The sequence below is a fragment of the Sphingomonas naasensis genome (assembly GCF_004792695.1).
GTDB lineage: Bacteria > Pseudomonadota > Alphaproteobacteria > Sphingomonadales > Sphingomonadaceae > Sphingomonas > Sphingomonas naasensis.
Map to the genome: position 1 here is coordinate 168,336 of NZ_SRXU01000005.1, position 186,619 is coordinate 354,954.

179 protein-coding genes, 1 tRNA gene, 1 other RNA gene and 2 pseudogenes (1 of these 183 running past the window's edge) are annotated in these 186,619 nt (G+C 68.2%); 105 read left to right on the forward strand and 78 right to left on the reverse strand.

Annotated elements, in window-relative coordinates; genetic code table 11:
* Positions 1-279: the 3' portion of an alpha-2-macroglobulin family protein gene (locus tag E5A74_RS12745; RefSeq protein WP_206365854.1), read on the forward strand. 5,481 nt of this gene lie to the left of the window's left edge; only the last 279 of its 5,760 coding nucleotides appear in the window; its start codon lies beyond the left edge, outside the window; the stop codon is at positions 277-279.
* A 243-nt stretch (positions 280-522) separates the two neighbouring features.
* Positions 523-2,625: a penicillin-binding protein 1C gene (gene pbpC, locus E5A74_RS12750; RefSeq protein WP_135985880.1), complete on the forward strand. Its 2,103-nt coding sequence runs from the start codon at positions 523-525 to the stop codon at positions 2,623-2,625.
* Between the two features lie 163 nt (positions 2,626-2,788).
* On the opposite strand, the gene E5A74_RS12755 is transcribed toward pbpC, so the two are convergent.
* Both E5A74_RS12755 and E5A74_RS12760 read right to left on the reverse strand, forming a co-directional pair.
* On the reverse strand, positions 2,789-3,310 hold the full coding sequence (locus E5A74_RS12755; RefSeq protein ID WP_135985504.1) for an RcnB family protein: 522 nt from the start codon (positions 3,308-3,310) through the stop codon (positions 2,789-2,791).
* 106 nt (positions 3,311-3,416) lie between these two features.
* Entirely contained in the window at positions 3,417-3,896 is a 480-nt protein-coding gene (locus tag E5A74_RS12760) for an outer membrane protein assembly factor BamE (protein ID WP_135985506.1), read from the reverse strand.
* 120 nt (positions 3,897-4,016) lie between these two features.
* On the opposite strand from E5A74_RS12760, the gene E5A74_RS12765 reads away from it, so the two are divergent.
* Positions 4,017-4,529, forward strand: a complete 513-nt coding sequence (locus E5A74_RS12765) for a ubiquinol-cytochrome C chaperone family protein (RefSeq protein ID WP_135985508.1) — start codon at positions 4,017-4,019, stop codon at positions 4,527-4,529.
* Positions 4,526-5,059, forward strand: a complete 534-nt coding sequence (locus E5A74_RS12770) for a YceD family protein (protein WP_135985510.1) — start codon at positions 4,526-4,528, stop codon at positions 5,057-5,059. Before E5A74_RS12765 ends, E5A74_RS12770 begins: the two co-directional genes overlap by 4 nt.
* Before the next feature lie 283 nt (positions 5,060-5,342).
* Here E5A74_RS12770 and E5A74_RS12775 read toward each other — a convergent pair whose 3' ends face one another.
* The 3 genes from E5A74_RS12775 to E5A74_RS12785 form a co-directional block, all read right to left on the reverse strand.
* The gene (locus E5A74_RS12775; RefSeq protein ID WP_166745755.1) at positions 5,343-5,612 is read right to left on the reverse strand and encodes a hypothetical protein; all 270 of its coding nucleotides are present in this window, start codon (positions 5,610-5,612) and stop codon (positions 5,343-5,345) included.
* 138 nt (positions 5,613-5,750) lie between these two features.
* On the reverse strand, positions 5,751-6,146 hold the full coding sequence (locus tag E5A74_RS12780) for a hypothetical protein (RefSeq protein WP_166745754.1): 396 nt from the start codon (positions 6,144-6,146) through the stop codon (positions 5,751-5,753).
* A 199-nt stretch (positions 6,147-6,345) separates the two neighbouring features.
* Positions 6,346-6,999, reverse strand: a complete 654-nt coding sequence (locus E5A74_RS12785) for a TetR/AcrR family transcriptional regulator (protein ID WP_135985516.1) — start codon at positions 6,997-6,999, stop codon at positions 6,346-6,348.
* Between the two features lie 110 nt (positions 7,000-7,109).
* Between E5A74_RS12785 and E5A74_RS12790 the strand changes: the two genes are divergently transcribed.
* Positions 7,110-9,365 carry a TonB-dependent receptor gene (locus E5A74_RS12790; protein WP_135985518.1) on the forward strand — a complete coding sequence of 752 codons (2,256 nt, stop codon included), beginning with the start codon at positions 7,110-7,112 and terminating at the stop codon, positions 9,363-9,365.
* Positions 9,366-9,442: 77 nt separating this feature from the next.
* Positions 9,443-10,696 carry a spinster family MFS transporter gene (locus E5A74_RS12795; protein WP_135985520.1) on the forward strand — a complete coding sequence of 418 codons (1,254 nt, stop codon included), beginning with the start codon at positions 9,443-9,445 and terminating at the stop codon, positions 10,694-10,696.
* Between the two features lie 176 nt (positions 10,697-10,872).
* Here E5A74_RS12795 and E5A74_RS12800 read toward each other — a convergent pair whose 3' ends face one another.
* The 8 genes from E5A74_RS12800 to ku form a co-directional block, all read right to left on the reverse strand.
* Positions 10,873-11,301: a hypothetical protein gene (locus tag E5A74_RS12800; RefSeq protein WP_135985522.1), complete on the reverse strand. Its 429-nt coding sequence runs from the start codon at positions 11,299-11,301 to the stop codon at positions 10,873-10,875.
* A 70-nt stretch (positions 11,302-11,371) separates the two neighbouring features.
* Positions 11,372-12,943 carry a peptide chain release factor 3 gene (locus tag E5A74_RS12805; protein WP_135985524.1) on the reverse strand — a complete coding sequence of 524 codons (1,572 nt, stop codon included), beginning with the start codon at positions 12,941-12,943 and terminating at the stop codon, positions 11,372-11,374.
* Positions 12,944-13,041: 98 nt separating this feature from the next.
* Entirely contained in the window at positions 13,042-14,673 is a 1,632-nt protein-coding gene (locus tag E5A74_RS12810) for an alkaline phosphatase D family protein (protein ID WP_135985526.1), read from the reverse strand.
* 24 nt (positions 14,674-14,697) lie between these two features.
* On the reverse strand, positions 14,698-17,940 hold the full coding sequence (locus E5A74_RS12815) for a TonB-dependent receptor domain-containing protein (protein ID WP_135985528.1): 3,243 nt from the start codon (positions 17,938-17,940) through the stop codon (positions 14,698-14,700).
* Between the two features lie 90 nt (positions 17,941-18,030).
* Entirely contained in the window at positions 18,031-19,017 is a 987-nt protein-coding gene (locus tag E5A74_RS12820) for a FecR family protein (protein ID WP_135985530.1), read from the reverse strand.
* On the reverse strand, positions 18,986-19,588 hold the full coding sequence (locus tag E5A74_RS12825; RefSeq protein ID WP_135985532.1) for an RNA polymerase sigma factor: 603 nt from the start codon (positions 19,586-19,588) through the stop codon (positions 18,986-18,988). Before E5A74_RS12825 ends, E5A74_RS12820 begins: the two co-directional genes overlap by 32 nt.
* 96 nt (positions 19,589-19,684) lie before the next feature.
* Positions 19,685-22,213 (reverse strand): DNA ligase D, encoded by a 2,529-nt coding sequence (gene ligD, locus E5A74_RS12830; protein WP_135985534.1) that lies wholly within the window; start codon positions 22,211-22,213, stop codon positions 19,685-19,687.
* A 3-nt stretch (positions 22,214-22,216) separates the two neighbouring features.
* Positions 22,217-23,107 (reverse strand): non-homologous end joining protein Ku, encoded by an 891-nt coding sequence (gene ku / locus E5A74_RS12835; protein ID WP_135985536.1) that lies wholly within the window; start codon positions 23,105-23,107, stop codon positions 22,217-22,219.
* 205 nt (positions 23,108-23,312) lie between these two features.
* On the opposite strand from ku, the gene pdxH reads away from it, so the two are divergent.
* The 3 genes from pdxH to E5A74_RS12850 are packed head-to-tail and all read left to right on the forward strand — an operon-like array spanning position 23,313 to position 25,644.
* Entirely contained in the window at positions 23,313-23,894 is a 582-nt protein-coding gene (gene pdxH, locus E5A74_RS12840; RefSeq protein WP_135985538.1) for a pyridoxamine 5'-phosphate oxidase, read from the forward strand.
* A complete protein-coding gene (locus tag E5A74_RS12845; protein WP_135985541.1) occupies positions 23,891-24,802 on the forward strand; it encodes a cation diffusion facilitator family transporter in 912 nt (303 codons plus the stop codon). Before pdxH ends, E5A74_RS12845 begins: the two co-directional genes overlap by 4 nt.
* The gene (locus tag E5A74_RS12850) at positions 24,799-25,644 is read left to right on the forward strand and encodes a PhzF family phenazine biosynthesis protein (protein ID WP_135985543.1); all 846 of its coding nucleotides are present in this window, start codon (positions 24,799-24,801) and stop codon (positions 25,642-25,644) included. Before E5A74_RS12845 ends, E5A74_RS12850 begins: the two co-directional genes overlap by 4 nt.
* A gap of 4 nt (positions 25,645-25,648) precedes the next feature.
* Here E5A74_RS12850 and mnmA read toward each other — a convergent pair whose 3' ends face one another.
* Positions 25,649-26,758 carry a tRNA 2-thiouridine(34) synthase MnmA gene (mnmA, locus tag E5A74_RS12855; protein ID WP_420822500.1) on the reverse strand — a complete coding sequence of 370 codons (1,110 nt, stop codon included), beginning with the start codon at positions 26,756-26,758 and terminating at the stop codon, positions 25,649-25,651.
* A gap of 159 nt (positions 26,759-26,917) precedes the next feature.
* On the opposite strand from mnmA, the gene E5A74_RS12860 reads away from it, so the two are divergent.
* The 3 genes from E5A74_RS12860 (at position 26,918) to E5A74_RS12870 (ending at position 27,991) form a co-directional block, all read left to right on the forward strand.
* The gene (locus E5A74_RS12860; RefSeq protein ID WP_240699796.1) at positions 26,918-27,145 is read left to right on the forward strand and encodes a hypothetical protein; all 228 of its coding nucleotides are present in this window, start codon (positions 26,918-26,920) and stop codon (positions 27,143-27,145) included.
* A gap of 100 nt (positions 27,146-27,245) precedes the next feature.
* Positions 27,246-27,545 carry a CtrA inhibitor SciP gene (sciP, locus tag E5A74_RS12865; protein WP_086127932.1) on the forward strand — a complete coding sequence of 100 codons (300 nt, stop codon included), beginning with the start codon at positions 27,246-27,248 and terminating at the stop codon, positions 27,543-27,545.
* Positions 27,546-27,736: 191 nt separating this feature from the next.
* Positions 27,737-27,991 (forward strand): GlsB/YeaQ/YmgE family stress response membrane protein, encoded by a 255-nt coding sequence (locus E5A74_RS12870; protein WP_135985547.1) that lies wholly within the window; start codon positions 27,737-27,739, stop codon positions 27,989-27,991.
* A gap of 60 nt (positions 27,992-28,051) precedes the next feature.
* On the opposite strand, the gene E5A74_RS12875 is transcribed toward E5A74_RS12870, so the two are convergent.
* Together E5A74_RS12875 and E5A74_RS12880 are read right to left on the reverse strand one after the other, a co-directional pair.
* The gene (locus tag E5A74_RS12875; RefSeq protein WP_135985549.1) at positions 28,052-28,774 is read right to left on the reverse strand and encodes an SIMPL domain-containing protein; all 723 of its coding nucleotides are present in this window, start codon (positions 28,772-28,774) and stop codon (positions 28,052-28,054) included.
* Between the two features lie 83 nt (positions 28,775-28,857).
* Positions 28,858-29,118 carry a GlsB/YeaQ/YmgE family stress response membrane protein gene (locus tag E5A74_RS12880; RefSeq protein WP_135985552.1) on the reverse strand — a complete coding sequence of 87 codons (261 nt, stop codon included), beginning with the start codon at positions 29,116-29,118 and terminating at the stop codon, positions 28,858-28,860.
* Positions 29,119-29,347: 229 nt separating this feature from the next.
* Between E5A74_RS12880 and E5A74_RS12885 the strand changes: the two genes are divergently transcribed.
* The 4 genes from E5A74_RS12885 to E5A74_RS12900 all read left to right on the forward strand — a co-directional run bounded on the left by E5A74_RS12885 (position 29,348) and on the right by E5A74_RS12900 (position 35,448).
* Positions 29,348-30,550: an efflux RND transporter periplasmic adaptor subunit gene (locus E5A74_RS12885; RefSeq protein WP_135985554.1), complete on the forward strand. Its 1,203-nt coding sequence runs from the start codon at positions 29,348-29,350 to the stop codon at positions 30,548-30,550.
* Between the two features lie 12 nt (positions 30,551-30,562).
* Entirely contained in the window at positions 30,563-33,718 is a 3,156-nt protein-coding gene (locus E5A74_RS12890; RefSeq protein WP_135985556.1) for an efflux RND transporter permease subunit, read from the forward strand.
* Between the two features lie 88 nt (positions 33,719-33,806).
* Positions 33,807-35,015: a DUF445 domain-containing protein gene (locus E5A74_RS12895; RefSeq protein ID WP_135985558.1), complete on the forward strand. Its 1,209-nt coding sequence runs from the start codon at positions 33,807-33,809 to the stop codon at positions 35,013-35,015.
* 22 nt (positions 35,016-35,037) lie between these two features.
* On the forward strand, positions 35,038-35,448 hold the full coding sequence (locus E5A74_RS12900; RefSeq protein WP_166745753.1) for a nuclear transport factor 2 family protein: 411 nt from the start codon (positions 35,038-35,040) through the stop codon (positions 35,446-35,448).
* A gap of 24 nt (positions 35,449-35,472) precedes the next feature.
* Here the strand turns inward: E5A74_RS12900 and E5A74_RS12905 are convergent, their stop codons facing one another.
* Positions 35,473-35,943, reverse strand: a complete 471-nt coding sequence (locus E5A74_RS12905; protein ID WP_135985563.1) for a pyridoxamine 5'-phosphate oxidase family protein — start codon at positions 35,941-35,943, stop codon at positions 35,473-35,475.
* A 47-nt stretch (positions 35,944-35,990) separates the two neighbouring features.
* Positions 35,991-36,662, reverse strand: a complete 672-nt coding sequence (locus E5A74_RS12910) for an HAD family hydrolase (protein WP_135985565.1) — start codon at positions 36,660-36,662, stop codon at positions 35,991-35,993.
* A gap of 77 nt (positions 36,663-36,739) precedes the next feature.
* On the opposite strand from E5A74_RS12910, the gene E5A74_RS12915 reads away from it, so the two are divergent.
* The 4 genes from E5A74_RS12915 to E5A74_RS12930 are packed head-to-tail and all read left to right on the forward strand — an operon-like array spanning position 36,740 to position 40,224.
* Entirely contained in the window at positions 36,740-37,849 is a 1,110-nt protein-coding gene (locus E5A74_RS12915; RefSeq protein ID WP_135985567.1) for an ABC transporter permease, read from the forward strand.
* On the forward strand, positions 37,849-38,652 hold the full coding sequence (locus E5A74_RS12920) for an ABC transporter ATP-binding protein (protein WP_135985884.1): 804 nt from the start codon (positions 37,849-37,851) through the stop codon (positions 38,650-38,652). The genes E5A74_RS12915 and E5A74_RS12920 overlap by 1 nt, the downstream gene beginning before the upstream one ends.
* Before the next feature lie 7 nt (positions 38,653-38,659).
* Positions 38,660-39,622, forward strand: coding sequence for an MlaD family protein (locus tag E5A74_RS12925; protein ID WP_135985569.1), 963 nt, complete (start codon positions 38,660-38,662; stop codon positions 39,620-39,622).
* Positions 39,623-39,630: 8 nt separating this feature from the next.
* Entirely contained in the window at positions 39,631-40,224 is a 594-nt protein-coding gene (locus tag E5A74_RS12930; RefSeq protein ID WP_135985886.1) for an ABC-type transport auxiliary lipoprotein family protein, read from the forward strand.
* Positions 40,225-40,227: 3 nt separating this feature from the next.
* Here E5A74_RS12930 and E5A74_RS12935 read toward each other — a convergent pair whose 3' ends face one another.
* A complete protein-coding gene (locus E5A74_RS12935; RefSeq protein WP_135985571.1) occupies positions 40,228-41,103 on the reverse strand; it encodes a peptidylprolyl isomerase in 876 nt (291 codons plus the stop codon).
* Positions 41,104-41,179: 76 nt separating this feature from the next.
* Here E5A74_RS12935 and E5A74_RS12940 point away from each other — a divergent pair.
* The 3 genes and pseudogenes from E5A74_RS12940 to E5A74_RS12950 all read left to right on the forward strand — a co-directional run.
* Positions 41,180-41,270: transfer RNA gene (locus E5A74_RS12940), tRNA-Ser, on the forward strand.
* Positions 41,271-41,421: 151 nt separating this feature from the next.
* Positions 41,422-41,880 (forward strand): tyrosine-type recombinase/integrase, encoded by a 459-nt coding sequence (locus tag E5A74_RS12945; RefSeq protein WP_240699797.1) that lies wholly within the window; start codon positions 41,422-41,424, stop codon positions 41,878-41,880.
* Positions 41,844-42,116 (forward strand): annotated as a pseudogene (locus tag E5A74_RS12950) (nucleotidyltransferase domain-containing protein); the annotation flags it as partial. The gene E5A74_RS12945 and the pseudogene E5A74_RS12950, both read left to right, overlap by 37 nt.
* Before the next feature lie 474 nt (positions 42,117-42,590).
* Here E5A74_RS12950 and E5A74_RS12955 read toward each other — a convergent pair.
* From E5A74_RS12955 to E5A74_RS12965, 3 genes are read right to left on the reverse strand one after another with little or no spacing between them, the layout of a single operon-like run.
* Complete coding sequence (locus E5A74_RS12955) at positions 42,591-43,931, reverse strand: sensor histidine kinase (RefSeq protein ID WP_135985573.1); 1,341 nt, start codon at positions 43,929-43,931, stop codon at positions 42,591-42,593.
* Complete coding sequence (locus tag E5A74_RS12960; RefSeq protein WP_135985575.1) at positions 43,928-44,614, reverse strand: winged helix-turn-helix domain-containing protein; 687 nt, start codon at positions 44,612-44,614, stop codon at positions 43,928-43,930. Before E5A74_RS12960 ends, E5A74_RS12955 begins: the two co-directional genes overlap by 4 nt.
* 5 nt (positions 44,615-44,619) lie before the next feature.
* Complete coding sequence (locus tag E5A74_RS12965; RefSeq protein WP_135985577.1) at positions 44,620-44,979, reverse strand: PDZ domain-containing protein; 360 nt, start codon at positions 44,977-44,979, stop codon at positions 44,620-44,622.
* Between the two features lie 144 nt (positions 44,980-45,123).
* Between E5A74_RS12965 and E5A74_RS12970 the strand changes: the two genes are divergently transcribed.
* From E5A74_RS12970 to E5A74_RS12990, 5 genes are all read left to right on the forward strand, one after another.
* Positions 45,124-45,468, forward strand: a complete 345-nt coding sequence (locus tag E5A74_RS12970) for a hypothetical protein (protein ID WP_135985579.1) — start codon at positions 45,124-45,126, stop codon at positions 45,466-45,468.
* A gap of 110 nt (positions 45,469-45,578) precedes the next feature.
* Positions 45,579-46,001, forward strand: a complete 423-nt coding sequence (locus tag E5A74_RS12975; RefSeq protein WP_135985581.1) for a DUF2147 domain-containing protein — start codon at positions 45,579-45,581, stop codon at positions 45,999-46,001.
* Entirely contained in the window at positions 45,998-48,643 is a 2,646-nt protein-coding gene (gene mprF / locus E5A74_RS12980; protein ID WP_135985583.1) for a bifunctional lysylphosphatidylglycerol flippase/synthetase MprF, read from the forward strand. Before E5A74_RS12975 ends, mprF begins: the two co-directional genes overlap by 4 nt.
* On the forward strand, positions 48,630-49,388 hold the full coding sequence (locus E5A74_RS12985) for a virulence factor (protein WP_240699798.1): 759 nt from the start codon (positions 48,630-48,632) through the stop codon (positions 49,386-49,388). The genes mprF and E5A74_RS12985 overlap by 14 nt, the downstream gene beginning before the upstream one ends.
* A 90-nt stretch (positions 49,389-49,478) precedes the next feature.
* Positions 49,479-52,784 carry a trifunctional glycoside hydrolase family 18/polysaccharide deacetylase/glycosyltransferase family 2 protein gene (locus E5A74_RS12990; RefSeq protein WP_135985586.1) on the forward strand — a complete coding sequence of 1,102 codons (3,306 nt, stop codon included), beginning with the start codon at positions 49,479-49,481 and terminating at the stop codon, positions 52,782-52,784.
* 9 nt (positions 52,785-52,793) lie between these two features.
* On the opposite strand, the gene E5A74_RS12995 is transcribed toward E5A74_RS12990, so the two are convergent.
* Genes E5A74_RS12995 through pheS form a run of 4 tightly spaced genes read right to left on the reverse strand, consistent with a single transcriptional unit; the run spans position 52,794 to position 57,446 of the window.
* Complete coding sequence (locus E5A74_RS12995) at positions 52,794-53,537, reverse strand: SDR family NAD(P)-dependent oxidoreductase (protein ID WP_135985588.1); 744 nt, start codon at positions 53,535-53,537, stop codon at positions 52,794-52,796.
* A gap of 3 nt (positions 53,538-53,540) precedes the next feature.
* On the reverse strand, positions 53,541-53,951 hold the full coding sequence (locus tag E5A74_RS13000) for a hypothetical protein (protein WP_135985590.1): 411 nt from the start codon (positions 53,949-53,951) through the stop codon (positions 53,541-53,543).
* 4 nt (positions 53,952-53,955) lie between these two features.
* Positions 53,956-56,367 carry a phenylalanine--tRNA ligase subunit beta gene (pheT, locus tag E5A74_RS13005; protein ID WP_135985592.1) on the reverse strand — a complete coding sequence of 804 codons (2,412 nt, stop codon included), beginning with the start codon at positions 56,365-56,367 and terminating at the stop codon, positions 53,956-53,958.
* Positions 56,364-57,446: a phenylalanine--tRNA ligase subunit alpha gene (gene pheS / locus E5A74_RS13010; protein WP_135985595.1), complete on the reverse strand. Its 1,083-nt coding sequence runs from the start codon at positions 57,444-57,446 to the stop codon at positions 56,364-56,366. Before pheS ends, pheT begins: the two co-directional genes overlap by 4 nt.
* Before the next feature lie 171 nt (positions 57,447-57,617).
* On the opposite strand from pheS, the gene E5A74_RS13015 reads away from it, so the two are divergent.
* Entirely contained in the window at positions 57,618-58,445 is an 828-nt protein-coding gene (locus E5A74_RS13015; protein WP_166745752.1) for a class I SAM-dependent methyltransferase, read from the forward strand.
* Here E5A74_RS13015 and E5A74_RS13020 read toward each other — a convergent pair.
* The 3 genes from E5A74_RS13020 to rpmI all read right to left on the reverse strand — a co-directional run bounded on the left by E5A74_RS13020 (position 58,442) and on the right by rpmI (position 59,869).
* Positions 58,442-59,062 carry a LysE family translocator gene (locus E5A74_RS13020; protein WP_135985599.1) on the reverse strand — a complete coding sequence of 207 codons (621 nt, stop codon included), beginning with the start codon at positions 59,060-59,062 and terminating at the stop codon, positions 58,442-58,444. The genes E5A74_RS13015 and E5A74_RS13020 overlap by 4 nt on opposite strands.
* Before the next feature lie 225 nt (positions 59,063-59,287).
* Positions 59,288-59,653, reverse strand: coding sequence for a 50S ribosomal protein L20 (gene rplT / locus E5A74_RS13025; RefSeq protein WP_135985601.1), 366 nt, complete (start codon positions 59,651-59,653; stop codon positions 59,288-59,290).
* A gap of 12 nt (positions 59,654-59,665) precedes the next feature.
* Positions 59,666-59,869 (reverse strand): 50S ribosomal protein L35, encoded by a 204-nt coding sequence (rpmI, locus tag E5A74_RS13030; protein ID WP_029936735.1) that lies wholly within the window; start codon positions 59,867-59,869, stop codon positions 59,666-59,668.
* Positions 59,870-60,024: 155 nt separating this feature from the next.
* Here rpmI and E5A74_RS13035 point away from each other — a divergent pair, with 155 nt between their 5' ends.
* From E5A74_RS13035 to E5A74_RS13045, 3 genes are read left to right on the forward strand one after another with little or no spacing between them, the layout of a single operon-like run.
* Positions 60,025-62,142 (forward strand): AsmA family protein, encoded by a 2,118-nt coding sequence (locus E5A74_RS13035; RefSeq protein WP_135985604.1) that lies wholly within the window; start codon positions 60,025-60,027, stop codon positions 62,140-62,142.
* Positions 62,143-62,182: 40 nt separating this feature from the next.
* Positions 62,183-62,590: a VOC family protein gene (locus tag E5A74_RS13040; RefSeq protein WP_135985606.1), complete on the forward strand. Its 408-nt coding sequence runs from the start codon at positions 62,183-62,185 to the stop codon at positions 62,588-62,590.
* On the forward strand, positions 62,587-62,979 hold the full coding sequence (locus E5A74_RS13045) for a hypothetical protein (protein WP_135985608.1): 393 nt from the start codon (positions 62,587-62,589) through the stop codon (positions 62,977-62,979). The genes E5A74_RS13040 and E5A74_RS13045 overlap by 4 nt, the downstream gene beginning before the upstream one ends.
* 174 nt (positions 62,980-63,153) lie before the next feature.
* Here the strand turns inward: E5A74_RS13045 and E5A74_RS13050 are convergent, their stop codons facing one another.
* A complete protein-coding gene (locus tag E5A74_RS13050; protein WP_135985610.1) occupies positions 63,154-63,384 on the reverse strand; it encodes a zinc-finger domain-containing protein in 231 nt (76 codons plus the stop codon).
* Between the two features lie 133 nt (positions 63,385-63,517).
* On the opposite strand from E5A74_RS13050, the gene E5A74_RS13055 reads away from it, so the two are divergent.
* Together E5A74_RS13055 and E5A74_RS13060 are read left to right on the forward strand one after the other, a co-directional pair.
* Complete coding sequence (locus E5A74_RS13055) at positions 63,518-64,615, forward strand: sensor histidine kinase (protein WP_135985612.1); 1,098 nt, start codon at positions 63,518-63,520, stop codon at positions 64,613-64,615.
* 43 nt (positions 64,616-64,658) lie between these two features.
* The gene (locus E5A74_RS13060; RefSeq protein ID WP_135985614.1) at positions 64,659-65,576 is read left to right on the forward strand and encodes an ABC transporter ATP-binding protein; all 918 of its coding nucleotides are present in this window, start codon (positions 64,659-64,661) and stop codon (positions 65,574-65,576) included.
* A gap of 301 nt (positions 65,577-65,877) precedes the next feature.
* Here E5A74_RS13060 and E5A74_RS13065 read toward each other — a convergent pair whose 3' ends face one another.
* Positions 65,878-66,774, reverse strand: coding sequence for a CE1 family esterase (locus E5A74_RS13065; RefSeq protein WP_135985616.1), 897 nt, complete (start codon positions 66,772-66,774; stop codon positions 65,878-65,880).
* A 65-nt stretch (positions 66,775-66,839) separates the two neighbouring features.
* Here E5A74_RS13065 and nadB point away from each other — a divergent pair, with 65 nt between their 5' ends.
* The 7 genes from nadB (at position 66,840) to E5A74_RS13100 (ending at position 76,115) form a co-directional block, all read left to right on the forward strand.
* Positions 66,840-68,432, forward strand: a complete 1,593-nt coding sequence (gene nadB / locus E5A74_RS13070; RefSeq protein ID WP_135985618.1) for an L-aspartate oxidase — start codon at positions 66,840-66,842, stop codon at positions 68,430-68,432.
* Between the two features lie 238 nt (positions 68,433-68,670).
* Positions 68,671-69,768, forward strand: coding sequence for a serine hydrolase (locus tag E5A74_RS13075; protein ID WP_135985889.1), 1,098 nt, complete (start codon positions 68,671-68,673; stop codon positions 69,766-69,768).
* Between the two features lie 112 nt (positions 69,769-69,880).
* Positions 69,881-70,573: a 2OG-Fe(II) oxygenase gene (locus E5A74_RS13080; RefSeq protein ID WP_135985620.1), complete on the forward strand. Its 693-nt coding sequence runs from the start codon at positions 69,881-69,883 to the stop codon at positions 70,571-70,573.
* Positions 70,574-70,645: 72 nt separating this feature from the next.
* Complete coding sequence (locus E5A74_RS13085; protein WP_206365855.1) at positions 70,646-71,371, forward strand: hypothetical protein; 726 nt, start codon at positions 70,646-70,648, stop codon at positions 71,369-71,371.
* A gap of 67 nt (positions 71,372-71,438) precedes the next feature.
* Entirely contained in the window at positions 71,439-74,195 is a 2,757-nt protein-coding gene (gene polA, locus E5A74_RS13090; RefSeq protein ID WP_135985622.1) for a DNA polymerase I, read from the forward strand.
* The gene (locus tag E5A74_RS13095) at positions 74,192-74,602 is read left to right on the forward strand and encodes a hypothetical protein (protein ID WP_135985624.1); all 411 of its coding nucleotides are present in this window, start codon (positions 74,192-74,194) and stop codon (positions 74,600-74,602) included. The genes polA and E5A74_RS13095 overlap by 4 nt, the downstream gene beginning before the upstream one ends.
* Positions 74,571-76,115, forward strand: coding sequence for a lipopolysaccharide biosynthesis protein (locus E5A74_RS13100; protein WP_135985626.1), 1,545 nt, complete (start codon positions 74,571-74,573; stop codon positions 76,113-76,115). The genes E5A74_RS13095 and E5A74_RS13100 overlap by 32 nt, the downstream gene beginning before the upstream one ends.
* Before the next feature lie 159 nt (positions 76,116-76,274).
* On the opposite strand, the gene E5A74_RS13105 is transcribed toward E5A74_RS13100, so the two are convergent.
* Complete coding sequence (locus E5A74_RS13105; RefSeq protein WP_135985628.1) at positions 76,275-78,434, reverse strand: M3 family metallopeptidase; 2,160 nt, start codon at positions 78,432-78,434, stop codon at positions 76,275-76,277.
* A 153-nt stretch (positions 78,435-78,587) separates the two neighbouring features.
* Between E5A74_RS13105 and E5A74_RS13110 the strand changes: the two genes are divergently transcribed.
* Genes E5A74_RS13110 through E5A74_RS13130 form a run of 5 tightly spaced genes read left to right on the forward strand, consistent with a single transcriptional unit; the run spans position 78,588 to position 86,789 of the window.
* Positions 78,588-79,337: an ImuA family protein gene (locus E5A74_RS13110; RefSeq protein WP_135985630.1), complete on the forward strand. Its 750-nt coding sequence runs from the start codon at positions 78,588-78,590 to the stop codon at positions 79,335-79,337.
* Positions 79,252-81,207: a DUF6504 family protein gene (locus tag E5A74_RS13115; protein ID WP_135985633.1), complete on the forward strand. Its 1,956-nt coding sequence runs from the start codon at positions 79,252-79,254 to the stop codon at positions 81,205-81,207. Before E5A74_RS13110 ends, E5A74_RS13115 begins: the two co-directional genes overlap by 86 nt.
* Positions 81,204-84,548: an error-prone DNA polymerase gene (locus tag E5A74_RS13120; protein WP_135985636.1), complete on the forward strand. Its 3,345-nt coding sequence runs from the start codon at positions 81,204-81,206 to the stop codon at positions 84,546-84,548. The genes E5A74_RS13115 and E5A74_RS13120 overlap by 4 nt, the downstream gene beginning before the upstream one ends.
* A 12-nt stretch (positions 84,549-84,560) precedes the next feature.
* Positions 84,561-85,118, forward strand: a complete 558-nt coding sequence (locus E5A74_RS13125; protein ID WP_135985638.1) for a 2'-5' RNA ligase family protein — start codon at positions 84,561-84,563, stop codon at positions 85,116-85,118.
* Between the two features lie 48 nt (positions 85,119-85,166).
* Positions 85,167-86,789 carry an NAD(P)/FAD-dependent oxidoreductase gene (locus tag E5A74_RS13130; RefSeq protein ID WP_135985640.1) on the forward strand — a complete coding sequence of 541 codons (1,623 nt, stop codon included), beginning with the start codon at positions 85,167-85,169 and terminating at the stop codon, positions 86,787-86,789.
* A gap of 97 nt (positions 86,790-86,886) precedes the next feature.
* Here E5A74_RS13130 and E5A74_RS13135 read toward each other — a convergent pair whose 3' ends face one another.
* Positions 86,887-87,891, reverse strand: coding sequence for a fumarylacetoacetate hydrolase family protein (locus E5A74_RS13135; RefSeq protein WP_135985642.1), 1,005 nt, complete (start codon positions 87,889-87,891; stop codon positions 86,887-86,889).
* Between the two features lie 248 nt (positions 87,892-88,139).
* Here E5A74_RS13135 and E5A74_RS13140 point away from each other — a divergent pair, with 248 nt between their 5' ends.
* Complete coding sequence (locus E5A74_RS13140) at positions 88,140-89,429, forward strand: adenylosuccinate synthase (protein ID WP_135985645.1); 1,290 nt, start codon at positions 88,140-88,142, stop codon at positions 89,427-89,429.
* 46 nt (positions 89,430-89,475) lie between these two features.
* On the opposite strand, the gene E5A74_RS13145 is transcribed toward E5A74_RS13140, so the two are convergent.
* The 8 genes from E5A74_RS13145 to E5A74_RS13180 form a co-directional block, all read right to left on the reverse strand.
* Entirely contained in the window at positions 89,476-89,787 is a 312-nt protein-coding gene (locus tag E5A74_RS13145) for a hypothetical protein (protein WP_135985647.1), read from the reverse strand.
* 130 nt (positions 89,788-89,917) lie between these two features.
* Positions 89,918-90,985: a chorismate synthase gene (gene aroC / locus E5A74_RS13150; RefSeq protein ID WP_135985649.1), complete on the reverse strand. Its 1,068-nt coding sequence runs from the start codon at positions 90,983-90,985 to the stop codon at positions 89,918-89,920.
* A gap of 41 nt (positions 90,986-91,026) precedes the next feature.
* Complete coding sequence (locus E5A74_RS13155) at positions 91,027-91,419, reverse strand: DUF2924 domain-containing protein (protein ID WP_166745750.1); 393 nt, start codon at positions 91,417-91,419, stop codon at positions 91,027-91,029.
* A gap of 68 nt (positions 91,420-91,487) precedes the next feature.
* Positions 91,488-92,291: an enoyl-ACP reductase FabI gene (gene fabI, locus E5A74_RS13160; RefSeq protein ID WP_135985653.1), complete on the reverse strand. Its 804-nt coding sequence runs from the start codon at positions 92,289-92,291 to the stop codon at positions 91,488-91,490.
* Positions 92,288-93,235, reverse strand: coding sequence for a YihY/virulence factor BrkB family protein (locus E5A74_RS13165; RefSeq protein WP_240699800.1), 948 nt, complete (start codon positions 93,233-93,235; stop codon positions 92,288-92,290). The genes fabI and E5A74_RS13165 overlap by 4 nt, the downstream gene beginning before the upstream one ends.
* A 20-nt stretch (positions 93,236-93,255) precedes the next feature.
* Positions 93,256-94,188, reverse strand: a complete 933-nt coding sequence (locus E5A74_RS13170; RefSeq protein WP_166745749.1) for a DnaJ C-terminal domain-containing protein — start codon at positions 94,186-94,188, stop codon at positions 93,256-93,258.
* A gap of 94 nt (positions 94,189-94,282) precedes the next feature.
* Complete coding sequence (locus tag E5A74_RS13175) at positions 94,283-95,173, reverse strand: transglutaminase family protein (protein ID WP_135985657.1); 891 nt, start codon at positions 95,171-95,173, stop codon at positions 94,283-94,285.
* Between the two features lie 7 nt (positions 95,174-95,180).
* Positions 95,181-97,658 (reverse strand): circularly permuted type 2 ATP-grasp protein, encoded by a 2,478-nt coding sequence (locus E5A74_RS13180; protein ID WP_135985659.1) that lies wholly within the window; start codon positions 97,656-97,658, stop codon positions 95,181-95,183.
* 174 nt (positions 97,659-97,832) lie between these two features.
* On the opposite strand from E5A74_RS13180, the gene E5A74_RS13185 reads away from it, so the two are divergent.
* Positions 97,833-98,888, forward strand: a complete 1,056-nt coding sequence (locus E5A74_RS13185) for an alginate lyase family protein (protein ID WP_135985661.1) — start codon at positions 97,833-97,835, stop codon at positions 98,886-98,888.
* Between the two features lie 4 nt (positions 98,889-98,892).
* Here E5A74_RS13185 and E5A74_RS13190 read toward each other — a convergent pair whose 3' ends face one another.
* A complete protein-coding gene (locus E5A74_RS13190; protein ID WP_420822501.1) occupies positions 98,893-100,245 on the reverse strand; it encodes a glycoside hydrolase family 27 protein in 1,353 nt (450 codons plus the stop codon).
* 145 nt (positions 100,246-100,390) lie between these two features.
* Here E5A74_RS13190 and E5A74_RS13195 point away from each other — a divergent pair, with 145 nt between their 5' ends.
* The 3 genes from E5A74_RS13195 to E5A74_RS13205 are packed head-to-tail and all read left to right on the forward strand — an operon-like array spanning position 100,391 to position 102,798.
* Positions 100,391-100,837 carry a helix-turn-helix domain-containing protein gene (locus tag E5A74_RS13195; protein ID WP_135985665.1) on the forward strand — a complete coding sequence of 149 codons (447 nt, stop codon included), beginning with the start codon at positions 100,391-100,393 and terminating at the stop codon, positions 100,835-100,837.
* Positions 100,838-100,888: 51 nt separating this feature from the next.
* Positions 100,889-102,010: a sensor histidine kinase gene (locus E5A74_RS13200; protein ID WP_135985668.1), complete on the forward strand. Its 1,122-nt coding sequence runs from the start codon at positions 100,889-100,891 to the stop codon at positions 102,008-102,010.
* Positions 102,007-102,798: a LytR/AlgR family response regulator transcription factor gene (locus tag E5A74_RS13205; RefSeq protein WP_135985670.1), complete on the forward strand. Its 792-nt coding sequence runs from the start codon at positions 102,007-102,009 to the stop codon at positions 102,796-102,798. Before E5A74_RS13200 ends, E5A74_RS13205 begins: the two co-directional genes overlap by 4 nt.
* 42 nt (positions 102,799-102,840) lie before the next feature.
* Here the strand turns inward: E5A74_RS13205 and E5A74_RS13210 are convergent, their stop codons facing one another.
* Complete coding sequence (locus E5A74_RS13210) at positions 102,841-105,888, reverse strand: TonB-dependent receptor domain-containing protein (RefSeq protein WP_135985672.1); 3,048 nt, start codon at positions 105,886-105,888, stop codon at positions 102,841-102,843.
* Between the two features lie 234 nt (positions 105,889-106,122).
* Here E5A74_RS13210 and E5A74_RS13215 point away from each other — a divergent pair, with 234 nt between their 5' ends.
* Positions 106,123-106,596 carry a hypothetical protein gene (locus E5A74_RS13215; RefSeq protein WP_135985674.1) on the forward strand — a complete coding sequence of 158 codons (474 nt, stop codon included), beginning with the start codon at positions 106,123-106,125 and terminating at the stop codon, positions 106,594-106,596.
* A gap of 51 nt (positions 106,597-106,647) precedes the next feature.
* Here E5A74_RS13215 and E5A74_RS13220 read toward each other — a convergent pair whose 3' ends face one another.
* Both E5A74_RS13220 and E5A74_RS21130 read right to left on the reverse strand, forming a co-directional pair.
* Complete coding sequence (locus tag E5A74_RS13220) at positions 106,648-107,520, reverse strand: TolB family protein (RefSeq protein ID WP_135985676.1); 873 nt, start codon at positions 107,518-107,520, stop codon at positions 106,648-106,650.
* Entirely contained in the window at positions 107,517-108,584 is a 1,068-nt protein-coding gene (locus tag E5A74_RS21130; protein WP_206365856.1) for a hypothetical protein, read from the reverse strand. The genes E5A74_RS13220 and E5A74_RS21130 overlap by 4 nt, the downstream gene beginning before the upstream one ends.
* Positions 108,585-108,689: 105 nt before the next feature.
* Between E5A74_RS21130 and E5A74_RS13230 the strand changes: the two genes are divergently transcribed.
* The 5 genes from E5A74_RS13230 to E5A74_RS13250 all read left to right on the forward strand — a co-directional run bounded on the left by E5A74_RS13230 (position 108,690) and on the right by E5A74_RS13250 (position 112,716).
* Positions 108,690-109,610 (forward strand): LysR substrate-binding domain-containing protein, encoded by a 921-nt coding sequence (locus E5A74_RS13230; RefSeq protein ID WP_135985678.1) that lies wholly within the window; start codon positions 108,690-108,692, stop codon positions 109,608-109,610.
* A 43-nt stretch (positions 109,611-109,653) separates the two neighbouring features.
* The gene (locus E5A74_RS13235) at positions 109,654-110,592 is read left to right on the forward strand and encodes a DUF5996 family protein (protein WP_135985680.1); all 939 of its coding nucleotides are present in this window, start codon (positions 109,654-109,656) and stop codon (positions 110,590-110,592) included.
* Positions 110,592-110,795 carry a putative signal transducing protein gene (locus tag E5A74_RS13240; protein ID WP_135985682.1) on the forward strand — a complete coding sequence of 68 codons (204 nt, stop codon included), beginning with the start codon at positions 110,592-110,594 and terminating at the stop codon, positions 110,793-110,795. Before E5A74_RS13235 ends, E5A74_RS13240 begins: the two co-directional genes overlap by 1 nt.
* A 146-nt stretch (positions 110,796-110,941) precedes the next feature.
* On the forward strand, positions 110,942-111,280 hold the full coding sequence (locus E5A74_RS13245) for a P-II family nitrogen regulator (protein WP_135985684.1): 339 nt from the start codon (positions 110,942-110,944) through the stop codon (positions 111,278-111,280).
* A 14-nt stretch (positions 111,281-111,294) separates the two neighbouring features.
* Complete coding sequence (locus E5A74_RS13250) at positions 111,295-112,716, forward strand: ammonium transporter (RefSeq protein ID WP_135985686.1); 1,422 nt, start codon at positions 111,295-111,297, stop codon at positions 112,714-112,716.
* A gap of 92 nt (positions 112,717-112,808) precedes the next feature.
* Here the strand turns inward: E5A74_RS13250 and E5A74_RS13255 are convergent, their stop codons facing one another.
* From E5A74_RS13255 to E5A74_RS13285, 7 genes are read right to left on the reverse strand one after another with little or no spacing between them, the layout of a single operon-like run.
* Entirely contained in the window at positions 112,809-114,395 is a 1,587-nt protein-coding gene (locus E5A74_RS13255) for a GMC family oxidoreductase (RefSeq protein ID WP_135985688.1), read from the reverse strand.
* On the reverse strand, positions 114,329-115,291 hold the full coding sequence (locus E5A74_RS13260) for a sterol desaturase family protein (protein WP_135985690.1): 963 nt from the start codon (positions 115,289-115,291) through the stop codon (positions 114,329-114,331). Before E5A74_RS13260 ends, E5A74_RS13255 begins: the two co-directional genes overlap by 67 nt.
* A 10-nt stretch (positions 115,292-115,301) precedes the next feature.
* Entirely contained in the window at positions 115,302-115,691 is a 390-nt protein-coding gene (locus E5A74_RS13265) for a hypothetical protein (protein WP_135985693.1), read from the reverse strand.
* On the reverse strand, positions 115,688-116,119 hold the full coding sequence (locus E5A74_RS13270) for a protein tyrosine phosphatase family protein (protein WP_206365857.1): 432 nt from the start codon (positions 116,117-116,119) through the stop codon (positions 115,688-115,690). Before E5A74_RS13270 ends, E5A74_RS13265 begins: the two co-directional genes overlap by 4 nt.
* A complete protein-coding gene (locus E5A74_RS13275) occupies positions 116,119-116,589 on the reverse strand; it encodes a hypothetical protein (RefSeq protein ID WP_135985695.1) in 471 nt (156 codons plus the stop codon). Before E5A74_RS13275 ends, E5A74_RS13270 begins: the two co-directional genes overlap by 1 nt.
* Positions 116,586-118,358 (reverse strand): DNA helicase RecQ, encoded by a 1,773-nt coding sequence (gene recQ, locus E5A74_RS13280; protein WP_135985698.1) that lies wholly within the window; start codon positions 118,356-118,358, stop codon positions 116,586-116,588. The genes E5A74_RS13275 and recQ overlap by 4 nt, the downstream gene beginning before the upstream one ends.
* A gap of 58 nt (positions 118,359-118,416) precedes the next feature.
* A complete protein-coding gene (locus E5A74_RS13285) occupies positions 118,417-118,938 on the reverse strand; it encodes a hypothetical protein (protein WP_135985700.1) in 522 nt (173 codons plus the stop codon).
* 134 nt (positions 118,939-119,072) lie between these two features.
* Between E5A74_RS13285 and E5A74_RS13290 the strand changes: the two genes are divergently transcribed.
* Together E5A74_RS13290 and E5A74_RS13295 are read left to right on the forward strand one after the other, a co-directional pair.
* Positions 119,073-120,527 carry a helicase HerA domain-containing protein gene (locus E5A74_RS13290; RefSeq protein WP_135985702.1) on the forward strand — a complete coding sequence of 485 codons (1,455 nt, stop codon included), beginning with the start codon at positions 119,073-119,075 and terminating at the stop codon, positions 120,525-120,527.
* 62 nt (positions 120,528-120,589) lie between these two features.
* Positions 120,590-121,201 carry a hypothetical protein gene (locus tag E5A74_RS13295; protein WP_135985704.1) on the forward strand — a complete coding sequence of 204 codons (612 nt, stop codon included), beginning with the start codon at positions 120,590-120,592 and terminating at the stop codon, positions 121,199-121,201.
* Here the strand turns inward: E5A74_RS13295 and E5A74_RS13300 are convergent.
* Entirely contained in the window at positions 121,165-122,133 is a 969-nt protein-coding gene (locus E5A74_RS13300; RefSeq protein ID WP_135985706.1) for an alpha/beta fold hydrolase, read from the reverse strand. The genes E5A74_RS13295 and E5A74_RS13300 overlap by 37 nt on opposite strands.
* Before the next feature lie 38 nt (positions 122,134-122,171).
* Here E5A74_RS13300 and E5A74_RS13305 point away from each other — a divergent pair, with 38 nt between their 5' ends.
* Entirely contained in the window at positions 122,172-122,444 is a 273-nt protein-coding gene (locus tag E5A74_RS13305; protein ID WP_135985708.1) for a GNAT family N-acetyltransferase, read from the forward strand.
* 10 nt (positions 122,445-122,454) lie between these two features.
* Here E5A74_RS13305 and E5A74_RS13310 read toward each other — a convergent pair whose 3' ends face one another.
* Positions 122,455-123,357 carry a hypothetical protein gene (locus tag E5A74_RS13310; protein ID WP_135985710.1) on the reverse strand — a complete coding sequence of 301 codons (903 nt, stop codon included), beginning with the start codon at positions 123,355-123,357 and terminating at the stop codon, positions 122,455-122,457.
* An 83-nt stretch (positions 123,358-123,440) separates the two neighbouring features.
* The gene (locus E5A74_RS13315) at positions 123,441-125,261 is read right to left on the reverse strand and encodes an ABCB family ABC transporter ATP-binding protein/permease (protein WP_135985712.1); all 1,821 of its coding nucleotides are present in this window, start codon (positions 125,259-125,261) and stop codon (positions 123,441-123,443) included.
* Positions 125,262-125,354: 93 nt separating this feature from the next.
* On the opposite strand from E5A74_RS13315, the gene E5A74_RS13320 reads away from it, so the two are divergent.
* Positions 125,355-125,591: a hypothetical protein gene (locus E5A74_RS13320; RefSeq protein ID WP_135985714.1), complete on the forward strand. Its 237-nt coding sequence runs from the start codon at positions 125,355-125,357 to the stop codon at positions 125,589-125,591.
* 7 nt (positions 125,592-125,598) lie between these two features.
* Here E5A74_RS13320 and E5A74_RS13325 read toward each other — a convergent pair whose 3' ends face one another.
* The 7 genes from E5A74_RS13325 to E5A74_RS13355 form a co-directional block, all read right to left on the reverse strand.
* The gene (locus tag E5A74_RS13325; protein WP_135985716.1) at positions 125,599-126,141 is read right to left on the reverse strand and encodes a hypothetical protein; all 543 of its coding nucleotides are present in this window, start codon (positions 126,139-126,141) and stop codon (positions 125,599-125,601) included.
* A 93-nt stretch (positions 126,142-126,234) separates the two neighbouring features.
* A complete protein-coding gene (locus E5A74_RS13330; RefSeq protein ID WP_135985718.1) occupies positions 126,235-126,432 on the reverse strand; it encodes a hypothetical protein in 198 nt (65 codons plus the stop codon).
* A gap of 24 nt (positions 126,433-126,456) precedes the next feature.
* Complete coding sequence (locus E5A74_RS13335) at positions 126,457-127,413, reverse strand: phytoene/squalene synthase family protein (protein ID WP_135985721.1); 957 nt, start codon at positions 127,411-127,413, stop codon at positions 126,457-126,459.
* The gene (locus E5A74_RS13340) at positions 127,410-127,991 is read right to left on the reverse strand and encodes an LOG family protein (RefSeq protein ID WP_135985723.1); all 582 of its coding nucleotides are present in this window, start codon (positions 127,989-127,991) and stop codon (positions 127,410-127,412) included. The genes E5A74_RS13335 and E5A74_RS13340 overlap by 4 nt, the downstream gene beginning before the upstream one ends.
* A 135-nt stretch (positions 127,992-128,126) precedes the next feature.
* Positions 128,127-129,605, reverse strand: coding sequence for a phytoene desaturase (locus tag E5A74_RS13345; RefSeq protein ID WP_135985725.1), 1,479 nt, complete (start codon positions 129,603-129,605; stop codon positions 128,127-128,129).
* The gene (crtY, locus tag E5A74_RS13350) at positions 129,602-130,762 is read right to left on the reverse strand and encodes a lycopene beta-cyclase CrtY (protein ID WP_135985727.1); all 1,161 of its coding nucleotides are present in this window, start codon (positions 130,760-130,762) and stop codon (positions 129,602-129,604) included. Before crtY ends, E5A74_RS13345 begins: the two co-directional genes overlap by 4 nt.
* A gap of 114 nt (positions 130,763-130,876) precedes the next feature.
* On the reverse strand, positions 130,877-131,491 hold the full coding sequence (locus tag E5A74_RS13355) for a glutathione binding-like protein (RefSeq protein ID WP_135985729.1): 615 nt from the start codon (positions 131,489-131,491) through the stop codon (positions 130,877-130,879).
* Positions 131,492-131,569: 78 nt separating this feature from the next.
* Here E5A74_RS13355 and E5A74_RS13360 point away from each other — a divergent pair, with 78 nt between their 5' ends.
* The 6 genes and pseudogenes from E5A74_RS13360 to E5A74_RS13385 all read left to right on the forward strand — a co-directional run bounded on the left by E5A74_RS13360 (position 131,570) and on the right by E5A74_RS13385 (position 134,977).
* Positions 131,570-132,166, forward strand: coding sequence for a TetR/AcrR family transcriptional regulator (locus E5A74_RS13360; RefSeq protein ID WP_135985731.1), 597 nt, complete (start codon positions 131,570-131,572; stop codon positions 132,164-132,166).
* Positions 132,167-132,206: 40 nt separating this feature from the next.
* Complete coding sequence (locus E5A74_RS13365) at positions 132,207-132,929, forward strand: hypothetical protein (protein ID WP_135985733.1); 723 nt, start codon at positions 132,207-132,209, stop codon at positions 132,927-132,929.
* Entirely contained in the window at positions 132,926-133,504 is a 579-nt protein-coding gene (locus E5A74_RS13370; RefSeq protein WP_135985735.1) for a DUF2585 domain-containing protein, read from the forward strand. Before E5A74_RS13365 ends, E5A74_RS13370 begins: the two co-directional genes overlap by 4 nt.
* 19 nt (positions 133,505-133,523) lie before the next feature.
* A complete protein-coding gene (locus E5A74_RS13375) occupies positions 133,524-134,300 on the forward strand; it encodes a sterol desaturase family protein (protein ID WP_135985737.1) in 777 nt (258 codons plus the stop codon).
* Positions 134,239-134,655: a DUF2141 domain-containing protein gene (locus E5A74_RS13380; RefSeq protein WP_135985899.1), complete on the forward strand. Its 417-nt coding sequence runs from the start codon at positions 134,239-134,241 to the stop codon at positions 134,653-134,655. The genes E5A74_RS13375 and E5A74_RS13380 overlap by 62 nt, the downstream gene beginning before the upstream one ends.
* A 95-nt stretch (positions 134,656-134,750) precedes the next feature.
* A pseudogene (locus E5A74_RS13385) lies at positions 134,751-134,977 on the forward strand (DUF2061 domain-containing protein).
* Between the two features lie 16 nt (positions 134,978-134,993).
* On the opposite strand, the gene E5A74_RS13390 reads toward E5A74_RS13385, so the two are convergent.
* Both E5A74_RS13390 and E5A74_RS13395 read right to left on the reverse strand, forming a co-directional pair.
* The gene (locus E5A74_RS13390; RefSeq protein WP_135985739.1) at positions 134,994-135,143 is read right to left on the reverse strand and encodes a hypothetical protein; all 150 of its coding nucleotides are present in this window, start codon (positions 135,141-135,143) and stop codon (positions 134,994-134,996) included.
* A 37-nt stretch (positions 135,144-135,180) separates the two neighbouring features.
* Entirely contained in the window at positions 135,181-135,624 is a 444-nt protein-coding gene (locus E5A74_RS13395; RefSeq protein ID WP_135985741.1) for a hypothetical protein, read from the reverse strand.
* Between the two features lie 155 nt (positions 135,625-135,779).
* Between E5A74_RS13395 and E5A74_RS13400 the strand changes: the two genes are divergently transcribed.
* The 14 genes from E5A74_RS13400 to E5A74_RS13465 all read left to right on the forward strand — a co-directional run bounded on the left by E5A74_RS13400 (position 135,780) and on the right by E5A74_RS13465 (position 151,302).
* Complete coding sequence (locus E5A74_RS13400) at positions 135,780-137,663, forward strand: S9 family peptidase (protein ID WP_135985743.1); 1,884 nt, start codon at positions 135,780-135,782, stop codon at positions 137,661-137,663.
* Between the two features lie 127 nt (positions 137,664-137,790).
* Positions 137,791-138,342 carry a ribosome maturation protein RimP gene (gene rimP / locus E5A74_RS13405; protein ID WP_135985745.1) on the forward strand — a complete coding sequence of 184 codons (552 nt, stop codon included), beginning with the start codon at positions 137,791-137,793 and terminating at the stop codon, positions 138,340-138,342.
* Positions 138,342-139,973 (forward strand): transcription termination factor NusA, encoded by a 1,632-nt coding sequence (gene nusA / locus E5A74_RS13410; RefSeq protein ID WP_135985748.1) that lies wholly within the window; start codon positions 138,342-138,344, stop codon positions 139,971-139,973. Before rimP ends, nusA begins: the two co-directional genes overlap by 1 nt.
* 123 nt (positions 139,974-140,096) lie before the next feature.
* Positions 140,097-140,795, forward strand: a complete 699-nt coding sequence (locus E5A74_RS13415; protein ID WP_135985750.1) for a DUF448 domain-containing protein — start codon at positions 140,097-140,099, stop codon at positions 140,793-140,795.
* Between the two features lie 8 nt (positions 140,796-140,803).
* Positions 140,804-143,497, forward strand: coding sequence for a translation initiation factor IF-2 (infB, locus tag E5A74_RS13420; RefSeq protein WP_135985752.1), 2,694 nt, complete (start codon positions 140,804-140,806; stop codon positions 143,495-143,497).
* A 154-nt stretch (positions 143,498-143,651) separates the two neighbouring features.
* Positions 143,652-144,077 carry a PaaI family thioesterase gene (locus tag E5A74_RS13425; RefSeq protein WP_135985754.1) on the forward strand — a complete coding sequence of 142 codons (426 nt, stop codon included), beginning with the start codon at positions 143,652-143,654 and terminating at the stop codon, positions 144,075-144,077.
* Complete coding sequence (gene rbfA, locus E5A74_RS13430) at positions 144,074-144,466, forward strand: 30S ribosome-binding factor RbfA (RefSeq protein ID WP_135985756.1); 393 nt, start codon at positions 144,074-144,076, stop codon at positions 144,464-144,466. Before E5A74_RS13425 ends, rbfA begins: the two co-directional genes overlap by 4 nt.
* Before the next feature lie 6 nt (positions 144,467-144,472).
* Complete coding sequence (locus tag E5A74_RS13435) at positions 144,473-145,207, forward strand: hypothetical protein (protein WP_135985758.1); 735 nt, start codon at positions 144,473-144,475, stop codon at positions 145,205-145,207.
* Between the two features lie 18 nt (positions 145,208-145,225).
* A complete protein-coding gene (locus E5A74_RS13440; protein ID WP_135985760.1) occupies positions 145,226-145,828 on the forward strand; it encodes a thymidine kinase in 603 nt (200 codons plus the stop codon).
* Between the two features lie 9 nt (positions 145,829-145,837).
* On the forward strand, positions 145,838-146,242 hold the full coding sequence (locus E5A74_RS13445) for a DUF6491 family protein (protein WP_135985762.1): 405 nt from the start codon (positions 145,838-145,840) through the stop codon (positions 146,240-146,242).
* A 39-nt stretch (positions 146,243-146,281) separates the two neighbouring features.
* Positions 146,282-147,235, forward strand: a complete 954-nt coding sequence (truB, locus tag E5A74_RS13450; RefSeq protein ID WP_135985764.1) for a tRNA pseudouridine(55) synthase TruB — start codon at positions 146,282-146,284, stop codon at positions 147,233-147,235.
* A 21-nt stretch (positions 147,236-147,256) separates the two neighbouring features.
* The gene (gene rpsO / locus E5A74_RS13455; protein WP_135985766.1) at positions 147,257-147,526 is read left to right on the forward strand and encodes a 30S ribosomal protein S15; all 270 of its coding nucleotides are present in this window, start codon (positions 147,257-147,259) and stop codon (positions 147,524-147,526) included.
* A gap of 216 nt (positions 147,527-147,742) precedes the next feature.
* Positions 147,743-150,109 (forward strand): polyribonucleotide nucleotidyltransferase, encoded by a 2,367-nt coding sequence (pnp, locus tag E5A74_RS13460; RefSeq protein ID WP_135985768.1) that lies wholly within the window; start codon positions 147,743-147,745, stop codon positions 150,107-150,109.
* A gap of 137 nt (positions 150,110-150,246) precedes the next feature.
* Positions 150,247-151,302, forward strand: coding sequence for a sensor histidine kinase (locus tag E5A74_RS13465; RefSeq protein ID WP_168355595.1), 1,056 nt, complete (start codon positions 150,247-150,249; stop codon positions 151,300-151,302).
* Between the two features lie 41 nt (positions 151,303-151,343).
* Here E5A74_RS13465 and ssrA read toward each other — a convergent pair.
* Positions 151,344-151,689, reverse strand: a transfer-messenger RNA (tmRNA) gene (gene ssrA / locus E5A74_RS13470).
* A 58-nt stretch (positions 151,690-151,747) separates the two neighbouring features.
* On the opposite strand from ssrA, the gene E5A74_RS13475 reads away from it, so the two are divergent.
* Positions 151,748-152,179 (forward strand): RrF2 family transcriptional regulator, encoded by a 432-nt coding sequence (locus E5A74_RS13475; RefSeq protein ID WP_135985772.1) that lies wholly within the window; start codon positions 151,748-151,750, stop codon positions 152,177-152,179.
* On the opposite strand, the gene mscL is transcribed toward E5A74_RS13475, so the two are convergent.
* Complete coding sequence (gene mscL, locus E5A74_RS13480) at positions 152,176-152,607, reverse strand: large conductance mechanosensitive channel protein MscL (RefSeq protein ID WP_135985774.1); 432 nt, start codon at positions 152,605-152,607, stop codon at positions 152,176-152,178. The genes E5A74_RS13475 and mscL overlap by 4 nt on opposite strands.
* Positions 152,608-152,729: 122 nt before the next feature.
* Between mscL and E5A74_RS13485 the strand changes: the two genes are divergently transcribed.
* From E5A74_RS13485 to E5A74_RS13505, 5 genes are read left to right on the forward strand one after another with little or no spacing between them, the layout of a single operon-like run.
* Complete coding sequence (locus E5A74_RS13485) at positions 152,730-153,314, forward strand: LemA family protein (protein ID WP_135985901.1); 585 nt, start codon at positions 152,730-152,732, stop codon at positions 153,312-153,314.
* A 14-nt stretch (positions 153,315-153,328) separates the two neighbouring features.
* Positions 153,329-153,808, forward strand: coding sequence for a TPM domain-containing protein (locus tag E5A74_RS13490; RefSeq protein ID WP_240699802.1), 480 nt, complete (start codon positions 153,329-153,331; stop codon positions 153,806-153,808).
* Entirely contained in the window at positions 153,805-154,692 is an 888-nt protein-coding gene (locus tag E5A74_RS13495; RefSeq protein ID WP_135985778.1) for a TPM domain-containing protein, read from the forward strand. Before E5A74_RS13490 ends, E5A74_RS13495 begins: the two co-directional genes overlap by 4 nt.
* Positions 154,692-155,360, forward strand: a complete 669-nt coding sequence (locus E5A74_RS13500) for a TPM domain-containing protein (RefSeq protein ID WP_135985780.1) — start codon at positions 154,692-154,694, stop codon at positions 155,358-155,360. The genes E5A74_RS13495 and E5A74_RS13500 overlap by 1 nt, the downstream gene beginning before the upstream one ends.
* Complete coding sequence (locus tag E5A74_RS13505; RefSeq protein WP_135985782.1) at positions 155,357-155,887, forward strand: NUDIX hydrolase; 531 nt, start codon at positions 155,357-155,359, stop codon at positions 155,885-155,887. The genes E5A74_RS13500 and E5A74_RS13505 overlap by 4 nt, the downstream gene beginning before the upstream one ends.
* Positions 155,888-156,017: 130 nt before the next feature.
* On the opposite strand, the gene E5A74_RS13510 is transcribed toward E5A74_RS13505, so the two are convergent.
* Positions 156,018-156,299, reverse strand: a complete 282-nt coding sequence (locus tag E5A74_RS13510) for an ETC complex I subunit (protein WP_135985784.1) — start codon at positions 156,297-156,299, stop codon at positions 156,018-156,020.
* A 26-nt stretch (positions 156,300-156,325) separates the two neighbouring features.
* Positions 156,326-158,770, reverse strand: coding sequence for an ATP-dependent helicase HrpB (hrpB, locus tag E5A74_RS13515; RefSeq protein ID WP_135985786.1), 2,445 nt, complete (start codon positions 158,768-158,770; stop codon positions 156,326-156,328).
* Between the two features lie 60 nt (positions 158,771-158,830).
* On the opposite strand from hrpB, the gene E5A74_RS13520 reads away from it, so the two are divergent.
* The gene (locus tag E5A74_RS13520; RefSeq protein WP_135985788.1) at positions 158,831-159,046 is read left to right on the forward strand and encodes a hypothetical protein; all 216 of its coding nucleotides are present in this window, start codon (positions 158,831-158,833) and stop codon (positions 159,044-159,046) included.
* A gap of 33 nt (positions 159,047-159,079) precedes the next feature.
* Here the strand turns inward: E5A74_RS13520 and E5A74_RS13525 are convergent, their stop codons facing one another.
* On the reverse strand, positions 159,080-160,093 hold the full coding sequence (locus tag E5A74_RS13525; RefSeq protein ID WP_135985790.1) for a polyprenyl synthetase family protein: 1,014 nt from the start codon (positions 160,091-160,093) through the stop codon (positions 159,080-159,082).
* A gap of 74 nt (positions 160,094-160,167) precedes the next feature.
* Here E5A74_RS13525 and E5A74_RS13530 point away from each other — a divergent pair, with 74 nt between their 5' ends.
* The 5 genes from E5A74_RS13530 to E5A74_RS13550 all read left to right on the forward strand — a co-directional run bounded on the left by E5A74_RS13530 (position 160,168) and on the right by E5A74_RS13550 (position 165,001).
* Entirely contained in the window at positions 160,168-160,452 is a 285-nt protein-coding gene (locus E5A74_RS13530; RefSeq protein ID WP_135985792.1) for a chorismate mutase, read from the forward strand.
* A complete protein-coding gene (locus E5A74_RS13535; RefSeq protein ID WP_135985794.1) occupies positions 160,449-161,168 on the forward strand; it encodes a hypothetical protein in 720 nt (239 codons plus the stop codon). Before E5A74_RS13530 ends, E5A74_RS13535 begins: the two co-directional genes overlap by 4 nt.
* A 14-nt stretch (positions 161,169-161,182) precedes the next feature.
* Positions 161,183-162,298, forward strand: a complete 1,116-nt coding sequence (locus E5A74_RS13540) for a glycoside hydrolase family 130 protein (RefSeq protein ID WP_135985796.1) — start codon at positions 161,183-161,185, stop codon at positions 162,296-162,298.
* Positions 162,299-162,431: 133 nt separating this feature from the next.
* Positions 162,432-164,000 carry an alpha-amylase family glycosyl hydrolase gene (locus E5A74_RS13545; protein WP_135985798.1) on the forward strand — a complete coding sequence of 523 codons (1,569 nt, stop codon included), beginning with the start codon at positions 162,432-162,434 and terminating at the stop codon, positions 163,998-164,000.
* Entirely contained in the window at positions 163,997-165,001 is a 1,005-nt protein-coding gene (locus tag E5A74_RS13550; RefSeq protein ID WP_135985800.1) for a glycosyltransferase family 4 protein, read from the forward strand. The genes E5A74_RS13545 and E5A74_RS13550 overlap by 4 nt, the downstream gene beginning before the upstream one ends.
* A gap of 25 nt (positions 165,002-165,026) precedes the next feature.
* On the opposite strand, the gene E5A74_RS13555 is transcribed toward E5A74_RS13550, so the two are convergent.
* A complete protein-coding gene (locus E5A74_RS13555) occupies positions 165,027-166,025 on the reverse strand; it encodes a ligase-associated DNA damage response exonuclease (RefSeq protein WP_135985802.1) in 999 nt (332 codons plus the stop codon).
* A gap of 47 nt (positions 166,026-166,072) precedes the next feature.
* On the opposite strand from E5A74_RS13555, the gene E5A74_RS13560 reads away from it, so the two are divergent.
* Genes E5A74_RS13560 through E5A74_RS13570 form a run of 3 tightly spaced genes read left to right on the forward strand, consistent with a single transcriptional unit; the run spans position 166,073 to position 171,004 of the window.
* The gene (locus E5A74_RS13560; protein ID WP_135985804.1) at positions 166,073-168,481 is read left to right on the forward strand and encodes a ligase-associated DNA damage response DEXH box helicase; all 2,409 of its coding nucleotides are present in this window, start codon (positions 166,073-166,075) and stop codon (positions 168,479-168,481) included.
* 41 nt (positions 168,482-168,522) lie between these two features.
* A complete protein-coding gene (locus E5A74_RS13565) occupies positions 168,523-169,527 on the forward strand; it encodes an aspartyl protease family protein (protein WP_135985806.1) in 1,005 nt (334 codons plus the stop codon).
* A gap of 43 nt (positions 169,528-169,570) precedes the next feature.
* Positions 169,571-171,004 (forward strand): mannitol dehydrogenase family protein, encoded by a 1,434-nt coding sequence (locus E5A74_RS13570; protein ID WP_135985808.1) that lies wholly within the window; start codon positions 169,571-169,573, stop codon positions 171,002-171,004.
* Positions 171,005-171,023: 19 nt separating this feature from the next.
* Here the strand turns inward: E5A74_RS13570 and E5A74_RS13575 are convergent, their stop codons facing one another.
* From E5A74_RS13575 to E5A74_RS13590, 4 genes are all read right to left on the reverse strand, one after another.
* Positions 171,024-172,118, reverse strand: a complete 1,095-nt coding sequence (locus E5A74_RS13575) for an ATP phosphoribosyltransferase regulatory subunit (RefSeq protein ID WP_135985810.1) — start codon at positions 172,116-172,118, stop codon at positions 171,024-171,026.
* Between the two features lie 55 nt (positions 172,119-172,173).
* A complete protein-coding gene (gene serA / locus E5A74_RS13580; RefSeq protein ID WP_135985812.1) occupies positions 172,174-173,751 on the reverse strand; it encodes a phosphoglycerate dehydrogenase in 1,578 nt (525 codons plus the stop codon).
* A 100-nt stretch (positions 173,752-173,851) separates the two neighbouring features.
* The gene (locus E5A74_RS13585; protein ID WP_135985814.1) at positions 173,852-175,009 is read right to left on the reverse strand and encodes a phosphoserine transaminase; all 1,158 of its coding nucleotides are present in this window, start codon (positions 175,007-175,009) and stop codon (positions 173,852-173,854) included.
* 96 nt (positions 175,010-175,105) lie between these two features.
* Positions 175,106-175,993, reverse strand: a complete 888-nt coding sequence (locus E5A74_RS13590; protein WP_135985816.1) for an alpha/beta hydrolase — start codon at positions 175,991-175,993, stop codon at positions 175,106-175,108.
* A gap of 137 nt (positions 175,994-176,130) precedes the next feature.
* On the opposite strand from E5A74_RS13590, the gene E5A74_RS13595 reads away from it, so the two are divergent.
* Together E5A74_RS13595 and E5A74_RS13600 are read left to right on the forward strand one after the other, a co-directional pair.
* Positions 176,131-176,811 carry an extensin family protein gene (locus tag E5A74_RS13595; protein ID WP_135985818.1) on the forward strand — a complete coding sequence of 227 codons (681 nt, stop codon included), beginning with the start codon at positions 176,131-176,133 and terminating at the stop codon, positions 176,809-176,811.
* A 33-nt stretch (positions 176,812-176,844) separates the two neighbouring features.
* On the forward strand, positions 176,845-177,720 hold the full coding sequence (locus tag E5A74_RS13600; protein WP_135985820.1) for an LOG family protein: 876 nt from the start codon (positions 176,845-176,847) through the stop codon (positions 177,718-177,720).
* A gap of 69 nt (positions 177,721-177,789) precedes the next feature.
* On the opposite strand, the gene E5A74_RS13605 is transcribed toward E5A74_RS13600, so the two are convergent.
* Positions 177,790-178,470 (reverse strand): c-type cytochrome, encoded by a 681-nt coding sequence (locus E5A74_RS13605; protein ID WP_135985822.1) that lies wholly within the window; start codon positions 178,468-178,470, stop codon positions 177,790-177,792.
* 101 nt (positions 178,471-178,571) lie between these two features.
* On the opposite strand from E5A74_RS13605, the gene E5A74_RS13610 reads away from it, so the two are divergent.
* The 3 genes from E5A74_RS13610 (at position 178,572) to E5A74_RS13620 (ending at position 180,312) form a co-directional block, all read left to right on the forward strand.
* Complete coding sequence (locus tag E5A74_RS13610; RefSeq protein ID WP_135985824.1) at positions 178,572-179,459, forward strand: prephenate dehydratase; 888 nt, start codon at positions 178,572-178,574, stop codon at positions 179,457-179,459.
* 85 nt (positions 179,460-179,544) lie between these two features.
* Positions 179,545-179,787 carry a helix-turn-helix transcriptional regulator gene (locus E5A74_RS13615; protein ID WP_240699803.1) on the forward strand — a complete coding sequence of 81 codons (243 nt, stop codon included), beginning with the start codon at positions 179,545-179,547 and terminating at the stop codon, positions 179,785-179,787.
* Positions 179,788-179,805: 18 nt separating this feature from the next.
* Positions 179,806-180,312: a hypothetical protein gene (locus E5A74_RS13620; RefSeq protein ID WP_135985825.1), complete on the forward strand. Its 507-nt coding sequence runs from the start codon at positions 179,806-179,808 to the stop codon at positions 180,310-180,312.
* Here the strand turns inward: E5A74_RS13620 and nudC are convergent.
* Genes nudC through E5A74_RS13635 form a run of 3 tightly spaced genes read right to left on the reverse strand, consistent with a single transcriptional unit; the run spans position 180,309 to position 183,481 of the window.
* Complete coding sequence (gene nudC / locus E5A74_RS13625; RefSeq protein ID WP_135985827.1) at positions 180,309-181,178, reverse strand: NAD(+) diphosphatase; 870 nt, start codon at positions 181,176-181,178, stop codon at positions 180,309-180,311. The genes E5A74_RS13620 and nudC overlap by 4 nt on opposite strands.
* 10 nt (positions 181,179-181,188) lie before the next feature.
* On the reverse strand, positions 181,189-182,478 hold the full coding sequence (locus E5A74_RS13630; protein WP_135985829.1) for a serine hydrolase domain-containing protein: 1,290 nt from the start codon (positions 182,476-182,478) through the stop codon (positions 181,189-181,191).
* Positions 182,471-183,481, reverse strand: a complete 1,011-nt coding sequence (locus tag E5A74_RS13635; protein WP_208411828.1) for an A/G-specific adenine glycosylase — start codon at positions 183,479-183,481, stop codon at positions 182,471-182,473. The genes E5A74_RS13630 and E5A74_RS13635 overlap by 8 nt, the downstream gene beginning before the upstream one ends.
* Positions 183,482-183,544: 63 nt before the next feature.
* Here E5A74_RS13635 and E5A74_RS13640 point away from each other — a divergent pair, with 63 nt between their 5' ends.
* From E5A74_RS13640 to E5A74_RS13655, 4 genes are all read left to right on the forward strand, one after another.
* Entirely contained in the window at positions 183,545-184,087 is a 543-nt protein-coding gene (locus E5A74_RS13640; protein ID WP_135985834.1) for a DUF721 domain-containing protein, read from the forward strand.
* Positions 184,087-184,794, forward strand: coding sequence for a thioredoxin domain-containing protein (locus E5A74_RS13645; RefSeq protein WP_135985836.1), 708 nt, complete (start codon positions 184,087-184,089; stop codon positions 184,792-184,794). Before E5A74_RS13640 ends, E5A74_RS13645 begins: the two co-directional genes overlap by 1 nt.
* A 47-nt stretch (positions 184,795-184,841) precedes the next feature.
* Positions 184,842-185,555 (forward strand): DsbA family protein, encoded by a 714-nt coding sequence (locus tag E5A74_RS13650; RefSeq protein ID WP_240699804.1) that lies wholly within the window; start codon positions 184,842-184,844, stop codon positions 185,553-185,555.
* Between the two features lie 27 nt (positions 185,556-185,582).
* Positions 185,583-186,619 (forward strand): AAA family ATPase (locus tag E5A74_RS13655; protein ID WP_168355596.1); only part of this gene is annotated, 1,037 nt, incomplete at its 3' end.

The window sequence follows — 186,619 nt, forward strand, 5'->3', positions numbered from 1 at the left end:
GGCGCGACCGTGGTCGGCAATCTCGGCGGCCAATCGGCGATGCTCGCCAGCGAGGGCGGCACCGCCGAAGGCGTCGCGCCGAACTGGATCGAGCGCGGCCAGGGATCGTGGCGGGCCTATTATGGCTGGGTGCCGCGCGGCAGCTTCACCATCTCGTACGTGATGCGCCTGAACGCTGCCGGGCGGTTCAGCCTGCCGGCGACGCGGGTGGAGGCGATGTACTCGCCCGAGATTCGCGCGCAGCTGCCCAATGCCGTGATGACGGTGGCGGAGCGGTGACACTTCGCCCGCCGAAGTACCTGACGTGCTCCTGCGAAAGCACGAGCCCGGCGTTACAAACGAGTCGTGTGCCGCCCTGGGCTCCTGCTTTCGCAGGAGCCCGGAGCTAGTTTTATGGGCTTGTTGGCGAAGCTCGCCGATCTGGCAGGCAGGATCGACCGTTTCCCCGAAGCGCTCGCCGCATGGGTGCGCGGCCAGCGCGTCGCCTTTCGCGAACGCGGCTGGCGTGGGGTGTTCACGCCGATGCGCGTCGTGCTCACCGTGGCGGCGTTGCTCATCGGCACGTTCGTCACGCTCGCCTGGATCACCCGCCCGCCGCCGCTGCCGGGCTATGCGAAGGTGGTCGCCGACTGGCGCCCGTCCGAGGCGTGGCTCTACGACCGCAACGGCAAGCTGATCGACAGCAGCCGGATCGACTATCAGGCCCGCCGCCTCGCCTGGGTGCGGCTCGCCGATGTCTCGCAGGTGACCCGCGACACGCTCGTCGCCGCCGAGGACCGGCGCTTCCGCGCGCATCACGGCGTCGACTGGTGGGCGCTCGCCGGCGCGCTGCGCGCCCGCATCGAAGGCAAGCGCGCGCGCGGCGCCTCGACCCTGTCGATGCAGGTCGCCGCCTATCTCGCCCCCGAACTCGCCGCGCCGGGGCATCGCGGGACATGGGACAAGCTGCGCCAGATGCGCGCCGCGCGCGCGCTCGAGGCCGAATGGAGCAAGGACGAGATTCTCGAAGCCTATCTCAACCTCGCCGGCTTCCGCGGCGAGGCGGAGGGGATCGGCGCCGCGGCGCTCGGCCTGTTCGGCAAAACGCCGGCGACGCTGACCCGCGACGACGCGCTGCTGCTCGCGGCGTTGCTTCCCAATCCCGGCGCTGGCGCCACCGAAGTCGCGCGCCGCGCCTGCGCGCTCGGCCATGACGCGGATTGCGGACGCTTCGCCGCCGCCGCCGCGTCGATGCTCGGCCCGGCACGCAGCCTCGCGCTCGATCCCGGGCTGGCACCGCACCTCGCCGCACGGCTGCTGACCGAGCCGGGGGCGCGGATCACCTCCACGCTCGACGCACGCATCCAGGCCGCGGCGATCGCCGCGCTGCGCCGCCAGCTGCAAGGGCTGGGCGGCACCCGCGCACGCGACGGGGCGGTGGTGGTGGTCGACAATGCCAGCGGCGAGGTCCGCGCCTATGTCGGCGGGATCGGCGGCGAGAGCACCGCGCCCGCGGTCGACGGCGCCGCCGCCTATCGGCAGGCGGGATCGACGCTCAAGCCGTTCCTCTACGCGCAGGCAATCGAGAAAGGCTATCTCACCGCTGCGTCGATCCTCGACGATTCGCCGGTCCAGCTCGACACCGCCTCGGGGCTCTATGTTCCCCAGAATTACGACAAGGCATTCAAGGGACCGGTGTCGGCGCGGATCGCGCTGGCGGGCTCGCTCAACGTCCCCGCGGTGCGCACCTTGCTGCTCACCGGAGTCGACGCGTTCCGCGACCGGCTGTGGGACACCGGCTATCGCGGGCTGACCGAGGACGGCCAATATTATGGCTATTCGCTCGCGCTGGGATCGGCCGAAGTGACTTTGCTCGAGCAGGTCGCCGCCTATCGCAGCCTCGCGCTCGGCGGCCGCTGGTCGCCGCTGCGGCTGACCGCCACGGCGCCGCGCGCGCCGCTCCGCGCGGTCGTCTCGCCCGAGGCGGCGTGGATCGTCGCCGACATCCTTGCCGATCCCAATGCCCGCGCCGGCACCTTCGGCGTCGATTCGGCGCTACGCCTGCCCTTCTGGGCGGCGGCCAAGACGGGCACCTCGAAGGCGATGCGCGACAATTGGTGCATCGGGTTCAGCGACCGCTTCACCGTCGGCGTCTGGGTCGGCAATCTCGAGGGCGATCCGATGCGCGCGGTCTCGGGGACCAGCGGCGCCGCGCCGGTGTGGCGCGACGTCATGATGGCATTGCACGCCGGCGCGCCTGGCCGCGCCGCGCCGGCGCCCGCGGGGATCGAGCCGCGCGCGATCCGCTTCGCCGCGGGGATCGAGCAGCCGCGGCGCGAGTATTTCCTCAAAGGCACCGCGCTGGGCGAGGTGGCGAGCGCGCCGGCGGCGGCGCGGCGGCCGCGGATCGTCAATCCGGTGGCGGGCAGCGTCTATGCGCTCGATCCGGACATCCCGATCGATCGTCAGCGGCTGGCGGTGGCGGTGAGCGGCGAAGTGACCGGCCATCGGCTGTGGCTCGATCGGCAGGATCTGGGCAGCGCCGACGCCCGCCCGCTGCTGCTCCCGCAGCGCGGCCAGCACCGGCTGCGGCTGGTCGATCTCAGCGGCCGGGTGGTCGACCAGATCCTCTTCACGGTCCGCTGAAGATTCGAGTTCGCTACGGGAGCGAAATGCTTCCGCGCGCGTTGAACCGCGCGGTCCTACCCCTTTCGGGACCGTGCCCCAGGGCACCGGCCGCGCTGCCGCAATCGGCGCGGCCGAACCCCGGGGCGCCGGCGACGCCCCGGAGCCGGCTGATTCGCCGTGCTTACCAGTAGAAGCCGGGGATCACGCGAACGACCGTGCCGCGGCGCGTGTCGATCAGCAGCACGTCGTCATAGTGGCGGACCCAGCGCTGGTAGCGGCCCACCGGCGGCAGGCGATAGCGCCACGGATCGCTGATCACATAGCGCGTGCCCCAATAGCTCGGCGCGATCCGCACGCCGGCGCGGAAGCGGGTATAGCCGAACGGGGCGCGCCAATTGCCGCGGGCATAGACACCGCGATTGCGGCCGCGCCATTCGCGCCAGTCATTGTCGCCCCAGCGGCGATTGCGATCCTGCAGATCCTCGCGATATTCGCGATGCGCCTCGCGCAGATCGCGGCGTTCGTCGCGGACATCGCTGCGATCGCCGCGCCGCTGGGCGTCGCGCAGCTCGCGGCGTTCCTCGCGGATGTCCTGACGGTCGCGGCGCAGCTCGCGATTCGACTGGGCGCTCGCCGCGGTCGGCAATGCCACCGCGGGCATCGCGACGGCGGCCAGCAGGGCTGCGGTGATGATCTTCCTCACTGGATTCCTCCAAACTCTCCCGACCGGCAATTTCCGGCGTGGGCAGAAATTGGAGCAACGCCGCTGAACCGACTGAAAACGCAGTCGTCAGCTCTCAGAAAGGTCGTTACTGACCCGAACCGCCGGGCGCGCCCGCGCCGCCGGTGCCGGGGGCGCCGACCGTGCCGATATTGCCGAACAGATCGTCGAAGAAGCTGCGCTTGCGGCCGAGCGTCGGCGTCTTCTTGCCGTAGGGATCGACCGAGGCGATCATTTCCTTGCCCATCTTGTCGACCGCGGTGACGTTGCCGCTCGCGTCGAAGCGGACGCGGATCGTGGTCTGCTCGCGGACCTTGGGATCGCTATAGCCGAAATTGCGGCTGTCGCGGGAGACGTAGTACCATTCGCCCTGGTTGAATTGGCTGGTCAGCGTCGGGCGGCCGAGCGTCTGGAGGACCGATTCGCGCGTGTCGACGCCGGGCTGGACCGAATCGACCAGTTCCTTGTCGATCACATAGCCCTGGTGCGTCTTCATCGGCGCACAGGCAGTGCTGCCCAAGGCGACGAGGAGCGCGGCACAACCGGCCAGACGAACGGGGAAGGGCATCGAAATCTCCAGGCCAACGCAAGCAGGGCGCGCATTGCATCGCACGCCATTCGCCTCAATATGCGGCAAAATGCGGCCAAACAAGGTCGCGCCCCCGCTTTCACACGGACGAAGACCAAGATGGGACTGCTCAAGCGCCTGTTCGGCGCCCCCGACCGCGGCACCGCGCCGCAGCTCTATGCGGCGATCATCGCGCTCGGCCGCGCCCCCCATTGGTATGCCGAGGGCGAGGTTCCCGACACGATCGACGGCCGGTTCGACATGATCGCCGCGATCCTCGCGCTGGTGCTGCTGCGGCTCGAGGGCGCGCCCGAGGCGAGCGCGCCGAGCGCGGCGCTCGCCGAATGCTTCATCGACGACATGGACGGCCAGCTGCGCGAGATCGGCATCGGCGACATCGTCGTCGGCAAGCATATGGGCCGGATGATGGGCATGGTCGGCGGCCGGCTCGGCGCCTATCGCACCGGCCTTGCCGAAGGCAGCCTTGGCCCGGCGCTGGTCCGCAACCTCTATCGCGGCGCCCCGCCGGCCGAGGCCGCGCTGGCGCATGTCGAGGCCGGGCTTCTCGCGCTGCGCGACCGGCTCGCGGCGATGCCGACCGCGACGATCCTCGCCGGGGAGCTGCCGCGATGAGCCCCGAATTCGCCCGCCCGCACCGGCTCGACCAGATCGGCGCCGCCGAGACCGCGATCGACATCGCGGCGACCGCCGAGGAGCGCGCGGCGCTGGCCCGCCGCTTCGATCTCGTCGCGATCGACGCGCTGACGGCGCTCTTCGCGCTGCGCCGCGACGCCGCCGGCGTGCAGGCGCGCGGGCATCTCTCGGCGGCGGTCACCCAATCCTGCGGCGTCACCGGCGATCCGCTGCCCGCGACGATCGAGGAGGATTTCGCGATCCGCTTCCTGCCCGAGCCGGGCGAGGACGAGAGCCACGACGAAGTCGAGCTCGCCGAGGAGGATCTCGACACCGTCTTCTACACCGGCAGCGCGCTCGATCTGGGCGAGGCCGCGGCCGAGACGCTCGCGCTCGCGCTCGACCCCTTCCCGCGCAGCCCCGGCGCTGCGGCGGCGCTGCGCGAGGCGGGGGTGATCAGCGAGGACGACGCGGCCGCGGCGCCGCTCAGCCCGCTGGCGGCGGCGCTCAAGGCCAAGCTGGGCAAATAGCCGGCGTAGGAAATGCCGCACGAGTCGGCGTAGGATTTCGCGGGTCTAGAGTCGCAAGAGTCGCGGTAGAACGACTCTCGCGTTGCGCGGGTTGGAAATATTCTTGCGCGGACAGGTAGGAAATCGACGCTGTCAAAGAGCGCGGCCACGGCGGAGCCGGGCCGGCGCCGAGGGCAGCATGCGAAATCCTACATTGCAAGCGCGGGCGGACTGGCGGGGATTGGCGATCATCCGCCGCTGCTGCAGGCCGCGCCTCGCGCGCGGAATGTCCGACTTCGGGTGGTTAGCCGCCATTCGGGCCTTGGCGTGTTCGCAGATAGCGAACTGTCAGGCAGCTGACCACGAGCGTGAACGGTAAGGCGGCCCCAATGAGAATCAGTAGGCCAAATAGCATTCCAAAAGGCGGGGGATCGTCAGGAGCGAAATTATAGACGAAATCGTAGATTGCCCATGTAAACAGCAACCCCGGCGTCGATAAAACGCCGCCTACAACGGCGAGGAAGGAAGACTTTACCAGCCGGTATATGGTTGCGGCTGCAATCAGGGCCGCCATCAAAACTATTAAAGCAAACGGAGCGAACCCGAAGTCCATTCGATAAGCTTAACACAGCAAATGGCGTCCGCAACCGGAGCGTTAGCGGTCCGGCAGCTTTCGGCCGCTTCGCCGCGCGCGAACGACGGAGATTGGTGGTTAGCCGCCGTTTGGTTTGTGCGTAGCGCGAGCAGCGGCTGCAACAAACGCGCCCAAGTGAACAACCAAGGCAAGTAACAGGTAGCCGGTCGCGGCCAACAGAGTGAAATCTGTCATCATGCTGTCTGGCAGCAAGCCGGTTTCCCGCAAGTAGACCGATGATCCAACCCTGACCACCGCGATCGCGGCGGGAATAAATAAGAGGTGCGGGAGCCATCGCCACCGTGGGTCGACCCGCCTCTCCATCATCCAGATCAGGGCCGACGAAGATATCGGTATAAAGGACGCTGCAAGCCACGCGGCGATTGCCGACGCGGTTACTTTTTCAGCGACATCGTACGCGACTGCCAGTGAACTGAGCGTGGCATCAGCGGTAAGCAGGGTAATTCCCGCCACCGCAATTCCATATGCAACAAGTCCTCGGCGCTTCATCGCAGCAGCATCGTCGTCTATGCGACCGTCCGCAAGTCGGGCGGTAGCGGACGCCCGCTGCCAGCGCGCTGCTATCCCGCTCAACCTGGCTTGCGGCGCCGTGGACCCCGGCACAAGGCCGGGGTGACGAAGGAAAGGCCCACGGCAAGCGGCTGCGGGCAGCCTAGTCCGGCTCCACCCCGATCCCGCGCGCGAGCATCGTCGCCACCGTCTCGGCGATCGCTTCGGGGGCGACGTCTTCCTGCCAGACGCTGTAACGCAGGCCGAGGAACACGTTCATCCCCATGATCGCCCAAGCATGGACCTCGCTGACATCGTCGCGCACCTCGCCGCGATCGGCGGCGGCGCGCAGGCGCTTCGCGATGCGATCGGCGGTGGTGGCATAGTGCATGCGGAAACTCTCGGGATCGACGAACTCGGCCTCGTCGATGATCCGGTAGATCTCCTTGTGGGTGCGCGCGAAGCGGATGAAGGCCAATAAAGCCGCCTTCTCGGCCGCGATCTGGCCGGGCGCGTCCTTGAGCGCGGGCGCGACATGCTCGCGCACCTGCTCCGACATGTCGCGCACCAGCGCGCGGAACACATCGTCCTTCGAATCGAAATAGGTGTAGAAGCTGCCCAGCGCGACGCCCGCCCGCCGGGTGATCCCGCTGATCGAGCCTTCGTGGAAACCCTTCTCGCCGAACTCGACCGCGGCGGCATCGAGGATCGCGCGCAGCGTCTTGCGGCCGCGCGCGGTGCGCGGCTCCTTGCCGGCGCTCGCCGCATCGCCGTCCAGTCTCTGAGGTGTGGCGTCCGCGCCACTGCCGCCTGGCATAGCCTCTCCCCCCCTTCTTCCAAGTTGAAACCCGGTTCAGGTTTCAGTATAGCCTGTTTCGACAGCTTACAACCCGCACGAGACCGGGTCGAATTCTGGGGAGGAAAACCATGTCACGCCTGAACTCCGTCCGCGCGATTCTCCGAGCCGGCGCTGCCCTTGCGGCGCTCGCCGCCGCGCCCGCCTTCGCGCAAGACCATGATGCGAACGCCGCCGCCTTCGCGCAGGCCGCCGAGGAAGCCACCCAGGCCGTTGCCGAAGAGACCGGCGAAATCACCGTCACTGCGCGGCGCCGCGAGGAAAGCCTGATCGACGTACCGATCTCGATGTCGGTGGTCTCGGGCGACGCGCTGGTCCGCACCGGCGCGACCGACATCACCGCGCTGCAGGACAAGACCCCGAACCTGACGCTGCAGATCGCGCGCGGCTCGAACTCGACGCTGATCGCGTTCAGCCGCGGCGTCGGCCAGCAAGACCCGCTCTGGGGCTTCGAGCCCGGCGTCGCGCTCTATCTCGACGACGTCTATGTCGCGCGTCCGCAGGGCGCAGTGCTCGACATTTTCGACGTCGAGCGCGTCGAGGTGCTGCGCGGCCCGCAGGGCACGCTCTATGGCCGCAACACGATCGGCGGCGCGGTCAAATATGTCACCAAGCGGCTCGGCCATGATTTCGAGGCCAAGGCGCGGGTTTCCTATGGCTCGTACAACCAGATCGATCTGATCGGGCAGGTCACCGTCCCCGTCGGCGACATCCTCTCGATCGGCGGCGCGGTCGCGCAATATTGGCGCGACGGCTATGGCGAGAACCTGACCACCGGGGTGGACCAGTACAACAAGAACGTCCTCGCCGCGCGGCTCTCGGCCGAGCTGACGCCGTCGGACAATATCTTCGTGCGCGTCTCGGGCGATCGCATCCTCGACACCTCGCTGCCGCGGCACGGCACCCGGCTGCTGCCCAACGGCACCGACCCGATCTATGCGCCGACCGATAGCGTCTACGACACCCGCGCCGGCATCGGCGACGACAACCGCGTCGAGACCAAGGGGCTCTCGGCGACCGGCGAGATCGGCCTGACCGACACGCTGACCTTCAAGACGATCACTGCCTGGCGCGAGGGCCATACCGACACGCTGATCGACTTCGACAACACCGAGCGCCCGACGCTCGACGTGCCCGCGCAATATGACGACCGCCAGTTCACCCAGGAATTGCAGCTGCTCTACGAAGGCGATCGCGCGCAGGGCGTGGTCGGCCTCTATTATCTCAACGGCCGCGCCAGCGGCGCGTTCGACACCGTCGTCGGGCTGCTCAACACCACCACGCTGACCTCGGGCACGGTGCTGACCAAGAGCTATGCCGCGTTCGGCGATCTGAGCTTCGACCTGACCGAGCAGTTCAAGGTCTCGGTCGGCGCGCGCTACACCAAGGACGACAAGACCGGCACGGTCTTCCGCCGCAACTATACCGGCATCCGCAGCCCGGTTTTCGGCAACGCCACCGCGGTGCCCGGGCTGATCCGCACCGATTACACCAACAGCCGCAGCTTCGAGAAATTCACCCCGCGGGTGAGCGTGAGCTACCAGCCGAGCGCCGACCTCAATTTCTATGCGAGCTATGGCCAGGGCTTCAAATCGGGCGGCTTCGACATGCGCGGCGACGCGGTGTTCACGCCGACCACGGTCGACGGCTACGAGCCCGAGACGATCGATAGCTACGAACTGGGGATGAAGGGCGCGTTCCTCGACCGGACGCTGTTCGTCAATCTTGCCGGCTTCTATTCGAACTACAAGGACCAGCAGGTCACGATCCAGGTGCCGGCGCTGCCGAGCGGGATCGCCAGCTTCGTCGACAATGCCGGCAAGGCCGACATTTACGGGCTCGAGCTCGAGATGCGCGCAGTGCCGTCGCGCCATTTCACCGCGAGCGCGGCGCTCGGCTACACCCATGCCGACTATAAGGAGTTCCTGACCTTCATCGCCGGCGGCACCACCCCGGTCGACGTCGCCGATCAGCGCGCCTTCCAGAACACCCCCGAATGGACGGCGAACGTCTCGGCGACCTGGTCCGAAGACCTCGCCGGCGGCACGATCGCGTTCACCCCTTCGGTGTCGCTGCGCAGCGACGTCCAGATGTTCGAGATCGCGACTCCGGCGCTCGATCAGGACGGCTATGCGCTGGTCGACGCCGCGCTCAACTGGACCTCGGGCAGCGGCCGTTACCGGATCGGCATCGCCGGCCGCAACCTGACCGACACGCGCTACCGCGTCGGCGGCTACAATTTCCCGGGCGCGTTCACCGGCAATTCGATCATCGGCTATTACGGCCCGCCGCGCACCGTGACCGGGACGCTCGAAGTCCGCTTCTGATCCGGCGATCCTGCCCAACGTCCTTCGCGAGCCGGGTGTCCGATGACATCCGGCTCGCTTGCTTCGAAGGAGCCCCGATGCCCGCCAGCACCTCCGTTCCGAACCGCCGCTATCCCGCGATCGTCCTCGCGATGCTGCTCCTCGTCTACAGCTTCAATTTCCTCGACCGGCAGATCCTCTCGATCCTCGCCCAGCCGGTGAAGAAGGATCTCGGGCTCGACGACGCGCAGCTCGGCATGCTCGGCGGCCTCGCCTTCGCCGCGCTCTATTCGACGCTGGCGATTCCGCTGGCACTACTCGCCGACCGGACCAGCCGGACCTGGGTGATCACCGTCTCGCTGGGAGTGTGGAGCGCGTTCACCGCTTTGTGCGGCTTCGCGCAGAATTTCACGACGATGTTCCTGTTCCGGCTCGGCGTGGGGGTCGGCGAGGCGGGCGGGGTGGCGCCGAGCTACGCGCTGATCGCGGATTATTTCCCGCCCGAGAAGCGCGCGCGGGCGCTGGCGATCTATTCGCTCGGCATTCCGCTCGGCGCCGCGGGCGGGGTGCTGCTGGGCGGCTATATCGCGCAGAATGTCGAATGGCGGGCCGCGTTCGTCACCGTCGGCGTGGCGGGGCTGGTGATCGCGCCCTTCTTCCGGCTGATCGTAAAGGACCCGCCGCGCGCCGCGGCCAGGGCCGATGCGGCGCCGGTGTCGCAGGTGTTCGCGATCCTCGCGGCCAAGCCGAGCTTCTGGCTGATGGCGTTCGGCGCGGCGGCGGGATCGATGTGCGGATATGGCGTGGCGTTCTGGCTGCCGAGCCTGATGCAGCGCAGCTTCGGACTGACGCTGGTCGAGACCGGCCAGTTCTTCGGCGCGCTGCTGCTCAGCGGCGGCGTCGCGGGGATCCTGATCGGCGGCTGGATGGGCGACCGGCTGGGCGCGCGCGACCGGCGCTGGTACGCGCTGGCGCCGGCGATCTGCTATGCCGCGGGGGCGCCGCTGTTCATCGCCGGGGTGCTGTCGAGCAGCTGGCCGATCGCCTTCGCGCTGTTCCTGCTGCCGCAGGCTCTGGTCTATGTCTGGCTCGGGCCGGTGCTGACCGCGGTCCAGCATCTCGTGCCGGCGCAGATGCGCGCCACCGCCTCGGCGAGCTTCCTGCTGATCAACAATCTGATCGGGCTGGGGCTGGGCAGCTGGGCGATCGGCGCGCTGTCGAAGGCGCTGACCCCGGCTTATGGCGACGAGGCATTACGCTACGCGATCGCGGCAGGGCTGGGGTTGTATCTGGTCGCGGGCGCGCTGATGGCGCTGGCGAGCCGGTTCCTCAAACGCGACTGGGTCGACTAGACCGCGCCGAGGCGGCTGTTCAATCCTCCCCCGCCAGGGGGAGGTGGCACGCGCATGCGTGACGGAGGGGGCGGACTCACTGCGCTGCGTCGGAGAGGACATCGCCCACCTCCCCCTCCGTCGCCTTCGGCGCCACCTCCCCCTTGCGGGGGGAGGATTTGGGAACGCGTTTCGACCTAGTGCGCGGTGAGGCAGTTGATCGCCTCGCGCGCCGAGACGAAATGCCGGAACTCGCGCTGCGCCGCGACGCGCTGATACTGGATCTTCTGCAACGTACTGCCGGCGAGGATCGCGATGCGGTCCGAGGCGGGGGCGTGCTTGGCGGCGAGCATCGCGACGCGCTCGGCGACGGTCTGCGAGAGGAGCTGCGCGCCGCGCACGTCGATCAGCGTGCGGAACCGGCCATAGGCGATGCCGCTGCGGTTCATCGCGCGGACCGTCGCCTCGACCGCCTCGTCGAACCAGCCGACGGTCTCCTCATCCCAGAAGCCGTCAAAGGTGAAGCGGACATGACGGTGCGCGGCGTGAATCTCGGCCCGGAACAGGGGATTGGCCTCGATCGAGCGCAGATGCATTTGCAGATCGATGTCCAACGCGCGCGCCATTTCACCCTCATCCGATAATGGATGAGACTAGCGCGCGAGGCGTTGCCAATCGCTTAGCGTAACGACCGGCCTAGCGCTCGCGCGTCGCCGCGAACTTCACCCTGGCGTAGCGATCGGCGATATAGCCGACCTCCCACGCCGATTTGGCGAGGAACACCGGGTTGCCGTCGCGATCCCTCGCCATCGCGCCGCGATTGAGGCTGGTGAACTCCTCGAGATCCTTCGGATCCTCGGCCGACACCCAGCGCGCGGTCTCGAACGGCGCGGGCTCGAGCCCGGCGGCGACCTTGTACTCGGCATCGAGCCGGCTGAGCAGCACCTCGAGCTGGAGCTGGCCGACCACGCCGATGATCCAGTTCGAGCCGATCTCGGGATAGAAGACCTGCGTCACGCCTTCCTCGGCCATGTCGTCGAGCGCCTTGCGCAGCTGCTTGGTCTTGGTCGGATCCTTGAGCTGGACGCGGCGCAGAATCTCGGGGGCGAAATTGGGCAGGCCGGTGAAGCGGACATCGGCGCGCTCGCTGAGCGTGTCGCCGACCCGCAGCGTGCCGTGATTGGGAATGCCGATGATGTCGCCGGGAAACGCCTCGTCCGCCAGCTCGCGCTCGCGGGCGAAGAACAGGATCGGCGAATGGATCGCGATCGGCTTGCCGTGCCCGCTGGGCGTCAGCTTCATGCCGCGCTTGAAGGTGCCCGAGACCAGCCGCATGAACGCGATGCGATCGCGGTGGTTGGGATCCATATTGGCCTGGACCTTGAACACGAAGCCGGTGACTTCGTCGTGGCTGGGCTCGACCGGGGCGGGCTCGGCGGGCTGGGGCCGCGGCGGCGGGGCGAAGCTGGCGAGCGCCTCGATCAGCGAATCGACGCCGAACTCCTTGAGCGCCGAGCCGAAATAGACCGGAGTAAGATCGCCATGGCGATAGGCCTCGGCGTCGAACTCGGGATAGCCGACACCGGCCAGCTCGACCTCTTCGCGCAGCTTGGCGAGATTGTCGGCGCTCAGGATCGCGTCGAGCTGCGGATCGTCGAGCCCGCTGGTCTGGACCACCTTGCCCTGGAACTCGCGGCTATTGCCTTCGGGGAGCAGCAGGCGGTGGGTGGCGAGGTCGTAGATCCCCTCGAAATTGCCGCCCATGCCCACCGGCCAGGTCATCGGCGTCACGTCGAGCGCGAGCAGGTTCGCCACCTCGTCGAGGATGTCGAAGACCTCGCGGCCCTCGCGATCGACCTTGTTGACGAAGGTGATGATCGGCACGTTGCGCAGCCGACAGACCTCGAACAATTTCCGCGTCTGGCTCTCGATGCCCTTGGCGACGTCGATCACCATCACCGCCGAATCGACCGCGGTGAGCGTGCGATAGGTGTCTTCCGAGAAATCCTCGTGGCCCGGCGTGTCGAGCAGGTTGAAGGTGATCCCCTCGCGCTCGAAGGTCATCACCGACGAGGTGACCGAGATGCCGCGCTGCTGCTCGATCTTCATCCAGTCCGAGCGCGCACGGCGGGCGGCGCCGCGCGCCTTGACCTCGCCGGCGAGGTGGATCGCGCCGCCGAACAGCAGCAGCTTCTCGGTGAGCGTGGTCTTGCCCGCGTCGGGGTGCGAGATGATCGCGAAGGTGCGGCGGTCTTGCGGAGAGGGCATCTATGGGTTCCGTTCGCACCGAGCAGGTCGAGGCGCGATTCTGTCGTGCCGCGCGGTAGAAGAACCACCGCGCTTCGACAAGCTCGGGGACGAACGGATCAGGCGGCGAAGACCCTCCGCCCGCGCTCGACCGCCATCCGGTGGGTGCCGGCGAGGCCGGTGTCGCGCGTCTTGATCGTCTTGAGGAACTGCCATTCGCCGGTGACGCGGCGCGGGGTGACTTCGATCATCATATAGCCGCGGCGGCTGATATCGGCCCATTTGAGCTCGGGATTGGCGGCGACGAAGCCCTGCGCGACGACCTTCGGATCGGCGGCCATGTTGCCCTCCATGCCGTTCGAGGTGACCGCCTGCCCGGCGAACTCGACGCCGGCGGGCCGGCCGTCCTCGATCAGGCCATAGGCCCAGGCATTGTGGCTGTCGCCGGCGAGCATCACCAGATCGGCATCGGCCGCCTGCGCCGCGCGGAGCAGCCGCGACCGCGCCGCGGGATAGCCGTCCCAGCGATCCATCCACATCGGCAGGCCGAGGCGCGCCGCGCGGGCATCGTTGCGGAAGCTGGTGACGGTCTTGTCGCTGGCGTCGGGGCGGAGCCAGCCGACTGCGTCCTGCGGCATCACCGTCCGGCCGAGGATCGTGCCCATCCCGACCAGCTGCCATGCGGTGGTGCGGGCATTGGCCTTGAATGCGTGCGCCAGCCAGCTCTCCTGCGTGGTGCCGAGCATCGTCGCCGAGGGATCCTGCCAGACCCCGTCGCGGAACGTGGCGAGCGCGGCATCGGGATTGCCCGCCTTGAACGCCGCGTCGATATCGGCGGGCCGGGTGCGCGCGAGCAGACGCGATTCGGTGCGGTAGAGCGTCGCCAGCGTGCCGATCGGATAGGCCTTCCACGGCTCGTCCGAGACCGGCATCCATTCGCGATAGACCTGCATCGCGGCGGCGCGGCGCAGATTCCACTCGCCTTCCTTCGCGGGCTGGTGGTTCTGCGCGCCGCCTTCCCAGCTGTCGTTGCTCGATTCGTGATCGTCCCACAGCGCGACCATCGGCGCCATCTGGTGCAGCCGCTGGAGATCGGGATCGGCGCGGTAGCAGGCGTGGCGCAGGCGATAGTCGGCGATCGCGAGAATCTCGTGATCGGGCGCGAGCGTGCGCTCGGCGAGGACGCGGGCGTCGGTCGCCGCCGGCTTGCCGGCCTCGTAGATATAGTCGCCGACGTGCAGCCAGAGATCGAGATCGTCACGCGCGGCGGCATGGCCATAGGCGTTGAACCAGCCGAACGGCAGGTTCGAGCAGGAGAAGACGCCGAGCCCGAAGCGGCCGACATTGCCCACCGGCAAGGTTTTGGTGCGGCCGACCGGCGACTTGCTGCCATCGGGGGCGACGAAACGGTACCAATAGACCGTTCCCGGCTTGAGCCCGTCGACGGTGATCTTGGCGGTCCAGTCGCGCCACGGGCCGGTCTGCACCGTGCCGCCGGCGATGGGGCGGGTGAAGCCGGGATCGAGCGCCAGCTCGGCCTCGAGCCGGATCGCGCCGTCGCCCCCGGCGGGAACGTAGCGCGTCCACAGCAGCATCGAATCGGGCCCGGGCTCGCCGCTGGCGACATTGTGGGTGAACCCCTGCGCGCCGAGCAGATCCCCGGCGAGCGCGCGGCCGGCCGGGAGCGCGAGCGCGCCCAGCCCGAGCGCGGCGCCGACGACGAGACGGCGGCGATCGATCATCAGAACCATGTGCTTCTCCCGCTTCCGTTCAGCTCAGAAAGTGCCCTTGATCCCGACATTCCACATCGAGCCGTAGATGCTGTATTGCTGCACCCGGCCGGGGACGTTCGAGTAGATCACGTCGGGCGCGTTGAAGATGTTGCGCCCCGCCAGCATCAGATCGAAATTCTTCGACAGCTTGTAGTTGACGCTGACGTTCCACAGCTCGCGCGGGGCGTGGTAGAGGATGCCGTTGTTCGCGGTGGTCGGCGTGTTGCTCAGCGCGCTGGTGCGGTATTTGTCCTGCCAGTTGCCGGTGAGCTGCACGTCGAAGCCCGAATAGCTGTAGCGGAAGCCCCAATTGGCTGCCTTTTTGGGCATGTTCACGCGCTCGCCATCGGGATCGATCATCGTCAGCGAGGCGCGCATGCCGAAGCCCTTCAGCGCGCCGGGCAGGAAATTGAACTGCTGATCATATTCGAGGATCACGCCCTCATTGGTGCTGATCCCCGGCGCGTTCTGCGCGCTGCGGAAGATATAGCCCGGATAATCGCCCGCGCTGTAGCCGACATCCTCGGGGTTCACGGTGATGCCGGTGACCTGCATGTCCTTGATGTCGAGCCGGTAATAGGAAATCCCGACGACACCCGAGGGCTCGAGGAAATATTGCAGCCCGGCGAAATATTTGGTCGAGTGCTCGGGCTTGAGCAGCGTGTTGGGGACGCTGACGATCTGGGTGTCGTCGTTGACCGAGGTGACGCCGCCGAGATTGCCGTAATCGGGCCGCAGGATCGACTGGCTATAGGCGAACTGGCCGACGAGATTGTCGGTGAAATCGTACTTGATCCCGCCGCTCAGGAACCAGTCGTCATATTCGCCGTGGCGCGTCGACCAGGTGCCGCCATTATATTGGTAGAGCAGCCCCTCGACCGTGCTGACCGACAGGCCGGCGGCGGTGACGTCCTTGACCGGGCGGACATTGGCGACCCGCGCCCCGGTCTTCGTCTTCTCATAGCGCAGCCCGAGATCGAATTTGGCCCGGCCGACGCGGGTCTGGAGCTCGGCATAGCCGGCGAAGACGTCTTCCCGGACGCGCTTGTTGTTGTCGAGATCGCGCTTCAGATTGCCGACGGTGTCGGGCACGAAATATTCGGGATGCGCCGCGAAGATATCGTACATCGCGTAGTTGCTGTCGGCGCGCCAGTTCTGCTGGTTCATGTTGCCGGCATCGAAGCCGATGATCCGGAAATCATAATTGCGGGTCCACGGGATCACTGCCTCGGGCGTCTTCTGGGTCAGATCGCCGGTAGGGCCGACATATTGAAACTGGTCGTACGAGCCCTCGTTGGTGCGCCAGTCGTTGCTGCGCAGCCCGACGCCGCCGAGCGCGGTGAACGGCACCCCGGCGATGGCGAACTTCTTCTTCAGATCGAGATTGCCGCCATACATCTCGTTGACGGCATTGGATTCCGAGGTGCGGATGTTGTTGCCGATATCGTCGTCGCGGTTGAAGCTGGTCGGATCGCCCCAGGGCCGGCCGGCGGTCTGGTTGAGCGTCCATTCGTTCGAGCTCGTCGACGGGCGATCGAGCGTGAAGCCGATCCGCGTCAGATAGCTGTCGGTGCGCTGGAAAAAGCCCTTCGAATTGTCGCGGAAGTTGAATTCCGAGCTCGAATAGCTGCCGCGCAGCACCGCCTCGAAGCTGTCGTCCTTATATTCGAGCTTGGGCGCGACCAGCCATGCCGGGGTGCCGGCATAGCGATGCGAATATTGGGTGTGCAGCCGCGTGTTGGTCCCGTTCGGATTGACCACGATGTGCGTCGGGGTCGAATCGGCGGTGGCGCGCGACACCGTCGTCGTGCCGAAGATCAGATAGGTGTACTGGTTGAAATATTCGACGTCGTAGAACGAGTAGCTGCTCCTGAGCGACAGGGTCAGCTTGTCGCTGGCCTTGTAGTCGAGGCTGAGATTGGCGGCCTCGCGGTGGGTGAACTTCGGGCCCGGGCGCCACATCACCTGATAGGGCATGATCCGGCCGCCCGGGAGATAGGACCAGTCGGTCTGGATGCGATCCTGCTGGACGTAATTGGCGTTGTAGCTGGCGTTAAACGCCACGCCGAGCGTGCCATCGAGAAAGACGTCGGCATAGCCGATCTGCGCCGAGGGATAGATGCGCGCATGCTTGCGGTCGTCGGGGGCATAGGCCGAAGAGAAGCCCGCATCCGAGGTGCCGACCGCGCCGAGCTGGAAGCGGAGCAGCCGGCCCTTGCGCTGAAACGCGTATTTGCTGCGCAGATTGATGCTGCCGCCGGGCGAATCGGCGTCCATGCTCGCGGTCAGCGTGTTGTTGAGCTCGATCGAATCGATGCCGGTGATCGACATCTGCTCGAACGAATTCTGCCGGCCGTTATTGTTGTTCGAGGTGGCGGTCGCCATGCGCGCGCCGTCGGTGGTGAAGGTCGAATATTTCGGATCGAGCCCGCCGATGCGCACCGCGGTGGCGTCGACCTCGGTATAGTCGAGCGAGATGCCCGGCATGTTCTTCATGAACTCGCCGACATCGCCCATGGTGAGCGCGCCGAAATTGTCGGCGGCGACGACGTTCTTGGCGTTGGGCGCGGCGCGGCGCTCCATGATCGCGCTGGCCTGGCCCGAGCGGATCGCGGTGATCACCAGCTCGTTCGCATCGAGCGCCGCCGCCTCCGATGCCGCGCCGAGCTGGATGTCGAGCGTCGCGACCTGACCGGCGACGACATTGGCGACCAAGCGCTGCTCGGCGAGGCCGGTGTAGCGCACCACCACGGTCGCCTCGCCCGCCGGCACCCCGGTCAGGCGAAAGTCACCGTCATCCTCGGACAGCGCGCGGATCGACGTGCCTTCGACCTGGACTTCGGCGTTGCGGACAAATTCGCCGGTCGCGGTGTTGAACACGCGGCCGCGCACGCTGCCGGTGCCGACGCCCTGCATCTGCCCCGCCCCGGTCGACGTGCCCGCCGACGATCGCAACGTGATGATCTGGCCGTCATCCGAATCGATCCGGAGCGGCGTGCCGGCGATCAGCCGGCGCAGCGCGACGCGGACCTCCATGCGACCCTTCACCGCCGGCGTCGAAATGCCCTGCAGATCGCGCGCGGGGGCGACGATCTGGATCTGCGCCTGCCGCGCCAGCTCGGGGATGGCGCGGACCGCGGGCTGCGCGGGAATGTCGAAGACGCGCTCCTGCGCCTGCGCCGGCATGGCGATCGAGAGTGCGGCGACGGCGGCCCCGCAGGCGAGGACGGAGTGACGGGAAAACATTGTGGCAGACCCCCAATTGCCGCTTCTGTCGCGGCGTTCGGGGGTTGAGAGCCGCCGGCGATCTGGTTCCGCTACCGTGCCGGAAAATTTTTAACGCGGTGCGGCATCGCGGGTGAGGACGACCCGATCGCCGCGCTGCTCCATCCGCGCGTCGAACACCCGCGCGGTGGCGCGACTGAAGCCGACCGGATCATTGGCGGCGAACAGCCCGGTCACCGGCTCGCGGGCGAGCGCGGGATCGCGGATCTCGATGCGGATGTCGCTGTAGCGCGCGAAGGCCTCGGCCGCCTCGGCGAGCGTCTCGCCCTCGAAGGCCAGCCTGCCCTCGCGCCACGCGAGCTCGCGGGTGACGATCTCGGGCGCGATCGGCTGCGGACGTCCCGACTCGTCGAGAACCAGTCTGCTATTGGCGGGAAGCAGCGCGGCGCTCGCCGACGCGGCAGGATCGGGGGTCCGCAAATCGACCTCGCCGCGATCGACCAGCACGTCGACGGGCTTGCCCGCGAGCTTGCGGACGCGGAACCCCGCCTGGCCGGTGCGCAGCCGGCGGCCGTCGACCTCGACGATGAACGGGCGCGGATCGCGCGCGACCGAGAAATAGGCCTCGCCCTCGATCAGGCTGACGACGCGCGCGTCCGCGCCTTCGCGCACCCGGATGCTGCTCGACGTGTTGAGCAGCACGGTCGAGCCGTCGCCGAGCGGGACGAGGCGGATCTCGCCGCGCCCGGTGCGGATGACCGCGCCGGCGCTGGGGATGTTGAGCCCCAGCGCCACCAGCGTGGCCGAGAGCACGGCACCGCCGCCCCAGCTCAGCAGCTTGCGCCGCGACGCGCCCGGCGGCGTCGGTTTCGGCGCCTCGAACGCCGCCGGATCGAAATCCGGACCGAGCGCCTGCGCGGACTCGCTCATCACCGACAGCGCCTGCGCGCGGAGCAGCGCGCCCTTGCGGCGGGGATCGCCGGCGCACCAGGCCTCGAACGCGGTTGCTTCGTTGGGAGTCAGCGGCCCACGATCCAGTCGCGCCGCCCAATCGGACGCCGCCTGATCAATGTCGCGACTGGTTTCTCGCTCGGCCATCTAGTGAGGCAAACTCCGCTTCCATGCTCCTAGAGGTTTGGGCCCGTGCCTTTCCGCCACGCCCGAACCAATCAATCAAGAATCGGATGCCTCGTGAAATATGCGTTTCGACCGTATTCTCCGATATGCGCATCTGCGCCGCGATCTCGCGCTGTGGCAAGCCTTCGACCCGGCGCAGGATGAACGCCTCGCGCGTCTTGCCCGGCATCGCCGCGATCGCGCAGGCGAGCTGGCGCAATTCGTCGCGATCGATCGCGACCTGCTCGGGCGAGGCGGCGTCGTCGGGGAGCGCGAGCCGCTCGAGATCCTCGACGGCGTGGATCGGGACGATCCGGGTGCGCCGGACATGGCGGGTGATCACCGAGCGCGCGACCTGGAACAGATAGGCGCGCGGATGCTGGATCGCCTCGACGCTCTCGAGCTCGGCGAGGATCGTGTAGGATTCCTGGAGGATGTCGTCGGGATCGAGGCCCGGCAGCGCGCGCCGCGCCAGCCAGCCGCGCAGCGCGGGCTCGTGCGGCAGGATATGGCGCAACAGCCAGCGCGCTCTTTCCCTGTCGGTGCCGTTCATTGCTGACCCGCTGCCCGGATTGCCCTTCCGCGGCGTGCCTAGACGGCGATTGTGACACTCCGGCTGCTTCCGCGTGACGGCCGCAGCGCGCGGAGGTCAGAGATCGGGCAGCGTCTGCCCACCCTCGCCCCAGCCCTGCAGCGCGCGGCCGGCGGCGCGCTCAAGCAAGGTCGCGGCGTCGCGGATCGTGAAGCGCTTGGCCGATTCGAGATCGCGCAGCTCGCTCCACGTGATCGGCGCGGCGACGGGGGCGTTCTCGCGGGCGCGCGCGACATAGGGGAGCACCGCGGTGGCGCCGCGCTGGTTGCGCAGATAGTCGATGAAGATCTTGCCCTTGCGCGTCGCCTTTTTGAGATTGGCGGTGAAGCGCTCGGGCTCGGCAGTCGAAAGCGCGCGGGCGAAGCGCTCGGCGAAGCTGCGCACCGCGGGCCATTCGGCCTGCGGGACCAGCGGCACCACGACATGCACGCCCTTGCCGCCCGAGAGCAAAGGCCAGCTCGTCAGCCCGATATCGGCGAGATGGCCCTTGAGGTCCTCGGCCGCTTTCTTGACCATCGCGAAATCGAGCCCTTCGTCGGGATCGAGATCGAAGACGAGGCGATCGGGCTTCTCGATATCGGCGACGAGGCTGCCCCAGCCATGGAACTCGATCGTGCCCATCTGGACGCAGGCCATCATCCCGTCGAGGCTGTCGACATAGAGATAAGGCTCGATCGAGCCGTCCTTCTCGCGGACATCGACATGATGGACATGCGCGCCGAAGCTGCCGGCGTCGTGCTTCTGGAAGAAGCAATGCCTGGCGCGACCCTGCGGGCAGCGGACGAGGCTGATCGGACGATTGGCGAGCCAGCGCAACGCCGCCGGCGCGACTGCGGCATAATAATCGGCGAGCTGGCCCTTGGTGAGGCCTGCCTCGGGATAGATCACCCGATCGCGGCTGCTGATCTTGACGCTCGATTGCGGCACGGGCGGTGTCTCGGGAAGCGGCGCGGGCTTCTCGACGACGACGTCCTTCGGCTTCTTGTCCTCGCGCAGGCCGAGGAAGCTGGCGTGGCGGACGACGTTCTCGGCGGTGAACTCGGCAAAGGCCACTTCGGCGACCAGCTGCGGCTTGAGCCATTGCGCCCCGCGCGCCTCGGGTCGGGGGACCTTCGCCGGCGCGTCCTTCGCGCCGATCTTGTCGAAGCGCTCGCGCAGATCGTGGAGCGTCGCCTGGTTGAAGCCGGTGCCGACCTTGCCCGCATAGACCAGCCCGTCGGGCCCGTTGAGCGCGAGCAGCAGGGAGCGGAAGCCGCGCCCCTTCGCGCTGCTCGGCGTCCAGCCGATGATCACGAATTCCTGGCGCCGGATGCACTTGATCTTGAGCCACGCCTTGGTGCGCGCGCTGCGATAGGGCGCATCGGCGCGCTTCGAGACCACGCCCTCATAGCCGGCGCGGCACATCTCCTCGAACAGCTTCTCGCCGGCGCCGACGATATGTTCGGAGAACTGGATGCGCGTATCGGCGCCTTCGAGCAGAACGCGCAGGCGCTCCTTGCGCGCGAGCTGGGGCAGCCTGGTCGTGTCTTCGCGATCGGCGAGCAAGTCGAACGCGAAGAAGCTCAGCCCCTCGCCGCCATTGGCGATGGCTTCCTGCAGGGTCGAGAAGTCGGGCTTGCCGTCCTTGGTCGCAATGATCTCGCCGTCGATCAGTGCCGGTGCCGGCAGCGTCTTCGCTGCCTCGGCGATGCCGGGAAACTTGTCGGTCCAGTCGAGCCCGGAGCGCGTGTAGATTTTCGGTCCTTTGGCCCCGGTCGCGATCAGCGCGCGATAGCCGTCATACTTCACTTCGTGGAGCCACTGGTTGCCGGGCGGAACGCTGTCGACCAGCGTGGCGAGCTGGGGGGCGGTAAAGGCGGGGGGTTTGCTCTTCTTCGATCCTCCCCTGGACGGGGAGGGGGACCGCGCTTGCGCGGTGGAGGGGGCCTTCCGCGAGCGGGACGCGCGTGGCGCCCCGCCTCCACCAGCTTCGCTGGTCCCCCTCCCCGTTCCGGGGAGGATCTTTGCCTTTTTGCCCTCGGCGATCTCCTGCATCGTCCGACCGGTCTTGATGCTGGTGAGCGCGGTCTCGACCAGAAAATCGGTCGCGCCGGCTTCGGCATCGTCGATCTTGCGGAGCAGCCAGTTCTCGCTCTTCTCCTTGCCGCGCGGCTTCAGGCGGATGAGCAGCCATTCGCCTTTCATCCGCTCGCCTTCGAGGCGGAAGTGGAGATGGCCCTTTTCGAGGTCCTTCGCGCTCTTGCCCTCGACCGGCTCCCAGACGCCGTCGTCCCACAGCATCACCGTGCCGCCGCCATATTGGCCCTTGGGGATGGTGCCTTCGAAATCGGCATAGGAGAGCGGGTGATCCTCGGTGCGCACCGCGAGGCGCTTCTCGTCCGGATCGAGGCTGGGGCCGCGGGTGACCGCCCAGCTCTTGAGCACGCCATCGACTTCGAGGCGGAAATCCCAATGCAGCCGGCTGGCATCGTGCTTCTGGACCATGAAGCGGTTGCCGCCGGTGCGCGCGATCTTCCCCGCCGGCTCGGCGGTTTGAGTGAAATCGCGCTTGGCGTTGTATCTGGCGAGGGGATCGCGATCGGCCATGGATCAGGCGCGCTTCCGCGCCGGCGCCTTTTTCGCCGGGGCCGCAGCCTTTTTCGCCGGCGCCTTGACCGGCCTGGTCTTCACCGCCGCGCTCGACTTCGCCTCGGGTTTCTCCAGCGATTTCTTGAGCGCCGCCATCAGATCGACGACGTTCGAGCCGCGGCTCGGCGCGTCGTCGCTCTTGTCCTCGATGATCTTCCGGCCCTTGGCCTTTTTCTTGCGCTCGATCAGATCCTTGAGCGCATCGACATAGCGGTCGTGGAACTCCTTCGGATCGAATTTCGCGACCTTCTTGTCGATCAGCGTCTCGGCGAGGCCGAGCAACTCGGGGTCGGGCGCGGTATCGGGGATGTCGCGGAAATATCCCTGCGCCTTGTTGACCTCATCGGCATAGCGCAGCGTCTCGAGCACCATGCCGCGCCCGCACGGCTTGAGGCTGACGACATATTCGCGGCCGCGCAGCGCGAGCTGGCCGAGTCCGACCTTGCGCGAGCGCCGCAGCGCCTCGCGCAGCACGATGAATGCCTCTTCGGCGAGATCGTCGGCGGGGACGACGAAATAGGGCTTTTCGTAATAGAGCACGTCGATCTCGTCGGCGTCGACGAACTGGGTGAGCTCGAGCGTCTTCTTCGATTCGAGCTTCACCGCATCGATCTCGTCCTGCTCGAGCAGGACATATTGGCCCTTCTCATATTCGAAGCCCTTGACGATCTCGTCGACGTCGACCGGGCCGACGCCGGGGGCGACCTTCTCGTACTTGATGCGCTTGCCCGAGGGCTCGTGGATCTGATGGAAGCTGATCTGCGCCCCCGATTTGGTCGCCGAGTAGATTTCGACGGGGATCGAGACCAGCGCCAGCCGTATCTGTCCCTGCCAATAGGCGCGCGCGGCCATCGTTCGACTCCCTCGTTGCGAAGCCGATTCAATCCGCCAGAAGGGGAGTCGTTCCGATCTCAATTCCTCCCCGGAGGGGGAGGGGGACCGCGAAGCGGTGGAGGGGTAGTTGCCACAAGCGACGTCGCACGTGGAGATTACCCCTCCACCATCCTGCGGATGGTCCCCCTCCCCCTCCGGGGGAGGATCGGCTAAGCGGCAGCTGATGAGCACCACCGATCCCATTCAGCTGTTCGACACATGGTTCGCCGAAGCGCGGGCGAGCGAGATCAATGATTCGAACGCAGTGGCGCTGGCGACGGTCGACGGTGCCGGCCAGCCTTCGGTTCGGATGGTGCTGCTCAAGGGGCACGGGCCCGACGGCTTCGTCTTCTACACCAACCGCGAGAGCCGCAAGGCAGGCGAACTGGCGGCGGTGCCGCGGGCGGCCTTGCTGTTCCACTGGAAATCGCTGCGCCGGCAGATCCGCATCGAAGGCGGGGTGACGCAGGTGAGCGACGCCGAGAGCGACGCCTATTTCGCCAGCCGCAGCCGCGATTCGCAGCTCGGCGCCTGGGCCTCGGACCAGTCGCGCCCGCTCGACGCGCGCGCGACCTTCGAAGCGCGCTACGAGGAGATGCGCGCGCGCTTCGAGGGCGGCGAGGTGCCGCGGCCGCCGCATTGGGGCGGCTATCGCGTGACACCGGCGCGCATCGAATTCTGGCAGGACCGCGCGCACCGGCTGCACGAGCGGCGGCTGTTCGTCCGCGACGGCGACGGCTGGCGCGAAGGGCTGCTCTACCCATGAACCTTGCGCGGCGCGCGGCGCTGGCGAGCGTCGCCTGCGCGATCCTGCTCGGCTGCCTCAAGGCATGGGCGGCGTGGCGGACCGGATCGGTGGCGGTGCTCGCCAGCCTCGCCGACAGCGTGCTCGATCTCGTCGCCTCGCTCGTGACGCTGACCGGCGTCCATGTCGCGTCGCAGCCGGCCGATCACGACCATCGCTTCGGCCATGGCAAGGCCGAGGCGCTCGCCGCGCTGTTCCAGGTCGGGGTGATCGCGGTCTCGGCCTTCGCGATCCTGTTGCAGGCCTCGCAGCGGCTGATGGACCGCCAGACCAGCGTCGAGGCCGAATATGGCATCGCCGTATCGCTGATCGCGATCGGGGTGACGCTGGCGCTGACCCGCTACCAGCGCGCGGTGGTCCGCCGCACCGGATCGATCGCGATCGGGACCGACCGGATCCATTATGAATCGGACCTGTTCCTCAACAGTGCGGTGATCGTCGCGCTGGCGCTCGAAAGCTATGCCGGGATCGCCGGGGCCGACGCGGTGTTCGGCATCGCGATCGGGCTGTGGCTGTTGTTCGGCGCGTGGCGCGCCTCGGTCGACGCGATCGCCCAGCTGATGGACAAGGAATGGCCCGAGGAGAAGCGCCGGCGCTTCGTCGAGGTGGCGGCGCGCCACCCCGAGCTGATCGGGCTGCACGATCTGCGCACGCGGACCAGCGGCAACAAGGACTTCGTCCAGTTCCACATCTGGATGGATCCACAGATGACCGTGCTCGAATCGCACGACGTGGTCGAGCGGCTCGAAAAGGAGCTGGCCGAGGAATTTCCCGACACCGAAGTGCTGATCCATGTCGATCCGGAGGGCCAGGTCGACGAACCCGGCAATCCGCTCGCCGAGACCGATTTGCTCAAGGACACGCGATGAAGCTTCCCTTCGCCCAGATCGACGCCTTTGCCCATCGACCTTTCACCGGCAATCCGGCGGCGGTGATCCCGCTCGATGCGTGGCTCGACGATGTGGTGTTGCAGGCGATCGCGGAGGAGAACAACCTCTCCGAGACCGCCTTCCTCGTTCCCGATGCGAGCGGTGCGGCGGACTACGAATTGCGCTGGTTCACCCCCGCCGTCGAGGTCGCGCTGTGCGGACATGCGACGCTGGCGAGCGGGCACTATATCCTGGCAAGCGATCGGGAACGCGATCGCGTCCGATTCCGCACGCGGCAATCGGGCGTCCTCGAAGTGACGCGGCACGGAAAGGGCTATCAGATGGCATTGCCCGCCTATCCCCCCGTGCCGCAGCAGGTACCCGGGCTACTCGATGCGCTGGGCGTGGCGGAGGCCGAAACCCTGCGCCATCCGCGCGGCTACGACCTGACCGTGCTGGAAAGCGCCGAGGCCGTGCTGGCGCTGACGCCCGATTTTCGCGCGCTCGCCGCGATCGGCGACACGCTCAACATCGTCACCGCGCCGGGCACCGACACCGACGTGATCAGCCGCGTCTTCGCGCCCGCCGCCGGGATCGACGAGGATCCCGTCACCGGATCGGCGCATGCGGTGCTCACCCCTTATTGGGCCGAACGGCTCGGGCGGGATACATTCCGGGCATTCCAGGCGAGCCGCCGCGGCGGATATATCGCCTGCACGCGCGAGCGCGAGCGCGCGATCCTTTTCGGGACGTGTGTGACCGTGATCGAGGGGTCGATCCTGCTGCCGGGGCCTGTCGAGGTGACCGCCTGTTTCCCCACGTCCCGGCCGAAGTCGCAGTGATCGGCTAGACCGACGCCAACTCGGCGCGTTCGGTCTCGGCGATCCAGCCGCCGCCGAGCACGCGATCGCCGGCGTAGAGCACCGCTGCCTGGCCGGGTGCGACGCCATATTCGGGGGTCTCGAAGACCACGCGCCCCTCCACGAACCGCGCGGGCACCGGCTTGGCGAGGCTGCGCACCTTGGCCGTCATCGGGCCGGCATAATCGCCGCCGAGCCAGTTGACGCCTTCGATCCGCGCGGCGCGGACCGCGAGCGCGCGCTTGGGACCGACGATCACCTCGCGCGTCACCGGATCGAGCCGGAGGACATAATAAGGCTCGGGCGCCCCGCCGATCTCGAGCCCGCGGCGCTGGCCGACGGTGAAGTGGATCAGGCCCTTGTGCGCGCCGAGCGTGCGGCCGGACTCGTCGACGATCGCGCCGTGCGTCTCGGCATCGGGGCGCAGCTTCTTGACCAGCGACGCATAGTCGCCATCGGGGACGAAGCAGATGTCCTGGCTGTCGGGCTTGGCGGCGACGCCGAGGCCGAGCTCGGCGGCGAGCTCGCGCACGCGCGGCTTGGGCAGGCCGCCCAGCGGAAAGCGCAGGAAATCGAGCTGCGCCTGGGTGGTCGCGAACAGGAAATAGCTCTGGTCGCGCGCCGGATCGGCGGCGCGATGGAGCTCGGCGCCCGCCGGGCCCTCGACGCGGCGGACATAATGGCCGGTGGCGAGGCAATCGGCGCCGAGGTCGCGCGCGAGCGCGAACAGATCGGTGAATTTCGGCCCCATGTTGCACTTCACGCACGGGATCGGGGTGCGCCCGGCGAGATATTCGTCGGCGAAATCGTCGATCACCGTCTCGCGGAAGCTCGAGGCGTGATCGAAGACATAGTGCGCGATGCCGAGCCGATCGCAGACCGCGCGCGCGTCGCGGATGTCGCGGCCGGCGCAGCAGCTGCCGGCGCGGCCGACCGCCTCGCCATGATCATAGAGCTGGAGCGTCACGCCGATCGTCTCGGCGCCGCTCCGCGCGGCGAGCGCGGCGACCACCGAGGAATCGACGCCGCCCGACATGGCGACGACGATCCGCCGCTTCGCGAGCGGCCCGGCCAGTTGAAAATCTGCGGGAATCACGCCTGCGCACATAGGCGCTTGTCGCCGTCTGATCCAGTCCGCGCCCGGAAACACCTTGGCAATGCAGGTTAAGCGAGCGTTCCCGCCGGCTTTACGGGCCCTTCATCCTGCTTCGCTAAAGCTCGTCGACCAAGGGCAATCGAGACGGGATTCGTATCTGTGGATTTGAGCTTCGCCAGACTGGATCGCGACGTGGCGGTCACCGCCATGCCGACCGAGCTGGCGGTGCTGCTGGTCGGCGTCGCGGCGCGACAGGCGGCGAGCCCCACGGCATGCGCCCAGACCCGGCTCATGCTGGCGGCACCTGCCGACCTGCTGCTCGCTCCCGCTCACGGCGCTTTCCATCGCGCCGCTGCGCGGGCGCTAACCCGGCGGAAAGAGGAGTGAAGCCGGCGTTTACCGTGGCGTTTTAGCCGTTGTTCAAGCGCTGCCGATATTGGTCGTTGAAGTTGAGTAACGGGGGCCCCCGCCCCGATGAGGCAAGTAGATGATTGAAAACCAGAAGATCCGTCCTGCGAAAGTGATCGGGCCGCTCGGCGAGCCGCTGACGCTCGAAACGCTGCCGCCGCCCGAGACCACCCGCTGGGTGGTCCGCCGCAAGGCCGAGGTGGTCGCCGCGGTCAATGGCGGGCTGCTGAGCGTGGACGAGGTCTGCGAGCGCTACGGCCTCACCGTCGAGGAATTCGCCGGCTGGCAGCGCGCGATCGACCGCTCGGGCATGCCGGGCCTGCGCGTCACCCGCATCCAGCATTATCGCTCGCTCTACGAGCGTCAGCAGAAATACTGAATCAGCCCTCCCATCGGGCCTGAGCGGCGCGTTCCCGAGCCCCGGGGACGCGCCGTTTTCGTCTCCGCCACGGCTGAAGAGCTGGAAGGTTCCACGAGCGCATCGAAAAATCGATACGGAACCAACATAAGTGTTGGCGGATTTTTCCCTACGTCGCCCGGACCGCCGGGCTAGAAACGGAGGGACTTGTCATGGGTCTTATTGTTTGGCTCGTCATTGGCGGCGTCGTCGGCTGGCTGGCGAGCATCGTCATGCGTACGGATGCCCAGCAGGGCATCTTCCTCAACGTCGTGGTCGGCATCGTCGGCGCGTTCATCGGTGGCCTGCTGTTCGGCGGCTCGATCAACAATGGCGCGATCACCCCGATGACCTTCCTCGTCTCGCTGGTGGGTGCGATCATCCTGCTCGCGATCGTCAACCTGGTGCGTCGCGGCGCGGTTCGCTAACCCCGGCACGCACAACCAAAAGGGGCCGCCCGGCGACGGGCGGCCCCTTTTTCGTGCGCGCTACTTCAGGACGAAGCGCACCGCGAGGGTAACGCGCAGCTCCTGCTCGCCCGGGGCGATCTCGGTCGCCTTGTCGGCGGCGAAGCTCTGCGCGCGCGCCATCATCACCGGCATCGGCGGCGGCATCGCATTGCTCTCGGAGATCGACAGGATGCGATCGACCCGCAGCCCCGCGGCCTTGGCGTAGAGCTCGGCGCGCGCCCGCGCGGTGGCGACTGCGGCGGTGCGCGCCTCGTCGAGCGCGGCTTCGGGCTTCTCGATCAGGAGATTGGGACCCGAGATGTTGTTGGCGCCCTGCCTGACCAGCGCATCGAGGATCGCGCCGCTCTTCGCGATGTCGCGGAAGCGCACGCTCACCTGATTGCTCGCCTGATAGCCCGTGATCACCGGCGGCTCGTTCTGCGCGTAGCGATATTGCGGGCTGAGCGTCAGGTTCGCGGTCTGGATGTCGCGCTCGGCGATGCCGGCGCGGCGCAGCGCCGCCAGCACCGACGCCATGCGCGTGCTGTTCTGGCGCATCGCCTCGTCCGCCCCCGCGGCCTGGGTGACCACCCCCGCCTGAATCATCGCGAGATCGGGGGTGCGCGTGCTGACGCCCTCCGCCGAGACCTCGAGCATGGTGCCGTCAAGCGGCAGCATCATCGGCCGCGCCTCCTGCGCCGAGGCGGGCGGCGCCGCGAGGCCGAGGGCGGCGGCGGTGGCGAACAGTGCGAAGCGAATCATCGATACTCTCCCGGAATGACCATCCCGTCCGCCCCTGCATCATGCCGGACGCACCGAAGCTGAACGGACGCGAAGGCTCGCGTTCAGATCCGCCGCGCCATGATCAACCGATAGGCGGCGAGAAGGATCACGGCGCCGCCGGCGGCGGCGGCATAGGCCTGCAGCCGGCTGTGCCCGAGATCGATGCCGAGCAGCTGGGAGATGTAGAATGCGAGCATCGCGCCGACGATGCCGACGAGGATGGTGACGATGATGCCGCCCGGATCGCGGCCCGGCATGATCAACTTGCCGAGCGCCCCGGCGACGAGACCGATGAGAAGCCAGCCGAGGATACCCTGGGGCATGCGATCCCTCCGTTGCGCCCGTTTTTCGGGCTGGAAACCAGCGTCGCGCCGCATGCTCGCTATTGCAACCGTTTCTTGGGCCCAACGATCGCGATCTTGCGAAAAAGGCCCAGAACGGGCATTGCGCGCCGCACAAAGCGAAACGGCTCTTGTGGGCAGTGCTTTATTCATCTAATACAGTGCGATCAAGAGGGGCATCGGCCATCGCGGCCGGACAGGAAGCTCGCACATGAACTATGAGGCAGGGATGTTCGGACGACAGGAGCGGCTGGAGTTCACCGGCGAGGAAACCACGCGCAAGAGCCGGCGCTGGCTGTGGATCGTCGCCGCGGCGATCGTCGTGGTCGGGGCACTCGCGTTTTTCATGATGAGCGGCTCGAAGAGCGAAGCCCCCAAGGGCGCCGCCGGCAAGGCCGGCCCCGCCGATGCCAGCCAATCGCAGATCCCGACGGTGACCGTCGCGACTCCGGGCCGGCGCACCATCGAGACGATCGTCACCGGAACCGGCAGCCTCGCCGCGCGGCGTGAAATGCCGGTCGGCGTGGTCGGCGAAGGCGGCGTGGTCACCCGCGTGCTGGTCGAGCCGGGCAGCTGGGTCGGCAAGGGCGCGGTGCTCGCCACGGTCGATCGCAGCGTGCAGGCGCAGACCGCCGAATCGCTCGCCGCGTCGGTGCGCGTCGCGCAGGCCGATGCCCGCCTCGCCCAGTCCGAGCTCGACCGCGCCCAGCGGCTCGTCTCGAACGGCTTCATCTCCAAGGCGGATATCGACCGCAAGACCGCGACGCGCGACCAGGCGCAGGCGCGCGTCCGTGTGGCGCAGGCCCAGCTCGCCGAGACGCAGGCGCGCAACCGCCGGCTCGACATCCGCGCGCCCGAGGCCGGGCTGGTGCTGACGCGCCAGGTCGAGCCGGGCCAGATCGTCAGCGGCGGATCGGGCGTGCTGTTCCGCATGGCGATGGCCGGCCAGATGGAGCTGCGCACCCAGCTTTCCGAAGTCGACCTCCAGCGGCTCCGTCCCGGCGCGCAGGCGCAGGTGACCCCGACCGGCACCACCCAGACGTTCAAGGGCGAAGTCTGGCAGGTCTCGCCGGTGATCGACCCGCAGACCCGCCAGGGCATCGCCCGCGTCTCGCTCAGCTATGATCCGGCGCTGCGCCCGGGCGGCTTCGCCAGCGCGCGCATCATCGCCGGCGGGCTGACCGCGGTGATGCTGCCGCAGTCGGCGGTGCAGAGCGACAATGACGGCAATTTCGTCTACATCATCGACGACAAGAACCAGGCGGTGCGCCGCGGCGTCACCACCGGCGACGTCTCGGAAGCAGGCGTCGCGATCACCGGCGGGCTCAACGGCAGCGAGCGCGTGGTGCTCACCGCGGGCGCCTTCCTCAATCCCGGTCAGAAGGTCATCCCGAACCTTCAGAAGTCGAAGTAAGGGCAAAACGCCATGAGCTTCCGGAACATCTCCGCCTGGGCGATCCGCAACCCGGTTCCGCCGATCGTCCTCTTCCTGTTCCTGACGATCGCCGGGCTGGTGTCGTTCAGCAAGATGGACGTCAACAACGATCCGGACATCGACTTCCCGATCGTGTGGATCTCGATCAGCCAGCCGGGCGCCGCGCCGAGCGAGCTCGAGAACCAGATCACCCAGAAGGTCGAATCGGCGGTTCGCAGCCTGCAGGGCATCGACGAGATCAACTCGACCGTTTCGGAAGGCAACAGCCAGACCGTCGTCCAGCTCGACATCGGCATGCCGATCGATCGCGCGGTGGAGGACGTGCGCAGCGCGATCCAGCAGATCCGCGGCGACTTGCCCGACGGCATCCTCGAGCCGCAGATCGGCCGGGTCGACACGGCGAGCGACAACGACATCGCGAGCTTCACCGCGGTTGCCACCGACATGACGGTGGCCGACCTCAGCTGGTACATCGACAACAGCGTCGCCAAGGAACTGCTCGCGGTTTCGGGCATGTCGGCGGTCGAGCGCAACGGCGGCGTCGATCGCGAGATCCGCGTCATCCTCGATCCCGCGCGGCTCCAGTCGGTCGGGCTCACGGCGAGCCAGGTCAACCAGCAGCTCCGCCAGGTCAATCTCAACGCGGCCGGCGGCCGCGCCGAGATTTCGGGCTTCGAGCAATCGGTGCGCGTGATCGGCAATGCCGACAATGCGTGGCGCCTCGGCCAGACCCAGATCTCGACCGGCGGCGGCCGGACGGTGCGGCTCGCCGACATCGCCACCGTCAAGGACGCCTATGCCGAACAGCGCAGCATGGCGAAGTATAACGGCCATCAGGTGATCTCGTTCGACATCAAGCGCGCCAAGGGCGCGTCGGACGTGATGGTGTTCCACGACGCCGAGAAGGCGCTGAAGAAGCTCGAGGAGCGCAACCCCAAGGTCCGCTTCGAGCTGCTCAACAACAATTCGAAATATGCCGAGCAGCAATATCACACGGCGATGGAAGCGATGATCGAAGGCGCGGTCCTCGCGGTGATCGTCGTGTTCATCTTCCTGCGCGACTGGCGGGCGACCGCGATCTCGGCGCTGGCGATTCCGCTCTCGGCGATCCCCAGCTTCTGGTTCATGGACATGCTGGGCTTCACGCTCAACCAGATGACGCTGCTGGCGCTCAGCCTCGTGGCGGGCGTGCTGGTGGACGACGCGATCGTCGAGATCGAGAATATCGTCCGGCACATGCGCATGGGCAAATCGGCCTATCAGGCGTCGATCGACGCCGCCGACGAGATCGGCGTCGCGGTGCTCGCCACGACGATGTCGATCGTCGCAGTGTTCCTCCCCGTCGGCCTGATGCCGGGCATTTCGGGGCAGTTCTTCAAGAATTTCGGCCTGACCGTGGTCGCCGCGGTGCTGATGTCGCTCGCCGTCGCGCGCATGCTCACGCCGATGATCGCGGCCTATTTCCTCAAGGCCAAGGGCCATGCCAGCCATGGCGAGGGCCGGATCATGGACGCCTATACCGGCCTGCTGCGCTGGACGCTCCGGCATCGCTGGTCGGCGATCGTCGGCTATGTGCTGTCGCTTGGCGCGACCGTGTTCTTCTTCGCCACCATGCCGATGACGTTCCAGCCGGCGCAGGACCAGGAGAGCGTGACCGCGACGATCGAGATGGTCCCGGGCACGCCGCTCGCCGATACCGAGCGCGTCGTCGCGCAGGTCGCGGGGATCCTGCGGCAGGAGTCGATCGTCACCGACATCTACAGCCGCAGCTTCGTCGGCAACGGCCGCGTCACCGCGCAGCTCAAGGAGAAGCGCGACGAGACGAGCACGGCGTTCGAGAAGCGCGTCGCGCCCAAGCTGATCGCGATCCCCGATGCGCGCGTGAACTTCCGTTCGCAGTTCGGCTGGGGCTCGAGCGGCCGCGACCTGACGATCACGCTGGGTGGCGAGGATCCCGCGCTGCTCAACGACACCGCGAACAAGCTGGTCAAGCAGATGGAGGGGATGAAGGAAGTCGTGGCGCCGCGCGTCGCGGGCGATCTCAACCGTCCCGAGATCGTGATCCGTCCGCGGCTCGATCTCGCCGCCAATCTGGGCGTGACCACCGCCGCGCTGTCGAGCGCGATCCGCATCGCGACGCTGGGCGACATCGACCAGAACAGCGCGAAATTCTCGCTCTCCGACCGCCAGATCCCGATCCGGGTGGCGCTCGACGAGGATGCCCGCGCCAAGCTGTCGACGATCCAGAACATGCCGGTGCAGACCCAGACCGGCGGCTCGGTGCCGCTCTCGGTGGTCGCCGATATCGGCTTCGGCGCAGGCCCGACGCGCATCCAGCGCCTCAACCTGCAGCGCCGCCTCGTCGTCGGCGCCGACCTCGCCATGGACCCGGCGACCGGCAAGCCCTTCGTCAACAACGAGGTGATGAAGAAGATCAACGAGCTGCCGATCATGAAGAACCTGCCGCAGGGCGTCGGTCAGATGACCGTCGGCCAGGCCAAGTGGCAGGCGGAGATGCTCAACAACTTCTTCGTCGCGCTGGCATCGGGCATCTTCCTCGTCTTCGCGGTGCTGGTGCTGCTCTATCGCCGCTTCGTCTCGCCGCTGGTCAACATGGGGTCGCTGCTCAACGCCCCGCTCGGCGGCCTGATCGCGCTCAAGCTGTTCGGCATGCCGCTGTCGCTGCCGGTGTTCATCGGCATCCTGATGCTGTTCGGCATCGTCGCGAAGAACTCGATCCTGCTGGTCGACTTCGCGCTCGAGGAGATGGCCAAGGGCGTCGACAAGTTCACTGCGATCGTCGACGCCGGGCACAAGCGCGCCCAGCCGATCGTGATGACCACCATCGCGATGGTCGCGGGCATGGTGCCGACGGCGCTTTCGCTCAGCGGCGACTCGTCGTGGCGCGCGCCGATGGGCGTGGTCGTGATCGGCGGCCTCATCCTCTCGACGCTGCTCACGCTGGTGATCGTCCCCGCGCTGTTCAGCCTCGCGGTCGGGCTGGAAGGCTGGCTGGGCCCGCGCCTGTCGCGGCGCCTGCTCACCTACAAGCCGGGCGACGACGGGAGCCGCGTCCTCGGCCAGGCGCATGGCGGCGGGGCGATCGAGCACAAGCCCGGAGACGACACCCCGCAACCTGCGGAGTGAACTTCGCCGCGGTTCGGGTATTGGGGAGCGTGTGACCACGTCGCGCGCTCCCCTTTCGTTAGAGGCCGCCCCCGCGGGCCTCAGGCGCATGCGGCTGGTCGCGACCGGGCTGCTCGTGCTGATGGCCGCGATCTTCGTGGCGGCGCGCTATTTCGACCATCTCCATCCGGCGGTGGGCTATGTCCGCGCCTTTTCCGAGGCGGCGATGGTCGGCGGGCTCGCCGACTGGTTCGCGGTGACCGCTCTGTTCCGCCACCCGCTCCATCTGCCGATCCCGCACACCGCGATCATCCCGCGCAACAAGGACCGGATCGCCGACACGCTCGCCGCCTTCCTGCGCGACAATTTCCTGATCCCGAAAGTGGTGGCGCGGCGGATGCAGCGGCTCAACGTCGCCGGCGCGGCGGGACGCTGGCTCGCCAACCCGCCGATGGGGCGCGGCCGGATCGGCAGCGGCGCCTCGCGGCTCGCCGCCGACATCCTCGAATCGCTCGATCAGGAGCGGCTGGGCGGCATGGCCAAGGGCGCGATCGCGGGGCGGCTGCGCGCGATCGAGATCGCGCCGCTGTTCGGGCAGGCGCTCAACGCGGCGATCGCCAATGGCCGCCATTTGCCGCTGCTCGACGGGATGATCCGCTGGGCCTCGCGCGTGCTCGAAGCCAACGAGCATCTGATCCGCGACATGGTTCATGCCCGCGCCGGCACGGTGATGCGCTGGACCGGGCTCGACGAGACGCTCGCCAGCAAGATCATCGACGGACTGCACAAGCTGATCACCGAAATGGCCGAGGACCCCGACCACCCGCTGCGCGCCAAGGCCGAGGAAGGGCTCGAGCGGCTCGCCCACGACCTCCAGCACAAGCCGGCGCTGCGCGACAAGGTCGAGGCGTTCAAGGGCGAGATGCTCGACAATCAGGCGTTTCATCGCTGGATCGAGGGGCTGTGGGAGGCGAGCCGCGCCGCCTTGCTGCGCGTCGCGCGCGACCCCGAGCGGGCGATGGCCGGCAAGGTCGGCGAGGCGCTCAAGCAGTTCGGCGAGACGCTGCAGACCGACAGGAAGCTCGCCGACACGATCAACCGCTTCGCGCGGCGCAGCGCGGTGGGCGCGGCCTCCGACTATGGCGACGGCATCGTCCGGCTGGTTTCCGACACGATCCGCGGCTGGGATGCGCGGACGGTGACCGGCCGGCTCGAAAATGCCGTCGGCCGCGACTTGCAATATATCCGGATCAACGGGACGTTGGTCGGCGGGCTGGTCGGGGTGGCGATCCACGCCGTGGATGCGGTCCTCCGCTAGAGCCGGGAAAGGGAATTCGCCTATGCTCGTTGCAGCGCTTCTGGCCTTCGCCATCCCCGCCGATCCCGGCCAGGCCGAGATCCTCGCTTTCGCCGATGCGTTCGATCGTGCCCAGCTGGCGCAGGATGCCAAGGCGCTCGAGACGATGGTCGACGACGATCTCGTCTATGTCGACGGCACCGGGAAGCGACAGGGCAAGAAGGCGTTCATCGCGCTGTGGACCACGCCGGGGGACCGGTTCGAGCCGGTGGTGCTGATCGATCGACGCGTGGTGCTGCTCGGCAACGATGCCGCGGTGGTGAATGCCGAGACCATGCTCAGCGGCAGTTCGAACGGCGAGCGCTTCAGCGCGCGGATCCGCTATGCCGACACCTTCCGCCGGATCGGCGGCAAATGGCGCGCGGTGCACATCCAGGTCACGCCGATCCGCTGACGCCGGCGGTGGCGACGGCGCGGCTCAGCCCGTCGCGGTGGCCCGGGTCTCGGGCGTCGCGCCTTCGAGCAGGAACTCGCCCTGATCGGCGCCGTCCCAATAATGCGCGCGGATGCCATGGACCTTGATCAGCGTCAGGCCGGGGGTGTCGACGCCGTCCTCGAACCACAGCGACAGGCCCTTGGTCCAATGTTCCTCGAACCGGGCCTTGTCCTTGATCAACTCGGCCTCGCCTTCGATATGGACGAACACCGGCTTCATGCCGAGCAGCCCGCCTTTGCCGTGGAAGCTCAGCGCGCAGCGCGGGTCGGCGCGCAGATCCTGCACCGTGCGCGTGTCCTCGCAGGCGAAATACCAGCTGTCGCCGTCATATTCGACGTCGCGATTGTTGCTCATCGGGCGCCCGGCGATCGCGCCGCCGTCCGAATGGGTCGAGAGCGTCGCGAAGTCGATGTCCTTGAGGATCTCGGCGAGGTCGGCCAGCGTCTTGGTCATGCATCCTGCTCCGCTTTGTGTGGAGGACAGAACGCCGGCGGCCCGAATTATCTCCAGTCGAGCGCCGTCCAGCCGCGCGCGCCGGCCAGCGCGGCGAGCGGGCCATGGGCGTTCACCGCGAACGCCTCGTCCGCCCATTCGAGCAGCGGCGCATCGGAGACATGGTCCGAATAGGCGCGGATGTGACAATCGGCGCGGGCGAGTCCCGCTTTGGCCATCCAGTCTTCGATCATGCGGAGCTTTACGGGCCCGTAACAGTTATCCCCCTCGATCAGGGAGAGAATACGGCCTTGCCCATCGCGCTTCGCCTGCGTGGCGACCACATCGTCGAACCCGAGCAGCCGCGCGATCGCGCCGGCATAATAGCCGTGCGAGGCCGTCGCCATGACCAGCCGATAGCCGGCAGCACGATCCGCCGCGATGCGTTCGCGCGCGCCGTGGAGCACACCCGTTTCGATTTCGGCCGCGGCGAACGACTCTGCGACCGCAGCGAGATCGGCTTCGCCGAGCGCGCGCCCGAGCAGCAGGCGGTGCGAGAGCTGCTTCAGCCCGGCGCGATCGACAAGCCGGACCAGATAGCCGAGCCCCGCCGCGCCGACGACCGGCATCAGCGCGAGGCGCCACGGCGCGCGCATCCGCGCGGCATGGACGAGGAATCGCGTCCAGGTCGGTGCCGCGGTGATGGTCTTGTCCATGTCGTAGATTGCGAGGCGCTGCATCGGGCGCATCTAGGCCTTCTCAGCATGGCAGAGCAAATCCTTGCCGATCCATCGCGAATCGCCGAAAGGTGGCGACGATGAGGGGAAGCGCGGATTTCGAACGGGTCGACTCGGGCGGCGGCACGACGCTGCGCTTCACGGGCAATTTGTCGCTCGCCTGCCTGCGCGACCTGCCCGAGCGGCTGGGCGCGATCGACGAGCCCGTCGCCAAGCTGGATCTGAGCGAAGTCGAGCGGATCGACACGGTCGGCGCGTGGCTGATCCATCGCCTCGCGCGCGACAAGGGCGCGGCGATCGAGGGGCTCGAGCCCGACGAGCAGCATCTGCTCGATCAGGTCGCCGCCGCCGAGCATCCGATCGAGCTGCCGCGCAAGCCCGCCGATCCGTTCACCCGGATGCTCGGCGAAATCGGCGACGCGGTGTTCACCGCGGGGCACACGCTCTACGGCCTGCTCGGCTTTCTCGGCGCCACGCTGCTCGCCTTCTGGAACGTCGCGACGCATCCGAAGCGCTTCCGCTTCAATGCCACGGTGCATCGCTTCGAGGTCGTCGGCGTCTCGGCGCTGGGCATCATCGGGCTGATGAGCTTCCTGATCGGCATCGTCATCGCGCAGCAAGGCGCGGTGCAGCTCCGCCAGTTCGGCGCCGAGGTCTACACGATCAATCTCGTCGGGCGGATCACCCTGCGCGAGCTCGGCGTGCTGATGACTGCGATCATGGTCGCCGGGCGCTCGGGATCGGCCTTCGCCGCGCAGATCGGCACGATGAAGCTCACCGAAGAGATCGACGCGATGCGCACGATCGGCGTCTCGCCGATGGAGGCGCTGGTGGTGCCGCGCACGCTCGCGGTGGTGCTGATGATGCCGCTGCTCGGCTTCTACGCCTCGCTGGTCGCGATCATGGGCGGCGGGCTGCTCTGCTGGATCAGTCTCGACATTCCGCCGGTCACCTTCATCCAGCGCATCCGCGAAGTCGTGCCGCTCACCGATCTGTGGGTCGGGCTGGTCAAGGCGCCGGTGTTCGGCGCGATCATCGCGATGTCGGGCTGCTTCCAGGGCATGCAGGTCGAGGCCGATGCCGAGCAGGTCGGCCGCCGGACCACGGTCGCGGTGGTGCAGGCGATCTTCCTCGTGATCGTGCTCGACGCCTTCTTCGCGGTGTTCTTCAGCGAGGTGGGCTGGATATGATGGCGCGCCGCGAGCAGGACGAGGTGATCATCCGCGTCCGCGACCTCAAGAACGGTTTCGGCGAGCAGATCGTCCATGACGGGCTCGAGCTCGACGTGCGCCGCGGCGAGATCCTCGGCGTGGTCGGCGGATCGGGCACCGGCAAATCGGTGCTGATGCGCTCGATCATCGGGCTGCAGACGCCGATCGAAGGCAGCGTTGAGGTGTTCGGCGAGAACACGATCGGGCGCGAGGAGACCGACGCGATCAACATCCGCAAGCGCTGGGGCATCCTGTTCCAGGGCGGCGCGCTGTTCTCGACGCTGACCGTCGCCGAGAACGTCCAGGTACCGATCAAGGAATTCTACCCGGGGCTCGACCAGGCGCTGCTCGACGAGATCGCCGCGTACAAGGTGGTGATGACCGGGCTGCCGCCCGATGCGGGGCCCAAATATCCGGCCGAGCTCTCGGGCGGCATGAAGAAGCGCGCCGGCCTCGCCCGCGCGCTGGCGCTCGATCCCGAGCTTCTGTTCCTCGACGAGCCGACCGCCGGGCTCGACCCGATCGGCGCGGCGGCGTTCGACGAGCTCACCGCCTCGCTGCAGAAGACGCTGGGACTGACGGTGTTCCTGATCACCCACGATCTCGATACGCTCTACGCGATCTGCGACCGGGTCGCGGTGCTCGCCGACAAGCGCGTGATCGCGGTCGGGACGATCGACGAGCTGCTCGCGCTGGATCACCCCTGGATTCAGGAATATTTCAATGGACCGCGCGGCCGCGCCGCGGTCGCCAGCGCCGAAAAGGCGCAAGCGGGAACATGAGGCTCTGATGGAAACGCGATCGAACCATGTACTCGTCGGCGCCGTGGTGCTGATCCTGCTCGCCGTGCTCGCGCTGTTCATCGTCTGGCTGGCGCGATTGGGCGGCGGCAACGAGCGCGAATACGACATCTTCTTCAAACAAGCGGTCGACGGGCTCAATCGAGGCTCGACGGTGAGCTTCTCGGGCGTGCCTTCCGGGCAGGTCAAGGATATCAGCTTCTGGAAGCCCGATCCCAGCCTGGTCCGCGTGCGGATCAGCGTGAACGACGATGTGCCGATCCTCGAGGGCACCACCGCCTCGATCCAGGGCAGCTTCACCGGGCCGAGCACCGTCCAGCTCGACGGCGCAGTCAAGGGCGCGCCACCGATCGTCTGCCCCGAGGATCACCCGCGCGCGGCCTGCCCGCTCGGCGTTCCCGTGATCCCGACCAAGCAGGGCGGCCTCGGCGCGCTGCTGAGCTCTGCGCCGCAGCTGCTCGAGCGCATCTCGACGCTGACCGAGCGCCTCTCCGAGCTGCTCGGCGACAAGAACCAGAATTCGATCGCCGGCATCCTCGCCAACACCAACCGGCTCACCGACGCGCTCGCCGATCGTGGCCCCGAGATCGCCGCGACGCTCGCCGAGACGCGGATTGCGATCCAGAAGTTCGGCGGCGCGACCGAAGAGCTCGGCAAGCTCGCTGCGACGACCAACGGCGTGCTCGCCGACGATGTGCGGCCGACGATCGCCAACCTCAACCGCACGATCGGCGCGGCGCGCAAGTCGATGGAGACGCTCGACGCGACGATCGGCGACGCCCGGCCCGGGCTGCAGGCGCTTTCCAAGAAGACGATCCCCGAGATCGGCCAGCTCGTCCAGGATCTGCGCGTGATGTCGACCAGCCTCGCCTCGGTCGCGGAGAAGCTCGACCAGGGCGGCGCATCGAGCCTGATCGGCTCGCCCAAGCTGCCCGACTACAAGCCCAAATGAGGACCATGATGACCAAGCGCGCTTTGCTCCTCGCCCTGCCGTTGCTCGCGGCTTCGCTGAGCGGCTGCATCTCGTTCGGCGGCAAGCCGCCCAAATCGCTGCTGACGCTGACGCCGAGCGCTACGCTCCCGGTCGGCGAATCACAGCGCTCGAACGTCGCCGCGACGATCACCATCGCGGTGCCGTCGCTGCCGCAGGAGCTCGCCTCGTCGCGCGTGCCAGTCCATTCGGGCGGGACGGCGATCGCCTTCGTCAAGGACGCGCAATGGGTCGAGCGCCCGTCGCAGCTGTTCCAGCGACTGCTCGGCGACACGATCACCGCCAATACCGGCCGGCTGGTGCTCAGCTCGCGCCAGTCGATGCTCGATCCCGGCGCCTATCTGATGGGCGAGCTGCGCCGCTTCGGCGTGGAGGAAGAGACCAGAGAAGCGGTGGTGACCTATGACGCCGCGCTGATCCGCGGACCCGAGAGCGTGGTCGAGAAGCGCCGCTTCGAGGCGCGCGTGCCGGTGACCGAGATCGAGGCGGCACCGGTCGGCGCCGCGCTCAATCAGGCGGCGAACGAGGTCGCCGCACAGGTCGCGGAGTGGGTCGGCAAATAGCCTTTACGGCGCGCGGCGGATCGGCGCCTGCGCGTTGCAGATGTCGGCGCCGCCCGCGGGGACGGTGAAGAAGGGCGGCTTGCGGTTCTCGCGCTCGCGGATCCAAGCGGCGAAGCGTTCATTATCGGTCGCGCGATATTCGAAGCGCGGACGCTCGTCGGCGGGAAGCTGGCTGGCCAGCCGCACCGACAGGATCGGCAGCCGCTCGGCGGGATTCTCGTAGACGCCGAGCGCGCCGCCGCCGCGCGGCAATGCCGACAGCCATTGCATGCCCTCGACGATCCGGCCGACCAGCGCGATGTTGCGATCGAGATGGCGCGGGGCGTGGCCGATCACCGTGTAGAGCTCGGCGCCGCTGCCGGTCGAGGGCGCGAGATCGCGGGCGACGCCGACCATGCCGTAGCAATGCGTCAGCCAGCTGGTCTTGCCGTCGGTGGCGAGCGGCCAGCCATCGGCGCTGTGCGCGGTCTTCACGGCATAGGGATCGGTGCGCGCGAGGCTGGTGATGCCGTCGAAGCGCGGCCATTCATATTCGGCGGGCGGGTTCTCGATGACTTCGGGGGGCAGCGCGGTCTTGTCGTCGCCGCCGCCCCACTGCGTGACGTAATTGTCCTGCACGCGATAGACGCTCGTCCCGTCCCACCAGCGCGCCTCGGCGAGCTTGCGGATATTGGCGACATGCGCAGGCGCATAGCGCGGCGCGAGGCGGATGAAGACCTGGTGCCCGCCGCGCAGCGTCATCACCAGCAGCTCGTTGTCGGGAATCGCCCGCCAGTCGGCCGGCGCGGCATCGGCGGGCGACGGGGCGGCGGGAGCGGTCTGGGCGAGGGCCGGGACGGCGGCGGCGAGCGCGGACAGCGCGAGCAGGGGCTTGAGCATCACCGCAGACTGGCACGCGCACCCGCGCTTGCCTAGCCTCCCGCCACCGGCTAGGGCACGCGGCTTCCGGGTATGCGGAGCGGTGGCCGAGTGGTCGAAGGCGCTCGCCTGGAAAGTGAGTATACGGCAAAACCGTATCGAGGGTTCGAATCCCTCCCGCTCCGCCACTTACGCCTTTTTCGGGCCTCGCCAAAACCCCTGAAAACTGCTAAAAAGCCGCAGAAATCAGCGGTTTTTGTGTTCCGCTGAATTCCACTGGATCCGACACTATCCCAAAAATGTGTGGGGCAAAGTGTGGGGTAATATGGGGTGGACGCGATGGGAAAGCTCACTGCATCGAAGGTCCGGGCGCTCGTTGAGCCAGGACGGTACTCCGACGGCGACGGCCTCTTTCTCGAATTGAACGGCAAAGATTCGGGTCGGTGGCTCCTGCGCGTTCAGATGGGCGGGCGCCGGAGAGACTTCGGGTTGGGTTCGCTGCGGTCGGTCTCACTCGCTGATGCTCGTGAAGCCGCCTTCGTGATGCGAAAGAAGATCGCGCAGGGCATCGATCCGGTCGCCGAGCGGAAGCAGGAGCGGCTGGTGATCCCGACATTCCGCAAGGCGGCCGAGCTGGTTCACGAGGAACACGAGAAAGCCTGGAAGAACGGCAAGCATCAGAACCAGTGGATCGCGACCCTCAAGACCTACGCCTTTCCGAGCCTTGGCGATCGTCTGGTCAGCGAGATCGAGGGGCCGCTGACAAGGGCTATCAGTCCGACTTCGACCTGCTGGTGATCGTCAACCACCCGAAGCTGACCGACCGGGTGGAGTTCTGGTCGTCGGCCGAAGAGCGGCTCAACCGGGAACTTGCCATCACCAAGACACTGCGCACCCCGGTCAATTTTATCGTGCATACGCTGCAGGAGGTGAACGACGGGCTTGCGCACGGGCGCTATTTCTTCATGGACGTCGCCCGTGATGGCATCGCGCTATACCAGAGCGACGACACCGAACTGCACCAGCCCAACCCAGTTCGGTTCCTCCATCGCGATATCTCACTCGCGGTCGTCGCTATTGCCGTTTGCAAACAGGCAGCTGTCGGAGCGGAACGCCCGGCAATGGATTTCCGATCATCTGCCAGGCTCGCATCGCCGGGCACCATGGATTGCGATCAAGATCTTTCATGCAACGATCGCCGACGAGATCCGGAATCAGAAGGCGACCGTACCTTCATCGCCCTCGGATGTGCCGGCCGTCGCCAATACGCTCGGTCGCCACGGCAGATGACGGACTGATGGCAGCGCCCGGAATCACTGATAGCCATGCCGAACGGCTGAGATTGGACCGGCAGCGACAGACTGCTTCGTATTCGCATGAGACGCCGCACCAAGTGTGGGGGAAAACGTGGGTTCGCCAAAGCGGCGCTTTCAGATTCTTCAGCAAAATCAGTTCATTGTTGCCAAATCTAGGATTCCTCCCGCTCCGCCATTTCCGCCGCACCGGTATCATCGAAGCTCGATCGTCACGATCAGGCCGGGTGCGGCGTCGTCGAGCGCGATCGTGCCGCCATGGAGGTGCGCGACGGCCTGGACGAGCGACAGGCCGAGACCCGCGCCCGATCCGCCGCGCGCCACATCGAGGCGACCGAAACGGCGCAGCGCCTCGCCGCGCAGCGCGGGGGCGATACCCGGGCCCGCATCGCGCACCGCGATCCGCACCGCCTCCCGGTCGGCCGTGAGGCGCAGCGTGATCGTGCCGGCACCATAGTGGACGGCATTGTCGATCAGATTGCCCACCGCCTGGGCGAGCAGCTGGCGATGCACCTTCCAGCAGGCGTGCGCCGGCGCCGCGACGACGATCGCGCGCCCCTGATCCTCGACCAGCGGCGCATAGAGCTCGGCGATCGTCGCGAGCAATTCGACGAGATCGGTCTCGGCGAAGCTCTCGCGGCCGATGCCGCCCTCGGCGCGGCTGATGCTCAGCGCGGTCTCGACCAGCGCGAGCAGACGCTCGCCTTCGGCAAGGGCGCGCGCGGCGGCCTCCTGCGCGCCGGGCTCGCGGACCTCGCGCATCACTTGCTCGAGCGCGAGCCGCAGCCGGGTGAGCGGCGATTTGAGATCGTGCGCGAGGCCGTCGGTGGCGATCTTGAGCTCGGCGATCAGCGCGGTGACGCGATCGAGCGTGTGGTTGACCTCGTCGCCCAGCATGCCGAACGCATCGCCCGAGCGATCGTCGGGCACCCGGCGCGTCAGATCGCCGGCGCGCACCGCCTGCAGCGTCGCGATCGTGCCGTCGAGGCGGGCGACGATCAGCCGCGCGGCCAGCCACGCGGCGAGCGCAGCCATGATCAGCGCGAGCGCCAGCGCGAGGGCGCTGGTCTCGCCGAGAAGATCGAGCAGCTGGCGCTCGCTTTCGACGCCGATCCCGGTGAGCAGGCCTTCGCCGCCGGCCAGCCGCGTGGTCCGCACCAGCATCGTCTCGGGCGCGGCATGGCCGATACGGTAGAGCTGGACCTCGATATAGCCGCTCGTCGCGGGCACGCTGGGCGGCCAGCCGCCGAGATTGCCGGCCAGCGCGCGCCCGGCGCCGTCGACGAGCAGCATCACGCCGTTGCGGGTGACTCCCGCGGTCTGGCGCGCTTCGATCTCGCGCGCGAGCGCCGGCGCCCCCCCGCGCGCATAGCTGGCGAGCAGATTCGCGCGAATCGTCTCGGCCGTCGCCGCCGCCGCCTGATCGCTGCGGCCGCGCAGCACCGCGCCGACCGCGGCGAGCAGCACCGCCGCCGCGACGATCTGGCAGAGGAAGACGAGCGCCGCGAAGCGGAACGTCGTCGATCGCCACGTCATGGCGTGGTGCCGAGCCGGTAGCCGGCGCCGCGCACCGTGTGGAGCAGCGGCCGGGCCGCGCCTTCGTCGACCTTCTTGCGCAGCCGGCTGAGATGGACGTCGACGACGTTGGTGCCCGGATCGAAATGATAATCCCACACGCCTTCGAGGAGCATCGTGCGCGTCACCACCTGATCGGCGTGGCGCAGCAGGAACTCGAGCAGGCGGAACTCGCGCGGCTGCAGCTCGACGGCCCGCCCGCCGCGGCGCACGCGGCGGGCGAGCAGATCCATCTCGAGATCGTCGCAGCGCAATACCGTCTCGGGCGCGGCCGAAGCGGTGCCGCGCCGGATCAGCAGGCGAATCCGCGCGAGCAATTCGGCAAAGGCGAACGGCTTGCCAAGATAATCGTCCGATCCGCTGGTCAGCCCCTTGATCCGATCATCGGCGGATCCGAGCGCCGACAGCACGATGACCGGCGTCTCGACGCCCGCGCTGCGCAACGCGCCGAGCACGGCCATCCCGTCGAGCCCGGGCAGCATGCGATCGAGCACGATGCAGGCATAGCTGCCGTCGGTGGCGTGGAAGAGCCCGTCGCGGCCATTATCGGCACGATCGACCACGAATCCCTCTTCCGAGAGCCCCTTTGCGATATAGTGCGCGGTGGCGTCGTCGTCCTCGACGAGCAATATCTTGTGCCCCACCCTGCTCAGCTCCGGTGCGATGTGATCTTCAGCGCGAAACTGCGGCCGGCGCGGCGGACATGCAAGATGACGGGGCGATGCGATCGCAAGGCGCGCGCGACATCGCGCCGCGAGCGGGCCGCGCGGCCGTCGACCGCCACGATGCGATCGCCGACGCGCAGGCCCGCCTGCTCGGCCGCGCCGCCCGAGCGCAGGCTGTCGACGAGCAGCGGCCCGGCGGCGGAGGCGGGCATCAGCGTGGCGCCGAGCGGATCGAGGCGATCGTCGCGGTGGCGCGGGACGGCCAGCGACAACCACAACGCAGCGGCCGCCGCGAGCGCGACGATGACGAGCAGCAACGACCGCAAGGGCCGCATGTCGGTCATGTCCGTGTCTCCTTGCCGACCGCGATAGCGAACCGCGCCTCTCCCCCGCGTTGGGAACGGATGAACTTTTGCTCATCTTTCGGTCAGCGTGCGGTTCGGCGCGGGTGCCTAGGCGGGGCGCGACGCCGCAAGGGAGCGCATACGATGCAGGACCTCTCCATTTCCAAAGCAAGGCGCCTCGCGCTCGACGAACGCACCTGTCGGCTGATCTGCCCGATCGCCGCGGCGATGGTTGGCGTCTGCCTGACTGCGATCGGCATATTGCGCGTCGCGACCGCGGTGCGCCGGCAGGACACGATCGCCGACGATCTGCTCTCGATCGACGCGCTGCTGTTCCTCGTGGCGATGCTCGCTTCCTATTTCGCGCTGCGCGTCCAGTCGCATGTCCGGCTCCACTGGCTCGAGCGCATAGCCGACCGGAGCTTCATCGCGGCGATGCTGCTGCTCACCCTCGCCTGCTTCGTGATCACCTATGCGCTCAGCCGCTAGCCGCGCGGGCCGATCGGGCGGGCCAACATTACCGATTCTTCAGACGATGCCGAGGTTCCGGCAATCCGCGCGCGGCTAGCCCGAGGCTCCGCAATCGGAGCGAGATCGACATGCGCAAGACGAGGATCGTAACGGCAGGGATGGCCCTGCTCGCGGCACCGGCGATAGCGAGCGCCCGGCCGGCGCGCTCGCCCGAAGGCATGTGGCTCAACCCGCATGGATCGGTCGCGGTGCGCGCCGGCGCGTGCGGCGACCGGATCTGCGGCTGGGTGGTGTGGGCGAGCGCGGCGGCGCAAAAGGATGCGCGCGAGAGCGGAGTCGACAAGCTCATCGGCACCGAGCTGCTCGAAGACTATCGCCCCTATGGCCAGGCGCGCTGGTCCGGCACGGTGTTCGTGCCCGATATGGGGCGGCATTTCGCCTCCGAGATCGAGGCGCTCTCGCCCGACCGGTTGAAGGTCAAGGGCTGCATCCTCGGCGGGCTGATCTGCAAGTCGCAGGTGTGGACCCGCATCGCGCAGCTGCCGCGATGAGCCGCCTGCCATTTCTCCCGGCGCGATCCCGCCGGCTGATCGCGATCACGCTGGTGCTGCTCGTCCTCGGGCTCGGCTTCGCCGCGCTGCAGGCGCTGACCCGCGAGATCCACTATGCCGATGTCCGCGCGGCGGCGCGCGCGCTCTCGGCGTGGCAGATCGCGCTCGCGCTCGTCTTCACCGCGGCAAGCTATCTGGCGCTGACCTTTTACGACGTGCTCGCGCTCAGGGTGATCGGGCGGCCGCTTCCATGGCGCACCGCGGCGCTCGCTTCGTTCACCAGCTACACGCTCAGCCACAATCTCGGGCTGTCGCTGCTGACCGGCGGATCGGCACGCTACCGCATTTACACCGCCGCGGGGCTCGATGGGATCGAGGTCGCCCGGGTGGTCGCGCTCGCCAGCGCCACCTTCTGGGCGGGCGTCGTCGCGGTCGCGGGCGTCGCGCTGCTCGGCCATGACGGGCCGGTCGCGATCGCCGGGCTGACGCTCGATACGACGCAAGCGCATCTGACCGGCGGCGCGCTGCTCGTCCTGATCGCGGCGCTGGCGGCCGCCGCCGGGCGCGCGAGCGCCGGGCTGTCGATATTCGGCTTCTCGCTGCCGCTGCCGCGCCCCGCATTGCTCGTCGGGCAAATCGGCATCGCGCTGATCGACATCGCCTGCGCGAGCGCGGCGCTGCTCGTGCTGATCCCGGGCGCCGGCCCCGCGCTGCTGCCGGGCTTCATCCTCGCCTATGCGCTCGCCATCGTCGCGGCGGTGCTGACGCATGTGCCCGGGGGAATCGGCGTTTTCGAAGCGGTGCTGCTCGCGATGGTGCCCGGCGACCGGGCGAGCCTGTTCGCCGCGCTGATCGCCTATCGCCTGATCTATTATCTGCTGCCGCTCGCCGTGGCGGCGGTGCTGCTCGCCTCGAACGAGGGCGCCCGGCATCGCCGGGTCGGACGGCTGCTCGCGAGCGCCCGCACGCTGGCCAGCAGCATCTCGCCGCTGGTGTTGAGCGCCGCCACCTTCCTCGGCGGCGGGATGCTGCTGCTCTCGGGCTCGCTGCCGGCGCTGCACGCGCGGATGGGCGCTCTCGCGGGCGTGCTGCCGCTGCCGTTCATCGAGGCCAGCCATATCGCGGCGAGCCTCGTCGGCACCGGGCTGCTGCTGCTCGCGCCGGGCCTGTATCGCCGGCTCGACGGCGCGTTCCACGCCACGCGCCTGCTGCTCGTCGCCGGCGCATTGTTCTCGCTGGCCAAGGGCATCGACTATGAGGAAGCCTTTGTCTGCATCGCGCTGGCCGGGCTGCTGCAATGGACGCGCGGCGCCTTTTACCGACGCACCGCGCTGACCCGGCAACCGCTGCTCGCCGGCTGGCTGGTCTCGGTGGCAGCGGTGGTCGCGCTGGCGACATGGGCCGGGCTGTTCGCCTATCGCCACGTCACCTATGCCGACGATCTCTGGTGGCGGTTCGCGCTCGACGGCGATGCCCCGCGATTCCTGCGCGCGACGATGGCGATCGCGGTGGCGCTCGCCGGCGCGCTGCTCTGGCGGCTGTTCTCGCCGGCCACCGCTACTGCCGTCGAGGAAACGGCCGCTGGCGACGTCGAGGCGGTTCGCGCCATTCTCGCCACGGCGACACGCACCGAGGCGATGCTCGCGCTGACCGGGGACAAGAGCTTCCTGCTCTCGCCGCGCCGCGACGCGTTTCTGATGTATCAGATCAAGGGCGCGAGCTGGATCGTGATGGGCGACCCGGTCGGCCCCGTCGCGGCCTGGGCGGAGCTGCTCTGGGCGCTGCGCGAGCGCGCCGACCGCGAGCAGGGCCGGATATTGTTGTACGAAGCCTCTCCCGCGATGCTCGACCTCGCGATCGGGCTGGGCCTCCAGATCATCAAATATGGCGAGGAAGCGATCGTCGACCTTGCCGATTTCGCGGTCGATACGCCGCGTCTGCGCAGCGCCCGCCGCGCCGGACACGGCGCCGCGCGGGCCGGGGCACGGCTCCACATCGTTCCCGCCGCCGCCGTTCCGGTCATCCTCGACGAGCTCGAGGCGGTTTCGAACGAATGGATCCGCAGCAAGGGGCATCGCGAGAAGCGTTTCAGCCTCGGACGCTTCGATCGCGGCTATCTGTGCAATTTCGACATCGGGATCGTCACCGTCGAGGGCCGGATCATGGCCTTCGCCAATCTCTGGCTGACCGAGGGGCGCGAGGAAGCGTCGATCGACCTGATGCGGCACCGCGACGACGCGCCGCGCGGCACGATGGACTTCCTGCTCGTCCAGCTGATGCAATGGGCGAAGGAGCGCGGCTATCGGCGCTTCACGCTCGGCATGGCGCCGCTCGCGGGGATCGACGGCCGGCGGCTCGCGCCGGCCTGGGCGAAGGTCGCCGCGCTGGTCTTCCGCCATGGCGAGCGGCTCTACGGCTTCCGTGGCCTGCGCGGCTACAAGGAGAAATTCGCACCGCGCTGGGAGCCGCGCTACGTCGCCGGACCGCATGGGCTGGCGCTGATCCAGGCGCTGCGCGATCTGTCGCGGCTGATCGACCAGCGTGCGCCGACGCAGCCCCCGCGCGCCCCGCGCGCGCATCGGCATCCGTCACCCCCGCAGATCGAGACGCGCGAAGGGGAGCTGGTCCTTGCCGCGCGATAGACTTCGGCCGTGGTACCGGCTCCTCGGCGGCATCCTGCTCTGCGCGATCGCGGTGATGCTGGTCCTCGCGACGCCCGCATTGCGTCTGCTCGACGGTCAGACGGTGCGGCTGTTCGGCGCGGGGCGGCCGCATCCGCGGATCGCCGCGGTCTATCTTTCGGGCGACATGGGCCTGCGCTTCGGCATGGGGCCGAAAGTGGCGCCGGCGCTGGCGGGGCACGGCATTCCGGTGATCGGGATCAGCTCGGCGGCCAATTTCGCCACGCGCCGGACGCGGGCCGAGATCGATGCGATGCTCGCCGACGCGGTCCGCACCGCGCTCGTGCGAACCGGGGCGAAGCGGGTGGTGTTGATCGGCCAGTCGTTCGGCGCCGATATGGTTGCCACCGCGGCGCCCGACCTTCCGGCCGCGTTGCGCCCGAGAATCGCCGCGATCGTCCTCGTCGTCCCGGCGCAGACGGCTTATTTTCGCGCCGACCCCACCGGGCTCGCTTATCTCGGCACGCCCGATGCGCGGCCGGCCGCAGCGCTGCGCGCGACCGGCTGGGCGCCGATCATCTGCATCTACGGCATCCGCGAGGCCGACAGCCTGTGCCCCGCGCTGGGCCCCGACCATGCCCGGGCGGTCGCGCTGCCGGGCGGCCACTTCCTCGACCGCGACGACAGGCGGCTGGTCGCGACGATCCTCGCTCAGCTGCACGCCGCGGACCCGGCGATCGTGGATCAGCCGAACCGCCCAACATGACCAAAATTTAAGCCGCGCCCCAGCTCGGCGCCATCCGGGCCCGCGTAACGCGGCGGCATCGCCCGCAAGGGAGTGCAGGAAAGGCAAGGCATGCGCGCCCCGATATTCTTCGATCCGACCGGCCGCCGCGGCCGACGCGCGAAACGCGCTGCGGCGATCGGGATCGCGCTGATGCTGCTCGCCGCGGTGGCGTTCGCGACGACGCTCGTCGCGGTGCCGCGCGAGCGCGCGCTGGCACTGCCCTTTTCGCAGCCGCATCCGGCGCAGCTGCGCGGCACGCACGCCCGCCACGGTCTCGGCGCGTGGCTGCCGGCGATGCGATCGAAGGACCCGCACACTCCGCTGAGCGTCGGCTTCTACCAGCCCGGCGACGAAGCGAGCCTCGCCTCGCTGCGCCGGCACCTCGGCTCGCTCGACTGGGTGGTGCCCGCGCTGGTCACCATCGACGGCCCCGGACTGAAGATCGAAAGCGATCCGCAGTTCGACCGCACGATCCGCGCGGCTTCGGCGCCGCCCAGGGTGCTGCCGATGGTCCAGAATTTCGGCCGCGCGGGCTGGGACGGTGCGGGGAGCGCGGCGCTGCTCCACGACGCGGCGCGCCGCCGGGTGCTGGCCGCGCGCCTCGCCGGGCTGGTCGCGGGGCGCCACGATGCCGGGCTAGTGATGGATTTCGAGGCGCTGCCGCGAGGCGCCACGGGCGACTATCTGCGCTTTCTCCGCGCGCTTCGCGCCGCACTGCCGGCGGGCTCGCAGCTCGCGGTCACGGCCCCGGCGGAAGTGGAAAGCGGGGAGCTTCGCGCGCTTGCCGGCGCCGCCGACCGGCTGATCCTGATGGCCTATGACCAGCATTGGGAAGGCGGCGAGCCCGGCCCCATCGCCGCGCAGGACTGGTTCGTCCGCGAGGTGATGGCCGCGCGGCGCGCGATCGGCGCGGACAAGCTCGTCGTCGCGCTCGGAAGCTATGCCTATGACTGGCACGCAAGCCAGGCCGATGCCCTGTCGATCGAGGAGGCGTGGCTGACCGCGCATGACAGCGAGGCGCCGATCGCGTTCGACCGCGCCAGCGGCAATGCCGGATTCGCCTATGACGAGGACGGGCAACATCACAGCATCTGGATGATCGACGCGGCGACCAGCTGGAATCAGCTCGCGGCGTTGCAGCGGCTGGGCATCGACGATGTCGCGCTGTGGCGGCTGGGGAGCGAGGATCCCGGCTTCTGGTCCGATCTCGGCGCTTTTCGCGGCGGCGGATGGCCCGATCTCGCGACGCCCCGTTCGCTGCTGAGCACCGACGTCGAGGGCGCGGGCGAGATCCTGCGGATCACCGCCACCCCCGCCGACGGCCGTCGCGCCGTCACCCGCGACGCGCAGGGAATGATCCGCGACGAGCATTATGCCGCGCTTCCCACCCCCTATGTCGTGCAGCGCACCGGCGGCGCGGACCCGAAGCAGCTCGCGCTGACCTTCGACGACGGCCCCGACCCGTTATGGACGCCGCGCATCCTCGACGTGCTGGAAGCCGCGCACGTGCCGGCGACCTTCTTCGTCATCGGCGAGAATGCCCTGCAGCACCCGGTACTGCTCCGCCGCATGATCGCCGACGGCGACGAGATCGGCAATCACAGCTACACCCATCCCAATCTGGCGAACACCGGCCCGGCACAGACCCGGCTTGAGCTCAACGCGACCCAGCGGCTCGTCGAGGCCTATACCGGCCATGGCATGACGCTGTTCCGCGCGCCCTATTTCGGCGATGCCGAGCCGACCACCGCCGATGAGCTCGGCCCCGCGCTCGAGGCGCAGAAGGCCGGCTATACGGTGGTGGGGCTGCACGTCGATCCGAACGACTGGCAGCGGCCGGGCGCGGATGCGATCGTCGGCGAGGTCCTTGCGCAGGTCCATGCCGCAGCCGCCGGCACGTCGCGGAACATCGTGCTGCTCCACGACGGCGGCGGCGACCGGAGCCAGACGCTGGCGGCGCTGCCGCGGATCATCGCGACGCTGCGGGGCGAGGGCTATCGCTTCGTCCCGGCATCGCAGCTCGCCGGCATCGCGCAGGCGCAGGCGATGCCCGAAGTGACCGGCAGCGACCTGCTCGCGGTGCGCACCGATGTCGCGATCTTCATCGCGCTGGCGGCGCTGGCGGCGACGCTCGCCTGGCTGTTCTACGTCGCGATCGCGCTGGGAATCGCGCGCGCCGTGGCGATGGCCGGACTCGCCTGGTTCCAGAGCGGCCGGCGCCGGGCCGAGCCGCCGCGCTTCGAGCCGGGCGTGTCGGTGATCATCCCCGCCTATAACGAAGCGCGCGTGATCGCCGGGTCGATCGCGCGCGTGCTCGCCAGCGACTATCCGGCGCTGCAGGTCATCGTCGCCGACGACGGCTCGCACGACGATACCAGCGCGATCGTCGCGCGGGAGTTCGGCGCCGATCCGCGGGTCGTGCTGCTCACCCTGCGCAACGCCGGCAAGGCGGCGACGCTCAACCGCGCGCTGCGCCACGCCACCGGCGAGGTGATCATCGCGCTCGACGCCGATACCCAGTTCGAGCCCGCGACGATCCGTCGCCTCGTGCGCTGGTTCGCCGATCCGCGCATCGGCGCGGTGGCGGGCGACGCGCGCGTCGGCAACCGGGTGAACCTCGTCACGCGCTGGCAGGCAGTGGAATATATCACCGCGCAAAATCTCGAGCGGCGCGCGCTTGCCGGCTTCGACGCGCTGACCGTGGTGCCGGGCGCGGTCGGCGCATGGCGGCGGGCCGCGATCGACGCGGTCGGCGGCTATCCCGAGGACACGCTGGCGGAGGATCAGGACCTCACCATCGCGGTTCAGCGCGCCGGCTGGCGCGTCACCTATGACCCGCGCGCGGTGGCGTGGACCGAGGCGCCCGAGAGCTTCCGGGCGCTCGCGCGGCAACGCTATCGCTGGGCGTTCGGCACGCTGCAATGCCTGTGGAAGCATCGCGGCGTGCTGCGCGCGGGCAAGCCCTCGGGCCTCGCGCTGGTCGGCCTGCCGCAAGCGTGGCTGTTCCAGATCGGCTTCGCCGCGATCTCGCCGCTGATCGACATGGCGCTGGTCGCCTCGCTCGTCGGCACGGTGCTGCGCGTGCACCAGCATGGCTGGGCGCAGACCGACGGCGATGTCGGGCGGATGGCGCTCTACTGGCTGGCCTTCACCACGATCGACATCGCGTGCGGCTGGATCGCCTATGCGCTCGACGGCGGCCGGGCCCGCTACCGCCCGGACCTGCTGGTCGCGCAGCGCTTCGTCTATCGGCAGATCATGTATTGGGTCGTGCTCCGCGCGATCGCCTCGGCAGTCGGCGGGTGGGTCGTGGGCTGGGGGAAGCTCGAGCGCACCGGCAACGTCGCGGGCCCGCAGCCCGCCGCGAGCGGATGACGCCGCGGCTCAGCCCGCGCGGTGGACGAGAAAGGGCGACCAGGCCTGGTTCACCGGCATCAGCTCGAGCGCATTGACGTTGAGGTGCGGCGGCTGCTGCGCGACCCACAGCATCGTCGCGGCGATATCCTCCGCGGTCATCGGGTTCACCCCGGCATAGAGCTTGTCCGACACGTCCTGGCTGCCGGTGCGCACCAGCGTGAACTCGGTCTCGACCATGCCCGGCTCGATCGAGCAGACGCGCACCCCGGTGCCGATCAGATCCGAGCGCAGATTGAGGCTGAACTGGCGGACGAACGCTTTGGTCGCGCCGTACACATTGCCGCCGGGATAGGGATAGTTGGCGGCGACCGAGGCGAGATTGATGATCGCCCCCTTGCGCGCGATCAACTGCGGCAGGAGCTTGTGCGTGATCGACACCAACGCGGTGATGTTGGTGTCGATCATCGTCGTCCAGTTGGACAGCTTCGCCTGCTGCGCCGGCTCGAGCCCGAGCGCGAGCCCGGCATTGTTGATCAGCAGATCGATGCCGACGAAAGCTTCCGGAAGCGCGTCGAGCGCGGCATCGCGCGCCGCTTCATCGCGGACGTCGAATTCGAGCGTGTGCAGCGCCTCGCCCAGTTCCTCCTGCAGCGCCGCGAGCCGATCGGCGCGACGTCCGGTGCCGACCACCTTCCAGCCCGCACCGACGAACGCGCGCGCCGCGGCCTCGCCGATGCCTGCGGTGACGCCGGTGATGAGTGCGGTGGGCATGGCTCAAATCTCCTCGATGCTGCGCGGCTCGCCGAGGTGCCATTGCTGCCCGTCGAACCGGTCTTCGTGATCGCCATATTGGACGAGCGTGCCGGCGGGCGCGCCCAGTTCGGGCATGTGCAGCCGGATCAGCGCACGCGCACCGTCGACATCGGTCGCCTCGACGTCGAGGATCGTCGACACGACCTCGTCCTCGCCCGCTTCCTCCGATTCGAAATCGACGTTGCGATAGAGCGTGCCGCCGCCGGTGCTGGCGCCGAACCCCGCCAATCTGAGCTCGGCATCGATATGGATGCTGAAGCGGTAATGGCGGTCGAACGGATCGAGATCGCCGGGGACGACCACGGTCATATGCTCATAGTCCGCGGGATCCTCCATCTTCTCGCGAAGGCCGTGGAGGAACCGTTCGATCACCCGCTCAGCCTCGCAGGCTCGCGCCGAGCTTCGCCGCCGCCGCGACGACCTTGTCAGCCACCGCCTTTAATTCGGCATCGGTGAAGCTCTTCTCGCCGGGCTGGAGCGTGACTTCGACCGCGAGGCTCTTCTGGCCCTCCGGCACGCCGGTGCCGGTGAAGATGTCGAACAGCCGCGCATCGACGATCGCCGCCTTGTCGGCACCCTTGATCGTGCGGACGAGATCGCCCGCGGTGAGGTCGGCCGGCACGAGGAAGGCGAAGTCGCGCGTCACCGCCTGCAGCGCGGGCGGCACATAGGCCGGGCGCATGAAGCCGGTCCCGCCGCGTTTCGCCGGCAGCGCATCGAGATAGATCTCGACCGCGGCGACATCGCCGTCGAGGTCGAACGCCTTGAGCACCGAGGGATGCACCACGCCGAACGCCGCGAGCACGGTCTTGGGCCCGAGCCGCAGCGTTGCCGACTGGCCGGGGTGATAGACATCGCCCGCCTCGCCCATCACCTGCAGATTGGCCACCGGCGCGCCGGCCGCCTCGAGCAGCGCCAGTGCCTCGGCCTTGGCGTCGAACGCGCCGAAGCCCTGCGCCTTGCCGCCCTGCCAGCCGCGCGGGCTGCGATCACCGGCGAGCACCACTGCGAGCGTGAGCCGCTCCTTGTCGGCGAGATAGCGGCGGCCGATCTCGAACAGCCGCACGCCGCTGGCGCCGCGCTTGCGGTTGCGCTCGGCCGCGGCGAACAGGCCGGGGAGCAGCGATGGCCGCATGACCTTCATGTCCTCGCTGATCGGATTGGCGAGGCGCCACGCGCCGCCGCCGAAGGGCGCGGCCTCCGCCTCGGAGAGGAAGCTCCACGTCACCGCTTCGTGGAAGCCGCGCGCGGCGGCGGTGCGCCGCAGCTTGCGCTCGAGCTTCTGTTCGGGCGTCGCGGTCGGCCGCGCGACGCCGGGCAGGCGATCGAGCGGAGTCGAGGGGACCTTGTCGATCCCTTCGATGCGGATGACTTCCTCGACCAGATCGGCGGGGCCATCGATGTCGCGGCGCCAGCTCGGCGCGGTGACGCGAAGGTCCTCGAAGCGCGCAAGGTCGGTCGGATCGCCGTTCGCATCGAGCGCCTCGACCGTGAAGCCCAGTCGCTCGAGGATGTCCTTCTGCCGCGCCACCGGAATCGCGAGGCCGCCCAGCGTCTCGGCGAGCGCCGGATCATAACCAGTGGTGATGCCGACCCGCGGCGGCGTGCCCGCCCGGGTGACCTCGCTGGCGCTGCCGCCGCACAGATCGACGACATAGCGCGCCGCGATCGCGATGCCGTCTTCGAGGAACGCGGGATCCACCCCGCGTTCGAAGCGCGAACGCGCATCGCTGGTCAGGTTGAGCTTCTGGCCGGTCTTCGCGATGTGATCGGGATCGAAATAGGCGCATTCGATCACCACGTCGGTGGTGGTCTCGGACACGCCGGTGTCCTCGCCGCCCATGATCCCGCCGATATCGTGCACGCCATTGGCATCGGCGATCACCGTCACGCTCTCGTCGAGCGTGTAGGTCTTCTCGTTGAGCGCGAGCACCTGCTCGCCCGGCTTCGCCTTGCGGACGACCAGCGCGCCCGACAGCTTCGCCTTGTCATAGACGTGCAGCGGGCGGCCGAGATCGATCATCACATAGTTGGTGATGTCGACGAGCGCCGAGATCGGGCGCTGGCCGATCGCCTTGAGGCGCTGCTGCATCCAGTCGGGCGAGGCGCCGTTGGTCACGCCGCTGACGGTCTGGCCGAAATAGGCCGGGCAGCCATCGGGCGCCTCGATGCGCACTTCCGGCCCGGCGCCGCTGGTCGGCACCGGATCCACGTCGAGCGGCCTGAGCGTGCCGAGGCCGGCGGCGGCGAGATCGCGGGCGATGCCGCGCACGCCCATGCAATCCTGCCGGTTGGGCGTGATCGAAACGTCGATCACCGCGTCGTTGAGCCCGGCATAATCGGGGAAGGAGGTGCCGATCGGCGCATCGGCGGGAAGCTCGATGATGCCGTCATGATCGTCGCCCAATTCGAGCTCGCGGGTCGAGCACATCATGCCGTTCGATTCGACCCCGCGCACCGCGGCGACCTTGAGCTGCATGCCGTTGGCGGGGACCACCGCGCCCGGCAGCCCGAGCACGCCGACAAGGCCGGCGCGCGCGTTCGGCGCGCCGCAGACGACCTGCAGGGGGGCGCCCTCGCCGGTGTCGACGGTGAGGACCTGGAGCTTGTCGGCCTGCGGATGACGCTCGGCAGTGAGCACCTTCGCCACGCGGAACGCGGCGAGCTTCTCGCCCGGATTCTCGACGCTTTCGACTTCGAGACCGACGCGGGTCAGCGCCTCGACGACCTCGTCGAGCGTCGCCTCGGTCTCCAGATGCGCCTTGAGCCAGTTGAGCGTGAACTTCATGCGCCGACTCCCCCGCTCAGCGTGGGCACGTCGAGCGCCGAGAAGCCGTAATGGCGCAGCCAGCGCAGATCGCCGTCGAAGAAGGCGCGCAAGTCATCCATCCCGTATTTGAGCATCGCGAGGCGATCGACGCCGGTGCCGAAGGCGAAGCCCTGCCATTCGTTCGGATCGAGCCCGCAGGCCGCGATCACCTTGGGATGCACCATTCCCGAGCCGAGCACTTCCATCCAGCCTTCGGACCCGCCGATCACACGCTTTCCGTTGACCACCGAATAGCCGACATCGACCTCGGCCGAAGGCTCGGTGAAGGGGAAATAGCTCGGGCGCAGCCGCAGCACGATGTCGTCGCGCTCGAAGAACGCCTTGAGGAAAGTCTCGAGCGTCCACTTCAGGTGCCCGAGCGTGATCCCCTTGTCGATCACCAGACCTTCGATCTGGTGGAACATCGGCGTGTGGGTCGCGTCCGAGTCGGAGCGATAGACGCGGCCCGGCGCGATGATCCGGATCGGCGGCTTGTCCTTGACCATCGTGCGGATCTGCACCGGCGAGGTGTGGGTGCGGAGCAGATGCTTCTGCGTCCCGTCCGCTTCGGGCGGGAAATAGAAGGTATCGTGCATCGCCCGCGCCGGATGGCTCTCGGGAATGTTGAGCGCCGTGAAATTATGCCAGTCGTCCTCGATCTCGGGGCCGGTGGCGACCGCGAAGCCGAGATCGGCGAAGATCTCCGCCAGTTCGTCCATCACCTGGCTGACCGGATGCACCGATCCCGCCGGCACGCTATCCACCGGCAGCGTCATGTCGAGCGTCTCGGCGGCGAGCCGCGCGTCGAGCGCGAGCCGTTCGAGCGACGTCTTGCGCTCGGCCAGCGCCGCGGTGACCGCCTCGCGCAACCCATGGATGCGCGGGCCCTGCTCCTGCCGCTCCTCGGGGCTCATCCCGCCCAAGGTCTTGAGCAGCCCGGTGATCGCGCCCTGCTTGCCGAGCGCATGGACGCGCAGCGCCTCGACGGCGTCGAGCCCCGCTGCGGCGTCGATCGAGGCGAGCAGATCGCTGCGCAATTGTTCGAGATCGGTAGTCATAGGAGGCCCGAACCCCAGAGCGGGCACAAGGTCAACCCTTGGGCGCAAGATTCGGTGCCGCGCACGGCCCGTCGCGGCGCCGGGGCGGGACGGCGCAGCCCCCTTCTCGCCGATCCGGGATCGTGAGACGCCCCCGGCGCCGACTTGTATGCGTGGAGGCGAACGATGTTGATGCAGGCGAGACTCGAGACCGTCGATTGCCCCTGCTGCGAGAGCGACGGGCATCGCCACTGGGCTTCCGAGAACGGCTATAGCGCCGTCAAATGCGCCGAGTGCGGCACCGTCTATATCCGCGAGCGGCCGCGCGGCGAGGACATTTCCGCGGCGGCACGCGACGGCGTGCACCCAACCGACGAAGGCACGCTCGACCAGCGGCTCCACCGCCAGGGCTGGAAAGTGCCTTTCTACGCCGGCATCGTCCGCCGCTTCTTCGAGGGCGAGAAGGATCTGCGCTGGCTCGATGTCGGCGCGGGCAATGGCGAGTTCGTCGAGGCGGTGCAGCGCGCGCTGCCCGACGTGCAGGCGCTGGGGATCGATCCGATGGAAGTGAAGGTCGCCCGCGCGCAGCAGCGCGGCGTGCCGATCACCGCCCAGACGCTCGAGGAAGTCACCGGCAGCTACGACGTGATCTCGATCATCAACGTCTTCTCGCACATCCCCGATTTCCAGCATTTCGGCGGGCTGATCCGCGCCCGGCTGAAGCCCGGCGGATCGCTGTTCATCGAGACCGGCAATGGCGGCGATCTGCCCTCGCGCGCCGATTACCCCGGCGAGCTGCTGCTGCCCGACCATCTCGTCTTCTCGGGAATCGACCAGATGAAGCAGACGTTGGGGCGGCTCGGCTTCGGGCGTGTCGAGCATTGGAGTCGCCGCACCGATCACCCGCTCTGGGCCGCCAAGCAGCTGGTGAAGAGCACGCTCAAGGGGAAGCCCAAGGTGTTCGTGCCGTGGACGCGCAGCTTCCGGACGGTGTTTTACCGGGCGTATCTCGACGGCTAGACCCGGCTGCCGAGCAGCGCCCCGCCAAAGCCGATGAACAGCAGCGCGGTGGCGCGGTTGAACAGCCGCTGGCGGCTGGTGGGCGCGAGCCAGCGCGCGAGCGAGCGGCCGCCCAGCGCGTAGACGCCGAACCAGAAGGCCTCGATCACCGCGAAGCTGAGCACGAGGATCGCGAGCTGCGGCACGAAGGGCCGGTTCAGATCGACGAACTGCGGCAACAGCGCCGCCGCGAAGATGATCAGCTTGGGGTTGGACAGGCCGGTGCCGAGCCCGGTCCAATAGAGCGCGGTCGCGGTGCGGCCCGATCCCGCGTCGCCCGAATCGCCGCCGCCGACCGGCGCGCGCCATGCCTTGATGCCGAGCCAGACCAGATAGGCGACGCCGGCATAGCGCAGCACGTCGTAGAGCCCGGGCGAGGCCTTGAGCAGCGCCCCCAGCCCCGCCGCCGAAGCGATCAGGCACAGCATGTTGGCGGTCATCAACCCCACCATCGAGAAGAGCGCGCGGCGCGGGCCGTGATGAATGCTCTGCACCATCACATGGAGCATGTTCGGCCCCGGTGTCGCCGAGATCAGGAACACCGCGGTGACGTAGAGCCACCAGGTCTGGAGTGCCATTGCTTGCCTTTCTGCGGCGGCCCTCGCCCCCGACCCAATACCGTCATCCCGGCCTTTTGCCGGGATCCACGGTGCCGCAGGCGAGACCCTCTCGCCTCCTGGTTCTTTCCCGGCCGCGCGGTGGACCCCGGCACAAGGCCGGGGTGACGGTTGCGATCTCGGAGCGGAAAGAAAAGGGCGCCGGTGTTGCCACCGACGCCCCATTTCCGTTCGCTGTCCGTCCGCTCAGGCGGCCTGGGGCAGCGCCGCCTTCGCCTGCGCGACGATGGCGCTGAACGCCTCCGCCTCGTGCATCGCGATGTCGGCAAGGACCTTCCGGTCGAGTTCGATGCCGGCGAGCTTGAGCCCGTGCATGAACTGCGAATAGGTCAGGCCCTCGGCGCGGACACCGGCGTTGATGCGCTGGATCCAGAGGCCGCGGAACGTCCGCTTCTTAACCTTGCGGTCGCGATAGGCGTACTGGCCGGCCTTTTCGACGGCCTGGCGCGCGATGCGGATCGTGTTCTTGCGACGGCCATAATAGCCCTTCGCCTGATCCAGAATCCGCTTGTGCTTCGCCTTGGTGGTCGTGCCACGCTTCACTCGTGCCATGTCTCGGCCTCCTTACTTCAGGCCGTACGGCGCCCACGCGAGAACGCGGGCGGTATCGGCATCGGCGAGCACGGAGGTGCCGCGATTCTGGCGGATATACTTCGCATTGTGCGAAATCAGGCGGTGGCGCTTGCCGGCGACTCCGTGCTTCACCTTGCCAGTGGCGGTGAGCTTGAAGCGCTTTTTGACGCCGCTCTTCGTCTTGAGCTTGGGCATTTTCGTCTCCTTATAGTTCGACGATTGCGGACACGCGCGGCAGCCCATTCAGCCGGCGCATCCCTACGATCGCGGAAAGGCGGGCGCATAGCCGCAACCGCGCTGCAATGCAACCGGAGTCGGAACCGCCTCAGCTTACAAAGCTTTTCAACCCGATGGCAGTGGAAACCCCGACCCCGACTCCCCCCGCGACTCGCGCTCGTCCTGCGCGGGCGCTCGGCACGCCGCTGGCGAGCGTGATCGCGGTGGTCGCCACGATCCTCGGTCTGATCGTACTCGCCTGGACGGTGCTGTTCGTCACCAAGGGGCGCTTTCTCAAGCACACCTTCGAGAAGATCGTCGCCGCGCAGACGCATCGTCAGGTAGAGGTCGCGGGCGACTTCCAGCTCTATTTCGCGCCGTTCAACGTCAAGTTCCTCGCCGAGGGGATGACCATCTCCAACCCCGAATGGGCCGGGCGCGGCAGCTTCTTCTCGGCGAGCAAGATCGATTCGCGGATCTCGACCTGGAGCCTGATCACCGGCAACCACCGGGTGAACTGGCTCGGGCTCGAGAACGGCCATGTCGACCTGCAATGGGACAAAGCGGGCCGCCGCAACACCTGGACCTTCAGCGAGGAGAAGGGCGAGCCGCTCGACCTGCCGGTCATCCGCCGCGCGCTCGTCCAGGGCACGCTGATCCGTTATGTCGACCCGCGGATGCAGATCGCGGCGGGCATCCGCATCCACACCGTCGAGGCGCGCGACACGCAGTTCGCCAGCTCGATCCGCTTCGACGGCAACGGCACCGCGCGCGGCACCCGCTTCACCATGGCGGGCGAGTTGCTGACGCCCAACGCCACCGTTGCGGGCGGGCGGAACCAGCTCAAGCTCCATGTCGAGGGGGTGCGCACCCAGATCGACGTCTCGGGCACGCTGCCCGGCGCCACCGAGATCGAGGGCGCCGACCTGCATATGGACGCCCGCGGGCAGAATCTCGCGGATGTTTTCGCGGTTATGGGCGTCGCGGTGCCCGATACGCGCAGCTACCGCCTGCGCTCGGCACTGACCAAGAGCGGCGACGAATGGCGCTTCACCGGGCTGCGCGGGCGGTTCGGAGCGAGCGACCTCGCCGGCAAGTTCACCGTGAAGATGACGGAGCCGCGGCTGCTGCTCACCGCCGATCTCGCCACCCATGTGCTCGACATCGTCGATGCCGGTCCGTTCATCGGCTACAGCCCGCAGGCATCGGCGGCGGGCGCGGTGGTGCAGCGGGCAGGCGGCACCCCGCGCATCCTTCCCGATGCGCCGCTGCGGGTCGAGGCGCTCAAGAATTTCGACGCGAAGGTCGACTGGACGGTGCGCACCGTCCGCGCCGAGAGCCTGCCGATATCGAACATCACGCTCGGGCTCGACCTGAACGACCGGCTGCTCAAGCTGAGCCCGCTCAACTTCTCGATGGCGCGCGGCACGGTCAATTCGGACATCACCATCAACGCGCGGCGCGAACCGGTCTTCACCGACTATGACATCCGCCTGTCGCCGACGCCGATGGGCACGCTGCTCGCCGGATTCGGCGTCGAGCAATCGGGCACCAGCGGCACGCTGAAGGCGCGGGTCAAGATGACCGGCACCGGCAACAGCGTGCGCGATTCGCTCGCCAGCTCGAACGGCCGCATCGCGGTGATCATGCCGCGCGGCACTTTCTGGACGCGCAACATCCAGCTCTCCGAGCTCGATATCGGCGTGTTCGTCCAGAAGATGTTCGAGAAGAAGCTCAAGGAGCCCGTGCAGATCAATTGCGGGCTGATCGGCTTCACCGTGAACAACGGCATCGCCGCCGCCGACCCGATCCTGATCGATACCGAGAAGAACGTCATGCTCGGCCGTGGCGGGTTCAGCTTCAAGAACGAGACGATCGACCTCGCCTTCCGCGCCGACAGCAAGAAGTTCAGCCTGTTCTCCGGCCAGTCACCGGTTGGCGTCGGCGGCTATTTCGCCAAACCGAGCATCGACGTGATCAGCCCCGAGCTGGTCGGCCGGGCAGGCGCCGGGCTGGGGCTCGGCATCCTCGCCAGCCCGTTCGCCGCGGTGATCGCGTTCGTCGACATCGGCGACGCCAAGGCCGCCGATTGCGGCCCGGTGCTCGCCGGCGCCTCGGCGCGCGCCCAACGCACCGACAAGGGCAAGCCGCGCGACGATGTCGGCAAGGGCACCACCGCCAAGTCCGAGGACGGCAAGCGCTCGAAGGGCGAGGCCCAGAAGCAACGCAAGAAGTTCCTCGGCATCTTCTGAGCCGCTACACTGGCCGCCACGCGACTCGAAGGAGACGAGCATGGCCGACGACCAGATTGCGATGCCCGGTGTCACGGCGCATCTGACGATCCGCGAGGGCAAGGGCGCCGCCGCGGTGGACTTCTACAAGGCCGCGTTCGGCGCCGAGGAGACCGGCCGCCACCTTGCCGATGACGGCGCGCGGATCATGCACAGCCATCTCAAGATCAATGGCGGTTCGCTGATGCTCAACGACGATTTCCCCGAATATACCGGCGGGATCGCCGTGCCCGCGGGCGTGACGCTGCATCTGCGCGTCGACGATGTTGATATCTGGTGGGAACGCGCGCTGGCTGCGGGCGCGACGGTGCGCATGCCGCTCGACAACCAATTCTGGGGCGACCGCTATGGCGAGGTCGTCGATCCCTTCGGGCATCATTGGTCGATCGGCGGGCCGGTCAAGGCGTGATCGCGCTCGTCGCGCTCGCGCTGGTGACGAGCGCAGCCGCGCCGCCGTGCGGCGGCGTTCTGATCGCCGGCGCAGCTTCCTGCATCAAATGGGAGTTGAAGCTGTCCGAATATCGGGCGCTGATCCGACGCGCCAACGCAGGCGACGCGGAGGCCGCGCTGAAGCTCGCCCAGTTCGAGGACGAGCGCGTCCTCCATGGCGGTGCAGGCGGCGCGAAATGGTGGCTGCTGGCCGCCGAACGCGGCGATTGCCAAGCGCTGCGGCGCATGCGCGACCTCGCGACGGGCCGCGGCGATCCGGCCCTTGCCGCGAAATGGCGCACGCGCATTCGCTGGAACCGTTGCGCGCCTTCCGTCGACAGGGAGCGTTGGCTCGGGTTCGGCTCCTGAACCTGCGCCGCGACGCCGGGCAGACCGCGCGATGCCGGATCGAGCCCGACCGCGGAAGCGCCGCGTCGCCGAACCACGCATGCCGAGCAGGCGGTTTCGAGCGATAGAGTCGCGCACGAGATCGGGCGAGAGTGGCGCGCCGCGATCCCGCGATCGCGGCGGCCGGGCCGACGACTAGACGCTCGCGCCAGCCGGATGGTCGGGCAGTTGCGACTGATCGGCACCGTCGGCAGGTCCGCCGATCAGCACGAAGCGACGATCGCAATAGCCGCAATCGACATAGCCCTGCTCGTCGATCTGCAGGAACACGCGCGGATGACCGAGCGCGGCGGGCAGGCCGGGACCGGTGCCGTCACAGGCGACACGGGCATGGGAAGTACGGATCGTCTCGGGCGGCAAAGTCATGACAGTGCGTCTAGCAACCGCACCCGCGGCTAGCAACGGCCGCACGATCGATAGGCACAAAGCATGGCTCATCGCATATTCAGCTTTTTGCGGGATAGATCAGCTCTGGTATCCGGTCGGGGGGAGGCACCGCATGTTTTCGCGTAGACTGGATATCCTCGCGCCGACGCCGAAAGCCGCGGCGCAGCTCGCGACGGTGGCGTGGTGCATGCTGGTGGTGATCACGGCGCCGGCTTTCCTGTTCACCGGGCAGGTCGTCGGCGCCGAGTGGTTCACGGTGCTGTGGGGCGCGTTCGGCGCCTTGCTGCTGACCGCGCCGCTCTATTTCCTCACCCGCCTGTCGATAGGCAAGCCGCTCTGGCTGGCGCTGCCCTGGGCGCTGGCCGTGCTGGTCGTCGTCGCGGTCGGCCAATCGATAGTGGACTTCGCCGGCCAATTCTTCGTGCATTATTGGGCGACCACGCGCATCCCCGACCTGTCGGCGCAGTCGGTCTTCCTCGTGACGGTGATCTATTTTCTGATCGACGTCTGTCTGGTCGCGATGTTCCTGATCGCCGGCGCCATGGGCAGGATCCACATCCGCGAACGCGAGCTTGCCGAGGCTGAAGTGCGGCGTCTCGACACCGAACTCCATATGCTGCGGCTCCAGCTCAATCCGCACTTCCTCGGCAATTCGCTCAACGTGATCTCGAGCCTGATCCTCACCGGCCGCGCCGCCGAGGCCAACCGGATGACCGAGGGGCTGGCCGATTTCCTCAGCGCGACGATGGAAATGGGCGCGACCCAGATCAGCCTCGGCGACGAGCTCGAAACGGTCGAATCCTATCTCGAGCTCGAAAGCGCGCGGTTCGGCGCGCGGCTCACCGTCGAAATCCATGCCGAACCGGCCCACCGCGCGCTGATCGTCCCGAGCTTCGTGCTCCAGCCGCTGGTAGAGAACGCGATCAAGCACGGCGTGGAGGCCAGTGCCGGACCGAGCATCGTCCGCATCGACGCGCGCACCGAAGGCGGGGCGCTACTGCTCTCGGTCGAGAATCGCGGCGGCACCGGCGCCGCCGAACCGATGCGGCGCCCCGGACACGGCATCGGCCTCGCCAACACCCGCGCCCGCCTCGCCTTGCTGTTCGGCGACCAAGGTACGCTCGAGACCGGACCGATCGAGAATGGCTATCGCGCCACGATCCGGCTGCCCGCCCACGCTGCCGGAGCGCGCCTGTCCGACGCGGCATGACACTGGCCTTTGCCGATCGACGTGGAAGTTCTATGCGCGGCGCATGACCAGCGCCGCGATCGCCATCGACCAGCTTTGCAAGACCTATGCGGGCGGCAAGCGCGCGCTCGACGGCGTGAGCTTCGACGTGCCGCGCGGCACGATCTTCGGGCTGCTCGGCCCCAACGGCGCGGGCAAGTCGACGCTGATCAATATCCTCGCCGGGCTGGTCAACAAGTCGAGCGGGACCGCGTCGATCTGGGGCTTCGACATCGACGCGCATCCCCGCAATGCCAAGGCGAGCATCGGCATCGTCAATCAGGAGATCACCTTCGATCCCTTCTTCACCCCGCGCGAGACGCTCGAGATCCAGGCGGGGCTCTACGGAGTCGGCAAGGGCCAGTTCGACGCGATGGAATTGCTTCGCGCGGTACATCTCGAGGACAAGGCCGAAGCCTATTCGCGCACGCTCTCGGGCGGCATGAAGCGTCGGCTGATGGTCGCCAAGGCGATGGTCCATTCGCCGCCGATCATCGTGCTCGACGAGCCGACCGCGGGCGTCGACGTCGAGCTGCGCCAGCAGCTCTGGGCCTATGTGAAGCAATTGAACGCGCGCGGCGTGACGGTGGTGCTGACCACCCACTATCTCGAGGAAGCCGAGGAGCTTTGCGACCGGATCGCGATCATCAACCATGGCAAGCTGATCGCCAACAAGCCGACGCGCGAGCTGGTCGGCATGGCGCAGGAGAAGGTGGTCGAAGTCACTGTCGACCGCGACGTGCCTGTCCTCCCCGCAAATGCCTGCTTCCAGAAGATCGAATTGAAGGCCGAGCGGACTTTGGTGATCACCTATCGCAAGGATCAGGCGAATGCCGGCGAGGTGCTCGGCGCGGTGCAGGGCGGCGGCTATGGTATCGTCGACGTCTCGACTCGCGAGGCGGATCTGGAGGACGTGTTCCTCAACCTGACGCGGGCCGGCTAGTCTCTTGGGAGCAAGGGCATGTTGCAACGCGGAAGGTTAGGCGAAAGTCAGGCGTAAACGCGCCGTTTCGCGAGAGTCCGGCGATTCGAAAGATCGGGCGCTATTGTCGACCGCCACAGGCAAGCAGACGAAATCCTACATTGCAAGGGGCTGGCGGTTCGACCCCCATCCGTCATCCCGGCCTTGTGCCGGGATCCACCGTGCCGGGATCAAATCGCTCGAAGCGTGAGGGGGCTTGCCTGCCGCGCGGTGGACCCCGGCACGAGGCCGGGTGACGATCAGGGGAAGCGACGGAAGAGCCCTAGCGGCGATGACGGGCGAAAAACGCCCACATCGCTTCGTTGTCGGCGGTCCAGACATGGCCGGCGCCCGGCGTGATTCGCGCGATCACGTCGGCGGCGCCGCGGCAATCGGTATGGCCGCGTTCGACCACACCGCTTTCCAGCGTCCGCACCGCGAGCGGCCGGCGGCAGCCATTGAGATCGGCCCAGCGCGCCTCGGCGGTGCGCATCGGATATTGCCAATAACCGGCGCCGCCGCCTTCGATCGGATTGGTGGTGTCCTTGTCGCCGGCAAAGGCGATCACCGGCATCGGTTTCGATGGCGCGCAGGTTGCGGGATCGGGGAAGCGGGAATCTGCGGCCGAGGGATTGCCGGCACGCAACCCGACTACCGGCGCGATCGCGGCGAAACGATCGGCGGCGACGCAGCCGAGCCATGACGACATCCGTCCGCCGCCCGACAGGCCGGTGGCGTAGACGCGGCGGCGATCGACGCAGCCCTGTGCGGCGAGCCAGTCGATCGTCGCGCCGAGCCAGGCGACGTCGTCGGCATCGCCGGGACCCGGGACCTTGCCAGTGACGGTGGGGACGCCGGGGATGTTCCAGACATAGCCCTTGCCCGCGACGATACCGCCATCGGGCGCGGCGAGCAGAAAGCCGTGGCGGTCGGCGGTCGCCTCGAGCTTCGACTGGGCGAGGATCGCCGCGCCGTCGCCGGTACTGCCGTGGAGGACGAAGACCAGGGGCGTGCGCGCCGAGGCATGCGCGGGCACGCGGAGCAGCATCGCGCGGCCGGTGGCACCGATCGCGATGCGCTGGGTCGTGCCGGGCGCGCCCAGGGTGCAGGAGGCGTTCGCGGCAGGCGCCCAGGCGGCGGCGAATGCCAGTCCTGCGAAACCCAGGCTTTTACCGCGCATATCTCTCTCCATTTGCCAGCGACCCCGCCTAGCGCCTAGTCGGAGCGCGAACCAGCGGAAGACACATGGCCGGCGATCCTCACACCTCCGACATCCTCGTCATCGGCTCCGGCGCAGCCGGGCTCACCGCGGCGATCAACCTCGCGAGCCGCTTCAAGGTCACCGTGCTCGCCAAGGGGGCGCTCAACGAAGGCTCGACCGCCTGGGCGCAGGGCGGCATCGCCGCGGTGCTCGAACCCGGCGACACCTTCGAGAACCATATCGAGGACACGATCGTCGCCGGCGCCGGGCTCAACGATCGCGCCACCGTCGAGATGGTGGTCGAGAACGCCCCCGCCGCGATCGAGCGGCTGGCGAAGCTCGGCGTGCCGTTCAACACCGACAAGGGCTCGCTACATCTGACCCGAGAGGGCGGGCACAGCCATCGCCGCATCGTCCATGTCGACGACGCCACCGGCTGGGCGGTGCAGGAGGCGCTGCTCAAGGCGGCGCGCGACAATCCCAACATCACGCTCGTTCCCGACATGGTGGTGATCGACCTCGCCACCAGCCGCCACGAGGAGCGCTATTCGGGCGCGGGCAATGTCTGGGGCGTCTATGCCTTCAACCGCGCGACCAACCGCGTCGAGCTGTTCACCGCCAACGCGACCGTGCTGGCCACCGGCGGCGCGGGGCGGACCTATCTCTTCTCGACTGCGCCGCGCGGCGCGACCGGCGACGGCATCGCGATGGCGTGGCGCGCGGGCTGCCGCATCTCCAACATGGAGTTCATGCAGTTCCACCCGACCTGCCTCTACAATCTCGAGGTCAAGAACTTCCTGATCACCGAGGCGGTGCGCGGCGAAGGCGGCCGGCTGATCAATCCGCAGACCGGCAAGCGCTTCATGACCTATTACGACGCCGAGCGGATGGAGCTGGCGCCGCGCGACGTGGTCGCCCGCGCGATCGACGCCGAGATCAAGCGCTACGGGCTCGACTATGTCCATCTCGACATCAGCCATATGGGCGCGGATTTCGTGAAGCAGCACTTCCCGACGATCCATGCCCGGCTGATCGACCTCGACATCGACATGACGACCGGCCCGATCCCGGTGGTGCCGGCGCAGCATTATACCTGCGGCGGGGTGGTGATCGATCGCGACGGGCGCACCGATCTGCCCAATCTCTACGCGGCCGGCGAGGTCAGCCAATCGGGGCTGCACGGCGCCAATCGCCTCGCCTCCAACTCGCTGCTCGAATGCTTCGTGTTCGGCGAGGCGGTGGCGAAGCACATCGCCGCGCATTGGGGCGATCTCGCCCCCCCGCCGGCGATCCGGCCCTGGGACGAGAGCCGCGTCACCGATTCCGACGAGGAAGTGGTGATCAAGCAGAACTGGACCGAGATCCGCCGCTTCATGTGGAATTATGTCGGCATCGTCCGCACCACCAAGCGGCTCGAGCGCGCGGCGCACCGGATCAAGATGCTGCGGGACGAGGTCAACGACTATTACGGCCATTTCCGCGTGACGCCCGACCTGATCGAGCTGCGCAACCTGCTCGAAAGCGCCGATCTGATCGTCCGCTCCGCGCTTCACCGCAAGGAAAGCCGCGGGCTGCATTATACGCTCGACTATCCCGAAACGCTCGACGTGGCGGTCGATACGGTGCTGGTGCCCTAGCGATCCCGGGCGCCCCCAAGCCATGCGTCAAGCAGCGGAAATGGCGGGTTAGTTTCCGGGACATTCACGATTCGTCGCTATCGTTACCGGATTCGTCGCATCTGACTCGCCTCAGGCTTTGATGCGAGTCGCCGCCGCCGCATGTTGGAAGGAACGCAAGGGGCCGCATTTTGTGAATAAATTTAAGGGTTTCTCGAAACTGGAGCGTGCATTGACCGTCGCGGGGCTCGGCCCGGCGATGCTGCTCGGCTGCGCGGTGCACGAGGACACCCAGCTCGCCGCCTATCTGCCGGCGCCCACCTATAGCGTGCTGATGCCCTTCCCCGCGGCCAATGCCGCGCCGACGAAGCCGCGTCCGCCGGCGCCCACCGATCTCGTCGCCGCGATCGACACCATCACCCGCAACTTCAACGGGTTGGTCGGCGTCGCGGTCACCAGCATCGACGATGGCTGGATGGCGAGCAACGTCACCGCGACCCGCCCGCTTCCCCAGCAGAGCGTGAGCAAGCTGTGGGTGTCGATGACCGTGCTCGACGCCGTCGATCGCGGCGTGGTGCGCCTCGACGATCCGCTGACCATCACCCGCGCCGATTTCACTCTGTTCCATCAGCCGGTCGCCGCGCTGGTGAAGGGCGATGTCGGCTACACCACCACCGTCGCCGAGATCATGCGCCGCGCGATGCAGATGAGCGACAACACCTGCAACGACAAGCTGCTGCGCCTCGTCGGCGGCCCGGCCGCGGTGCGCGACTTCATCGCGCGCAAGCAGCTCGGCTCGATCCGCTTCGGCCCGGGCGAGCGGCTGCTCCAGGCGGGCACCGCGGGGCTCCAGTGGAAGCCCGAATATTCGATGGGCAACGCCTTTGCCGTCGCGCGCGCGCGGCTCGCGCCCGAGGTTCGGCGCGCGGCGTTCGAGGCCTATGTGAAGAGCCCCCCCGATGGCGCCGCGCCGGCTTCGATCGCCGATGCGCTGGCGCGGCTGCATCGCGGCGAGCTGCTTTCGGCGAGCTCGACCGACTGGCTCATCGCCACCATGGCCGGCGCCAAGACCGGCAAGGCGCGCGTGCGTGGCGCGGTCCCGCCGGGCTGGAGCTATGGCCACAAGACCGGCACCGGCCAGGATCTCGGCGGGCGCACCGCCGGCTTCAACGACGTCGGCGTGCTGACCGCGCCGGACGGCCGCCGCTATGCGATCGCGGTGATGATCGGCGACACCGTGCGCCCGATCCGCGAGCGCCAGCTGCTGATGCAGGCCGTGGCGAGCGCGGTGGTCGCGCACCATCGGCCGTCGCCGGAGGACGGCATGATCATGGCGGGCGCGCAGCCGACGCGCTGATCGCGCGGCAATCTGCGATGCCGGGGTCCACGATCCTCCCGGCGAAATCCGGAACGAGTTAGAGCGCAAGCAACGGAGCGCGCGCCGGAGCGGCGCCGGCTAGGTCCGCGGCATGACCGACGCTATCGACTGGATTTCCGCCGCCGAGGCGCTCGATGCCAATGGCTGGGCGGTGCTGCCGCGCCTGCTCGACCCGGAGAGCTGTCACGCACTCGCGGCGCTCTACGATGCCCCCGAGCATTTCCGCAGCCACGTGATCATGGCGCGGCACGGCTTCGGCCGCGGCGAATATCGCTATTTCGCCTATCCGCTGCCCGATCCGGTGCAGGCGCTGCGCACCGCGCTCTATCCGCCCCTCGCGGAGATCGCCAATCGCTGGCACGCCCGGATGGGCATCGCGCAGCGCTTCCCGGCCGCCCACGCCGAATGGCTCGCGCAATGCCATGCCGCCGGGCAGACGCGCCCGACTCCGCTGCTGCTCCGCTACGGCCCCGGCGACTATAATTGCCTGCACCAGGACCTGTACGGCGCGCACGTCTTCCCGCTCCAGGTGGCGGTGCTGCTCTCGGCCCCCGGAGGCGACTTCGCCGGTGGCGAGTTCATCCTCACCGAGCAGCGCCCGCGGATGCAATCGCGCGCCGCGGTGGTGCCGCTCGGGCGAGGCGACGCGGTGGTGTTCGCGGTCAACCAGCGCCCGGTGCGCGGCAGCCGGGGCGATTATCGTGTGACGATGCGCCACGGCGTGAGCGCGGTCCATCTCGGCCGGCGCCACACGCTGGGAATAATCTTCCATGATGCGACGTAAACCAACGCTCGTATCGGCATCGTCACAATTCGGGCGTCAACTCGCGCCGCACCTCAAGCAAGGAGCGGATCGATGGGCGACACCAATCGCGGCGACGAATCGAACGAGACCAATTCCGAGGCAGTGATCGTGGAGAATGGGGGCGAGGCCGTGCTCGCGGCGTCGGCCGACTATGCGGCGCAGGCCGTGAAGCTCAATTTCATCAACCATTCGAACGACGTGAACAACAGCGAGATCGTCATCTTCGGGAAGAATGTGGCGACCGGCTTCGACGAGCTCGCGGTCGCATGGACGGTGATCCGCTATTGCGGCCAGGGCGACAATCATCCCTTCATCTACCCGATGACCCAGACGATCAGCGCGAGCGACAGCTGGGGCAATTACACGGCGCAGCAGATCGCGCCGGCAGGCCAGCGATTCGCGATGGTGCTGACCAGCTCGGGCGACCAGATCGTCGCGCAGGGCCCGGCGACCTCGCCGCGCGAGATCCAGCTGGTCAACGCGCTCAACCAGGGCGCTGTTGGTGCCCAGATCTACAAGGACGGCAGGCTGTTCGCCGCGAAGACCGACATCGCGCCCCAGCAGATGGCCGTTTTCGATTTCAGCCCGACGATCTGGATCGGCGTCGCGTCGCAGATCGAGGAAGGCGACGTGATCAACGCCGCGATCGTATCGCAGGTCAACACCGAGATCTCGCTGCTCGGCATCGCCAGCGCCGATATCGTGATGACCGGCGGCGGCGCGGGCCCCAACGCGAGGCCGTTCGCCTTCACGCTCGAGAATGTCGTGATGGCGTGAACGCGAGGGCGGGCGGAGGGCCGCTTGGGGCTTTGTTCCGCTCGCCCGCTCGGCTATCCCGGCGCCGATGCCCCATCTCTATCTCGTCGACGGCTCCGGCTATATCTTCCGCGCCTATCACCGGCTGCCGCCGCTCACCAACAAGCATGGCGAGCCGGTCGGCGCGGTCTATGGCTATACGACGATGCTATGGAAGCTCGTCGACGAGCTGAACAAGGCCGACGGCCCGACGCACATGGCGGTGATCCTCGACAAGAGCGAGCACACCTTCCGCAACGAGATGTACGACCAGTACAAGGCGCACCGCCCGCCCGCGCCCGAGGATCTCGTCCCCCAGTTTCCGATGATCCGCGACGCCACGCGCGCGTTCAGCCTGCCGTGCATCGAGGAGGCGGGGTGGGAAGCCGACGATCTGATCGCCAGCTACACCAAGGCGGCGCTGGCGCAGGGCTGGTCGGTGACGATCGTCAGCTCGGACAAGGATCTGATGCAGCTGATGACCGATCCCTCGGTCGACATGCTCGACACGATGAACAACCGCCGGCTCGGGCCGAAGGATACCGAGGAGAAGTTCGGCGTCGGCCCCGAGAAACTCGGTGAGGTGCTGGCGCTGATGGGCGACAGCGTCGACAACGTGCCGGGGGTGAAGGGCATCGGCCCCAAGACCGCGGCCAAGCTGATCCTCGAATTCGGCGACGTCGAAGGCGTGCTCGCAGCCGCGCCGGACATGAAGCCCAGCAAGATGCGCGACAATCTGATCGAGCATGCCGAGATGGCGCGGCTCTCGCGCAAGCTGGTCGAGCTCGCCTGCGACGTGCCGTTGCCCGACCCGCTCGACGAGCTCGAGCTGAAGGGCATCCCCGACGCGCCATTGCGCGCATTCCTCGAGCATCACGGCTTCCGCACGCTGCTCAACCGCCTCTCCGCGGTCGCCGATGCGCCGGTCGAGACGCATGAGGTGCCCGGCCTGCCCGAGGATCCGCCCTGCGACCATGACGGCTATGCGACCGTGGTCACCGAGGAGGCGCTCGACCGCTGGATCGCCGAGGCGACCTATCAGGGCTTCGTTGCGATCGACACCGAGACCACCGGCGTCGATGCCACGCGCGCCGAGCTGGTCGGCGTGAGCATGTGCCTCGCGCCCAACAAGGCGTGCTATGTGCCGCTAGGGCATGGCGGCAGCGACATGTTCGCCGAGAAACCGGCCCAGATCGCACGCGCCGCGGCGCTGGCGAAGCTCAAACCGCTGCTCGAGGATCCCGCCGTCCTCAAGATCGGGCACAACATGAAGTACGACATGATCGTGCTCGCGCGCTGCGGGATCGACGTCGCGCCCTATGACGACACGATCGTGATGAGCTTCGACCTCGACGCCGGGCTCCACGGCCACGGCATGGACGAGCTCGCCGCGACGCACCTCTCGCACAGCTGCATCGCCTACAAGGACGTGGTCGGCAGCGGCAAGAACCAGCTCGGCTTCCACGAAGTCGATCTCAAGGCCGCGACCCGCTACGCCGCCGAGGACGCCGACGTCACGCTGCGGCTCCACCGCCGCTTCAAGCCTCGCCTCGCCTGTGAGAGCGCGACTCGGGTCTATGAGATGGTCGACCGGCCATTGGTGTCGGTGATCGCGGGGATGGAGCGCGCGGGCGTCAAGGTCGATGCCGGCGTGCTGGCACGGCTGTCGGAGGATTTCTCGAAGCAGATCGCCGCGCTCGAGGAAGAGATCCACGCGATCGCCGGGTTCAAGTTCACCATCGGCAGCCCCAAGCAGCTGGGCGACGTGCTGTTCGACAAGATGGGGATCAAGGGCGGACGCAAGGGCAAGTCGGGCGTCTATTCGACCGACGTCAACGAGCTCGAGCGGATCGCCGCCGACAAGGATTCGCCCGGCCGTGAGATGGTGGTCAAGGTGCTCGACTGGCGCCAGCTCACCAAGCTCAAATCGACCTATACCGATGCGCTGCAGGCGCAGATCAACCCCGAGACCGGGCGCGTCCACACCAGCTACAGCCTCACCGGCGCGCAGACCGGACGGCTTTCGTCGACCGATCCCAATCTCCAGAATATTCCGATCCGCACCGAGACCGGCAGACAAATCCGGGACGCATTCGTCGCCGAACCCGGCAATGTGATCCTCGCGGCCGACTATTCGCAGATCGAGTTGCGCCTCGCCGCCCATATCGCCGACGTGCCCGCGCTGCGCACCGCGTTCGAGAATGGCGACGACATCCACAACATGACCGCGATGGAGCTGTTCGGCGAGGTCAACCGCGACACCCGCGGCCGCGCCAAGACGATCAACTTCGCGATCCTCTACGGCATCTCGCGCTGGGGGCTCGCCGGCCGGCTCGACGTCACCCCCGACGAGGCGCAGGCGATGATCAACCGCTATTTCGAGCGCTTCCCGGGCATCAACCGCTACATCGCCGACACGCTCAACGAAGCCAAGGCGCGCGGCTTCACCACCACGCTGTTCGGCCGCAAGACGCATTTCCCGCGGCTCAAGGCGGCCAATCCCAACGAGCGCGCGGGCAGCGAGCGTGCGGCGATCAACGCACCGATCCAGGGCACCTGCGCCGACATCATCAAGCGCGCGATGGCGCGGATGGGCCCGGCGCTCGCCGAGGCCGGATTGCCCAATGTCCGCATGCTGATGCAGGTGCACGACGAGCTCGTGTTCGAGCTGCCCGAAGGCGATGTCGAGGCCGCGAAACCGGTGATCGAACGCGTGATGGCGACGGCGGCCGAGCCGGCGATCAAGCTCACCGTCCCGCTCGGTGTCGAGATCGGAGTGGGCCCGAGCTGGGGCGCCGCGCATTGATGACGGTCGTCCCGGCTTCGATGCTTGCGGCCGCCTTCTCGCTGGCTCAAATCGCGCCGCCCGACCGCGACTCTGCCGAGCGCGCGCTGCGGGCGGCACGCGATGCGATCGCGGCGGGCACGTCGACCATCGACTGCCAGCCAAACGGCCACTATCCTGAGGCCGACCCTTGCGAGGTGCAGATCGCCGGCATCGCGACACTCGACTTACGTAAGCTTGTCTATTTCTCGGTGTCGCGCTGCATCGTCGATAATCGACCGAGCCGGTGCGCGACTCTGACCTTTGACCACAGCCGTGCCGATCAGAGTCACACCGATTTGTGGTTTGAGGCCCGCGCATACCCGGTGCGCGCCAGCGCCGATGTCGGCAGCGTCCATGTCTCGCAGGGTCTTGATACAAGTGACTGAGCCCGCCCCCGCCGCCGACGACATCAATGCGCTCGCCAAGGGCGGGCGGACCAATATCCTCGGCTTCATCCTGCGGCTCGCCGCGCGGCTGCCGTTCCTGTTCATCGCGGGGCGCGCCTATGGCCCGGACATCGTCGGGCGCTACGCGATCGCGGTGCTGGTGATCGAGGTTGCCGCGCTGCTCGCGACGCTGGGGCTCAAGCGCGGGCTGGCGCAGGCGCTGGCGGCGACCGAGCGGCCGCATGCACATGTCGTGTGGGACGCGGTGCTGGTCGCGCTGATCGCCTCGGCGATCGCCAGCGTGGTGCTGATCGCCTTTCCGCAGGTCATGTACCCCAACAGCCAGGTGATGGGGCTCGAGCGGCTGCTGCCGCTGGTGGTTTTCGCGGTGGCGGTGTCCGACGTGACGCTCGCCGCGCTCGCCTATCGCCACAATATCGGCGCCTCGGTGACCGCGCGCGCGATCATCGAGCCATGGACGATCAGCATCGCCGCGTGGGGCTTCTCCTATGTCTCGTCGCGCGACGGGCTGATGTACGCCTATGTGCTGTCGATGCTCGCCGCGCTCGCCGCCTCGGTGATGCCGTTCGTGCGCGAATATGGCCTGCCGCGCGGCTGGCACCCGCGGGTTTCCGATGTCGCCACGCTCGCGCGCCGCAACGCGCCGCTCGCGGGCGCCGATGCGATCGAATGGGGCACGCGCAACGTCGACCGCTTCATCCTCGCGCTGCTGTTCGCGCCGGGCGTGGTCGGCATCTACTATATGGCGCAGCAGGTCGCCTCGATCCCGCAGCGGCTCAAGTCGAGCTTCGATCCGATCCTCGCGCCGGTGGTCACCAACAGCCTCGCCGAGAATGATCGCGCCGCGGTTGCGCGGCAGGTCCGCCAGGTCGGCTTCTGGATCGTCAGCGCGCAGGCCGCGTGCCTCGTCGTCTTCGCGATTCCCGCCGAAGGGGTGATGGGCCTGATCGGACCCGAATTCGTCGTCGGCGCCGGCGCGATGTGCATCCTGCTCGTCGCCGAGGTGCTCGCCTCGACCGGCGCGGTCTGCGAGACCGGGCTGATCTACATCGCGCGCCACCGCAATCTGATGGTCTCGCTCGCGGTGCTGTCGCTCCAGATCGCGCTGAGCTTCGCCTTCGTGTTCATCGCCCGCGCGCAGGGCTGGTCCGAGCCGGTGCAGGCGGCGGGGCCGGCGATGGCGCTGGCAGTGTCGCTGACGATCGGATCGGCGGCCAAGGCGATCATGCTGCGGCGGCTGCTCGGCGCGCCGGTGGTCAGCATCCGCCCGAGCTTCTTCGTCGCGATCGGCGCCGCGGCGCTGGTCGGCTCGGCCTTCACCTCGCTGCCCCGGCATTATGAATGGGCCGAGCTCAGCATCGGCATGCCGGCGATCCTCGTCACCTTCCTGTTCGTGATGATCAAGTTCGGCTTCGGCCCGGAGGACAAGGCGCTGTTCCGCAAGATGCCGCGGGGCGAGGACGCGACGCTGCCGACCAGCGAGAAGCTTTAAGGTACGACGGTGCTGCCCGCTAACCGTCATCCCGGCCTTGCGCCGGGATCACCTTGCGGCTGGATGAAATCCTTTAATCCATAGTCCAGCCGGTGCGGCGCGTTGGCCCCCGGAACAAGTCCGGGGTGACGCAGGAGAGGATGCCGTTCCTGGCTTGGGTCACTCGACCGGGAAGCCGCGGCGCCGGAACAGCGCCTTCACGTCGGGATCGCGGCCGCGGAAGACGCGGTACGCTTCCTTCCGGTCGGTCTCGTTGCCGGTCATCAGCAGGATCGTCCGGAACTTGTCGGCGGTGGCCTTGTCCCAGACATTGCCGGTCTCCTCGAACGCCGCCCAGGTGTCGGCGTCCATCGTCTCGGACCAGAGATACGAATAATAGCCCGCCGAATAGGCATCGCTCGAGAAGAGGTGATTGAACTGCGGCAGCCGGTGCCGCATCACGATCTCCTTCGGCATCCCGATGCTCGCCAGCGTCTCGCGCTCGAACGCGTCGGGATCGGTCACCGGCGTATCGCGATCGTGCAGCTTCATGTCGACGATCGCCGAGGACAGATACTCGACCGTGTCGAAGCCCTGGTTGAAGGTCTGCGCCTTCTCGATCTTGGCGACCAGCGCGGCAGGGATCGGCGCGCCGGTCTTGTAGTGCCGGGCGAAGCGGTTGAGCACGTCGGGGGTGAGCAGCCAATTCTCGTTCACCTGGCTCGGATATTCGACGAAGTCGCGCGGCGTGCCGGCGAGGCCGGGATAATAGACATTGCCGAGCAGGCTGTGCAGCGCATGGCCGAATTCGTGGAACAGCGTGGTGGCGTCGTCGATGCTGATCAGCGTCGGCTCACCCGCCGCGCCCTTGGTGAAATTGTTGTTGTTCGAGGCGAGCACGATCCGGGTGCCGCGCAGCCCCGAGCGGGTGCGATAGCTGGTCGCCCAAGCGCCCGAGCGCTTGCCGGACCGGGCATAGCCATCGAAATAGAAGATCCCGACCTCCGCGCCGGTGATGCGGTTGGTGACGCGGAAGGTGCGCACGTCCGGGTGGAAGACCGGAACGCTGCCGGTATTCTCCTTGAAGTCGAGATCGTAGAGCCGGCCGGCGGCGTAGAAAGCACCCTGCAGGATCTGGTCGAGCTGGAGATAGGGTTTCACCTCATTCTCATCGAGGTCGTACTTCGCCTTGCGGACCTTCTCGGCATAGAAGCGATAGTCCCAGGGCGCGATCGTGATCCCGGCGCCTTCCTTGCTGGCGAGCGCCTGCATGTCGGCGACTTCCTCGCGCACCCGCGCCACCGCGGCGGGCCACACCGCGAGCATCAGCTTCGACGCGTTCTCGGGCGTCTCGGCCATGGTGTCGTCCATCCGGTACCAGGCGTGGTTCTTGAAGCCGAGCAGCTTCGCCCGATCCCGCCGCAGCTTGAGGATCTGCGCGATCGTCGCGTTGGTGTCGTTGGCGTCGCCATTGTCGCCGCGGTTGACGAAGGCGTTGTAGACCTTCTCGCGCAGCGCGCGGTTGGTCGCGTACATCAGGAACGGCTGGACCGAGGAGCGCGTGTTCTTGATCGCCCATTTGCCGACCTGGCCGCGGGCCTTGGCCTCTTCGGCGAGGCTCGCCTTGAAGCTGTCCGCCAGCCCGGCGAGATCGGCCTCGCTGTCGAGCAGGATCGCGGTCTCCTCGTCGGCGAGCACCTTGCGGCTGAACTCGGTATAGGCGGTGGCGAGATCCTGGTTGATCCGCTTGACCTCGGCCTTGCCGGCTTCGTCGAGCAACGCGCCCGAAGTGACATAATCGCGATAGGTCCGCTCGAGCAGGCGCAGCTGCTGCGGGTTGAGCCCGGCTTTGGCGCGGCCGTCATGGATCGCCTTGACCCGCGCGAACATCTTCGGATCGAGGCTCATCTCGGTGAAGAATGCCGAGAGTTTGGGGCTCCATTCCTTCGCGATCGCCTGCACTTCGGGGGTGGCGAGATTGCTCTGATAGACGCCCCAGACCGCGAACAGCCGGTTCATCTCCTCGCCCGAACGCTGATCGGCCTCGATCGTGTTCTGGAAGGTCGGCGCGGCGGGATTGTCGCGGATCTTGACCATCTCGGCGCGGGCATTGGCCATCGCGCGCTCGAAGGCGGGCGGGAACATCGCCGGCACCACCTTGTCCCATTGGGGCACCCCCTCGTGCGGCCCCGGCCATTTGGCGAGCAGCGGCGTGGGATCGGGGGTGGTGGCGGGCGCGGGCGAGGTGTGGGTCTGGTTCTGGGGCATGGTGGATCCGGGAACGGGCGTGGCGGCGAGCGCCGTCGTGGCGATCAACGCGAGCCGGAGCGAACGAGTCATCAATGGGGTTCCCCGCTGGTGCTATAGAATGCCAGCACACTAGGAGCGGCACGGCATAACACAAGCGTTCGCGCTTGCGGATTGACTCTTGGGCAAAGCGGAACAGAATAGGAACATTCCCGTTCCCGAGTCGTGAGTAGCCGCCGCCCGCCTATGGCCGATCCTGCCGTCCTTGCCCAGCTACGCGCGCAATTGCGCGCCGTGGAGACCAAAGGTTTCCGCCGCCGCCCGGCCTTGCCCTTCGGACTCGCGCCGATCGATTCGCGGCTCGCCGATGGCGGGCTGCGCCTCGACGCGCTGCACGAGATCGCCGCGGGAACGAGCGACATGGCCGATGATTGCGCCGCCACCCTGTTCCTCGCCGGAATCGCCGCGCGTGCATGGGGACCGGTGCTGTGGGTGGTGCGGCGGCGCGATTTGTTCGCCCCCGGGCTCGCCCAGGTCGGGCTCGACCATAAACGCCTGATCTATGCCGAAGCCGCCGACGATGCCGAATTGCTCGCGATCATGGAGGAGGGGCTGCGCCATCGCGGGCTCGGCGCGGTGATCGGCGAGGCGAAGCGCGCCGACATGACCGCGACGCGGCGGCTCCAGCTCGCCGCCGAGGGCGGACGGACGATCGCGCTGCTGATGAAGCGCGCCGCGCGCGAGGGCAGCGATCCGATCGCCACGCCCTCGGCGGCGGTGACGCGCTGGCGGGTGACTTCGGCACCGTCGACGCCGCTGCCGGTGGCAGGGGTCGGGCGAGCGCGCTGGCGGCTGGCGCTGGCGCGGCAAAAGGGGGGCGAGGGTTTCGAAACCGAAGTGGAGGCATGCGATGCAACGGGTCGCTGCGCTCTTCCTTCCCCTGTGGCCGATCGAAAGGCTGTGGCGGGCGGAAGCGCGAACCGGCGCGCGGCCTGAGCCGCACGCGCGCGCCTCGCTCGATCCGCTGCGCGAAGCGGTAGCGAAGGAGCAGGAACATGCCTGTTCGGTCCCGCGCGGCGGCGGCTGGCGCCCCGGCGCGCGCTGGGCACGCGAGGAGGCGCTCGGCAAGGTCGCGCTGCCCCCGGTGACGCGGGCACGCGCGAAGCACGAAGTCGGCCGGCGCGACGAGGCGGCGGCCAATCCCTTTCGCGCGATGCCGCCCGACGAAGGAGGACCTCCTGCCCGCTTATCCTCCCCCGGAGGAGGGCCGCGCTTGCGCGATGGAGGGGCATTCATCGCGCGCGGAAATTACCCCTCCACCAGCTTCGCGGGTCCCCCTCCCCCTCGGGGGGAGGATCGCGCGCCCCTCATCACATCGCTCCGCACCGGCAACCGCATCGAGATCGCCGCCGCCTGCCCCGCCGCCCGCGCGCTCGGGCTCCGTCCCGGCATGGCGGTCACCCAGGCGCGCGCGCAGGTGCCGGGGCTCGACATCCGTCCCGCCGACCCCGAAGGCGACCGCGCGCATCTCGCAAGCCTCGCCATCGCGCTCGCGCGGCGCTGGACGCCGACCGTAGCGATCGCCGGCGACGACACGCTGTTCCTCGATTTGACCGGCGTCGCGCATCTGCACGGCGGCGAAGCCAGAATGGCGGCACGACTGCAACGGATGCTCGCGCGGCTGGGCTATAGCGCCTGGATCGCAATCGCCGACACGCCCGGCGCAGCCTGGGCATTGGCGCATTTTCCTTCCTCCACGCGTCAGGCCGGTGGAATATGTGAGCCAGGCAAACAGGTTGACGCCCTCGCGTCGCTGCCGATCGAGACGCTGCGCGTCGACGCCGCCGCCACCGAATTGCTCCACCGACTGGGGGTGTTGACGATCGGCCAGCTCGCTACGATGCCGCGCGCGCCGCTGGTCCGCCGCTTCGGCGCCACGCTCGCGACGCGGCTCGAACAGGCCTTGGGCCGGTTGCCGGAGCCGCTCCACCCCGTCGTCCCGCCCGAGGCGATCGTCACCCAGCAACGCTTCGCCGAGCCGATCGCCACTGCCGAAGCGATCGAGCATTGGCTGGGCGTGCTCGTCCCCAGGCTCGCCGCGGCGCTCGAGGCCGAGGGGCTGGGCGTGCAGGCGCTCGAATGCATCGCCGAACGTGTCGACGGCGTTCCCCAGCGCATCCGCATCGGGCTCGCCCGGCCGAACCGCGATCCCGCGCACCTGCTCCGGCTGCTCAGGCGGCGGATCGAGGATGTCGAACCCGGCTATGGCATCGATGCGATCGCGCTCCATGTCCGCCGCGCCGCGCCGCTGGGCGCCGAGCCGATGGTCGAGCGGCTCGACGAGGAGGCCGCGCCCGATCTCGCCACGCTGGTCGACACGCTGGCGACACGGATCGGCCTCGCGGCGATGTGGCGGATGCACCCGGTGGAAAGCGACGTCCCCGAACGCGCGTCGGCGCGGACCGCAGTGCTCGATCCCCCCGAACGTGGCGGCGCCCGCGCGAAGATCGACGCGGTCGACCAGCTCGATCGCAGCCCCGCGCTTCATCCCTGGCATCCCGAATGGCCCAAGCCGACGCGGCTGCTGCGCCGCCCCGAGCGGCTCGACCATGTCGTTGCCGAATTGCCCGACCATGCCCCGCGCCGCTTCACCTGGCGTGGCCGGCCCCACCGCGTGGTGCGCGCCGACGGGCCCGAACGCGTGCATGGCGAATGGTGGAAGCACGTCGCCGAGGCCGAGCATGTCCGCGACTATTTCCGCGTCGAGGATGAGGAGGGCCGCCGCTACTGGCTGTTCCGCCGCGGCGACGGCGAGCGAAGCGCGACGGGCGACCTCAGCTGGTATCTCCATGGGGTGTTCGGATGAGTTACGCCGAGCTTCAGGTGACGACGCATTTCTCGTTCCTGCGCGGCGCTTCCTCGCCCGAGGAGCTGTTCCGCCAGGCGGCGCTGCTCGGCCTGCCGGCGCTCGGCATCGTCGACCGCAATTCGGTGGGCGGCGTGGTGCGCGCATTGGTCGCGGCCGAGCAATTCACCGCGATCGGTGCGAAGATCCGGATGATCGCCGGATGCCGACTCGATCTGGTCGATGGCACGTCGCTGCTCGTCTGGCCCGAGGACAGCGCAGGCTGGTCGCGGCTCACCGGCCTGCTCACGCTCGGCAAGTCGCGCGCCGACCCCCAGCATGGCGAGAAGGGCAAATGCTTCGTGCATTGGGAAGATCTGGCCGAAGCGGCAGAGGGGCTGGTCGGCGCACTGGTTCCCGGATTGGCCGACAGCGGCGATCCGCTGGCGCTGCGCTGGATGGCGGATGTGTTCGGGACACGCGGCCATGTCTGCCTGACCCAGCATCGCCGCCCGGGCGATGCGATGCGGATTCACCAGCTCGACGCGGCGGCGAAGCGCTTCGGCCTCACCCCACTCGCCACCGGCGACGTGCTCTACGACACGCCCGATCGGCGGATGCTGCAGGACGTCGTCACCGCGATCCGCGAGAAATGCACGATCGACGAACTCGGCTTCCGCCGCGAACGCCATGCCGACCGCCATCTCAAATCGCCCGAGGACATGGCGCGGCGCTTCCGCGACTATCCCGGGGCGCTGCGGGCATCGCTCGCCATCGCCGAGCGCTGCACCTTCTCGCTGCGCGATCTCAGGCACCAATATCCCGAGGAAGAGGTCCTCAACGGCAAGACCGCGCAGCAGGCGCTGCACAAGCTGGCGTGGAACGGGCTTCGGCAGAAGTTCGGGCCGCATCCGGCCAAGCCCTATTGCGACCTGCTCACCCATGAGCTCGGGCTGGTCGAGCAGATGGGCTATGCGCCCTATTTCCTCACCGTCAATTCGATCGTCCAGTTCGCGCTCAGTCAGCAGATCCTCTGCCAGGGGCGCGGCAGCGCGGCCAATTCGGTGATCTGCTTCGCGCTGGGGATCACTTCGATCGATCCGATCGAGCACCAGCTGCTGTTCGAGCGCTTCATCTCGACCGAGCGCAAGGAGCCGCCCGATATCGACGTCGATTTCGAGCATGAGCGGCGCGAGGAGGTGATCCAGTGGATCTACGAGAATTATGGCCATGACCATGCCGCGCTGACCGCGGTGGTCAGCCGTTTCCGCTCGCGCGGCGCGCTGCGCGAGGTCGGCAAGGCGCTGGGGCTGCCCGAGGATCTGACCGCCGCGCTGTCGAGCCAGGTCTGGGGCTGGTCGAACGAAGTCGACGACAAGCATGCCGACGCGCTCAATCTCGATCGCAGCGATCCGCGAATCGCGCTGACGCTGGGGCTGGCGCGGCAGCTGATCGGCACCCCGCGTCATCTTTCGCAGCATCCCGGCGGTTTCGTGCTGACCCGCGACAAGCTGCACCATCTGATCCCGGTCGAGCCCGCCGCGATGGTCGATCGCCGCGTCGTCGAATGGGAGAAGCTCGACATCGAGGAGCTGGGCTTCATGAAGGTCGACATTCTCGGCCTCGGCATGCTCGGCTGCATGCGCCGCGCCTTCGATTTGCTCGCCGAGCACAAGCAAACCCACCTCACCTTGGCATCGCCGCTGATGCAGGAGGACGATCCGCGCACCTTCGAGATGATTCGGCAGGCGGACACGCTCGGCGTGTTCCAGATCGAGAGCCGCGCGCAGATGTCGATGCTGCCGCGGATGAAACCGGTCAATTTCTACGACATCGCGATCCAGGTCGCGATCGTCCGCCCCGGGCCGATCCAGGGCAATATGGTCCACCCCTATCTCAAGCGGCGGCAGAATCCCGATCTAGTCGATTATCCTTCGCCAGCGCTGAAAGAGGTTTTGCTGAAGACGCTGGGCGTGCCGCTGTTCCAGGAACAGGCGATGCTGGTGGCGATCAAGGGCGCCGGTTTCACGCCCGGCGAAGCCGATCGGCTGCGCCGCGCGATGGCGACGTTCAAGTCAACCGGGGGCATCGGCGAGTTCGGACCCAAGCTGCTCGCCGGAATGCGTGCCAATGGCATCAGCGACGATTTCGCCGAGCGGCTGGTCGCGCAGATCGAGGGGTTCAGCAATTACGGCTTCCCCGAGAGCCACGCCGCCAGCTTCGCCAAGATCGCCTACGCATCGAGCTGGATGAAATGCCATCATCCCGACGTGTTCTGCGCGGCGGTGCTCAACGCGCAGCCGATGGGATTCTATGCGCCGGCGCAGCTGATCCGCGACGCGCGCGCGCATGGCGTCGAGGCGCGGCCGGTGTGCATCAACGACAGCGGCTGGGACACCCGGATGGTGCCCGAGGGCGCGCATGCACGGCCACGGCATGCGGCGTTCTGCGGCACCGATGCGGATTGGACGACGATCCAGCCGATCCGGCTGGGAATGCGGATCGTGCAGGGGCTGGCCGAGGCGGACGCAAACGAAATCCTCAGCGCGCGCGCGCGCGGCCCGTTCGTCTCGATCGAGGATGTCTGGCGGCGTTCGGGGGTGAAGCCGGCGGCGCTCGAGCGGCTGGCGCGCGCCGATGCCTTTCAGGCTTTGGGGCTCAACCGGCGGCAGGCGCTGTGGGCGATCAAGGGGCTCGGCCAGAAGCCGCTCGACCTGTTCGCCGCCGCCGATGCGCGCGAAGGCGCGACCGTGCCCGAGAGCGTCGAGGCGCCGGTGGCGCTGCTGCCGCTCAGCGAAGGACGCGAAGTGGTCGAGGATTATCGCGCGACCCAGCTCAGCCTGCGCGCGCATCCAGTGACCTTCCTGCGCGAGCAACTCGCGGCGCGGCGGATCGCACGCTGCGGCGATCTGATGGCGATGAAGGACGGGGCGCGCGTCGAGGTCGCCGGGCTGATCCTCGTCCGCCAGCGGCCGGGAAGCGCCAAGGGCGTGGTGTTCGTCACGCTCGAGGACGAGACCGGCATCGCCAATGCGGTGCTCTGGGCCGACCGCTTCGAGGCGAACCGGCGCACGGTGATGTCGGCGACGATGCTCGCGATCCGCGGCAAGGTGCAGCGCGAGGGGATCGTGATCCATGTCGTCGCCGAGGCGATCACCGATCTCACCCCCCTGCTGCGCGAGATCGGCGAGCTCGACCTGCCGCGGATGACCGCACCCGGCGACGGCGCGACGCATGGCGGCACGATCGATCCGCGCGACCGGCTCAAGATCCCGCGCCAGCGCGCGCTCGAAAGCTGGCCGCCACGCCGCAGCCTCAAGACGCCCGATCTGATCCCGGTGCGCTCGCGCGATTTTCACTGAGGAGTGACGAGCATGATGTTTCCCACCACCGGCGAGTCCGTATCCGGCCAGCAGCTGCGCCGCGACGACCAGATGCTCTATTTCATGATCAAGCCCGACCCGGGCGCCGCCAGGGCGATGGACGCCCTGCGGCGGCAACATGATATGGCGCGCAAATATGCCGTCGAGCGCTTCCACATCACGCTCCTGCCCTTCGGCGACATCCGATTGATCTCGCCGGAGACCGTAGATCGCATCCGTCATGCGGCCGCATCGCTGCAGGCCGAACCGTTCGAAGTCGCGCTCAACCGGATCAGCGGCAATGCCCTTGTCGGCGGCAGGACGCAGGCGCTGCGCGCTTTCCAGCGCCTGCTTGTGGCGCGCCTCGGCGCCTTCGGAATCGAGATTCCGGACTATGCCTTCCATCCGCACGCTTCGCTCACTTATGAGGAATGGCAGCAGCGCAATATTCCCGTTCCGCCGATCGCGTGGCAGGCCAGGCAGCTCCTGCTGATCAACAGCGTGCACGGCAAAGGCCATGCGGTCGTGGGCAGCTGGGAGCTGACGGCGCGCCAAGGCTCGCTCTTCTGATCGCTCCCGAATTTGCGCTTCCCGCGTTTAGCCTCCAGGAGGCCGCGGATGTTGCGCCTGTCCGGACTCTCGCTGCCGCTCGATCACCCCGCCGATGCGCTGCCCGAAGCGATCTGCGCGCGGTTGGGGATCGAACGCGCGGCGCTCAGGGGTTGGACGCTCTACCGCCGCGGCAACGATGCGCGCCGCCGCAACGCGATCCAGCTGGTCTACACGCTCGATATCGAACTCGACGGCGAGGCGGAGCTGCTCGCGCGCTTCGCCGGCGACAAGGACGTGCGGCCGACGCCCGACATGACCTATCGCTTTCCCGATCGCGCGCCCGAGGGCTGGCAGGGCCTCCGCCCGGTGGTGATCGGCGCGGGGCCGTGCGGGCTGTTCGCCGGACTGATCCTCGCCCAGATGGGCTTCCGCCCGATCATCCTCGATCGCGGCAAGGTGGTGCGCCAGCGGACCAAGGATACCTGGGGGCTGTGGCGGCGCGGCGAGCTCGACCCCGACTCGAACGTCCAGTTCGGCGAGGGCGGCGCGGGCACCTTCTCCGACGGCAAGCTCTATTGCCGGGTCAAGGATCCGCGCTTCCTCGGCCGCAAGGTGCTCGAGGAGTTCGTCAGGGCGGGCGCGCCCGACGACATCCTGTGGGAGGCGCACCCGCATATCGGCACCTTCCGCCTCGTCACCATGGTCGAGAGCATGCGCGCGGCGATCGAGGAACTGGGCGGCGAATATCGCTGGCAGACCCGGGTCGACGATCTCGAACTCGAGCGGCTGCCCGATGGGCGGCAGCGCGTGCGCGGGCTGCATCTTCACGACGGCAGCTTCCTCGAGACCGACCATGTCGTGCTCGCGGTGGGGCACAGCGCGCGACCGACCTTCGAGATGCTCCATCGCCGCGGCGTCCATATGGAGGCCAAGCCCTTCGCGATCGGCGTGCGGATCGAACATCCGCAGAGCTGGATCGATCAGGCGCGCTTCGGCAAATGCGCCAAACATCCCGATCTCGGCGCGGCGGCGTACAGCCTCGTCCACCACGCCTCCAACGGGCGCTCGGTCTACAGTTTCTGCATGTGCCCGGGCGGGCGCGTTGTCGCGGCGACCTCGGAGGAGGGCCGTGTCGTCACCAACGGGATGAGCCAATATTCGCGCGCCGAGTTCAACGCCAATTCGGGGCTCGTCGTGGCGATCGATCCGGCGCGCGACTATCCGGGCGGGCCGCTCGCCGGGATCGAGCTCCAGCGCCATTGGGAGGATCGCGCGTTCATCGCCGGCGGCTCCAACTATCATGCGCCGGGGCAGCTGGTCGGCGATCTGCTCGCCGGGCGCCCCTCGACCGCGCTCGGCGAAGTCACCCCTTCGTACAAGCCGGGGGTGACGATGACCGACCTCTCGGCCTGCCTGCCGCCCTTCGTGATCGAGGCGTTTCGCGAGGCGCTCCCCGTGTTCGGCCGCCAGATCGCGCGCTACGACCATCCCGACGCGGTGATGACCGGCGTCGAGACGCGCACCTCCTCGCCGGTGCGGATCACCCGCGGCAAGGATCATCAGAGCCTCAATGTCGAGCGGCTGTTTCCCGCCGGCGAAGGCGCGGGCTATGCCGGCGGCATCCTCTCGGCCGCGATCGACGGGATCAAGGCGGCGGAGGCGGTGGCGCGGAGCATCGTGGGGGGGTGATTCGCGGCCCGGTGCTCCTGCGGAAGCAGGAGCCCGGAGCCACAGGCGATATGCTCGGCGCCCTGGGCTCCTGCTTTCGCAGGAGCACGGTTAGGCTTCAGCCTCCCACGGTCTGCTCGATCACCCCGAAGATCGAGTGGTGCTTGTCATCCTCGGCCCAGATGCGGACGGTGTCGCCGGGCTTGAGGAACGGCGTTTCGGGCTTGCCGCCGCGGATCGTCTCGATCGTGCGGATCTCGGCGAGGCACGAATAGCCGACCCCTCCCTCGGCGACCGGCTTGCCCGGGCCGCCGTCGCCATCGCGATTCGAGACGGTGCCCGAGCCGATGATCGTCCCGGCGCCGAGCGCGCGCGTCTTCGCGGCGTGGGCGATCAGCGTGCCGAAATCGAAGGTCATGTCCTCGCCCGCCTCGGCGCGGCCGAAGGGCTGGCCGTTCAAGTCGACCATCAGCTTGCGGTGGAGCTTGCCGTCCTTCCACCACTCGCTCAGCGCATCGGGTGTGACGAACACCGGCGAGAAGGCGCTCGCCGGCTTGGACTGGAAGAAGCCGAAGCCCTTGGCCAACTCGTCGGGGATCAGGTTGCGGAGCGACACGTCGTTGGTGAGCCCGACGAGCCGGATCGCGGCCAGCGCCTGCTCGCGCGACGCCCCGAGCGGCACGTCGCCGGTGACGACGACGACCTCGCCCTCGAGATCGCAGCCCCAGGCTTCGTCGGCGAGCGGGATCGAATCGCGCGCGCCGAGAAATCCGTCGCTGCCGCCCTGGTACATCAGCGGATCGTGCCAGAAACTGTCGGGCATCTCGGCGCCGCGCGCCTGCCGGACCAGCGCGACATGGTTCACATAGGCCGAGCCATCGGCCCATTGATAGGCGCGCGGCAGCGGCGCGGCGGCCTGACGCTCATGGAAGCGCAGCATCGGGATCGTCTCATGCTCGAGATCGGTGGCGAGGTTGCGCAGATCGGCTTCGACCCGCTCCCAATCGTCGAGCGCCGCCTGCAGCGTCGGCGCGATGTGCGTGGCGTCGGCGCACCATGCCAGATCGTTCGACACGACGACGAGCTTGCCGTCGCGACCGTGTTTGAGGCTGGCAAGTTTCATGCTGTTCTCTCCTTTTGCTCCAGCATAGGGCGGAGCGCCGCCAAGTCGAGCGGCTGGCGGCAAGACGCTTCAGCGCGTTCGCGCGCCCGCCGCACCGATGAAATAGCATAGGCACTTGACGCGCCCTGCCCCGGGGGCCATTGGCGCCGCGGCTTCGGGGCAGTGCCCACCGGCCCCCGTCCCGCCCAGCCGCCGAGTCCTGTCGAAGGGCGGCTTTGGGTCCGTCCGGCAGGCGGAGACGTGTATCCATGGCAAATGTCGCAGTGATCGGCGCCCAATGGGGTGACGAAGGCAAAGGCAAGATCGTCGACTGGCTGGCGGAGCGCGCCGATGTCGTCGTGCGCTTCCAGGGCGGGCACAATGCCGGCCACACCCTCGTCGTCGGCGAGAAGGTCTACAAGCTGTCGCTGCTCCCCTCGGGAATCGTTCGCGGCACGCCGAGCGTAATCGGCAACGGCGTCGTGCTCGATCCGTGGCATCTCAAGGCCGAGGTCGAGAAGCTGCGCGGCCAAGGCGTCGACGTGACCCCCGACACGCTCAAGATCGCCGACACCTGCCCGCTGATCCTGCCCTTCCACCGCGATCTCGACGCGCTGCGCGAGGACGCCAGCGGCGCGGGCAAGATCGGCACCACCCGCCGCGGCATCGGCCCGGCCTATGAGGACAAGGTCGGCCGTCGCGCGATCCGCGTCTGCGACCTCGCGCATCTCGACGAGCTCGGGCCGCAGCTCGATCGGCTGCTCGCGCATCACGACGCGCTGCGCGCCGGCTTCAACGAGCCCGCGATCGACCGCGACGCGCTGATTGCCGAGCTGCGCGATATCGCGGGGTTCGTCCTTCCCTTCGCCCAACCGGTGTGGCGGATGCTCAACGAAGCGCGCGGCCGCGGACGCCGCATCCTGTTCGAAGGCGCGCAGGGCGTGCTGCTCGACATCGATCACGGCACCTACCCGTTCGTCACGTCGTCGAACACCGTCGCCGGCACCGCAGCGAGCGGTTCGGGGATGGGCCCCGGCGCGGTCGGCTTCGTGCTCGGCATCGCCAAGGCCTATACGACGCGCGTCGGCTCGGGCCCTTTCCCGAGCGAGCAGGACAATGACATCGGCGAGCGCCTCGGCACGCGCGGGCATGAATTCGGCACGGTCACGGGGCGCAAGCGCCGCTGCGGCTGGCTCGACGCGGTGCTGCTGCGCCAGTCGGCGGCAGTATCGGGGATCACCGGGATCGCGCTGACCAAGATCGACGTGCTCGACGGGTTCGAGGAAATCGCGATCTGTACCGGGTACAAGCTGCGCGGCGAGACACTCGATTATTATCCGTCGAACGCGCAGGATCAGGCTGCAATCGAGCCGATCTACGAGACGATGCCCGGCTGGTCCGAATCGACCGCGGGGGCACGCAGTTGGGCCGAACTGCCCGCCGCGGCGATCAAATATATCCGCCGGCTGGAAGAGCTGATCCAGTGCCCGGTGACCTTGGTCTCGACCAGCCCCGAGCGCGACGACACGATTCTGGTCCGCGATCCGTTCGCGGACTGACGAGGAAGGAGCCCCGACGGTCTACCGCCGGGGCCCCTGACCTGCCTTAGCGCTGCGGCGTCGGCGCGGCCGGATCGGCCGGCGGCGTCGTGGTGCCACCGGCGCTAGGATCGCTCGGAGCCGTTGTCGACGGTGCGGTCGAAGGATCGCCGGCGGTGCCGCTGCCCGTCGTGCCGCTGTCGGGCGTCGTCGACGTGGTCGTGTCCGCACTCGGATCGCTGCGCTTTTCCTTCTTGTGCTTCTTGTGGGTCTGGGCGCTGTCGGATGCCGACGGATCGCTCGACTGCGGCGCCGTCTGCGCGATCGCGACGGTAGGAAGCAGCATCGCACCGGCAAGGAACAAGGTGAGCTTACGCATGTTGTACACTCCTGCATTGACCAAAAATGGCAGGAAGTGAACGGCCTCGTCGGGCGCAGGGTTGCGTGCGGCGGGGTCGCTTCGCCGCTGCGACAAAACCGATGGACCCCGAGCCGAGACTAGCGCGGGATCAGCCGCACTGCGCCCTGTGCAACAGCTTCTGATCGGCCAGAACCAGCGCAACCATCGCCTCGACCACCGGCGCGCCGCGGATGCCGACACAGGGATCGTGCCGGCCCTTGGTGCGGATCTCCGTCGCCTCGCCCTCGCGGGTGATCGTCTCGACCGGCGTCAGGATCGAACTGGTCGGCTTGAACGCCACGCGGACGAGCACCGGCTGGCCGGTCGAGATTCCCCCGGCGATGCCGCCGGCATGGTTGGCAAGGAAATGCACGCCGTCCGGCCCCGGACGCATCGCATCGGCATTCTGCTCGCCGCTGAGCGTCGCCGCGGCGAAGCCGTCGCCGATCTCGACGCCCTTGACGGCATTGATCGACATGCAGGCGGCAGCGAGTTCGCTGTCGAGCTTGGCGTAGAGCGGCGCGCCCCAGCCCGGCGGCACGCCGATCGCTTCGCAGGCGATCACTGCGCCGAGCGACGAGCCGGCCTTACGCGCGTCGTCGACCAGCGTCTCCCAGCGCTTGGCCGCCGCCGCATCGGGGCAGAAGAACGGGTTGCGGTCGATCTCGTCGGCGTCGAAATTGGCGGGATCGATCGCATCGCCGCCGATCGCCTCGACCCAGGCGCGGATCTTCACTTCGGGGATGGCGAGCCGCGCGACTGCGCCGGCGGCGACGCGCGCTGCGGTCTCGCGGGCCGAGGAACGACCGCCGCCGCGATAGTCGCGAAAGCCGTATTTCTGGTCATAGGCATAGTCGGCATGGCCGGGGCGATAGGCGGCCGCGACTTCCGAATAGTCCTTCGAGCGCTGGTCGACATTCTCGATCATCAGGCTGATCGGCGTGCCGGTGGTGCGCCCTTCGAACACGCCCGAGAGGATGCGGACCTGATCGGGCTCCTGCCGCTGCGTGGTGAAACGCGACTGCCCCGGACGGCGCTTGTCGAGAAAGGGCTGGATATCGGCTTCCGAGAGCGCGAGCCCCGGCGGACAGCCATCGACCACGGCGCCGAGCGCCGGCCCATGGCTCTCGCCCCAGGTAGTGAAGCGGAACACGCGACCGAAGGTGTTGAAGCTCATTTAGCCGCCCCCGTCTCATATAGCTCCACGTCCGACAACCCTCAGCTACGCAGAGTGTCAGCTTTTACCCAAGAGCCATCCGCCCGGTGCACTTCCCAAAACTGCCATCCATTGGCTTCGTGTCCGGCCGCTGCCTTTGCCGCAGGAGAAAGCCCACCATAGACTTTGCCTTCAAATTCGACGCCACCGGCAGTGATCCGTGCGATAGCCGTTTTCCCGCCTCGGAACCTGTGCTGCAACTCTTGGCCGACCTTGAACGCCACGCCTTCGCTCAGCCAACTCGTTGCGAAGGCAGCCTTAATGCCATCCATAATTCCTTTTTTAGGTGGCAGTCCGAGCGCAGAGCGCACCACATCACCTTCAGTAACGCTCTCGTCCGGGCGTCGAGCAGTTATGGCCTTGAACGTGTCGAAATCCACCTCAATCGTGGGCATGTCAGCCTCCATGAGCCTGCGGAGCGCAATGCTTTGCAGAACTTTAAAGGGCTGTAAAGTACTTTATATTACACCAGCGAGATGTCGGGTGCGTCCTCGGCCTTCATGCCGATGACGTTGTAGCCGGCATCGACATGATGCGTCTCGCCGGTGACGCCCGACGACAGATCGGAGAGCAGATAGAGGCCGGCGCCGCCGACATCCTCGATCGTGACATTGCGCTTGAGCGGCGAATTGAGCTCGTTCCACTTCAGGATCAGGCGGAAGTCGCCGATCCCCGAGGCGGCCAGCGTCTTGATCGGTCCGGCCGAGATCGCGTTGACCCGGATATTGTCGCGACCGAGATCGACCGCGAGATACTGGACGCTGGTCTCGAGCGCGGCCTTGGCGACGCCCATCACGTTATAGTGCGGGATCACCTTCTCGGCGCCGTAATAGCTCAGCGTCAGCAGGCTGCCGCCGTTTGGCATCATCGCCGCCGCGCGCTTGCAGACCGCGACGAACGAATAGACGCTGATGTTCATCGTCATCAGGAAATTGTCGAGGCTGGTGTCGACATAGCCGCCGCGCAGCTCGTTCTTGTCCGAGAAGCCGATCGCGTGGACGACGAAGTCGATCGTCGGCCAGCGCTCGGCCAGCGTCGCGAAGGTCTTGTCGAGCTCGGCCATGTCCGAGACGTCGCAATCGATCAGGAAATCGCTGCCGAGCTGTTCGGCGAGCGGGCGCACGCGCTTCTCGAGCGCTTCACCCTGATAGCTGAACGCGAGCTCGGCGCCCTGTTCCCGCAGTTTCTGGGCGATCCCCCAGGCGAGCGAACGATCGTTCGCAAGTCCCATGATCAGCCCGCGCTTGCCCTGCATCAATCCCGTCACGACGCCGTATCCTCCTTCTGGCGCGCCTCCTCTAGCCCGTCCGGCACCGGTTCGGCTAGGGCGGCGTTGAGTTCGGCCCCCGCGACGATGCCGAGCCCGATCATGTAGAAGAAGATGAGCACGATCATCACGCCGGCAAGGCTGCCATAGGTCAAATCGTAGCTGCCGAGCAGCCCGAGCACGCGCGGAAGCATCGCGGTGACGAACATCCACCATGCGGCGGTGAACGCCGCCCCGGGCCATTTGGGGCATTTGGAGTAGCGGTAGCGGCTCGGCGTCAGCGAGTAGAAGATCATGTACAGCGCGCCGAACAGGATCAGCGCCGGCACGCCCTTGCTGAACGAGATCAGCGACTGGGTATCCGATGCCCAGGGCAGCAACTGATAGATGAACTGCTCGACCCCGGTCAGGAGCACCTGAAAACTGAACGCCGCCATGGCGAGGATCACCGAGGCGACGGTGATGCCGATCGCGCCGAGGCGATAGCGCCAGAAGGGCGTGCTCGAACGCACGCCATAGGCCTGACGGAGTGCGCCGCGCAGCGTCTCGATGAAGCCGGCAGTGGTCCACAGGCCGACGATCGCGCCGAACCATAGCAGATTGCCCGTCCGCGCCTGCAGCACGTCGGCGGCGGGCTTGCGCAACACCTCGGCCACATCCGGCGGCATGGTCTGCAAAAAGGCCTCGAGCGTGCGGATGCCCTCCGCGCTGCGCCCGATCAGCTGGGCGACCGCCGCCGCGACGATCAGGAAGGGGAAGAGCGTGACGAGCGCGAGATAGGCGAAATTGCCGGCATAGGTGAAACCTTCGTTGAAGGTGTCGGTGACGACGCGCCCGGCGACATGGAAGAAGCGCGGGCCGACGCCGAGCTTGCCCAAGGCCGCGCGAATGCGGACACCGGTCCCGGGTTTCGCCTCGGCGTCGGCGGATCCCGCTTGCTTCACGCGTCTATTCCCACAGGCGCTCAGACGCCCATGCGGCCACGCGGGTTCCCCTTGTCCTGCCAGCCCTGCACGAACTCGACCAGAGCATCGTCGTCGACCGGAAGATCGACCATCAGCGTGACCAGCAGATCGCCGCGGCCGCTGCCCTTTTTGTGGAAGCCCCGCCCCTTGAGTCGCAGCACCTTGCCCGAGGTCGAGCCCTTGGGAACCTTGAGCATCACCGCGCCGTCGGGCGTCGGGACGCGCACTTCGGCGCCGAGCACCGCTTCGGAAAGGCTCACCGGCAAATCGAGGCGGATGTCGTCGCCCGCCCGCTCGTAGAAGCGATGCGGCTGGATCTCGATCGTGACGATCGCGTCGCCGAAACCGCCGGGCCCTTCCTCGCCCTTGCCGGCGAGGCGCATCTGCGTGCCGGTCTCGACGCCGGCCGGCAGCTTGAGGTCGATCGTCTTGCCGTCCCGCAGCGTGATTCGCTGCGGGGCGAGCTTCGCGGCGTCCTCGAACGCGACGGCGAGACGATAGGCGACATTGGCGCCCTTGGCCGCGGGCCGGCGCCCGAAGCCGCCGAAACCGCCGCTGAACCCGCCGCCGCCGCGCCGGCCGGCACCTCCGAACAGCCCCTCGAATATGTCGCCAAGATCGTTGGCCTCGCCGCCGAAATCGAACCCGCCGGCGCTGCCGGGCCGGAAGCCGCCCTGCTGGCCGCCGCCGAAGCCGAACGGCGCGGTGGGGTTGCCGTCGCCATCGATCTCGCCGCGATCGAAGCGCGCGCGCTTGTCCTTGTCGCTCAGCAGATCATAGGCGGCGGTCACCAGGCTGAACTTCTCGGACGCCTTGGGATTATCCTTGTTGCGATCGGGGTGCAGCTCCTTGGCGAGCTTGCGATAGGCCTTTTTGATATCGGCCTCGGTCGCGCCCCGCGCCACGCCCAGAGTTGCATAGGGATCGGCCACTCAATTCCTCGTGATCATCACCAAAGTTGGTCGCCCCTTACAGGAGCTTGCGCCGGCGAACATCGGCGCGGCGGCAGATTTGCGCAACCCCGGCTCAGGCGGGAACCTGTTCCAGCGGCTCGACATCGACCGAGACGCGCATCTGCTGCGCGCCCCAGCCGAGAACGATGCCGTCGATCGGCGCGACATCCGCATAGTCGCGGCCGATCGCGACCACGATGTGATCCCCGGCCATCCAGATGCCGTTGGTGGGATCGACGCCGACCCAGCCGAGCGCCGGCCCGGCCCATACCAGCACCCAGGCATGGGTGGCGTCCGCCCCGACCAGCCGCGGCTTGCCCGGCGGTGGCAGGGTGCGGATATAGCCCGAGGCATAGGCCGCGGGCAGGCCGGCGGCGCGCAGCCCCGAGATCATGATCTGCGCAAAATCCTGACAGACGCCGCCGCGCTTGCGGAACGCCTCGCGCGGTGGCGTGTCGACCAGCGTCGCGGCGGGATCGAACGCGAACTCGCGCTGGATGCGCAGCGCGAGCGCGAGCGCCGCATCGAGCACCCCGCGCTCCGGATCGAGATCGGCGGCGCACCATGCTGCGATGTCGCGGTCGAGCGGGATGCGCGGCGACGGGAAGAGATAGGCGGCAGGCCCCGCGGGGGAGGCATCGCGGCTCTCACGCGCCCATCGCGCGATATCGGCAAGAACCGGATCGGACGCATCCGGCATCGGGACCGGCCGATCGACCCGCACCCGCGCGCGGCTCTCGATGCTGAGCGTGCGCGCCGATTGCTCGACCACCAGCCGCACGACATTGGCGAGGCCCGCCTCGGCGCGCGCCGGGAAGACGCGACCCTGCGGCTCGATGATCAGGGCATGATCCTCGAGCTGCTGGCCCGACCACAGGATCGGCTTGAGCCGCAGATTGTTGCGCGCGAAGGCGACAGGCTCGGCATAGTCGAAGCGCGTCACATGGCGGATCTGGTAGAGCATGCGGGGATCAGGCCAGGACGAGGCCGGCAGCGCGCAGCGGTTCGGCGCCCTGCAGGAAATAGCGGCGCGCGATTGCGCCGGAAAGCTGCAGCAGCCGCGCCTCGACATCGGCGAGCAGCGCATCGTCGAGTCGCGCCGCGTTGGTGATGACGAGCAACGCCGCGATGCCGCGCGCATGTTCCTGCTGAGGCTCGGCGAGGCCGTCGTCCGAAAGCAGCGGCAGCTTGTTGAGATGCCCCGAAATCGCCGCGACCTGGAAGGCGAGCGCGCGCGGATTATTGGGGTCGAGCGTCACCAGATCGAGCACCGGAATGCGCGCCATGCCAGTGAGATAGCGTTGCCGATAGCTGATCTGGCTGTCCATCAGATCGAGCAGGGTCGAGAGATCGTCGCTCGTCGCATCGGGGCGTCCAAAGGTGCGGATGAAGCCGATCGCGGCCACCGCCCGCTCGAGCCGCCGGCCGATATCGTGGAAGCGCCACGCATCGGTGCGCGTCATATGCTCACTCGCCAGCCCGTTGAGCGCCGAATAGCGCCGCTGGAGCGAGCCGGCGCGATCGAGCAGCCCGCCGCGCTGCGGAAAGGGCGCGTCGAGCAAGCGGATCATGTCGGCCGAGAGCCGCTCGCGCGACACCGCGCCGATCGACCGCGCCTGGCGATTGATCGCGTCGACGCTGGCTTGCTCGCCTTCGAGCGCGGTGCGCGCGAGCTGGGTCAGGTCGGCGCGCCTGAACCCATTCGGCTGGGGCGCGGCACCGGCCTGCACCACGAGCCGGACAAGCCCGGCGACGGTGTCCGATGCCAGCGCCGCGCCGGTATCCGCGCTGATCGAATGGCCGAGCAGGACGCGGACCAGCCCGAGCAGCGCCTCGCCGCGCTCGAGATAGCGGCCGAGCCAGAACAGATTGTCGGCGACGCGGCTGGGCAAGGTGCCGGGATTGCGCCGCAACTGGCTGGTGTCGCCCGGGGGCAGCAGCGAAACCGGCGTCACCGGGTCCGCGCCATGGACGCAGACGTCGGCCGACCAAATCCCCTCGCCCATCACCGCGGCGCGCGGATCGGGATGCGCGCCGATCCGCGCAAAGCCGCCGGGCAGCACGACCCAGGCGCCGTCGCTGCCGCGGGCGGCGAAGACGCGCAAGGTGAACGGCCGCGCGGTGAGCGCCTCGTCGGCGACGGTCGGCATGGTCGAGAGGCGCACCACCTCCTGCCCGACATAGTCCTGCGGGCGCCGCGCCATGTCGTCGCACAGCGCGGCGCGGGCCGGCGCGTCGAGCGCGGCGCCGAGCGCCGGCTTGCCGTCAGGCAGCCCGAGCGGCGCGACGCCGAAGGCCGGCGCGACGACCAGCGAGTCGAGATTGGCGAGGACATGCGTGCGCTCGGCATCCTGCCCGCACCACCACGTTGCGATATTGGGAAGCAGCAGCGGCTTGCCGGTCAGCACCTCGGCGAGCCGCGGCAGGAAGGCGGCGAAGGCCGGCGCCTCGAGCAGCCCCGCGCCGGGCGCATTGGCGACGACCAGTTCCCCCGCCGCCATCACGTCGATCACCCCGGCCACGCCGATCGTCGAATGCGAATCGAGCGCGAGCGGATCGAGCAGCCGCGGATCGAGCCGGTGCCACAGCGCGTCGACGCGCTTGAGCCCGGCGATGGTGCGGACATAGAGCCGGTCGTCGAGCGCGGCGAGATCGGCGCCCTCTACGAGCAGGAAACCGAGATAGCGCGCGAGATGCGCCTGTTCGGCATAGCTGGGGTTGAGCCGCCCGGGGGTGAGCAACGCGATGCGCGGTTCGGCGCGCCGGCAGGCCGCCGCCAGCCCCTCGCGAAACGCGGCGAAGAAGGGCGCGTGGCGCTCGATGTTGAGCCGCGACTGGAGGTCGCCGAGCGTGCGCGCCATCGCCAGCCGGTTCTCGAGCGCATAGCCCGCGCCGGCGGGCGCCCGCAGATGATCGGCGAGCACGCTCCATTCGCCCGAAGGGCCGCGGCAGAGATCGGCGGCGACGAACTGGAGGTGATGCCCCCCGGGCGGCGCGAGATGCGCGAGCGGGCGCAGGAAGAACGGACTGCCGCCGACCAGCGCCGCGGGGACATGGCCGTCGGCGACGAGGCGCGACTCGCCGTAAAGATCTTGCAGCACCGCTTCGAGAAGCCCGGCGCGCTGGACGATTCCTGCGGCGATCCCGTCCCACTCCGCCTTTTCGATCAGCAGCGGCACCGGCGAGAGCGGCCAAGGGCGTTCCTCGCCCTCATCGACGATGCGGAAACCCGTGCCGATGTCTTCGGCATGCCGCTGCGCGCGCTCGCGAGCGGTGCCGAGCGCCTCGCCCGAGAGCGCCGCCAGCTCCTCCAGCAGCGCGGCCCATTCGGGATCGCGGCGCCGGGCGCAGAGCACGTCGCCGGCATCCACATGCGCGCAATAATCGGCGATCCACCGATCGGCGATCGTCGCTGCGTCGAACAAAGATGTCGCGGCGCCGCTGGCCAAATGCGCTTCCTCCGATGGCGGCGGTGATGGGCGAAAGCCCGTTGCGAGGCAACCGGGGAGATGGCCCGATCCGGTCGCCTTCCTGCGGCCCCGATCGGTCGCATCTGCAGCATCCCGCGCTCCACCGGCACGTTGAGCCGTGCCAGTGCGCCGCACAGCCATGCGGGGATTTCCATGAAGTCGTTGTTTATCGGTTCGCTCCTCCTGCTCGCCACCCCCGCGGCGGCGCAGGATTTCGCCGTCTTCGACGCCGCCTCGCTGCGCGGCGAAGCGGCGACGCCGGTCGCGCGCGGCGTCCTCGCACGCGCCGGGGCGGCGCTGGCCCGACCGCCCGCCCCGCTCCCCCGCCTGCACACCGAGGGCACGCTTCCCGGAAAGGGCATCCGCGATATCAGCCTCAAAGCGAAGCAGGACCAGCCGATCGTCCTCGATCTCGCACTCGCCTGGCGGCTCAGCGGCGACCGGCGCTATCTGGACCAGGCGGCGCGTTATCTCGGCGCGTGGACGGGCATTTACCGGATCTCGTTCAACCCGATCGACGAGACCGGATTCGACACGCTGCTGCTCGCCACCGATCTCGTCGAGGCAGACTTGCCGCCGAAGACGCGGGCCACGCTCGCGCGCTTCTGGCGCCGCATGGCCGAGGGCTATCTCGCCGCGGCCGAACGCATCCCGAAGAACCAGCACAACAATTGGCAGAGCCATCGCATCAAGCTGGCGACGCTCGCCGCGTTCCAGCTCGGCGATCCGGGCCTGATCGCTCGGGCGCGCGCGGCATTCCGCCGACAGATAGCGGGCAATATCGGCCCCGATGGCACGGTGTCCGACTTCACCGAGCGCGATGCGCTTCACTACGTGACCTACGACCTCGAGCCGCTGCTCGTCGCCGCGATCGCGGCGCAGCGCCATGGCGAGGACTGGTATCATTGGAAGAGCCCCTCGGGCGCGAGCCTCGCGCAGGCGGTGCGCTGGCTCCAGCCCTATGCCGGGGGGAAGCAAAGCCATGTCGAGTTCGTGGGCTCGCGCGTGAAGTTCGATCGCGACCGTGCAGCGGCGGGGCAACGCGACTATGCGCCGCACGCATGGAAACGCGCAAACGCCGTCGACACCTTCGCACTGGCCGCGCTGCTCGACCCCGGCCTGCGCGGCTTCGCCGACTCGCTGGCCGGCGAGACGTCACGGCGGCCGCTCGCCTGGCCGGTGCTGCTCGCGGGAGCGGCGGCGCGCTAGGCGCTCATGCGGGCGTCAGCCGATAGAGCCCCGCGCCGTGCCCGGGCAGCGTCTGCTCGATCCTGCCGCGCGCCACGCCGATATCGCTTCCCGCCCAGAGATCGCGGACCCGCGCCGTCGCGAGGCCGAGGGGCGCGAGATCGAAGCCGATCTGGCGTAGCGCCTTGCCGGTGTTGAACAACGCGAGGAACTGCGCCCCGTCCGGCGCGCGGGCCGACCAGATGCGCGTGCCGTCGGCGACGAAATAGGGCCGGTTGTCGCTGCTCGCCTGATTGACGGCGAGCACCTCGCGATTGGTCAGCAGCGCGAGCGTGTCGGCGTCGAGGTGGCGCAGGTCGCCGCCCATGATCAAAGGCGAGCGCGCGATCGCCCAGAGCGTCATCAGCGTGCGCTGCTCAGCGGGGGTGAAGCGCGTGTCGCGCGCGCCCAGCGCCAGCTTGCCGAGCGGGAGCATATCGGCATCGGGCCAGCCGCCCCGCCCGATATGCGGGCTCCAGTTCTCGAGCCGGGTGAACTGCGCCTCGAGCATCGACCATTCGTCCCAGAAATCGTCCGAGATCCGCCACATCTGGGCATGCCGCCGGACATGGTCGGCGCGCACCACCGGCGTTTCGCCGGGTGAGAGGCTGAGGATCATCGGGCGTCCGCAGCGCGCGATTGCGCGGTGCGCCGCCTCGATCTCCGCGGCGTGCGCGTCATAGGGCCGGCTCATATCGTCCATCTTGACGAAATCGACGCCCCATTCGGCGAGCAGCCGGAACACGCCGTCATAATAGGCCTGCGCGCCGGGTTGGCGCATGTCGACACCGTACATGTCGGGGTTCCACGGACAGACGCTGTTCGTGTCGGCGATTCGCCGCGCGCTGGTCCGGGTGCCGAGCACCGGCAAGTCGCGCTCGACCGCGAGCCGCGGAATCCCGCGCATCAGATGGACGCCGAACTTGAGACCCAGCGCGTGCAGATCGGTGGCGAGCGGCGCGAAGCCCTTGCCCCCGGCGCTCGAGGGGAAGCGATTGGGTGCGGGCAGCAGCCGGCCATGCCCGTCGATCGTCGGCACCGGATGGGCATTGTAGCTGTAGCTCTTCGCCTCGGGCTCATACCATTGGATGTCGACGGTGAAGACGTCGTAGCCGAAGGGGAGCAGCTTGCGCGCCATGATCGCCGCAGTCTCGCGCACTTGCGCCTCGGTGATGGTGGTGGCGAAGCTGTTCCAGCTGTTCCAGCCCATCGGCGGACGCGGGGCGAGCCGCGCCGGCGCGGCGATCGCGGGCTCGGGCAGCGTCGCCAGCCCGCCGATCGCCACGCCGCCGCGCAGCACCGAGCGCCGCGACACCGCACCGCCGGAACCCCGTTTCACGACCATCTTTCCTCCCCTTCTGGCGCAGGAATAATCAGACTTTTTCTCGCCGGTTGTAAAGCCGCGCGCCGTTGGTCGACGCCAGAGCGGCGTTGGGCGGTAGCGCGCTGGATGCCGCTCTCGCACGGGCTAGGCTCGCGGCGTGATGGAACACCGGCACATCCATGCGATCGCGGACGCGCATCCGGCAATGCTGTGGCGCGGCGCGCTGGCGGTGACCAGCGAGCCGCCCGAGCTCTTCTGGCGCGGCAAGCCGCTGGGCCTGTCCCCCGCCGAGATCGCGCTGATGACGCTCCTCGTCCGCCGCGGGCGCGCTGCACTCGGCGACATCGCGGAGACGCTGGCGGGCGTCGGCGCCAATATCTCGTCGCTCAACGTCCTCACCTATCGCATCCGCCGCAAATTCGCGGCGCTCGGCGCGCCCGATCCGATCGAGGCGCGCCGTCAATGGGGCCTCGTGCTGCGCGTCGAGCCTGACGCGCGCGGCTCGACGGCCTTGTGGATCGGCTCGGCCGAACCTTGGGCCGATGCCATGGCGTGGCAGCCGCACGCCGCCGCGACGCCACAGCGCGAGGCCGAACGTCGATTCTGAGCGGCCGAGCGTCGGTCGACACGCCCTGCCGCTTTTGCGATCACCCGTCCGGTGGACGCTCCGAATCCCGCCGCCCATCGCGAATTCTTCCTCGTCGAGGAGGTCGGCGGCGTGCGCCCGCAGGCGCGGGCCGAGACACGCGCCAAGCTGGTGCTCACGCTCAGCATGTGGGGGGCGAGCATCGCGCTGTTCACGCTCGGCACGATCCTTCAGCGGAGCCATATGGCGTTCGAGGCGGCGCTGTTGCGGATCGCGATGTCGGCGATCGGCGTGGCGATCTGCTACGGCATGCACCGGCTGCTGCGTCGGCTCTCGCATCGCTCGTTCCGCACCCGCGCGATCGCGGTGTCGGCAATCGCCCCCTTTGCCGCCGAGGCCTATGCCTGGGCCAATTACTTCGCCTTCGCCGCGCTCTACGGCCGCACCGCGCGCTTCGTCGTCGTCGACTGGAACGATGCGATGTACGTGCTGTCGATGTGGACGTGGTTCTTCATCGCCTGGACCGGGCTCTATCTCGCGATCGAATATAATTTCGACGCGCGGCACGAGGCCGAGCGGGCGGCCGAGCTGCGCACGATGGCGCACACCGCCAAGCTCCGCGCACTCTCGAACCAGATCAACCCGCATTTCCTGTTCAACAGCCTCAACTCGATCTCGGCGCTGATCCTCGACGGCCGCGGCGCCGAGGCGGAGCGCATGCTCGCCCGGCTCTCGACCTTCTTCCGCTCGACGCTGGCGATCGATCCGCTGGTCGACGTGCCGCTCGAGCAGGAATTCGAGCTCCATCGCCGGTATCTCGCGATCGAGCAGATGCGCTATCCCGATCTCGCGGTGGAAATCGACCTGCCCGATAACCTCCGCAAGGCGGCGGTGCCGGCGCTGATCATCCAGCCACTCGTCGAGAACGCGATCAAACACGGCGTCGCGGTGTCGCGCCCGCCCACCCGCGTCACCCTCACTGCCGAACGCATCGGCGAGCAGCTGTCGATCCTCGTGGTCGATTCGGGCAATGCGGACGCGATGCGCCGGTCGCCCAAGGGCGAAGGTATCGGCACAGCCAATGTTCGCCAGCGCCTCGCGGAATATTTCGGCGACGCGCAGAGCCTGACGCTGACCCCCGGCCAAGGCTGGTTCGAGGCGCGCGTCACCATGCCGCTGGCGTTCGCGCCGTGACCGGCTGCACGGTCCTGATCGTCGACGACGAGCCGCTGGCGATCCGGCGGCTGGAGATATTGCTCAAGGCGATTCCCGGGGTGCGCCACGCGGGATCGGCGGCGTCGTGCCGCGAGGCCGTGCACGCGATCGCCGAGCTGCGGCCCGACATCGTCCTGCTCGACATCCGCCTGCGCGACGGCACCGGCTTCGATATCCTCGACCAGCTGGCGCCCGAGGCAGCGCCGGCAGTGATCTTCACCACCGCCTTCGATCATTTCGCGATCCGCGCCTTCGCGGTCTCGGCCGTCGACTATGTCCTCAAACCGATCGAGGCGGCGCGGCTGGAAGAGGCGATCGCGCGCGCCCGGATGCGCCTCGTCGCCGACGACGCCGCACGCGAGAATGAGGAGATGCGCCGGATCATCACCGATCTGCGCGCCGAGTTCCACACCGCGGCGCCGTCTCCCTATGAGACCGAGCTCTGGATCCGCGGGGTCAGCGGCAGCCTGACCCATGTCGCGCTCGATCAGGTCGATTGGGTGAGCAGCGAGGACGATTATGTGCGGCTGCACACGCCCTCGGGCTCGCATCTGCTGCGGCTGTCGATCAAGGCGCTGTCCGAGCGGATCGACACGACCAAGTTCGTCCGCGTCCACCGCGCCGCTCTGGTGCGGATCGCGGCGATCGCGCAGCTGCGCCAGACCGCGACCGGGCGGCGCGACGTGATCCTGCGCGACGGCACCCGGATCGCCACCGGTCGGGTCTATGCGCGGCGCCTGCGCGAGATGCTCCGCCAGCACGCCTGAGGGGCGACGGGCGCCCGGCCCGCCGCCCCGGGGGGACTCCGATCAGAAGCGGAACTTAGCCCCCGCGCGATACTGGCGCCCGAGGATGTTGTTGCCGCCCTGGATGGCGTTGTAGTTGAACGCGCCATAGGTTACCGGATCGACCCCCGGCATCGCGTCGAACAGATTGAACGCGTTCAAATAGAAGCTGAAATTGTCGCTGACCTTGATCGTCGCGTTGAGATCGAAGGTGATGTAGCGGCGCACCCGGCAGCCGACATAATCGGGCGCCATCCCGCAATCGCGATAATCGGTACCCTGATCCATCGCCGACAGATCATAGCCGCTGATATAGTTGGCGGTGCCGGTGAGCATCAGCGGCCCAGTCTCGATCGTGTTCTGCCACGTCCCGCGCCAGCGGAAGGTGCCCGATCCGGCGGTCAGATTGAAGTTGCCGAGCGTGTCGACGTAATTCTCCTTCCGCCCATCGGGGAAGGTGGTGCTGAGCTCGAGGATCACGCTGGCGTCGAGATTGCTCGACCAGCGGAAGCCGCCGAAGTTGTGCGCGAAGTTCACGCCGAAATCGATACCCTCGGACTGGATCGTGTTGGCGTTGATCAGCTGCGATTCGACGAAGGCGATGCGCGGCCGCGCATTGGGATGGTTGGGATCGGGCGCGTCGGGGATGACATTGTAACCCGGAGGGATCGCGGTGCCGGCGTAATAGGCCGAGATCGCCGGATCCGAGGACGGCGCGGTGATCGCGCCGGTCTTGCGGATGTTGAAATAGTCGACGGTCAGCGAAAGATTGCGGATCGGCTCGAACACGAGGCCGGCAGTGAAGCTGCGCGATTTCTCGGGCTTGAGATCGGGCGAGGCGAGCGTGGTCAGCCCGATCGCATAGACCGTGACATAGGTGGGACAGCCCGCGGCATTGTCCGGCCGGCAATTGGCGCCGAACTGGGCGAGGAAGTTCGCGGGGATGTTGGCGACCGATTGGGTGACGAAGCCGGTGGTCGGCAGCGCATTCGCCTCGCCGAAGCTGGGGATGCGGAAGCCGCGCGACCAGGTGCCCCGCAGCGCGACCTGGCGGATCGGGGTGAACTTGGCGCCGACCTTGGGCGAGAAGGCGCTCTGCCCGCTCGAATAATGATCGTAGCGCCCCGACGCGTTGACCTCGAGCATGTCGAAGATCGGCGCGTTGATTTCGCCAAAGGCCGAGGTCACCGTGCGATTGCCCCTCGTCCCGAAGGCGTTGAGCGTGAAAAAGCGCTGCGTGGGCCCGGCGAAGTCGTCATTGGCGCTCGGCGCGTCGACCGCCTCGTAGAAGATCGAGGCGCCGAGACCGAGCTGGAGCGGACCGCCGGGAAGATCGGCGAGCTTCTTCGCGACGGTCAGCTGCGCCTGATAGAGGTCCGAGCTGTCGTGCGTGATGTTCTCGGGCGAGAGATAGTCGCGCACCGCGGCGCTGTTCTGCTCGGGGTTGACGAAATTATAGGTGCCGCGCGCGACCGCATCGAGCAGGTTCTGGATCCAGACGAAGCCATCGGTGCGCAGCCGCAGATCGGTGTGCATCGCCGTCGCGTTGAATTGATAATTCCAGTCGTCGAACACGCTTCCGCTGAGACCGAACGCCGCGCGATAGACCTTGCTGCGCGTCTCGTTGAAGGTGCGCGTGTCCGCCAGCGTCCCCACCAGCCGCGCGACCTGACCCTGCGCCGCGAAAGGATTGTTCGGATTGAGCACGCCATTGCCGGCGTTGCAGCCGGTGCCCAGCCCGTTCGCCGAGCCGACACCCTGCGGGCAGACATAGACCGGCAGCGTCAGCACGCCCGATCCCGGCGCGACGGCCCCCGCGCCGGTCGCGGTCGAGAATCGCGGATAGCGGATGCCGGTATTGGCGTTGGCGCGAATCGCCGCGGGGCCGCCGGTGAAATTGGTCGTGCTCTGCTGGAAGTTGATCAGCAGATAGGCTTCGGTGTCCTCCCCCAATTTGGTGGTGAAGCGCGCCGAGGCGCCGAAGCGCTCGATATTGGGCGTGACCGTGCCAAAGGCATTGGTCGTGTCCTGCTGGCAGAGCCGCGTCGGCACCGAGCCGTTGTTGCTCGCCGCGAGCTCGGCGGCGGTCGGGCTGTACAGCGTGCCGACCCGGCAGCCCGCGGTCGGGTTGAGCAGCTGGTAGCGGCCGAGCGCATTGGTGTTGGTCGCGTCATAGGGGCGCACGAAAAAGGTCGAGGCGCCGACGACGAAGCCGAGATTCGGGAAATTCCCGTCGCCGTCGAGTCCGTTCATCACATTGTTCGGGCCGCATTGCAGCGAGCCGGTCCGGTCGCTGCAGAGGCCGCGCAGATCGTCCGAGTTGAACGGCGCGCGCAGGTCCTTGTTGACGACCGACTCGCTGCGGAAATAGAAGCCGCTCAGATAGGCATTGTAGCCGTCGCCATCGAGGTCGCCGGTGCCCGCCGTGAGCGTCAGCCGCTGGTTGGCGCCGAACCCGCGCTCGGCGATCCCCGCCTCGGCGCGACCCGCCACGCCCTTGAATTCGCGCTTGGTGATGATGTTGACGACGCCGGCGATCGCATCGGCGCCATAGCTCGACGAGGCGCCGTCGCGCAGCACCTCGACGCGGTCGACGATGTCGTCGGGGATGGTGTTGAGGTCGACGAAGTTGCGCGAGCCGTCATCTGCGAGCGGAAAATAGGCGGCGCGCAGCCCATCGAACAGCACCAGAGTCGAGCTGGTCGAAAGCCCGCGCAGCGACACCGCCGAGGCGCCGCCGGCAAAGGCGCCGTTGGCGGTGAACGAGTTGGTCAGCGCCGGGCCGTTGTTCGACGCGAGCTGCTGGACCGCGTCCTGCACGGTGTTGATGCCGCGCTGGTCAAGCGTCTCCGAAGTGACGACGGTGACGGGCGATGGCGTGGCGGCGTCGGCGAGGCGCAGGATCGAGCCGGTGACGACGATCTCGCCGTCGCCCTGCCCCTCGCCGGTCTGGCCCTGCGCGGCCGGCATGGCGGGATCCGCGGTGGGAACATCCTGCGCGAACGCCGGAGTCGCCGCCGCAAGCAGCAAGGCCGCGGTTGCGAGCAGGCGGGTACGAGTGGTGATGATCATGCAATGCCCCTTTTTGATATTGGGCCAACCAAGACCCGGGGCGGGGGCATTCCAATTCGGCAGCGGGCGAGCGTAGATCGCCAGTTGCCGACCGGCGGACGGCGCGCGTTCGCGACGTTCGGCGGCAGATCGGCGACGCTCGGCCGCAACGGGCATCGCGGCGCATGCGGCCGGCCGCATGCGGCTGGCCAGAAGCCGGCGGAGTGGATCAGAACCGTCGGATCGGCGGGGAGGATGGATTTGCAGGGAAAGCTGATCGTGATTGCCACGCTGATCGCGGGCACGCTCGACATCGCCTCGGCGATCATCACCGCGCTGCTGCGCGGCAAGCCGGTCGCGCGGATGCTGCAGGGCGTCGCGTCGGGACCGTTCGGCCGATGGCCGATCGAGGCCGGCTGGGCCGGCGCCGCGGCCGGGCTCGCCGTGCATTTCGCGATCATGGCGGCGATGGCGGCCGCGTTCGTGCTCGCGGCGGCGCACCTGCCCGGGCTGCAACGGCTGCGGCTGGTCTATGGCGCCGCCTATGGCGCACTACTCTACGGGTTCATGTACTGGGTCGTGCTGCCGCTGCGCTGGCCCGGCGCCGGCGGCGTGGGGAGCGGGATCGGATCGGTGCTGCTGCCGCTCGGCATCCACATCCTCCTCGTCGGCATCCCGATCGCGCTGACCGCGACCGCTTCGGTCCGCAGCTCGCGCGTCGCCGTCTAGCGCGCGGCGATCGCGGACAGCCAGAGCAGCGTGCTCACCAGCGCAACCATCTCACCCTCCCGCGATGCGATAGCGGATGCGGTAGAGGTTCATGCCGCCCTGCGGCTCGCGCGCGCCCGCGAAGATCAGCCGGCCGCGGTCCGACCAGTCGAGCATCGCGCCATAAGTGTCGCGCTGGTTGTTGACGGCCGGCGGGAGCAGCGTTCCGGCATCGTAGCCGCCGGCGTTGCGCGCGGCGAAGAGCAGGTCGACGCGGTCCTTCCGGAAATCCATCGCGCGGGCGAAGACGATCGTCCTGCCGTCGCGCAGAAAGGTGGCGTCGAACTCGTTGGCGGGGGTATTGAGCGCGCCGGGCACGCGCTGCGCGGTGGCGAAGCCGCTACCGATCCGGCGCGCGGTGTAGAGATCGTGGCCGCCGGCGCCGCCCGGCCGGTCGCTCGAGAAGAGCAAGGTCGCGCCGCCCGGCGCGAGCATCGGCGCGAACTCGCTGCCGGCGCTGTTGACCGCCGGGCCGAGATTGACCGGCACGCCGAACCCGTCGCCGCGGACCGCCACCCGCCAGATGTCGTCGCCCCCCGCGCCGCCGGCCCGGTCGGAGCAGAAATAGACGAAGCGCCCGTCCGCGGAGAAGGCCGGATCGAAGTCGCGTCCGGCGGTGTTGAAGGCCACCGGTGCCGCCGGCTGCCAGCCGCCGCCCGAGCGACGCGCCATCCAGATATCGTAGCCGCCGGCGCCGCCAGGGCGATCGCGGCTGAACCACAGCGCGGTCCGGCCATCGGGGCTCAGCGTCAGGCGCACTTCCGAATGCCCGGTCGAGGCGATCCCGGGCGCGAAGAGCGCGGCGGTGCCGACGATCTCGACGCGCTGCGCGGATGAGGCCCCCGGCAGCAGGCACGCTGTCAGCAGCAATCGCAGCGGTGTCATGCCTTGCGCCGGAATTCGCTGACCCAATTGGTCTCCCAGCTCGCGCCGCCATCGGCCGACATCGCCTGCTCCCAGCGCGCCGCATCGGTGGTGATTCCGGACCAGCGCACCCGTGTCTTCACCGGCCGCCCGTCCTGCATGTCGTCGCCCTCGAACAGCCCGACTCCGTCGGCGAAGCGGCCACGCACCGGCGGTGCGAAGGCTGCCGGGCTGCGCCCGTCGAGCCACCAGCTCAGCCATTGGCCGCTCGCCGCATCGAAGGTCCTGAGGCCGATCCCGCGATGCTCCCCACCGGGCCGCGCGAAGACATTGTCGCCGATATTGGCCTGGCCGCCGAGCACGGGACGATTGACCAGCGTTCCCGCGAACGTCTCCCACTGATCGCTGCCGACCAGCCGCTGCTTGCGCCGGCGATGGCGGACCGTCCAGCTGCCGTGGAGGAAATCGAAATCGTGGCGATGATCGGCGACCAGCGGCAGCACCGTCGCGACCGGGGCGGTGCGAGTGAAGAAATTCTCCCAATTCACTTCCCAGCTCTTGCCGCCATCGGTCGACAGCGCCTGCTCCCAGTGCGGCCGCGCGCTGTGGATATCGAGCCAGCGGAAGCGGGCGGTGACCGGCCGCCCCTTGAACAGATCGGGCCCCTCGAACACGCCGCTATCGCCCGCAAAGCCGCCGCGCACCGGCGCGTCGATCACCGTCGGATAGCGGCCATCGACCCACCAGATCGACCATTTGCCCTGCGCGGGATCGAACGCCCGGACCGTGAGCCCGCGATAGCTGCCCCCCGGAATGTCGACGACATTGTCGTCGATCGTGCCCAGCCCGTCCAACGCCAGCCACAGCGCGCTCTTGCCGGTGAATTCCTGCCAGTCGTGATTGTCGACCAGCCGCTCCTTGAGCCGGCGATGCCAGACGTCCCAATTGCCGATCAGCCAGTCCCAGTCATGCGCGCGGGGCGACCCCTTCGCGAACAGCGCCGAAGCCGGCGCGATCATCGCCAGCATCCCGCCCGCCGCCGCGCCGCCGCGCAGCACGTCCCTGCGCCCGAAAGCGCCCTGCATCCCTTCCCGCATAGGCTTTGTCTCCGCCCGTTCGTCGGACGCAGAAGACAATGCAGCCGTGATTCTGGCTATGCGAAGATTGCGGCGAGAGGCTAAGTCATATTTATGCTCGACCGGCCGCTTCCTTCGCTCGCCGCGATCCGCGCCTTCGAGGCCGCGGCGCGGCACGGGAGCTTCACGCGCGCGGGCAGCGAGCTCGGCACCTCCTCGGCTTCGGTGAGCTATCATGTCCGTCAGCTCGAGGCGCAGATCGGCGTCGCGCTGTTTCTCCGTCATCCGCACCGGGTAAGCCTCACCGAGGCGGGCGCGCTGATCGCCGAGGAGGCGGAGAAAGCGTTCGCGGGGCTGCGCGCCAGCTTCGCGCGCGCGGTCGAGGTCGACGAGGCGAGGCTGTCGCTGACGACGCTGCCGACCTTGGGCACCAGCTGGCTGACGCCGCGGCTCGGCCTGTTCCGCGCGGCGCATCCCGACATCCTCGTCGAGCTCGACATCTCCGAGACCGCGGAGGACCTCACGGCCGGACGGTTCGACATGGCGATCCGCAACGGCGACGGCCGCTGGCCGGGGCTGCGCACGATCGAACTGTTCGCCAGCGTCTTCCTGCCGCTGTGCGTGCCCGCGCTGAAGGACGCCGCCGCCGGGATCGCCGATCCGCGGACGCCGCTGCCGGTGCCGCTGCTCGGCCGTCCCGACTGGTGGACGCTCTGGTACCGGGCGCTGGGCTGGGAGCAGGGCCCGCCGCCTTCGCGTTTCGGCACGCGGCTTTCCACCGAGCATCTCGACGTCGCCGCCGCGCTCGCCGGGCATGGCGTGGTGATCGCCTCGCCGATCCTGTTCCGCGCCGAGATCGATGCCGGCCGGCTCGTTCCCGCGCACGACCGGCTGGTCCCGGCGGGGCGCTCCTTCTGGCTCACCTGGCCAGTGTCGCGCCAGCACAGCCGCAAGATCGCGCTGTTTCGCGACTGGCTGTGCGCCGAGGCCGAAGCCGCGCGCGATGCGGCACGGCGCTTCGGCTACGGCCTGTGACCGAAGGCCCATCCGTGCGACAAGCGCGAAGCGGAGACGCGATATGACCGAAAGCGAATGGCCCGAGCTCGACTGGAAACAGTGGCGCGAAACCGCGCTGCATCTCCAGCTCATGACGCAGATCGTCGGCAAGGTCCGCCTCGCGCTGACCCCTTGGCTCAATCATGGCTGGCACGTGCCGCTCTACGTGACGCCGCGCGGGCTCGGCACTTCGCCGATCCCCTCAGCGGCGGGAACGTTCGAGATCGAACTCGACTTGCAGGCGCAGCGGTTGCGCGTGACCTGCGCGGGGGGCGTCGCGCGTGCCCGGCCGCTCGAAGCGGGGACGATCGCCGCATTCTACAACGGGCTGATGGCGATGCTCGCCGAACTCGGCATCGCCGTGAAGATCGCCACTTTGCCCAACGAGATGCCCGATCCGGTCCGCTTTCCCGACGATCATGCCAAGCGGCCTTGGGACGGCGAGGCGGCGGCGCGCTTCCACCGGGCGCTGCTCGGTGTCGACCGCATCTTCAAGCAGTTCCGCACCGGCTTTCTCGGCAAGGCGAGCCCGGTTCATTTCTTCTGGGGGAGCTTCGACCTCGCGGTGACGCGCTTCTCGGGCCGCGCCGCGCCGCCGCATCCGGGCGGCGTCCCCGGCCTTCCAGACGCGGTCACCCGCGAAGCCTATAGCCACGAGGTTTCCAGCGCCGGCTTCTGGCCGGGCAGCGACGCCGCGCCGCACGCAGCCTTCTATTCCTATGCCTATCCGAGCCCCGAAGGGTTCGCCGAAGCCCCGCTGTGGCCGGACGCCGCGCGCTGGTCGTCCGAGCTCGGCGAGTTCCTGCTCGACTATGACGCGGTCCGCGGCGCGCCCGAGCCCGAGGCGACCTTGCTCGATTTCCTCCAGTCGACTTATGAGGCGGCCGCGACGCTCGGCGGCTGGGACCGTGCCGCACTCGAATGCGCGCCGGGCGAGAAGCGCAAGCCGAGGAGAGTCTGATGGCATTGGTGGAACTCGGCCGCTTCGACCGGCAGGAAGCCTTCATCGTCCAGTCGCGGCTCGAGAATGAGGGAATCATGAGCTTCGTCTTCGACGCCGGCGCTAGCATCGCCGACGGTAGCTATCTGCTGATCCCGGTACGCGTGATGGTCGACGACGAGGATCTCGAGCCCGCGCGGGTGATCCTCGACGCCGCTGCCTGATTTTTAGGCAGGGTTTCGCTTCTGCACAAAAAGTTACCGCGCGGTAAAATTTGATTGCGCCGAATCGGCGCAGAATCGCGTGATTCGGTCCTCTGGCACGGCCCTTGCTCCTTCGCCCTCCGGGTTAACTGCCAAGAGGGGGCGAAATGAAGCTCATCATCGCCATCATAAAACCGTTCAAGCTCGACGAGGTGCGCGAGGCGCTCACCCAGGTCGGCGTGACCGGGATGACGGTCACCGAGGTCAAGGGATTCGGCCGGCAAAAGGGCCAGACCGAGATCTATCGGGGCGCCGAGTACAGCACCAACATGGTGCCCAAGATCAAGCTTGAGATCGCCTGCGGCTCCGACATCGTCGACCGCGCGGTCGAAGCGATCCAGGCCGCGGCCAGCACCGGCGCGATCGGCGATGGCAAGATTTTCGTCCTCGATCTCGGCCAGGCGGTGCGCATCCGCACGGGCGAGACCGGCGAGACGGCGCTGTGAGGAAGGGGGACGCAATGAAGCTTTCGACCAAATTGGCCGCAGGGGCGGGGCTCGCCCTGTTCGCGGCACTGCCCGCCTGGGCACAGGACGCCGCGGCGCCCGCCGCCGCCACCGTCACCCCGACCGACGCGATGGTCAGCAAGGGCGACGTCGCATGGATGCTCGTCTCGACGGCGTTCGTGCTGATGATGTCGGTCCCCGGCCTCGCGCTCTTCTATGGCGGCCTCGTCCGCACCAAGAACATGCTCTCGGTGCTGATGCAGGTGCTCACCATCGTCTGCGTCGCCGGCCTCGTCTGGTGCGCATGGGGCTATTCGATGGCCTTCACCAACGGCGGCAGCCTCAACTGGTTCGTCGGCGGATTCTCTAAGGTGCTGCTCAAGGGCGTCGACGCGAACACCTTCGCGGCGACCTTCTCGAACGGCGTCTATCTGCCCGAGACGGTGTTCCTCGTCTTCCAGATGACCTTCGCGATGATCACCCCGGCGCTGATCGTCGGTGCCTTCGCCGAACGCATCAAGTTCACCCCGCTGATCCTCTTCGTGGTGGCGTGGCTGACCCTGGTCTATTTCCCGATGGCGCACATGGTCTGGTACTGGCCGGGTCCGGACTTCCAGCCCGGCCTGCCCGACGATCACGGCCTGCTGTGGGGCTGGGGCGCGCTCGACTTCGCCGGCGGCACCGTCGTCCACATCAATGCGGGCATCGCCGGCCTCGTCGGCTGCCTCGTGATCGGCAAGCGCACCGGCTACAAGACCGACCCGATGCCTCCGCACTCGCTGACCATGACGATGATCGGCGCCGCGCTGCTGTGGGTGGGGTGGTTCGGCTTCAATGCCGGCTCGAACCTCGAGGCGAACAAGTTCGCCGCGCTCGCCTTCGTCAACACGATGACGGCGACCGCCGCCGCGGGTGCCGCCTGGGCGATCATCGAGCAGATCATCCACAAGAAGCCGTCGCTGCTCGGCGCGGCCTCGGGCGTCGTAGCCGGCCTGGTCGCGATCACTCCGGCCGCCGGCTTCGCGCATCCGATGACTGCGATCGTGCTCGGCGCAGTGGCCTCGGGCGTGTGCTTCTTCTTCGTCACCACGGTGAAGAACAAGCTGAAGTATGACGACACGCTCGACGTGTTCGGCGTTCACTGCGTTGGCGGCATCGTCGGCGCGATCGGCACCGCGATCGTCGCCAACCCCGCCTTCGGCGGTCAGGGCTTCATGGACTTCAACGTGATCCCGGCGGTCGCCGGCGTCTATGACATGGGCGCGCAGCTGCTCACCCAGACCAAGGCGGTGCTGGTCACGCTGCTGCTCTCGGGCGGGGTCTCGGCGATCCTGTTCCTCGCTCTCAAATACACGATCGGCCTGCGCCCGACCCGCGAGGTCGAGCTCGAGGGGCTCGACATCAACGAGCATGGCGAGCGCGCCTACAATTATTGACGAGATTGGGCGCCGCCTCGCGGCGGCGCCCAGACGACGTTCCTCCTGCGGACGACTGGGCCGGTGGTTTTCGAACCGCCGGCCCCTCTTTTTTAGTGCAGGTCCTCGGCGATGAACGCCGCGCCGCGTTCGCCGATCATGATGCTCGGCGCGTTGGTGTTGCCGCCGATCAGCCGCGGCATCACCGAGGCATCGGCGACGTAGAACCCGTCGACGCCGTGCACCCGGAGGCGCGGATCGACCACCGCGTCGGGATCGATCCCCATCCGCGCGGTGCCGACCGGGTGATAGACCGTGTCCGCCCGCGCCCGGATCAACGCCTCGAGCGCGGCATCGTCGGTCAGGTCGACCGGATAGCGATCGCGCCCCCTGTAATCGGCGAGCGGCGGCGTGCCGAGGATGCGGTACATCGCGCGCACCCCGGCCTTGAGCACATCCATGTCGCGCGGATCGGTGAGAAAGGCGGGATCGATCAACGGCGCGTCGGCGGCGTCGGCCGATGCGAGCCTGACGGTGCCTCTGCTCTCCGGCCGCAGCACGCAGGCGTGGCAGCTATAGCCATGCCCCTTCACCCTGGTGCGGCCGTGATCCTCGACGATCGCGATCAGGAAATGGAGCTGGACGTCGGGACGCGCCCCGGCGAGCTCGGTGCGCAGGAAGCCGCCCGCCTCGGCATAGGGCGAGGTCATCCCGCCGCGCCGGGTGAACAGCCACTGGACCATCGCGCCCACGGACTTGAGCGTGCCCGCGGGCGAACGGCCGAGGAAGAAGCTTCCCTCGGTCTCGAACGCGGCGGTGTAGTCGATATGATCCTGAAGATCCGACCCCACCGCCGGCCGATCGACCAGCACCGGGATCCCCATTTCCGCGAGATGCCTACCCGGCCCTATCCCCGACAGCATCAGCAGCTGCGGCGTCTGGAACGCGCCTGCCGCGAGCACCACCGCGCATCGCGCGCGGATCTGCCGTGCCTGCCCGCCCTGCCGATAGGCGACCCCCGTCGCGCGGCCGTCGGCGAACAGCACGCGGTCGACCAGCGCGTCGCAAATGATCTCGAGATTGGCGCGCTTTTCGGCGGGATCGAGATAGGCGCGCGCGGCGGTCCAGCGTTCGCCGTTCCTCTGGGTCACCTGATAGAGGCCGACGCCATCCTGACGTTCGCCGTTGAAATCGGGATTGACCGGAATCTGCAGCCGCGAAGCCGCCTCGACGAACGCCCGGCTGCCGGGATGGGCATGTTCCTGATCGCTCACCCAGAGTGGCCCGTTCGCGCCGTGAAAGGCATCGGCGCCGCGGACATTGTGCTCGCACGCCTTGAACCAAGGCAGGACATCGTCCCAGCCCCAGCCCGGACAGCCGAGATCGCGCCACTCGTCATAATCGTCGCGATGGCCGCGAATGTAGAGCATCGCGTTGATCGCGCTCGATCCGCCCATCCCGCGCCCGCGTGGCTGATAGCCGCGACGCCCGTTCAGCCCGGCCTGCGGCACCGTCTCGAAGCGCCAGTTGGTCTGGTCGGTCTGGAACGGCATCATGCCGGGCATGATCGTCTTGATGCTGGTGTTGCGCCCGCCCGCCTCGAGCACTGCGACCGTATACTTGCCGCCCTCGCTCAGGCGGCCTGCGACGGCGCTCCCGCCCGATCCGCATCCGATGACGACGATATCGGCTTCTTCCACATGTCCCCCCGTTCCCGGCGCGTCGCTTCCCAGCGCGCCTTTATCGTTTCCGACGTGTCCCGGCTGCCGTCGTGGCTCCAGCCCGGCGGCCGGATCATATAGTTCAGCCGCGCTGCCCAAGTCGGCGCACGCCAGACGTCCTTTGCGATCCCGACCCATTCATGGACCGCCGCCCAGAGGACGTTGAAGCTGCCGAGATTGTGGACGATGCCATAGCGCGGCCTGTCGTCGTCGCGCTCGGGTTCGAAGGTGCCGAACATCCGGTCCCAGACGATGAACACCCCGGCATAGTTTTTGTCGAGATAGCGCGGATTGGTCGCGTGGTGAACGCGGTGGTGCGACGGCGTGTTCATCACGGCCTCGAACCAGCGCGGCATCCGCCCGATCATCTCGGTGTGGATCCAGAACTGGTAGATCAGGTTGAGCCCCGCGACGAAGAAGATCATCGCCGGCGGAAAGCCGATCAGGAACAGCGGCAGGCGGAACAGGAAGCCGAGGCTGAAGAAGCCCGTCCAGGTCTGCCGCAGCGCGGTCGACAGATTATAATGCTGGCTCGAATGATGGATGACGTGGCTCGCCCAGAACCAGCGCACCCGATGCGCCGAGCGATGAAAGACATAATAAGCGAGATCGTCGAGGACGAAGGCGAGGACGAACCAGTACCACGCATAGCCGATGTCGAAGAGCCGGAACTGCCAGACCCACATCGCCAGCGCGAAGACCAGGCCACCGGAAAGTACCCCGGCGACGGTGCTGCCCGTGCCGAGTAGTAGCGAGGTCAGCGTATCGCGCGGCTCGTAGCGCGTGCGATCCTTGATTCGCGCGACGATCATCTCCGCCAGCACCAGCAGCACGAAGGCGGGAATGGCCAGCGTCACGGGATCGGCGAGCTTCATCCCGACGGACTTACATCAATGTCAGTTGCGCTTCCAGTCCGTCGACGTCCTCGGGCAGCACGCCGAACAAGAGCACCGATCCGAACATCCGCTCGCCAGTCTCGATCGTCACGCCTTCGGGCGAGGGCCGGCGCCACAGCGGGCGGCCGAGCAGCCGTACCGCGACCTTCGCGCCATGACGCTTGAGCAGCGCGATGCCCTGATTGCCGACCACCAGCGCCGCCGCGCCGTTGGTGCCGACCACCGCGGCGCGCGCGACGAAGCCGCTCAGCGCCTCTTCGGCCATCGTCCGCGCGGTCTCGTCGTCGGCGATCCGGCTCTCGCCCAGCTTCAGCAGCCACGCCACCCCGGCGAGAATCAGCACCGCCGCGAGAGAGCCGCCGAGCTGCAGCCAGTTCATGCGCGCCCGGCGAGCGCGTCGAGCAGCGGGCGGATGCCCGAAATATCGTAACCGGCCCCTGCCGCCTTGCCGGTAAGCGCAGCCGGATCGCCGCCACGGCTCGCCTCGGCGAGCGCCCAGAGGTTACACGATCGCGTTCCCGAGCGGCAATAGGCGAGCACCGGCCCCGGTGCCGCCGCAAGCGCCTTGGCCATCGCCTCGACCTGCGTCGCCGAGAAGCCGGCATGCGTCACCGGGATCTCGGCATAGCCGAGCCCCGCCGCCTCGGCCGCGGCGCGCACTTCGGCGCCGGTCGGCTGGCCCAGCTCCTCGCCCTCGGGGCGATTGTTGACGATCGCGGTGAAGCCCGCCGCGGCGATGTCCGGGATCTGCTCGGGCGTGATCTGGGGGGCGACCGAAATGCTGTCGTCGATCCGGCGCAGCGTCATTATTGGCTCTCCACTTGCTTGATTTCGGCGATCGGCGCCTTCGCGCTCCACGCGGCGACCTGTTTATCGGCGCGCTGCAGCGCCTCGAGCACGGCACGTGCCTCCGCATCGCCGCAGCCATTGTCGAAGCGCAGCTCGGCGGTCGTCCCGCGCACCCAGCGCACATTGCCATAGACCTGGTCGGTGATCCGCCGGGTGCAAGGCAGTTCGCGTCCGGCCCAAGGCTTCGCCTTGGCCAGCAGCGCGCGAATTTTCGCATAGCCCGCGCGACCGACCGCGATGCGCCGTGTGACCATCTGCCTGGCGTTGAATATCCCCGGGTCGGGTTTGGTGTGCGTGCCGTTGCCCGCGGCGTCGATCGACCAGTGCGACACCGGCCGTCCCCAGCTCTGGGCGGTCATCTCGATGCGCTCGGCGGGTGGCGCGGCGCCGATGCCGAACGTCAGGACGAGCGGGAGCAGCAGCTTCATGCGGCCTCGCGGATCACTTGCAGGAAAGTGTCACCGTACGCTTCGAGCTTGCGCGCGCCAACGCCCGAGAGCTGGCCGAGCGCGTTCAATGTCCCGGGGCGGAGCATGGCCATGTCGCGCAGCACCGAATCGTGGAAGATCACATAAGGCGGCAACCCCGCCTCCATCGCGATCTCGCGGCGCTTGGCGCGCAGCGCCTCGAACAGCGGATTGCCGATCGGATTGACCCCGCCGCCCACGGCGCGCCCGCGCTTCGCGCGCCGCTCGCGCTTCGGCGGCAGCACCAGCTTCAACTCGGCCTGGCCTTTGAGCAGCGCCTTCGCCTCGGGCCCGAATTCGAGCCCGCCATGTGCATTGGTGCGAAGCGCGTCGCGCAGCAGCAGCGCGCGCGCCACCGGCTTGAGCAGCGCCGCCTCCTCGCCGTCGACAATGCCGAACACCGAGAGCTGCTCGTGCCCGTTCATCAGACTGCGCTCGCTCGACTGGCCGAGCAGCACGCTCTCGATATAGCCGACCCCGAACATCATGCCGGTGCGGAACACCGCCGAGAGGAATTTCTGCGCAGTGACGCTGGCGTCGATCGCCGCGGGCGGGCTCAGGCAATTGTCGCAATTGCCGCATGTCTCGGGCGCGTCCTCGCCGAAATGGCGGAGGAGGATGCGGCGGCGGCAGCCCGCGGTCTCGACCAGCGCGCCGAGCGCGGTCAGCCGCGCGCGCTCGCCCGCCTGCCGCCCGGGCTCGACCTCGCCGATCCGCTGGCGCGCTCTGGCGAAATCATCCGCGCCCCAGAACAGATGCGCCACCGCCGGATCGCCGTCGCGGCCGGCACGGCCGGTCTCCTGATAATAGGCCTCGATCGACTTGGGCAGGCCGGCATGCGCGACGAAGCGGACATCGGGCTTGTCGATCCCCATGCCGAACGCGACCGTGGCGACGACCACCATCTCCTCGCTGGCGACGAACGCCGCCTGGTTGCGCCGGCGCACCGCGGGATCGAGCCCGGCATGATAGGGCAGCACCGGCCGTCCCGTCTCGGCGAGCTTCTCGGCGAGCTTCTCGACGCCCGCGCGAGTCTGGGCATATACGATCCCGGGCCCCGGCTGCTCGGCGAGCAGATCGAGGATCTGCCGCGTCGTGTTCTCGCGCGGGGCGATCGTGTAGCGGATATTGGGCCGGTCGAAGCCGGCGACGATCAGCCCCTCTTGCGGGATGCCCAGCTGCTCGAGGATGTCGGCGCGGGTATGCGCATCGGCGGTGGCGGTGAGCGCGAGCCTGGGCACGTCGCCAAAGCGATCGAGCAGCGGGCGCAGCAGCCGATAATCGGGGCGGAAATCATGCCCCCATTCGGAGACGCAATGCGCCTCGTCGATCGCGAACAGGCTCAGCCTGGTTTGCCCGAGCAGGTTGCGGAAGCTCTCGCCCGAGGCGCGCTCGGGCGCGACGTAGAGCAGGTCTAGCTGACCGGCGCGGAAGCGCTGGATCGTCTCCTCGCGATTCTCGTCGACCGAGGTCAGCGTCGCCGCGCGGATCCCCACCGCCTCGGCGGCGCGAAGCTGGTCGTGCATCAGCGCGATCAGCGGCGAGACGACGACGCAGGTCCCGTCGAGCGCGAGGCTCGGCACCTGATAGCAGAGCGACTTGCCGGCGCCGGTGGGCATCACCGCGAGCGTGTTTTGCCCGCCGAGAACGCGATCGACCACCTGCCGCTGCACGCCGCGGAAGTCGGAAAAGCCGAAAGTAGTGTGCAGAATGTCGAGTGGATCGGTCACGCGCCGCGCTTAACGGGTCGACGATGCCGCTGTCGAGGCTCGCCGGCTGTACACCCCGCTATGCACAGGGCAGCCCATCGCCGGGCTTCCACGGAACCAGGCGGAAATCGCGAAGCTCGATCCATGCGATCTTGTACGGCCAATGCTCGATGGTCGCCTTGCCCGGCATCACGAGACAGACGTCGGTCGGCCCGGATTTGCCGTCGACACCGATCGTGGCGCGATACACCAGCCCCTGATCATAGCCATTGTCGATCACCAGCAAGCTATGGGCTTCGCGCAGCGCCGGCGTGAACCGCGCCCGGATCTTGCCCGGTTCGGGGGGCGGCGCGGCCGGCCGGTCCCTCCTTGCAGGCAGCACCACGCCATTGGCGCCGATTGCATCGTCATGATCGCCGCGGCCAAATTCCTGGGCCAAGGCCCGCTCATAGGGATTGGGCGCGGCCTCCTCGCGCTTCACCTCCACCGCCGCCCCCGCATCGAGCGTGAAGACGACTTGCTCGCCCATCGCGACGCGGACCTGCGCCGAGGCGGGCAGCGCGATCGACGCAGCCACGAGCGTGAGAAACGCGAGTCGCATCGGCCATCCCCCTTGCAGACGGGGCGACTATCGCGCGCGGCCCAGCCCCCGGCAAGACCGTCCACAGCATTGCGACGGCGCGCGTCACGCGGCGCTTGCCTGGGCCTGCCCGCTTCCGGCAAAGCATTGTTCGAATGACGGTTCGCGTGGAAATGGGGAAAGATGCGGGCGGCGCGCCCGTATCGATGGATCTCGAGGAGCTGCTGGCCACGCGATTGCTCGTCCAGGGCAATTCGGGTTCGGGAAAGTCGCATCTGCTGCGCCGCCTGCTCGAACAGTCCGCCGGGCAGGTCCAGCAAGTGGTGATCGATCCCGAGGGCGATTTCGTCACTTTGGGCGATCGCTACGGCCATATCGCGATCGAAGCCTCCGAGCATAGCGAGCGCGACGTCGCGCGGTTCGCGGCGCGGATTCGCGAGCATCGCGCCTCGGTGGTGCTCAGCCTCGAAGGGCTCGAGGCCGAGGGCCAGATGAAATGCGCCGCGGCCTTCCTCAACGGCATGTTCGATGCCCCGCGCGATCATTGGTATCCGGCGCTGGTCGTGGTCGACGAGGCGCAGCTGTTCGCGCCCGCGGGCGGCGGCGAGGTTGCCGAGGACGTCCGACGCGCCTCGCTCTCGGCGATGACCAATTTGATGTGCCGCGGGCGCAAGCGCGGGCTCGCCGGGGTGATCGCCACCCAGCGCCTCGCCAAGCTCGCCAAGAACGTCGCCGCCGAGGCGTCGAACTTCCTGATGGGCCGCACCTTTCTCGACATCGACATGGCACGCGCCGCCGACCTGCTCGGCATGGAGCGCCGCCAGGCCGAGGCGATCCGGGATCTCGCGCGCGGCCATTTCCTCGCGCTCGGCCCCGCGGTGGCGCGCCGCCCGGTGGCGATCCAGATCGGCGCGGTCGAGACCAGCGCGCGCAGCTCTTCCCCCAAGCTGACGCCGCTGCCCCAGGCCCCCGCCGAGGACATCAAGGATCTGCTGCTCGCCCCCGCCGAGCCCGAATGGACGCCGCCCGCACCTGCCCCGGCGCCGACCCAGATGCCGTCCGAACGCCTGATCGAGGCGCTGGCGCGCTCGGTTCCCGCCCCCGCCGAGGCCACGCCCGACATGCCGCCCGAGGAGGCCGCCGAGCGCATCGCCGATGTGCTACGCGACATCGTCGACGATGCCGACTCCGCCTTCCGCTCGCCCGCGGTGCTCTACCAGGATTTTCTGGTGCGCTGCCGGATGGTTGGGCTCGCGCGGCCACCGCTCGACCTTTCGGGATTCGTGCGTCGGCTCTCGGCCGCGCGCGCCGGCATCCATGGCGACCCGGACGACGACTGGGCACAGGCGCTCGACGCGGCGCGCGCGCTGCCCGACGACATGCTCGGCCCCTTCCTGCTCGTCGCCCGCGCCGCGCGCGAGGGCCTGCCCTGCCCGAGCGATACCGAGCTCGCCACCACCTACGGCACCAGCTCGCTCGGTCGCGTCCGGCGGCTGCTGCAGTATATCGAGAGCAAGGAATTGTTCGTCACCCGCGTCGATCTCGCAGGTAAACGGTCGATCACCATCCCGCGGCTGGGCTGGACCACCCAACCGTCCGAAGTGGGCTAGTCCTTCCGTTCCGAACCCCGGAGCTTCGTGTTAGTCTGCTTCCGATCAGGGGGAGAAACGCGATGGACAACGGCTTTAATCCCGCAGAAGAACCGCGCGGCTATAGTCTGGGACGGGCGTCGCTCGCCCTTGCCGGAATCGGCCTCATCTATGGCGCGGTCGCGCTGTTCGGCTTCGTTTGTTACCTGCTCGTGCAGGACGACACCCATGCCAGCGAGCGCGCCACCACCCTTGCCGACTTCACGCCCGAGATGATCCTCACTGCGATCGGCCTCGTCGGCGCGCTGCTCGGCACGCAGCTCCTGCGTTCGGTCGGGCTGTCGCGCGGCCAGCAGCCGGGCCGGGTGATCAACAGCGAGGAATGGCAGGCGATCAGCGAGCAAGTGAAATCGGGGCAGGAAGAGGCGGTCACCCAATATATCCGGCTCACCAGCCTCAGCGGCTTCACCGGCGCCTTCACCAAATTGGGGCTGACCGGGCTGCCGCTCGCGACGATCGGGCTGACGCTGTTCTTCTCGATCCTCGCGATCAGCTATCCCAACTTCATGGACCTCGCCAAACTGACGCTCGGCGCGTTCATCGGGTCGTTCGTCCAGAAGCAGGCGGGCGCGGGCGGTTCGGTGAAGCTGCCCGGCGGTCAGACCGTGTCGGTGACCGCGCCGCCGGTCGCCTGAGCCTCGACCCCCGGCAGGCCGCGCAGCCACGCCTCGGTCTGCGTGGCATGGGTAATCGGCAACATATGGCCGCCATCGACCAGCGCGATCGTCGCGCCGGGGATTTCGGCGGCGGTGCGCTCGCCGTTGAGCGCCGGATCGAGCACGGCATCGCTGCGCCCGAACAGGATCGCGACCGGCACACGCATCTCGCCATAGCGCGCGACCAGAGCCGCCATCTCGCCGGGCGCGGCGTTCACTTCGAACGCGCCTGCGAGATAGCTTTTGGGGCGCAGCGCGAGCGCGCCGCCCCCGGCGAGCGCGAAATCGGCGGGCACCGGATCGGGCGCGAAGATCGCCGCGGCGGTCTCCTTGCCCTTGCGCACGCCGACCGGCACCGCGACGGTCCAGGCGAGCAGCGCGTGCAGCGCCGGCGGGGCGAGCAGTCCCTTGAACGGCGCCGGCACGGTCGCGACGACCTGGCTCAGCGGCGCGATCAGCGCGAGGCCACGGACCCGCTCGGGCCGGTTCAGCCCGAGCGCGAGGCTCACCGCGCCCCCCATCGAATGGCCGACGACCAAAGGCTTGTCGAGCTCGAGCTGCTCGATCAGCGCGGCGATCATCGCCGCCTGCGCGGCGATCCCGGGCCGCGGCCCATGGAGCTGCGAGTGCCCCCAGCCGGGCCGATCGACGAGGATCACGCGATGGTCGACAGCGAGCCGGCCGGCGAGCGCGTGCGAGAAGTTGCGCAGCTGGCCCATCAGGCCATGAACCATCACGATCGCCGGGCCTCCGGCCTCGGGGTTGAGATCGACATAGTGGATGCACGCGCCGGGCACGTCGGCGAACTTGCCCTCTGCCGGCACCATTTCCTCGGCCTTGCGCCCGACATAGGCCGACCAGCCGGCCAGCCCGAGCACGAACACCCCGACCAGTCCCAATGGTATCAGCATCGCTTCCCTCCCCTGCGCCGGCGGGTTAGAGCCTAGGCATGTCCGACGTCAGCAACAACGAAGAACGCAGCCGCTACGAATTGGTCGAGCAGGGGCACACCGCCTTCGCCGCCTATGAGATCGACGGTGAGGTGATCACCTTCACCCATACGGTGGTGCCGCCGTCGCTGCAGGGCATGGGCATCGCCAGCCGGCTGATCCTCGCCGCGCTGACCGACGCCCGCGCCCGTGGGCTCAAGGTGCGCCCGCAATGCCCCTTCGTCGCGGCCTATATTGCCAAGCATCCCGAGTGGCAGGACCTGCGGGTCTGACCCGCGGCGCTCAATCGATATAGCCGGTGCGCCGGAGGAACGCGCGGAGCGATTCGGGGAAGCTGCGATACGCGCTGCCGTGCCCTGGCGGGCAGGGATAGACCGTCACCGCGCAGCCCTGCCACAGCGCGCCCTTCCGATCATAATGGCGCAGCATCTCCTCCCACGCCGCGTCGAACGCGCCGATCCGGGCGGCGTCTGCGATCCAGGCCGCGCAGGCGCCATTGCGATCGGGTTTCTGCGAGATGCACACGCTGCGCCGCGCAGCCATGTCCTTGCGATAGAGTCCGGCGAAGGCGGGTTCGCGGGAGACGTCGGTCGGCACGCCGGCGCGTAGCGTCAGCACCACCGGCGGCCGCGGCGTGCAGCCATTGCAGCCAAAGGCGCTGTCGAAGGCGCCATCGCGCAGCACGAAGTCGACTGCACCGTCGCCGGAGAGGTCGGCGAGCGTCGCGCCGAGCTCGCCCTGGAGCTGCCCCGGTAGCCACGCCTCGCGATATCCGTCGTGCGAAGGGACGAGCAGCTGCACCCGCACGTCGCCGCCCGAGCCGCCCGACTCATTGACGATCACCACTCCGGGGCGCGGGTCCCGGCGATCGAAGCGCACCACCGCGACGCGATAATAGGAAGACTGGTCGTCGCTTCGCACCCGGAACGGCGCGACGCCGGGCGCAGTGACGGTCAGCTCGGCCTGATTGTTCTGCGGATCGAACCGACAGCCCTCGGTCTGCGGCGGAGCCTCGCACGGCGCAGGCGCGATCTCGATCCGGACGCCGTCCGAGGTCCAGGCGGCGCGCCCTTCGCGCGGGTTCCAGAAACGGAGCGCGCCGGGCGCCGCGCGCGCCTCGGTGCCGAGAGGCGAGAATGGGATGGGCGAAGCGAGCGTCAGGAGACCGGCGAGAAGAAGCGGCATCGGCGCGAATCCGGTTGGAGGTGAGCCAGTCTAACGCGCGCACCTTTCTCAGTCCATCGATGAAATAGCACGTTTCGTCGCAGTTATTCCGCCGCGATCTCCTCGCCGTCCTCGCGCTCCTGCGCCTGACGCGCCCACATCTCCGCATAGATACCCTGCCTGCGCAGCAGCTCGACATGGGTGCCCTGCTCGGCGACGCGCCCGGCTTCGAGCACGATGATGCGATCGGCATGGACCACGGTCGACAGGCGGTGCGCGATGACGATCGTGGTGCGCCCGCGCTCGATCGCCTCGAGCGTCGCCTGGATGTCGGCCTCGGTGCGGCTGTCGAGCGCCGAGGTCGCCTCGTCGAGGATCAGGATCGGCGGGTTCTTGACCAAGGTCCGCGCAATCGCGACGCGCTGCTTCTCACCGCCCGATAGCTTGAGCCCGCGCTCCCCGACGCGCGTGTCGAACCCGTCGGGGAGCGACTGGATGAAGCCGGCGATCGCGGCACCGCGCGCCGCGGCGGCGACCTCGTCGGGCGTCGCGCCCTCGCGGCCATAGGCGATGTTGTAGCCGATCGTGTCGTTGAACAGCACCGTGTCCTGCGGGACGATGCCGATCGCCGCGCGCAGCGAGCCTTGCGTCACTGCGCGGATGTCCTGCCCGTCGATCGTGATCCGCCCGCCGGTGACGTCGTAGAAACGGTACATCAGCCGCGCGAGCGTCGACTTGCCGGCGCCCGACGGCCCGACCACCGCCACCGTCGCGCCGGCGGGGATGTCGAGATCGATGCCCTTGAGGATCTGGCGATCGGGGTCGTAGCCGAAGGCGACATTCTCGAAGCGGACATGCCCCTCGCCCACCGCGAGCGGCGGCGCGCCGGGCGCGTCGACGATCTCGGCATGAGTGTCGATAAGATCGAACATGCTGCCCATGTCGATCACGCCCTGGCGGATCGTGCGATAGACCCAGCCGAGCATGTCGAGCGGGCGGAACAGCTGGCTGAGCAGTGTCGAGACCAGCACCACGTCGCCCGCGGTGAACTTGCCCGAGCTCCAGCCGAACACGACCAGCGCCATGCCCGCGCCGAGCATGACATTGGTGATCACCGCCTGGCCGATATTGAGCCAGGCGAGCGAGTTCTCCGACGTGACCGCCGCCTTCATATACGCGGCCATCGCCCTGTCGTAGCGCGTGCTCTCGCGCGCCTCGGCGTTGAAATATTTGACCGTCTCGAAGTTGAGCAGCGAATCGACCGCGTGCGCCACCGCGCCGGTGTCGAGATCGTTCATCTGCTCGCGCAGCTTCGAGCGCCAGTCGGTCACCCAGCGGGTGAAGGCGATATAGGCGACGACCATCACCAGCGTGCCGACCACCAGCCACACCCCGAAGCGCGTCCAGAAGATACCGATCACCAGCGCGAGCTCGAGGATCGTCGGGGCGATGTTGAACAGCAGGAAATAGAGCATCGTGTCGATGCTCTTGGTGCCGCGCTCGACCACCTTGGTGATCGCGCCGGTGCGGCGCTCGAGATGGAAGCGCAGCGACAGGCCGTGAAGATGGCGGAACACGTCGGAGGCGAGCCGGCGGGTGGCGTCCTGCCCGACCTTCTCGAACACCGCGTTGCGCAGATTGTCGAACAGCACGGTGCCCAGCCGCGCCGCGGCATAGCCGGTCACCAGCGCGACCACGAGCCACAGCGCGTCGCGCGATCCGTCCGCCATATGGTCGATCGCGCCCTGCAGCGCGAACGGCGCGCCATAGACCTGGACCAGCTTGGAGAACACCACCAGCACCAGCGAAATCACGATGCGCGCGCGCAGCCCGGGCGACTCCTTCGGCCAGAGATAGGGCAGGAAGCGCTTGATCGTCCCGAACAGCGGGCGCTCGGGCGCAGCGGCAGAATTTTGCGGAGGCATCAAGGCGCGATTTGGGACGTCGGGCGCACGCTTGCAACAGTTTGGCGGGAACGTCGCCCTCCGCGCTTCGTTTTTGCAGTGGAAGGACGAGCGATGGACCAGATCCTCTACGTGCTGGCGATCATGGGCTGCAGCGACGATTCGATGCAGTGCCAGCAGGCGCGTGTCGAGCCGGTCCGCTACACCTCGGTCCAAGCCTGTCAGGAAGCGATGCCCGCCGCGCTCCAGCGCAATGCCGATATCGATTATCCGGTGATCAGCGCGGCCTGTCAGCGCCAGGGCGGGCAGATGGTCGATGCCCGGCGCGCGAGCGCGCGCCCCGGCACCTAGAGACCCGCTATTTCCGCAACTGCCAGACCGTGCCGTCATCGGCGGTGAGGATCAGCGTGTCGCCGTCACGACGGACCATATAGACGCTCTCGCCCTCGCGCGTGTCGCTGGGCGCCTCGCCGCAGGCGCCGCTGCGCGATCGCCCGCCGTTGCTCCGCAGCAGCAGTCTGCCATTGGCCTGGCTGACCATGCCTTCGCGCACCGACCCGGCCTGGACGAGGCAGTCATTGGTGGGCGAGGCGGCGCGCTGTTCGTGCAGGAACAGTTTGAAGCGCCCGTCCGCCTCGATCTGCAGGCTGACCGAATGCTCGACTTCCATCGGCACTTCCTCGTCGCGGAGCACGGTGCTGAACAGCGGCCCGCGCTTCGTGACCATGCCCGGCCCGGCGAGCGACACGGTCGGCCTGTCGCGCAGCACCGGCACCCGCACGAGCTTCTTGCTGGTGAAGACCGCCCCCCAATGTCCGACCAGCTCGGCCGTCTCGTCGCCGGCGACGGCCGGGGCGGAAAAGAGCAGCATGGCGATGGACAGGGCAGTGGCGATACGCATCGAGTGTCTCCCGGAGCCTCGACGCTAGGGCCACCTCTCCGGCGCTGTCCGCCCGGTTGCGATGAAAGCCGCGCGGGCGGCGGCGAGGACGGTCTAGCCCTCGCGCTCGATCGGCAAGGCCCAGCGAATCTGGTCGCGCAGCAACGCCTCGAGCTCGTGCGCCCCGGCATTATAGGCGGCGGCGCGCTTGCGCAGCAGCGTGGCGAGCAGCGCTGCGCGATCGTCAGGGCGTTCGGGAACCGCGCGCCCCTGGGCGAGCGCGCGTGACAGCCTGAGCGAGAGCATCGTCATGCAAAAGGCTTGTAGCGCCAGCGCTTAGCGCGAGCTTTCGCGCTCCGGTAAACGCGGCCTTACCCACTTATCCGGCACGGGGCCCGCCGCGCGATAGCGGCTGCGGCGCGCCCATGCCGCACCAAAGGTGCGGACGATCCACCCCAGCCTCGCGACGGCGGGCACGGTGACGCGCCGGTCCCACGCCGCCGCGCCGCGGGCGGCGACGCCGCGGGCGATATCGCCATAGATGCCCGCCGCGGCGAGCACCGCCCAGGCCGAGCGAAAGCCCAGCGCCGGGGTTCCCGCCCGGGCGCGCGCGGCATAGTCGGCGGCGCGATCGCAGAGCCGGCGCGCCAGCCCGGCGAGCGCTTCGCGATCCGCCATCACGGCATCCGGCGCGATTCCCGCCTCGGCGAGCCAGTCGCCCGGCAGATAGCAGCGTCCGGCCTCGGCATCCTCGCCGATATCGCGCGCGATGTTGGCGAGCTGGAAGGCGAGGCCGAGATCGCAGGCGCGATCGAGCACCGTCTCGTCCTCCGGCGCGACGCCCATCACCACCGCCATCATGCAACCCACCGCGCCGGCGACATGGTAGCAATAACGCAGCAGATCGGCCTCGCTGGCCGGGCGCCACCCCGCGGCGTCGAGCGCGAAGCCTTCGACCACGTCCCATACCAGAGCGTGCGGCATCGCCGTCTCGGCCACCACGATACGCAGCGCGTCGAACGCGGGATCGCCGACCCACTCCCCGGCGAGCGCCGCGCCGGTGCGTGCGCGGATGAGCGCGAGCCGCCCTTCGGGATCGTCGACCGGGACGGCGTCATGGCCATGATCCTGGCCGTCGGCGAGATCGTCGCAGGCGCGGCACCAGGCATAGAGCAGCCACGCCCGCTCGCGCGTCGCGCGATCGAAAAGCCGGCTGGCGGCGGCGAAGCTCTTCGAGCCGCGCGCGATCGATTCGGCCGCGGTGGCGACGATCGCGTCGCGGCCGGGGGTCACAGGTCCTCGCGCGCCATATGGATGATCGGCACGGTCGGCTGGGCACGCGCCATCTGATCGAGCAGGCCGTCGAGATTGTCGTCGATCAGCAACAGCCCCTGATGCTGCGGCCGCACGAAGCCGACCTCGCCCATATGCATCCAGAAATCGACGAGCTTGTCGTAATAGCCGGCGACGTTGAGCAGTCCGATCGGATCGGTGTGATAGCCCAGCTGCGCCCAGCTCAGCGCCTCCCATAATTCGTCCATCGTGCCGGTCCCGCCGGGCAGATTGACGAAGCCGTCGGCGAGATCGATGAAGCGCGCCTTGCGCTCGTGCATCGTCTGGACGACGTGGAGCTCGCTAAGCCCGCGATGCGCGACCTCGGCACTGACCAGCGCCTGCGGGATCACGCCGATCACTTCGCCGCCCGCCTCGAGCGCCGCGTCGGCGATCGCGCCCATCAGCCCGAGCTTGCCGCCGCCATAGACGACGCCGATGTCGCGCTCGGCGAGGCTGCGCCCGACCGCGCGGGCGGATTCGATATAGACCGGATCGGCCGGACTGGCCGAGCCGCAATAGACGGCGACACGCTTCATGGTTTTATCCATCACTTTCTATCGGGAGCATCCCGGGCCTGCCCTGGCGAGGCATGCCCGCTCGTCGGCGGCGCATGCCAGAAATTCGGCGGCGCGTAATCCACTTCGAGCGGGGCGGTCGAAGCGCCGCCGCGCTCATTTGATTTCGCCCAGCATCAACCCTGCGGTCGCCTTGGCGCTGGCGACCACGCCCGGAATGCCCGCGCCCGGATGCGTGCCCGCCCCGACGAAATAGAGGTTCGAGATCGAATCGTCGCGATTGTGCACGCGGAACCACGCGCTCTGGGTGAGAATCGGCTCGAGGCTGAAGGCCGAGCCGAGATGCGCGTTGAGATCGGTCGCGAAATCGGGCGGCGCGTAGGAGAATTTGGTCACGATTCGATCCTTGAGATCGGGAATCAGCCGGCGCGACACCTCGGCGAGGATACGCTCCTCGAGCACCGGACCGACCTCACTCCAATCGGCGGGGAATTTGCCGAGATGCGGCACCGGCGCGAGCGCGTAGAAGGTCGAATGTCCCTCGGGCGCCACCGACGGGTCGCTCGCGCTTGGGTGGTGGAGATAGAGCGAGAAATCCTCGCTCAGCACGCCGTGATCGTAAATGTCGGTGAGCAGCCCCTTGTAGCGCGGCCCGAACAGGATCGAGTGATGCGGAATCTCGGGGAAGCTCCCGCGCACGCCGAAATGAACGAGGAAGAGCGAAGGCGAGAAACGCTTGCCCTCGAGCTTGGCGGCGGTGCGCTGGGCGCTACGCGAATCGCGGAGCAGTGCGCGATAGCTGTGAACGATGTCGGCGTTGCTGGCGAGCGCGTCGACCGGCAGCTCGAAGCCGCTTTCGGTGCGCACCCCGGTCACCCGCTCGCCGAGCGTATGGATCGCCGCGACCGGATCGCCGAGCCGCACCACGCCGCCCAATCGCTCGAAATGGCGGACCATGCCCGCAACGAGGCGGTTGGTGCCGCCCTCGGCATACCAGACGCCGCCGTCGCGCTCGAGCTTGTGGATCAGCGCGTAGATCGCGCTGGTCGTCATCGGATTGCCCCCCACCAGCAAGGTGTGGAAGCTCAGCGCCTGGCGGAGCTTCTCGTCCTTCACGAAGCGTGAAACCATAGAATAGACCGAGCGCCATGCCTGGTAGCGGACCAGCGACGGCGCCGCGCGGACCATCGACCCGAAATCGAGAAACGCGACCGAGCCGAGCTTCTGATAGCCTTCGCGGTACACGCCTTCGGAATATTTGAGGAAGCGGCGATAGCCGGCAACGTCGTGCGGATTGAGCCGGGCGATCTCGGCGCCGATCTGCGCGTCGTCATTGGCGTAATCGAACGCCGTGCCGTCGGGCCAGGACAGGCGATAGAAAGGCGAGACCGGGCGCAGCGTCACGTCTTCGGAGATGTCGTGCCCGGAAAGCCGCCACAGCTCCTGCAGCGCTTCGGGCGCGGTGATCACCGTCGGCCCGGCATCGAAGGTGAAGCCGTCGCGCTCCCAAAAATAGGCGCGCCCGCCGGGCTTGTCGCGCGCCTCGAGGATCGTCGTGTCCATCCCCGCCGACTGGAGCCGGATCGCGAGCGCGAGCCCGCCGATTCCCGCACCGATGACTGCCGCCTTCTTCATTCGACCCCCGTTATCGCGCGGACCGCCCTGCCGATCGGCACCGGCGGTTTGCCCGTCATCACCCGGATCTTGTCGCCCAGGTTGGATTTGGCTGCATAGAAGCGGCCGATCAGTCCCTCGTCCAGTCGGTAGAAGCGTTCGAGGATGCGATAGCGTTCCTCGGGCTCGGCCGCCTTGAACAGCAGTTTCGCCAGCATCCGATAGAAGCCGCGCTCGCGCCAGAGCCGGCGCGCATGCGCGTGGAGCAGATCGTGCAGCGCCTGTCCCTCGAAGCTGGCGGCGCCGGCGACCAACGCCGCGGTGCGCACTGCGTCGGGCAGCGAATAGCCGGTCAGCGGATGAAATAGCCCGGCGCGCATCCCGGCCTTGGCGACATTGTGCCCGCCAGAGCGCCAATAGCTCTCGAAGTCGCCCCCCATCGCCACCGGCAGCGCGCCCGATTCCTCGCGCGCCGCTTTCGCGATCGTCCAGCCGCGCGCGGCGGCGTAGGCGTCGATCCTTGCGCCGAGCGAAGCTGCGTCGATCTCCGGCGCATCGCTGTAATAGGTATCCTCGACGAAGATCCGTTCAGGCGCGAAAGGCAGGCAATAGACGAAGCGATAGCCGTCGCTCTGCGCGACCGTCGCGTCCATCACGATCGGACGCTCGACACCATGCGGCCCGGCGAGCACCAGCTCGCGGCCGAGGAACTTCTGCCAGCCGAGATCGAGCGTGGCGAGATCGCCGGCGCCGCGACAATCGATCACGCCACGCGCCTGCACGCGATCGCCGTCGGCGAGCACCACCGCAGTGCTGCTGGCTGCGAGCAGCTTGCGTCCGGTCAGCACCGTCCCTTCGGGCAGCGCGCTGGTCACCACGCGCTCGAAATGGCGCGAGTCGATCGAATGATAAAAGGCGTTCAGCGTACGGGCATGGCCGGGAAAGGCGACATCGTAGCGTGTCCACTGATGGCAGATCAGCGGGGCGACCAGCCAGCGATCGGCGGGCGCGACGTCGCTCGCGAAGAACGACCAGAGATGATTGCCGCCGAGATGCGCCGAGCCCTCGATCAGCCGCAGCCGCATCTCCGGATGCTTCCGCTGCACCGCGAGCGCGATCAGCCCTCCGGCGAGACCGCCGCCGACAATGGCGAGGTCGCAGCTGATCGTGGCCGACATCGCGCGGGCCTAGCCCAGCGAGACAGGCGTTCCAACAAAAACCCTCCCCGGCATGCCGGGGAGGGCAGGCGTGGCGGGAGCGGAGCGATGCGGCGCACGCCCCCGGGAACTGTCTCAGGCGGCCTTGAGCAGCGGCCATTCCTCGTTCATCGCGCGAACCACCGACGGGCGGGCGCGCAGCCGGGTGCGATAGTCGAGCAGCACCGGCCAGTCGGCGATCGCCACCCCTGATGCCTCGCACCAGTTGAGCACGGCGAGCAGATAGGCGTCGGCGACGGTGAACTTGTCCTCGAGGAAGTCCTTGCCCGCGAGATGCGCCGCCAGCACACCGAAGGGCTTCGTCACCCGCGCCAGCGCCGCGGCGCGCTCCTCGGGACCAGCGGTCTTGCCCAGCAACGGCGTGAACACCGCCTTGTGCAGCTCGGTGCTGACGAAATTGAGCCAGCCGAGCATCCGGTAATGCGCGTCCGAGAAACCGGTGAAGCTCAGCGAACCTTCCGGTGCCAGCTCGGCGATATAGGTGAGCACCGCCGGCCCTTCGGTGAGCACGAAGCCACCGCGCGTCTCGATCGCGGGCACATAGCCCATCGGGCTCAGCTGGCTGAAATGGCGCCCATCGGACAACCGGCCATCGCCGGGCACCTGGACGAATTCGGCATCGAGCTCGGCCTCCTCCAACGCGATCCGCGCGGCCAGCGAGCAGGCGAAGGGGCGAAAATACAGCTTCATGACGGCCTCCCTTGATTTCTGTACGATTCCGCATAAAAATATTGGGGTCAAGAAGATTCTTTGCGAGATCGCATAAAAATGACGACCCGTGCGCGCGGCCGGCCGCGCAGCTTCGATCCCGATCAGGCGTTGCGCCGCGCCACCGAGCGTTTCCGCACCTATGGCTTCGCGGGCACCTCGCTCGACGAGCTGTCCGAGGCGACCGGCCTCGCCCGCCCCAGTCTCGCCGCCGCGTTCGGCGACAAGCGCGCGCTCTACCTCGCCGCGATCGATCGGCTCACCGCGCGGGTCGAGCGCCAGCTGCGCAGCCTCGGCGAGCTGGGGCTGCCGCCGCGCGACCTGGTCGAGCGCCTGCTGGCCGGCGCGATCGATCTCTATCTCACCGGCACCGACGGCCCCGAAGGCTGTCTGATCATCAACACCGCCGCGACCCAGGCCGCCGCCGACCCGCTCGTCCGCGACAAGGTCGCCGCCTTTCTCGCAATCGAGGACGCGCGGGTGGCCGAGCTGCTCGCCGCGGCGGGCAGCTCGGCCCCCGAGGCGCAGGGCCGCCTCGTCGCCTCGGTGCTCCATTCGCTGAGCGTGCGCGCGCGCGGCGGCGCGCCGCGCGCCGAATTGCTCGCGATCGCGCGGGATTGCGCCGATCTCATCGGCGGCCCCGCGACGACCAGCTGAGCCATTGCCCATTTGCCGGCCCTGTGGGAGCATCGCGGCGATGCTCCCACGAATTCTGGCCGCGCTCGCCCTGATCTCCTTTCCGGCGCGGGCGCAGGATCTGCCGCCGGTTGCCCTTCCGCAGATCGTCGCGACCGCGTCCGACGCGGCGGGCTTCGTGCCGCGCGGATGGCGGCTCGAGATGCAGGCGGACGGCGATCTCGACGGCGACGGCCGGGCCGATCTCGCCCTGCTGCTGCGCGGTGACGACCCCGCGCTGCGCGTTCCGGCACGGATGTGCGACGATCCCTTCGACACCAATCCGCGCATTCTCGCCATCGCGCTCGCCGTGCCCGGTGGAGGCTATCGCCGCGTCGTTGCCAATGCGCGGCTGATTCCACGCCGCGACAATCCGTGCGAGATGGACTGGATCGAGGAAGGATCGCTGGGGATCGGCCGCGGCGGCGTGTCGCTGCATCTCCATCGGATGATGAGCATGGGCGGCTGGGCGGCGGGCACCACGCGCTTCACCCTCCGATGGCGCGACGACGCTCTGCGGCTGATCGGCTGGGACTATACCTATGTCGCGCGCAACTCGGGCGACAGCGCCGGGATCGGCATCAACTATCTCACCCGGCGGGTCCGGACCGAGACCGGCCGAATCGATTCGGATCGGGCGCAGGTGCGCTGGTCGACGATCGCACCGGCGCCGCTGCTCACTATCGATCAGATCGGCGACGGCCTGCGCTTCGATCCCGACCGGCGGATCGAGAAGCTGCCATGAGGCGTGCGCAACCGCCGCTGCGGGTCGCGGGGAGCGCGGCGATCGCCGCGCTGGTGGCCGGCCTGCTGATCGCCGTGATCCTGCTGGCGATGGACCGGCCGCCGATCTGCGCGTGCGGCACGATCAAATTCTGGCACGGCGCGGTCAATTCGAGCGAGAACAGCCAGCATCTCGCCGATTGGTACAGCTTCAGCCACGTCATCCACGGTTTCCTCTTCTACGCCGCCGCGCATTTTCTGCTGCGCGGGCGGGCGCGACACTGGGCGCTGCCGATCGCGGTGGCGGTCGAGGGCTTCTGGGAGATCCTCGAAAACTCGCCGATCATCCTCAACCGCTACCGTGAGGCGACGATCGCGCTCGGCTATGCCGGCGACAGCATCGTCAATTCGCTCGCCGATATCGGCTGGATGGCGTTCGGCTTCTGGCTCGCCTCCCGGCTGCCGGCCTGGGCGACGATCGCGCTGGCGATCGCCTTCGAGCTGTTCACGCTCGCGATGATCCGCGACAATCTGACGCTCAACGTGCTGATGCTGGTCTGGCCGGTCGACGCGATCCGGACATGGCAGGGCGGCTGAGGCTGGTGTAGGCAGGGCCATGGCCCTCGCCATCCTCCTCTCCGCGCTCGCGATGACGCTGATCGTCGGGCTGCGCTATCTCGCCGCCTCGGGCGCGTTCGCCCTGCTCACCCGACGCCGGCACCCCGCGCTCTATGCCGGGCTCGACCGCCAGATCCGCAGGGAGATCGGCTGGAGCCTCGCCTCGGCGGCGATCTACGGCGTTCCCGCCGGCATTGTCGCCTGGGGCTGGGCGAATCGCGGCTGGACTCGGATCTACGCCAATGCCGCCGACTGGCCGCTCTGGTATCTGCCGGTCTCGGTGCTGCTCTATCTCGTCGCGCACGACGCGTGGTTCTACTGGACGCACCGATGGATGCACCGCCCGCGCTGGTTCCGCATCGCGCACGCCGTCCATCATGCCAGCCGCCCACCCACCGCCTGGGCGGCGATGAGCTTTCATCCGATCGAGGCGCTCACCGGCGCGGTGGTGATCCCGCTGCTCGTCTTCCTGATCCCGATCCATGTCGGCGCGCTGGGGCTGGTGCTCGCAATCATGACGGTGATGGGCGTGACCAACCATATGGGGTGGGAGATTTTCCCACGCTTCATGCACAACGGGCCGCTCGGCGGCTGGCTGATCACTGCGCACCACCACCAGCGCCACCACCAATTTTATGGATGCAATTATGGACTTTATTTCCGCTTCTGGGACCGGCTGTGCGGCACCGACAAGGGGCTCGGTGATTTCGCGTATGACCGTGGCGGCGCTGAGCCTCGCGCTGCTGCCCGGAGCGGCGCCGCTCGCCAGCCTTGACGTGGAGATCACCGGGCTGCGCTCGGGCAAGGGCTTGATCCAGCTCTGCCTCACCGCCGATGCCGGGGCGTTCCCCGATTGCAGCAAGGGCGCGGGCGGCATCAAGCGCACCGTCCCGGCCGCCGCGCCGCGGATCCGCTTCGAGGGGCTCGCCCCGGGCGACTATGCCGTCGCGGTGATTCACGATGCCAATGCCAATGCCAGGCTCGACACGATGCTGGGCATTCCGAAGGAAGGCTTCGGCTTCTCGCGCAATCCGGCGATCGGGTTCGGCCCGCCGCGCTTCGCCGCCGCGCGCTTCGCGGTCGCCGCGGGGGGCAGCGCCCAGCAGATCCGGATGCGCTATCTGCTCTGATCGACCCAACCGATCACTCAAGCCATGACAACGCATTGGCGATCGATTGCATCGTCTAATATTTCTGCCGGCCTGTCCCGATGCGAGCCGAGCCCATGTCCCGCGACCTTCTCAAGACGCTGACCTATCTCTCGATTCACCTCACCGTCGGGTTCAGCGTGGCCTATGCCTTCACGGCTCGCTGAGCCTCGCCAGCGGGATCGCGTTGATCGAGCCGTGCATCAACGCCGTCGCCTTCTTCTTCCACGAACAGGCATGGAAGCGGGTCGATCGCAATACGCATGGGGAAGGTTTCGTGGCCGGCCCGGTCGCGCCCGCCTGATCGGGTCTGCCGCGCCTCAATGGCGCTTGAAACACTGGACCTCGCGTTCGTGCTTCTCGGCCGCGGCGCGCGTGTCGAAGGTCCCGAGATTGCGGCGCTTGCCGGTGTCCGGGTCCTTCTTGCGCGAGTAAAGGCGAAATTCGCCCGATTTGGGCTTGCGGATCATGCCGGCGAAACGCGCGAGGCACCCCCGCGGTGCCGCCTCAGCCGCGCGGCAGGAAGACGAACGAGATGCCGTCGCGGAGATTGTAGAGAATGATGAGCGGGAATGCGCCCGGCTCGGGGCGCCACGTCCAGGGATTGCCGACTATCGTCGCGTCGCGAACCATCGGGGAGCCGAGACAGGCTTCGAGGCTCGCTTTGGTCGACGCCTCCAGCGCGGCGACCTTGTCCGCCGTGAGATTGGTCACGTCGCACGAATAATCGTGGCTGGCCGGCGCGATCTGGCATTTGGCGAAGCCCGGCAGCATCGCGGTGCTCTTCCACAAGAGGCTGTCGATCTGCCCGCCGCGGATCTTCAACCAAGGCTGCGGCGCGGTCCCCGATTCGACCACCGGCTTGAACGCCTCGCAAAAAGTCTCCGCCTGCGCAGGTGCGGCGGTGAGCAGGCAGAGCGCGGCGAGCGCCGCACGCGGCAACGACTTCATCGGCATTTTCCCCCAGAAGACACCGAGACTAACGCGGCCGCACGCACCGTCCAGTCATTCCGGATGCGTATCTAGAAATTGCGTATAATCCACAGGTTGCGTAATTTTGTTGCGGGCATCATGGTCGTGCAACCTGGGGCTTGGGGGCAAGTCGAGTGACTGCACGATTTCTTCGCGCCGCGCTTCTTTGCGCGATCGCATATGCCAACCCGGCGGCGGCCCAATCCGGCGCGCCGCCTGCCGCCGCCTATTTCGCGCAGCCCGCGATCGAGGATGCCGTGCTTTCCCCCGATGGCCGGCGAGTCGCCGCGCGCACCCTGATCGACGGCCGCGCGCGGCTCGCACTGTTCGACATGTCGGGCGCGGCGCCCACGATCCATGCCGTAGCCCTGCCCGAGGAGGAACGGCTCGAATGGCATCGCTGGCTCGGCGGCGATCGGCTGCTCGTCAGCTTGCTCACCGAGGGCCCACACCCGACCACGCGGCTCGCCAGCCTCGACCTGACCACCGGCGCGTTGACCCAGCTCGGCACGGCGCGCCCGGCCGAGGTCGACGAGCAGGTGCTTCACGTCTCGCCCGATGGCCGCTTCCTGCTGCTCGCCGCGCCGGTGCCCGGCCGCGTCACGCCGGGCGTCTACCGCATCGACCTCACCACCGGCGCCACCAGCCTCGCGGTCGCGCCGCAGGACCATGTCTGGGATTGGGTGGCCGATTCGGCCGGAGTGATTCGCGCCGGCATGGCGCAGGACGGCAATCGCTCGTGGCTGCTCTATCGCAAGCACGAGGGCGACCGATTCAGCCGCTCGGCGCGCGGCGCCGGCGACGCGCGCTCGGGGATCGAGCGCTTCGTGCCGATTCGCGGCACCGACAGCGGCTATGCGCTGGCCCAGACCCCGAGCGGCCGCATCGGCCTCTATGCCTATGATTTCGCGCGCGAGCAGCTCTGCGCCTTGCTCTACGAGGACCGCCGGGTCGATCTCGACGGCTTCCAGACCGATCCCGACGGCCGGCTGCTCGGTGTCGACTATTCTTCCGACCGTCCCGAGACGCACTGGTTCGATTCGCACATGCAGCAGCGCCAGCGGCAGATCGACGCGGCGTTGCCCGGCCGCGCCAATCGCGTCCTCGCCTCGACGCCCGACGGACTCCGCTCGCTCGTCTTCAGCGAATCGGCGGGCGATCCGGGCGCCTTTTATGTCTTCGGCGACAGTCGCGCGACGCGAGTCGCCGCGGTCAGCCCGACAATGTCCGACCAGCCCGCCCCCGAGATGCGCGCGGTGCGCTATCGTGCGCGCGACGGGCTCGAGATCAGCGGTTATCTGACGCTGCCCGCCGGGCGCGCCGCGCACGGTCTGCCGCTGATCGTGATGCCGCATGGCGGTCCGTTCGCGCGCGACAGCTGGGGCTATGATCCCTGGGTCCGCTATCTCGCCGATCGCGGCTATGCGGTGCTCCAGCCCAATTATCGCGGGTCGACCGGCTTTGGACGCGCCTTTGTCGCGCGCGGCGACGGCCAATGGGGCCGCGGTATGCAGGACGATCTCGACGACGGAATCGCCTGGCTCGCGGCACAGGGCGTGGCCGATCCCAACCGCGTCTGCATCGTCGGCGCTTCTTATGGCGGCTATGCCGCGATGTGGGCCGCCACTGCACGGCCCGGGCCCTATCGCTGCGCAGTGAGCTTCGCGGGCATCTCCGACGTCGGCGCCCAGCTCGCTTTCGATCACAAGACCTTCGAGGAGCGTGCCTATCGCGCGTGGAAGGCGCGCATCCAGGGCAACGCGCCCTCGCTCGACGCGCTCTCGCCGATCGCCCATGCCGCAAGCCTGCGCATCCCGCTGATGATCGCGCACGGCACCGCCGACGACACCGTACCCCCCGACCAGTCTGTGCGCCTCCACCAGACGCTGACCCGGCTCGGCCGAGCGCACGACTATGTCGCCTATCCCGACCAGGGCCATACGCTCGAAGGGCCGCGCGACAACGCCGATTTCCTCGATCGGATTGGCCGATTCCTCGCGGAGCACAACCCCGCCTAGGCCCACTTGCCCCGGCGGCAGCGAGCGCGTATATCGCTCGTGCTTTCTCGACATCGTCAAACATGCCGAGGTCGGGGCCCGCAGGGCTCCGGCGCTAAAGCTGCTTATCTGATTGCCCGGAGATCCAATGGCGGACATCGCCGCACTGACCAGCCTGATCGAACCCGAAGCCAAGGCGCTCGGGCTCGAGCTCGTGCGCGTCAAGATGTTCGGCGGCCAATCCGATCCGACGCTCCAGGTGATGGCCGAGCGCCCCGACACGCGCCAGCTGACGATCGAGGATTGCGCCGATCTGTCGCGCCGCATTTCGGACGTGCTCGACGCGCTCGAGGCCGAGGGCCGCGATCCGATCGACCATGCCTATCGGCTCGAAGTCAGCTCGCCCGGCATCGATCGGCCGCTGACCCGGCTCCAGGACTTTCAGGATTGGGCGGGGCACGAGGCGCGGATCAACCTCGCCGAGAAGCTGGACGGCCGCAAGCAGTTCAAGGGCGACCTCACCGGCATCGAAGCCAAGGGTGCGGTCGTCGGGATCGTCGATGCGCAGGGCGTGCAGCATTTCGTGCCGTTCGATCGCATCGAGGACGCCAAGCTGACGATGACCGACAGGCTCATCGCCGCAACCGCGCCGCTTTCGAGCGAAGGCGCAGAAGAATTCGAAGCAGAGGAACAAGACTGATGGCCACTGCCATTTCCGCCAACCGGGCAGAGTTGATCGCGATCGCCGATTCGGTGGCGCGCGAGAAGCTGATCGACAAGGCGATCGTGATCGAGGCGATGGAGGACGCGATCCAGCGCGCCGCCAAGAATCGCTATGGTAGCGAGAACGACATCCGCGCCAAGCTCGATCCGAATACCGGCGATCTCCGCCTGTGGCGCGTCGTCGAGGTGGTCGAGGCAGTCGACGATTATTTCAAGCAGGTCGACCTCAAGGGCGCGCAGAAGCTCCAGAAGGACGCCAAGATCGGCGACTTCATCGTCGATCCGCTGCCCCCGATCGAGTTCGGCCGCATCCAGGCGCAGGCTTCGAAGCAGATCATCTTCCAGAAGGTCCGCGACGCCGAGCGCGAGCGCCAGCACGAAGAGTTCAAGGACCGCGTCGGCGAGATCATCACCGGCGTCGTCAAGCGCGTCGAGTTCGGCCATGTCGTGGTCGATCTGGGCCGCGCCGAGGGCGTCATCCGCCGCGACCAGCAGATCCCGCGCGAAGTGGTCCGCGTCGGCGATCGCGTCCGCTCGATCATCCTCAACGTGCGCCGCGAGAACCGCGGCCCGCAGATCTTCCTCAGCCGCGCACACCCCGACTTCATGAAGAAGCTGTTCGCGCAGGAAGTCCCCGAGATCTACGACGGCATCATCGAGATCAAGGCCGCCGCCCGCGATCCGGGCTCGCGCGCCAAGATCGGCGTGATCAGCCATGACAGCTCGATTGATCCGGTCGGCGCCTGCGTCGGCATGAAGGGCTCGCGCGTCCAGGCCGTCGTGCAGGAGATGCAGGGCGAGAAGATCGACATCATCCCGTGGTCGCCCGACACCGCGACCTTCGTCGTCAACGCGCTCCAGCCGGCCAATGTCAGCCGCGTGGTGATCGACGAAGAGGATGACCGCATCGAAGTCGTCGTCCCCGACGATCAGCTCAGCCTCGCGATCGGCCGCCGCGGCCAGAATGTCCGCCTCGCCTCGCAGCTGACCAGCAAGGCGATCGACATCCTCACCGAGACCGACGCCAGCGAGAAGCGCCAGGCCGAGTTCGTCGCGAACAGCGAGATGTTCCAGAACGAGCTCGACGTCGACGAGACCCTCGCCCAGCTGCTCGTCGCCGAGGGTTTCTCGAGCCTCGAGGAAGTCGCCTATGTCGAGCTCGACGAGCTCGCCGGCATTGAGGGCTTTGACGAGGATCTCGGCCAGGAGCTGCAGAGCCGCGCGCAGGAAGCGCTCGAGCGCCGCGAGCAGGCCAATCGCGAAGAGCGCCGCGGCCTCGGCGTCGAGGACGATCTCGCCACCATGCCCTATCTCACCGAGGCGATGCTGGTCACGCTCGGCAAGGCCGGGATCAAGACGCTCGACGACCTCGCCGATCTGGCGACCGACGAGCTCGTCCAGAAGAAGCGCCAAGAGCCGCGCCGCCGCGCCGAGAACGCCCGTTCGTCGGAGCGCAGCGAGGACAAGGGCGGGATCCTCGCCGAATATGGCCTGAGCGACGAGCAGGGCAACGAGATCATCATGGCCGCCCGCGCGCACTGGTTCGCGGACGAAGAAGAGCCGGCTTCGGCCGGTGCGGAGGACGCTGTTGCGGACTCCGAGCAATGATACCCCGAGGCTAATCGACAGCCATCGTCACCCCGGCCGCGTGCCGGGGTCTATCGCGCGGCCGGAGGACGGCCGCGCGATTGCCCAGCCCTGTGCCGCGCAGGCGCGATGGAGGGCATGCGTATGAGCGATCCTGTCCGCACCTGCATCCTCAGCCGCGAGGAGGCTCCCCGCGAGGGGCTGATCCGGCTCGCGCTCTCGCCCGATGGCGAAGTGCTTCCCGATGTCCGCGCCAAGGCGCCGGGCCGCGGCGCGTGGATCGGCGTCGACCGCGCCGAGCTCGAGGCTTCGGGCAAGAAATTGCGCAGCGCGCTGTCGCGTGCGTTCAAGACCAATGATCTGCGCGTGCCCGACGATCTCGGCCAGCGCATCGCCGACCAGCTCCAGCGTGCCGCGCTCGACCGGCTCGGCCTCGAGTTCAAGGCGGGCAATGTCGTGATCGGCGGCGAGCGGATCCAGAACGCCGCGCGCGCGGGGCAGCTGCATTTGCTGCTCCACGCTTCGGACGCGGGCGAGGACGGCGCCGGCAAGCTTGCCCAGGCGTGGCGCGTCGGCTCGGATATGGAAGGCAGCGGGCGCAAGGGCTTAACATTGCCCATCCCGCGCACCATATTGTCCTTGGCGCTGGGCCGCGAAAATGTGGTACATGCAGGCCTGACAGATCCCAGGGCGGCCAGGCGGGTGGGCGATGCGCTCGACCGCTGGCTGCACTTTATCGGACCCGACCCCGCTTCCCGCCCTTGCGAAACAGGCTCGCAGGGCGCATCGGCGTTCCCGCCGGGCGGGTCGCAGAACACGACGAACTCGACTGAAGGACTTTGAGCACGCGCATGAGCGATACTGAAAACGAAAAGCCGAAACTGGGCATGCGCGCGCCGCTGGGGCTCAAGCGCACGGTCGAGACGGGCAAGGTGAAGCAGAGCTTCAGCCATGGCCGCTCGAACACCGTGGTGGTCGAGGTCAAGCGCCGCCGCGTGCTCGGTCCGCAGGGCACGCCGCAGGAAGAGCCCACGCCCGCACCGACCCCCGCCGCCGCGGCTCCCGCGCCGCAGGCGCCGCGTCCGGCTGCGCCCACGCCGCGCCCCGCCGTCTCCAACGAGACCGCGCAGGAGCGCCAGGCACGCATGTTGCGCGAAGCCGAGGAGCAGCGGCTCCATCTCGGCGAGGAAGCGCGTCGCCGCGAGGAGCGCGAGCGCGCCGAGGCCGCCGAGGCCGAAGCCCGCCGCGCCGAAGAACGCGCCCGCGCCGAGGCAGAGGCCGCCGCGGCCCCCAAGGTCGAGGAAAAGCCCGAGCCCGCACCGGCGCCCGCCGCCGCGGCGCCCGAGCCCGCTCCCGCCCCGGCTCCGGCGCCCACGCCTGCTCCGCCGCCGCAGCCGGTTGGCATCCAGCTCGATCCGAGCCGCCCCGCGCCGCGCATCTTCACGCCGGTGCAGCGTCCCGAGATCCCCAAGCCGCAGCCCAAGCCCGAGCCGGCACCGCAGCAGCAGCAGCAGCAGGAGCGTTCCGCCGCGGCCGCATCGTCGTCGAACGCGCCGCGTCCCGCGCCATCCGGCGGCGCCGCACCGGTGCGCCGTGGCCCCGAGCCCGCGCGTCCGCAGCAGCGCGACCGCAAGGGCGACGATCGCCGCCAGTCGGGCAAGCTCACCGTCAACCGTGCGCTCGGCGACAATGACGGCGCCCGCGCGCGCAGCCTCGCGGCGCTCAAGCGCGCCCGTGAGAAGGAACATCGCCGGCAGTTCGGCGGCCCCTCGGCCCCGCGCGAGAAGCAGGTCCGCGACGTGGTCGTCCCCGAGGCGATCACCGTCCAGGAGCTCGCCAACCGCATGGCCGAGAAGGGCGCCGACCTCGTCAAGGCGCTGTTCAAGATGGGCATGCCGGTCACCGTCAATCAGACGATCGACCAGGACACCGCCGAGCTGCTCGTCACCGAGTTCGGCCACAACCTCCAGCGCGTCAGCGAGAGCGACGTCGACATCCAGGTCGATACGACCGAGGATCCCGAGACCGCGCTCCAGCCGCGTCCGCCGGTGGTCACGATCATGGGTCACGTCGATCACGGCAAGACCTCGCTGCTCGACGCGCTGCGCGGCACCGATGTGGTCAAGGGCGAAGCCGGCGGTATCACCCAGCATATCGGCGCCTATCAGGTCACGCTGAAGGACAAGTCGCGGATCACCTTCCTCGACACGCCGGGCCACGAGGCCTTCACCGAAATGCGCGCGCGCGGTGCCAATGTCACCGACATCGTCGTGCTGGTGGTGGCAGCGAACGACGGGCTGATGCCGCAGACGATCGAGGCGATCAATCACACCAAGGCGGCCGGCGTGCCGATGATCGTGGCGATCAACAAGATCGATCTCGACAGCGCCAATCCGCAGCGCGTGCGCGAGCGTCTGCTCGAGCACGAGGTGATCGTCGAGGAGATGGGCGGCGAGACGCAGGACGTCGAAGTGTCGGCGCTCAAGAAGCTCGGCCTCGACACGCTGGTCGAGAAGATCCAGCTCCAGGCCGAACTGCTCGAGCTCAAGGCCAACCCCGATCGCGAGGCCGAAGGCACCGTGATCGAGGCCAAGCTCGACAAGGGCCGCGGTCCGGTCGCGACGATCCTCGTCAGCCGCGGCACGCTCAAGGTCGGCGACGTCTTCGTCGTCGGCGCCGAGAGCGGCAAGGTTCGCGCGCTGGTCGACGACAAGGGTCGTCAGCTCAAGGAAGCCGGCCCGTCGATGCCGGTCGAGGTCCTCGGCCTTTCGGGCGTGCCGATGGCGGGTGATCCGCTCCAGGTCGTCGAGAACGAAGCGCGCGCCCGCGAAGTCGCCGAGTATCGCGCCGGCGTCATCCAGACCAAGCGCACCACCAATGCCCCGGCCAGCCTCGAGAGCATGTTCTCGGCGCTCAAGGAAAAGCAGGCGATGGAATATCCGCTGGTCGTCAAGGCGGATACCCAAGGCACGGTCGAGGCGATCGTCGCGGCGATCAACAAGATCTCCACCGACGACATCCGCGCGCGCGTGCTTCACGCCGGCGTGGGCGGCATCACCGAGAGCGACGTGACGCTCGCCGGGGCTTCGGGCGCGCCGATCATCGGCTTCAACGTGCGGCCCAACGCCAAGGCGCGCGAAATCGCCGAGCGCAACAAGGTCGCGCTCAAATATTACGACGTGATCTACGAGCTCACCGACGAGATCCGCGCCGGCATGGCCGGCCAGCTCGGCCCGGAAGCGTTCGAGACCGTGGTCGGCCGCGCCGAGATCAAGGAAGTCTTCTCGGCGGGCAAGCACGGCAAGGCGGCGGGTCTGCTCGTCACCGACGGCGTCATCCGCAAGGCGCTCAAGGCGCGCATCACCCGCGACGATGTCATCATCTACACGGGCGAGATCGCGTCGCTGCGGCGCTTCAAGGACGATGTCGCCGAAGTGCGCGCGGGTCTGGAATGCGGTGTGACGTTCAGCCAGAACTTCACCGACATCAAGGCCGGCGACTATCTCGAAACCTTCGAGGTCGAGCTGCGCGAACGGACGCTGTAAGCATTTCCCTCTCCCATCGGGAGAGGGGCCCGCCGCGAAGCGATGGGAAGGGTGAGGGCGGTCGTCGATCGCATCCGTCGCCCTCACCCTTCCGCCGGCTTCGTCGGCTCCCTCCCTCTCCCGGCGGGAGAGGGATTTCGAGGGGAGAGGGAGTTTGAGTTCGATCTTCGACGATTTCCCCACGCCCTCCTCGGCCAAACTGCTCGGCTGGGAAGTGAAGGCGATCGACATCGCCGCGAAGACGATCGAGATCGGCTTCACCGCCGATGAGCGTTTCCTCAATCCGGCCGGCACGGTGCAGGGTGGCTTCCTCGCCGCGATGCTCGACGACACGCAGGGGCCGGCGCTCTATGCGGCGAGCGAGGGACAGGTCTATGCGCCGACGATCGACTTCCACGTGGTGTGCCTCAAGCCTGCCCGGCCCGGCCGCTTTACCGCCAGAGGCCGTGTGGTCAGCCTCGGCAAGACGATCGCAGTGACCGAAGCCGAACTCTACGACGAAGCCGGCATATTGATCGCCCGCGGCACCTTCACGGGCCGCGTCATGGAAGGCGCGATGGCGCGTCGGGATACAGCATGAAGCACAATCAGAACGAAGAACGCTCGGTCCGCACGCTCCGCGTCGGCGAGCAGGTTCGCCACATCCTCTCCGAAATCCTCCAGCGCGGCGACGTGCATGACGAGACGCTGGCCAGCCATATGGTCTCGATCACCGAGGTCCGCATGTCGCCCGACCTGCGCCACGCCACGGTGTTCGTGAAGCCGCTGCTCGGCAAGGACGAGGAAGCGGTGCTCAAGGCGCTGCGCACCAACACTGCCTATCTCCAACGCGAGGTCGCGCACCGGGTGAAGATGAAATACGCCGCCCGGCTCAAATTCCTCGCCGACGAGAGCTTCGACGAAGGCAGCCATATCGAGGCGCTGCTGCGCTCGCCCGAGGTGGCTCGCGATCTCGGCGACGACGACTAGGCCCGCATGCGGGTCAACGTCACGGCCCTGCTGCTTTCGCTGGGGATCGTCGCCGGCATCGTCGCCGCGCTCGCATCCAGCATCCAGATCCTTCCGTTTCTCGGTACCATCGTCGGGCGCGAAGCGGGTCTGCGCCAGGCGGCCCCGCCGGCCTCGTGCCGCGAGGTCCGGCGCGATTCCGACGGGCGCTATGCCTTTTCGGGCGATTGCGGCGGGCAGGCACCGGCCCCCGACGGCGCGTTCCTCGTGGTGAAGAACCCCGGAGAAGGCACGGGGGTCGGCGTGGTCCGCGCCGGGACCGGCGCGGCGATCGGCGATCTCGGTGTGCTCGACGACGGGATGGGGTTCACCGTCCTGTGGTCGGCGCGCCCGCGCTGGTTCGTCGCCGACCACTATCTCGGCTCCGGGCTCGCCGAGGCGCATCTCTTCGAGATCGTCGACGGCGCGCTCGTGCCGCGTCCGCGGCTGATCGAGGAGGCGCGCCGCGTGCTGCGCGCGCACGGGCCGTGCCTGCCGGCCGGGCAACTGGTGGTCGCGTCGGTGCGCTGGAGCCGCGACGGGACGCGGCTCGTGCTGGTCGCCGGCGCCCGGCCCGATGCCTGCGGCACCAACGGCGAATGGGACTGGCTGTGGATGATCGGCGATCCGGCGACGGGCCGCGTCGATCCGGCCTCGGTGCGCGTGATTCGCGATCCGCCGCCCAAAGCGCTTCCACAGGATGGCCCTTACGCGTCGCTTTGAGCTGCGCTAGCTCGGGTCATGGCCAAGCTCTATTTCTACTATGCCTCGATGAACGCCGGCAAATCGACCACGCTCCTCCAGGCCGATTTCAATTATCGCGAGCGCGGCATGCGCACCTTGCTGTTCACCGCCGGAGTGCACGATCGCGGCGGGCACGGCGTGATCGATTCGCGGCTCGGGATCAGCGCGCAGGCGATTCCCTTCGCCGCGGATACCGATCTCCAGCAGATTGCCGAGGACGCGCATTTCGAGACGCCGCTCGCCTGCGTGCTGGTCGACGAGGCTCAGTTCCTCTCCGCGACGCAGGTCCGCCAGCTCGCCGCGCTCTGCGACGAGGACGACATCCCCGTGCTCGCCTACGGGCTGCGCACCGATTTCCAGGGCAAATTGTTCGAAGGCTCGTCGGCGCTGCTCGCGCTCGCCGATGCGCTGATCGAGATCAAATCGGTCTGCGAATGCGGCCGCAAGGCGACGATGAACCTGCGCGTCGACGATGCCGGTCGGGCGATCCGCGAAGGCGCGCAGAAGCAGATCGGGGGCAATGAACGCTATGTCGCGCTGTGCCGACGGCACTTTATGCAGCGTACGACGTTACCGGCTGAGCTGTCCTCCACTGAATGAGGGCCTGCCATGTCCAGAAACCTTCTCCCCCAGCTCGCACTGGCGTTGCTGCTCGGCGCCTGCACGACCACCGGCGAGGCGCCGCCGCGCGGCTCCGAAGTGTCGATTCCCTTCCTGACCGGCGGTCAGATCCGCACCTTCGAGCCCGAACGCGACGGAAGCGGCGTGTTCATCCAGAACTCGCGGCGCGACTGGTTCCATGTCCGCTTCTTCACGCGGTGCAACGAACTGCCCTTCGCCGTACGGATCGGCTTCCAGACCTTCGGCAACAGCAGCACGCTGTCGCGCGGCGACACGATCATCGCCGGCCGCGACCGCTGCCGCATCTCCAGCATCACCCGCAGCGATCCGCCGCCGAGCCGGCGTCGGCAGCAGCAGGAAGAACCTGAGCAACCGCCGCCTTCGGGCACCTGACCGCTGGTCGCGCCGCGCGCGCTCGGCTAGGGCGCGCGCGTGCATGGCTGGATCATTCTCGACAAACCCCTGGGGCTCGGCTCGACGCAGGGCGTGAGCGCGGTCAAGCGCGCGCTGCGCGACGGCGGCTATGGCAAGTTCAAGGTCGGCCATGGCGGCACGCTCGACCCGCTGGCGACCGGGGTGCTGCCGATCGCGATCGGCGAGGCGACCAAGCTCGCCGGGCGGATGCTCGACAGCGACAAAATCTATGATTTCACGATTCGTTTCGGCGTGCAGACCGACACGCTCGATCTCGAGGGCAAGGAAATCGCGACCTCGGACATGCGCCCCACGCGCGCCGAGATCGAGACAGTACTGTCGCGCTTCACCGGCGCAATCGAACAGGTCCCGCCTGCCTATTCCGCGCTCAAGGTCGATGGCGAGCGGGCGTATGATCTCGCGCGTGCCGGCGCGGACGTGGTGCTCGCAACCCGCGCGGTGACGATTTACGCGCTTCACATCCTCCCCGGAAGGGGAAGGGGGACCGCGCCCGCAGTGCAAGGAGAGCCCAATGACCAGACTCCCCTCCACCGTGCCGCGGAGGAATTGCAAGAAATCACTCTCACCGCCCATGTCTCCAAGGGCACCTACATCCGCTCACTCGCGCGCGACATCGCGCTGGCGCTCGGCACGGTCGGCCATGTCACCCTGCTCCGGCGCACCAAGGCGGGGCCGTTCACGCTCGATTCCGCGATTTCGCTGGACAAATTGGCCCACGCCGCTAAGGACCGCGCGCTTGAACACCTTCTCCTGCCGCTGAGGGCGGGGCTGGACGACATCCCGGCTCTATTCCTCACCCCCGACCAGGCAGGGCTGCTCCGACAGGGGCAGGTTCTGGCCGGGGTTGCCGCCGACGATGGCCAATATTTCGCGCTGCTGGACATGGTGCCGGTCGCGCTGGTGGAGGCTCAGTCCGGACTCGTCCGGGTCGTCCGCGGCTTCAATCTGTAAAGCGATGTCGAAGGAAAACACATGTCGATCACGCAGGAGCGCAAGGACGCGCTCGTCAAGGAACATGGCCGCGTCAGCGGCGACACCGGCAGCCCCGAAGTCCAGGTTGCGATCCTCACCGAGCGCATCACCAACCTGACCGAGCACTTCAAGACGCACGCCAAGGACAATCACTCGCGCCGCGGCCTGCTGATGCTGGTCAACAAGCGCCGTTCGCTCCTCGATTATCTTCGCAAGAAGGACGAGGGTCGCTACGCAGACCTGATCGCGAAGCTCGGGCTTCGCAAGTAACCGGAAGGGCGCCCTCGCGGCGCCCTTTTGTCATTCCGGCGTAACCGCCGGGTTCCAGCAAACCGGAGCGCGACGCGCTTCTCCAGCCGCTGGACTGGCGCCCGGCCCCGCCGGGATGACGACACGGAGAGCGGCAATCCGGCCGTCCTCCACGGGCCAAACCGGCCCGACTCATAGGCCCCCGCCGCATCGGGCAGCGGGAGTGAAGGAAATCCAATGTTCGACAAGAAGACTGTATCGATCGAGTGGGGCGGCAAGACGCTGACTCTCGAAACGGGCAAGGTTGCCCGCCAGGCCGACGGCGCGGTGATCGCGACGCTCGGCGAGACCGTGGTGCTGTGCGCAGTGACCGCGGCCAAGAGTGTGAAGGAAGGCCAGGACTTCTTCCCGCTGACCGTTCACTATCAGGAGAAGTTCTCGGCCGCGGGTCGCATCCCGGGCGGCTTCTTTAAGCGCGAGCGCGGCGCGACCGAGAAGGAAACGCTGGTTTCCCGCCTCATCGATCGTCCGCTCCGCCCGCTCTTCCCCGAGGGCTTCTACAACGAGATCAACTGCATCGCGCAGGTTTTGTCGTATGACGGCGAGAATGAGCCGGACATCCTCGCGATGGTCGCCGCCTCGGCCGCGATGACGCTGTCGGGCGTGCCGTTCATGGGCCCGATCGGCGCGGCGCGCGTCGGCTATCAGGACGGCGAGTACATCCTCAACCCGACCGACGCGCAGGTCGAGGCTGGCGAGCTCGACCTCGTCGTCGCCGCCACCCATGACGCGGTGATGATGGTCGAATCCGAAGCCAAGGAGCTTTCGGAAGAAGTCATGCTCGGCGCCGTGATGTTCGCGCATCGCGAGAGCCAGAAGGTGATCCAGGCGATCATCAAGCTCGCCGAGCAGGCCGCCAAGGAGCCGTGGGAGCTCAAGACCCAGGACGACAAGGCCGAAGTGAAGGCCACGCTCAAGAAGCTGATCGGCAAGGACCTCGAGGCGGCGTACAAGCTGACCGACAAGCAGGCCCGCCAGACCGCGATCAACGAAGCGCGCACCAAGGCGCGCGACGGCATGGCCGACCTCAAGGACAGCGATCCCCAAGCGTATCTGGCCTCGCTGAAGCTGGTGAAGAAGCTCGAGGCAGACATCGTCCGCACCGCGATCCTCAAGAGCGGCAAGCGCATCGACGGCCGCTCGACCACGCAGATCCGTCCGATCGAGGCGGAAGCGCACTTCCTGCCGCGCGCGCACGGCTCGGCGCTGTTCACCCGCGGCGAGACCCAGACGATCGCGACCTGCACGCTCGGCACCCGCGACGCCGAGCAGATGATCGACGGCCTCGGCGGTCTCAGCTACCAGCACTTCATGCTGCACTATAACTTCCCGCCCTATTCGGTCGGTGAAGTCGGCCGCTTCGGCGCCCCGGGCCGCCGCGAAGTCGGCCATGGCAAGCTGGCATGGCGCGCGCTGCACCCGGTGCTGCCGTCGAAGGAGGAGTTCCCCTACACGATCCGCCTCACCTCGGACATCACCGAGTCGAACGGCTCGTCCTCGATGGCGTCGGTGTGCGGCGGCTCGCTGAGCCTCATGGACGCCGGCGTGCCGATCAAGCGCCCGGTCTCGGGCATCGCGATGGGCCTGATCCTCGAGGGCAAGGACTTTGCGGTCCTCTCGGACATCCTCGGCGACGAGGATCATCTCGGCGACATGGACTTCAAGGTGGCGGGCACGTCCGAAGGCATCACCACGATGCAGATGGACATCAAGATCGCCGGCATCACCGAGGAGATCTTCACGACTGCGCTGATGCAGGCCAAGGAAGGCCGCGCGCACATCCTCGGCGAGATGGCCAAGGCGCTCGATCACACCCGTGAAGAGCTGTCGGCGCACGCACCGCGCATCGAGACCTTCACGATCGACAAGTCGAAGATCCGCGAAGTCATCGGCACCGGCGGCAAGGTGATCCGCGAGATCGTCGCCACCACCGGCGCCAAGGTCGACATCGACGACGAAGGCGTGATCAAGGTTTCGTCGAGCGATCCGTCGCAGATCGAAGCCGCGATCAAGTGGATCAAGGGCCTCGTCGAAGAGGCCGAGGTCGGCAAGATCTACAACGGCAAGGTCGTCAACCTCGTCGATTTCGGCGCGTTCGTGAACTTCATGGGCGGCAAGGACGGTCTCGTCCACGTCTCGGAGATCAAGAACGAGCGCGTCGAGAAGGTCTCGGACGTCCTCAGCGAAGGCCAGGAAGTCAAGGTCAAGGTCCTCGAGATCGACCAGCGCGGCAAGGTCCGCCTGTCGATGCGCGTCGTCGATCAGGAGACCGGCGAAGAGCTGGAAGACACCCGTCCGGCCCGCGAGCCGCGCGAGGACCGCGGTCCGCGCGGCGATCGCGGCGGTGACCGTCGTCGCGACGGCGGCCGTGGCGGCGATCGGGGGCCGCGTCGCGAAGGCGGCGACCGCGATCGTGGTCCGCGCGGCGACCGGGGCGATCGCGAAGGTGGGCGCGGCCCGCGCCGCGAACGCTCGGAGAATGACGACAAGGGCGGTGACGACATCGGCCTGCCGGCATTCCTCACCGGCGGCAACGACGACTAAACCTTGGACCCCAAGGTCCAGGAACGAGGGGCTCGCGGCGACGCGGGCCCCTTTTTCGTTTCGGTTGAGGAAGTTATCCCGCGATTAACGGATATTTCCCGATTGTGTCCGGGGCCGCGCAGGCGCACACTGCGCGCATGACCACGCCGGGGGGCAAGACCGGGAGCGCAGGGCGCTGGCTCGAGAAGCTGCCGCTGTTCAGGCGGCGTCCGGCGCTCGCTTTCGCCGCGACACTGGCGATCTGCGCCGTTGCGCTGGCGCTGCGCCTTGCGATCGATCCGGTGCTTCCGCCCGGCTTTCCCTTCCTCACTTTCCTGCCCGCGGTGTTCGCTGCGGGGCTTTTGTTCGGTGGGCGGAACGGGATTTTCGCGGGGGTGATCTGCGCCCTGCTCACCCGGCACCTCTTTCTTCCCCGGCTCGAGAATTTCGCGCTCGCCCCCGGCGCGCGTTCGGCCACGATCATCTTCCTGGTCGTCACCGCGGCGATGATGCTGCTGGTCTATTGGATGCACCGATCGACCGCACGTCTGGTCCGCGAGCGTGAGCGCAACGCCCAGCTCGCCCAGACCCGCGCCTTGCTCTTCCGCGAGCTCCAGCACCGCGTGTCGAACAATCTGCAGGTCGCCGGCGCGCTGCTCACGCTCCAGCGCTCGGCGGTGTCCGAGCCAGCCGCGCGCCACGCGCTCGACGAGGCGGCGATGCGGCTCACCGTGATCGGCGGGATCAGCCGCCAGCTCTACGATCTCGAAGGACGCCCGCGCCCGCTTCATCTGCTGCTCGACCCGCTCTGCGCCGATGTCGTGCGCGCCAGCGGACGCGAGGATATCGGGCTGGTCGTCCATGCCGCGGAGGGGCTCGCGATCCCGCCGCAATCGGCGCTGCCGCTCGGGCTCATCGTCGCCGAGGCGGTTGCCAATGCGATCGAGCACGGCTTCGTCGGCAAGGGCGGCGCGATCGAGGTCGCCGCGGCCTGCCGCGAGGACGGCGCGCTGGTGGTCGAGGTCGCCGACGACGGCATCGGGCTCAGGCCGGGCTTCAACATGGCCGAGCATGGCGGGCTCGGGCTCAGGATCGCGCGGATGCTCGCGAAGCAGCTCGAGGGGAGCTTCGAGCTGGTCGACGCCGCAGGGACGACCGCGCGGCTGATCATCCCGGCGGGATGCGAGACGATGCGCGACGGCACGGAGGAATGAAATCCAGGGGGTTCTGTTGCCCGGCCCCCCTGGCGGCCGCTGGAATCCCCTTCTGTTGCCCGGTGGGGTCCGACCGCGCATTTTGGAATAACCTTAGGCCGTTAGGCCGTGGGGTTACGCCGCAATAGCGAGTGCTTCGTTATCGTTGGCACTTGTGTAATGGACCGTCACAGTGGCCCACGCTGAGAGATAGATAGCGCTTTTCAACACACGTCGATCCTGGTTCGGCCCCGTCAGAAACGGTGTCCAGATACACCACCATTTATGGTGGAGCCGCCGGGTACTGCCCCCGGGTCCGCTGTGCCTATTGCACGCCTTCGTTTATCCCCATAGCCGACCGAGGCCGGCAAATCCCTATATAGGGCCTTCGCGCTTAATGAAAAGGTCAGGTTGGCCGACCTAGGGCCTTCACACCGATGCAATCACTTGGCATGAAGGATGCCTCATGTTGACGCAGCGTTCCCGCTACGCGCTCCGCGCGATGCTTTTCCTCACCCAGCAGCAGGCCGCTACCGGGCCCGTGCCGATGGGCCGCATCGCCACCGAGGCCAATGTGCCGCGCAAATTTCTCGAGCTGATCCTCGCCGATCTGCGCGAGGCCGGGTTCCTCGTCTCGACGCGCGGCAAGATGGGCGGCTATCGCCTCGCCCGCCCGCCGCACATGATCTCGCTCGGCGAGATCATCCGGGTGATCGAAGGGCCGCTCGCTTTGGTCCCCTGCGTCAGCCGCACCGCCTATCGCCCGTGCGGCGACTGCAAGGACGAGGCAAGCTGCGCGATCCGCCACGCGATGGCACGCGTGCGGGACGAGACCGCGCGCATCCTCGACGGCACCAGCCTCGCCGATGCCGTCGCCGAGGAGCTCGCCGCGGCCTAGACCGCGTTGCGCTTTTTCAACTCGTCGCGGATCTCGCGCAGCAATTCGACTTCCGCCGGATCCGCCGCGGCTTCCTCATGGCTGCGCAGCACCTTGTTGGCGAAGCGCACCAGCAGGAAGATCATGAGAGCGAGGATCAGGAAGTTGATCACCACCGTGACGAACTGGCCGAAGCCGAGCAGCGGCACCCCCGCCGCCTTGAGCGCCGCATAATCGGTCAGCGATCCGGCATAGCCCGCCGGCACCGCGCCCAGCTTGATGAAATAGCTCGAGAAATCGAGCCCGCCGAACAGCGCCCCGACCACCGGCATGATGATGTCATCGGTCAGCGACTTGGTGATCGTGCCGAAGGCGGCGCCGATGATCACGCCCACCGCGAGATCTAGCACGTTGCCGCGCGCGATGAAGGTCCGGAATTCCTTCCACATGGCACCAAACTCCCTGCTGTCGGTTCACCTCGTTACGCAAGCATGTCCGATTTCGCTTTCGGGCTCCAGTGTTGCCGTCGTATAAGACACCCACCAACCAGATCCGGAGGATCCACCAGGTGATGAAGTTTCGTGTCGCGCTCGCCCTTGTCGGCGCCGTCCTGCTCTCCGCTTGTGGACTCAACAGCGTGCCGACCGCGGAGGAGAATGCGAAGGCGAAGTTCGCGACCTATCAGTCGGCGATCCAGCGTCGCGCGGATCTGCTCCCCAATCTCGCCGCGACGGTGAAGGGCTCGGCCGATTTCGAGAAGAGCACGCAGGTCGCCGTGGCCGAAGCGCGCGCCAAGACGGGCTCGGCGCAGCTCAGCCCTGACCAGCTCACCGATCCGGCCAAGGTTCAGGCGTTTGGCGCGGCGCAGGCGGCGGCCAGCGCGGCCCTGACCCGCATCATTACCGAAGCGCCCCCCGAGCTGCGCTCGACCGAGAATTTCGGCAAGTTGCAGGACCAGATCGAAGGCGCCGAGAACCGCATCTGGGTGGCGCTGGGCGACTACAACAAGGCGGTGCAGGAATATAACACCCGCATCCGCACCTTCCCCGACGCGGTCGGCGCGAAGATCTTCTACGGCGCCAAGCCGATGGTGCCGTTCGAGGCCCGCCCCGGCGCCGAGAACGCGCCGAAGATCGACTTCGGGAACGGCAGCTGATCTTCCGATCGGTCTTGCTTTGCGCCGCGCTCACGGCCTGTGGGGCGGCGGCGCCGACCGGGCAGGCCGGGCCGGCCGGGTATGACCTCCCGGTACTCACCGGGCGCGTTGTCGACATTGCGGACCTTTTGCCGGGCGATGTCGAAGCGAAGCTCGCTGAGCGGCTCGCCGGGGTCGAAGCGCAATCGAAGCACCAGTTCGTGGTCGTCACGGTGAGAAGCCTTAGCGGGCATAGCGTCGAGGACTATGGCGTCACGCTCGGTCGTCACTGGGGCATCGGCCGCAAAGGGCTCGATGACGGCGTGCTGCTGCTCGTCGCGCCCAATGAGCGCAAAGTCCGCATCGAAGTCGGCTATGGCCTCGAAAAGGCACTGACCGACGAGGAAGCGGGCAGCATCATCCGTACCGATATTCTGCCAGGCTTCAGGGCCGGCCGGATGGCCGAAGGCATCGTCGCCGGCAGCGAGAGCATCATTCGCGAGATTACCCAATGAACCTGTTGCGCGCGCTGCTCGCATTTCTGCTGATCTTCGTGCCGCTGTCGGCCGAGGCGCAGCCCAATTTTCCCAAGCGCGACCGCGAACCCGTGGTCGACGCGGCGAATATGCTCAACGACGCCCAAAAGGCCGAAATCACGCGCCTTGCCGAGGACATCAACAAGGCGACCACCCGCCAGTTCGTCGTCGCGACGATCCCGGATCTGCAGGGTTATGACATCGCCGATTACGGCTATCAGCTCGGTCGTGCCTGGGGGATCGGCCAGAAAGACGCGAACAACGGAATCCTGCTGATCGTCGCGCCCAAGGAGCGCAAGGTGCGGATCGAGGTCGGCTACGGCCTCGAACCGATCATGACCGACGGCCTGTCGAGCACGATCATCAGCGACACCATCCTCCCCAAATTCCGTGCCGGCGACATGCCCGGCGGCATCGTCGCGGGCGCGCATGCGATCGCCGAGCAGATGAAGCTGCCGCTCGAGGCGGCCGAAGCCCGTGCGAAGGAACAGGCCGACAAGGCGGCCGCCACGCCGCGACAGCAGCGGCGCAGCGGCGGCGGCTTCCCGTTCGGGCTGGTCTTCTGGGGGATCATCTTCGTCTTCGTGCTGCTGCCGATGTTCGCCCGCGGCTTTGGTGGCCGGCGGCGCAAGGGCCCGTGGGGCGAACGTCGCTATCGCCGCAACGATGGCGGCGTGCTGCCGATCATCCTGTGGAGCATCGCCAGCGAGATGAGTCGCGGTTCGCGCGGCGGTGGTGGCGACTGGGGCGGCGGCTCCTCGGGCTGGGGCGGCGGCGGTGGTGGCTGGGGCGGCGGCGGAGGCGGCGGCTTCTCCGGCGGCGGCGGATCGTTCGGGGGCGGCGGCGCCTCGGGGAGCTGGTGATGCGTCTGAGCGAAGCCGATCATGCGCGGGTGACAGCGGCCGTGTCCGCGGCCGAACAATCCACCGATGGCGAGATCGTCACTGTCGTGGCCGGGCGTTCCGATGCCTATCACGACGTCGCGCTGCACTGGATGGTGCTGGCGATGCTCTTCGTCCTCGCGCTGCTCGCGTGGCAGCCCGGCCCGGTCGAATGGCTCCACGCCCGGCTGATCGACGCCTGGTCGGACACGCCGCCGCGCTGGTACCTCACCTTCGCGCTGATCCTGATGGCGGTGACCTTCCTCGTCGCGCGGGTGATCCTCGCGCTCGACGCGCTGCGGATCGCGCTCACCCCGGGGGCGACCAAGACCCGCCGCGTCCATCGCCGCGCAATGACGTTGTTCCGCACCGCCGCCGAAAAGCGGACCAGGGCCTCGACCGGCGTGCTGCTCTATCTCAGCCTCGCCGAGCACCGCGCCGAGATCATCGCCGACGAGGCGATTCACTCGAAGGTTTCGGCCGACGTGTGGGGCGAGGCGATGGCGGTGCTGCTCGCCGAGGTGAAGCAGGAGCGGCCCGGCGAGGGAATGGCGCAGGCCGTCGCGCAGATCGGAAAAGTGCTTGCCGAACATTTCCCGCGCAGCGAAGGCGATACCAATGAGCTTCCGGACCGCCTGATCGAGCTATGAGCATCCCCGAAGAGCCGGTCGAGACCGTCTGGCAAGGCAAATGGATCGTCGCGAAGCGGCAGGGCAAATGGGAGTTCGTCGCCCGCGCTGGCGGCATCGAGGCGGCGGTGATCCTCGCGATCGACGCCGAGGACCATGTCCTGCTCGTCGAGCAATATCGCGTTCCCCTCGGCCGGCGCTGCCTCGAGCTGCCCGCCGGACTGATCGGCGATTCGCACGACGGCGATACGCCGATGGACGCCGCGCGGCGCGAGCTTGAGGAAGAGACCGGCTATCATTGCGATCGGGCCGAGGATCTCGGCTTCTTCCACGCCTCGCCCGGCATGGTCACCGAAGGCTTCACGCTGGTCCGCGCGACTGGCCTCACCAAGGTGAGCGACGGCGGCGGAATCGAGGGCGAGGACATCACCGTCCATCGCGTCGCGCGTGCCGAGGTACCGGCCTTCGTCGCCGCGAAGCGCGCCGAGGGCATCGCGATAGACGTCAAGTTGCTGCTGTTGCTCGCGCCGTCGATTCTGGCTGGCTAGGCCCAACGAACAGACCCGTCACCCCGGCCGAAGTGCCGGTGTCCACCCAGCCGCAAATACCAGCTTCTGCCGCTTCTCTGCGACTTGCCTCTCGGTGGCCCCGGAACAAGTTCGGGGTGACGAAGAGGACCTACCGGAAATTGTCGGCGTAGGCCTGCAGCTTGAGCTTGCGTTCGGGCGCCGGCACCACGTGATAGGCATAGCCCTCGCGCTCGGCATGCGCCTTGGCGGCCTCCAGCGTCGGAAAACCGAGCCGGACCTGGTTGGTGGTGTCGCTGCCGCCATTCCAGCCGGTCAGCGGGTCAGGCTGCTGCGCGGTGCGCGGCTCGAACTCGAGCATCCACAAATCGGTGCGGGCGCGCCCCGACTGCATCGCGTTCTTCGGGCGCTGATAGATACGGGCGGTCTTCACCTTGGCCTCCATGAGTCTGCAGCGCCTTAACGCGCGGCGGCGTTCCTTGCATCAGCCTTTTTGGTGCGCAGCGTCGCGGAGGCGCTCGCGGGGTCGTCGGGCCAAGGATGTTTGGGATAACGTCCGCGCATTTCCTTGGCGACCGCCGCCCAGCTGCCCTTCCAGAAACCGGGCAAGTCGCGCGTCGTCTGGATCGGCCGGCCTGCTGGCGAGGTTAGGCTCAGCACCAGCGGCGTACCGTCGCCGAGCGTCGGATGCGTGGCGAGACCGAACAGCGCCTGCACCCGCACTTCCGCGGTCGGCCCCGCCTCGGCGCCATAGTCGATCGCATGGCTCGAGCCCGCCGGGGTCTCGAGCCGCGCCGGCGCGAGCCGGTCGAGCGTCTTCTGCCCGTCCCAGCCGAGCAGATTCTGCAGCGCCTGGGTCAGCGCCTCGGGCGCCACCGCGTCGAGCCGCCGCTTGCCGGCCAGCGCGCCGGGAAGCCATTCGTCGAGGCTCGCCAGCAGCGCCTCGTCGCCGAGCGCGTCGATCCCCGCATAGGTCGCGCGCATCCGCAGCGCCTGCGCGGTCTCGGACCAGGGCAGTAGCGCGAGGCCATTTTCGCGCACCCCTTCGAGCAGCGCCGCCTCGATCTCGGCGGGGTCCGCCGCCGAATCGCTCCCGCTCGACAGCCGGATCGCGCCGAGCCGGCGCTCGCGCAGCGCTTCGACACGCCCGGTAGCGGAGTCGAAGCGCACGCTGCGCCGCGTCTCGATCCGCGCGCCGAACAGCGCCTCGACGGTCTCGCTGTCGATCGCGGTCGCGGAGAGGATCCGCGCGCCCGCCGCCATGCCCTGCGTCTCTGCCACCGCCAGCCATTCGGCGCGTGCCAGCGACGATGTCGGATCGAGCCGGAATCCCCGCCCGCCTGCCGACGCCCAGGTTTCGCCCGAAGCGTCGCGCCGCTTGGCGATCCGGTCAGGGAACGCCAGCGCGACGCAGATGGCGATGTTCGGCTCGCTCTCTCCGCCTGCCGGAGCGACGAGTTTCGCCCAGCGTTCGGCGAGCCTTCGGCCATTCTCCGCGCGCTGGCCCCGCTCGCCGCGCCAGCGCCGCAGCCGGAGCTCGAGATCGGGGTCGTTGCCGCCCAGCCCGCGCTCGCCGAGCAGCACCGCCACCTGCGCGGCAGTGCGCGCCAGTCCCCTCTCGCCGGCGCGCACCAGCATATGGCCGAGCCGCGGCGGCAGCGGCAGCCGCGCGATCGCCTTGCCATGCGCGGTCGGCCGGGCGTCCGCGTCGAGCGCCTCCAGCGTGACCAGCCGCTTGCGCGCCTCGCTCACCGCGGCCTCGGGCGGCGGATCGAGCCAGCCGAGATCGCGCGGATCGGCGACGCCCCATAGCGCGCAATCGAGCATCAGCGCCGAGAGATCGGCCTCGAGGATCTCGGGCGGATCGAACCGCGGCAGCCCCGCGGTCGCCGCCTCTTCCCACAGCCGATAGGCCACCCCCGGCCCCTGCCGCGCCGCGCGGCCGGCGCGCTGGGTGACCGAGGCCTGGCTCGCGCGCTCGGTGACCAGCCGGGTCATCCCCGCAGCGCGATCGTAGCGCGGCCGCCGCGCCAGCCCCGAATCGACGACCACCCGAATCCCGTCGAGCGTCAGCGAGGTCTCGGCGATCGACGTCGCGAGCACCACCTTGCGCCGCCCCTCCGGATCGGGCGCGATCGCGGCGCGCTGCGCGCCCGGATCGAGGCTGCCGTGCAGCCGATGAAGCACCGCGCCGCCGGGCAGGTCGAGCCGCTCGGCCGTGCGCTCGATCTCGGCGACCCCGGGCAGGAAGGCGAGCACCCCGCCCTCCTCGTCGCGCAGCGCGGTGCGGATCGCCGCCGCCATCGAATCCTCGATCCGCGCCTCGGCTGCGCGCCCGAGATGGCGCAGCGTGAGCGGATAGCTGCGCCCTTCGCTCTCGATCACCGGCGCGTCGCCCAGCAGCGTCGCGAAACGCGCGCCGTCGAGCGTCGCCGACATCGCCACCAGCCGCAGGTCCGGACGCAGCGCCGCCTGCGCGTCGAGCGCCAGTGCCAGCCCGAAATCGCTGTCGAGGCTGCGCTCATGGACTTCGTCGAACAGCACCGCGGAGACGCCGGCCAACTCGGGGTCGGCCTGGATGCGGTTGACGAAGATCCCCTCGGTGACGACGGTCACGCGCGTCGCCGCCGAGCGCTTGCTGTCCATCCGGGTGGCGTAGCCGAAGGTCTTGCCGACACTCTCGCCCGCCAGCGCCGCCATCCGCTCGCCCGCCGCGCGCGCCGCCAGCCGGCGCGGCGAGAGCAGCAGCACTTCGCCGGTGCACCAGCCCTCGCCGAGCAGCGCCGGCGCGACCGCCGTGGTCTTGCCCGCCCCCGGCGGTGCGACCAGCACCGCGTTGCTCGAATCGCGCAGCGCGGCGAGCAACCGGGGCAATACGGCGTGGATCGGCAACGTGTCGCTCATTGCGCGCAACCAATTCCCGAAAGCGGGGTTTGGCGCAATCGAGGCATGGAGCTAACGGACATGGCACGCACCCTGGCACAGTTCACGATCACTCCCGACGGCGCGGGCGACTATACGCTCCACCTCGAGGACGACGACGGCGAGACGCTGGAGTTCAGCGCGAGCTACGAGCAGCTCGACCTGATCGTCGAGGCCATCGAGGAGCAGCTCGACGGCGACGAGGAGGATATGCTCGGCGTCGACGAGGACGAAGACGAGGCCGAGGAAGAGGAATGAGCGTGGCCGGCGCGGCGCTCCCGGCGCCGCGGCTCAGTAGGCGCGCGCCACCGCGAACTCGACCGCTTCGACCATCGCATCCTTCGCGGCGCCCGGCGCGAACCCGCCCAGGGCATCGATCGCGCGCTGCCCGTAATGCCGGGCGCGGGCGAGCGTGTCGTCGACCGCGCGGCTTGCCCGAATCCGCTCAATCGCCTCGGCGAAATCGCTGTCGGCGACGCGGCGTCCCGAAATCGCCTCCTTCCAGAAGGCGCGCGCTTCGTCGTCACCCCGGGCGTAGGCGAGGATGACCGGCAGCGTCATCTTGCCCTCGCGGAAATCGTCGCCGGCGTCCTTGCCCATTGTCGAGGCGTCGGAGACATAGTCGATCGCGTCGTCGACCAGCTGGAAGGCGATGCCGAGATTGCGGCCATAGGCGTCGAGCGCGGCCTCCTCGGCCTCCGAACGCTCGGCGACCACCGCCGCTATCCGGCAGGCGGCGGCGAACAACGCCGCGGTCTTCGCGCCGATGATGTCGAGATAGCGCTCTTCGGAAATGTCGAGCCGGCGCACCGCGGTGAGCTGGTTGACCTCGCCCTCGGCGATCACCGCGCTGGCGTTGCTCAGGATCTTGAGCACCTTCAGGCTGCCGTCCTCGACCATCAGCTCGAACGAGCGGCTGAACAGGAAGTCGCCGACCAGCACGCTCGCCGGATTGCCCCAGATGATGTTGGCGGTGCGCTTGCCGCGGCGAAGGTCGGACGAATCGACCACGTCGTCGTGGAGCAGGGTCGCGGTGTGGATGAACTCGACCGCGGCGGCGAGCTTGTGATGCCGCGCGCCCGAATAGCCGAGCAGCCTCGCGCTCGCGAGCGTCAGCATCGGCCGCATCCTTTTGCCGCCGCCGGCGATCAGATGCCCGGCGAGCTCGGGGATCAGCGGAATGTCCGACTGCATCCGCTCGAGGATCACGGCGTTCACAAGATTGAGATCGTGCGCCACCAGCTGCAGCATCGGTTCCAGCGAAGGCTCGGGGCGCGAGCCCAGGCGATGGATGGTGGCGCTCATCTCGCGGGCTCTGGCGCGTGGCGGCGGCAAAGGCAAGGCTTGCGTAGCGTCTCCGCGCGGGCAAAAGGGGACGCATGCCCGACGAGACGCTGACTCGCTACCGCCAGAGCATCGACAATATCGATGCGGCGCTGATCCATATGCTCGCCGAGCGCTTCAAGGTCACGCAGGCGGTCGGCGCCTACAAGGCCGAGCATGGCCTGCCCCCGGCCGATCCGTCGCGCGAGGAAGCGCAGATCGCCCGCCTCCGCGCGCTGGCCAAGGACGCCGATCTCGATCCCGAATTCTCCGAGAAGTTCCTGCGCTTCATCATCGACGAGGTGATCCGCCACCACGAGCGGCTGCAGGGCGCCAAATGATCCGCGCGGCGGTTTCGATCGCCGCGCTCGCGGCCTTGGCGGGCTGCGACATGGTTCCCGAGAAACCGCCGACGCCGGCCCCCAGCCATCGCGCCACGCCGGTGGCGGCCGCCAGCTCGGTTCCGCCGGCACCGGCCGAGCGGCTCGCCGCGGCGCTTCGCGTCGTGCCGGTCGACAAGGCCAGCCGCTATGCGTTCGGTGGCGACGACAGGTTGATCGACACGCCCTCGGGGCCCGTGCTGCTGCGGCATGGCCATGTCCCCGACGGCTCGCATGCCGATGGCGGGGTGATCGCGGCCTATTATCTCCGCCCGCAGAACGACGGCTTCGCGCTGGTCAAGGCCTTCCCCGAAGCCGCCACCAGCGGCAGCTTCGGCGATCTCGGCAAATGGTCGGTCTCCGCCGATTTCGCCGCGGTGCCGGTGCTGATGGTCGAAGGCGGGGGCACCTGGCAGGGCTGCACGGTGGGGCTGACCGATCTGGTCGCGCTGCAACCCGGCGGCCCCGCCTCGCTCGCCAGCGTCACCACCAGCTTCGACACCAGCGGCATGTCGCCCGATTCGCCCGAGACGCTCACCGGCAGCTTCGCCGACATCGTGCGCGATCGCGGCTTCACCGTCCGTTACGAGGGAACCCGCGCCTTCGCCGAGCGATACGTCCGTCGTGGCGCGCGCTTCCAGCCGGAAGGAGGCGAGAGCCAGGTTCCCGGCTGCTGACCAAAGGGGGGCGGATGCCCGACGATTATCTGATCTTCCGCCCCGACGATGTCGATCTGGCCCGCTCGCCGCTGCGCCGCGGCGTCGACGAGCCCACCCATGTTCTCGGCGCGTTCAACCCCGGCTTCGCGCGGCTGCCCAGCGGCAACCTGCTGCTGATGGTCCGCATCGCCGAGGCGCTGCGCGATCCGGTCGATAGCGAATGCGCGCGCGCAGTGCGCTGGACGCGCGACGGCTATGTCCTCGATCGCCACTCGGTTCATCAGATCGACATGGACGATCCGCGCCAGTTCGCGCTCAAGGATCGCAATCCGCGGCTGCTCGGCCTCACCTCGCTCTCGTGGCTGCTGCCTGTCGAGATCGATGCCGAGGGCCGGAACATCGTCGCGATCCATTACGACAAAGCGATCGAGCCGAGCGCGAGCTACATGGATTATGGCGTCGAGGACGCGCGGATCACCAAGGTCGGCGATCACTATTGGATGACCGTCTGCGGCGTCTCGGCCGAGCGCCACTGCACCGCGATGTATCGCTCGGCCAACGGGCTCGACTATGAGTTGCTCGGCATCGTCCTCGATCATCAGAACAAGGACATGATCCTGTTCGAAGGCAAGGTGGCGGGCAAGTTCATGGCGCTCACCCGCCCGCTGGGCGAATGCTATTTCGCCTGGCCCGAGGACAGCCCGTGGCTCGGCGGTCCCTCGATCAACATGGCGCAGTCTCCCGACGGGCTCCACTGGAAGCCGCTCGACACGCCGGGCATCCGTGCCCGCAAGGGCACGACCAGCACCCAGCGGATCGGTGGCGGCAGCCAGCCGGTGCTGACGCCTCAGGGCTGGATGATGATCTATCACGGCGTCGAGAAGCGCGGCGCGGTCGGCATCTATCGCAGTTTCTGGGCGCTACTCGACCGGGACGACCCTTCGCGGATCCTGCGGCTCGAGGACGAGGTTCCGCTTATCGAGGCCAATCCGGCGCTGACCGCCGACATCGCCCACCAGATGTATCTGCCGACCCCCGTGGTGTTCACCACCGGCCTGGCCGATGCGGGCGATCATTACATCGTCGCGGGCGGCGAGGCCGACCTCGCCTGCCGGATCACGCACATCGCAAAGGAGCGCTTCCGGTGATCCACCCCCCAACCGTCACCCCGGACTTGTTCCGCGGTCCACCAGGCCGCACCGGACGGGCTCGAGCCTCAGGTCCATTGCTCGCCTCCCGGTGGACCCCGACACAAGGCCGGGGTGACGCAGGGAGAGACGAATGACCGAACCCTTTTGGTGGCAGCACGGCGTCATCTATCAGATCTACCCGCGCTCGTTTCAGGATTCGAACGGCGACGGCATCGGTGATCTCAAGGGCATCGAATCGCGCCTCGACGATCTCGTCGTGCTCGGCGTCGACGCGATCTGGATCTCGCCCATCTATCCCTCGCCGATGGCCGATTTCGGCTATGACGTCGCCGATTACACCGGGATCGACCCGCGCTTCGGCACGCTCGCGGACTTCGATTCGCTGCTCGAGGCCGCGCACGACCGCGGGCTCAAGCTCCTCCTCGATTTCGTCCCCAATCACAGCTCGGACCAGCACCCCTGGTTCGTCGAGAGCCGGTCGTCGCGCGACAATCCCAAGCGGGATTGGTATATCTGGCGCGACCCCGGCCCGGACAGCGGCCCGCCCAACAACTGGATCAGCGATTTCGGCGGCCCCGCATGGCAATGGGACGAAGCCACCGGCCAATATTATTACCACGCCTTCCTCAAGGAGCAGCCCGACCTCAACTGGCGCAATCCCGAGCTGCGGCAGGCGATGCTCGACGTGCTGCGTTTCTGGTTCGATCGCGGCGTCGACGGCTTCCGGATCGATGTGCTGTGGCACATGATCAAGCACGCCGACTTCCCCGACAATCCGGCCAACCCCGCCTACACGCCGGCGATGGGCGAGATGCACCGCGTCCTCCAGCTCCATTCGACCGACCAGCCCGAGGTGCACGGCATCGCCGCAAACATGCGCCGCGTCGCCGATCGCTATTCGGAGCGCGTGCTGGTTGGCGAGATCTATCTGCCGGTCGAGCGGCTGATGCACTATTATGGCCGCGGCGAGCCGGGCGTGCACCTGCCCTTCAACTTCCAGCTGATCGACGCGCCGTGGGATGCGCCCAGCCTCGCCAGGCTGATCGCGGACTATGAGGCGGCGCTGCCGCCGGGCGGCTGGCCCAATTGGGTGCTCGGCAATCACGATCGCCCGCGCGCCGCCACGCGCTTCGGCCCCGAACAGGCGCGTGTCGCGGCGACGCTGCTGCTGACCCTGCGCGGCACCCCGACCCTCTATTATGGCGACGAGATCGGCATGGCCGATGTGACCATCCCCGCCGATCAGGTGCAGGACCCGCGCGAGCTGCGCGAGCCCGGCATCGGGCTGGGCCGCGATCCGGTCCGCACCCCGATGGCATGGGATTCCAGCGCCAATGCCGGCTTCTCGGTCGGCACGCCGTGGCTGCCGCTTCACGATGATTGGCAGGTGCGCAATCTCGCCGCGCAGCGCGACGATCCGCGCTCGATGTGGCGGCTCCACCACGATCTGCTCGCGCTGCGCCGGAAGCACGCCGCCCTGTCGGTCGGTGACTGGCTGCCGATCGAATGCGCGGGCAATCTTCTCGCCTATGAGCGTCACCACGAGGGCGAGCGGCTGCTCGTCGTGCTCAATCTCGGCGACCGGCCCGAGGCCTTCGCCATCCCCGAATGGGCGGAGGACCTGAACGTCCTGCTCACCACCGGCACCGGCGACGATCCCGCCATTCTCGGCCCGAACGAAGGCTATATTCTCGGATGAAGATCGCGATGCTGGCGCCGATCGCGTGGCGCACGCCGCCGCGGCACTACGGCCCATGGGAGCTCGTCACCAGCCTGCTCAGCGAGGCGCTGGTCGCGCGGGGAATCGAGGTTACCCTGTTCGCAACGCAGGATTCGGAGACCGCGGGCACGCTCGCCGGGGTGGTGCCACGCGGCTACGAGGAAGACCCGGGCATCGATGCCAAGGTCTGGGAATATCGTCACCTCAGCCATGTCTTCGCGCGCGCGGGCGAATTCGATCTGATCCACAATCAGGCCGATTTTCCCGCCCATGCCTTCGCGCCCCTGGTGGATACGCCGATGGTCACCACCATCCACGGCTTCTCCTCGGATCGTATCCTGCCGATGTACAAGCCCTTCGAGGATCGCATCCATTATGTCGCGATCAGCGAAGCCGATCGGCACCCGTCGCTCCGCTACGCCGCGACGATCCACCACGGCATCCGGCTCAACGAATTCCCCTTCGACGCCGAGGGCAGCGACGATTTGCTCTTCTTCGGCCGCATGCACCCCGACAAGGGCGCCGCCGAGGCGATTCATGTCGCCCTCTCCACCGGCCGCCGGCTCGATCTCTACGGCATCGTCCAGGACCAGGGCTATTTCGACCGCGAGGTGATGCCGCATGTCGATGGCGAGCAAATCCGCTATCTCGGCCCGGTCGGGGGCGAGGCGCGATTGCGCGCGCTCGGCAAGGCGCGCGCGCTGCTCCATCTGATCAATTTCGACGAGCCGTTCGGCCTGTCGGTGATCGAGGCGATGGCCTGCGGCACCCCGGTGATCGCGATTGATCGCGGATCGATGCCCGAGCTGATCACGCCCGAGACCGGTATCCTGGTGCACTCGACCGGCGAGGCGATCGCCGCGCTTGCCGACGTAGAAGCGATCGACCGCGCCGCTTGCCGGCATCGGGTGGAAACACATTTCTCGGTCGAGGCGATGGCGGAGAAATATATCGCGCTCTACGCGGAGATACTCGCCTGACGCTCCTGCGCCGCGCGAGACGGGTTCAGTCGTCCTCGTCCTCGAAGCCGACCAGCTCGAGCGCACGTGCCTTGATCTGGTGCAGCCGGCACCAATGGACCAGCGCGTCCTCACGGCCATGCGTCACCCACACCTCGCGCGGCGCGAGCTCGCGGATCGTGGTGGTGAGCTCGTCCCAATCTGCATGATCGGAGAGGATCAGCGGCAGCTCGACATTGCGCTGCCGGGCGCGCTGGCGGACGCGCATCCAGCCCGACGCCATCGCGGTGATCGGATCGGGAAGGCGGCGCGACCAGCGGTCGTTGAGCGCGCCGGGCGGGCACAGGATGATCCGCCCCTCAAGCTCGCCCTTGGCCACACCGGTGGCGGGGCGCAGTTCGCCGAGATCGACGCCTTTCTCGACATAGAGATCGCAAAGCCGTTGCAGGGCGCCATGGATGTAGATCGGATCGTCGAACCCCATCACCCGCAGCTCGCTGATCACCCGCTGCGCCTTGCCCAGCGCATAGGCGCCGACCAGCACGCAGCGGCCGGGGTTAGCGCGCAATGCAGTGAGCAATTTGTCGAGCTCGTCATGCGTTTCGGGATGGCGGAACACTGGCAGTCCGAAGGTCGCCTCGGTGACGAAGATGTCGCACGGCACCGGCTGGAAGGCTGCGCAGGTGGGGTCCTCGCGGCGCTTGTAGTCGCCCGATACGACGATGCGCTCGCCGCGATGCTCGAGGACGATCTGCGCCGAGCCGAGGACATGGCCGGCGGGGACGAAGCCGATATCGACATGGCCCATCCGCAATGTCTCGCCATAGGCGATTGGCGTGCCGTTCTGCGGACCATAGCGGCATTCCATGATCGCCAGCGTCTCGGGCGTCGCCCAGACCTGGCCGTGCCCGCCGCGGGCGTGATCGGCATGGCCGTGCGTGATCAGCGCGCGCGGGACCGGCTGCGAGGGATCGACCCACGCATCGGCGGCGGGAATGTAGATGCCGGTGGGGTGCGGTTCGATCCAGTCGCCGAGCTTGGCCATCGTGACTATATGGTTGGGATGGCCCCCGGTTCCCACCCGCTCGACAAGTGACCGAGCTGCCCCGACCCCTGACCGATTGGTTCGCCGCGCGCGGCTGGCGGCCACGGCGGCACCAGCTCGAGATGCTCGACGCCGCGCGTGCCGGCGCGGACGCATTGCTCGTCGCCGCCACCGGCGCGGGCAAGACGCTGGCGGGCTTCCTGCCCACGCTCGCCGAGCTGATCGAAGCGCCGACACAGGGGCTGCACACGCTCTATATCTCGCCGTTGAAAGCGCTCGCGGTCGATGTGCAACGCAATCTGCTCACGCCGATCGAGGAGATGGGCGTATCGATCCGGGTCGAGACGCGCACCGGCGACACGCCGCATGAGAAGAAAGTCCGCCAGCGCGCCCGGCCGCCCGAGATTCTGCTCACCACCCCCGAATCGCTGAGTCTGTTGCTGTCCTACGAAGACAGCCTGACGATGTTCGCCGGGCTCCGGACGATCGTGATCGACGAGGTCCACGCCTTCGCCACCGGCAAGCGTGGCGATCTGCTCGCGCTGGCGATCGCGCGGCTCACGCGGCTCGCTCCCGGCATGCGCCGGGTCGCGCTGTCGGCGACGGTGGCCGATCCCGACGGCTATCGCGCGTGGCTGGCGCCCGATGGCGATATCGACCAGGTAAGGCTGGTGCAGGGCGAGGCGGGCGCCGATCCCGACATCGCGATCCTGCTTCCCGAAGGCCGCGTGCCCTGGGCGGGGCATTCGGGAGTCTATGCGATCCCGCAGGTGATGGCCGAGATTGAGACTCACCGAACCACGATCGTGTTCTGCAACACGCGCGGGCTCGCCGAGCTGGTCTTCCAGAATCTCTGGAAGGTCAACGAGCTCAAGCTGCCGATCGCGGTGCATCATGGCAGCCTGAGCCTCGAGGCGCGGCGGCGCGCCGAGCAGGCGATGGCCGACGGCAAGCTGCGCGCATTGGTGGCCACCGCGAGCCTCGACCTTGGCGTCGACTGGGGCGATGTCGACTGCGTGATCCAGATGGGCGCCCCAAAGGGCTCGTCGCGGCTGCTCCAGCGGATCGGCCGCGCCAATCACCGATTGGACGAATCGAGCGAGGCGGTACTCGTGCCGGGCAATCGCTTCGAATATCTCGAAGCGCGCGCCGCGCTCGACGCGGTCGAGCAGGGCGAGCTCGATCCGGACATCTTCCGCCCCGGCGCGCTCGATGTGCTCGCGCAGCACATCATGGCCTGCGCCTGCGCCGCGCCGTTCGATGCTGCAGCGATGCTGCACGAAATTCGCGGCGCGCTGCCCTATTCGGCGCTCGATCAGGAGACGTTCGAGCGCGTCCTGAACTTCATCGCCGATGGCGGCTATGCGCTGCGCGCCTATGACAAGTTCAAGCGACTGACCAAGGGTCAGGACGGGCTGTGGCGCGTTACCAAGCCCGCCTTCGTTGCGCAGCATCGGCTCAATGCCGGGATCATCGTCGAGGCGCCGATGCTCGACGTGCGCTTCAAGAACGGCCGCAAGCTCGGCAAGGTCGAGGAGGCGTTCGGATCGTCGCTCGCGCCTGGCGATACTTTCTTCTTCGCCGGACTCAGTCTCGAGGTCGAGCGCGTCGAGCTCACCGATCTGATCGTCCGGGCGAGCAGCAAGCAGGCGCGCTACGTCTCGTACATGGGCGCGCGGCTGGCGATCACCTCGACGCTGGCCGATCGCGTGCGCGTGTTTCTCGCCGACCGCAGCCAATGGGCGCGCTTCCCCGATGACGTCCGCGAATGGCTCGAGGTGCAGGCGCGGCGCTCGGCGCTGCCCGCCCCCGCACAGCTGCTCGTCGAGACCTTCCCGCACGAGGGCAAGCACCACATGGTTGCGTACAGCTTCGAGGGCTGGAACGCGCACCAGTCGCTCGGCATGCTGATCACCCGGCGGATGGAGGCGATGGGACTGAAGCCGCTGGGCTTCGTCGCCAACGATTATGCGCTGGCAGTCTACGGTCTCGAGAAGATCGAGGATCCGGCGGCGTTGTTCTCGCCCGACATCCTCGAGCACGAGTTCGTCGACTGGGTGCAGCAATCGGCGCTGCTCAAACGGGCATTTCGCGAAGTCGCGATCATCGGCGGGCTGGTCGAGCGTCAGCATCCGGGAAAGAAGAAGAGCGGGCGGCAGGTCACCTTCTCGACCGATCTGATCTATGACGTGCTCCGCAAATACGAGCCCGACCATCTGCTGCTCAAGGCGGCCTGGGCCGATGCCCGTGCGCGGATGACCGATGTCGGCAGGCTCGCGCATCTGCTCGACACCGCCGCCGACACGATGCTGCACATGGACCTGCCGCGGGTGAGCCCGATGGCGGTGCCGGTGCTGATCATGATCGGGCGCGAGCGCACCCCGCAGGGCAGCGGCGAGGATGCGCTGCTGATCGAGGCCGAAGGTATCGCGGCGGAGGCGATGCGGCTCGATTGATTTCGATTGCTGCGCAACATGCGCAGGTATATTGCTATTTCATGTCTGGAGTTCTCTACCCGCTCCTGCTTCTCTCCCTGCCGATCGAGCCTTCCGGCAGCACGCCACCCGCACCCGCACAGGACCCCGAGCTGATCAGCACCGAATCGGTGATGGAGGCGACGTTGCTGACCCTGGGCGAACTCGACAAACGCCTGACCGTGCCGGTCGCGGTCAACGAGCGCGGGCCGTATAATTTCATCATCGACACCGGCGCGGAACGCACCGTGGTCTCGCGCGAGCTCGCCAGCACGCTCAAGCTCAATGCGGGGCGGCCGGTGACCTTGCTGTCGATGACCGGGCGCAGCCAGGTCGACACGGTGCTCGTGCCCGATCTGATGATCAAATCGATCGGCGTGCAGCATAGCGTGATCGCTCCCAAGCTCGAGGCGCGCAATCTCGGCGCGATCGGGCTGCTCGGCATCGATACGCTGCGCGATCATCAGGTCTCGATCGATTTCGACAGCGGCACGATGGAGGTCCGCAAGAGCGAGCGGAAGCCCAGGATGCGCCGCGCGGCGAAGGACGAGATCGTCGTGACCGCGAAGAGCGTGTTCGGCCAGCTCATCGTCACTGACGCCTATTACGGCAATACGCGCATCCAGGTCGTGCTCGACACCGGCAGCCAGGTCAGCATGGGCAACAGCGCGCTGCGCAAGCGCGTCGCCCGCAGCCGCAAGACCCAGCCGATCGAGCTCACCGACGTGACCGGCGACAAGACCATCGCCGACTATACCACCGTCCCCAATATCAAGGTCGGCGAGGTGCTGTTCGGATCGATGCCGGTGGCGTTCGCCGATGTCGCGCCGTTCGAGCGCTTCGGGCTCACCGATCGGCCCGCGCTCCTGCTCGGCATGGACGCGCTGCGCAGTTTCCGTCGGGTCGATATCGATTTCCCGAACCGGCTGGTTCGCTTCAGGATGCCCAAGAACACGCCCTCGCGGCTGCAGGAATATCGCTCGCCCACCACCGGCGTGGGTGGTTATTCGTCGAACCGGACTCTCTGACCGCTTATTGACTTGCGCGCGCGTGGGCTGCTTGGCTCCGCGCATGACCCGTCTGTCCCGCTCCGCGCTCGCCACGCTTCCCGGCACCGTCGCCCGGCCTCGTCACGCCCTCGAGGCGGTGCGCACCGGCATCGTCCATTTCGGCCCGGGGGCGTTCCACCGGGCGCACCAGGCGGCCTATGTCGACCGGCTGCTCGATGCGGACCCGCGCTGGGGAATCGCCGCGGTCTCGCTGCGCAGCGGCGGCACCACCGACGCGCTCAAGGCGCAGGACGGGCTCTACACGCTGGCGGTGATCGATCGCGATCCATCGATGCGCATCATCGCCGCGCATTCGGACGCGATCGGGCCGGGCGAAGGCGCGCGGCTTCGCAAGCTCCTCGCCGATCCGACCGTGCGCATCGCAACCAGCACGGTGACCGAAAAGGGCTATTGCCTCGCCGGCGACGGCAGCCTCGACTTCGCGCATCCCGACATCGTCCACGACCTTGGCAATCCCGCCGAGCCGGCGAGCCTGATCGGCTGGATCGTCGCCGGGCTCGGCGATCGTCACGCGGCGGGCACCGCACCCTTCGCGATGCTCTGCTGCGACAACATGACCGGCAACGGCGCCAAGCTCCGCGCCGCCTGCCTCGCCTTCGCGCGCGAACGCGATCCCGGGCTCGCCGACTGGATGGCGGGTGAGGTCGCCTTCCCCGATTCGATGGTCGATTCGATCACCCCGGCGAGCGATGCGGCGTTCCTCGCCAAGGTCCAGCAAGCGCTGGGTGTCGAGGATCAGGCGGCGGTGCAGCGTGAAAGCTTCACCCAATGGGTGTTGCAGCGTTTCGACATGCTCGACGGACCCGACTTCGCCTCTGTCGGCGTGACGCTGACCAGCGACGTTCGCGGCTATGAGCAAGCCAAGCTGCGCATCCTCAACGGGACGCATTCGACTCTGGCCTATGTCGGCCTCGCGCGCGGCCACGAGACGGTGTTCGAGGCGATGTCCGATGGCGCGCTCGAAGGCTTCGTCACGCGCCTCGCGCATCAGGACATCGCCGCGTCGCTGGGGCCGGTCGAGGGGCTCGACGTCGCCGGCTATGTCGATGCAGTGCTGAACCGTTTCCGCAACCCGGCGATCCGGCATCTCCTGGCGCAGATCGCGTGGGACGGATCGCAGAAGCTGCCCTATCGCCTGCTCGACACCGCGCGCGCGGCGCTCGACGCCGGGCGCGGCATCGAGCGGCTGGCGGTGCCGGTGGCGGCGTGGATCGCGTTTCTGCGGCGCAAGGCCGAAGCCGGTGAGACGATCACCGATCCGATGGCCGAGGCGCTCGCCACGGCGGCGACCAGCGCCAATCCGGTAACCGCGATGCTCGGAGTCGAGCCGGTGTTCGGCGCGCGGCTCGGGCAGGACGAGCGCTTTCGCGCGGCAGTGCGCGAGGCGTTCCAGCATTTCGCGCAGGGCGACATCGCGCCGCTGCTTTCGCGCTGACTTGCGGCGCCCCCCAAGGCTAGAGCGGCCGCGGTCCCTCCGCGCCCAGCACGTGCGTACAGAGCTGCGCCTCGGGCGTGTCGTCGTCCTCGAGCGCGGCGACGGTGACCCAGCCCTCGGCGCGCAGCCTCGCGCCGGCATCGGCGGGGGTGCCGAACGGCAGGAACAGTCGGCGACGCTCGCGCGGGCCCAGCCCGGCGTCGAGAATCGGATCGGCGAACAGCGAGAAGCCGACCGCGGGCTCCTCGCGGCCATCGCCATGGAGGATGGTGTAGGTGCCGCCGCGGCCGATCTCGCCGCGCGCGCCCGCGGCGAAGATCGAGAAGCCGAGCCAGCTCTGATATTCGAAGCCGTGGCGCTCGGTCGGGTCGAGGGTCAGCGCTACCTTGCCGTCGATGCTCGCGGCGATCCGGGCGAGCCCGTCGAGCCGGCTCGCCAGCGCGTTGCCGGCATCGATTGCGCGCAGCCGCGCCATCGCAGCGTCGAAGGGTCCTGCCGCCTCGATCAGCGGTAGCCAGCGCGGATCGATTGCGGCAACGCCGCCGGCATCCTTGGCGTCGAGCCGATCGCGCAGCGTGTGGAGCGTCGCCGGCTCGAGATCGGCGGCGAGCGTATCGGCGAGATCGGGCAGGGTGAAGTCGATCGCGATGCCGGTCACCCCGGCGGCCCGCAGCGCCTCGATCGCCACACCGACCACTTCGATCGCCGCGGCGACCGTGTCGAGCCCGATCAGCTCGGCGCCGATCTGGCGCATCGCGCGCTGTGGATTGAGCTCGGAAGCGCTGAGCTTGACCACCGGGCCGGCATAGGAAAGCCGCACCGGCCGGGGGTGATGGCCCATGCGGGTGACCGCGATGCGGCCGACCTGCGCGGTGAGGTCGGGGCGGATCGCGAGGGTGCGCTGCGAGACCGGATCGACGAAACGCACCGCGTCGCGGACGCCACCCGCCTTGAGCCGCGAGGCGAGCTCGTCGGCGAATTCGGCGAGCGGCGGATCGACCTGCTCATAGCCATAAAGCCGCGCCACGCCGAGCACGCGCGCCTCCAGCCCCGCCGCCGCATCGGCGGCGGGCGGCAGGCGGTCGTGAAACCCCTCGGGAAGAAGGCCGGTCATTACGCCCCCCTAGAGCAATTCGTCATCCCGGCGAAAGCCGGGATGACGAATGCGGTCAGAACGTCAGCGCCATCGCAGTCTTCACGCCCGGAAGCGCGCGGACCTTGGCGATCAGCTCGGGCGTGACCTTGTCGTCGACCGAGAGCAGCAGCACCGCCTCGCCGCCGGCCTCGCGGCGGCCGAGATGGAAGGTGCCGATGTTCACGCCCGCTTCGCCGAGCGTGGTGCCGAGCCGGCCGATGAAGCCGGGTGCGTCCTCGTTGACGACATAGAGCATGTGGCCGATCAGATCGGCCTCGACCTTGATCCCGAACAGCTCGACGAGGCGCGGCTGGGCGTTCGAGAACAAGGTGCCGGCAACCGAGCGCTCGCCGGCATCGGTCTTGACCGAGACGCGCAGCAGCGTGTGGTAATCGCCTTCCTTCTCGTTGCGCACCTCGCGCACTTCCATCCCGCGTTCCTTGGCGAGGAACGGTGCGTTGACCATGTTCACCGTGTCCGAATGGACGCGCAGGAAGCCCGCCAGCACCGCGCTGACGATCGGCTTCTGGTTGAGCTCGGCGGCGGCGCCTTCGCTGTGGATCGAGACGCGGGCGATCTCACCATGGGCGAGCTGGCCGACAAGGCTGCCGAGCTTCTCGGCGAGCGCCATGTACGGCTTGAGGCGCGGGGCTTCCTCGGCCGAGAGGCTCGGCACGTTGAGCGCGTTGGTGACGCCGCCCGAGACGAGGAAATCGGCCATCTGCTCGGCGACCTGGATCGCGACATTGACCTGCGCCTCGGTGGTCGAGGCGCCGAGGTGCGGGGTCGAGATGAAATTGGGCGTGCCGAACAGCGCATGTTCCTTGGCCGGCTCGGTCTGGAACACGTCGAGCGCCGCGCCGCCGATATGGCCGCTTTCGAGGCCCGCCTTGAGCGCTGCCTCGTCGATCAGCCCGCCGCGCGCACAGTTGATGATCCGCACGCCCTTCTTCGTCTTGGCGAGATTCTCGGCGGAGAGGATGTTGCGCGTCTGGTCGGTCAACGGCGTGTGCAGCGTGATGAAATCGGCGCGGAGCAGCAGATCGTCGAGATTCATCTTCTCGACGCCCATCTCGAGCGCGCGCTCGGGCGTGAGGAAGGGATCATAGGCGATCACCTTCATGCGCAGGCCCAACGCGCGATCGGCGACGATCGAGCCGATATTGCCCGCGCCGATCAGGCCGAGCGTCTTGCCGGTGACTTCGACGCCCATGAAGCGGTTCTTCTCCCACTTGCCGGCCTGGGTCGACTTGTCGGCCTCGGGCAGGTCGCGGGCGAGCGCGAACATCAGCGCGATGGCGTGCTCGGCGGTGGTGATCGAGTTGCCGAACGGGGTGTTCATGACGACCACGCCCTTGGCCGAGGCCGAGGGGATGTCGACATTGTCGACGCCGATCCCGGCGCGGCCGACGACCTTGAGGTTGGTCGCCGCGTCGAGGATCTCCCTGGTCACCCGGGTCGAACTGCGGATGGCGAGACCGTCATACTCGCCGATGATCGCCTTCAATTCCTCGGGGGTCTTGCCGGTGATCTCGTCGACCTCGACGCCGCGCTCGCGGAAGATCTGCGCGGCCTTGGGATCCATTTTATCGCTGATAAGGACTTTGGGCATGGTTCTATCCTGAAAACTAGGTGCTCCGGCGCAGGCCGGAGCTCTGAAAGGGGAATGGCCGGTGGCCAGCGCTCCGGCCTTCGCCGGAGCGCGCGAGGGATCAGCCCGCCCTGGCGGTCGCGTAGGCCCAGTCGAGCCACGGCCCGAGCGCCTCGATATCGGCGGTGTCGACCGTGGCGCCGCACCAGATGCGCAGGCCCGCGGGGGCGTCGCGATAGCCGGCGACGTCGTACGCCGCGCCCTCCTTGTCGAGCAGGCCGGCGAAGGTCTTGATGAAGGCCTCGTCGGCGCCTTCGACCGTGAGGCACACACTGGTGGTAGAGCGGATCGACTCGTCCTCGGCGAGATTGCCCAGCCAATCACGCGCTGCGACGATCTTCTGGAGCGCCGCGGCATTGGCGTTCGAGCGCGCGATCAGGCCCTTGGCGCCGCCGATCGACTTGCCCCATTCGAGCGCGAAGATCGCGTCCTCGACCGCGAGCATCGACGGGGTGTTGATCGTCTCGCCCTTGAACACGCCCTCGGCGAGCTTGCCCTTGGAGACGAGGCGGAACACTTTCGGGAGCGGCCAAGCGGGGGTGTAGCTTTCGAGCCGCTCGACCGCGCGCGGGCCGAGGATCAGCACGCCGTGGCCGCCCTCGCCGCCAAGCACCTTCTGCCACGAGAAGGTCGCGACATCGATCTTGTCCCACGGCAGATCGTAAGCGAACACCGCGCTGGTCGCGTCGGCGAAGCTCAGGCCTTCGCGATCATCCGGGATCCAGTCGCCATTGGGGACGCGGACGCCCGACGTCGTCCCGTTCCAGGTGAACAGCACGTCGTTCGACCAGTCGACCTGAGCAAGGTCGGGGAGCTGGCCGTAGTCGGCGCGGATCACCGTCGGATCGAGCTTGAGCTGCTTGGCGACGTCGGTGACCCAGCCCTCGCCGAAGCTTTCCCAGGCAAGCGTCGTCACCGGGCGCTGGCCGAGCATGGTCCACATCGCCATTTCGAAGGCGCCGGTATCCGAGCCGGGAACGATGCCGATGCGGTGCGTGTCGGGAAGCTGGAGCATCTCGCGCATCAGATCGATCGCGTATTGCAGCCGGGCTTTGCCGATCTTCGAGCGATGCGAGCGGCCGAGCGATTCGCTGGCGAGCTTCGAGGCATCCCAGCCCGGAGGCTTGGCGCAGGGGCCGGAGGAGAAATGGGGGCGCGCCGGCTTGGTAGCGGGCTTGGCGGACGCAACTGTGGCGTCGGTAACGGCAGAATCACTCATGTCAGTCTCTCCTTGCAGAGAGCACGCGCGGCGTTGGGACCGCGTGGCCCGTCGACGGCCCTAGCGACGACGGGCGCGAAGTCAACCCGCGGGTTTCTACGGTTTCGCCGGCTCGGGCGGCCATTTGGCGAGCAGCCCGCGATCGGTCATCCAGTCGGTGATCAGGCGCGGCCAGTTGCGCAGGCTGACCATCGGCGTGGTCTCGCCCATGTTGAAGGCATGGCCGCCGGCGGCGAACATGTGGAGCTCGGACGACGCCCCGGCGGCGCGATAGGCGTTCAAAAGATCGATGATCGGCTGCGAGCAGCATTGGTCGTCATTAGTCGCCGTCATCAGCAAGGGCGGCGAGCTGCGCGTGATCTTCTCCTCGGCGTGGAGGGGGCCAGGGAAGACGAGAATGCCGAAATCGGGCCGCGCCGAAAGCCGGTCGATGGCGTCGCGCTTGCCCGGCGCCGCGACCGGCGGGCTGAGCAAGGTCACCCGGGCGAGCTCACCGCCCGCCGAGAAGCCCATCACGCCGATCTTGCCCGGATCGAGCTTCCATTCGCCGGCATGGGCACGGATCGTGCGCATCGCGCGCTCGGCGTCCTGCCGGGCATGTTCGAAGCTGTACGGCGAATCCTTGCCGCGGAAGAGCCGGTAGCGCAGCACGAAGGCTGCGACCCCACGCTCATTGTACCAGCGTGCGACGTCATTGCCTTCGGTGTTGATGACGAGGAATTCGTGCGCGCCGCCGGGCATGATCAACACCGAGACGCCGGTCTCGCGGCCCGGACGGGCGGGGTAATAGGTGATGCTCGGATCGTTGACCGGCTTGAGCCAATAGCTCTCGGCCTGTTCGGGGATCGATTTGCGGCTCTCGAACCCCGGTGCGCCATCGGCCCAGAGCGCGATCCGCTGCGGCGGCGCGGGCGGCTGTTGCGCCCAGGCGGGGGCGGCGAGCAGGGCAAGCGCCCAAGCGAAGGCGGTGAGCAGCTTGGTCATGGCCTCTCCGATCCGGCGCCGTCTCGATGCGGCGCTGTCAGGGGACATGGTAGCGCTACCAGTGCGGGAGTCAAACCGTTGCGCCGCCGCGACGGACCGACAGCGAATCTTCAGAATCGTCATGCTATATTAGGCATATGCGGGTCGGGTTCTTGTTGGTTTCGCTGTTGCTCGCCGGTTGCGCCGGGGATGATGACGCGCGCCCGAGCGAGACGAGGCGGCCGGTCATCCGCGAGCGCGCCTCGGGACCGATCACGCTCAACGGGCCGACCCCGCGCGAGACGCAGCAATGCTTCGCCGATCTGTCGCGCGAGCGCGTGCGCTATTCGCCGCTGCCCGATCGCGATTTCGGCAGCGGCTGCATCGTTACCGGCGCGGTGCAATTGCTCGACATCGGCGTGCCGGTGACCAATCTCAAATCGATGCGATGCCCGCTCGCGCGGACCTTCACCGCCTGGGTGCGTTTCGCGGTGGCGCCGGCGGCGAAGCAGATTCTCGGCAGCGAGCTGGTTCGGGTCGAGAGCTTCGGCAGCTATTCGTGCCGGGGGATCATCGGTGGTGGCGGGCCGTCGGGCGCGCGGATTTCCGAGCACGGCCTCGGCAACGCGGTCGACATCGGCGGCTTCGTCCTCGCCGACGGACGCAAGGTCCGCGTCGAGACCGGCTGGAAATCGGACGATCCCGCGGTGCGCCGCTTCTTCGAGGTGATCCACGATTCGGCGTGCAAGCGCTTCCGGACGGTGCTCGGCCCCGATTACAATGCCGCGCACTACAACCATCTGCATCTCGACATGGGCCGCGGGCCTTTCTGCGCCTAGGCAAGGCCGCTCGATCGGCCTAAGCCGGCCCAAATGAGCAACGATACACGCGTCCCGAGCCGCGTCTTCCGCCCCGCGCTGCAGGAAGTCGAGAACGCCAACACCAATAGCGGCACGCCCCAGACCGAGCATCCGGCCTACCGCCTCGCATTCCAGGACATGGACTTCCTGCTGCGCGAGGATCTGCGCCCGGTCCGCTTCCAGCTCGAGCTGCTCAAGCCGCAGCTGATCCTCGACGAGGCGAAGATCGCGTCAACTCTCGTCGTCTATGGTTCGGCGCGCATTCCCGAGCCCGAAAAGGCCGGGGCGCTGCTCGAGCTGGCCGACACCCCCGAGCAGAAGAAGATCGCCGAGCGGCTGATCGAGAAGTCGCATTATTACGACGTCGCGCGCCAGCTCGCGCGGCTGGCGAGCAACTTCCCGCTCGACGAGGCGGGCAAGCGCCACTTCGTGGTGTGCTCGGGCGGCGGCCCCTCGATCATGGAAGCCGCCAATCGCGGCGCACGCGACGTGGGGGCGGACACCGTCGGGCTCAATATCGTGCTGCCGCACGAACAGGCGCCCAATCCCTATGTCACGCCGGGGCTGAGCCTGCAGTTCCACTATTTCGCACTGCGCAAGATGCACTTCCTGCTGCACGCCCGCGCGGTGGCGGTGTTCCCGGGCGGGTTCGGCACCTTCGACGAGAGCTTCGAGCTGCTGACGCTGATCCAGACCGGCAAGATCGATCCGATCCCGGTGCTGTTCTATGGCAAGGCGTTCTGGCAGCGCGTGGTGAACTTCGAGGCGCTGTGCGAGGAAGGCGTGATCTCGCCGCGCGATCTCAACCTCTTCCACTTCGTCGAGACCGCCGAAGAAGGCTGGGAGATCATCCAGGACTTCTGGCGCGACCGCGAGCCCAAGGGCTGAGCGACCGCACGACCGCCAACAAAAAAGGCCGCCCCGAAAGGCGGCCTTTTTTCTGTCCGGAGCGAGCCCTTAGTGGCCCTTCTTCTCCGCCTCGATCGCGGCCTGCGGATCCTTGGCCGGGGTTCCCTCGGCCGGCGTCGCCTCGTTCGAGACATTGGCGGTGCCCGGGCCCTCGGCGACATTGGCCTGCGCGGCGTTGTCGGCGGCCGGCTCCTCGCCCGCAGCGGGGGCGGCGGGAAGCGGCAGGTTCGAGCCCTGCGAATTGAGATAGGCGATCACGTTCGCGCGGTCCTGCGGGTTCGTCAGGCCGGCAAAGGTCATCTTGGTGCCCGGGGCATATTTGCGCGGGCTGGTCAGCCACGCGTCGAGCGCGTCGAAGGTCCAGTTGCCGGGGACGGCCTTGAGCGCATCCGAATAGGCGAAGCCGGGGACGTGCCCGTGCACCTTGCCGACCGCGCCGAACAGGTTCGGGCCGATTCCCGAGGCACCGCCCGAATTGATCGTGTGGCACGCCGTGCACTGCTTGAACACATCGGCGCCCTTGGCGACATCGGCCTTGGCGAGGCGGACCGCGATCGGCTCGACGGCGGCGCCGCCGCCCTCGCCCGGCGCTTCGACGCCCTCGATCACATAGCCCATCTTTTCGGGACGCTCGGAATGAAAAGCCATGCCGCTCACGATCGAAAGCCCGAGCGCGGCAATCCCGCCCGCCAATGCCCAGCCAGCAATCGTATTGAACCGGTCGCTCATCGCATGCCCCTAAAGGAAAGTCGTTCGCCCTTTAGGCTGCGGTTTTTGCTACCGCAAGCCGGGCTTGCCGCGCGGCAAGCGGACGGGTAGCGCGCGGCTTCATGGAGAATTTCGCCGCGCCCGCACGTCCGATCGTCGCAGAGATGATCGCCAGCGCCTCCGCCGAGCCCGGTCGGGCGGTGGCCTTTCAGGGCGCGCCCGGCGCGAATTCGCACATCGCGGTGCGCGAGGCCTTTGCCGATGCGCTGCCCTTGCCCTGCTTCTCGTTCGAGGACGCGATCGACGCGGTGAAGGAAGGCCGGGCGGATCGCGCGATGATCCCGATCGAGAATTCGCTCCATGGCCGGGTCGCCGACATTCATTTCCTGCTTCCCGAATCGGGACTGGCGATCACCGGCGAGCATTTCCTGCCGATCCGCTACGGGCTGATGGCCACCGGCGGCATCGCGCAGGTCCGCGAGGCGATGAGCCATCCGCAGGCGCTCGGCCAGTGCCGCCACTGGCTCAAGGCGCGCGGGATCGCGCCGGTCGCCTATCCCGACACCGCCGGCGCTGCCGCGGTGGTCGCCGAGATGGCCGATCCCGCGATCGCGGCGCTCGCCCCGCCCGGAGCGGCAGCGCTCTATGGGCTCAACCTGCTCGAAAGCGACTTCGCCGATGCCGAGCACAATATGACGCGCTTCGTCGTGCTCGCCCGCGAGGGCCAGGAGCCGCCGCTCGGGCCGGTGATGACGACCTTCATCTTCGAGGTGAAGAACGTCCCCGCGGCGCTCTACAAGGCGCTCGGCGGATTCGCGACCAACGGCGTCAACATGACCAAGCTCGAAAGCTATCAGCGTGGGGCCAGCTTCGCGGCGACCGAGTTTTACGCCGATATCGTCGGCGGCCCGGGCGATCCGGCGATCGATCGCGCGCTCGAGGAATTGAAATTCCACTCCAAATGGATGCGGGTGCTCGGCACCTATCCGCAGGCCCGCGAGCGGCCCTGACCGCGTCAGATCGACATCCGGCGCAGCTTGACTCTCACTACGACTTGTTGTGTAAAGACAACATATCGTAGAGCGAGTCGTCGTTTTGCCAGTCATCCATAACCGCATCGCCCTGTTTCGCGCCGAGCGCGGGATGAGCCGTCGTGAGCTGGCGGACGCGGTGGGGGTCAATCCGCAGACGATCGGCTATCTCGAGCGCGGCGATTACAGCCCCAGCCTCGAGCTCGCGCTGAAGATCGCGGCGCAGTTCGACGTGCCGATCGAGCTGCTCTTCTCGTTCCAACCTTTCGAATCCGTCGCCACGGCGCTTCGGCGCGCGAGCGCCTGAAGCATGCGGAGCATGTCCATGTCCAAATTCAACGAGCGCCTCTTCGCCAGACTCGACACCGCCGCCGAGCGCACCGGCGTCCCGGCTATGGCATGCGGCAAGCAATCGCGCCGGCGACTGCGCTGGCTACCGCTCGTCCCGCTGGCATTGGCGAGCGGCTCGCTTCTGACGGGCCTGATACGCGCCGATCTGGCCAATATGGGTTTCGCGCTGATCACGCTTTCCTACACGCTCGCGGTCGTGCTGCCGATCTTCGGACCACTGAAACCCTGGGGCACGCCAGAGCGAGTCGACGAATTCGATCGCGCCTTGCGTGGCCGCGCGATGCTTGCGGGCTATGCGACGGTCAGCGTCGCGGCGCTCATCGGCATGTGGCTGATCCTCGGCCTCGCGGTGATCGGGGACTGGCCCCGCGAAAGGATCCTCTGGCAACTGGCGGGGCTGCCCTTCTACCTGCTCACGCTTCACCTGGTGGTGCCGACGCTCCATGCCAGCTGGGCGATCCGGCCGGTCGAGGACGACTAGCCGCCCTCCACCCATGCGGTGAGCAGGGTGTGCGCGATCGCATAGGGCGGCGCGGCGCCGAACGGCGCGGCGGGATCGCGGGCCAGCGCCAGCCGGACCTCGTCGCGGGTGAACCAGCGCGCGTCCTCGAGCTCGTGGACGTCGATTGCGATATCCTCGTTCTCCGCCTCGCCGATACAGGCGATCATCAGCGACGAGGGAAAGGGCCAGGGCTGGCTCGCGACGTAGCGCACCGCGCCGACGCGGATGCCCGATTCCTCGAGCGTCTCGCGGCGCACCGCCTCCTCGATCGATTCGCCGACCTCGAGAAAGCCGGCGAGCGCCGAATAGCGACCCTGCGGCCAGGGCGGCTGGCGGCCGAGCAGCACCTTGTCGCCATGCTCGGCGAGCATGATCACCACCGGATCGACGCGCGGGAAATGCTCGGCATGGCAGTTCGGGCATTGCCGTCCCCAGCCGGCGCGGAAGCTCGCGGTGGGGGTGGCGCAGACCGCGCAATAGCCGTGGCGCCCGTGCCAGTCGACCAGCGCGCGGGCGGCGGCGTAGAGCGCGGCGTCCTCGGCATGGAAGCGATCGAGCATCGCGAACAGCGCCGGCGAGCGGGCGCCGGAAAAGGGCTGGCCGTGGGGCGGCGCGGCGGTGAAGCGCGGAATGCCGTCGACATAGCCGAGGAACAGCCGCTCGCCCCGCGCCGCATCGAGGCCGGTCCAGACGAGCCGATCGTCCGCGTCGAGCTCGGGATCGAGGCCGTGCAGGACGAGCAATCGGGCGCGCGCGTCGGTCTCGGCGGCGCGCAGCAGCTCGGGTTCGTGACGGACCCGGTCGGCACGGTCGAGCGTGCCGCCAGTGAAACCGGGTGCCCTCACGCGATCGAGCTCATCGACCGAGATCGGCATAGACCGCCTGCGAGGTCTCGCGCTTGAGCGTCTGTTCGCTGAAGCTGTTGATCATCATCGTCCCGCGCAGCTTGTGCACCGGATCGACCCAGCCGACCGATCCGGCCGCGCCGGCCCAGCCATAGGTGCCCTTGCCGGGGCCGCCGGGCCTGTCGGCGAGATAGACCGAGCCACCGGCACCGAAGCCCATCGGCGCGCCGGTATCGGCGGTCATCTGCGCGAGGGTCGAGCGGTCGACGCTCGCCGGCAGCAGGTCCGACATCGCCAGCTTGACAGTCTCCGGCTTGAGGATGCGCGCGCCGTCGAGCGCGCCGCCGTCCAGCAGCATGTGGAGGAAGCGATCATAGTCGCGCGCCGACATTACCAGCCCCGCGCCGCCATAGGGAAAGCTCGGCGGCTGGAGCCAGACCGAGGTCGCGCCGGCATCGGCGGCGACCCCGGGCGAGAGATAGTTGGTCGCGAGGATCCGCGCCCGGTCCTGCGGCACGGTCCAGAAGCTCGCCTGCATCTTGAGCGGCGCGAAGATGCGCGTGTTGACGAACTGGTCGAACGGCATGCCACCGGCGACCTCGATCACCCGGCCGAGCACGTCGAGCCCGATCGAATAGCTCCATTTCGCGCCCGGATCGGCGATCAGCGGCAGCGTCGCGACGCGGTTGGCGAATTCCTCGAGCGTCTTCGGCCGCGCCGCCCGCATGCCGGGCTCCATCAGCGCGTTGACCTGCGCCGGGTTGATCCCGAGCCGGTTATATTCGTCGAGCAGCGGGCCCTTGGTGACGATGTTGTAGCCGAGACCCGCGGTGTGGGTGAGCAGGTTGCGCACGGTGATCGGGCGCGTGGCGGGTCGGCTGGTCAGGTCCTTCGCCGGGTCGACCAAGACCTTCATGTCCTTGAACGCGGGAATGAAGTCGCTGATCGGCTGGTCGAGCTTGAGCTTGCCTTCCTCGACGAGGATCATCGCGGCGATGCCGGTGATCGGCTTGGTCATCGAATAGATGCGCCATAGGCTGTCGGCATCGGCGGCGGGCGCGTCGGGCTCGACCGCGATGCGGCCTTCGGCGACCACGCGGGGCGGCGCGGCGCCGATACCGGTGAGGATGACGATCCCCGGCACCTTGCCCTCGGCGACGACGCGCTTGGCCAGCGCGCTGGTCGCGCTCGCGGTCTGGGCGGGTCCGCCGCGTGACGGCAGCGGTACCGTCGCCTGCGGCCAGGCGGGACTGGCGAGCGCGAGTAATGCGACCGATCCGAATATCCGCCAGCTATGCATGCATCCTCCCGAACATGTTTGCCGCCTTGGCGAAGACGGTCGGCAGCCCCGCCGCCGCGATCCCGGCGATCGGCCACCATTCGCCCTCCGGCGCGTCTGTGTGCGCCGCGATTGTTGCAGTCGCAAGCCTGACGTCGAGGTTGAAATGGGTGAAGCCGTGGCGGACCAAGGCGTCGAGCCACCGCCAGTCGGTGGCTAGCGGCGCACCGATGAGGCCGGGCGGCGTCTCGCTCCACGGCCCGGTCGGCAGCGCGCGCATGCCGCCGAGCAGGCCCTTTGCCGGTCGACGGACGAGCAGCACCGCGTCGCCACGCGTCAGCCAGAACATCGTGCCGTGGCGTTGCGGCTTGGCGGGCTTGGGCGTCTTGACCGGGAAACGCTCGGGCGCGCCGCCGGCGAAGCCGTCGCATTGTTCGCGCAACGGGCAGGCGAGGCAGCGCGGCGCGCGCGCGGTGCAGATGCCCGAGCCGAGATCCATCATCGCCTGCGCGAAATCGCCGGCGCGCGCGTCGGGCGTGATCCCATCGGTGAGTGCCCGGATCTTCGGTCGCGCGCCGGGCAGCGGCTCGGTCACCGCGAACAGCCGCGAGACGACGCGCTCGACATTGGCGTCGACCACCACGGCGCGCTGCCCGAAGGCGATCGCGGCGATCGCGGCGGCGGTGTAGCCGCCGACCCCGGGGAGTCCGAGCAGCTCGGCCTCGGTCTCGGGAAGGCTGCCGCGCCGGGCGACTTCGCGTGCGCAGGCGAGCAGATTGCGCGCCCGGGCATAATAGCCGAGCCCGGCCCACGCTGCCATCAGCTCGGCATCCTCGGCGGCAGCGAGATCGGCGAAGCTCGGCCAGCGCGCGGTGAATTTTGCGAAATAGGGAATAACGCTGGCGACCTGGGTCTGCTGGAGCATCACTTCGCTGAGCCACACCCGATAGGGATCGGGCGCATTGGCGCCGGGCCGCGCGCGCCATGGCAAATCGCGGGCATGGGCGTCGTACCAATCCAGCAAGGGGGCGGCGATTGCGCGTGGGACGTTGTCGGGCACAGGGCCCTATGGCATGGGTTGGCGATAATGACGAAGCCCCCGACCAAGACCCGGCGCGCGACCACCCGCCAGCCGAAGCTCGAGCCGCAGCGGTCCAACCGTGCCCGGCCGGTTTCCGAGCTGTTGCCCGATGTCGGCCGCGCCGCCTTCCGCAAGTTCGGCTTCGTCCAGCACGCGATCGTCAGCCGCTGGGGCGAGATCGTCGGCGAGCGCTATGCCCGGGTCTCGATGCCCGAGTCGATCCGCTTCCCGCAGGGCCAGCGCGCCGAGGGCGTGCTGAGCCTCGTCGTCGCGGGTGCGCACGCGCCGATGATGCAGCATATCGCCCCCGAGATCGTCGAGCGGGTCAATCGCTTCTTCGGCTATCAGGCGGTGGTGCGCGTCGCGATCCGGCAGGGCGAGGTCAAGCGGGCGGCCAAGACCCCGCCGCCGCCCAGCCTGCAGCCGCTTCCCGAAGCGATGGGCGACAGCCTGCGCGGCATCGCCGATCCCGAGCTCAAGGCCGTGCTCGAATCGCTCGCTGCCGGGGTCGCCGCGGCCGAGGGGCTCAAGCTTGGCAGGATCGACTGATGGTGCTTCGTTTTGCTGCCGCTGCATTGCTGTTGTTGCTCGGTACCGGTCCGGTCACTGCCCAGCAGGCGCGCAGGGCTCCCGCCACCAACTGGGTCAATGTCGTCGCGAAGACCCCCGAAGGCGGCTTCCGTCAGGGCAATCCCAACGCGCCGATCAAGCTCGTCGAATATGGCTCGCGGACCTGCCCGACCTGCGGGCACTTCGCCGCCGAAGGTGTCGAGCCGCTGCGCCGCGAATGGATCGCCAGCGGCAAACTGAGCTACGAGTTCCGCGATTTTCTGATCCACGGCGTGCCCGATCTCTCGCTCGCGCTGCTCAACCAGTGCGTGCCGACCGCGCGCTTCTTTCCGGTGCTCGACCAGATCTTCGCCAACCAGAAGGCGTTCGACGAGCCGCTGCACAAGCTGATCGACACCCAGCCCAAAACGGTCGAGGCGTGGCAGCAGCTTCCGCCGGCGCAGGCCGCGACCAAATTCGCCGAGGCGCTGGGGATGCTCAGCTTCATGAATGCGCGCGGGCTGCCCGAGGCGCAGGCGCGACGCTGCCTGGCGAACCCGGCGCTGATCAAGGGCATCGCCGGGGTCAATGCGGGCGGCGCCAATGCCGGCGTGCAGGGCACCCCGAGCTTCTTCGTCAACGGCCGCCGCGTCCGCGCCTTCACCTGGGACCAGCTTCAGCCCGAACTCCGCGCCGCGGATAGCTGATCGACCTTTTCTCTCGGAGAATTACGACCATGCGCTTCACTCTCGCTATGCTTCCGCTTCTCGCCCTCGCCGCCTGCAATGGTGGCGGCGACAGCGTGCCGACCTCGGCCACGCCGGTTGCGAAGGCCACGCCGCCGGCGGGCAAGCAATGGGTCGACGTCGTCGCCAAGACTCCCGAGGGCGGCTTTCGCCAAGGCAATCCCGATGCCCCGATCAAGCTGGTCGAATATGGCTCCCGCACCTGCCCGACCTGCGGCCGTTTCGCGCTCGAGGGCGTCGAGCCGCTTCGCGCGCAGTTCATCTCGACTGGCCAGGTGAGCTACGAGTTCCGCGACTTCCCGCTCCACGGCGCGCCCGATTTCGCGCTGGCGCTGCTCAACCAGTGCGTCGGGGTCGACGCTTTCTTCCCGATGCTCGACCGGATGTTCGCCAATCAGGGCAATTTCCTCGACAAGCAGCAGAAGGTTCCCGAGGCCACGCTTCAGCAGATCCAGGGGATGGCGCCGCAACAGGCGGCGATCGCCTTCGCCGACGCGGTCGGCATGGTCGATTTCGTCAAGCAGAACGGGCTGCCCGAAGCCAAGGCGCGCCAGTGCCTCGCCGATCAGGCGACGCTCAAGGCGATCGGCGACGTCTATGCCGATGGCGCGAACAATCGCGGTGTGACCGGCACGCCGAGCTTCTTCGTCAACGGCAATGCCGTCGACGGGCCTTCGTGGAAGGATGTCGAGACGGCGCTGCGCGCCGCCGGGGCCCGGTAAGGGCCCGAACCGCAGGGGGGCGGGGGCATGCAGATCAAAAGGCTGCGGCTGACGGGCTTCAAGAGCTTCGTCGACCCGGCCGATCTGCGCATCGAACCCGGCCTCACCGGCATCGTCGGCCCCAATGGGTGCGGCAAGTCCAATCTGCTCGAAGCGCTGCGCTGGGCGATGGGCGAGAACAGCGCCAAGTCGATGCGCGGCGCCGGGATGGAAGACGTGATCTTCGCCGGCACCGCGACCCGGCCGGCGCGAGACTTCGCCGAAGTCTCGATCCTCGCCGATCAGCCGGGCGAGGACGACGAACTCGAAGTCGTCCGCCGGATCGAGCGCGGCGCCGGCTCGGCCTATCGGATCAACGGCCGCGACGTCCGCGCCAAGGACGTCGCCCTCGTCTTCGCCGATTCGGCGACCGGCGCGCATTCGCCGGCGCTGGTCAGCCAGGGGCGGATCGGCGCGATCATCCAGGCCAAGCCCGGCGAGCGCCGCGCGATGCTGGAAGAAGCGGCGGGAATCGCCGGCCTCCATGTCCGCCGGCGCGACGCCGAGCAGAAATTGCGCGCGACCGAGGCCAATCTCGTGCGGCTCGACGAGGTGATCGGCGATCAGGAGGCGCGGGCCGCGGCGCTCAAGCGCCAGGCGCGGCAAGCCGAACGCTATCGCGAACTCTCCGAGCGGATCCGCGTCGCCGAGGCGCGGATGATCTTTGCGCGCTGGCGCGACGCCGCCGAGGCTGCCGACGCCGCCAAGAAGGAAGCGGCCGCAGCCGAGACGCTGGTTGCCGAACGCGCGCAGGCGCATGACGCCGCCGCGTCGCGCCAGCAGGCCGCCGCCGAAACGCTGGCGACGGTGCGCGCCGAGGCGCTGGCGGTGCGCGACCGTGCGACCGACGCGATGCACCGGCTGGCGACCTTGCGCAGCGAGCGTGCCGCGGTCGAGCGGCGTATCGTCGAGCTGCGCGCTGCGCAGACGCGGCTGGCCGACGACCGCAGCCGCGAGGGCGCGCTGGCGCATGACGCGGCCGAGGCGCTGGCCCGGCGCGCCGACGAGGCGGCGGCGCTCGAGAC

What these genes read in the sequence shown, in the direction of transcription:
- pbpC (WP_135985880.1), top strand. Translation starts at nt 523, where the DNA reads ATGCGCGTCGTGCTCACCGTGGCGGCGTTGCTCATCGGCACGTTCGTC.
- E5A74_RS12760 (WP_135985506.1), bottom strand. Translation starts at nt 3,896, where the DNA reads ATGCCCTTCCCCGTTCGTCTGGCCGGTTGTGCCGCGCTCCTCGTCGCC.
- E5A74_RS12765 (WP_135985508.1), top strand. Translation starts at nt 4,017, where the DNA reads ATGGGACTGCTCAAGCGCCTGTTCGGCGCCCCCGACCGCGGCACCGCG.
- E5A74_RS12770 (WP_135985510.1), top strand. Translation starts at nt 4,526, where the DNA reads ATGAGCCCCGAATTCGCCCGCCCGCACCGGCTCGACCAGATCGGCGCC.
- E5A74_RS12775 (WP_166745755.1), bottom strand. Translation starts at nt 5,612, where the DNA reads ATGGCGGCCCTGATTGCAGCCGCAACCATATACCGGCTGGTAAAGTCT.
- E5A74_RS12785 (WP_135985516.1), bottom strand. Translation starts at nt 6,999, where the DNA reads ATGCCAGGCGGCAGTGGCGCGGACGCCACACCTCAGAGACTGGACGGC.
- E5A74_RS12790 (WP_135985518.1), top strand. Translation starts at nt 7,110, where the DNA reads ATGTCACGCCTGAACTCCGTCCGCGCGATTCTCCGAGCCGGCGCTGCC.
- E5A74_RS12795 (WP_135985520.1), top strand. Translation starts at nt 9,443, where the DNA reads ATGCCCGCCAGCACCTCCGTTCCGAACCGCCGCTATCCCGCGATCGTC.
- E5A74_RS12800 (WP_135985522.1), bottom strand. Translation starts at nt 11,301, where the DNA reads ATGGCGCGCGCGTTGGACATCGATCTGCAAATGCATCTGCGCTCGATC.
- E5A74_RS12805 (WP_135985524.1), bottom strand. Translation starts at nt 12,943, where the DNA reads ATGCCCTCTCCGCAAGACCGCCGCACCTTCGCGATCATCTCGCACCCC.
- E5A74_RS12810 (WP_135985526.1), bottom strand. Translation starts at nt 14,673, where the DNA reads ATGGTTCTGATGATCGATCGCCGCCGTCTCGTCGTCGGCGCCGCGCTC.
- E5A74_RS12815 (WP_135985528.1), bottom strand. Translation starts at nt 17,940, where the DNA reads ATGTTTTCCCGTCACTCCGTCCTCGCCTGCGGGGCCGCCGTCGCCGCA.
- E5A74_RS12820 (WP_135985530.1), bottom strand. Translation starts at nt 19,017, where the DNA reads ATGGCCGAGCGAGAAACCAGTCGCGACATTGATCAGGCGGCGTCCGAT.
- E5A74_RS12825 (WP_135985532.1), bottom strand. Translation starts at nt 19,588, where the DNA reads ATGAACGGCACCGACAGGGAAAGAGCGCGCTGGCTGTTGCGCCATATC.
- ligD (WP_135985534.1), bottom strand. Translation starts at nt 22,213, where the DNA reads ATGGCCGATCGCGATCCCCTCGCCAGATACAACGCCAAGCGCGATTTC.
- ku (WP_135985536.1), bottom strand. Translation starts at nt 23,107, where the DNA reads ATGGCCGCGCGCGCCTATTGGCAGGGACAGATACGGCTGGCGCTGGTC.
- pdxH (WP_135985538.1), top strand. Translation starts at nt 23,313, where the DNA reads ATGAGCACCACCGATCCCATTCAGCTGTTCGACACATGGTTCGCCGAA.
- E5A74_RS12845 (WP_135985541.1), top strand. Translation starts at nt 23,891, where the DNA reads ATGAACCTTGCGCGGCGCGCGGCGCTGGCGAGCGTCGCCTGCGCGATC.
- E5A74_RS12850 (WP_135985543.1), top strand. Translation starts at nt 24,799, where the DNA reads ATGAAGCTTCCCTTCGCCCAGATCGACGCCTTTGCCCATCGACCTTTC.
- sciP (WP_086127932.1), top strand. Translation starts at nt 27,246, where the DNA reads ATGATTGAAAACCAGAAGATCCGTCCTGCGAAAGTGATCGGGCCGCTC.
- E5A74_RS12870 (WP_135985547.1), top strand. Translation starts at nt 27,737, where the DNA reads ATGGGTCTTATTGTTTGGCTCGTCATTGGCGGCGTCGTCGGCTGGCTG.
- E5A74_RS12875 (WP_135985549.1), bottom strand. Translation starts at nt 28,774, where the DNA reads ATGATTCGCTTCGCACTGTTCGCCACCGCCGCCGCCCTCGGCCTCGCG.
- E5A74_RS12880 (WP_135985552.1), bottom strand. Translation starts at nt 29,118, where the DNA reads ATGCCCCAGGGTATCCTCGGCTGGCTTCTCATCGGTCTCGTCGCCGGG.
- E5A74_RS12885 (WP_135985554.1), top strand. Translation starts at nt 29,348, where the DNA reads ATGAACTATGAGGCAGGGATGTTCGGACGACAGGAGCGGCTGGAGTTC.
- E5A74_RS12890 (WP_135985556.1), top strand. Translation starts at nt 30,563, where the DNA reads ATGAGCTTCCGGAACATCTCCGCCTGGGCGATCCGCAACCCGGTTCCG.
- E5A74_RS12895 (WP_135985558.1), top strand. Translation starts at nt 33,807, where the DNA reads ATGCGGCTGGTCGCGACCGGGCTGCTCGTGCTGATGGCCGCGATCTTC.
- E5A74_RS12900 (WP_166745753.1), top strand. Translation starts at nt 35,038, where the DNA reads ATGCTCGTTGCAGCGCTTCTGGCCTTCGCCATCCCCGCCGATCCCGGC.
- E5A74_RS12905 (WP_135985563.1), bottom strand. Translation starts at nt 35,943, where the DNA reads ATGACCAAGACGCTGGCCGACCTCGCCGAGATCCTCAAGGACATCGAC.
- E5A74_RS12910 (WP_135985565.1), bottom strand. Translation starts at nt 36,662, where the DNA reads ATGCAGCGCCTCGCAATCTACGACATGGACAAGACCATCACCGCGGCA.
- E5A74_RS12915 (WP_135985567.1), top strand. Translation starts at nt 36,740, where the DNA reads ATGAGGGGAAGCGCGGATTTCGAACGGGTCGACTCGGGCGGCGGCACG.
- E5A74_RS12920 (WP_135985884.1), top strand. Translation starts at nt 37,849, where the DNA reads ATGGCGCGCCGCGAGCAGGACGAGGTGATCATCCGCGTCCGCGACCTC.
- E5A74_RS12925 (WP_135985569.1), top strand. Translation starts at nt 38,660, where the DNA reads ATGGAAACGCGATCGAACCATGTACTCGTCGGCGCCGTGGTGCTGATC.
- E5A74_RS12930 (WP_135985886.1), top strand. Translation starts at nt 39,631, where the DNA reads ATGACCAAGCGCGCTTTGCTCCTCGCCCTGCCGTTGCTCGCGGCTTCG.
- E5A74_RS12935 (WP_135985571.1), bottom strand. Translation starts at nt 41,103, where the DNA reads ATGCTCAAGCCCCTGCTCGCGCTGTCCGCGCTCGCCGCCGCCGTCCCG.
- E5A74_RS12945 (WP_240699797.1), top strand. Translation starts at nt 41,422, where the DNA reads ATGGGAAAGCTCACTGCATCGAAGGTCCGGGCGCTCGTTGAGCCAGGA.
- E5A74_RS12955 (WP_135985573.1), bottom strand. Translation starts at nt 43,931, where the DNA reads ATGACGTGGCGATCGACGACGTTCCGCTTCGCGGCGCTCGTCTTCCTC.
- E5A74_RS12965 (WP_135985577.1), bottom strand. Translation starts at nt 44,979, where the DNA reads ATGACCGACATGCGGCCCTTGCGGTCGTTGCTGCTCGTCATCGTCGCG.
- E5A74_RS12970 (WP_135985579.1), top strand. Translation starts at nt 45,124, where the DNA reads ATGCAGGACCTCTCCATTTCCAAAGCAAGGCGCCTCGCGCTCGACGAA.
- E5A74_RS12975 (WP_135985581.1), top strand. Translation starts at nt 45,579, where the DNA reads ATGCGCAAGACGAGGATCGTAACGGCAGGGATGGCCCTGCTCGCGGCA.
- mprF (WP_135985583.1), top strand. Translation starts at nt 45,998, where the DNA reads ATGAGCCGCCTGCCATTTCTCCCGGCGCGATCCCGCCGGCTGATCGCG.
- E5A74_RS12990 (WP_135985586.1), top strand. Translation starts at nt 49,479, where the DNA reads ATGCGCGCCCCGATATTCTTCGATCCGACCGGCCGCCGCGGCCGACGC.
- E5A74_RS12995 (WP_135985588.1), bottom strand. Translation starts at nt 53,537, where the DNA reads ATGCCCACCGCACTCATCACCGGCGTCACCGCAGGCATCGGCGAGGCC.
- pheT (WP_135985592.1), bottom strand. Translation starts at nt 56,367, where the DNA reads ATGAAGTTCACGCTCAACTGGCTCAAGGCGCATCTGGAGACCGAGGCG.
- pheS (WP_135985595.1), bottom strand. Translation starts at nt 57,446, where the DNA reads ATGACTACCGATCTCGAACAATTGCGCAGCGATCTGCTCGCCTCGATC.
- E5A74_RS13015 (WP_166745752.1), top strand. Translation starts at nt 57,618, where the DNA reads ATGCAGGCGAGACTCGAGACCGTCGATTGCCCCTGCTGCGAGAGCGAC.
- E5A74_RS13020 (WP_135985599.1), bottom strand. Translation starts at nt 59,062, where the DNA reads ATGGCACTCCAGACCTGGTGGCTCTACGTCACCGCGGTGTTCCTGATC.
- rplT (WP_135985601.1), bottom strand. Translation starts at nt 59,653, where the DNA reads ATGGCACGAGTGAAGCGTGGCACGACCACCAAGGCGAAGCACAAGCGG.
- rpmI (WP_029936735.1), bottom strand. Translation starts at nt 59,869, where the DNA reads ATGCCCAAGCTCAAGACGAAGAGCGGCGTCAAAAAGCGCTTCAAGCTC.
- E5A74_RS13035 (WP_135985604.1), top strand. Translation starts at nt 60,025, where the DNA reads ATGGCAGTGGAAACCCCGACCCCGACTCCCCCCGCGACTCGCGCTCGT.
- E5A74_RS13040 (WP_135985606.1), top strand. Translation starts at nt 62,183, where the DNA reads ATGGCCGACGACCAGATTGCGATGCCCGGTGTCACGGCGCATCTGACG.
- E5A74_RS13050 (WP_135985610.1), bottom strand. Translation starts at nt 63,384, where the DNA reads ATGACTTTGCCGCCCGAGACGATCCGTACTTCCCATGCCCGTGTCGCC.
- E5A74_RS13055 (WP_135985612.1), top strand. Translation starts at nt 63,518, where the DNA reads ATGTTTTCGCGTAGACTGGATATCCTCGCGCCGACGCCGAAAGCCGCG.
- E5A74_RS13060 (WP_135985614.1), top strand. Translation starts at nt 64,659, where the DNA reads ATGACCAGCGCCGCGATCGCCATCGACCAGCTTTGCAAGACCTATGCG.
- E5A74_RS13065 (WP_135985616.1), bottom strand. Translation starts at nt 66,774, where the DNA reads ATGCGCGGTAAAAGCCTGGGTTTCGCAGGACTGGCATTCGCCGCCGCC.
- nadB (WP_135985618.1), top strand. Translation starts at nt 66,840, where the DNA reads ATGGCCGGCGATCCTCACACCTCCGACATCCTCGTCATCGGCTCCGGC.
- E5A74_RS13075 (WP_135985889.1), top strand. Translation starts at nt 68,671, where the DNA reads ATGCTGCTCGGCTGCGCGGTGCACGAGGACACCCAGCTCGCCGCCTAT.
- E5A74_RS13080 (WP_135985620.1), top strand. Translation starts at nt 69,881, where the DNA reads ATGACCGACGCTATCGACTGGATTTCCGCCGCCGAGGCGCTCGATGCC.
- E5A74_RS13085 (WP_206365855.1), top strand. Translation starts at nt 70,646, where the DNA reads ATGGGCGACACCAATCGCGGCGACGAATCGAACGAGACCAATTCCGAG.
- polA (WP_135985622.1), top strand. Translation starts at nt 71,439, where the DNA reads ATGCCCCATCTCTATCTCGTCGACGGCTCCGGCTATATCTTCCGCGCC.
- E5A74_RS13100 (WP_135985626.1), top strand. Translation starts at nt 74,571, where the DNA reads ATGTCTCGCAGGGTCTTGATACAAGTGACTGAGCCCGCCCCCGCCGCC.
- E5A74_RS13105 (WP_135985628.1), bottom strand. Translation starts at nt 78,434, where the DNA reads ATGACTCGTTCGCTCCGGCTCGCGTTGATCGCCACGACGGCGCTCGCC.
- E5A74_RS13110 (WP_135985630.1), top strand. Translation starts at nt 78,588, where the DNA reads ATGGCCGATCCTGCCGTCCTTGCCCAGCTACGCGCGCAATTGCGCGCC.
- E5A74_RS13115 (WP_135985633.1), top strand. Translation starts at nt 79,252, where the DNA reads ATGCAACGGGTCGCTGCGCTCTTCCTTCCCCTGTGGCCGATCGAAAGG.
- E5A74_RS13120 (WP_135985636.1), top strand. Translation starts at nt 81,204, where the DNA reads ATGAGTTACGCCGAGCTTCAGGTGACGACGCATTTCTCGTTCCTGCGC.
- E5A74_RS13125 (WP_135985638.1), top strand. Translation starts at nt 84,561, where the DNA reads ATGATGTTTCCCACCACCGGCGAGTCCGTATCCGGCCAGCAGCTGCGC.
- E5A74_RS13130 (WP_135985640.1), top strand. Translation starts at nt 85,167, where the DNA reads ATGTTGCGCCTGTCCGGACTCTCGCTGCCGCTCGATCACCCCGCCGAT.
- E5A74_RS13135 (WP_135985642.1), bottom strand. Translation starts at nt 87,891, where the DNA reads ATGAAACTTGCCAGCCTCAAACACGGTCGCGACGGCAAGCTCGTCGTC.
- E5A74_RS13140 (WP_135985645.1), top strand. Translation starts at nt 88,140, where the DNA reads ATGGCAAATGTCGCAGTGATCGGCGCCCAATGGGGTGACGAAGGCAAA.
- E5A74_RS13145 (WP_135985647.1), bottom strand. Translation starts at nt 89,787, where the DNA reads ATGCGTAAGCTCACCTTGTTCCTTGCCGGTGCGATGCTGCTTCCTACC.
- aroC (WP_135985649.1), bottom strand. Translation starts at nt 90,985, where the DNA reads ATGAGCTTCAACACCTTCGGTCGCGTGTTCCGCTTCACTACCTGGGGC.
- E5A74_RS13155 (WP_166745750.1), bottom strand. Translation starts at nt 91,419, where the DNA reads ATGCCCACGATTGAGGTGGATTTCGACACGTTCAAGGCCATAACTGCT.
- E5A74_RS13175 (WP_135985657.1), bottom strand. Translation starts at nt 95,173, where the DNA reads ATGCTCTACCAGATCCGCCATGTGACGCGCTTCGACTATGCCGAGCCT.
- E5A74_RS13185 (WP_135985661.1), top strand. Translation starts at nt 97,833, where the DNA reads ATGAAGTCGTTGTTTATCGGTTCGCTCCTCCTGCTCGCCACCCCCGCG.
- E5A74_RS13195 (WP_135985665.1), top strand. Translation starts at nt 100,391, where the DNA reads ATGGAACACCGGCACATCCATGCGATCGCGGACGCGCATCCGGCAATG.
- E5A74_RS13210 (WP_135985672.1), bottom strand. Translation starts at nt 105,888, where the DNA reads ATGATCATCACCACTCGTACCCGCCTGCTCGCAACCGCGGCCTTGCTG.
- E5A74_RS13215 (WP_135985674.1), top strand. Translation starts at nt 106,123, where the DNA reads ATGGATTTGCAGGGAAAGCTGATCGTGATTGCCACGCTGATCGCGGGC.
- E5A74_RS13220 (WP_135985676.1), bottom strand. Translation starts at nt 107,520, where the DNA reads ATGACACCGCTGCGATTGCTGCTGACAGCGTGCCTGCTGCCGGGGGCC.
- E5A74_RS21130 (WP_206365856.1), bottom strand. Translation starts at nt 108,584, where the DNA reads ATGCAGGGCGCTTTCGGGCGCAGGGACGTGCTGCGCGGCGGCGCGGCG.
- E5A74_RS13230 (WP_135985678.1), top strand. Translation starts at nt 108,690, where the DNA reads ATGCTCGACCGGCCGCTTCCTTCGCTCGCCGCGATCCGCGCCTTCGAG.
- E5A74_RS13235 (WP_135985680.1), top strand. Translation starts at nt 109,654, where the DNA reads ATGACCGAAAGCGAATGGCCCGAGCTCGACTGGAAACAGTGGCGCGAA.
- E5A74_RS13240 (WP_135985682.1), top strand. Translation starts at nt 110,592, where the DNA reads ATGGCATTGGTGGAACTCGGCCGCTTCGACCGGCAGGAAGCCTTCATC.
- E5A74_RS13245 (WP_135985684.1), top strand. Translation starts at nt 110,942, where the DNA reads ATGAAGCTCATCATCGCCATCATAAAACCGTTCAAGCTCGACGAGGTG.
- E5A74_RS13250 (WP_135985686.1), top strand. Translation starts at nt 111,295, where the DNA reads ATGAAGCTTTCGACCAAATTGGCCGCAGGGGCGGGGCTCGCCCTGTTC.
- E5A74_RS13260 (WP_135985690.1), bottom strand. Translation starts at nt 115,291, where the DNA reads ATGAAGCTCGCCGATCCCGTGACGCTGGCCATTCCCGCCTTCGTGCTG.
- E5A74_RS13265 (WP_135985693.1), bottom strand. Translation starts at nt 115,691, where the DNA reads ATGAACTGGCTGCAGCTCGGCGGCTCTCTCGCGGCGGTGCTGATTCTC.
- E5A74_RS13270 (WP_206365857.1), bottom strand. Translation starts at nt 116,119, where the DNA reads ATGACGCTGCGCCGGATCGACGACAGCATTTCGGTCGCCCCCCAGATC.
- E5A74_RS13275 (WP_135985695.1), bottom strand. Translation starts at nt 116,589, where the DNA reads ATGAAGCTGCTGCTCCCGCTCGTCCTGACGTTCGGCATCGGCGCCGCG.
- E5A74_RS13285 (WP_135985700.1), bottom strand. Translation starts at nt 118,938, where the DNA reads ATGCGACTCGCGTTTCTCACGCTCGTGGCTGCGTCGATCGCGCTGCCC.
- E5A74_RS13290 (WP_135985702.1), top strand. Translation starts at nt 119,073, where the DNA reads ATGACGGTTCGCGTGGAAATGGGGAAAGATGCGGGCGGCGCGCCCGTA.
- E5A74_RS13295 (WP_135985704.1), top strand. Translation starts at nt 120,590, where the DNA reads ATGGACAACGGCTTTAATCCCGCAGAAGAACCGCGCGGCTATAGTCTG.
- E5A74_RS13300 (WP_135985706.1), bottom strand. Translation starts at nt 122,133, where the DNA reads ATGCTGATACCATTGGGACTGGTCGGGGTGTTCGTGCTCGGGCTGGCC.
- E5A74_RS13305 (WP_135985708.1), top strand. Translation starts at nt 122,172, where the DNA reads ATGTCCGACGTCAGCAACAACGAAGAACGCAGCCGCTACGAATTGGTC.
- E5A74_RS13310 (WP_135985710.1), bottom strand. Translation starts at nt 123,357, where the DNA reads ATGCCGCTTCTTCTCGCCGGTCTCCTGACGCTCGCTTCGCCCATCCCA.
- E5A74_RS13315 (WP_135985712.1), bottom strand. Translation starts at nt 125,261, where the DNA reads ATGCCTCCGCAAAATTCTGCCGCTGCGCCCGAGCGCCCGCTGTTCGGG.
- E5A74_RS13320 (WP_135985714.1), top strand. Translation starts at nt 125,355, where the DNA reads ATGGACCAGATCCTCTACGTGCTGGCGATCATGGGCTGCAGCGACGAT.
- E5A74_RS13325 (WP_135985716.1), bottom strand. Translation starts at nt 126,141, where the DNA reads ATGCGTATCGCCACTGCCCTGTCCATCGCCATGCTGCTCTTTTCCGCC.
- E5A74_RS13330 (WP_135985718.1), bottom strand. Translation starts at nt 126,432, where the DNA reads ATGACGATGCTCTCGCTCAGGCTGTCACGCGCGCTCGCCCAGGGGCGC.
- E5A74_RS13340 (WP_135985723.1), bottom strand. Translation starts at nt 127,991, where the DNA reads ATGAAGCGTGTCGCCGTCTATTGCGGCTCGGCCAGTCCGGCCGATCCG.
- E5A74_RS13345 (WP_135985725.1), bottom strand. Translation starts at nt 129,605, where the DNA reads ATGAAGAAGGCGGCAGTCATCGGTGCGGGAATCGGCGGGCTCGCGCTC.
- crtY (WP_135985727.1), bottom strand. Translation starts at nt 130,762, where the DNA reads ATGTCGGCCACGATCAGCTGCGACCTCGCCATTGTCGGCGGCGGTCTC.
- E5A74_RS13355 (WP_135985729.1), bottom strand. Translation starts at nt 131,491, where the DNA reads ATGAAGCTGTATTTTCGCCCCTTCGCCTGCTCGCTGGCCGCGCGGATC.
- E5A74_RS13360 (WP_135985731.1), top strand. Translation starts at nt 131,570, where the DNA reads ATGACGACCCGTGCGCGCGGCCGGCCGCGCAGCTTCGATCCCGATCAG.
- E5A74_RS13365 (WP_135985733.1), top strand. Translation starts at nt 132,207, where the DNA reads ATGCTCCCACGAATTCTGGCCGCGCTCGCCCTGATCTCCTTTCCGGCG.
- E5A74_RS13370 (WP_135985735.1), top strand. Translation starts at nt 132,926, where the DNA reads ATGAGGCGTGCGCAACCGCCGCTGCGGGTCGCGGGGAGCGCGGCGATC.
- E5A74_RS13375 (WP_135985737.1), top strand. Translation starts at nt 133,524, where the DNA reads ATGGCCCTCGCCATCCTCCTCTCCGCGCTCGCGATGACGCTGATCGTC.
- E5A74_RS13380 (WP_135985899.1), top strand. Translation starts at nt 134,239, where the DNA reads ATGACCGTGGCGGCGCTGAGCCTCGCGCTGCTGCCCGGAGCGGCGCCG.
- E5A74_RS13390 (WP_135985739.1), bottom strand. Translation starts at nt 135,143, where the DNA reads ATGATCCGCAAGCCCAAATCGGGCGAATTTCGCCTTTACTCGCGCAAG.
- E5A74_RS13395 (WP_135985741.1), bottom strand. Translation starts at nt 135,624, where the DNA reads ATGAAGTCGTTGCCGCGTGCGGCGCTCGCCGCGCTCTGCCTGCTCACC.
- rimP (WP_135985745.1), top strand. Translation starts at nt 137,791, where the DNA reads ATGGCGGACATCGCCGCACTGACCAGCCTGATCGAACCCGAAGCCAAG.
- nusA (WP_135985748.1), top strand. Translation starts at nt 138,342, where the DNA reads ATGGCCACTGCCATTTCCGCCAACCGGGCAGAGTTGATCGCGATCGCC.
- E5A74_RS13415 (WP_135985750.1), top strand. Translation starts at nt 140,097, where the DNA reads ATGAGCGATCCTGTCCGCACCTGCATCCTCAGCCGCGAGGAGGCTCCC.
- infB (WP_135985752.1), top strand. Translation starts at nt 140,804, where the DNA reads ATGAGCGATACTGAAAACGAAAAGCCGAAACTGGGCATGCGCGCGCCG.
- rbfA (WP_135985756.1), top strand. Translation starts at nt 144,074, where the DNA reads ATGAAGCACAATCAGAACGAAGAACGCTCGGTCCGCACGCTCCGCGTC.
- E5A74_RS13435 (WP_135985758.1), top strand. Translation starts at nt 144,473, where the DNA reads ATGCGGGTCAACGTCACGGCCCTGCTGCTTTCGCTGGGGATCGTCGCC.
- E5A74_RS13440 (WP_135985760.1), top strand. Translation starts at nt 145,226, where the DNA reads ATGGCCAAGCTCTATTTCTACTATGCCTCGATGAACGCCGGCAAATCG.
- E5A74_RS13445 (WP_135985762.1), top strand. Translation starts at nt 145,838, where the DNA reads ATGTCCAGAAACCTTCTCCCCCAGCTCGCACTGGCGTTGCTGCTCGGC.
- rpsO (WP_135985766.1), top strand. Translation starts at nt 147,257, where the DNA reads ATGTCGATCACGCAGGAGCGCAAGGACGCGCTCGTCAAGGAACATGGC.
- pnp (WP_135985768.1), top strand. Translation starts at nt 147,743, where the DNA reads ATGTTCGACAAGAAGACTGTATCGATCGAGTGGGGCGGCAAGACGCTG.
- E5A74_RS13465 (WP_168355595.1), top strand. Translation starts at nt 150,247, where the DNA reads ATGACCACGCCGGGGGGCAAGACCGGGAGCGCAGGGCGCTGGCTCGAG.
- E5A74_RS13475 (WP_135985772.1), top strand. Translation starts at nt 151,748, where the DNA reads ATGTTGACGCAGCGTTCCCGCTACGCGCTCCGCGCGATGCTTTTCCTC.
- mscL (WP_135985774.1), bottom strand. Translation starts at nt 152,607, where the DNA reads ATGTGGAAGGAATTCCGGACCTTCATCGCGCGCGGCAACGTGCTAGAT.
- E5A74_RS13485 (WP_135985901.1), top strand. Translation starts at nt 152,730, where the DNA reads ATGAAGTTTCGTGTCGCGCTCGCCCTTGTCGGCGCCGTCCTGCTCTCC.
- E5A74_RS13495 (WP_135985778.1), top strand. Translation starts at nt 153,805, where the DNA reads ATGAACCTGTTGCGCGCGCTGCTCGCATTTCTGCTGATCTTCGTGCCG.
- E5A74_RS13500 (WP_135985780.1), top strand. Translation starts at nt 154,692, where the DNA reads ATGCGTCTGAGCGAAGCCGATCATGCGCGGGTGACAGCGGCCGTGTCC.
- E5A74_RS13505 (WP_135985782.1), top strand. Translation starts at nt 155,357, where the DNA reads ATGAGCATCCCCGAAGAGCCGGTCGAGACCGTCTGGCAAGGCAAATGG.
- hrpB (WP_135985786.1), bottom strand. Translation starts at nt 158,770, where the DNA reads ATGAGCGACACGTTGCCGATCCACGCCGTATTGCCCCGGTTGCTCGCC.
- E5A74_RS13520 (WP_135985788.1), top strand. Translation starts at nt 158,831, where the DNA reads ATGGCACGCACCCTGGCACAGTTCACGATCACTCCCGACGGCGCGGGC.
- E5A74_RS13525 (WP_135985790.1), bottom strand. Translation starts at nt 160,093, where the DNA reads ATGAGCGCCACCATCCATCGCCTGGGCTCGCGCCCCGAGCCTTCGCTG.
- E5A74_RS13530 (WP_135985792.1), top strand. Translation starts at nt 160,168, where the DNA reads ATGCCCGACGAGACGCTGACTCGCTACCGCCAGAGCATCGACAATATC.
- E5A74_RS13535 (WP_135985794.1), top strand. Translation starts at nt 160,449, where the DNA reads ATGATCCGCGCGGCGGTTTCGATCGCCGCGCTCGCGGCCTTGGCGGGC.
- E5A74_RS13540 (WP_135985796.1), top strand. Translation starts at nt 161,183, where the DNA reads ATGCCCGACGATTATCTGATCTTCCGCCCCGACGATGTCGATCTGGCC.
- E5A74_RS13545 (WP_135985798.1), top strand. Translation starts at nt 162,432, where the DNA reads ATGACCGAACCCTTTTGGTGGCAGCACGGCGTCATCTATCAGATCTAC.
- E5A74_RS13550 (WP_135985800.1), top strand. Translation starts at nt 163,997, where the DNA reads ATGAAGATCGCGATGCTGGCGCCGATCGCGTGGCGCACGCCGCCGCGG.
- E5A74_RS13555 (WP_135985802.1), bottom strand. Translation starts at nt 166,025, where the DNA reads ATGGCCAAGCTCGGCGACTGGATCGAACCGCACCCCACCGGCATCTAC.
- E5A74_RS13565 (WP_135985806.1), top strand. Translation starts at nt 168,523, where the DNA reads ATGTCTGGAGTTCTCTACCCGCTCCTGCTTCTCTCCCTGCCGATCGAG.
- E5A74_RS13570 (WP_135985808.1), top strand. Translation starts at nt 169,571, where the DNA reads ATGACCCGTCTGTCCCGCTCCGCGCTCGCCACGCTTCCCGGCACCGTC.
- E5A74_RS13575 (WP_135985810.1), bottom strand. Translation starts at nt 172,118, where the DNA reads ATGACCGGCCTTCTTCCCGAGGGGTTTCACGACCGCCTGCCGCCCGCC.
- serA (WP_135985812.1), bottom strand. Translation starts at nt 173,751, where the DNA reads ATGCCCAAAGTCCTTATCAGCGATAAAATGGATCCCAAGGCCGCGCAG.
- E5A74_RS13585 (WP_135985814.1), bottom strand. Translation starts at nt 175,009, where the DNA reads ATGAGTGATTCTGCCGTTACCGACGCCACAGTTGCGTCCGCCAAGCCC.
- E5A74_RS13590 (WP_135985816.1), bottom strand. Translation starts at nt 175,993, where the DNA reads ATGACCAAGCTGCTCACCGCCTTCGCTTGGGCGCTTGCCCTGCTCGCC.
- E5A74_RS13595 (WP_135985818.1), top strand. Translation starts at nt 176,131, where the DNA reads ATGCGGGTCGGGTTCTTGTTGGTTTCGCTGTTGCTCGCCGGTTGCGCC.
- E5A74_RS13600 (WP_135985820.1), top strand. Translation starts at nt 176,845, where the DNA reads ATGAGCAACGATACACGCGTCCCGAGCCGCGTCTTCCGCCCCGCGCTG.
- E5A74_RS13605 (WP_135985822.1), bottom strand. Translation starts at nt 178,470, where the DNA reads ATGAGCGACCGGTTCAATACGATTGCTGGCTGGGCATTGGCGGGCGGG.
- E5A74_RS13610 (WP_135985824.1), top strand. Translation starts at nt 178,572, where the DNA reads ATGGAGAATTTCGCCGCGCCCGCACGTCCGATCGTCGCAGAGATGATC.
- E5A74_RS13620 (WP_135985825.1), top strand. Translation starts at nt 179,806, where the DNA reads ATGTCCAAATTCAACGAGCGCCTCTTCGCCAGACTCGACACCGCCGCC.
- E5A74_RS13630 (WP_135985829.1), bottom strand. Translation starts at nt 182,478, where the DNA reads ATGCATAGCTGGCGGATATTCGGATCGGTCGCATTACTCGCGCTCGCC.
- E5A74_RS13640 (WP_135985834.1), top strand. Translation starts at nt 183,545, where the DNA reads ATGACGAAGCCCCCGACCAAGACCCGGCGCGCGACCACCCGCCAGCCG.
- E5A74_RS13645 (WP_135985836.1), top strand. Translation starts at nt 184,087, where the DNA reads ATGGTGCTTCGTTTTGCTGCCGCTGCATTGCTGTTGTTGCTCGGTACC.
- E5A74_RS13650 (WP_240699804.1), top strand. Translation starts at nt 184,842, where the DNA reads ATGCTTCCGCTTCTCGCCCTCGCCGCCTGCAATGGTGGCGGCGACAGC.